At 66.3% G+C, this 227,742-nt stretch carries 219 protein-coding genes and 4 tRNA genes (2 of these 223 cut by a window edge); 94 read left to right on the top strand and 129 right to left on the bottom strand.

Going from position 1 to position 227,742, the window contains the following annotated elements:
* Together leuC and FHW97_RS02355 are read right to left on the bottom strand one after the other, a co-directional pair.
* Window positions 1-1,423: the 5' portion of a 3-isopropylmalate dehydratase large subunit gene (leuC, locus tag FHW97_RS02360; RefSeq protein ID WP_022677104.1), read on the bottom strand. It extends 8 nt beyond the left edge of the window; 1,423 of the gene's 1,431 nt are visible here — the first part of the coding sequence; its start codon is at window positions 1,421-1,423; its stop codon lies off the left edge, out of view.
* Window positions 1,424-1,571: 148 nt separating this feature from the next.
* Window positions 1,572-1,964, bottom strand: coding sequence for a hypothetical protein (locus tag FHW97_RS02355; RefSeq protein ID WP_171797885.1), 393 nt, complete (start codon window positions 1,962-1,964; stop codon window positions 1,572-1,574).
* Between the two features lie 217 nt (window positions 1,965-2,181).
* On the opposite strand from FHW97_RS02355, the gene FHW97_RS02350 reads away from it, so the two are divergent.
* A complete protein-coding gene (locus tag FHW97_RS02350) occupies window positions 2,182-2,697 on the top strand; it encodes a sterol desaturase family protein (protein ID WP_171795683.1) in 516 nt (171 codons plus the stop codon).
* Window positions 2,698-2,753: 56 nt separating this feature from the next.
* Here the strand turns inward: FHW97_RS02350 and FHW97_RS02345 are convergent, their stop codons facing one another.
* The 10 genes from FHW97_RS02345 to FHW97_RS02300 all read right to left on the bottom strand — a co-directional run bounded on the left by FHW97_RS02345 (window position 2,754) and on the right by FHW97_RS02300 (window position 7,268).
* On the bottom strand, window positions 2,754-3,551 hold the full coding sequence (locus FHW97_RS02345) for an MOSC domain-containing protein (RefSeq protein WP_171797884.1): 798 nt from the start codon (window positions 3,549-3,551) through the stop codon (window positions 2,754-2,756).
* An 8-nt stretch (window positions 3,552-3,559) separates the two neighbouring features.
* Window positions 3,560-3,913 (bottom strand): YbaN family protein, encoded by a 354-nt coding sequence (locus FHW97_RS02340; RefSeq protein ID WP_022677108.1) that lies wholly within the window; start codon window positions 3,911-3,913, stop codon window positions 3,560-3,562.
* A gap of 8 nt (window positions 3,914-3,921) precedes the next feature.
* Window positions 3,922-4,335, bottom strand: coding sequence for a SufE family protein (locus FHW97_RS02335; protein ID WP_054130632.1), 414 nt, complete (start codon window positions 4,333-4,335; stop codon window positions 3,922-3,924).
* Window positions 4,336-4,640: 305 nt separating this feature from the next.
* Window positions 4,641-4,880, bottom strand: coding sequence for a hypothetical protein (locus tag FHW97_RS02330; protein WP_054130633.1), 240 nt, complete (start codon window positions 4,878-4,880; stop codon window positions 4,641-4,643).
* 67 nt (window positions 4,881-4,947) lie between these two features.
* Window positions 4,948-5,202 carry a hypothetical protein gene (locus FHW97_RS02325; RefSeq protein ID WP_022677111.1) on the bottom strand — a complete coding sequence of 85 codons (255 nt, stop codon included), beginning with the start codon at window positions 5,200-5,202 and terminating at the stop codon, window positions 4,948-4,950.
* Window positions 5,199-5,504, bottom strand: coding sequence for a hypothetical protein (locus FHW97_RS02320; protein WP_022677112.1), 306 nt, complete (start codon window positions 5,502-5,504; stop codon window positions 5,199-5,201). The genes FHW97_RS02325 and FHW97_RS02320 overlap by 4 nt, the downstream gene beginning before the upstream one ends.
* Before the next feature lie 45 nt (window positions 5,505-5,549).
* On the bottom strand, window positions 5,550-5,927 hold the full coding sequence (gene pspC, locus FHW97_RS02315; protein WP_062786270.1) for an envelope stress response membrane protein PspC: 378 nt from the start codon (window positions 5,925-5,927) through the stop codon (window positions 5,550-5,552).
* The gene (pspB, locus tag FHW97_RS02310) at window positions 5,924-6,235 is read right to left on the bottom strand and encodes an envelope stress response membrane protein PspB (protein WP_082349712.1); all 312 of its coding nucleotides are present in this window, start codon (window positions 6,233-6,235) and stop codon (window positions 5,924-5,926) included. Before pspB ends, pspC begins: the two co-directional genes overlap by 4 nt.
* Window positions 6,236-6,240: 5 nt before the next feature.
* Entirely contained in the window at window positions 6,241-6,984 is a 744-nt protein-coding gene (pspA, locus tag FHW97_RS02305; RefSeq protein ID WP_237741068.1) for a phage shock protein PspA, read from the bottom strand.
* A gap of 83 nt (window positions 6,985-7,067) precedes the next feature.
* Entirely contained in the window at window positions 7,068-7,268 is a 201-nt protein-coding gene (locus FHW97_RS02300; RefSeq protein ID WP_022677116.1) for a hypothetical protein, read from the bottom strand.
* 149 nt (window positions 7,269-7,417) lie between these two features.
* Here FHW97_RS02300 and pspF point away from each other — a divergent pair, with 149 nt between their 5' ends.
* A complete protein-coding gene (gene pspF, locus FHW97_RS02295) occupies window positions 7,418-8,446 on the top strand; it encodes a phage shock protein operon transcriptional activator (RefSeq protein ID WP_171797883.1) in 1,029 nt (342 codons plus the stop codon).
* A gap of 142 nt (window positions 8,447-8,588) precedes the next feature.
* Window positions 8,589-9,662 (top strand): DNA replication/repair protein RecF, encoded by a 1,074-nt coding sequence (gene recF / locus FHW97_RS02290; protein ID WP_171797882.1) that lies wholly within the window; start codon window positions 8,589-8,591, stop codon window positions 9,660-9,662.
* Window positions 9,663-9,750: 88 nt separating this feature from the next.
* Here the strand turns inward: recF and FHW97_RS02285 are convergent, their stop codons facing one another.
* Window positions 9,751-10,494 carry an arylesterase gene (locus tag FHW97_RS02285; protein WP_171797881.1) on the bottom strand — a complete coding sequence of 248 codons (744 nt, stop codon included), beginning with the start codon at window positions 10,492-10,494 and terminating at the stop codon, window positions 9,751-9,753.
* Between the two features lie 89 nt (window positions 10,495-10,583).
* Here FHW97_RS02285 and FHW97_RS02280 point away from each other — a divergent pair, with 89 nt between their 5' ends.
* Both FHW97_RS02280 and FHW97_RS02275 read left to right on the top strand, forming a co-directional pair.
* Window positions 10,584-11,273: an ATP-binding cassette domain-containing protein gene (locus FHW97_RS02280; protein ID WP_171794306.1), complete on the top strand. Its 690-nt coding sequence runs from the start codon at window positions 10,584-10,586 to the stop codon at window positions 11,271-11,273.
* A complete protein-coding gene (locus FHW97_RS02275; protein WP_171797880.1) occupies window positions 11,270-13,843 on the top strand; it encodes an ABC transporter permease in 2,574 nt (857 codons plus the stop codon). The genes FHW97_RS02280 and FHW97_RS02275 overlap by 4 nt, the downstream gene beginning before the upstream one ends.
* Here the strand turns inward: FHW97_RS02275 and FHW97_RS02270 are convergent, their stop codons facing one another.
* The 3 genes from FHW97_RS02270 to FHW97_RS02260 form a co-directional block, all read right to left on the bottom strand.
* Window positions 13,844-14,260 carry a DUF805 domain-containing protein gene (locus tag FHW97_RS02270; protein WP_171797879.1) on the bottom strand — a complete coding sequence of 139 codons (417 nt, stop codon included), beginning with the start codon at window positions 14,258-14,260 and terminating at the stop codon, window positions 13,844-13,846.
* Window positions 14,261-14,280: 20 nt separating this feature from the next.
* Window positions 14,281-14,706 carry a DUF805 domain-containing protein gene (locus FHW97_RS02265; RefSeq protein WP_054130640.1) on the bottom strand — a complete coding sequence of 142 codons (426 nt, stop codon included), beginning with the start codon at window positions 14,704-14,706 and terminating at the stop codon, window positions 14,281-14,283.
* A gap of 118 nt (window positions 14,707-14,824) precedes the next feature.
* The gene (locus FHW97_RS02260; protein ID WP_171797878.1) at window positions 14,825-17,497 is read right to left on the bottom strand and encodes a TonB-dependent receptor; all 2,673 of its coding nucleotides are present in this window, start codon (window positions 17,495-17,497) and stop codon (window positions 14,825-14,827) included.
* 349 nt (window positions 17,498-17,846) lie between these two features.
* Here FHW97_RS02260 and typA point away from each other — a divergent pair, with 349 nt between their 5' ends.
* The 3 genes from typA to FHW97_RS02245 all read left to right on the top strand — a co-directional run bounded on the left by typA (window position 17,847) and on the right by FHW97_RS02245 (window position 21,626).
* Entirely contained in the window at window positions 17,847-19,688 is a 1,842-nt protein-coding gene (gene typA, locus FHW97_RS02255; protein ID WP_022677908.1) for a translational GTPase TypA, read from the top strand.
* Window positions 19,689-19,883: 195 nt separating this feature from the next.
* A complete protein-coding gene (locus FHW97_RS02250; protein ID WP_171797877.1) occupies window positions 19,884-20,258 on the top strand; it encodes a hypothetical protein in 375 nt (124 codons plus the stop codon).
* Between the two features lie 201 nt (window positions 20,259-20,459).
* Window positions 20,460-21,626, top strand: coding sequence for a glycosyltransferase family 1 protein (locus tag FHW97_RS02245; RefSeq protein ID WP_171797876.1), 1,167 nt, complete (start codon window positions 20,460-20,462; stop codon window positions 21,624-21,626).
* Between the two features lie 14 nt (window positions 21,627-21,640).
* Here FHW97_RS02245 and FHW97_RS02240 read toward each other — a convergent pair whose 3' ends face one another.
* Together FHW97_RS02240 and FHW97_RS02235 are read right to left on the bottom strand one after the other, a co-directional pair.
* Window positions 21,641-23,266 carry a hypothetical protein gene (locus tag FHW97_RS02240; RefSeq protein WP_171797875.1) on the bottom strand — a complete coding sequence of 542 codons (1,626 nt, stop codon included), beginning with the start codon at window positions 23,264-23,266 and terminating at the stop codon, window positions 21,641-21,643.
* Between the two features lie 126 nt (window positions 23,267-23,392).
* Entirely contained in the window at window positions 23,393-24,112 is a 720-nt protein-coding gene (locus FHW97_RS02235; protein WP_107715917.1) for a PadR family transcriptional regulator, read from the bottom strand.
* Between the two features lie 112 nt (window positions 24,113-24,224).
* Between FHW97_RS02235 and FHW97_RS02230 the strand changes: the two genes are divergently transcribed.
* From FHW97_RS02230 to FHW97_RS02210, 5 genes are all read left to right on the top strand, one after another.
* The gene (locus FHW97_RS02230) at window positions 24,225-25,565 is read left to right on the top strand and encodes a replication-associated recombination protein A (RefSeq protein WP_171797874.1); all 1,341 of its coding nucleotides are present in this window, start codon (window positions 24,225-24,227) and stop codon (window positions 25,563-25,565) included.
* Window positions 25,562-26,428, top strand: a complete 867-nt coding sequence (locus FHW97_RS02225) for a hypothetical protein (protein ID WP_171797873.1) — start codon at window positions 25,562-25,564, stop codon at window positions 26,426-26,428. Before FHW97_RS02230 ends, FHW97_RS02225 begins: the two co-directional genes overlap by 4 nt.
* Before the next feature lie 27 nt (window positions 26,429-26,455).
* Window positions 26,456-26,531: transfer RNA gene (locus tag FHW97_RS02220), tRNA-Thr, on the top strand.
* 95 nt (window positions 26,532-26,626) lie between these two features.
* Window positions 26,627-27,478 carry a helix-turn-helix transcriptional regulator gene (locus FHW97_RS02215; RefSeq protein ID WP_171797872.1) on the top strand — a complete coding sequence of 284 codons (852 nt, stop codon included), beginning with the start codon at window positions 26,627-26,629 and terminating at the stop codon, window positions 27,476-27,478.
* A gap of 94 nt (window positions 27,479-27,572) precedes the next feature.
* Window positions 27,573-29,324 (top strand): cation:proton antiporter, encoded by a 1,752-nt coding sequence (locus FHW97_RS02210; RefSeq protein WP_168351604.1) that lies wholly within the window; start codon window positions 27,573-27,575, stop codon window positions 29,322-29,324.
* Between the two features lie 6 nt (window positions 29,325-29,330).
* On the opposite strand, the gene hrpB is transcribed toward FHW97_RS02210, so the two are convergent.
* Window positions 29,331-31,877 carry an ATP-dependent helicase HrpB gene (gene hrpB, locus FHW97_RS02205; protein ID WP_171797871.1) on the bottom strand — a complete coding sequence of 849 codons (2,547 nt, stop codon included), beginning with the start codon at window positions 31,875-31,877 and terminating at the stop codon, window positions 29,331-29,333.
* Between the two features lie 71 nt (window positions 31,878-31,948).
* The gene (locus tag FHW97_RS02200; RefSeq protein ID WP_169041985.1) at window positions 31,949-32,329 is read right to left on the bottom strand and encodes a glutaredoxin; all 381 of its coding nucleotides are present in this window, start codon (window positions 32,327-32,329) and stop codon (window positions 31,949-31,951) included.
* Between the two features lie 147 nt (window positions 32,330-32,476).
* Here FHW97_RS02200 and FHW97_RS02195 point away from each other — a divergent pair, with 147 nt between their 5' ends.
* Window positions 32,477-32,665, top strand: a complete 189-nt coding sequence (locus FHW97_RS02195) for a hypothetical protein (RefSeq protein WP_107715930.1) — start codon at window positions 32,477-32,479, stop codon at window positions 32,663-32,665.
* Between the two features lie 33 nt (window positions 32,666-32,698).
* Here FHW97_RS02195 and FHW97_RS02190 read toward each other — a convergent pair whose 3' ends face one another.
* Window positions 32,699-33,712, bottom strand: coding sequence for a polyprenyl synthetase family protein (locus FHW97_RS02190; protein ID WP_022677958.1), 1,014 nt, complete (start codon window positions 33,710-33,712; stop codon window positions 32,699-32,701).
* 104 nt (window positions 33,713-33,816) lie between these two features.
* Between FHW97_RS02190 and FHW97_RS02185 the strand changes: the two genes are divergently transcribed.
* Complete coding sequence (locus tag FHW97_RS02185; RefSeq protein ID WP_022677957.1) at window positions 33,817-34,119, top strand: chorismate mutase; 303 nt, start codon at window positions 33,817-33,819, stop codon at window positions 34,117-34,119.
* Window positions 34,120-34,201: 82 nt separating this feature from the next.
* Here the strand turns inward: FHW97_RS02185 and FHW97_RS02180 are convergent, their stop codons facing one another.
* Window positions 34,202-34,669 (bottom strand): Lrp/AsnC family transcriptional regulator, encoded by a 468-nt coding sequence (locus FHW97_RS02180; protein ID WP_054130649.1) that lies wholly within the window; start codon window positions 34,667-34,669, stop codon window positions 34,202-34,204.
* 318 nt (window positions 34,670-34,987) lie between these two features.
* Here FHW97_RS02180 and FHW97_RS02175 point away from each other — a divergent pair, with 318 nt between their 5' ends.
* From FHW97_RS02175 to FHW97_RS02150, 6 genes are all read left to right on the top strand, one after another.
* Entirely contained in the window at window positions 34,988-36,874 is a 1,887-nt protein-coding gene (locus FHW97_RS02175; RefSeq protein WP_171797870.1) for a sensor histidine kinase KdpD, read from the top strand.
* Window positions 36,875-36,930: 56 nt separating this feature from the next.
* Complete coding sequence (locus FHW97_RS02170) at window positions 36,931-37,917, top strand: polysaccharide deacetylase family protein (protein ID WP_171798186.1); 987 nt, start codon at window positions 36,931-36,933, stop codon at window positions 37,915-37,917.
* 76 nt (window positions 37,918-37,993) lie between these two features.
* A tRNA-Ile gene (locus FHW97_RS02165) sits at window positions 37,994-38,069 on the top strand.
* Between the two features lie 138 nt (window positions 38,070-38,207).
* A complete protein-coding gene (locus FHW97_RS02160) occupies window positions 38,208-39,017 on the top strand; it encodes a GNAT family N-acetyltransferase (protein ID WP_253941525.1) in 810 nt (269 codons plus the stop codon).
* A gap of 61 nt (window positions 39,018-39,078) precedes the next feature.
* A tRNA-Pro gene (locus tag FHW97_RS02155) sits at window positions 39,079-39,155 on the top strand.
* Between the two features lie 460 nt (window positions 39,156-39,615).
* Complete coding sequence (locus tag FHW97_RS02150) at window positions 39,616-42,324, top strand: TonB-dependent receptor (RefSeq protein WP_171797869.1); 2,709 nt, start codon at window positions 39,616-39,618, stop codon at window positions 42,322-42,324.
* Window positions 42,325-42,425: 101 nt separating this feature from the next.
* On the opposite strand, the gene FHW97_RS02145 is transcribed toward FHW97_RS02150, so the two are convergent.
* From FHW97_RS02145 to FHW97_RS02095, 11 genes are all read right to left on the bottom strand, one after another.
* Window positions 42,426-43,163, bottom strand: coding sequence for a GntR family transcriptional regulator (locus tag FHW97_RS02145; protein ID WP_028657496.1), 738 nt, complete (start codon window positions 43,161-43,163; stop codon window positions 42,426-42,428).
* A 176-nt stretch (window positions 43,164-43,339) separates the two neighbouring features.
* A complete protein-coding gene (locus FHW97_RS02140; RefSeq protein WP_022674981.1) occupies window positions 43,340-44,185 on the bottom strand; it encodes a fumarylacetoacetate hydrolase family protein in 846 nt (281 codons plus the stop codon).
* A complete protein-coding gene (locus tag FHW97_RS02135) occupies window positions 44,182-44,529 on the bottom strand; it encodes an L-rhamnose mutarotase (RefSeq protein ID WP_171797868.1) in 348 nt (115 codons plus the stop codon). Before FHW97_RS02135 ends, FHW97_RS02140 begins: the two co-directional genes overlap by 4 nt.
* 1 nt (window position 44,530) lies before the next feature.
* Entirely contained in the window at window positions 44,531-45,856 is a 1,326-nt protein-coding gene (gene fucP, locus FHW97_RS02130; protein ID WP_171797867.1) for an L-fucose:H+ symporter permease, read from the bottom strand.
* A gap of 60 nt (window positions 45,857-45,916) precedes the next feature.
* A complete protein-coding gene (locus FHW97_RS02125; RefSeq protein ID WP_171797866.1) occupies window positions 45,917-46,660 on the bottom strand; it encodes an SDR family oxidoreductase in 744 nt (247 codons plus the stop codon).
* The gene (locus tag FHW97_RS02120) at window positions 46,657-47,883 is read right to left on the bottom strand and encodes a UxaA family hydrolase (RefSeq protein ID WP_169041981.1); all 1,227 of its coding nucleotides are present in this window, start codon (window positions 47,881-47,883) and stop codon (window positions 46,657-46,659) included. Before FHW97_RS02120 ends, FHW97_RS02125 begins: the two co-directional genes overlap by 4 nt.
* On the bottom strand, window positions 47,883-48,209 hold the full coding sequence (locus FHW97_RS02115) for a UxaA family hydrolase (RefSeq protein WP_022674976.1): 327 nt from the start codon (window positions 48,207-48,209) through the stop codon (window positions 47,883-47,885). Before FHW97_RS02115 ends, FHW97_RS02120 begins: the two co-directional genes overlap by 1 nt.
* Window positions 48,190-49,014 carry an amidohydrolase gene (locus FHW97_RS02110; protein ID WP_171797865.1) on the bottom strand — a complete coding sequence of 275 codons (825 nt, stop codon included), beginning with the start codon at window positions 49,012-49,014 and terminating at the stop codon, window positions 48,190-48,192. Before FHW97_RS02110 ends, FHW97_RS02115 begins: the two co-directional genes overlap by 20 nt.
* Window positions 49,011-50,015, bottom strand: a complete 1,005-nt coding sequence (locus tag FHW97_RS02105; protein WP_168351593.1) for an aldo/keto reductase — start codon at window positions 50,013-50,015, stop codon at window positions 49,011-49,013. Before FHW97_RS02105 ends, FHW97_RS02110 begins: the two co-directional genes overlap by 4 nt.
* 105 nt (window positions 50,016-50,120) lie before the next feature.
* A complete protein-coding gene (locus tag FHW97_RS02100) occupies window positions 50,121-50,930 on the bottom strand; it encodes an IclR family transcriptional regulator (protein WP_107715939.1) in 810 nt (269 codons plus the stop codon).
* A gap of 81 nt (window positions 50,931-51,011) precedes the next feature.
* The gene (locus FHW97_RS02095) at window positions 51,012-51,866 is read right to left on the bottom strand and encodes a rhodanese-related sulfurtransferase (protein WP_171797864.1); all 855 of its coding nucleotides are present in this window, start codon (window positions 51,864-51,866) and stop codon (window positions 51,012-51,014) included.
* A gap of 98 nt (window positions 51,867-51,964) precedes the next feature.
* Here FHW97_RS02095 and FHW97_RS02090 point away from each other — a divergent pair, with 98 nt between their 5' ends.
* Window positions 51,965-52,933, top strand: coding sequence for a glutaminase (locus FHW97_RS02090; RefSeq protein ID WP_171797863.1), 969 nt, complete (start codon window positions 51,965-51,967; stop codon window positions 52,931-52,933).
* Here the strand turns inward: FHW97_RS02090 and FHW97_RS02085 are convergent.
* The 3 genes from FHW97_RS02085 to FHW97_RS02075 form a co-directional block, all read right to left on the bottom strand.
* Window positions 52,925-53,329 carry a hypothetical protein gene (locus FHW97_RS02085; RefSeq protein ID WP_148291613.1) on the bottom strand — a complete coding sequence of 135 codons (405 nt, stop codon included), beginning with the start codon at window positions 53,327-53,329 and terminating at the stop codon, window positions 52,925-52,927. The genes FHW97_RS02090 and FHW97_RS02085 overlap by 9 nt on opposite strands.
* 71 nt (window positions 53,330-53,400) lie before the next feature.
* Complete coding sequence (locus FHW97_RS02080; RefSeq protein ID WP_171797862.1) at window positions 53,401-54,594, bottom strand: CaiB/BaiF CoA-transferase family protein; 1,194 nt, start codon at window positions 54,592-54,594, stop codon at window positions 53,401-53,403.
* On the bottom strand, window positions 54,591-55,772 hold the full coding sequence (locus FHW97_RS02075) for an acyl-CoA dehydrogenase (protein WP_171794335.1): 1,182 nt from the start codon (window positions 55,770-55,772) through the stop codon (window positions 54,591-54,593). The genes FHW97_RS02080 and FHW97_RS02075 overlap by 4 nt, the downstream gene beginning before the upstream one ends.
* Before the next feature lie 93 nt (window positions 55,773-55,865).
* On the opposite strand from FHW97_RS02075, the gene FHW97_RS02070 reads away from it, so the two are divergent.
* Complete coding sequence (locus FHW97_RS02070; protein ID WP_082349720.1) at window positions 55,866-56,759, top strand: LysR family transcriptional regulator; 894 nt, start codon at window positions 55,866-55,868, stop codon at window positions 56,757-56,759.
* A 73-nt stretch (window positions 56,760-56,832) separates the two neighbouring features.
* Here the strand turns inward: FHW97_RS02070 and FHW97_RS02065 are convergent, their stop codons facing one another.
* From FHW97_RS02065 to hisB, 15 genes are all read right to left on the bottom strand, one after another.
* Complete coding sequence (locus tag FHW97_RS02065) at window positions 56,833-57,375, bottom strand: J domain-containing protein (protein ID WP_062786204.1); 543 nt, start codon at window positions 57,373-57,375, stop codon at window positions 56,833-56,835.
* 121 nt (window positions 57,376-57,496) lie between these two features.
* Window positions 57,497-58,018, bottom strand: coding sequence for a peptidoglycan-associated lipoprotein Pal (gene pal, locus FHW97_RS02060; protein WP_054130901.1), 522 nt, complete (start codon window positions 58,016-58,018; stop codon window positions 57,497-57,499).
* An 88-nt stretch (window positions 58,019-58,106) separates the two neighbouring features.
* Entirely contained in the window at window positions 58,107-59,510 is a 1,404-nt protein-coding gene (gene tolB / locus FHW97_RS02055; protein ID WP_171797861.1) for a Tol-Pal system beta propeller repeat protein TolB, read from the bottom strand.
* Window positions 59,507-60,496 carry a TonB C-terminal domain-containing protein gene (locus tag FHW97_RS02050; RefSeq protein WP_253941524.1) on the bottom strand — a complete coding sequence of 330 codons (990 nt, stop codon included), beginning with the start codon at window positions 60,494-60,496 and terminating at the stop codon, window positions 59,507-59,509. Before FHW97_RS02050 ends, tolB begins: the two co-directional genes overlap by 4 nt.
* A gap of 44 nt (window positions 60,497-60,540) precedes the next feature.
* Entirely contained in the window at window positions 60,541-61,056 is a 516-nt protein-coding gene (tolR, locus tag FHW97_RS02045; RefSeq protein WP_171797859.1) for a protein TolR, read from the bottom strand.
* A gap of 3 nt (window positions 61,057-61,059) precedes the next feature.
* A complete protein-coding gene (gene tolQ / locus FHW97_RS02040) occupies window positions 61,060-61,770 on the bottom strand; it encodes a protein TolQ (RefSeq protein ID WP_062786195.1) in 711 nt (236 codons plus the stop codon).
* Entirely contained in the window at window positions 61,767-62,237 is a 471-nt protein-coding gene (gene ybgC / locus FHW97_RS02035) for a tol-pal system-associated acyl-CoA thioesterase (protein WP_054130667.1), read from the bottom strand. Before ybgC ends, tolQ begins: the two co-directional genes overlap by 4 nt.
* 71 nt (window positions 62,238-62,308) lie before the next feature.
* A complete protein-coding gene (locus FHW97_RS02030) occupies window positions 62,309-62,686 on the bottom strand; it encodes a histidine triad nucleotide-binding protein (protein ID WP_171797858.1) in 378 nt (125 codons plus the stop codon).
* A 76-nt stretch (window positions 62,687-62,762) separates the two neighbouring features.
* Window positions 62,763-63,086: a phosphoribosyl-ATP diphosphatase gene (locus FHW97_RS02025; RefSeq protein WP_022675796.1), complete on the bottom strand. Its 324-nt coding sequence runs from the start codon at window positions 63,084-63,086 to the stop codon at window positions 62,763-62,765.
* 133 nt (window positions 63,087-63,219) lie between these two features.
* Window positions 63,220-63,981: an imidazole glycerol phosphate synthase subunit HisF gene (gene hisF, locus FHW97_RS02020; protein WP_022675795.1), complete on the bottom strand. Its 762-nt coding sequence runs from the start codon at window positions 63,979-63,981 to the stop codon at window positions 63,220-63,222.
* Between the two features lie 30 nt (window positions 63,982-64,011).
* Complete coding sequence (hisA, locus tag FHW97_RS02015) at window positions 64,012-64,737, bottom strand: 1-(5-phosphoribosyl)-5-[(5-phosphoribosylamino)methylideneamino]imidazole-4-carboxamide isomerase (RefSeq protein ID WP_022675794.1); 726 nt, start codon at window positions 64,735-64,737, stop codon at window positions 64,012-64,014.
* Between the two features lie 236 nt (window positions 64,738-64,973).
* Complete coding sequence (locus tag FHW97_RS02010; RefSeq protein WP_171797857.1) at window positions 64,974-66,134, bottom strand: glycosidase; 1,161 nt, start codon at window positions 66,132-66,134, stop codon at window positions 64,974-64,976.
* The gene (locus FHW97_RS02005) at window positions 66,131-66,910 is read right to left on the bottom strand and encodes an SDR family oxidoreductase (RefSeq protein ID WP_171797856.1); all 780 of its coding nucleotides are present in this window, start codon (window positions 66,908-66,910) and stop codon (window positions 66,131-66,133) included. Before FHW97_RS02005 ends, FHW97_RS02010 begins: the two co-directional genes overlap by 4 nt.
* 104 nt (window positions 66,911-67,014) lie before the next feature.
* The gene (gene hisH / locus FHW97_RS02000; protein ID WP_171797855.1) at window positions 67,015-67,644 is read right to left on the bottom strand and encodes an imidazole glycerol phosphate synthase subunit HisH; all 630 of its coding nucleotides are present in this window, start codon (window positions 67,642-67,644) and stop codon (window positions 67,015-67,017) included.
* Complete coding sequence (gene hisB / locus FHW97_RS01995; protein WP_171797854.1) at window positions 67,637-68,230, bottom strand: imidazoleglycerol-phosphate dehydratase HisB; 594 nt, start codon at window positions 68,228-68,230, stop codon at window positions 67,637-67,639. The genes hisH and hisB overlap by 8 nt, the downstream gene beginning before the upstream one ends.
* A gap of 83 nt (window positions 68,231-68,313) precedes the next feature.
* Here hisB and FHW97_RS01990 point away from each other — a divergent pair, with 83 nt between their 5' ends.
* From FHW97_RS01990 to FHW97_RS01965, 6 genes are all read left to right on the top strand, one after another.
* A complete protein-coding gene (locus FHW97_RS01990) occupies window positions 68,314-68,823 on the top strand; it encodes an SspB family protein (protein WP_022675789.1) in 510 nt (169 codons plus the stop codon).
* A gap of 78 nt (window positions 68,824-68,901) precedes the next feature.
* Window positions 68,902-69,348 (top strand): hypothetical protein, encoded by a 447-nt coding sequence (locus FHW97_RS01985; protein WP_171792750.1) that lies wholly within the window; start codon window positions 68,902-68,904, stop codon window positions 69,346-69,348.
* Between the two features lie 99 nt (window positions 69,349-69,447).
* A complete protein-coding gene (gene gmk, locus FHW97_RS01980) occupies window positions 69,448-70,119 on the top strand; it encodes a guanylate kinase (RefSeq protein WP_022675787.1) in 672 nt (223 codons plus the stop codon).
* Window positions 70,120-70,123: 4 nt separating this feature from the next.
* Entirely contained in the window at window positions 70,124-70,993 is an 870-nt protein-coding gene (locus FHW97_RS01975; RefSeq protein WP_062786171.1) for a metallophosphoesterase, read from the top strand.
* A 73-nt stretch (window positions 70,994-71,066) separates the two neighbouring features.
* A complete protein-coding gene (locus FHW97_RS01970) occupies window positions 71,067-72,158 on the top strand; it encodes a Zn-dependent alcohol dehydrogenase (protein ID WP_168351577.1) in 1,092 nt (363 codons plus the stop codon).
* Between the two features lie 84 nt (window positions 72,159-72,242).
* Complete coding sequence (locus tag FHW97_RS01965) at window positions 72,243-73,625, top strand: alginate export family protein (RefSeq protein ID WP_216647602.1); 1,383 nt, start codon at window positions 72,243-72,245, stop codon at window positions 73,623-73,625.
* 6 nt (window positions 73,626-73,631) lie between these two features.
* Here FHW97_RS01965 and FHW97_RS01960 read toward each other — a convergent pair whose 3' ends face one another.
* The 6 genes from FHW97_RS01960 to FHW97_RS01935 all read right to left on the bottom strand — a co-directional run bounded on the left by FHW97_RS01960 (window position 73,632) and on the right by FHW97_RS01935 (window position 81,642).
* Entirely contained in the window at window positions 73,632-75,317 is a 1,686-nt protein-coding gene (locus FHW97_RS01960) for a S10 family peptidase (protein WP_253941523.1), read from the bottom strand.
* A 166-nt stretch (window positions 75,318-75,483) separates the two neighbouring features.
* Window positions 75,484-75,771: a hypothetical protein gene (locus FHW97_RS01955; RefSeq protein ID WP_022677432.1), complete on the bottom strand. Its 288-nt coding sequence runs from the start codon at window positions 75,769-75,771 to the stop codon at window positions 75,484-75,486.
* A 179-nt stretch (window positions 75,772-75,950) separates the two neighbouring features.
* On the bottom strand, window positions 75,951-76,250 hold the full coding sequence (locus FHW97_RS01950) for a GIY-YIG nuclease family protein (protein WP_171797853.1): 300 nt from the start codon (window positions 76,248-76,250) through the stop codon (window positions 75,951-75,953).
* 221 nt (window positions 76,251-76,471) lie between these two features.
* Entirely contained in the window at window positions 76,472-77,845 is a 1,374-nt protein-coding gene (locus tag FHW97_RS01945; protein ID WP_054130678.1) for a class II 3-deoxy-7-phosphoheptulonate synthase, read from the bottom strand.
* Window positions 77,846-78,017: 172 nt separating this feature from the next.
* Entirely contained in the window at window positions 78,018-80,921 is a 2,904-nt protein-coding gene (locus tag FHW97_RS01940; protein ID WP_171797852.1) for a pitrilysin family protein, read from the bottom strand.
* Between the two features lie 82 nt (window positions 80,922-81,003).
* Entirely contained in the window at window positions 81,004-81,642 is a 639-nt protein-coding gene (locus FHW97_RS01935) for an FKBP-type peptidyl-prolyl cis-trans isomerase (protein WP_171797851.1), read from the bottom strand.
* Between the two features lie 115 nt (window positions 81,643-81,757).
* Here FHW97_RS01935 and FHW97_RS01930 point away from each other — a divergent pair, with 115 nt between their 5' ends.
* From FHW97_RS01930 to FHW97_RS01905, 6 genes are all read left to right on the top strand, one after another.
* Window positions 81,758-82,333 (top strand): NifU family protein, encoded by a 576-nt coding sequence (locus FHW97_RS01930; protein ID WP_171797850.1) that lies wholly within the window; start codon window positions 81,758-81,760, stop codon window positions 82,331-82,333.
* Window positions 82,334-82,350: 17 nt separating this feature from the next.
* Complete coding sequence (tsaB, locus tag FHW97_RS01925) at window positions 82,351-83,022, top strand: tRNA (adenosine(37)-N6)-threonylcarbamoyltransferase complex dimerization subunit type 1 TsaB (protein ID WP_370525288.1); 672 nt, start codon at window positions 82,351-82,353, stop codon at window positions 83,020-83,022.
* Window positions 83,022-83,486: a GNAT family N-acetyltransferase gene (locus tag FHW97_RS01920; RefSeq protein WP_233250916.1), complete on the top strand. Its 465-nt coding sequence runs from the start codon at window positions 83,022-83,024 to the stop codon at window positions 83,484-83,486. The genes tsaB and FHW97_RS01920 overlap by 1 nt, the downstream gene beginning before the upstream one ends.
* A gap of 175 nt (window positions 83,487-83,661) precedes the next feature.
* A complete protein-coding gene (locus tag FHW97_RS01915; RefSeq protein WP_022674704.1) occupies window positions 83,662-84,117 on the top strand; it encodes a MucR family transcriptional regulator in 456 nt (151 codons plus the stop codon).
* A 236-nt stretch (window positions 84,118-84,353) separates the two neighbouring features.
* Window positions 84,354-84,776, top strand: a complete 423-nt coding sequence (locus tag FHW97_RS01910; protein ID WP_022674705.1) for a Fur family transcriptional regulator — start codon at window positions 84,354-84,356, stop codon at window positions 84,774-84,776.
* Between the two features lie 8 nt (window positions 84,777-84,784).
* Entirely contained in the window at window positions 84,785-85,639 is an 855-nt protein-coding gene (locus FHW97_RS01905; protein WP_062786153.1) for a 1-acyl-sn-glycerol-3-phosphate acyltransferase, read from the top strand.
* Here FHW97_RS01905 and gspM read toward each other — a convergent pair.
* From gspM to FHW97_RS01870, 7 genes are read right to left on the bottom strand one after another with little or no spacing between them, the layout of a single operon-like run.
* Complete coding sequence (gene gspM, locus FHW97_RS01900) at window positions 85,636-86,094, bottom strand: type II secretion system protein GspM (protein ID WP_168351573.1); 459 nt, start codon at window positions 86,092-86,094, stop codon at window positions 85,636-85,638. The two genes, FHW97_RS01905 and gspM, sit on opposite strands and share 4 nt — an antisense overlap.
* Window positions 86,091-87,173, bottom strand: coding sequence for a hypothetical protein (locus tag FHW97_RS01895; protein ID WP_171797849.1), 1,083 nt, complete (start codon window positions 87,171-87,173; stop codon window positions 86,091-86,093). The genes gspM and FHW97_RS01895 overlap by 4 nt, the downstream gene beginning before the upstream one ends.
* 1 nt (window position 87,174) lies before the next feature.
* The gene (gene gspG, locus FHW97_RS01890) at window positions 87,175-87,633 is read right to left on the bottom strand and encodes a type II secretion system major pseudopilin GspG (RefSeq protein WP_171797848.1); all 459 of its coding nucleotides are present in this window, start codon (window positions 87,631-87,633) and stop codon (window positions 87,175-87,177) included.
* Window positions 87,634-87,636: 3 nt separating this feature from the next.
* Complete coding sequence (locus FHW97_RS01885; protein ID WP_171797847.1) at window positions 87,637-88,845, bottom strand: type II secretion system F family protein; 1,209 nt, start codon at window positions 88,843-88,845, stop codon at window positions 87,637-87,639.
* Window positions 88,842-90,320: an ATPase, T2SS/T4P/T4SS family gene (locus FHW97_RS01880; protein ID WP_171797846.1), complete on the bottom strand. Its 1,479-nt coding sequence runs from the start codon at window positions 90,318-90,320 to the stop codon at window positions 88,842-88,844. The genes FHW97_RS01885 and FHW97_RS01880 overlap by 4 nt, the downstream gene beginning before the upstream one ends.
* Window positions 90,317-92,485 (bottom strand): type II secretion system secretin GspD, encoded by a 2,169-nt coding sequence (gene gspD, locus FHW97_RS01875; RefSeq protein WP_253941522.1) that lies wholly within the window; start codon window positions 92,483-92,485, stop codon window positions 90,317-90,319. Before gspD ends, FHW97_RS01880 begins: the two co-directional genes overlap by 4 nt.
* A gap of 26 nt (window positions 92,486-92,511) precedes the next feature.
* Window positions 92,512-93,327 (bottom strand): type II secretion system protein N, encoded by an 816-nt coding sequence (locus FHW97_RS01870; RefSeq protein WP_171797845.1) that lies wholly within the window; start codon window positions 93,325-93,327, stop codon window positions 92,512-92,514.
* 122 nt (window positions 93,328-93,449) lie between these two features.
* On the opposite strand from FHW97_RS01870, the gene FHW97_RS01865 reads away from it, so the two are divergent.
* Window positions 93,450-93,935: an NUDIX domain-containing protein gene (locus tag FHW97_RS01865; protein WP_171797844.1), complete on the top strand. Its 486-nt coding sequence runs from the start codon at window positions 93,450-93,452 to the stop codon at window positions 93,933-93,935.
* Between the two features lie 3 nt (window positions 93,936-93,938).
* Here FHW97_RS01865 and dinB read toward each other — a convergent pair whose 3' ends face one another.
* Entirely contained in the window at window positions 93,939-95,078 is a 1,140-nt protein-coding gene (dinB, locus tag FHW97_RS01860) for a DNA polymerase IV (protein ID WP_183533746.1), read from the bottom strand.
* Window positions 95,079-95,171: 93 nt separating this feature from the next.
* Between dinB and FHW97_RS01855 the strand changes: the two genes are divergently transcribed.
* Window positions 95,172-96,440: a multidrug effflux MFS transporter gene (locus FHW97_RS01855; protein ID WP_171797842.1), complete on the top strand. Its 1,269-nt coding sequence runs from the start codon at window positions 95,172-95,174 to the stop codon at window positions 96,438-96,440.
* A 7-nt stretch (window positions 96,441-96,447) separates the two neighbouring features.
* Here FHW97_RS01855 and FHW97_RS01850 read toward each other — a convergent pair whose 3' ends face one another.
* The 3 genes from FHW97_RS01850 to apaG all read right to left on the bottom strand — a co-directional run bounded on the left by FHW97_RS01850 (window position 96,448) and on the right by apaG (window position 99,847).
* Entirely contained in the window at window positions 96,448-98,448 is a 2,001-nt protein-coding gene (locus FHW97_RS01850) for a bifunctional diguanylate cyclase/phosphodiesterase (protein ID WP_253941521.1), read from the bottom strand.
* Window positions 98,449-98,597: 149 nt separating this feature from the next.
* The gene (locus tag FHW97_RS01845; RefSeq protein ID WP_107715964.1) at window positions 98,598-99,422 is read right to left on the bottom strand and encodes a LysR family transcriptional regulator; all 825 of its coding nucleotides are present in this window, start codon (window positions 99,420-99,422) and stop codon (window positions 98,598-98,600) included.
* A 26-nt stretch (window positions 99,423-99,448) separates the two neighbouring features.
* Window positions 99,449-99,847, bottom strand: coding sequence for a Co2+/Mg2+ efflux protein ApaG (gene apaG, locus FHW97_RS01840; protein ID WP_022676260.1), 399 nt, complete (start codon window positions 99,845-99,847; stop codon window positions 99,449-99,451).
* A 105-nt stretch (window positions 99,848-99,952) separates the two neighbouring features.
* Between apaG and FHW97_RS01835 the strand changes: the two genes are divergently transcribed.
* The 4 genes from FHW97_RS01835 to FHW97_RS01820 are packed head-to-tail and all read left to right on the top strand — an operon-like array spanning window position 99,953 to window position 103,460.
* Entirely contained in the window at window positions 99,953-100,591 is a 639-nt protein-coding gene (locus tag FHW97_RS01835) for a DNA repair protein RecO C-terminal domain-containing protein (protein ID WP_171798180.1), read from the top strand.
* A 13-nt stretch (window positions 100,592-100,604) separates the two neighbouring features.
* Window positions 100,605-101,660 (top strand): 3-isopropylmalate dehydrogenase, encoded by a 1,056-nt coding sequence (gene leuB / locus FHW97_RS01830; protein ID WP_168351564.1) that lies wholly within the window; start codon window positions 100,605-100,607, stop codon window positions 101,658-101,660.
* A gap of 11 nt (window positions 101,661-101,671) precedes the next feature.
* Entirely contained in the window at window positions 101,672-102,796 is a 1,125-nt protein-coding gene (locus FHW97_RS01825; RefSeq protein WP_022676770.1) for a glycosyltransferase family 2 protein, read from the top strand.
* Window positions 102,789-103,460 carry a DUF2238 domain-containing protein gene (locus tag FHW97_RS01820; protein ID WP_171797841.1) on the top strand — a complete coding sequence of 224 codons (672 nt, stop codon included), beginning with the start codon at window positions 102,789-102,791 and terminating at the stop codon, window positions 103,458-103,460. Before FHW97_RS01825 ends, FHW97_RS01820 begins: the two co-directional genes overlap by 8 nt.
* Here the strand turns inward: FHW97_RS01820 and FHW97_RS01815 are convergent.
* Window positions 103,455-104,822 carry a phospholipid carrier-dependent glycosyltransferase gene (locus tag FHW97_RS01815; protein ID WP_171797840.1) on the bottom strand — a complete coding sequence of 456 codons (1,368 nt, stop codon included), beginning with the start codon at window positions 104,820-104,822 and terminating at the stop codon, window positions 103,455-103,457. The genes FHW97_RS01820 and FHW97_RS01815 overlap by 6 nt on opposite strands.
* A gap of 98 nt (window positions 104,823-104,920) precedes the next feature.
* Here FHW97_RS01815 and FHW97_RS01810 point away from each other — a divergent pair, with 98 nt between their 5' ends.
* Window positions 104,921-106,129, top strand: a complete 1,209-nt coding sequence (locus FHW97_RS01810) for a PLP-dependent aspartate aminotransferase family protein (RefSeq protein ID WP_171797839.1) — start codon at window positions 104,921-104,923, stop codon at window positions 106,127-106,129.
* Between the two features lie 93 nt (window positions 106,130-106,222).
* A complete protein-coding gene (locus FHW97_RS01805; protein WP_171797838.1) occupies window positions 106,223-107,560 on the top strand; it encodes a PAS domain S-box protein in 1,338 nt (445 codons plus the stop codon).
* A gap of 60 nt (window positions 107,561-107,620) precedes the next feature.
* Here FHW97_RS01805 and FHW97_RS01800 read toward each other — a convergent pair whose 3' ends face one another.
* From FHW97_RS01800 to FHW97_RS01790, 3 genes are all read right to left on the bottom strand, one after another.
* Window positions 107,621-107,893: an accessory factor UbiK family protein gene (locus FHW97_RS01800; RefSeq protein WP_171797837.1), complete on the bottom strand. Its 273-nt coding sequence runs from the start codon at window positions 107,891-107,893 to the stop codon at window positions 107,621-107,623.
* A gap of 76 nt (window positions 107,894-107,969) precedes the next feature.
* A complete protein-coding gene (locus FHW97_RS01795) occupies window positions 107,970-108,536 on the bottom strand; it encodes a TspO/MBR family protein (RefSeq protein WP_062786124.1) in 567 nt (188 codons plus the stop codon).
* Between the two features lie 80 nt (window positions 108,537-108,616).
* Entirely contained in the window at window positions 108,617-109,423 is an 807-nt protein-coding gene (locus FHW97_RS01790) for a TlyA family RNA methyltransferase (protein ID WP_370525289.1), read from the bottom strand.
* Between the two features lie 25 nt (window positions 109,424-109,448).
* Between FHW97_RS01790 and FHW97_RS01785 the strand changes: the two genes are divergently transcribed.
* The 5 genes from FHW97_RS01785 to FHW97_RS01765 all read left to right on the top strand — a co-directional run bounded on the left by FHW97_RS01785 (window position 109,449) and on the right by FHW97_RS01765 (window position 114,833).
* Complete coding sequence (locus FHW97_RS01785; RefSeq protein ID WP_253941520.1) at window positions 109,449-110,012, top strand: hypothetical protein; 564 nt, start codon at window positions 109,449-109,451, stop codon at window positions 110,010-110,012.
* Window positions 110,013-110,469: 457 nt separating this feature from the next.
* Window positions 110,470-111,570, top strand: a complete 1,101-nt coding sequence (locus FHW97_RS01780) for a branched-chain amino acid aminotransferase (protein WP_171797835.1) — start codon at window positions 110,470-110,472, stop codon at window positions 111,568-111,570.
* A gap of 59 nt (window positions 111,571-111,629) precedes the next feature.
* A complete protein-coding gene (locus FHW97_RS01775) occupies window positions 111,630-112,238 on the top strand; it encodes a DUF4328 domain-containing protein (protein ID WP_171797834.1) in 609 nt (202 codons plus the stop codon).
* A 70-nt stretch (window positions 112,239-112,308) separates the two neighbouring features.
* Window positions 112,309-113,505 (top strand): FAD-binding domain-containing protein, encoded by a 1,197-nt coding sequence (locus FHW97_RS01770; protein ID WP_171797833.1) that lies wholly within the window; start codon window positions 112,309-112,311, stop codon window positions 113,503-113,505.
* Window positions 113,502-114,833: an ABC1 kinase family protein gene (locus tag FHW97_RS01765; protein ID WP_370525290.1), complete on the top strand. Its 1,332-nt coding sequence runs from the start codon at window positions 113,502-113,504 to the stop codon at window positions 114,831-114,833. Before FHW97_RS01770 ends, FHW97_RS01765 begins: the two co-directional genes overlap by 4 nt.
* Before the next feature lie 6 nt (window positions 114,834-114,839).
* Here the strand turns inward: FHW97_RS01765 and FHW97_RS01760 are convergent, their stop codons facing one another.
* The 5 genes from FHW97_RS01760 to FHW97_RS01740 form a co-directional block, all read right to left on the bottom strand.
* The gene (locus FHW97_RS01760; RefSeq protein ID WP_171797831.1) at window positions 114,840-115,142 is read right to left on the bottom strand and encodes a hypothetical protein; all 303 of its coding nucleotides are present in this window, start codon (window positions 115,140-115,142) and stop codon (window positions 114,840-114,842) included.
* A gap of 16 nt (window positions 115,143-115,158) precedes the next feature.
* Entirely contained in the window at window positions 115,159-115,518 is a 360-nt protein-coding gene (locus FHW97_RS01755) for a DUF2794 domain-containing protein (RefSeq protein WP_253941519.1), read from the bottom strand.
* Window positions 115,519-115,544: 26 nt separating this feature from the next.
* Entirely contained in the window at window positions 115,545-116,219 is a 675-nt protein-coding gene (gene epsC / locus FHW97_RS01750) for a serine O-acetyltransferase EpsC (protein ID WP_054130703.1), read from the bottom strand.
* A 31-nt stretch (window positions 116,220-116,250) separates the two neighbouring features.
* On the bottom strand, window positions 116,251-116,859 hold the full coding sequence (locus FHW97_RS01745; protein WP_022676136.1) for a hypothetical protein: 609 nt from the start codon (window positions 116,857-116,859) through the stop codon (window positions 116,251-116,253).
* Between the two features lie 112 nt (window positions 116,860-116,971).
* Window positions 116,972-118,258: a heavy-metal-associated domain-containing protein gene (locus FHW97_RS01740; protein ID WP_253941518.1), complete on the bottom strand. Its 1,287-nt coding sequence runs from the start codon at window positions 118,256-118,258 to the stop codon at window positions 116,972-116,974.
* Between the two features lie 84 nt (window positions 118,259-118,342).
* Between FHW97_RS01740 and purM the strand changes: the two genes are divergently transcribed.
* The 4 genes from purM (at window position 118,343) to FHW97_RS01720 (ending at window position 123,166) form a co-directional block, all read left to right on the top strand.
* Window positions 118,343-119,449 carry a phosphoribosylformylglycinamidine cyclo-ligase gene (gene purM, locus FHW97_RS01735; RefSeq protein WP_168351553.1) on the top strand — a complete coding sequence of 369 codons (1,107 nt, stop codon included), beginning with the start codon at window positions 118,343-118,345 and terminating at the stop codon, window positions 119,447-119,449.
* A gap of 130 nt (window positions 119,450-119,579) precedes the next feature.
* Complete coding sequence (gene purN, locus FHW97_RS01730; RefSeq protein WP_171797830.1) at window positions 119,580-120,518, top strand: phosphoribosylglycinamide formyltransferase; 939 nt, start codon at window positions 119,580-119,582, stop codon at window positions 120,516-120,518.
* Window positions 120,519-120,523: 5 nt separating this feature from the next.
* Window positions 120,524-121,678, top strand: a complete 1,155-nt coding sequence (locus tag FHW97_RS01725) for an MFS transporter (protein ID WP_054130705.1) — start codon at window positions 120,524-120,526, stop codon at window positions 121,676-121,678.
* 54 nt (window positions 121,679-121,732) lie between these two features.
* Window positions 121,733-123,166: a phospholipase D-like domain-containing protein gene (locus FHW97_RS01720; protein ID WP_171797829.1), complete on the top strand. Its 1,434-nt coding sequence runs from the start codon at window positions 121,733-121,735 to the stop codon at window positions 123,164-123,166.
* Window positions 123,167-123,232: 66 nt separating this feature from the next.
* Here the strand turns inward: FHW97_RS01720 and ndk are convergent, their stop codons facing one another.
* From ndk to FHW97_RS01700, 4 genes are all read right to left on the bottom strand, one after another.
* Window positions 123,233-123,655, bottom strand: a complete 423-nt coding sequence (gene ndk, locus FHW97_RS01715; RefSeq protein ID WP_022675339.1) for a nucleoside-diphosphate kinase — start codon at window positions 123,653-123,655, stop codon at window positions 123,233-123,235.
* A gap of 89 nt (window positions 123,656-123,744) precedes the next feature.
* The gene (locus tag FHW97_RS01710) at window positions 123,745-124,176 is read right to left on the bottom strand and encodes a DNA polymerase III subunit chi (RefSeq protein ID WP_022675340.1); all 432 of its coding nucleotides are present in this window, start codon (window positions 124,174-124,176) and stop codon (window positions 123,745-123,747) included.
* 127 nt (window positions 124,177-124,303) lie between these two features.
* A complete protein-coding gene (locus FHW97_RS01705) occupies window positions 124,304-124,462 on the bottom strand; it encodes a DUF2256 domain-containing protein (protein ID WP_082209012.1) in 159 nt (52 codons plus the stop codon).
* A gap of 5 nt (window positions 124,463-124,467) precedes the next feature.
* Window positions 124,468-125,937 (bottom strand): leucyl aminopeptidase, encoded by a 1,470-nt coding sequence (locus tag FHW97_RS01700; protein WP_171797828.1) that lies wholly within the window; start codon window positions 125,935-125,937, stop codon window positions 124,468-124,470.
* A gap of 102 nt (window positions 125,938-126,039) precedes the next feature.
* Between FHW97_RS01700 and FHW97_RS01695 the strand changes: the two genes are divergently transcribed.
* Window positions 126,040-128,481, top strand: coding sequence for an LPS-assembly protein LptD (locus FHW97_RS01695; protein WP_253941517.1), 2,442 nt, complete (start codon window positions 126,040-126,042; stop codon window positions 128,479-128,481).
* 95 nt (window positions 128,482-128,576) lie between these two features.
* Here the strand turns inward: FHW97_RS01695 and FHW97_RS01690 are convergent, their stop codons facing one another.
* Window positions 128,577-129,263 carry a hypothetical protein gene (locus FHW97_RS01690; RefSeq protein ID WP_054130710.1) on the bottom strand — a complete coding sequence of 229 codons (687 nt, stop codon included), beginning with the start codon at window positions 129,261-129,263 and terminating at the stop codon, window positions 128,577-128,579.
* Window positions 129,264-129,460: 197 nt separating this feature from the next.
* Between FHW97_RS01690 and ispH the strand changes: the two genes are divergently transcribed.
* The 4 genes from ispH (at window position 129,461) to FHW97_RS01670 (ending at window position 132,348) form a co-directional block, all read left to right on the top strand.
* Complete coding sequence (ispH, locus tag FHW97_RS01685) at window positions 129,461-130,450, top strand: 4-hydroxy-3-methylbut-2-enyl diphosphate reductase (protein WP_054130711.1); 990 nt, start codon at window positions 129,461-129,463, stop codon at window positions 130,448-130,450.
* 11 nt (window positions 130,451-130,461) lie between these two features.
* Window positions 130,462-131,454, top strand: coding sequence for a homoserine kinase (gene thrB / locus FHW97_RS01680; protein WP_171797827.1), 993 nt, complete (start codon window positions 130,462-130,464; stop codon window positions 131,452-131,454).
* Window positions 131,451-131,882 carry a ribonuclease HI gene (gene rnhA, locus FHW97_RS01675; RefSeq protein WP_054130713.1) on the top strand — a complete coding sequence of 144 codons (432 nt, stop codon included), beginning with the start codon at window positions 131,451-131,453 and terminating at the stop codon, window positions 131,880-131,882. Before thrB ends, rnhA begins: the two co-directional genes overlap by 4 nt.
* A gap of 67 nt (window positions 131,883-131,949) precedes the next feature.
* Window positions 131,950-132,348 carry a hypothetical protein gene (locus tag FHW97_RS01670; RefSeq protein WP_171797826.1) on the top strand — a complete coding sequence of 133 codons (399 nt, stop codon included), beginning with the start codon at window positions 131,950-131,952 and terminating at the stop codon, window positions 132,346-132,348.
* Between the two features lie 259 nt (window positions 132,349-132,607).
* Here the strand turns inward: FHW97_RS01670 and FHW97_RS01665 are convergent, their stop codons facing one another.
* Together FHW97_RS01665 and FHW97_RS01660 are read right to left on the bottom strand one after the other, a co-directional pair.
* Window positions 132,608-133,720, bottom strand: coding sequence for an FAD-binding oxidoreductase (locus tag FHW97_RS01665; protein ID WP_171797825.1), 1,113 nt, complete (start codon window positions 133,718-133,720; stop codon window positions 132,608-132,610).
* 19 nt (window positions 133,721-133,739) lie between these two features.
* Window positions 133,740-134,723 carry an alpha/beta fold hydrolase gene (locus FHW97_RS01660; RefSeq protein WP_171797824.1) on the bottom strand — a complete coding sequence of 328 codons (984 nt, stop codon included), beginning with the start codon at window positions 134,721-134,723 and terminating at the stop codon, window positions 133,740-133,742.
* Window positions 134,724-134,823: 100 nt separating this feature from the next.
* Between FHW97_RS01660 and FHW97_RS01655 the strand changes: the two genes are divergently transcribed.
* The 7 genes from FHW97_RS01655 (at window position 134,824) to FHW97_RS01625 (ending at window position 142,054) form a co-directional block, all read left to right on the top strand.
* Window positions 134,824-135,297 (top strand): prepilin peptidase, encoded by a 474-nt coding sequence (locus FHW97_RS01655; RefSeq protein WP_043610870.1) that lies wholly within the window; start codon window positions 134,824-134,826, stop codon window positions 135,295-135,297.
* 63 nt (window positions 135,298-135,360) lie between these two features.
* A complete protein-coding gene (gene cpaB / locus FHW97_RS01650) occupies window positions 135,361-136,392 on the top strand; it encodes a Flp pilus assembly protein CpaB (protein WP_054130717.1) in 1,032 nt (343 codons plus the stop codon).
* Between the two features lie 64 nt (window positions 136,393-136,456).
* Window positions 136,457-137,989: a type II and III secretion system protein family protein gene (locus FHW97_RS01645; protein ID WP_370525291.1), complete on the top strand. Its 1,533-nt coding sequence runs from the start codon at window positions 136,457-136,459 to the stop codon at window positions 137,987-137,989.
* 26 nt (window positions 137,990-138,015) lie between these two features.
* Window positions 138,016-138,684, top strand: coding sequence for a CpaD family pilus assembly protein (locus FHW97_RS01640; protein ID WP_171797823.1), 669 nt, complete (start codon window positions 138,016-138,018; stop codon window positions 138,682-138,684).
* A 1-nt stretch (window position 138,685) separates the two neighbouring features.
* Entirely contained in the window at window positions 138,686-139,969 is a 1,284-nt protein-coding gene (locus FHW97_RS01635) for a Flp pilus assembly protein ATPase CpaE (RefSeq protein WP_022675893.1), read from the top strand.
* Between the two features lie 89 nt (window positions 139,970-140,058).
* Window positions 140,059-141,030 carry a type II secretion system F family protein gene (locus FHW97_RS01630; protein WP_022675892.1) on the top strand — a complete coding sequence of 324 codons (972 nt, stop codon included), beginning with the start codon at window positions 140,059-140,061 and terminating at the stop codon, window positions 141,028-141,030.
* Window positions 141,031-141,046: 16 nt separating this feature from the next.
* A complete protein-coding gene (locus FHW97_RS01625; RefSeq protein WP_171797822.1) occupies window positions 141,047-142,054 on the top strand; it encodes a type II secretion system F family protein in 1,008 nt (335 codons plus the stop codon).
* Between the two features lie 157 nt (window positions 142,055-142,211).
* On the opposite strand, the gene FHW97_RS01620 is transcribed toward FHW97_RS01625, so the two are convergent.
* From FHW97_RS01620 to FHW97_RS01605, 4 genes are all read right to left on the bottom strand, one after another.
* Complete coding sequence (locus tag FHW97_RS01620) at window positions 142,212-142,973, bottom strand: hypothetical protein (RefSeq protein WP_062786068.1); 762 nt, start codon at window positions 142,971-142,973, stop codon at window positions 142,212-142,214.
* A gap of 71 nt (window positions 142,974-143,044) precedes the next feature.
* Window positions 143,045-143,503, bottom strand: coding sequence for a MarR family winged helix-turn-helix transcriptional regulator (locus tag FHW97_RS01615; RefSeq protein WP_022674476.1), 459 nt, complete (start codon window positions 143,501-143,503; stop codon window positions 143,045-143,047).
* Window positions 143,504-143,657: 154 nt separating this feature from the next.
* Entirely contained in the window at window positions 143,658-144,554 is an 897-nt protein-coding gene (gene mtnP / locus FHW97_RS01610) for an S-methyl-5'-thioadenosine phosphorylase (protein WP_216647599.1), read from the bottom strand.
* Window positions 144,544-145,212: a TetR family transcriptional regulator gene (locus FHW97_RS01605; RefSeq protein ID WP_171797821.1), complete on the bottom strand. Its 669-nt coding sequence runs from the start codon at window positions 145,210-145,212 to the stop codon at window positions 144,544-144,546. The genes mtnP and FHW97_RS01605 overlap by 11 nt, the downstream gene beginning before the upstream one ends.
* A 95-nt stretch (window positions 145,213-145,307) precedes the next feature.
* Between FHW97_RS01605 and thiL the strand changes: the two genes are divergently transcribed.
* The 3 genes from thiL to FHW97_RS01590 all read left to right on the top strand — a co-directional run bounded on the left by thiL (window position 145,308) and on the right by FHW97_RS01590 (window position 149,625).
* Window positions 145,308-146,195 (top strand): thiamine-phosphate kinase, encoded by an 888-nt coding sequence (gene thiL, locus FHW97_RS01600; RefSeq protein WP_171797820.1) that lies wholly within the window; start codon window positions 145,308-145,310, stop codon window positions 146,193-146,195.
* A gap of 159 nt (window positions 146,196-146,354) precedes the next feature.
* Complete coding sequence (locus tag FHW97_RS01595) at window positions 146,355-148,454, top strand: sodium-translocating pyrophosphatase (protein WP_171797819.1); 2,100 nt, start codon at window positions 146,355-146,357, stop codon at window positions 148,452-148,454.
* A gap of 274 nt (window positions 148,455-148,728) precedes the next feature.
* A complete protein-coding gene (locus FHW97_RS01590; protein WP_171797818.1) occupies window positions 148,729-149,625 on the top strand; it encodes an acyl-CoA thioesterase II in 897 nt (298 codons plus the stop codon).
* A gap of 12 nt (window positions 149,626-149,637) precedes the next feature.
* Here the strand turns inward: FHW97_RS01590 and FHW97_RS01585 are convergent, their stop codons facing one another.
* The 3 genes from FHW97_RS01585 to uvrC form a co-directional block, all read right to left on the bottom strand.
* A complete protein-coding gene (locus tag FHW97_RS01585) occupies window positions 149,638-150,249 on the bottom strand; it encodes a hypothetical protein (protein ID WP_171797817.1) in 612 nt (203 codons plus the stop codon).
* Window positions 150,246-151,196 (bottom strand): hypothetical protein, encoded by a 951-nt coding sequence (locus tag FHW97_RS01580; protein ID WP_171797816.1) that lies wholly within the window; start codon window positions 151,194-151,196, stop codon window positions 150,246-150,248. Before FHW97_RS01580 ends, FHW97_RS01585 begins: the two co-directional genes overlap by 4 nt.
* A gap of 278 nt (window positions 151,197-151,474) precedes the next feature.
* Entirely contained in the window at window positions 151,475-153,418 is a 1,944-nt protein-coding gene (gene uvrC / locus FHW97_RS01575; RefSeq protein WP_171797815.1) for an excinuclease ABC subunit UvrC, read from the bottom strand.
* A gap of 134 nt (window positions 153,419-153,552) precedes the next feature.
* Here uvrC and FHW97_RS01570 point away from each other — a divergent pair, with 134 nt between their 5' ends.
* Window positions 153,553-153,939: a PilZ domain-containing protein gene (locus FHW97_RS01570; RefSeq protein ID WP_022675627.1), complete on the top strand. Its 387-nt coding sequence runs from the start codon at window positions 153,553-153,555 to the stop codon at window positions 153,937-153,939.
* A gap of 4 nt (window positions 153,940-153,943) precedes the next feature.
* On the opposite strand, the gene FHW97_RS01565 is transcribed toward FHW97_RS01570, so the two are convergent.
* The gene (locus FHW97_RS01565; RefSeq protein ID WP_171797814.1) at window positions 153,944-156,571 is read right to left on the bottom strand and encodes a TonB-dependent receptor; all 2,628 of its coding nucleotides are present in this window, start codon (window positions 156,569-156,571) and stop codon (window positions 153,944-153,946) included.
* 310 nt (window positions 156,572-156,881) lie between these two features.
* On the opposite strand from FHW97_RS01565, the gene infA reads away from it, so the two are divergent.
* The 6 genes from infA to FHW97_RS22320 all read left to right on the top strand — a co-directional run bounded on the left by infA (window position 156,882) and on the right by FHW97_RS22320 (window position 159,565).
* On the top strand, window positions 156,882-157,127 hold the full coding sequence (gene infA / locus FHW97_RS01560; RefSeq protein WP_022675624.1) for a translation initiation factor IF-1: 246 nt from the start codon (window positions 156,882-156,884) through the stop codon (window positions 157,125-157,127).
* A 34-nt stretch (window positions 157,128-157,161) separates the two neighbouring features.
* Complete coding sequence (locus tag FHW97_RS01555) at window positions 157,162-157,746, top strand: nucleoside triphosphate pyrophosphatase (RefSeq protein WP_171797813.1); 585 nt, start codon at window positions 157,162-157,164, stop codon at window positions 157,744-157,746.
* Window positions 157,747-157,753: 7 nt separating this feature from the next.
* Window positions 157,754-158,767 carry a ribonuclease E/G gene (locus FHW97_RS01550; RefSeq protein WP_171797812.1) on the top strand — a complete coding sequence of 338 codons (1,014 nt, stop codon included), beginning with the start codon at window positions 157,754-157,756 and terminating at the stop codon, window positions 158,765-158,767.
* Complete coding sequence (gene yacG / locus FHW97_RS01545; protein WP_062786044.1) at window positions 158,764-158,931, top strand: DNA gyrase inhibitor YacG; 168 nt, start codon at window positions 158,764-158,766, stop codon at window positions 158,929-158,931. Before FHW97_RS01550 ends, yacG begins: the two co-directional genes overlap by 4 nt.
* A gap of 137 nt (window positions 158,932-159,068) precedes the next feature.
* Window positions 159,069-159,144: transfer RNA gene (locus FHW97_RS01540), tRNA-Phe, on the top strand.
* A 151-nt stretch (window positions 159,145-159,295) separates the two neighbouring features.
* Window positions 159,296-159,565, top strand: coding sequence for an Arm DNA-binding domain-containing protein (locus tag FHW97_RS22320; protein WP_369801217.1), 270 nt, complete (start codon window positions 159,296-159,298; stop codon window positions 159,563-159,565).
* A gap of 37 nt (window positions 159,566-159,602) precedes the next feature.
* Here the strand turns inward: FHW97_RS22320 and FHW97_RS01535 are convergent, their stop codons facing one another.
* From FHW97_RS01535 to FHW97_RS01490, 10 genes are all read right to left on the bottom strand, one after another.
* Window positions 159,603-159,857, bottom strand: coding sequence for a hypothetical protein (locus tag FHW97_RS01535; RefSeq protein ID WP_171797811.1), 255 nt, complete (start codon window positions 159,855-159,857; stop codon window positions 159,603-159,605).
* A gap of 244 nt (window positions 159,858-160,101) precedes the next feature.
* Entirely contained in the window at window positions 160,102-162,114 is a 2,013-nt protein-coding gene (locus FHW97_RS01530; protein ID WP_171797810.1) for a glycoside hydrolase family 97 protein, read from the bottom strand.
* The gene (locus tag FHW97_RS01525; protein ID WP_171797809.1) at window positions 162,114-164,573 is read right to left on the bottom strand and encodes a TonB-dependent siderophore receptor; all 2,460 of its coding nucleotides are present in this window, start codon (window positions 164,571-164,573) and stop codon (window positions 162,114-162,116) included. The genes FHW97_RS01530 and FHW97_RS01525 overlap by 1 nt, the downstream gene beginning before the upstream one ends.
* A gap of 248 nt (window positions 164,574-164,821) precedes the next feature.
* Complete coding sequence (locus tag FHW97_RS01520; protein WP_054130731.1) at window positions 164,822-165,871, bottom strand: LacI family DNA-binding transcriptional regulator; 1,050 nt, start codon at window positions 165,869-165,871, stop codon at window positions 164,822-164,824.
* 29 nt (window positions 165,872-165,900) lie between these two features.
* Window positions 165,901-167,181, bottom strand: coding sequence for an MFS transporter (locus FHW97_RS01515; protein ID WP_054130732.1), 1,281 nt, complete (start codon window positions 167,179-167,181; stop codon window positions 165,901-165,903).
* Window positions 167,182-167,285: 104 nt separating this feature from the next.
* Window positions 167,286-168,671 carry a TolC family protein gene (locus FHW97_RS01510; protein WP_054130733.1) on the bottom strand — a complete coding sequence of 462 codons (1,386 nt, stop codon included), beginning with the start codon at window positions 168,669-168,671 and terminating at the stop codon, window positions 167,286-167,288.
* Window positions 168,668-169,786 (bottom strand): efflux RND transporter periplasmic adaptor subunit, encoded by a 1,119-nt coding sequence (locus FHW97_RS01505; RefSeq protein ID WP_216647598.1) that lies wholly within the window; start codon window positions 169,784-169,786, stop codon window positions 168,668-168,670. The genes FHW97_RS01510 and FHW97_RS01505 overlap by 4 nt, the downstream gene beginning before the upstream one ends.
* Window positions 169,787-169,789: 3 nt before the next feature.
* Window positions 169,790-171,484, bottom strand: coding sequence for an ABC transporter ATP-binding protein (locus FHW97_RS01500; protein WP_171798174.1), 1,695 nt, complete (start codon window positions 171,482-171,484; stop codon window positions 169,790-169,792).
* A gap of 176 nt (window positions 171,485-171,660) precedes the next feature.
* Window positions 171,661-172,572, bottom strand: a complete 912-nt coding sequence (locus FHW97_RS01495; protein ID WP_168352689.1) for a hydrogen peroxide-inducible genes activator — start codon at window positions 172,570-172,572, stop codon at window positions 171,661-171,663.
* Window positions 172,573-172,940: 368 nt separating this feature from the next.
* Entirely contained in the window at window positions 172,941-174,221 is a 1,281-nt protein-coding gene (locus tag FHW97_RS01490; protein ID WP_171797808.1) for a capsular biosynthesis protein, read from the bottom strand.
* A gap of 245 nt (window positions 174,222-174,466) precedes the next feature.
* Between FHW97_RS01490 and FHW97_RS01485 the strand changes: the two genes are divergently transcribed.
* The gene (locus FHW97_RS01485; protein WP_370525292.1) at window positions 174,467-175,951 is read left to right on the top strand and encodes an LTA synthase family protein; all 1,485 of its coding nucleotides are present in this window, start codon (window positions 174,467-174,469) and stop codon (window positions 175,949-175,951) included.
* A 12-nt stretch (window positions 175,952-175,963) separates the two neighbouring features.
* Here the strand turns inward: FHW97_RS01485 and FHW97_RS01480 are convergent, their stop codons facing one another.
* Window positions 175,964-176,770 carry an SDR family oxidoreductase gene (locus FHW97_RS01480; RefSeq protein ID WP_171797807.1) on the bottom strand — a complete coding sequence of 269 codons (807 nt, stop codon included), beginning with the start codon at window positions 176,768-176,770 and terminating at the stop codon, window positions 175,964-175,966.
* A gap of 70 nt (window positions 176,771-176,840) precedes the next feature.
* Between FHW97_RS01480 and FHW97_RS01475 the strand changes: the two genes are divergently transcribed.
* On the top strand, window positions 176,841-177,449 hold the full coding sequence (locus tag FHW97_RS01475) for a sterol desaturase family protein (RefSeq protein WP_171797806.1): 609 nt from the start codon (window positions 176,841-176,843) through the stop codon (window positions 177,447-177,449).
* A gap of 20 nt (window positions 177,450-177,469) precedes the next feature.
* Window positions 177,470-178,270: an aspartyl/asparaginyl beta-hydroxylase domain-containing protein gene (locus FHW97_RS01470; RefSeq protein WP_171798172.1), complete on the top strand. Its 801-nt coding sequence runs from the start codon at window positions 177,470-177,472 to the stop codon at window positions 178,268-178,270.
* A gap of 290 nt (window positions 178,271-178,560) precedes the next feature.
* Here the strand turns inward: FHW97_RS01470 and FHW97_RS01465 are convergent, their stop codons facing one another.
* The 5 genes from FHW97_RS01465 to FHW97_RS01445 are packed head-to-tail and all read right to left on the bottom strand — an operon-like array spanning window position 178,561 to window position 183,804.
* The gene (locus tag FHW97_RS01465; protein ID WP_171797805.1) at window positions 178,561-179,751 is read right to left on the bottom strand and encodes a glycosyltransferase family 1 protein; all 1,191 of its coding nucleotides are present in this window, start codon (window positions 179,749-179,751) and stop codon (window positions 178,561-178,563) included.
* On the bottom strand, window positions 179,748-181,361 hold the full coding sequence (locus tag FHW97_RS01460) for a beta-3-deoxy-D-manno-oct-2-ulosonic acid transferase (protein WP_171797804.1): 1,614 nt from the start codon (window positions 181,359-181,361) through the stop codon (window positions 179,748-179,750). Before FHW97_RS01460 ends, FHW97_RS01465 begins: the two co-directional genes overlap by 4 nt.
* The gene (locus tag FHW97_RS01455) at window positions 181,358-181,981 is read right to left on the bottom strand and encodes a histidine phosphatase family protein (RefSeq protein ID WP_171797803.1); all 624 of its coding nucleotides are present in this window, start codon (window positions 181,979-181,981) and stop codon (window positions 181,358-181,360) included. The genes FHW97_RS01460 and FHW97_RS01455 overlap by 4 nt, the downstream gene beginning before the upstream one ends.
* Window positions 181,982-181,983: 2 nt before the next feature.
* On the bottom strand, window positions 181,984-182,805 hold the full coding sequence (kdsB, locus tag FHW97_RS01450; RefSeq protein ID WP_171797802.1) for a 3-deoxy-manno-octulosonate cytidylyltransferase: 822 nt from the start codon (window positions 182,803-182,805) through the stop codon (window positions 181,984-181,986).
* A gap of 12 nt (window positions 182,806-182,817) precedes the next feature.
* The gene (locus FHW97_RS01445) at window positions 182,818-183,804 is read right to left on the bottom strand and encodes an SIS domain-containing protein (protein WP_171798171.1); all 987 of its coding nucleotides are present in this window, start codon (window positions 183,802-183,804) and stop codon (window positions 182,818-182,820) included.
* 196 nt (window positions 183,805-184,000) lie between these two features.
* On the opposite strand from FHW97_RS01445, the gene kdsA reads away from it, so the two are divergent.
* Window positions 184,001-184,831 carry a 3-deoxy-8-phosphooctulonate synthase gene (gene kdsA / locus FHW97_RS01440; RefSeq protein WP_171798170.1) on the top strand — a complete coding sequence of 277 codons (831 nt, stop codon included), beginning with the start codon at window positions 184,001-184,003 and terminating at the stop codon, window positions 184,829-184,831.
* A 43-nt stretch (window positions 184,832-184,874) separates the two neighbouring features.
* Here kdsA and FHW97_RS01435 read toward each other — a convergent pair whose 3' ends face one another.
* From FHW97_RS01435 to FHW97_RS01400, 8 genes are all read right to left on the bottom strand, one after another.
* A complete protein-coding gene (locus FHW97_RS01435) occupies window positions 184,875-186,011 on the bottom strand; it encodes a polysaccharide biosynthesis/export family protein (RefSeq protein WP_171797801.1) in 1,137 nt (378 codons plus the stop codon).
* A gap of 71 nt (window positions 186,012-186,082) precedes the next feature.
* A complete protein-coding gene (rfbA, locus tag FHW97_RS01430; RefSeq protein ID WP_169041779.1) occupies window positions 186,083-186,961 on the bottom strand; it encodes a glucose-1-phosphate thymidylyltransferase RfbA in 879 nt (292 codons plus the stop codon).
* Window positions 186,962-186,998: 37 nt separating this feature from the next.
* Window positions 186,999-187,883 carry a dTDP-4-dehydrorhamnose reductase gene (gene rfbD, locus FHW97_RS01425; protein WP_022677166.1) on the bottom strand — a complete coding sequence of 295 codons (885 nt, stop codon included), beginning with the start codon at window positions 187,881-187,883 and terminating at the stop codon, window positions 186,999-187,001.
* Window positions 187,880-188,947, bottom strand: coding sequence for a dTDP-glucose 4,6-dehydratase (rfbB, locus tag FHW97_RS01420; protein ID WP_171797800.1), 1,068 nt, complete (start codon window positions 188,945-188,947; stop codon window positions 187,880-187,882). Before rfbB ends, rfbD begins: the two co-directional genes overlap by 4 nt.
* A 45-nt stretch (window positions 188,948-188,992) precedes the next feature.
* Window positions 188,993-189,550, bottom strand: coding sequence for a dTDP-4-dehydrorhamnose 3,5-epimerase (rfbC, locus tag FHW97_RS01415; RefSeq protein ID WP_171797799.1), 558 nt, complete (start codon window positions 189,548-189,550; stop codon window positions 188,993-188,995).
* A gap of 113 nt (window positions 189,551-189,663) precedes the next feature.
* Window positions 189,664-191,550 carry a methyltransferase domain-containing protein gene (locus tag FHW97_RS01410; protein WP_171797798.1) on the bottom strand — a complete coding sequence of 629 codons (1,887 nt, stop codon included), beginning with the start codon at window positions 191,548-191,550 and terminating at the stop codon, window positions 189,664-189,666.
* Window positions 191,551-191,689: 139 nt separating this feature from the next.
* Window positions 191,690-192,637, bottom strand: coding sequence for an NAD-dependent epimerase/dehydratase family protein (locus FHW97_RS01405; RefSeq protein ID WP_171797797.1), 948 nt, complete (start codon window positions 192,635-192,637; stop codon window positions 191,690-191,692).
* A 31-nt stretch (window positions 192,638-192,668) separates the two neighbouring features.
* Entirely contained in the window at window positions 192,669-193,928 is a 1,260-nt protein-coding gene (locus FHW97_RS01400) for a hypothetical protein (protein WP_171797796.1), read from the bottom strand.
* Between the two features lie 211 nt (window positions 193,929-194,139).
* Here FHW97_RS01400 and FHW97_RS01395 point away from each other — a divergent pair, with 211 nt between their 5' ends.
* Window positions 194,140-196,863: a glycosyltransferase gene (locus FHW97_RS01395; RefSeq protein ID WP_171797795.1), complete on the top strand. Its 2,724-nt coding sequence runs from the start codon at window positions 194,140-194,142 to the stop codon at window positions 196,861-196,863.
* A gap of 75 nt (window positions 196,864-196,938) precedes the next feature.
* On the opposite strand, the gene FHW97_RS01390 is transcribed toward FHW97_RS01395, so the two are convergent.
* The 9 genes from FHW97_RS01390 to FHW97_RS01350 form a co-directional block, all read right to left on the bottom strand.
* Window positions 196,939-197,586, bottom strand: coding sequence for an ABC transporter ATP-binding protein (locus FHW97_RS01390; protein WP_169041773.1), 648 nt, complete (start codon window positions 197,584-197,586; stop codon window positions 196,939-196,941).
* Window positions 197,583-198,383: an ABC transporter permease gene (locus FHW97_RS01385; protein ID WP_169041772.1), complete on the bottom strand. Its 801-nt coding sequence runs from the start codon at window positions 198,381-198,383 to the stop codon at window positions 197,583-197,585. The genes FHW97_RS01390 and FHW97_RS01385 overlap by 4 nt, the downstream gene beginning before the upstream one ends.
* Before the next feature lie 3 nt (window positions 198,384-198,386).
* Window positions 198,387-199,547: a capsule biosynthesis protein gene (locus tag FHW97_RS01380; protein ID WP_171797794.1), complete on the bottom strand. Its 1,161-nt coding sequence runs from the start codon at window positions 199,545-199,547 to the stop codon at window positions 198,387-198,389.
* Between the two features lie 356 nt (window positions 199,548-199,903).
* Complete coding sequence (locus FHW97_RS01375) at window positions 199,904-200,848, bottom strand: phytanoyl-CoA dioxygenase family protein (RefSeq protein ID WP_171797793.1); 945 nt, start codon at window positions 200,846-200,848, stop codon at window positions 199,904-199,906.
* 97 nt (window positions 200,849-200,945) lie between these two features.
* A complete protein-coding gene (locus FHW97_RS01370; protein ID WP_370525293.1) occupies window positions 200,946-202,607 on the bottom strand; it encodes a glycosyltransferase family 2 protein in 1,662 nt (553 codons plus the stop codon).
* Window positions 202,600-203,400, bottom strand: a complete 801-nt coding sequence (locus tag FHW97_RS01365) for a DUF5672 family protein (RefSeq protein WP_171797792.1) — start codon at window positions 203,398-203,400, stop codon at window positions 202,600-202,602. The genes FHW97_RS01370 and FHW97_RS01365 overlap by 8 nt, the downstream gene beginning before the upstream one ends.
* A 102-nt stretch (window positions 203,401-203,502) precedes the next feature.
* Window positions 203,503-203,805 carry a hypothetical protein gene (locus FHW97_RS01360; RefSeq protein ID WP_171797791.1) on the bottom strand — a complete coding sequence of 101 codons (303 nt, stop codon included), beginning with the start codon at window positions 203,803-203,805 and terminating at the stop codon, window positions 203,503-203,505.
* Window positions 203,806-203,848: 43 nt separating this feature from the next.
* Window positions 203,849-204,853: an inorganic phosphate transporter gene (locus FHW97_RS01355; protein WP_171797790.1), complete on the bottom strand. Its 1,005-nt coding sequence runs from the start codon at window positions 204,851-204,853 to the stop codon at window positions 203,849-203,851.
* A gap of 12 nt (window positions 204,854-204,865) precedes the next feature.
* Window positions 204,866-205,999 carry a DUF47 family protein gene (locus FHW97_RS01350; protein WP_370526612.1) on the bottom strand — a complete coding sequence of 378 codons (1,134 nt, stop codon included), beginning with the start codon at window positions 205,997-205,999 and terminating at the stop codon, window positions 204,866-204,868.
* Between the two features lie 178 nt (window positions 206,000-206,177).
* Between FHW97_RS01350 and FHW97_RS01345 the strand changes: the two genes are divergently transcribed.
* From FHW97_RS01345 to FHW97_RS01305, 9 genes are all read left to right on the top strand, one after another.
* Window positions 206,178-206,855 (top strand): response regulator transcription factor, encoded by a 678-nt coding sequence (locus tag FHW97_RS01345; protein WP_171797789.1) that lies wholly within the window; start codon window positions 206,178-206,180, stop codon window positions 206,853-206,855.
* Window positions 206,852-207,898, top strand: a complete 1,047-nt coding sequence (locus FHW97_RS01340) for an ATP-binding protein (protein WP_171797788.1) — start codon at window positions 206,852-206,854, stop codon at window positions 207,896-207,898. Before FHW97_RS01345 ends, FHW97_RS01340 begins: the two co-directional genes overlap by 4 nt.
* Window positions 207,899-207,961: 63 nt before the next feature.
* On the top strand, window positions 207,962-209,104 hold the full coding sequence (locus FHW97_RS01335; protein ID WP_171797787.1) for an efflux RND transporter periplasmic adaptor subunit: 1,143 nt from the start codon (window positions 207,962-207,964) through the stop codon (window positions 209,102-209,104).
* A gap of 13 nt (window positions 209,105-209,117) precedes the next feature.
* Window positions 209,118-212,219, top strand: a complete 3,102-nt coding sequence (locus FHW97_RS01330) for an efflux RND transporter permease subunit (RefSeq protein ID WP_171797786.1) — start codon at window positions 209,118-209,120, stop codon at window positions 212,217-212,219.
* Window positions 212,212-212,511, top strand: a complete 300-nt coding sequence (locus FHW97_RS01325) for a DUF3240 family protein (protein WP_171797785.1) — start codon at window positions 212,212-212,214, stop codon at window positions 212,509-212,511. Before FHW97_RS01330 ends, FHW97_RS01325 begins: the two co-directional genes overlap by 8 nt.
* Window positions 212,511-213,794 carry a TolC family protein gene (locus FHW97_RS01320; protein ID WP_171797784.1) on the top strand — a complete coding sequence of 428 codons (1,284 nt, stop codon included), beginning with the start codon at window positions 212,511-212,513 and terminating at the stop codon, window positions 213,792-213,794. The genes FHW97_RS01325 and FHW97_RS01320 overlap by 1 nt, the downstream gene beginning before the upstream one ends.
* A 126-nt stretch (window positions 213,795-213,920) precedes the next feature.
* Window positions 213,921-214,349, top strand: a complete 429-nt coding sequence (locus FHW97_RS01315; RefSeq protein ID WP_169041763.1) for a hypothetical protein — start codon at window positions 213,921-213,923, stop codon at window positions 214,347-214,349.
* 153 nt (window positions 214,350-214,502) lie between these two features.
* The gene (locus FHW97_RS01310) at window positions 214,503-216,923 is read left to right on the top strand and encodes a TonB-dependent receptor (protein WP_253941515.1); all 2,421 of its coding nucleotides are present in this window, start codon (window positions 214,503-214,505) and stop codon (window positions 216,921-216,923) included.
* Window positions 216,923-218,002 carry a tyrosine-protein phosphatase gene (locus FHW97_RS01305; RefSeq protein WP_171797783.1) on the top strand — a complete coding sequence of 360 codons (1,080 nt, stop codon included), beginning with the start codon at window positions 216,923-216,925 and terminating at the stop codon, window positions 218,000-218,002. The genes FHW97_RS01310 and FHW97_RS01305 overlap by 1 nt, the downstream gene beginning before the upstream one ends.
* Here the strand turns inward: FHW97_RS01305 and FHW97_RS01300 are convergent.
* From FHW97_RS01300 to FHW97_RS01290, 3 genes are all read right to left on the bottom strand, one after another.
* Window positions 217,990-219,321, bottom strand: a complete 1,332-nt coding sequence (locus tag FHW97_RS01300) for an APC family permease (RefSeq protein WP_171797782.1) — start codon at window positions 219,319-219,321, stop codon at window positions 217,990-217,992. The two genes, FHW97_RS01305 and FHW97_RS01300, sit on opposite strands and share 13 nt — an antisense overlap.
* Window positions 219,314-220,345, bottom strand: a complete 1,032-nt coding sequence (locus FHW97_RS01295) for a histone deacetylase family protein (RefSeq protein ID WP_171797781.1) — start codon at window positions 220,343-220,345, stop codon at window positions 219,314-219,316. The genes FHW97_RS01300 and FHW97_RS01295 overlap by 8 nt, the downstream gene beginning before the upstream one ends.
* 64 nt (window positions 220,346-220,409) lie before the next feature.
* Window positions 220,410-221,312: a LysR family transcriptional regulator gene (locus FHW97_RS01290; protein ID WP_062787298.1), complete on the bottom strand. Its 903-nt coding sequence runs from the start codon at window positions 221,310-221,312 to the stop codon at window positions 220,410-220,412.
* 125 nt (window positions 221,313-221,437) lie between these two features.
* Between FHW97_RS01290 and FHW97_RS01285 the strand changes: the two genes are divergently transcribed.
* From FHW97_RS01285 to FHW97_RS01260, 6 genes are read left to right on the top strand one after another with little or no spacing between them, the layout of a single operon-like run.
* Complete coding sequence (locus tag FHW97_RS01285; RefSeq protein ID WP_062787296.1) at window positions 221,438-221,860, top strand: organic hydroperoxide resistance protein; 423 nt, start codon at window positions 221,438-221,440, stop codon at window positions 221,858-221,860.
* A gap of 35 nt (window positions 221,861-221,895) precedes the next feature.
* Entirely contained in the window at window positions 221,896-222,579 is a 684-nt protein-coding gene (locus FHW97_RS01280) for a type 1 glutamine amidotransferase domain-containing protein (protein WP_171795599.1), read from the top strand.
* Window positions 222,580-222,598: 19 nt separating this feature from the next.
* Window positions 222,599-224,686 (top strand): FUSC family protein, encoded by a 2,088-nt coding sequence (locus tag FHW97_RS01275; RefSeq protein ID WP_171795598.1) that lies wholly within the window; start codon window positions 222,599-222,601, stop codon window positions 224,684-224,686.
* Window positions 224,683-224,916, top strand: coding sequence for a DUF1656 domain-containing protein (locus FHW97_RS01270; RefSeq protein ID WP_231627534.1), 234 nt, complete (start codon window positions 224,683-224,685; stop codon window positions 224,914-224,916). Before FHW97_RS01275 ends, FHW97_RS01270 begins: the two co-directional genes overlap by 4 nt.
* Window positions 224,916-225,854 (top strand): HlyD family secretion protein, encoded by a 939-nt coding sequence (locus FHW97_RS01265; RefSeq protein WP_171795597.1) that lies wholly within the window; start codon window positions 224,916-224,918, stop codon window positions 225,852-225,854. Before FHW97_RS01270 ends, FHW97_RS01265 begins: the two co-directional genes overlap by 1 nt.
* Window positions 225,851-227,257 carry an efflux transporter outer membrane subunit gene (locus tag FHW97_RS01260; protein ID WP_370525294.1) on the top strand — a complete coding sequence of 469 codons (1,407 nt, stop codon included), beginning with the start codon at window positions 225,851-225,853 and terminating at the stop codon, window positions 227,255-227,257. Before FHW97_RS01265 ends, FHW97_RS01260 begins: the two co-directional genes overlap by 4 nt.
* Before the next feature lie 106 nt (window positions 227,258-227,363).
* On the opposite strand, the gene FHW97_RS01255 is transcribed toward FHW97_RS01260, so the two are convergent.
* On the bottom strand, window positions 227,364-227,742 hold the final stretch of the coding sequence (locus FHW97_RS01255) for a molybdopterin cofactor-binding domain-containing protein (protein ID WP_216647597.1). 1,742 nt of this gene lie beyond the right edge of the window; only the last 379 of its 2,121 coding nucleotides appear in the window; its start codon lies off the right edge, out of view — the gene reads right to left on this strand; it ends in the stop codon at window positions 227,364-227,366.

Here is a 227,742-nt window from a genome sequence, read left to right as displayed (position 1 = left end):
GCTCGCGCACGTCCGTCAACCGGCCGGTCACCGCTGCGGCAGCGGCCATGGCCGGGCTGACCAGATGGGTGCGCGCGCCGGGGCCCTGGCGACCGACGAAATTGCGGTTCGAGGTAGAGGCGCAGCGCTCGCCAGCCGGCACCTTGTCGGGGTTCATGCCCAGGCACGCCGAGCAGCCCGGCTCGCGCCATTCAAGGCCCGCGTCCTTGAAGATCACGTCCAGCCCTTCGTCTTCGGCCATGGCCTTGACCAGGCCCGATCCGGGCACGACGATCGCCCAACGCACATTGTCGGCCTTTTTGCGGCCCTTGAGGATCGCGGCGGCGGCGCGCAGGTCTTCGATCCGGCTGTTGGTGCAGCTGCCAATGAAGACGTTCTGGATTTCCACCGTGTCGAGCGCAGTGCCCGGCGCCAGGCCCATGTATTCCAAAGACTTGCGGGCGGCATCCTGCTTCGACGGATCGGCAAAGCTTTCCGGCGCGGGCACCGTGGCGGTGATCGGCAGCACGTCTTCGGGGCTGGTGCCCCAGGTGACCGACGGCGCGATATCGGCCGCATCGATCACCACGATCTTGTCATACTGCGCGCCGGCATCGGTTGCCAGGCTCTTCCACCAAGCCACGGCCTTGTCCCAATCGGCGCCCTTGGGCGCATAGGGGCGGCCCTTCACGTAGGCGAAGGTCTTGTCATCAGGCGCGATCAGGCCGGCACGGGCGCCATGCTCGATCGCCATGTTCGAAACCGTCAGGCGGCCCTCGATCGACAGGTCACGGATAACCTGGCCGGTATATTCGATGACATAGCCGGTGCCACCTGCCGCACCGAGCACGCCGGTGATGTGCAGCACCACGTCCTTGGCCGAAACGCCCGGCGTGAGCGTGCCCTCGACGCGCACTTCCATGGTCTTGCTGCGCTTGAGCAGCAGGGTCTGCGTGGCGAGCACATGCTCCACTTCCGACGTGCCGATGCCAAAGGCCAAGGCCCCCAGGCCACCATGGCAGGCGGTGTGGCTGTCACCGCACACGATCGTGGCGCCGGGCAGCGAAAAGCCCTGCTCTGGCCCGACGACGTGGACGATGCCCTGCGCCGCATCGGCATCGCCGATATAGCGGATGCCAAACTCGGGCGCGTTGCGCTCCAGCGCGGCGAGTTGCTGGGCGCTTTCGGGATCTGCGATGGGAATGCGATGGCCGGCCGCATCGCGGCGCGCGGTGGTGGGCAGGTTGTGATCGGGCACCGCCAACGTCAGATCGGGGCGGCGCACCTTGCGCCCGGCCATGCGAAGCGCTTCGAACGCCTGCGGGCTCGTCACTTCGTGAACGAGATGGCGGTCGATATAGATCAGGCTGGTGCCATCCTCGCGGTTTTCCACGACGTGGGCATCCCAGATCTTTTCGTAGAGCGTCTTGCCGGTGCTGGTCATGCAGTGCGGTTAAGCATCGCCCCCGCGCATTTCAAGCACCAAACGGCAAGAACACGCGGGGGCATGCGTCATTTTCTGTCCCGGCGCTGCCTTGGCACGCCTCAAACCGGGGTTCAGGCGATGCCAGGGCGAGCCTGACTGGCACCGATCACCAGCGATCGCGATCCCAGTCGGCACGTTCCATCCGCAGCTGCTGGCGGATCTGGTTGACCCGGCTGGCCAGCCAGCGCACTTCGTCGCGGCTCAGGCCATCGCGGGCATACATCTTGTACTGGCGCTGCACGACCATCGCCTGGCGGCGCAACGGCGCTGCTTCGCGCGGAGAGATGGTGCGGTTGCGCACAGCACGGTCGATGGCAAAGCGCAGCTGGCCGATATCCTGGCGGATCGCAGCGTCACGGCGCGGCGTCATCCAGCCGCCCATTGCCGGGCCAGGGCCGTGGTGCCAGCCACCGGGCGGCGGCGGCGCGGGCTGTGCCAGGGTCGGGGCAGCCAGGCCCACCGTGGCCGGGATCAGCGCGGCGAGAATGAGCTTTTTCATGGGCTTTACTCCTTGCTTGTCAGCGACGCCTGGCGATTGAGCGCCCGCGCCGTTTGATGATCATGGTTTGGCAAAGTGATCCTGAACCAAACGCGATCCGCGCGTTCGGGTTTCAGCAAGGATGGCGGGGCGCGCTTGATAACTTGCCCAACGCCCCCCAGCCCTGCCCGATAAAACGCATCGCCGCCGCGCGTGCATTGCGCTATGGGCGCTGGCCATGGATATCCTGCTTGCCATCATGATCGTGCTGGGCGCTGCTGCCACCATGGAACTGGTCGCGTGGTCCAGCCACAAATACATCATGCACGGCTTTGGCTGGGCGTGGCACCGTGATCACCACGAACCGCACGATGGTTTCCTGGAAAAGAACGATCTCTACGCCGTGGTCGGCGCGGCCATTTCGATTTCGATGTTCGCCATTGGCAGCCCGGTGGTGCTGGGCGCGCATGCCTGGTGGCCGGGCACCTGGATCGGCATGGGCGTGCTGGTCTATGGCCTGATCTATACCTTCATCCACGATGGCCTGGTGCATCAGCGCTGGTTCCGCTGGGTGCCCAAGCGCGGCTATGCCAAGCGACTGGTCCAGGCGCACAAGCTGCACCATGCCACGATCGGCAAGGAAGGCGGGGTCAGCTTCGGCTTTGTCGTCGCGCGCGATCCCGTAGTGCTCAAGCGCGAATTGCGCGAACAGCGCGCCGCCGGCATCGCCGTGCTGCGCGAAGCGGTCGAGTAAGAGATTCTCCCCGCATGGCGGGGAGGTGGCAGGCCGCAGGCCTGACGGAGGAGCGTTCAGCCCAGCTCCACCACATCCCCCACGGCCAGATCGGCGGCGCCATCGGGAACGGCATTCATGCCGAACACCGGCTGGCGCTGCCACACCCGCCCCATGCGGCGCAGCGTGGCCAGCGGCTCGCGGTCATGGCTTTCCCCCGTCTGCGGGTCTTGCGTGGTAATCACGCAGCGCGTGCAGGGCTTGACCAGCCGCAGCGTGAGCGCGCCGATGCGCAAGCTGGTCCAGCCCTCTTCGGCAAAGGCCGCAGGCGCCCCGGTGATCACCAAGTTGGGGCGAAAGCGCGCCATGGTGATCGGCGCGGGCAACTGCGCATTGAGCGCGTCGAGCGATTCCTGCGTGGTGACGAGCAGCGGAAAGCCATCGGCAAAGCCCACGGCATCGCCCGGCTGGCCATAGCGCGGATCGACCGGGCGGATCACGTCATCGCCGATGTGGACCAGGTGAACCGGCTGGCCCAGCCGCGCCGAAAGCCAGGCGTCGGCCACGGCGCCAGCAGGGGTGGCTGCCAGGCTGTCTCCCCACACCTTGACCGCGCGGCGCTCGGTCGTGGTCGGCACCGCCACCTTTACCGATGGCGCAGCCGCATGGTGCAGCGTCAGGCCGCCATCGGCATGGGGCACGGCCTGCAGCAGGGCCATCGCCGGCAGTTCGCGGCGGGTGAGGAAGCGCCCCTGCGGATTGACGATCATCCAGCGCCGGTCGCCGGCCACGCCCTGCGTGGTGATCGTGGCGCGCTCCAGCGCCTCTCCCCCCAGGGACTTGACCGAATAGCGATGGATGGCGGCAAGCTGCATGCGATATCCTATTCGGCGCGGGTCCATATCCAGGTGCCGCTCAAGACCATGACCGCTGCCGGGATCAGCACCCAGGGCCAGCCGGCGGTGAACGCGGTTACCCCCACGCTCAGCGCCATGGTGGCGAGCGCGGCCTTCTTGGCGCGGCGGGGGATGGCGCGCCGGGTGCGCCATTCCCGCAAGGGCGGGCCCCACTTGGGATGATCGAGCAGGCGCTGCTCCCACGCGGGGTTGCCGCGCGCAAAGCAGAACACTGCCAGCAGCAGGAACGGCACCGTAGGCAGCAGCGGCAGGAACGCGCCCACCGTGCCCAGCCCGACAAAGAACAGGCCCGCAGCCGTCCAGAGATGGCGGCGGACCATGCCCGCCGTCAGCCCGCCGCAGCCAGGCGCGCGGCGTGTTCGCGCACCAGCGCAATCATGTTGGGCAGGCCCTGCGTGCGGTTGGATGAAAGCTGGTTCTTGAGATTGAACGGCGCCAGCGCCTCGGCAATGTCCATGCCTGCCACCTCAGCAGCGGGCCGGTCCTGCACGGCGGCCAGGACCAGGGCAATGATGCCCTTGGTGATCGCTGCGTTGCTATCGGCCAGGAAATGCAGGGCGCCGCCCTCCCCCTCGGTGGGATAGACCCATACCGCTGCCGAGCAGCCACGCACCAGCGTGGCATCGGTTTTCAGCGCATCGGGCATCGGCTCAAGCTCTCGCCCAAGGTCGATCAGCAAGCGATAGCGTTCATCGCCATCGCTGAACTCGTACTCTTCGAGAATGTCGGCAAGGGTGCGCATGGGCTGGGCCTTAGGCGGCGTGGACAAATTCCGCAATGCCACGGTTGCCCTGCAAGAGGCCCTGGCGAGGCGCGAGGCCGCAGGAAGAGTGGGCCTCTTTCAAGGCGGAGCAACGCTGCCAGGGCCTCTTGCAGGGCAACCCCTCCGGGGCTGGACCAAAAACCGCCATTGCCGCGTCGGCTCGCCGCGCAATATTCCCGATATTCCGCTTCCTCGCCTCCTTGAACTGGCGGTTTTTGCTTCCAGCCGTGGCACTGCGGAATTTGTCCACGCCGCCTAAAGCGGGAACCAGCCCACCTCAAGCCTCAACGATCGCGCAGGGATTCGATTTCACGGGCAAGGTCGGTCGATCCCCGCTGATCGGTCAGGATGCGCTCCAGCACTTCCACCCGGCTGCGCAGCGCAGCCACTTCGCGCGCGAGGGCGGCATTTTCCGCGGCATCGGCGATGGGATAGGTATCCTGCTGGGCGCTGTGGCGGCGGTGGCGCAGGCTGGCCCAGGCCAGGATCGCGACGATGGCAACAAGAGTGGCTCCAAAGCTCACGGGTAGGAAATCCTTGGCTGGACCGGGTAAATCGGGCGGGGGGAAAAGGGAGGGCGGGTAAACGCGATCAGTTGAACTGGGGCATGGCCGAAGCCTCACGCCCCTGCATCATGCCTTCCAGCACGCGCACGCGCTGTTCCAGCCGGGCGGTCTGGGCGGCATATTGCGCCGCCTGCTCGGCCGTGGCGCGGGTGGTGGCGATGATTTCCCGCTCGCGCTGATCCATCCGGCGCGACCAGGCCTGCGCTGCCATTACCAGGCCGACCAGCAAAGTGGCCAGGGTGGCAAAGGCCAGCAGGACGATGGCACCGGCGGCAGTCATTGCAGCTTGCCCGAAACCGGGGCGCGGGCGGCGCCGTCGTGCTGGCTGCCTTCGATGCGGTTGACATCGCGCAGCGCCTCGATCTGCAGGGCCACGTCATAGCCACCATCGGTGACGATGCGTTCCAGAACGCGCACCCGATCTTCCAGCGCCTGGTTCTGGACGGCATATTGTGCGGCCTTTTCGGCCGTGGCGTTGGCCTGGATTTCCGCCATCCGCCGGCTGTGCCGGGTCCAGATCGCAAGGCCTGCGATCATGAACGGGGCAAGCGGGATAAGCAGGGCAAGTGTTCCGTGATCCATGGCAGCAGTCCCCTTCGAAGTGCCGGGATGGGATGGGATGGTGGCTTAGCGCAGGCTTTCGATTTCCTGAGCCAGGCGCGGATTGCTCGAGACGTAGAAGTGTTCGACTTCGGCCAGGCGGCGGTCGATGTCGCGCAACGAGGCGCGCACTTCGCGGGCCGAACGGGCGGGCGATTGGCGCACGCCCTGCCAGAACTTCTGCTCCTGCCGATCGGCATAGAGCGCGGCGGGCTTCTTTTCAGCCAGGAAACCCAGCGCGAGATAGATGATCGGCAGGAAGCCGAGCCCGCAGCAGGTGCCGACGATCAACGCCAGCCGCACCCACAGCACATCAACCCCGGTGTAGTCGGCAATCCCGGCGCACACGCCCATGAACTTGCCGTTGACCTTGTCGCGATAGAAACGGGTACGGGCAGCGCTCATTTCACGGTCCCCTTGGTTTGCGTCATCAGCCGATCGAGTTCCGACAGGTCGGCCTGGTGGTTGGTGCGCTCGGCCGCCAGGCTGGCCGGGCGGAATTGCGGGTTTTCGCTGGCCACCAGGCGCTCCACCGTGTCCATCCGCTCTTCCAGGCGGCGGGCGACGCGATAAAGCTCTTCCAGCAGCTGCTCATCGCCGCTGGTCAGGGTTGCGGCGGTCTTCCACTTGGTCATGTAGTGCAGCACGATCCATGGCAGCGCGACGAACAGCGTTACCAAGGCAAAGAACGGCGTCAGGTCCATATCGCCCATGGTGATCAGCCCTCCTTGCCCATGGCGCGCTTCATCGCGGCCAGTTCCTCGTCGATCTTGTCCTGCCCGGCGAGGGCGGCAATCTCGTCGGCCAGGCTGGGCGTCCCGCTTTCGGCAATGCTCAGCGCATCGGCGCGGCCTTCGGCATAATCGACGCGGCGTTCGAGCTGGTCGAACCGCGACAGCGCCTCGTCCACGCGCTCGCTGGTCATCAGGGCACGCAGGCGCACGCGGTTTTCGGCGCTTTCCAGGCGGGCGGCAATGGCGGTCTGACGGCTGCGGGCCTCGCGCAGGCGGGTCTGCAGCTTTTCGATGTCCTGCTCATAGGCGCGCATCGAATCGTCGAGCACCGCCACTTCGCCGCGGAGCTGGTCGGCCATGTCGGCGGCCTTCTTGCGCTCCATCAGGGCAGCGCGGGCCAGATCCTCGCGGTCCTTCGACAGAGCGAGTTGGGCCTTGTCGGCCCAATCGGCCTGCAGGCGGTCAAGCTTGGCCACATGGCGCAGCATTTCCTTCTGGTCGGCAATGGTCCGCGCGGCCGAGGCACGCACCTCGACCAGCGTCTCTTCCATTTCCAGGATGATCATGCGGATCATCTTGGCCGGATCGTCGGCCTTGTCCAACAGATCGTTGAAATTGGCGGCAATGATATCGCGCGTGCGCGAAAAGATGCCCATCAGGTTTGCTCCGTTGAAAAAAGGCCTTGCGGCGTTCGTATCACTTTGGCCGGTCCCCGACGAGGGCCGCATCCGGGCGGCCCGCAGCGCATCGTCAAAGCGCGAGGAACCGCCGGAAGACTGCGGGCCTGCCGGCACGGGTTCGAGAATGGAATTCATGCCAGGCCCCCGGTGATCGCCGCGACCGAGCGGGTGATGCCGGTGTGGCCAGCCGACGCGGCGTGGACGCTGTGGCCCAGGCCGGGCAGTTCCGGCATATGGTTGGCCAGGACCACTGCATTCATCGCCAGCATCGCGGCAATGCTGACCAGGGCGGCGCGGCCAAGACGGGTGGAGAAGAACGGGGCGGTGGTCATCGGGGTTACTCCAGAGCGGTTGTCCTGTATTCAGCAAGGCCCGTGCCAAAATCGAAAAGCGGCTGATTTTCGCCGTTTTCCGAAAATTCTCCGCCCCGTAGAATGGCGCATCTTGCCCGCACTTGGGAAAATATGCCAAATGTTGGGCCATGGATCGCGAAGTTCAGTTCATCGGCCAATCCAGCGCCTTTCTCGACGCGGTCGAGCGGGCCAGCCGCGCCGCGCCGATGCGCCGCCCGGTGCTGGTGATCGGTGAACGCGGCACTGGCAAGGAACTGATCGCCGAACGCCTGCACCGCCTGTCCACGCGCTGGCAGGAACCGCTGGTGACGATGAACTGCGCCGCCCTGCCCGAAACCCTGATCGAGGCCGAACTCTTCGGGCACGAGGCCGGCGCCTTTACCGGCGCGACCCGCGCGCGCGTCGGCCGCTTTGAAGAGGCGGACAAAGGCACGCTGTTCCTCGACGAGTTGGGCACGCTGTCGATGGGCGCGCAGGAACGCCTGCTGCGCGCGGTGGAATATGGCGAGGTGACGCGCATCGGCGCCAGCCGGCCGATCCGCGTGGACGTGCGCATCGTCGCTGCCACCAACGAGGATCTGCCCAGGATGGCGGCGCAAGGCCGCTTTCGCCCAGACCTGCTCGATCGCCTCAGCTTCGAGGTGATCACCCTGCCCCCGCTGCGCGTGCGCGAGGGTGACGTGGCCGTGCTGGCCGAGTATTTCGGCCGGCGCATGGCGGCCGAACTGCAATGGGATGCCTGGCCCGGCTTTGCCGCCCATGCCCAGCAGCAGCTGGAAACCCACGCCTGGCCGGGCAACGTGCGCGAACTGCGCAACGTGGTGGAACGCGCGGTCTATCGCTGGGACGATCCTGACCGCCCGATCGCGCATGTACAGTTCGATCCGTTTGAAAGCCCGTGGAAACCCGCCGCCTTGATGGCGCCGGCCAGCGATGCCTGCACCACGGTGCTGCAGCACGCGGCCAGCCCCGCCGATTTCGATACGATCCAGGATCTGCGCGCCGCGGTGGATTCCCACGAACGCGCCATCCTGGAGCATCACCTGGGCCGCAACCGCTATAACCAGCGGCAGACCGCCAAGGCGCTGGGCGTGACCTATGACCAGTTGCGTCACTGCCTGAAAAAGCACGGGTTGCTGGAGCGTGGGCAGGGATGATGTCTGCAGGTGTTGTTTCAGGTTTCCACCACCCCCACCCCCCTCCTCTAAAGAGGAGGGGGCTTTTTGATGCGGTTCTCCCCCTCCTCTTCAGAGGAGGGGGTCGGGGGGTGGTGGAAACCAAGCGCCCCCCGCAAAACCCATGGCGCTAACCCGCCTGACCCTGCGCGATTTTCGCAACCATGCGGCCACCCGGCTTGATGGCATGGCGCGCTTCAACGTGCTGGTGGGGGAAAACGGCGCGGGCAAGACCAATGTGCTCGAAGCGCTGTCACTGCTGGCGCCGGGCCGGGGCCTGCGCCGTGCCCAGCCGGCCGAAATGGCCGCGCGCCATGGTGATGGCAGCTTTGCCGTAGCGGCCGAGATGGAAGCGGGCGAAGTGGTGCTCGGCACGCATACCCAGCCCGCCGCGCCCGGCCGCCGCCTGGTCAAGGTCAACGGCGCACAGGCACCGGCGGCGCGGTTGGCGGAATGGCTCTCGCTCACCTGGCTGACCCCGGCGATGGACCGGCTGTTTGCCGAAAGCGCGGGCAACCGCCGGCGTTTCCTCGATCGGCTGGTGCTGGCCCGCCTGCCCGGCCATGCCCAGACCAGCGCCCGCTATGAAAACGGCCTTCGCGAACGCAACCGCCTGCTGGCAGACGACCGCGAACCCGATCCCGCCTGGCTCGACGCGCTGGAAACGCAACTCGCGCAGACCGGCGCAGCGATCGTCGCCGCGCGGGCAAGCCTCGTGGCCGATCTTGGCGCCGTGCTGGAAACCGTTCCCGAACAGCCTTTTGCCCGGCCGTCGCTGGCCTATGCCAGCGAAACCCCGGCCGATGAAGAGGCCCTGCGCAGCGCCTTGCGTCAGAGCCGCCGACGCGATCGCGCGGCCGGGCGCACGCTGATCGGCCCGCACCGCGATGATCTGGCCGTGCGCCTGGCCACCAAGGATGCTCCGGCGGCCGATTGCTCCACCGGGGAGCAGAAGGCGATGCTGATCGCCATCGTGCTGGCCCATGCCGAACTGACCGCCGGACCGCGCCCGCGCCTGCTGCTGCTCGATGAAATCGCCGCCCATCTCGATCCGCTGCGCCGCGCCGCGCTCTATGAACGGCTCGCTGCCTCGGGCGCGCAAGTGTGGATGACTGGCACCGAAGCGGCGCCCTTTGCCGAAATCGCCGGTGAGGCGGCGATGTGGCAGGTCCACGATGGAGCGGCAGTGCGGGATTGATCCGCAACCAACAAAACCCACGTCACCCCGGGCTTGACCCGGGGTCCCGCTGTTTTCGTGACGCACCAAGGAAAAGCAGGACCCCGGGTCAAGCCCGGGGTGACGGGTTATTTTGGTGCAAGGCCTTGGCCAGGGCCTGGGCCACGGCTGGCTGGGTGGCGGCAACGATCGCATCCACCCCTTGCGCATTGGGGTGCATGTGATCGGGCAGTTGCAGCGCCGGCCGGGCAATGATCGGTTGCAGGAAGAACGGCACCAGCGCGGCATCATACTTTTTCGCCAGGGCCGGCCAGATCGGGTTGAACGCGGCCACGTAATCCGCCCCCATGTTCGGCGCGGCGAGCATGCCGGTGAGCATCACAGGAATGCCCCGCCGCTTGAGTTCCGCGAGGATCGCATCGAGGTTGGCGCGGGTCTGTGCCGGCGGCAGGCCGCGCAGCATGTCGTTGCCGCCCAGGCCGACCATCACCAGCGCCGGCTTGCGCGGCTGGTTATCCAGCGTGAAGGCCAGCCGCTGCCGCGCCGCCGCCGTGGTATCGCCCGAAACGCCGGCATTGATCACCCGCGCCTTGACCCCCGCGGCATTGAGCGCCGCCTGCAACCGCGCCGGATAGCTTTGCCCCTGGTCCAGCTGGTATCCGGCATAGAGGCTGTCTCCAAATGCCAGGATCACCGGCGCGTCTGCCGGCACAGCGGCGGCGACTGGCGCACCTGCAGCCGTGGTCGCGCCCCGCGTTTCCAGCGCATCGGGCGCCTTGTCGCGCGAACAGCCGGCAAGCGGCAGCAAGGCCAGGGCAGCAAGAACCGGAACAGCATAAACAGGCGCGCGCATCGGGTTTCCCATAAAGACAGGTGCTGCCCCCATGTCGTTGGTGGAATGGCCGGTTGCAAGATGCTTGCGGTCTATGCCACTCCCGCGCGGTGACCAGCCCTGCCCCGCTCATTTCCGCCCGCGCACTCACCCTTTCCCTTGGCCGTGACGCCGCCCGTGTCGATATTCTCAAGGGTCTGGACCTTGCCGTGATGGCCGGGGAAACCGTGGCCCTGCTGGGGCCATCGGGCTCGGGCAAGTCATCCCTGCTGGCCGTGCTGGCCGGGTTAGAACGCGCCAGCGGCGGCGTACTGTCTGTGGCCGGCGCGGATTTTTCCACGCTCGATGAAGATGGCCTTGCCACCGCGCGGCGTGGGCGCATCGGCATCGTGCTCCAGGCGTTTCACCTGCTGCCAACGATGACCGCGCGCGAGAATGTCGCCACGCCGATGGAACTGGCCGGCATGGCCGATGCCATGCCGCGGGCCGAAGCGGAACTGGCCGCCGTGGGCCTGGCCCACCGGCTCGATCACTATCCCGGCCAGCTTTCAGGCGGAGAACAGCAGCGCGTGGCCATTGCCCGTGCGCTCGCCCCGCGCCCGGCGCTGCTGTTTGCCGATGAACCGACCGGCAACCTCGATACCGCGACCGGCACAGCCGTGGCCGATCTGCTGTTCGATCGCGCGCGCCAGGCCGGGGCAACCTTGCTGATGGTCACGCACGATGAAGCGCTGGCCCAGCGCTGTGGCCGCATCCTGCGCCTGGCCGATGGCCGCATCGTGGCGGACGAAACCCGATGACCGCCACGGCGCTGGCCGGCGACACCCAAAAACGAGGCCTGGGCTGGGGCACGGCCTGGACACTGGCCCGGCGGGGATTGGACTGGAAATTCAGGGGCTTGCGCCTGCTGGTCGTCTGCCTGGTGCTGGGCGTGGCGGCACTGGCCGCGATCGGCACGCTGACCGATGCCGTGCGCGGCGAACTCGATCAACGCGGCCAGGCGATGCTGGGCGGCGATGTGGAGGTGGAACTGGCCGGGCGCCAGGCCTTTGCCCCGGAACAGGCGGCCTTTACCCGCGCTGGCACGCTCTCGATCGGGGTGCGCATGCGGGCCATGGCCACCGTGCCCGGCAGCGATGGCACTGCCGTGCCGATCGAACTCAAGGCAGTGGACGGCGCCTGGCCGCTCTATGGCCGTTTCACCCTGGCCGATGGCCGCGCGGTGGGCGCGCCCGACGCCACAACCGCTTGGATCGCGCCGGGCGTGGCGCAGCGGCTGGGCGTGTCCACTGGCCAGCCCTTGAAGATCGGCAGCGCCACATTCCGCATCGGCGGGGTGATCGCGGACGAGCCTGACCGCCTGGGCGAGGGTTTTGGCCTGGGCCCCACGGTAATCATCAGCCGCGCCGGGCTCGATGCCACCGATCTTGTTCAGCCCGGCGCCATGGCGCGCTGGAAATACCGCCTGCGCCTTCCCCCCACCGCCCAGCCGCACGCCGTAGCCGACGCCCTCACCCGCCAGTTCCCCAATGCCGGGCTGGAACTGCGCACGCGTGACAAGGCCTCGCCCGGGCTCGATCGCTTTGTTTCGCGAATGGGGCAATTCCTGGCGCTGGTGGCGCTGGCCGCCTTGCTGATTGCCGGCATCGGCATTGGCAATGGCGTGGCCTCCTACCTTGAGGCGCGGCGCGGGGCGATCGCCACGCTCAAGATCCTGGGCGCCACCGGGGCTGACATTGCACGGATCTATCTTCTGCAACTGGGCCTGGCCACGCTGCTGGCAATCGGCCTTGGCCTGGCGCTGGGGGTGGCGGCCACCCCGCTGATCGGCCTGGCGCTGAAAGATCTTTTGCCGATCCCCGCCGGCCTGGTACTGGCGCCCGGTGCGCTCGCCCTGGCCGCGCTGCAGGGCGCGCTGATTGCCGCCACCTTTGCCGCGCCGCCGCTGCTGCGCGCCCGTGCCGTGCCGGCCATGGCGCTGATGCGCGGCCGCCTGGTGCCCCCGCGCGACGGCTGGCGTAGCCGCGCGCTCGCCATGGGCATTGGCCTCGCCACGATTGCCGCCATTGCGGTGGCTGGGGCAGAGCAGCCCTGGCTGGCCGCCGGTTTCCTGGCGGCGGCGGGCGGCGTGTTGGCCCTGCTGGCGGCGCTGGGCTGGGCATTGGTGTGGCTCGCCGCCCGCCTGCCGCGTCCGCGCCACCCGATCGCGCGGATGGCTCTGGCCAACCTGCACCGCCCCGGCGCGCAGACCGGGGCACTGGTCACCGCGCTGGGCTTTGGCATGGCGGCGTTCGTGCTGCTCGCCGGGGTGCAGACCAGCCTTGACACCAACATCGCCGCCCGCGTGCCGCAACAGGCGCCCGACTATTTCGTGCTCGACGTGCCGCCCGCCGGCCTGCCCGCTTTTGAACGCGTGGTGCGCGGCGCGGCGCCTGCTGCGCGCATCCGCACCGTGCCGGCGATGCGCGGCACGATCGTGGCGTTCGGCCCGGCCGATCACATGATCCGCGTTGCCGATCTGGTGCGCATTCCCGATGATGCCTGGGCGCTGCGCGGTGATCGCGGGCTGACCTTTGCCGATGCCCTGCCCGAGGGCAACGTCCTGACCGCCGGGCGCTGGTGGCCGGCCGGCTATCGCGGCGAACCGCTGGTGTCGGTGGATGAAAAGCTGGCGCAGGCCATCCATCTCAAGCTGGGCGACACCATCACGGTATCGCTGCTGGGGGTGGAACGCAGCGCGCGCGTCGCCTCGTTCCGGCGCATCGACTGGGACAGCTATGGCTTCAACTATGTCCTGGTGTTCAGCCCCAATGCCTTGGCCGATGCCCCCTATAATCTTGCCGCCACGATCGAACTGGGCAAGGCGCAGGGCAATCCGGCCGTGTCGCGCGCGATCCTGTCAGGCCTGGTGCGCGCCCTGCCCTCCAGTTCGGTGATCGAGGTGGGGCCGGTGCTGGCGCAAGCGCGCAACCTTTTGGGACAGATGGCGGTGGCGATCTTTGCTGCCGCCAGCGTGGCGATCCTCGCGGGCATGGCGGTGCTGGCCGGCGCCATCGCCGCCGCGCGGGCGCAACGGCACTATGACGCGGTGGTGCTGCGCGTGCTGGGCGCCGGATCGGGCCAGTTGCTGGTGCTGGTCTTGGCCGAACAGGCTTTGCTGGCCGTGTTGCTGGCCGGTGTCGCGCTGGGGCTCGGCACCGCAGGCGCCTGGGCGGTGGTGACGCAGCTGTTCGATTTTGCCTGGCTGCCCGGCTGGGGCACCATCCTGGCCGTGCTCGGCGGCGCGCTCGCGGTGGTGATGGCCATGGCGCTGGGCGGGTCGCTCGGCGTGTTGCGCACGCGGCCCGCCCAGGCGCTCAGGGAATTGTAATCACTGGAAAACGTCGGCTTCGTAGGGGTTCTTGGGGTCAGAGCCATAGCGGTTGGAGCCGCGCGTGCCGTCCAGGCACATGAACACCAGCAGCGCGAACCAGCCCAGGATCGGCAGGAAGATCAACAGAAACCACCAGCCCGAACGATCGATATCGTGCAGGCGCCGCACCGACACCGCCAGGCTGGGGATGAAGTTGAACAGCGCGAACAGCCCAGACAAGGCATCACCCACGCCGTTGAGCTGGGTGCTGCCCCCGGTATACCAGCCCATTGTGGTATAGGTGGTGCGGCCGAAAACGATGGTCAGCGCCAGGTTCACCAGCAGGCCAAACAGCGTGAACATCCAGTATTCCTTGCGGCGCGATCGGCCAGCGAACTGGAAATAGCGGCGATAGGGCAACAGCATCCAATTCATGCGCAGTTCTCCTGGCGGTTTCAGCCAAACACGTCGGTCAGATCGCGGTTCTTGGGATCGGCACCATAGCGGTTGGGCCCGGGCGTGCCGGGCAGGAACATCATCACGAAAACGATCAGCCCGCCAACGTAAGGCACGAAGCTGATCAGGTAGAGCCACCCCGTGCGGTCCTGGTCATGAAAGCGGCGAATACACACCGCCATATGCGCCCACGCCCAGACCAGCACCAGGATCGCCATCCCGGAGATGGCAACGATATCCCAGCGGTTTGTTTCCGGTGCAGCGGCTTTGTCCCAAAGATGCACCGGCATGAACACGCTGAAGAAAAGCAGGAACACTGCGATCCCCGACAGCACCAGCGAGAAGAACTCCCGCCGTCGCGAGCGCCCGCGAAACTCGAACATGCGCCTGTAGGGCAGGATCAGCCAGTACACGAATACCCCCATCGCTCACCGGCCGATGCCGGTTGGTCGCCATGGGCAAACAGCCAGAAAAATATCGACATGACAAGAAAAAGGGGGCCGCCAGGCAGCCCCCTTGCAAGTCTTGCGCTTCGCGTCCGGGTTAGAAGCGATAACGCACCGATGCACCATAGGTGCGCGGCTGGTTGGTGTAACCCGAAATAGCCAGAGGCTGGGCCACCGAATCGAAAACCTTGGTCAGTGTGCGGTTGTTGGTCAGGTTGCGCACCCACAGCGTAAATTCGGTGCGGGCGCCGGGGGTCAGGCCCAGCGCGGCATTCACTTCGTCGATGCGCCGCTTGTATTGCGCCGACGCGGCGATCGCGGCGGCCGTGCCCAGATCAAGGAAACCGGGCAGTCCCTCTTCCGTGATCACCGGGCTTTCATGATGGAAATCCGCCCGCACGAACAGCCGCGCGGTGCGGCCCAGGCAGTGCTCGTATTGCCCCGCCAGGGTGAACGACAGGGCGGGAATGCCGGCCGGCCGCCGGCCAGACAGATCGCCTACGGCCGACATCGTGAAATCCTGGTACAGCGGATCGAGCCAGGTCGCGCTGCCCGAAAGCGTCAGGCCCGGCGTCGGGCGCAGCACGGTTTCCACCTCCACCCCGCGCACGCGCTCCTTGCCGGCGTTGACCAGCGCAAAACCGGTGCCGGTAAAGACGTTGGACTGAAAGCCGCTGATGGTCTGGTCGAACACGGCGATATTGGCCGTGGCCAGCCCCCATTGCGCCTTGAGGCCCAGCTCATAAACGGTGGTGCGTTCCGGCCCGGCAAAGCGGGTGGCATAGGTCTGGTTGACCTGGGCCAGGCCGGCGGCCTCCAACGCGGCCTGATCGGCCGGAAACGGGCGGCTGTCGCGCGAAAGGTTGATCGAGCTGGCCTTGAACCCGGTGGCGACGCTGGCATAGGCGTGCACATGCCGGTTGAGCATGACCGTGGCACGCGCTGTCCAGGTCAGTCGCTGGTCATGCGTGCGGCCCGGCTCCACCGCATTGGGCACGTTCACATAGGGCGGGAACAGCTGCAGGCGGCGCAGGGCGCCAAGCGGATTGGCCGCCGGGTTGTTGGCATTGGCCGCAGCGCGCCCCAACACGGCGGCATAGCCCTGGGGATCGGCCTGGGCAAAGGCCGCGATCGCCGCCGGGCTCTGCGGATTCACGCCACGCGCGCGAAAACCGGCGGCGGCCAGCAGTTGCTGCCGGAACGGGGCATAGGCGCGACCGTCAAGGTCCACGCCGGCAAAAGCGTCGGTGGTTTCGCCGACGATTGCATAGCGCTTGGTATCGCTGGTAAAGGCAGCACCCGCCGTCAGCGTGAGCGCGCCACCGAGCTTGAGATCGCCTTGAAAAAATGCCGAGAACGCCTCGTTACGCAGGCGATAGCGTTCGTTGGAACCCTGCCCGCTGGCAAAGAAGCGGCCGGCATAGCGGGCGGGATCGCCGTCCAGGCCGCCCAGCACCTGCTCCAGCAACGGCACGCTCAATGCTCCGGCACTCGCCCCCTGCACCAGCAGGTTGGCATAGGCGCGCATGTCCCGGCCAAAGGCGATGGCATTGCGCTGGTCCAGCGCCTCGTTGAAGTAATAGACCCCGGCGAGCGCGTTGAACGGCCCGGGCAGGTCGGTCGCCAGGCGCAGTTCCTCGGTAAAGGTCGACAGCGTCAGGTCTTGGGCATTGCGCGCCAGCATCTGACCGCTGGTGAAATCGGAATCCTGGTTGGTGGCCGAGGTCAGCCGCCGCCACGCCGAAATCGCCGTCAGCTTGAACCGGCTGGCCTTGTAGTCGAGCTGACCGGAAAAGCCGTAGTTGGCGATGCGGTTGGTCGAATCGAAATTCCACCAGGCCTGATCGGCATAGATCGCATCGGGCGCATTGACCTTGCCGCCCACTGCCAAGACCGCCTGCGTCGCGGCCGAGGACTGGACATTGACCGGCGCGCAGCACACCTCGTCGATAAGGCCATAATCGCCGATCACCCGCAGCGACAGATCGTCCCCCGGCTGCCACAGCGCCTGGCCGCGCATGAACCAGCGGTTGCGGCCGTTGCTGCGCTGGCCGCTATCGGGATCGACGATAAAGCCATCGCGCCGGTTGCGCCCGGCGGCCACGCTCACCGCCAGGGTATCGGTCAAGGGACCAGTGACCAAACCCTTGAACACCTGGGCGTTATAGTTGCCATAGCTCGCCTCGAAATCCGCGCCAGGCGTGAACTGCGGCAGGCGCGTAATGATCGAGATGACCCCGGCCGACGCGTTCTTGCCGAACAGCGTGGATTGCGGGCCGCGCAAGACTTCCACCTGCTCCACATCGGGCAGATCGGCAATCTGCGCTGCCGTGCGCGAGCGATAGACGCCATCGACAAAGACCCCGACCGAGGGTTCGATTCCGCTGTTGTTGGCGCCGTTGCCAAAGCCACGGATGTAGATGTTGACGTTGGCCGGGCTCTGCAACTGCTGCATCGACAGCGAGGGCACCAGGCTGGTCAGATCCTTAAGATCGCGGATCTGTGCCCGCGCGATGGCCTCGCCGCTGGCCACGCTGACCGCCACCGGCACGTCTTCCAGGCTGGCTGCGCGCTTGGTCGCGGTGACGACGATAGTGCCATCTGCCCCCTCGCCGCTTGCGGCCACCTCGGCCGGGCCATCGCCGGCAGCATGGGCGGTGGGCGCGATGGCTAGGCCAAGCGGCAGCCAAGCGGCCGTAATCAGCAGCTTGCGGTTTACCGCAAGCCGGCGCCGCCGTGCATCATCGCTGTGTTCGCCCCGACCCTGCATGTCTTGTGGTATGCGCGCCCTGTTGACCGCGTGGCTGGCAACACCCCCCGTGTCGCGCAGCCTCGCCGCGTCCTTTTGCTAGCGCGGTTACATTCGGCCATAAACCGCAATCCGTGTCATTTCCGGGCATTTCGGCCGGATTTGGCGGCGTTTTGGCGGTACTGTTGCGCCTGCGCCACATCATCGCGGCAGGCTCTTTTGCCGCTCGCCCTTGTGGCAACGCACAATAACGAGTAAGCGCGCGCCCAAGTGCGGCCAGAACCGAGATGACGGGATGTTCCCGACACAGCGCCTGCTGCAAGCTCCAGTATCCCGGCCGCACGTTACGGTCTGTCGAAGAAAGCCTTTCATGTCACTGCCCTTGCGCAATATTGCGATCATCGCCCACGTCGACCACGGCAAGACCACGCTGGTTGACCAGCTGTTCCGCCAATCCGGCACCTTCCGCGACAACCAGCGCGTGGAAGAACGCGCGATGGATTCCAACGACCTGGAAAAGGAACGTGGGATCACCATTCTGGCCAAGTGCACCTCGGTGGAATGGACCAATCCGGCCACCAACGAGACGACGCGAATCAATATCGTCGACACCCCGGGCCACGCCGACTTCGGCGGCGAAGTGGAACGCATCCTCTCGATGGTCGATGGCGTGATCCTGCTGGTCGACAGCTCGGAAGGCGCGATGCCGCAGACCAAGTTCGTCACCGGCAAGGCGCTGGCGCTGGGCCTCAAGCCGATCGTGGTGGTCAACAAAATCGACCGTCCCGATGGCCGCCCGCAGGAAGTGCTCGACGAAGTGTTCGACCTGTTCGTCAGCCTCGATGCCAACGACGAGCAGCTTGAATTCCCCGTGCTCTACGCTTCGGGCCGCAACGGCTATGCCGGCAACGACGAAACCGTGCGCGAAGGCAACCTGCTGCCGCTGTTCGAAAAGATCGTCAGCCACGTGCCGGCCCCGTCGCTCGACGTCGATGGTCCGTTCAGCTTCCTCGCCACCCTGCTCGATCGTGACAACTTCATGGGCCGCGTGCTGACCGGCCGCGTGCAGTCGGGCACCATCAAGCTCAACCAGCCGATCCACGCGATCGATCGCGATGGCAAGGTGCTGGAAGTGGGCCGCGCTTCGAAGATCCTGTCGTTCCGCGGCCTGGAACGCGTGCCGGTGGAAGAAGCCCGCGCCGGTGACATCATCGCGCTCGCCGGCCTCGAAAAGGCGACCGTGGCCAACACCGTGGCCGATCCTTCGGTCTCGACCCCGATTGCCGCCCAACCGATCGACCCGCCGACGCTGGCGATGCGCTTTTCGGTGAACGACAGCCCGTTTGCCGGCCGCGAAGGCGACAAGGTGACGAGCCGCATGATCCGCGACCGCCTGATGCGCGAAGCGGAAACCAACGTGGCCATCCGCGTCACCGAAAGCGCCGACAAGGACAGCTTCGAAGTGGCCGGCCGCGGCGAACTGCAGCTGGGCGTGCTGATCGAAACGATGCGTCGCGAAGGCTTTGAACTGGGCATCAGCCGCCCGCGCGTGCTGTTCGGCACCGACGAGAACGGCCGAACCGAGCCGTATGAAACCGTGCTGATCGACGTGGACGACGAATTCTCGGGCACGGTCGTCGAAAAGATGCAGCGCCGCAAGGCCGAGCTGACCGACATGCGTCCCTCGGGCGCCGGCAAGACGCGCATCACTTTCTCGGCTCCGTCGCGCGGCCTGATCGGCTACCACGGCGAATTCCTGTCCGACACGCGCGGCACCGGGATCATGAACCGCCTGTTCGAAAAGTATGGCCCGCACAAGGGCGCGATCGAAGGCCGCCAGAACGGCGTGCTGATCTCGAACGCGACCGGCGAAGCGGTGGCCTATGCCCTCAACAGCCTGGAAGACCGCGGCGTGCTGTTCGTGCGCCCGCAGGACAAGGTCTATGAAGGCATGATCATCGGCGAAAACGCCAAGCCCGACGATCTCGAAGTCAACCCGATGAAGTCCAAGCAGCTGACGAACTTCCGTTCGACCGGCAAGGACGACGCGATTCGCCTCACCCCCCCGCGCATCATGACGCTGGAGCAGGCCATCGCTTATATCGACGACGATGAAATGGTCGAAGTGACCCCCCAGACGGTGCGTCTGCGCAAGGCGATCCTTGATCCCAACGAGCGCAAGAAGGCCAGCCGCAAGAAGGAAAACGCCTGATTTTGCGGCCCTTTGCGGGCCAGGCTTGATCAGCGAAAAGGGGCGCTCCGGCAACGGGGCGCCTTTTTTCATGTCTGTCATTGCCTGAACAAAGGTTTCATCGCCGGTTCAGCGCGTGTTGCATAAGGTTGCTGCAACGAACCCCGCTGCGAGCATCAGGCTCTTTTGGACAAGGCAGCGGGTTGGAGACGAGCCATGAAGCTTTTGAGCAAGGTTCTGCTGGCCGGCGCCCTGGGCGCCACCGTGATGGCCACTGCCGCCCCGGCAGAGGCCCATGGCTGGCATCGTGGTGGCGGTGGCGCCGGTCTGGCGATTGGCGCCGGTATCCTGGGCCTGGCCGTGGGTGCTGCGATCGCGTCGGACCATCCGCACCGCGGCCATGTGGTGGAAGAAGGCTATGCCCCGCCGCCCCCGCCGCCGAGCTATTACTATGAAGGCCCGGCCTATTATGGCGGCTATTATGCCCCGCCGCCGCCGCCCCCGCGGACCTATGTCTATCGCGAAGTCTATCGCAGCGGCCCGGCCTATTACGGTTATGGCGGTTATCCGCGCTGGCATCGCGGCTGGTAAACCCGCCGCCAGCATAGCGTGAAACCCTGACAGGCGCGCCCGTCGGACCAGTCCGGCGGGCGCGTTGCCATTTGGCGCCTTGGCATTTGTCGCCACCGGCCTCTCGCCATCCCGCCCCGCGCCCGCTATGGCGCCGCCATGACGAGTTCCCACCCCGTGAACCAGACCACACCTGATCCTCAGGCACTTGATCTTCGTACTATGACGGCCACTGGCCGGCTCGACGGGCTGCGCATCGCGCTGTTCAGCGGCAACTACAACTATGTCCGCGATGGCGCCAACCAGGCACTCAATCGCCTGGTCGGGCATCTTATGCGCCAGGGTGCACAAGTGCGGGTCTATTCGCCCAAGGTGGAAAATCCGGCGTTCGAGCCCACCGGCACGCTGATCGGCATTCCTGCCCTGGCCGTGCCAGGCCGCGGCGAATATCGCGTGCCGATCGCGCTGTCGGGCCGGGTGCGGCGCGATCTGGCGGCGTTCGATCCGCATGTCGTCCATGTCTCGTCGCCCGATGTTGCCGCCCACCGCGTGGTCACCTGGGCGCGCCGGCGCAGCCTGCCGGTGCTGGCCTCGGTGCACACCCGGTTCGAAACCTATTTCCGCTATTACAACATGGCCTGGCTGGAACCGGTGATCGAGGCCATGCTGCGCCGGTTCTATCGCCGCTGCGACGCGCTGGTTGCCCCGTCGGAATCCATGGCCCAGGTGCTGCGCGAGCAGCGCATGAACTATGACATCGGCATCTGGTCACGCGGGGTCGATCGCGACATCTTCACGCCCGAGAGGCGCAGCATGGAATGGCGCCGATCGCTGGGCCTGGCCGATGACGATGTGGTGATCGGCATTTTCAGCCGCCTGGTGATGGAAAAGGGGCTCGACGTCTTTTCCGACGCGATCGACGAATTGAAGCGACGCGGCGCCAAGTTCCGCGTGCTGGTGATCGGCGAAGGTCCGGCGCGCGAATGGCTGGAAACCCGCCTGCCCGACGCGGTATTCGCCGGCTTCCTGTCTGGCGCGGATCTGGGCCGGGGCGTGGCCAGCATGGACGTGTTGTTTTTCCCTTCCGTCACCGAGACGTTCGGCAATGTCACGCTCGAGGCGATGGCCTGCGCCCTGCCCGTGGTGGCGTCTGCCGCCACCGGCAGCCAGAGCCTGGTCGACGATCATGTCTCCGGCCGCCTGATCACGCCGGGCGCGGTGCATCAGTTTGCCGAAGCGCTGCGCGCCTACGTGGAAAACCCGCAGCTGCGTGCGCAGCATGGCGCGGCAGGTGAACTGCGCGCCCAGGAATTCAGCTGGGACCGCATCAACCAGGCTGTGGCCGATACCTATGTTCGCCTGGTGCGGCAGAAGCGCACGCGCAAATAGTCAGCGGCGTGCGTTCAGCGCACGATGCGATAAAGCACGCTGCCGGGCGTGCGCCGCACCGGCACCGCGCCGGCCACCGGACGCACGGCAGCCGTATCGATGATCCAGATGTAATCGAACGCCACGCGCGGCAGCTGCGCCAGGCGCTGGCTGATCGTGTTGGGCTTGGCGCAGTCATCGGGTTTGGCGAATTCGGAATCGTCGGTGGCAAATGCCCCAGCCAATGGCGCCTTTACCTGGAGCAGATGGCCGCCGGGCACCATCCATTGCTCGTTGGAAAAGGCATGGCGCCGCGCGATGGCATAGCCACCCAGATGCGTGCGCCGCTCTCGCTGCCATGGCAGGATCGATACATTGCAGCTTTCGAGCACCAGCGACGCAACGCGGCTGCCGCGCGGCACCGCATCAAGCGCCACCAGGTCTGACGCCATGGTTTGCCCGGCCAGCCATAGACTAAGGACATTGCCCAGCAGGCGCGCAACGGCAAATCCCACCCCCAGCCATGCCAGACTTGCCCAGCGCAGCCAGCCGGAATCCGGGTAGCGTGGCGAAGCCGCAACCAGCGCCACCATCAGCATGATGGGTACAAGCCGCATGTCGACCAGGCTGGCACCGATCAACGTGGCGGGCAGCAGGACATAGGCCAGGGCCAGAACCGCGCACCCCCACCACAAACCCATGGTGCCCACACGCCTGGCGCGGTCCACCCCTGTGCGGCGCAGCCCCCACCACACCAGCCCCAACAGCAACACGGCGCCCGCCACGTCCCACACGAGCCAGCGATCGCGCAGCGGCATCAACGGGTACGTGAGCTTTAGCGCGGGGTTGAAGAAATCCTCGGTCGGCCCATGTCCGCTGGGTGGCAGCGGCCAGACGATCCGCAAGATCAGCGGCGCAGCCAGGCAACTGGCCGCCAGCCCGGCATCCCAGCCAGCCCGGCACAGCACGCGCCCCCTGCCCTTGCGCGATGCATCGGGCTGCCAGCGCCGGGCAAATTCATCCATGCCGGCAAACACACACAGCAGAACCCAGGCCACCAAGTGGCACGTCCACAGCAATGCGGAAACCGGGATGAATAGCGCCCAGCGCGCCGCAATCCAGCCGCGCCGCCCCATGGCAATCCACAGCGCCAGGGCAAGGGTTGCAAGCGCCTGGCCCAAGGCAAAGTTGAGGAAGCCGAACTGCAATGGATAGCTATAGGCCAAAGGCAGCGCAAACAGCACGAGCGGCGTGATCCTGCCATGCAGGCTGCGCGCCAGGCAGAAAATCCCCAGAACCTGCAACACCGGAATGGCGACGGCCACCGCCCGCAAGGCGGGCTCAAGGCCCAGCCACGGCGCCAGCACTTCCATGACGAGATCGACCCCAAGATTGGGGATAAGGTTCCAGTGAAAGCTGTACCATCGGCTGAGGTCGGCCGAGCGACCGTGATCGACCTGCACCGCATAGTGCCCGAGATGGCCCGCCAGGTCGGTCAGCGGCACCACGGGCGGCAGGGCCAGCGGCAATGCGGCCAGCAGCATCGCGACCAGCCAGAGCCACTTGGCCTGGAGCCATTGCGTGGTGATCAGTTCATTGGAAGGAAACGCCGCGATCTCGGCCGCGTGCAACCGGGCAATGGGTTCATCGGTTACAGGCATCACTGGCAGGATCACGTACTTTCAAGTCTGCCCCGGACTTAAAGCGACGCAAACTGTCTGGCAATTCCAATCGTGTCCCCCACCAAGGCGCCGGAGCGGCCTGTTGGCCACTCCGGCGTGGTGTCATCACAGCCGCTCGATCTTGCGCGCGGCCTCGTCCAGAATGTCGGCTACCGCGAGCGCCGTGTCGTTGTCGAACGAACCGCCCGCCACGCGCTGGCGCAAGGCCAGGGCCAGGTTGGCAAAGGCGCGGCGCACCGGCGGGCTGGCTTCGCGGGCGCCGGCTTGCGCCAGGCTGGTCAGCCGATCGACGATGACCTTGAGTTCCTCGGTCTTGCCGGCCAGTTCGGCGCGGCCCGCGTCGGTCGCGGTAAACGCCTTGCGCGTGCCTTCGCCCGCTGCCTCGGCAATCAGGCCTTCGTCCACCAGCAAGGCCAGGGTGGGATAGACCACGCCCGGGCTCGGGGCATATTGCCCGCCGGTCAGGTCTTCCACGGCCTTGATCAGTTCATAGCCGTGGCGGTCCTGCTCGGCGACCAGGCTCAGCAGCAAGAGGCGCAATTCGCCCGCGGCGAACATGCGCCCACGGCCACCCCGGCCACGGCCGAACGGCCCACCGCCGCCGCGGCCGCCCCGGCCGCCACCAAACGGGCCGCCGCCGAAGGGACCACCATCAAAGGGGCCTCCACCGAAAGGACCACCTTCATCGTCAAAACGGCCGGCAAACTTGCGCACCATGCGCTCGGCGAACCGGCCGCCGCCGCAGTGGCCACCATGGCCTTCGCCAGCGCTTCCGCGCCAGCCACCGAACTTGCCCCGTGCGGGGCGTTCACTATCAAATCGCATCGTTATTCCTTTCATCACGATGCAGCTAAGATATATCTTAATAGCATCTACGCAAGACCCTGGCTAAAATTTTTCGAGAAATTTTCGCGCGCAGGCCCTATCTCGGTGCCGCATGGCCGATCTGTTTGCCCCGCCACCCCAGGAAACCCCGCGATCCCAGCCGCTTGACCACGGCCCGCTGGCCGACAGGCTGCGCCCGCGTGCGCTTGACCAGGTGATCGGCCAGGGCCACCTCACCGGCGCGGAAGGGGCGATCGGCCGCATGGTCGCCGCCGGCAAGCTCTCGTCGATGATCCTGTGGGGGCCACCGGGCACCGGCAAGACCTCGATCGCGCGCCTGCTGGCCGATGCCGTGGGCATGCGCTTCATCGCGATCAGCGCGATCTTTTCGGGCGTGGCCGATCTGAAGAAGCTGTTTGCCGAGGCCGAAGCCATGGCGCTGGCCGGGCGGCGCACGCTGCTGTTCGTGGACGAGATCCACCGCTTCAACCGCGCCCAGCAGGATGGCTTCCTGCCGGTGGTGGAAAACGGCACGATCACCCTGGTCGGTGCGACTACCGAAAACCCCAGCTTTGCGCTCAACGCCGCGCTGCTCAGCCGTGCACAAGTGCTGATCCTGCACCGCCTCGACGCCGCCGCGCTGGAAGAGCTGCTGCGCCGCGCGGAAGAGGAAACCGGCCTGGCCCTGCCGCTGACACCCCCCGCGCGCGAGGCGCTGGTCGCCTCGGCCGATGGCGATGGGCGCTTCCTGCTCAACCAGGTCGAAACGCTGCTCGATGTCGATCTGCCCGCGCCGCTCGATCCCGAAGGCCTGTCTGCCTTCCTGATGCGGCGCATGGCGGTGTACGACAAGGACCGCGATGGGCACTACAATCTCATTTCCGCCCTGCACAAATCGTTGCGCGGGTCCGATCCGCAGGCAGCGCTCTATTGGATGGCGCGCATGCTGGTCGCGGGCGAAGACCCGATGTACGTGCTGCGCCGCCTGGTGCGCTTTGCCAGCGAAGACATTGGCCTGGCCGACCCTCAGGCGCTCACTCAGTGCCTGGCCGCCAAGGATGCCTATACCTTCCTCGGCTCGCCCGAGGGGGAACTGGCGATCGTCCAGGCCTGCCTCTATTGCGCCACCGCGCCCAAATCCAACGCCGCCTACGGCGCGATGAAGGCGGCATGGAAAGCCGCGCGCGACACCGGATCGCTCAGCCCGCCGGCGCATATCCTCAACGCTCCGACCAAGCTGATGAAGGACATCGGCTATGGCAAGGGCTATGCCTATGACCATGATGCCGCCGATGGCTTCTCCGGCGCCGACTATTGGCCCGAAGAGATGGCTGCCCAGGCATTCTATCGCCCGGTCGAGCGCGGGTTCGAGCGCGAGATCGTCAAGCGGCTGGACTGGTGGGACCGCAAGCGGCGCGAGCGGCGGGGCGACGCGCCGATCGAGGACGAATGAGCCGCTTTGCCCATTTCGTGGCGATCGACTGGTCAGGCGCGGCGGGAGAGCGCCACAAGGGCATCGCTCTCGCCCACTGCACAATCGGTGACACGGCCCCCGGGCTGGTGCGCCCCGGCCACCGCTGGTCGCGGCAAGAGGTGCTCGACTGGCTGCTGCACCACCTGCCGTCGGATAGCATGGTGGGCATGGACCTGGGCCAGTCGCTGCCCTTTGCCGATTGCGGCGCGTTCTTTCCCGGCTGGGACGCGAGCCCGGCTGACGCGCGCGCGCTGTGGGCCATGGTCGATACGCTGTGCGCGGACGAGCCGCATCTGGGCGTCAACGGCTTCGTCGATGCCACCGAGCCTTCGCGCCATTTCCGCCGCCACGGCGGCCGCTGCGGCGATCGCTTTCCGGTCGGACGTGGCCGCCTGCGCGTGACCGAGCGCGCGCAAGAGGCGATGGGCTGCAAGCCATACAGCAATTTCAACCTGGTCGGCGCAGCGCAAGTGGGCAAGTCCAGCCTCTCGGGCATGCGCGTGCTGCACCGCCTGGGTGGACAGATCGCGGTCTGGCCGATCGATCCCCTGCCCCCGCAGGGCAGCGTGGTCTGCGAAATCTATACCACCATCGCCGCCATGGCAGCCGGCCGCCCTGCCAGCCGTTCCAAGATCCGCGACGGCGCCAGCCTCGACCACGCCCTCGCCACGCTGGGCAGTGCCCCCTTTGGCCACGCCGGCGCGATCGACGATCACCAGAGCGACGCCCTGATCACCGCCGCGTGGCTGCGCACCGTGGCGCACACGCCCGCCCTGTGGCACCCCGCCGCCCTCACCCCTGAAATTGCCCGCACCGAGGGCTGGACGTTCGGGGCCAGTTGAGGCTATGCGCGAAACCCACGCACCAATGCCGGCTTAGCTCAGTTGGTAGAGCACCTGCTTTGTAACCAGGGGGTCAGGGGTTCGATTCCTCTAGCCGGCACCATTTTTGCGCCCACCACATCCACCGCGTCACGCATGCCATCGTCACCCAAGAAATTTGGGATGGACGCTGTGGGGCACCTATGGTGAGCAAGGGGCATGGCAGCCCCGGAACCTGCACCCGTCTCGCTTGCGGCACTGAACGACAAGGAACGCGAGGTCCTGCGCCTGTTGACGGCGGGGCACACGGTCAAATCCATCGCGCTGCAACTGGGCCGGTCGGAAGCCTCGATCAACGAGCGGCTGCGCGATGCGCGGCGCAAGACCGGGGTGGGCAGCAGCCGCGAATTGGCGCGGATGCTGGCGGCCCAAAAAAGTTGGGACAGAAATCCTGAGCTTACCGGCCCGGGCAAGGCGCCCGATACGGCAGCGGCGCCCCGCATCGTCGGGCGCCGATGGTCGAAAGGATTGCTTGCCATGCTTACCGCACTTTCGCTTGCCGCCGCAGGCCTGCTGGTTTCCACCGGACAGGTGCTGCCGCCCCGCACCGGGGCCGTCCTGCCCGCTCCAACGGCGCAGGCGACGGCGGCCAAGGCCCCCCCTGCCCAGACTATGCCGCTGCTCGGCCGCTGGTCGCTCGATGTGACGCGGATTCCCGCCGAGGAGCGGCCGCAGAAGGTCACCATTGCCTTCGCCAAGGCCGCCGACGGCCGCTGGACAACCATGGTCGACATGATCGGTCCTGATGGCACCGCCCACAAGGCGGAATCGACCGCGGCGCTTGATGGCGTGCCCGCGCCGGTGACGGGAACGATGGATTTCATCGACACGGTATCGCTGCGCCAGCCTGCGCCCAACACGCTGGTGATGACCCTGGGCAAGAACGGCGCCCCGGTTTCTACGCGCGTCTATGCGGTCGCCAAAGACCAGCGATCGATGACTGAAACGATCATCTGGCCCGGCAATGCCATGCCCGGCCTCGAAACCACCACCTTCCACCGCGTGGAGTGATCGCCCGCAACGCGCCGCCGTTCCCGGCCGCCTTGTTGCCGCGGCTGGCCCACGATGGGTTGACGCGGGCGGCCGGGAAGGCGAGGCAAGAGGCATGAACCAGCCCCCCTCGATGCTTCACGATGGTTTTCTGCTGCTTGGCTTTGCCATGGTCTTCGTGCTGGTGTTCCGCCGGCTGGGCCTGGGGGCCACGCTGGGCTACCTGCTGGCGGGTGCCGTGGTCGGGCCGCAGGTGCTGGGCCTGGTGGGCGAGGCCGAGCAGAAGCTGGGCATTGCCGAACTCGGCATCACGCTGCTGCTGTTCCTGGTCGGGCTGGAGCTGAACCCGTCGCGGCTGTGGCGGATGAAGCGCGATATCCTCGGCCTGGGGCTGTTGCAGGTGGTGCTGTGCGGCGCGGCGATCACGGCAGTAATCAACTTCGGCACCGATTTCAGCCTGACGGCCGCCATCGCGCTGGGCCTGCCGCTGGCGCTCTCGTCCACCGCGCAGGTCTTGCCGATGCTCCAGGCCTCGGGTCGGCTGCGCACGCCGTTTGGCGAGCGGACCTTTGCCATCCTGCTGTTCCAGGATCTCTCGATCATTCCCATGATCACGCTGATCTCTGCGCTCAGCCGCAATCCGGCCGATGCCAATGGCCCGCCGGGCTGGCAACTGGGGCTTTATACCGTGCTGGCGATCGCCGGGCTGATCCTGGCCGGGCGCTATCTGATACGGCCGCTGTTCCGCCTGATCGGCAACCTGGGCGAGCGCGAGATGTTCGTGGTGGCCGCGCTGTTCACGGTCATGGCCTCGGCCGCAGTGATGGAAGCGCTGGGCCTGTCGACCGCGCTCGGCGCGTTCATCGCCGGGGTCATGCTGGCCGACAGCCCCTATCGCCACGAACTGGAAGCCGATGTCGAGCCGTTCCGCTCCATCCTGCTCGGCCTGTTCTTCCTGGCCGTGGGCATGATGCTCGATCTTCATGCCATTGCCGAGCGACCGCTGTTCGTGATCGCCATGGCGCTGTCGCTGGTGGCGGTGAAGGCAGTGGTGATCATGGGCATCGGCCTTGCCTTCCGCATGCCGTGGCGCGGCGCGCTGGCGCTGGGCCTGCTGCTGAGCCAGGGCGGCGAATTCGGCTTTGTGCTGTTTGCCCAGGCGCAGCACGCGCAGTTGATCGCGCCCGAGGCGGCCAGCCTGTTTGGCGCGATCGTGACCCTGTCGATGGCCACCACGCCGTTCCTGATGGCGCTGACCAAGCCGCTGCGCAACGATCCGCGCGCGGTGAAGGGCGAACGCCAAGGGCCCACCGGCGACGCGGCGAATGCGCTGATCGTGGGCTATGGCCGCTTTGGCCAGACCGTGGCGCAGATGCTCAACGCCAGCGGCCTGACGGTTACGCTGATCGATACCGACGTGGAAATGATCGACGTCGCCAGCAATTTCGGGGCCAAGGTCTATTTCGGTGATGGCACCCGGCTCGACCTGCTGCGCCAGGCCGGCGCGGACGAGGCCGCGCTGATCCTGTTCTGCATGGATGGCGACCAGATGGACGCTGCCGCGCTGGAAGCTGTGCAGCAGGCCTTTCCCCAGGCGGCGCTCTTCGTGCGCGCGTTCGATCGGCGCGCGGTGGTGCGGCTGCGCGGCTCCCCGGCCAAGTGGGTGATCCGCGAAGTGATGGAATCGGCGGTGAAGATGGCGCGCCTGGCCTTGGCCGAAACCGGAGTGAGCGAGGAAATCATCACCCGCGCCGAAGACATGTACCGCGCGCGCGACAAGGAGCGGCTCAAGATCCAGATCGAAGGCGGCGACCTGCGCGCCGCACGCGAACGGATCATTACCGAGCCACAGGCGCAGGAAAGCTGATTTTGCTCAGCCCTTGCGCGTCGCCTCGAACGCGTTGCGGGTCTTGAGGCTGGGATCTTCGGTCCACGGTTGTTCGGGCCAGCGATGGCGCGGATAGCGCCCCTTCATGTCCTTGACCACATCGCGCCACGATCCGCGCCAGAACGCGGGCAGATCGGCCGTGGTCTGGATCGGCCGCCCGGCCGGTGAGGTCAGCGAGAGCAGCAGCGGGCGCGGCGGCTGGCCGATGGTAGGATGGCGATCGAGGCCGAACAGTGCCTGCACCCGCAGTTCCACCGCCGGACCGCCTTCGTGGGCATAGTCGATGGCATGGCCGGACCCGGCGGGCGAGCGATAGTGCGGCGGCGCCAGCCGATCGAGCGTCTGCCGCTCGTTCCAGTCCAGCCGGTTTTCCAGCGCCTCGTGCAGCTTGCCTGCCGCGATGGCCAGATCGCGCCGCCCGGCCAGCAAGGGGGCCAGCCATTCCTCCAGATCGGCGAGCAGGGTCGCTTCGTCGAGCGCGGCCAGCCCGGCATAGCGGGCGCGGGTCAGCAGCGCTTGCGCCGCAGCGCCCAGCGGCAGCGCCGCCAGCCCTTCGCGTCGCACCACATCAAGCAGCAGCGCCGTAACCGCTGCCGGCTGTGGCGACGGATCGGGCACGCGCGCCAGCACGATCGCGCCCAGCCGCCGCTCCAGCCGGGCTTCCACCCGGCCCTCGCCGGCGTTCCATGTCAGGGTGTGGCGCTGGTCCATGCGGTGGGCCAGCCAGGTGGTGACGTCGTCCTCGTCAAGCGCCAGCGCGCTCATGATGCGGGCGCCCTTGGCCTCTCCCTGCGCATCGCCGATCACCAGCCAGCGCGCGGTGGCCAGCGGAGAGGCGGGATCAAGGCGATAGCCGCGCCCACCGGCCGAAAGCCATTCCTCTCCGCTGGCGCCGCGCGCGCGGGCGATGCGATCGGGAAAGCCTTCGGCGAGCAGCACCGCTAGCGGCGGCCTTGCGGCGTTGCGCTGGCGCCCTTCGACGGGCTCAGGGCGAACGGAACCTTGGGACATGCCCTCCCCCCCGTTCGGGCTGCGCTTGTCGAAGCCCCCCCGCGCCGCCCGTTCCGCCATATTGGCCCAGCGCGCGGCCAGCTTGCGCGAAGCATCGGCCCGCGCCCCGCGATCGCCCTGCCAGCGATCGAACCGGCGGGCGAGATCATCGCCGCTGCCGCCAAGGCCGCGTTCCTGCAAAAGCAGCGCCAGCCGTGCCGCATCCTGCGCCGCGCCATGGCGGGCGGCAAACAGCAGCATGTGCGCCAGCGCCGGCTCCATCGGCAGGCTGGCCATGGCGCGGCCGTGGGCAGTGATGCGCCCTTCCCCATCCAGCGCGCCCAAGGCGGCGAGGCTGGCCTGCGCGGCGGCCATCGCCGCAGCCGGCGGCGGATCGATCCAGGCCATCGCCGCCGGATCGCCCGCGCCCCATTGCGCCAGAGTCAGCGCCAGGGGGGCCAGATCGGCATTGAGGATTTCGGGCGGATCGAACGGCGCACGCCCGGCGTGGGCGGCTTCTTCCCACAGGCGATAGGCCACGCCCGGGCCCTGGCGCGCGGCACGCCCGGCGCGCTGCGCGGCGGCGGCCTGGCTGGCGCGGGTGGTGACCAGGCGGGTCACCCCTGCCACCTTGTCAAACTCTGCCCGGCGCGAAAGTCCCGCATCGACCACCACTGCCACGCCATCAAGCGTCAACGAGGTTTCGGCAATCGCCGTCGCCAGCACGATCCGGCGCCGGCCCTCGCGATCGCGGCGGATCGCGGCACGCTGACCTGCCGGATCGACCTGCCCGTGCAGCGGCAGCACCAGCGCGTGGGGCAGACGCTGCGCGAGGATTTCGGCCGTGCGATCGATGTCGCGCACGCCGGGCAGGAACGCCAGAATGTCGCCTGTCTCTTCGCCCCAGGCCAGGGCAATGGCATTGGCCACGGCCTGCTCGGTGCGTAACTGCGGACTGCTGCCCAGCCAGCGAATGCGCAAGGGATGGGCCTTGCCGGCGCTTTCGATCACCGCCGCCTGGCAGTTCGCATCCGCGCCCATCAGCCCGGCAAAGCGCGTGCCGTCGAGCGTGGCCGACATCACCACCACGCGCAGATCCTCGCGCAGCACGCCTTGCGCTTCCAGCGCGAGCGCCAGGCCAAGGTCGGAATCGAGATGCCGTTCGTGCGCTTCGTCAAACAGCACGGCCGAAACGCCGGTCAGTTCGGGATCGGCCAGGATCGTGGCGACAAAGATCGCCTCGGTCATCACCAGCACGCGGGTGCGTGCCGATCGCTTGCTGTCGAGCCGGGTGAGATAGCCGACCGTCTCGCCCGGCGCCTCGCCCAGCAGGTCGGCCATGCGCTCGGCCGCAGCGCGCGCCGCCACGCGGCGGGGCGACAACAGGATCACCGTGCCGGTACACCACGCCTCGCCCAGCAAGGCCGTGGCCACCGTGGTCGTCTTGCCCGCGCCCGGCGGCGCGATGAGCACGGCATTGGGGCCGGCGGCCAGGGCAGCGAGCAGTTCGGGCAAGACGGCGTGGATGGGCAGATCGGTCACCCGCCTGCCCTTATCGCCTTGGCCCGGCCTTGGCGAGGGCCGGCACAGCGTGCCACCAAGGCCCCGCTACATCACCCTTGCGCGCGCAGCTTTTCCAGTTCCTGCTGCTCGGCAAAAGCCTCGCGCAGGCGGCGGAACGGCCCGGCCATGACATATTGGTAGAACGGCGCTGTCGCGGGATCGAGCCCGGCCTTTTGCGCATAGAGCGCGACGATGGCATCGGAATCGGCGATGAAGCGGCCCGGCTCCACTTCCAGCGTGGGAAAGGTCACCTTGTCGAGATGCGGCGCCAGAGCCGCACGGATCGGCGCTTCGTCCTCGTCACCGGGCCAGAAGGCCCGCAGGTCCACGCTGTCGAGCTGCCCGGCCTCGGCCAGGAAGGCGACCGCCTTGAGGCAGAACGGGCACGAACGCTTGAGATAGAGGACGGGACGGAACGGGGTCGCAGTCATGAGCCATGCCTTTATGCGTTGGGAAACAAGCCAGTAGCGCCGAATCGGGCCAAACTTCCCATGAGGACCGATGCGACGCGGTCAGAACCATGATACCACAATGGGCAACGGTGCCCGATCGCGGCACGGCCTGCCCCGAGAGGACCCATGTTTCTTGACCTGAAAGATCCGTGGCCGCCAGCCCCACCCAATCGCCAGCCCGAACCGGCGCCCAGGCTCACCCCGCGCCGGCAGCGCATCGTGGTGGTGCTGGTGGCGATCAACCTGGTGATGATGCTGATCGGCCCGCTGGCCGGATCTTCGGTGATCGAAGGGCTGGTGCACGTATTCCGCTGAAGCGGCGCAGCACCAGGCTTCGTCACGCCCTGATCAATACCGCCGCGCCACCGCAAATTCGGCCGCTTCGCCCATCGCCGCCTTGGCCGCGCTGGCGGGGAAGCCGGCAATGGCATCGATCGCGCGCTGGGCATAATGGCGCGCCCGCTCGCGCGTGGCATTCACCGCATCATGCTTGCGAATCAAGGTGATGGCATGGGCCAGATCAGCGTCGCTGTTGCGATTGCCGGCGATGGCATCGCGCCAGAACCCGCGCTCTTCCTCGTTGCCGCGCGCATAGGCCAGGATCACCGGCAGCGTCATCTTGCCCTCGCGGAAATCGTCGCCCTGGTCCTTGCCCATTTCCGAAGCGTCGGAATCATAGTCGATCGCGTCGTCCGCCAGCTGGAACGCAATGCCCAGGTTGCGGCCATAGGCGTCGAGCGCCAGTTCGTCTGCCTCGTCCCGCTCAGCCACCACGGCGGCAATGCGGCAGGCAGCGGCGAACAGGGCGGCGGTCTTGGCGTTGATGATCGAGAGATAGCGTTCTTCGCTGGTTTCCACCTGGCGCTGCGCCACCAGCTGGTCGACCTCGCCCTCGGCAATCACGGCCGATGCGCCCGACAGGATGCGCAGCACCTTGATCGAGCCATCCTCGACCATCAGTTCAAAGCTGCGCGAGAACAGGAAATCGCCCACCAGCACGGTGGCCGGATTGCCATAGATGATGTTGGCGGCCTTCTTGCCGCGCCGCATGTCCGATCCATCAACCACGTCGTCGTGCAGCAGGGTGGCAGTGTGGATGAACTCCACCGCTGCGGCCAGCTTAAAATGGCGGCTGCCGCCATAACCCAGCAGCGCCGCCCCGGCGAGCGTGAGCATGGGGCGCATGCGCTTGCCACCGCCGGCGATGAGATGGCCGGCCAGCGCCGGGATCAACGGGATACGCGATTGCATGCGATCGAGAATCACGGCGTTGACGCTGTTCATGCCGTCGGCCACCAGCGCCATCAGCGGCGCCAGCGAGGGTTCGGCCTTGCGGGGGAGCGTATGGAGGGTAGCAGTCATTGCTGCCCGCTTGGCGCGTGGTGCACGGCTTGGCAAGTCGCAAGTTGCACGGTAGCGGCAGAGCGACACTTTTGCATACCCCACTGACAAAGGCCCGAAAGCACATGAGCGCATCCGCCGAAGGCACCGATCCGGTTCTGGCCGGCTATCGCCAGAGCATCGACAACATCGATGCCGCGATGATCCACATCCTGGCCGAACGCTTTCGCATCACCCAGGCCGTGGGTGCCTACAAGGCCGAAAAAGCCTTGCCCGCCAGCGATCCTGGCCGCGAGGAGCGCCAGATCGCGCGCCTGCGCAAGCTGGCCGAGGATGCCCGGCTCGATCCGGAATTTTCCGAAAAATTCCTGCGCTTCGTGATCGAGGAAGTGATCCGCCACCACAAGCAGGCCAAGGCCGCGCAGTAACCCGCGCGGCGGTTCCCTGCCCTAAAGGGCGCCCGCCACCATTCTCCCCTCCTCTAAAGAGGATGGGGAGGCTAGGCCCGCTTCACTCGGTGAATGGAACGCCCGGCACCTGCTTGGCGGTGCGAATGGTAAGCGAGGTCTTGACGCTGGCCACGTTGGGCGCGGGCGTCAGCTTGCTGGTCAGGAATTCCTGGAAGCTTTGCAGATCGCGGCTGACGATCTTGAGGATGAAGTCGATCTCGCCATTGAGCATGTGGCATTCGCGCACTTCGGGCAGCGTGCGCATATGCTCTTCGAACTGGCGCAGCGATTCCTCGGCCTGGCTTTTCAGGCTGACGAGGGCAAAGACCGTGATCGCGAAACCCAGCTTGGCCGGATCGAGATCGGCATGATAGCCGCGGATGACGCCGGCCTCTTCCAGCGCGCGCACGCGGCGCAGGCAGGGCGGCGCCGTAAGGCCCACGCGCTGGGCCAGTTCCACGTTGGTTACGCGGCCCTCATCCTGAAGCTCGGCCAGCAGCCGCCTGTCAATTCCGTCCAATGTCGCCATGTTCGTGTTCTTTAGCCGCTCGACCCGCAAGATTGTGCGTCACCGCTGGCAGTGAAGCTAATATTATTAGCTCATATCGCAATTGTCCTGCAATGCAACGCACCATCACCAAAGCCGGTGCATAGTGTGGAAAAACCCGCTCCACGATGAACGGATCACCATTCACCGCATGGCGGGCGGGTTCGCCACACTTTCTTAAAAACCTGACCGATAAAGGCACAAGGATGAGTTCCGAAACGGTCCGTAACCGGCTTGCCTCTCGCCAGGCATTGCCCCATGGCAGAAGACCGCACAACAGGATGCCTTGGCGCCAGAGCGATGCCTGCCGATCTTGATCCTTCCCTGACGCCTGCGCATGCCGCAACGGCTGGCGCCGCCCTGGTGGTGGACGATCGGCTGGAAACCGTGCTGCGCACCCGCGCCGCCGGGCCGGCAGGCATGCGGGTGCAGTTCCGGCAGCTTGCCGATCTGCTGGGCCGCGTGGCGCCCGATGCCTGGGCCGCGCCGCACGATGCCGCCCTTGCCCGGCTCGATGCGCTGTTCCACGAAATCGCCACGGCGCCCGGCGGCCATGAGGGCGCCCCCGCACTGCTCGCCGGCACGCCGCTCGGCCATCCCCGCCTGGTCAGCCATTTTGCCGCGCAGGCGCCGCGCCTGGCGCTGGCCGCGATCCGCGCCGCCCGGCTTGCCGAGGCAGACTGGCTCGCGCTCGTGCCGCGCCTGCCGATCCACGCGCGCGGCTTCCTGCGCCACCGCCGCGACCTGAGCCCTGCGGTCGATGCCTTGCTCGCGCGGCTGGGTATTGATGACTTTGCGCTGTCCGCGCCGGTTGATCAGATGGCTAAGGTCGATCCGATCGTGGCGCAGGCGCCGCCAGCAGAGCCGATAGAGGCCGTTCTGCCCGAATCGCCCGCCCCGTTGCTTTCTGCCAGCGCGAGCGAGGGCATCGGCGCGATCGTGCGGCGGATCGAGGCGTTCCGCCGCGACCGTGAGGCGCGCCCCACCGGTGCCGCCAGCCCCGGCGCTCCTGCCCTGGCCACTGCGGCTGATCCGCACCCGCGCCTGCCTTTTGCCGACGAGCCACCGGCCACCGCACTGCGCCCGGAAAGCATCGCCATCGCGATCGATGCGCTCGGCACGGTGGTTGCCGCCGATGCCGATTGGGCGCCGATGCTGGTCGGCCATCGCCCCTTCACCGCGCAGCCGCATGCGCCCGCGCGGCTCGATGCGCGCAGCACCCGCGCCTTTGCCGCGCGGCTGCCGATCACCGCCGGGCTGCTCATGCTCGATGGTGCGCCGGCCGTGGCGGGCGCCTGGCAATGCGATGCCGTGCCGGTGTTCACCCGCGCTGGCGGCGCCTTTGCCGGCTATCGCGCCTGCCTGCGCCGCCCGGCCGCAAGCCTGGCCAGCGCCCCGGCTGCTGCTGAGGCGCCGGTGGCCCAGGGCGCCGATCGCCTGCGCCAGACGCTGCACGAGTTGCGCACCCCGATCAATGCGATCCAGGGCTTTGCCGAAATGATCCAGCAGCAGGTATTTGGCGCCACGCCGCACCAATACCGCAGCCTGGCCGCCAGCATCGCGGCCGATGCCGCCCGCATGCTGGCCGGGTTTGAAGATCTGGAACGGCTGGCCCGGCTGGAAACCGGCGCTGCCGAGATGCCCGCGCCCGACAGCGGCATCGATCTGGCCGCGCTGGTCAGCCGGCAGTTGGCCCAGCTCGATCCGGTGATCGGCCCACGTGAAGTGCGCCTGCGCTGGCAGCCCCCGGCAGAACCGGTACGGGTTGCAGCCCCCGCGGCCGAGCTCGAACATGCGATGTGGCGCCTGCTCGCGGTAATCGCCAGCACGGCGGCGCCGGGGGAGCGCCTGGCCATCACGTTCGCCGCGCCCGTTCCCGGCGATAGCGCGCCCACAGCCGTGCGCCTCGACCTGCCATTGCCGGCAACGCTCGCCATGCGCGACGATGCCACGCTGTTTGCCGCCGATGGCGCCCGCAGCCAGGGCGGTGGCCAACAGGCCGGCGGCCTGGGCCCTGGCGGCATGATGGGCAATGGCTTTGCCCTGCGCCTGGCGGCAGCGGAATTGCGGGCCATGGGCGGTGGCTTGCGCCGCGAAGGTGCGCGGCTGCTCGCACAGTTGCCCGCTGCTGTCTCGCCGCACGATCTTGTCGGCGGCGATAGCGCCACCCCGGCGCAGGCGGGCTGACCACGGTGCCATCGCGGCTTGGGGGCGAAGGCGAGCGCCAGGGCGCACCGGCGCGGATCACCCGCTCGCCCCCGCCCGATGCCCGCGTGCACTTTGCCCCTGAATTCGGGCAGCGTTTCGTCGTCACCGTCGACACCGAAGAGGAATTCGACTGGGCCAAGCCGTTCGAGCGTACCGGCCACGGCCTGAGCCATGTGCCGCGCCTCGCCAAGTTCCAGCAATTCTGCGAGGGGTTCGGTGTCGCCCCGATCTATCTGATCGACTATCCCATCGCCAGCGATCCGGCTGTGGGCATGGCGCTGGGCGATGCCGTTCGCCATGGCCGCGCCGAAATCGGGGTACAGCTGCATCCCTGGGTCAATCCGCCGCACCAGGAACAGCTGAACGTATTCAACAGCTTTGCCGGCAATCTGCCACCGGCACTGGAACGCGCCAAGCTGGTCAAGCTGCGCGACACGATCTCGGCCGCGTTTGGCCAAGCGCCCCGCATCTATCGCGCCGGGCGCTATGGCGTGGGGGCGGCCACGGCGCAGATCCTGGCCGAATCGGGCATCGCGATCGATACCTCGGTACGCAGCCATTTCGATTATTCCAGCCAGGGCGGCCCCGATTTCACCGCGCTGCCGCTGCATCCCTGGTGGGTCGATCGCCAGGGCGGGCTGATGGAATTGCCGCTGACCACGGTGTTTTCCGGGGTGTTGCGGCGCCAGGGGCCATGGCTGTTTCCCCGCCTGTGGCGCGTGCCGCGCCTGCGCGGGGCGATGGCGCGCGCCGGCTTGATGAACCGCGTGCCGTTCACGCCCGAAGGCGTCACTGCGGCCGAGGCCATCCGCTGCATCGACCTGACGCTGGCCGATGGCCTGCCGATCCTGGTGTTTTCGTTCCACAGCCCGTCGCTGCGCCCTGGGCACACGCCTTATGTGCGCGATGCCCGCCAGCTTGACCAGCTCTATGACTGGTGGCGCGTGGTGTTCACCCATCTGGCCTGCTGTGGCATCAAGCCTGCCAGTGTGTCTGACATCATGCAGGCCGCCCTGATCTGAAACCGCCATCGCGCTGCGCCGCATACGCTTTCTTGCCAAGTGCGCGGCAGCGCTTTAACGGCATGGGGCGCAACGGGGGCCCGTAGCTCAGTGGTTAGAGCTGGCCGCTCATAACGGCTAGGTCGCGGGTTCAAATCCTGCCGGGCCTACCACCACCCCGCGAGCATGGCGGCGCTGCATTTGCGACAGGCGCGCGACACGCGTGCCACAAATGACCCACGATCATCATCATTCTGCAAAACCGGCGTCATGCCCGTGCGCTATCGCGTTCCGAACGGAGGGCGCGTTCGATGGGCGAAGTGATCGGAATGGACAAGCGGCAGCGGCGTCTGGCCGTGCGGTTGGCGCGCGACGGCGCCGATCTCGTGGCAGTGCAGAAGCTGCGCTGGCAGGTCTTTTTCGATGAAATGGGCGCCCAGGCCCACGGCTTGCTCAGCCAGCTTGACGCTGATCCCTATGATGCGCTGTGCGATCATCTGCTGGTGATCGATGAAGACCAGCCCGGCACCACTGTGCCCGATGGCCAGGTCGTCGGCACCTATCGCCTGCTGCGCGAAAGCGTGGCGCGGGCGGCGGACGGGTTTTACAGCGCCGGCGAATTCGATCTTGGCCCGTTGATGGCTGGTGAAGGCCGTGTCGGCGGCGAACTGCTGGAACTGGGCCGGTCCTGCGTGCTGCCCGCATTCCGCACCAGCGCCACGATTTCCCTGCTGTGGCGCGGCATTGCCGACTATATCGCCGCCCATGACATCGGCCTGATGTTCGGCTGCGCCTCGTTTTCCGGCATCGATCCCGATGCCCATGCCGCCGCGCTCTCGTTGCTGGCCCACACCTGCCTGGCCCCGGCAGAACAGCGCCCGCAGGTGCGGCCCAATGCCCGCTGCGCCGTGCCGCTCGAACGCCTGCCGCGCGGCAGCTATGACGAACGCCGCGCGATGCTGGCGCTGCCCCCGCTGATCAAGGGCTATCTGCGTTGCGGCGCGCGCTTTGGCGATGGCGCGTTCATCGATCACGCGTTCAACACCGTCGATGTCTGCGTCGTCCTGCCGGTGGAACAGATCAGCCAGCGCTACGCCACCCGCTTCAGCGTGGCAGCATAATCCCCGGCTGCAACTTCGCGCTTGCACGCAACGCCCTGCAAACCTAAGGGCATGCTCGTGTCGGGGAGTAGCGCAGCCTGGTAGCGCATCTGCTTTGGGAGCAGAGGGTCGCAGGTTCGAATCCTGTCTCCCCGACCATTTCCATCATCTGACATCGCCAAGCCATACCGCCCCACGCCAGGGGCGGTAGCGGCGAGCATTCTTGCGTGAGGCGCACCGGCGCCATCGCGCCACGCCACGCCGCGCAAAACAGTACCAATCAACAACTGGTTCTTATTCACACCGCCAGCGCCGCCCCGCGCTGATTCGCGGTGCCATCGGCGTTTGCGCGTTTCACCCGCCGGAATGACAGCGCCGTCCGTCATTTTGGGCAACAATTTTTATATATAAATTTCATTCTCATAGAGAGAATATGAAACATATTGAAGACATTTCCAATTTTTTCCTGGATTCTCGAAGTGTGACATATAACATATGCATAACCAAATGGGGGTTTGGTAACAAAATGGGCCTCATCCCCAGACGGGAAAAGTTACGTGGCCGAACCGGGCTTCGGCGAGGGATCAGCGCGGTGCGCTGAAAAACTGGGGGAATGGGAATGAACGTGCGGCGCTTCCTTTTGATCGCCACAACCGCGATGGTCGCGATGCCGATTGCGGCGCAGGCGCAGACCGCTGCGGAAGGACCGGGCGAAACCGCTTCCAGCAGTTCGGGCGATGGTTCGGGCATCGTTGTCACCGGCATCCGCGCCAGCTTGCGCAACGCCATCGAGATCAAGCGCAACGCCAACTCGATCGTCGACGTGATCAGCGCCGAAGACGTTGGCAAGTTCCCGGATAGCAACGTGGCGGAATCGCTGTCGCGCCTGCCGGGCATCACCGTCGACCGTCAGTTTGGCGAAGGCGAGCAGCTGTCCATCGCCGGCGTGGAGCCCGCGCTCAACCGCCTGACGATCGACGGCCACTCGGTCGCCTCGGCCGACTGGGGCGGCAACCCGTCCGACCGTTCGAGCCGCAGCTTCAACTACTCGCTGCTTTCGCCTGCCATCATCAGCCAGGCCGTGGTGTACAAGACCCCCGAAGCCCGCCTCCAGGAAGGCGCCATCGGCGCCACCGTCGATGTCGTCACGCGCAAGCCACTCGATCTGGCTGCCAACACCATCCGCTTCAACGGCGGCTATGAATACAACGACCGCGCCAAGCGCGGCAGCTTCCGCGGCGGCGGCCTGTACAGCTGGAAGAACGCCGATGAAACCATCGGCATCCTGGCAGCGGTGAACTACGACAAGGAGCAGCTCAGCCGCGCCGGCGTGGCCGTGTACTGGTATCGTACCGGTCAGGCCCTGCTCGATAACGCGCCCGCCACCGCCACGGTCAACGGCAAGCCGATCTCGGCCCTGTCGGCCACCGAACGCGCCGATTTCTCCGACGCCCGCTTTGCCTCGTTCCTGGCGCGCGAATTCTTCAAGCAGGATCGCGAACGCCTGGGCTTCAACGGCGCGATCCAGCTCAAGCCGGCCGACAACCTCGTGCTGACCGCCACGGGCCTGGTCATTCGCGGCAACTACGACAACGTGTCGAATTCGATGTATACCTACGGGTATGAAGGCTCGCGCCTGGTTTCGGCCAAGTATGGCAACGGCCTGGTCACCGAAGCGACGTTCTCGGGCATTCCGGCTGGCCAGACCGGCGCCACCGGCCAGCTCGATACGCTCTATCGCCGCACCCGCATCAAAAACGACACCTACTCGCTGGCCTATGACTGGAAGCCGGAAGGCTGGGCGATCACCGGCAATGTCGGCTACACCCGCGCCTCGGGCGGCAAGGATCCCGAATACCTGCTCGATTTCCGCACCCAGCAGGGCTTCACCTCGGGCGCCAATGGCCGCAACACGATCGTCAACTGGGACCGCCCGGCCACCGATCCCACCAAGTGGCTCAGCAACTACACCGCGCTGGGCGGCGAAAACGTCACGGCCACCGATGGCCGCAAGTTCTTCGGCCGGCAGATCGGCGGCATTCCCACCCAGTCAGGCTTCACGGTCGACAAGGAATGGTACGGCGAAGCCAACTTCGTGCGCGACATCAACGTCGGCCCGTTCAACAAGCTGCTGTTCGGTGGCCGCTACAGTTCGCACCAGAACAGCAACACCACCTACAGCAACGCGATCTTCACCAACCAGAATTTCACGCTGGCTGATCTTGACTACAACGTGCTGAACTCGGGCCTTTACAATGGCCTGGGCACTTCGGGCAACGGTGCGCCCTATGTCGGCATGGACAAGGACGGGATCATCGCCACGCTCAAGAAGTATGGCAACTTCACCGACGATCGCGGCCTGTCCAAGGGCGATTACTGGCTGGTCAACGAGCGCATCAAGGCAGCCTATATCCAGGCCAACTTCGAAAGCGGCAAGCTGCGCGGCAACATCGGTGGCCGTTTCGTCAGCACCAGCGTGGAATCCAACTTCTACGCCCAAAGCGGCTCGACCGTGAACCTGGTGCAGTACAACAAGACCGACAACCGCTTCCTGCCTGCCCTCAACGTGATCTACGATGCCGGGCAGAGCGTGGTGCTGCGCGGTGCGGTCGCCAAGGTCATGGCGCGTCCGCGCTACTCCGACCTTGCCGGCTATCTCTCGCTCGATGACAGCACGCTGAGCGGCGGCGGCGGCAACCCCGACCTCAAGCCCTACCTCGCGACCAACTTCGGTCTTTCGGCCGAGTGGTACTTCGCCCCGTCCAGCTTCCTCTCGGGCGAAGTGTTCTACCGCGATATCAGCAACTACGTCGGCAACGAAACCCTCGACACCACGCTGACCAACCCGATCACCGGCCAGACCCGCACCTATGCGATCTCGCGCCCGGTCAACGGCGGCAAGGCAACCGTCACCGGTTTCTCGCTCTCGGGCAATACCAACCTGATCTGGGGCTTCGGCATCCAGGCCGCCTACACGTTTGCCGATGCAGACACGCAGGCGTCCACCGGCCTGCCGTTCCTGTCGCGCAACACGATCCAGATCTCGCCCTACTATGAAAACGGGCCGTTCCAGGCGCGGGTCAGCTACAACCGTCGCTCGAAGTACTTCTACCGCTTCGGCCGCCAGCAGTCGCAGGACTATACCGACGCCTATCGCCAGCTCGATGCGCAGATCTCGTTCGCGATCAACGATCACGTGCAGGTGACGGCCACCGCATCCAACCTGCTGGACGAAACCTATTACCAGTACAGCTCCGATCCCAAGGCGCCCACGTCGGTCTACAAGAATGGCCGCGTGTTCTCCGCCAGCGTGACCGGGCGCTTCTAAGACCCTGAAAGCCACAACCCTCCCGTGGCCCTACCCAAAATTGGGCCCGCTTCCTGAAAGGGAAGCGGGCCTTTTTTGTGGGAGATTTTTCCGGGGGCCGATCAGCCAGCGTTGAGTTCGGCTACCACGTCATAGGCATCGCCCCGGTAATAGGACTGGGTATATTCCACCGCGCGTCCATCGCCCAGGAACCCGCGCCGCTCGATCAGCAGGCCGGCGTGGCCGGTTTCCACCCCCAGGCGCCGCGCCTGCTCCCCGGGAAACGGCATCGCGCGCAGCCGTTGCAGCGCGCGCACCGGGCGGTTGCCCTCGGCTTCCAGCGCGGCATAGAGCGAATCCTTGACGGCATCGATCCCGGCCAGGCAATCGGCGGCAATGGTCGAGGTTTCGAAGGCCATCGGCACGTCATCGGCAAAGCGCAGGCGTTGGAAGCGATAGACCTGCCGCCCCGGCGACAGGCCCAGCGAGAGCGATTCCTCGGGCGTGACCAGCCCGGCCGAGCGCGACAGCCATTCGCTGCTCGGCTTGCGGCCCCGCGCCAGCATGTCTTCGGAAAACGACGAGAGCTTGGAAAAGCTCTTTTCCACGCGCGCGGCCACATAGGTGCCCGAACCACGCCGGCGCACCACCAGGCCTTCCTGCGCCAAGCCATCGATCGCCTTGCGCACGGTAATGCGCGACACGCCATATTCGAGAGCCAGATCCCGTTCGGCCGGGATCATGTCATCCTGGGTCAAGACCTTGGTCTCGATCGCCTGGCGCACCAATTGCTGAAGCTGCAAATAGAGTGGCGCGCGCAGATCTTCGCGCAATCGACCAACTCTCTGCACGAAAGACATCATGTTCGCCTCGAAACCACGCGCTCGTATTATTCGGCCAGACTAGAGTACCGACCCTTTCGAGACAACTGGCATCATAGGTTACATATTGGGCCGTACCGCCACGCAAAAGCCGCGCCAGGCGCAAAGGCCCGGCGCGGCTTGCATGCTGCGCATAATTGAAGCGCCAGCCCGGTTCAGGGCGCGGCGACGACCACCTGGCGCTGGGTGCCAAGCTTTTCGATGCCCAGTTCCACCACATCGCCCACGTCGAGGAACACCTGCGGGTTGAGGCCCAGGCCCACGCCGGCGGGCGTGCCGGTGGTGATGATATCGCCGGGCTGGAAGCTCATGAACTGCGACATGTAGCTGAGCAGGAAGGCCGGCTTGTACACCATGGTGCGGGTCGATCCGTCCTGGTAGCGCTTGCCGTTGACTTCGAGCCACATCGCCAGTTCGCCAGGATCGCCCACTTCATCGGCGGTCACCAGCCACGGGCCGATCGGGCCAAAGCTGTCGCAGCCCTTGCCCTTCATCCACTGGCCGTGGCGCTCGATCTGAAATGCCCGTTCCGACACGTCGTGGCACACGAAATAGCCGGCGATCGCGGCGCGTGCGGTGTCCTCGTCGGCATAGCTGACATGGCTGCCCACCACGAACGCCAGTTCCACTTCCCAATCGAGCTTGGTGCTGCCGCGCGGCTTGATAACCGGATCGTTCGGCCCGCAGATCGCGCTGGTCGCCTTCATGAACGCGACCGGCTCGGGCGGCACGGTAGCGCCGGTTTCGGCGGCATGGTCGGAATAGTTGAGGCCGATGCACACGAACTTGCCCACGCCGGCCACGCACGGCCCCAGGCGGCCAGGCTGCTCCACCGCCGGCAGCGTAGCGGGATCGATCGCGCGCAACTGGTCGAGCACGGCGGGCGAGAGCGTATCGCCGGCAATGTCGGCGACTACGCCGGACAGGTCACGCACCACTCCCTGGGCATCGAGCAGGCCGGGGCGTTCTGCCCCCGGGTTTCCAAAACGCAGCAACTTCATGCTTGGTCCTTTGTGTCTAGATGATCGGCCAGATTGAAAATGCGATGGGCCGCCAACCATTTCACCCCTGGCGGGGCGGCGTCCAGCGGCTTTTGCAACGGGTCCATGGTGCGCTCCCACGCATGTGAGTCAGCGCTGGCTACGCGATCTGTGGCGGGGGCATCGCCGGTGGTTTCGGTAATCATCACCAGGCGATCGACCACGCGATAGATTTCCATCACGCGCACGCCCGATCCGACAATGTCGGAAAGCACGCCAGCCGGCACGCGGCCCGGCTGGTGCCAGGCATCATAGGCGGCGGCCACACCTGCGTCTGCCAGGTCGAGCAGGAAAACCTCGCGCATGTCAGCCTCTTTCCTGTGCCACGGCGCGGGCCGCCTGTGTGCCAAACCATGCCACCACCAGGAAGCTGGCCAGCGGCACGACCATGCCGGTCTTGAGCGAATGGAGATGATCGCCGATCAGCCCGACCAGCGGCGGGAACACCGCCCCGCCAATGATCGCCATGATCAATAGCGAGGAACCCAGCTTGGTCTTGCTGCCCAGGCCAGAGACCCCCAGGGCAAAGATCGTGGGAAACATGATCGACATGAAGAAGCTCGAGAGCCCCAGCGCGATCACCGCCGTCCACCCGCTCGCCATGATAGCCACGGCACACAGCCCCGCCGCGATCACCGCAAACAGCGTGAGCAGCCGCACCGGCGGCACCCGCTTCATCAGCGCGGTGCCGGCAAAGCGCCCGGCCATGAACGCCATCAGGCTATAGCCCAGCAGATGCGCCGCCTGCATTTCGCCGATGCGCGTGGCATCCTGGGCAAAGTTGATGAAATAGCTCCAGATCGAAACCTGCGCGCCCACGTAAAAGAATTGCGCGACCACCGCCTTGCGCAGCAAGGGCGCGGCGGCAAGGCTGCCGCCCTCCCCCTGCGCCGGCTCGTCCACAGCGGGAAACCGCGTCAGCCGCACCACCAGCGCCAGGAACAGCACCAGCAGGCCAAGGCCAAGGTAGGGCAGTTGCACCGCCAACGCTTCTTGGGTGCGATAGGCCGCCACTTGCGCCGGGGCCATTGCCGCCAACTGCGCCGGCGTGCGCTCCACCCCCGAAAAGATCAGCGCCCCGCCCACGAACGGCGCCACGAACGCACCCAGCCCGTTGAAACTTTGCGCCAGATTGAGCCGCCGTGCCGCCGTGCTGGCCGGCCCCATCACCGTGATCAACGGATTAGCCGCCGTTTCCAGGAAAGCCAGGCCGGCTGCAATGATATAGAGCGCGCCCAGGAAAAAGCCGAACGCCTGGACATGCGCGGCCGGCCAGAACAGCAGCGCGCCCAGGGCATAGAGCACCAGCCCGATCAACAGCCCGTTGCGATAGCCCACGCGGTTCATCACCCACCCCGCCGGCAGGGCAAAGGTGAAATAGCCGAAATAGAACGCGGTCTGCACCAGGCCTGACTGCATCCGCGTGAGATCGAGCGCCTTTTGAAACTGCTTGATCAGGATATCGTTGAAATTGTTAGCCAGGGCCCAGAGGAAAAACATCGAGCAGACCACGGCAAAGGCCACCCGCGCGCCGCGTGCCACCAGGGGCAGTGCGCGCTGGGTGTCCGCAGATGCACGGTCGGCAGGGCCACTTTCTTCCTGCTCGCTCAAGCCGATGGTGATCGGGGCCATGGTAACCTCTCGTTGGATTATGTTCTGGTTTGCAGGGGGCGGCAGCGTCGCTGCGGGCGATCAGCTGTTGGCCCAGCCGCCATCGATGATTTGGCACTGGCCGGTGGTAAAGGCAGCGGCATCGCTGGCGAGGTAGAGCGCGAGCGCGGCGATTTCAGCCGGATCGCCAATGCGTCCCATCGGCTGGCGCGCCTTGAACGCGGCCATGGCAGCATCGAAATCGCCGGTGGCGGCAAGGCGCTGTTCCAGCGAGGGGGAATGCACGGTGCCCGGGCAAATCGCGTTGCAGCGGATGCCCTGCTGCACGAAATCGGCGGCCACCGCCTTGGTCAGCCCGACCACCGCCGCCTTGCTGGCGCCATAGGCAAAGCGATTGGGCACGCCGATCACCGATCCGGCGACAGAGGCCATGTTGATGATCGACCCGCCACCGCGCGCGATCATGCCAGGCAGCAGCGCGCGGATCAGGCGGAACATCGCCGTGACGTTGAGATCAAAGGCAAAGGCCCAGTCCTCGTCGCTGCAGTCCAGGATCGTGCCACCGTGCACCACGCCGGCGCAGTTGAACACGATGTCAAAGCCGTCTTCCTGCGCGGTAAGCGCGGTGATGGCGGCGGCATCGGTCACGTCGAGCACGGCGGTGCGGCAGCCGGGCAGCCCTTCCAGCGCGGCAGGATTGCGATCGAGTGCCAGCACATCTGCCCCGGCATCGCGAAAGGCTTCGGCACTGGCGCGGCCGATCCCCTGGCCCGCGCCAGTCACGATCGCGCGCTTGCCGGTAAGGTCGAACGGGTGATGCGTCATGTCAGGGCTCCTGCACGGTGGGCCAGCGGCAGGCATCCCGGACCGCTCGGCTCGAATTGCTTGTAGGTGAGAATGAATTCCTGGTGGCCCAGCGCTTCTGATCGGGTCTGCGCCCCGGCAGCGACGGCCACCACCTGATCAAAGATCTCGGTGCCCACCTCGTCCAGCGTGGCCTTGCCATGCAGGATGCGCCCGGCGTCCACGTCCATGTCTTCGGCCAGGCGGGCATAGGTTTCGGGATTGGCGCAAACCTTGATCACCGGGGAAACCGCCGATCCCACCACCGAACCGCGCCCGGTGGTGAACAGGATCAGGTGGCAGCCCGAGGCGATCATCTCGACGATTTCGGCATTGTCGGAAATGTTGGGAAAGCCAAAGCGCACCTCGCCATCGGGCACAACGTCCATAAGGTAAAGCCCCGGCCCGCCGGTCCGCTCGCCCGGGCGGATCAGCCCGGAAATGGGCGAGGCGCCCGACTTGGAATAGGCGCCGAGCGACTTTTCCTCCTGGGTGGTCAGCCCGCCATCGGCATTGCCGGGGGCAAAGCTGCCATAGCCCAGCGTGGCATAATAGCGGGCGGCCTTGGCCACGCAGGCCTCGATCTCGTCACCCAGTTCCGGCGTCACCGCGCGCGCGGCCATGACCTGCTCGCAGCCGATCAGCTCGCCGGTTTCCTCGAAGATGCAGGTGGCACCCTCGGCCACCAGCATATCGAAACAGCGGCCTACCGCCGGATTGGCAGTGATGCCGCTGGTGCCGTCAGACCCGCCGCAGATCGTGCCGACCACCAGTTCCGACACGGCCATCGGCACGCGCGGGGCCTGTTCGGCCGCGGCGCGCAGGCGGGCGACCGCTTCCCGGCCGGCATCGATCGTGGCGCGGGTCCCGCCGGCCTGCTGGATCACCACGGTTTCCACCGGCCGGCCGCTGGCCGCGACCTGCGCAGCCAGGGTCTGGCGGTCAAAGCCTTCGCAGCCCAGCGAAATCACCAGCACGCCGCCCACATTGGGGTGGGTGGCAATCGCCGCCATCATCTGCGCGGCATAGCTGTTGGGATAGCAGCCGGGAAAGCCGGCCAGTTGCACATCGGGATCGTCGATCGCGCTGACGATGCGCCGCGCCACATGGTGCGCGCATTCCACCAGATAGGCGACCAGCACGACATTGCGCACGCCCTTGCGCCCATCGGCACGCAGGAAACCCTGGATGGGGTGATGCTGCATCACTTGCTGCCTTTCGTGCTGGCATCGCGGCCATGGGCGGGAATGTAATCGCTCGCCAGGTTGTGGGAATGAACGTGGCCGCCGCGCGGGGTCGCTGCCTTGATGCTGCCGATCGGCGCGCCATAGCGCAGCACCTTGTCGCCCACCGCCAGGTCATGGCGGGCAATCTTGTGGCCCAGCGGCACGGCCTGGGGCAGCGGCACCCCCATGCCATCGATCGTCACGATCTCGCCCAGCGCGGCATCGCGAATACACACCAGCACATTGTCTGCCGGGTCCAGCAGCAGGAACGCTTCCTGCGCCGGCTCAACTTGTGGCGAGACCATAAAACCCAACCCCGTTGTGCAGGAAAACCTGCGCCTGTTCCGTTTCATTGAAACCCGAAAGCAGCCGGCGGCACTGCGCCAGCCAGTCGTGATAGTCCCCGGCCAGATGCAGCACCGGCCAATCGCTGCCCCAGATCACGCGATCCGGGCCAAAGCAGGCCATGACCTGATCGACATAGGGGGCGATAGCGGCATCGTCGGTCTGGCCGCCGGCTTCGGTCCACAGGCCAGACAGCTTGCACCAGACATTGCCATGGCCAGACAGCGCGGCCAGATCGCGCGCCCACGTGGCGTGGCCGTTCCCAGCAATATCCGGCTTGCCCGCATGATCGAGCGCGATGCGCAAGGTAGGATGGCGCGCGGCCAGTTCGGCGATCACCGGCAGTTGCGGCGCCCGCACCAGCGCATCGAGGCACAGCCCATGCCGGGCCATGGCATCGAGGCCATCGGCCACCTCGGCGCGCAAGATCCAGCGCGGATCGTCGAGCCCCTGCAACATCGGGCGCAAGCCCTTGAGCAGCGGTTCCTGCGCCAAAGCGGCAATCTGGACGGGCGCATCGGGCGCGGAGAGATCGGCCCAGCCGACCACGCCGCGCACCAGCGGATGATCCTGCGCCAGGCGCAGCAGCCACGCGGTTTCGGCGCGATCGGGCGCGGCTTGCACAAGTATGGTGCCCCAAACCGCTGCGTCTGCAGGAAAATCGCTCGGCAGAAAATCGCGATGAATCGGCGCGAGATCGGCCGTGGGCCAATCGGCAAACGGATTGGCCAGTGCCCAGAAATGCTGGTGGCCATCCAGGATCATGCCAGGGCGCCCTGCCCACGTTCGGCAACTGGCACTGGTGCTGCGGGATCGAGCAGCCCTTGCGCCACCAGGTCGGCCCACAGCGCCGGCGGGATCGGCGTTGCCGCCAGGGCAAGGGCGCTGTGCACCTCGGCGGCGCTGGCCAGGCCCGGCAGCACGGCGGCCACCGCCGGATGCGCCTGGGGAAAGGCCAGCGCGGCAGCCGCCAGGCTCACCCCGTGAGCCTCACAGACCGCCTCGATCCGCGCCACGCGGTCCACCACGGCGGCCGGCGCGGGGGCATAGTTGTAATAGAACGGGCCAGGGCCACGCGTGCCGCTAGCCAGGATGCCGCTGTTGAACACCCCACCCAGCAGCACTTTGGCGCCATGATCCAGGCATTGCGGCAGGAAGGTATGCAGCGCCTCCTGCTCCAGCAGGGTATAGCGGCCGGCCAGCAGGAAACGGTCCCAGCGCCCGATCGCCATGGCCGCCAGGCACACGTCCCACTCGTTCACGCCCAGCCCGATTGCGCCCACCACGCCTGCCTCGCGCAGCTGCGCCAGCGCGCGATAGCCACCCTCGGCCAGGTCGCGAAAATGGCGGGCGGCGTCTTCGCCGTGGGTCACTTCGCCAATATCGTGCACCAGCAGGATATCGATGCGGTCCAGCCCCAGCCGATCAAGGCTGTTTTCAAAGGCGCGCATCACCCCGTCATAGGAATAATCGAACCGCACGCGGTAGGGCAGCGGGTCGGCAAAGCCATGGCGTTCGGCCGCGCCTTCCAGCGAGGCATCGTATTCCAGCAGGCGGCCGACCTTGGTCGATATCACATAGTCGGCGCGCGGCTTGCCGCGCAGAAACCCGCCCAGTCGCTGTTCGGAAAGGCCCAGGCCATAATAGGGCGCGGTGTCGAACAGGCGGATGCCGCCATCCCATGCCGCAGCCAGCGTCGCGCGCGCCTGGTCATCGGGGATGGCGCGATAGAGATTGCCCAGCGCTGCGCCGCCAAATCCCAGCATCCCGCCCAAACTCCCACCGCCGCGCCATGGTGGCCAGCTCGTTCCTCTCACATACAAAAATAGCTTTCATATTTGCAAGGGCGATGTTCACCGCCCGCCTCGCGTTCACACCCGGCTGTCGGCGGTGGACAGCAGCTCGGATATCTGTCGCGCGGTTTCCACCAGGTGGCCGGTCGCCTCGTCCATGGTCTTTTGCAGATTGCCATGGTGGATGAACGGCACGGTCAGCGCCGCCGCCGCGCGATCACCGCGCATGATCGGGGCGGAAATGTCGCTGATGCCGTTCACGAACGTGCTTTGCGCCTGCGCGTGCCCTTGGGCGGCGGCGGCCTTGGCGGCCTTGACGAACGCGGCAATCTCGCCGCGATCGGTTGCAGGGGAAAGCTGTGCCAGCCAGGCCTGCTGGATATCGGCCGGCTGGTGGCCGAACAGCACCACGCCCGATACCGACCGGTGCAGCGCCAGGCGGTGGCCGATGCGCACCGAAAAGCCGATCTGCTCGTTCGATTCCATGCGCGCCACCACCACGATCTCACCCCGGGTGTGGAACACCAGATGGCACGACTGGCCAATATCCATCGCCAGCTGGCGCATGCGCGGCAGCGCCACTTCGACCAGGTTCTGCGTGGGCGGCTGGCGCATCGCCATGGTGAACAACAGATCGGTCAGGTAATAGCCGTCGTTGGCGCCGTCCTGTTCGACAAAGCCGCGCGCCTGCAGCACCTGCACCATGCGGAACATTTCCCCCTGCGAGCGGCCCAGGCGCTGGCAGATTTCGGTCATGGTCATCGCCCGGCCGGAATTGACCAGCAACTCGATCACGTCGAGCCCCTTTTCCAGCGCCGGCGCGCGATAGCGGTTGCCGGTGCCACGGCCTTCATCGTCGCCCTGCGGCATGTCCGGAATGTCATTCAACTGGAAAGATCCTCAGCCCTGTTGCGGTATCATGCGATGCTATCGCCTGGCGGCACGGCTCGGCAAGGGGCGCAGCCACACTCAGGCGTCGGCGTCGCCGCTGCCTTCGCCATGGCATGCCGGGCACGACACGCCCGCACGATAAAGTGGCGATTGCTGGCCCGCCGCATCGACCGGCCGGCCGCACGGCCCGCACAGCACATGGCTGCCCGGCTTGAGACCATGGCCGATCGCCACGCGCTCGTCGAACACGAAGCATTCGCCCTGCCACCGGCTTTCTGTCTCGGGCACCTGTTCCAGGTAATTGAGGATGCCGCCCTTCAGGTGATAGACCGCATCCACCCCTTCGCCCTTGAGAAAGGCGGTGGATTTCTCGCAGCGGATGCCGCCGGTGCAGAACATCGCCACGCGCGGCTGGCGTCCTTCACCCAGCAAGGCGTCGCGCTGTTGGCGAAACCAGGCCGGAAACTCTCGGAAACTGCGCGTTTGCGGATCGATCGCCCCGGCAAAGGTGCCCACCGCTACTTCGTAATCGTTGCGCGTGTCGATCACGATAGTGTCGGGATCGCTGATCAGCGCGTTCCAGTCGTGCGGATCGATATAGGTGCCAACGCTGGCCAGCGGATCGATCCCATCGACGCCCATGGTCACGATCTCGCGCTTGAGGCGCACTTTCATGCGGGCAAACGGCATCGTCGCGGCGGTGGAATACTTCACGTCGAGCCCGGCGCAGTGGGGCAGGCTGCGCACATGCGCCACCACGGCCGCGATCCCCGCCGCGCTGCCGGCGATCGTGCCGTTGATCCCCTCGCCCGCCAGCAGCAGCGTGCCTTTGACGCCCTGTTCATCGCACAGTTGCAGCAGCGGCGCGCGCAGCGCGGCCGGATCGGCAAAGGGGGCAAACTGATAGAGCGCGGCAACAGTGATCGGGTCCATGGCGACGCCCCCATAAACCCTTAAGCAGGGCGCTGGCTATCCCGCACTTGCCCTGGCCCCGCCTGGTGTGAAAGGGAGGCTGCCAAAGGGAGATTGCCATGCCCGACCTGGGCGCCATCGTGCACGAGATTGCCGCCGAAATGCGCAACCACCCCGAAAAGGGCACGGTGGCCGACTATATCCCGGCGCTGGCGACGGTTCCGGCCGATCGCTTCGGCATCGCCGTGGTCATGGCCGATGGCACCTGCCACATGGCCGGCGACGCGCAGGAAGCCTTTTCGATCCAGAGTATTTCCAAGGTCTTCGCCCTGACCATGGCGCTGGGCGCGGTGGGCGATGCGCTGTGGCAACGGGTGGGGCGCGAGCCTTCGGGCAGCGCGTTCAACTCGATCGTCCAGCTCGAAAGCGAGCACGGCATCCCGCGCAACCCGTTCATCAATGCCGGGGCCATCGTGGTCAGTGATATCCTGCTCGGCCGCTATGAACCGCGCGAGGCGATAGGAGAGCTGCTGCGCTTCGTGCGCGCGCTCGCCGGGGATGACAGCATCGTGGTGGATGAAGAGGTGGCGCGCGGCGAGCAGGAAACCGGCTATCGCAACATGGCCCTGGCCAATTACATGCGCGCCTTCGGCAACATCCACCACCCGGTGGAAAAGGTGCTGGGCCTCTATTTCCACCAGTGCGCCCTGGCGATGAACTGCCGCCAGCTGGCCATGGCCGGGCGCTATCTCATGGCGCGGGGCCGCAATCCCGATACCGGGCGCAGCGTGGTGTCACCCCAGCGCGCGCGGCGCATCAATGCCCTGATGCTTACCTGCGGGCACTATGACGGATCGGGCGAATTCGCATTTCGCACCGGTCTGCCCGGAAAATCGGGCGTAGGCGGCGGCATCCTGGCAATCGCGCCGGGGGTGGCCAGCATTGCCGTCTGGTCCCCCGGTCTCAACGCGCGCGGCAATTCGCTGGCCGGCACCCTGGCGCTGGAACGGCTGGTGCAGCACACTGGCTGGTCGGTCTTCGAACCCGGCCTTGGCCAGGATCAAAGCCAGAGCAGCGGGTCAGAATGAAAAGCGCAAGCCCGCAGCGCCATAGTGCTCGCCACCCTGCAGGGTCAGCTTGAACTTGGGCAAAATGGGAAAGGCCGCCAGGGCGTAGGCCCGCACCTTTTCATGCGCCAGGCGCGCGCCCAGCCCCAGTTCCGCCACGGCCGGAATGGTGAAGGTCGCCTCACCCTTGGCATAGATCGAGGTGCTGGCGCCGTCTTGCGTGGGAATGAACGCCCCCACCACCGGCCGCACGGTGAACGGGCCAAAGCCCATGCTGTAGCTCGCGCCCAGTTCGGCGCCCCATTGCCCATCGGCCTTGCCACCAGTGGCCTCAACCCCCAGCCCCTTGGCCTGTGCCAGTGCCGGGCATGCCAGCAGCGCCAAAGCCAGCGCCGCACCCATTCCATATCGTGTCATCGCAACCCCATGCTCTTGCGCCCCCGCGCTATCCCTGTGCGCCGCAGAATCGGCGGTAATAGCGCCAGCTGTCAATCACTTGGCCCGGCATTTTGCCGCACGAGGGAACCGCCCGGCGGATGGTTGCGGTTCATCTCGCCCAACTGCGGTGACGGGTGCGGGGTGGCCAGTGCCGAGCGGGAAAAGCGGATCGGCAGGGCAACGCCGGGTACCACATCGCCCTCGCCCCGCGGCATGGCCAGTTCCAGCCCGCGATGGCGCACCTGCGGATCGGCAAAGGCCTGCGCCACGGTGTTGATCGGCCCGGCCGGCACGCCTTGGCGCTCCAGGGCGGCCAGCAGATCATCGCGCGCCCACGTGACTGTCGCCGCCTCGATCGCGGCGGTGAGCGCAGCGCGATCGGCCAGCCGGCCAGGGTTGTTGGCCCAGCCCGGCTGCATAGCCAGGCCCAGCACCGCGCAAAGGCGGGCAAACTGCCCATCGTTGCCCACCGCCAGGATCAGCCAGCCATCGGCGGCCGGAAAGACCGCATAGGGCACGATGTTGGGATGGGCATTGCCCATGCGCACCGGCGCCACGCCCGAGGCCAGATAATTCATCGCCTGGTTGGCCAGAACCCCGGTCATCACGTCCATCAGCGCCATGTCGATCATCTGCCCGCGCCCGGATCGCGCGCGCTCTGCCAGCGCGGCCTGGATGGCGATCACGGCATAAAGGCCGGTCATGATATCGGCAAACGCCACGCCGATCTTTTGCGGCGGGCCATCGGGCGCGCCGGTCAGGTCCATGATCCCGCTCATGCCCTGGACGATGAAATCATAGCCGGCGCGCGCGGCATAGGGCCCGTCCTGGCCAAACCCGGTGATCGCGCAATAGACCAGCCCCGGATTGTGCGCGGCCAGGCTGGCATAATCCAGCCCGAACCGCGCCATGCCGCCCAGCTTGAAATTCTCGATCACCACATCGGCATCGGCCACCAGCGCGCGGGCCTGCGCCTGCCCCGCCGCGGTGGCAAGGTCCAGCACCAGCGAACGCTTGCCGCGGTTGGTGGCGTGGAAATAGGCCGCATCCTGGCTGCCATCGGGATTGGCGATGAACGGCGGCCCCCAGGCGCGGGTATCATCACCGCCTGCGCTTTCCACCTTGATCACCTCTGCGCCCAGGTCTGCCAGGATCTGCCCCGCCCAGGGCCCGGCCAGCACGCGCGCGAATTCGATCACGCGCAGGCCGGCGAGCGGCGGCGCCGCAGCGGCCGCGCCGGTCAAAACGCCGCGATCCCGGTAATCGCCCGGCCCAGGATCAGCGCATGCACATCGTGCGTACCTTCATAGGTATTGACCGTTTCCAGGTTCAGCATGTGGCGGATCACCTGGTATTCCCCGGAAATACCGTTGCCCCCGTGCATGTCGCGCGCCATGCGGGCGATATCGAGCGCCTTGCCCACGTTGTTACGCTTGAGGATCGAGATCACTTCGGGCGCAGCGCCGTCTTCATCCAGCATGCGGCCCAGCCGCAGCACGGCCTGAACACCCAGGGTGATTTCGGTGAGCATGTCGGCCAGCTTTTTCTGATAGAGCTGCGTGGCGGCCAGGGGGCGGCCGAACTGGTGCCGGTCCAGCCCATATTGCCGCGCGGCGGCAAAGCAGAACTCGGCCGCGCCCATCGCCCCCCAGGCAATGCCATAGCGCGCGCGGTTGAGGCAGCCGAACGGGCCTTTCAGCCCCTCCACCCCCGGCAGCAACGCCTCTTCGGGCACCAAGACCTGGTCCATCACCACTTGCCCGGTGACCGAGGCGCGCAGCGACAGCTTGCCGCCGATCTTGGGCGCCGAAAGGCCGGGCATGCCCTTTTCCAGCACGAAACCGCGAATGGCGCCGCCGTGGGCATCGCTCTTGGCCCAGATCACGAAGACATCGGCAATCGGCGCGTTTGAAATCCACGTCTTGGTGCCGCTCAGCAGATAGCCACCATCGACCTTCTGCGCGCGGGTGCGCATGCCGGCCGGGTCTGATCCGGCATCGGGCTCGGTCAGGCCAAAACAGCCGATGGCCGCGCCGCTGGCCAGCCGAGGCAGATACTTTTCCCGTTGCGCGTCAGAGCCATAGGCATGGATCGGGTGGATCACCAGGCTCGACTGCACGCTCATCATCGAACGATAGCCGGAATCGACCCGCTCCACTTCGCGCGCGGCCAGGCCGTAGGCGACATACGAGGCCCCCGCCCCGCCAAACCGTTCGGGCAGCGTCACGCCCAACAGGCCCTGCGCGCCCATTTCGGCAAAGATCTCTGGATCGGTGGTTTCGGCGGCAAAGGCATCGATCACGCGCGGTTGCAGCCGGTCCTGGGCAAAGGCGCGCGCGGCATCGCGCACCATCCGCTCGTCTGTGGTCAACTGGCTGTCCAGCCCCAGGGCATCTTCCCAATCGAAACGAACCTTGGCCATGCGCGCTCTCCTTGCGCGCAAGGTTGACAGGGCCGGTCGATCGCATCAACAGCCTTAGATGCGGTTTTCGATCGCATTTGGGAATGAAAGCTGATGCTCGATCCTGAGGCCCTTGCCGTGTTCGTGGCCGTGGCGGATCACGGCCATTTCCAGCGCGCCGCCGATACGCTCGGCATTGCCCAGTCGGTGGCCAGCAAGCGATTGCAACGGCTGGAGCACGCGCTCGGCACCCGGCTGATCGAACGCGGCAGCCGCACCGCCGTGGTCCCCACCCGCGCCGGGGCGCTGTTCCTGCCGCAGGCGCGCGCCGCCCTCGAAACCCTGGCGCGCACCGGCCGCATCGGCATGGCCCTGGCGCGGGGAGAGGCCGGGCCACTCACCGTCGGCTATGTCTTTTCTGCGGCCATGGCTGGTGTCCTGCCGCGGCTGATCACCACCCTGGCCCAGGCACTGCCGGGCATTGAGGTGATGCCCACGCTGATGGAAACCCCCGATCAGCTCAAGGCCCTGGCCGATGGGCGGATCGACCTGGCCATTGTGCGCCCGCGCCCCGCCTGGCCGGCCGATTGCCAAGAACTCGCACGCCATCGCGAAGGGCTGTTGGTGGCGATGAGCGCAGCAAGCCCGCTTGCCAGCACTGCCCCGCTGCACGCGGCCGACCTGGCCGGACAAACCTTTCTCACCCCGCAATTCCATGAAGAAGTGGGCCTGGCGCAAACCGTGACGGCACTGGCCAAGGCGGCACGCCTGCCCGCCCCGCTGATCCGTCGCACCGCCGATTTCATCACCGCCGCAAGCCTGGCCGCCGCGGGCCAGGGCGTGATCCTGGCCCCGGCGAGCCTGGCGCGGCTCAACCTCGAAGGGTTGGTGTTCCGCCCGCTGGCCGATCATGCCGGCACGGTCGATCTCGTCACCCTGGCGGGCGCGCATGTCCCACCGCAGGTCGTTGCCGCGCTGAAGCGGGACCCCGGGTCGAGCCCGGGGTGACGAAAAATATCACTGATCTAATTACTTGTCGTCACCCCGGACTTGATCCGGGGTCCCGCTAATTTACCGCCACCTAGATTCCCGAGCCCTTCCACGTGCGGCGCTCTTCGGCGGCGCGCAGCACTTCGTAGGCCAGTTGCAGCTTCTGGAATTCGGCAGCGGCCTGGGCATCACCCGGGCGAACATCGGGGTGGACTTCCTTGGCGCGGGTGCGCCAGGCCTTGCGCACGTCTTCGAACGCGGCATCGGGATCGAGGCCCAAGGCTTCCAGCGCGCGCAGTTCGTCGCGGCTGCGGCTGCCATCGCCAGGGCCGGCCCAGGCTTTCCACGACGAATCGCTATAGCCTTCGTTGGTGCGGCGCTCGGCCTGCTCGCGCGCGGCGGCTTCTTCCTTGTCGAGCCCCGCGAAATAGTCCCAGCCGGCATTGTATTCGGCGGCATGCTTTTCGCAGAAATACCAGCGGTCAGGGCTGTTGGGTGATTTCGGCGCGGGGCAATTGCCGGGCTCGTTGCAGCCGGCGCGATCGCACAGGCGCACGTTCACGGCCTCGCGCGCGCTGCCATAGCCGCGCCAGCGGGGAAAACCCCAGTCGCTTGATCGCCCTTGCCGTGCCATCGGCCTTGCCACTTTCTCCTGACGCGGATGGGGCGCCATGCACGGCCGTTGCCGCACAAGGCGCCCCCTCTAAGACGGATTCGCTCTTAACCACCGGCGGCCCCCCGGCGCAAGCTGTCCCTTACTGTACGGTGACAGTCACCGCGCGGCGGTTCTGTGCCCAGGCGGCTTCGTCAGAGCCGAGGGCGATCGGGCGTTCCTTGCCATAGCTGACTGTGCTGATGCGGCTCGCATCCACGCCCAGGCTGACCAGGTAATTCTTGGCCGCATTGGCGCGGCGTTCGCCCAGGGCGATGTTGTAATCACGGGTACCGCGTTCGTCGCAGTGCCCTTCGATGGTGACACGCTTCATCGGATAGCGGGCCAGCCACTGCGCCTGGCTCTGCAGGATCGTCTGGCTCTGCGCATCGACGTTGTAACGGTCGGTGTCGAAGTGGATCGTGTCGGACTGCACCGAGGCCACGAAATCAGCCTGGCTGCCAGCAGCCGGGCCGCTCGGCGGCGGCGGCGGGGTGGTGGTGGTCGACGAAGCCGGTGGCGGCGGCAGTTCGGCGGCCGTGCGATTCTTCGCCGAGTTCGACGAACAGGCGGCCAGCGAAATGCTGCCTGCCAAAAGCGTTACGGTAAGAAGCGTGCGTTTCATCATATTCTCCTCAGGGCGGATGAGAAAGTTTTGCACTGCACAAAACGTCGGGGGGCTGAGAAATGGTGCAGCCACCAGGCTGCACCGGTTACGGCAAGACAGGACCCCAAGCCGGGTCAGAAGCATCGACCGGGGTATTGAGCTTGCGTTCGTTGAGGCCGGTCAGATCGACCTGCCAAATGGAGGTATGGCCCGTGTTCTTTTCCGTGCGGAAGAACTGCACGATGCGGCCATTGGGAGACCAGGTGGGCGCTTCATCCTGCCAGCTGTTGGTCAGGAAGCGCATGTCGCCACCGCTCGGGTTCATCACGGCCACGCGCAGGTTGCCGCAGATGCAGGTAAACGCGATCTGGTCGCCACGCGGGCTCCATTCCGGCGTCGCCGCGCGGCCGCCGAAAAAGCTGATGCGCTTCTGGTCGGTGCCATCGGCGTTCATCACATAGACCTGCTGGCTGCCCGAGCGATCGCTTTCAAACACGATGCGCTTGCCATCGGGGCTGTAGGAACCACCCACGTTGATGCCCGGCGTATTGGTCAGCCGCACCGGCTCACCGCCGGTGGCGGGGATGCGATAGATATCGGTGTTGCCGCCGATCGCCATGGAGAACAGCAAAGACTTGCCATCGGGCGACCAGCGCGGCGCGAACGTGGGGTTGCGGCTTTGCAGCACGAGATGCTGCGTGCCCGATCCGATATCATAGACATAGATGCGCGGATTGCCGTTGAGATACGACAGATAGGCAATCTGCTGGTAATCGGGCGAATAGCGCGGGGTCAGCGCGGTGGCCTGGCCATTGGTGATGAAGCGGTGGTTGGCGCCATCGGAATCCATGATCGCCAGCTGCTTGCGCCGGTGATCCTTGGGCCCAGTTTCGGCGATATAGGCGATCTTGCTGTCAAAGAACGGGCTCTCGCCCGACAGGCGCGAATAGACCATGTCGGCGCACTTGTGCGCGGCGCGGCGCCAATCGCCGGGCTGGACGACATAGCCCTGGCGCGCCAGTTCGCTGCCCAGCCCCACGTCATAGAGATAGCAGCCAACCGTCAGCCGGCCATCGGCGGCGGCGCGCACAAAGCCCTGCACCAGCATTTCGGCAGAGCGCGCACGCCAGCCGCTGAAATTGGGGGCGGCCACTTCCTGATAGCCGATGCCTGGCAGCGCATCGGGGCCGGTCGGCTTGAACAGGCCATTGTTCTTGAGGTCATTATAGACCACCCGCGCCAGGTTCTTGCCCAGCGCGGCCGTGTTGCCACCATCGGCCGCCGTTGGCACGGCGTTGTCGGTGGGGAACGCCGGAATGGCCACGCCCAGATCCTGCCAGGCGCCCTCGCCGGTAACCGAGCCGGTCAAGCCGCCATCATCGGGCGCGGCGGTGGTGGGCGCCGCCTGCGGCGCGTTTGAGGCTGGCAGGGTTTGTTGCTGGGCGAGAGCGGAGCCGGCACCCAGGCCAGCCAGCAAGACACCAAGAAGAGCGGATGAAATACGCTTCATTGTGACAGCTTCCAGTCAAAGCGAAACGCGGAAACGCGCTTCCAGCTGTTGTAGTACTGCGGCGGCAAATTGAACGGCGCGGCCAGTTCCACCGCACGGATCGCCAGTTCGGCATGGCGGTGGGCCTGGGCGCGATTGGCGTCGGTAATCCCGCTTTGCGATACGATCACCGGCTTTCCGGCCAACGACCCGTCGGGATTGAGGTTCCAGGCCACCACGGTGACGAGCTTGTCCACCTCGACGCCAGATGGCCCTTGCCAGTGCGGCTTGATTTGGCGTGACAGCGCCATGCCCAACGACGCGCGCACGTCAGGTCCGGCGGTCTGCGCGGGGGGATTGCGCGAGGCACCCGGGTTGCTGTTGCTCGGCAACCCGGCGAGGAAATCCTTGCCGATGCGATCGCCACCCTGGGGCGCCTTGCGCGGCGGGGTGGGCGCTGGTTTGTCACGGCCCGGGGCGTGCTCGGCCTGGCGCGGCGCCGGCTTTGCCGGCGTATGCACCGGCGCTGGCCGTGCTGGGGCCGGACGCGCGGGCGCAGGCTTGGGCGGCGCCGGCCGGGCCTGCGGGCGCGGCTCTGGCCGGGGTTGCGGGCGCGGTTCCGGGCGGGGCTCATGCCGCACCACCGGCTGCGGTTTGGGTTGGGGCTTGGGCGGCGCAGGCCGGGGCGGCTCGGGCCTGGGCTGCGGCCGTTCCACCGGCGCGGGCGGCGGAGGGGCAGGCTGAACCTTTTCCACCGGCGCGGGCGGCGCGGTTTCCGGTTCGGCGGCTTGCTGCTGCTCGCCCAGCGCGGGCGCCACGTCGGGCGCGGTCTGGGCATTGGGCTCGGGCGAGGTGGCCTTGTCGGCCACCTCATCGGCGATCGTCACCACCATGCGCTGGGGCGGCGGCTTGATCGACTTGCCCGGCGGCGAGAGCGTCAGCGCGGCAATCAGCGCCGCGTGGGCCACCACCGCCACGCCCAGTGCCAGCTTTTCTTCCCGGCGCAAACCCGCGGGAGATTGGTCAAGAGGATCGCGCGTGGCCATGGGCGTCAGGGCTGACCCTGCGCCGCTGCGGCGGCGGCTGGGGCTGCGGGCGCCGGAGCAGCCGGTTCACCGCCACCGCCCACGCCATTGCTGACCAGCGAAATCTGCTTGAAACCCGCCGCGTTCAATTCGCCCATCACCGCGATCACGCGGCCATAATCTAGCGCCTTGTCGGCCCGCAGCGTCACCAGCGGCGCCTCGCCATTGGGCCGCTGCACGGCAGCCAGCCGGTCGGCCAGTTCACCTGGGGCCAGTTCCTGGTCATCCAGGAACAGGCGGCCCTGGCCGTCCATGCTCACCGTGATCTCGTTCTTCTTTTCCTGCAGCGCCTCGGCCTTGCTGTCAGGCAGGTCGATCGGCACGCCGGCGGTGAGCATCGGCGCGGTGACCATGAAGATGATCAGCAAGACCAGCATCACGTCGACCAGCGGCGTCACGTTGATTTCGGCCATCGGGGCCCCACGCGACCGGCGCCGCCGCCCCCCGCCTCCGCCGCTGCTCTGGCCCAGGTTCATGGCCATGGCTTACTGCTCCAGTTCGCGGCTCAAGGTGGCGTGGAACCGGTCGGCAAAGCGGAACAGGCGCGCTTCAAAGCGGTTCACCGTGTTGCTGAAGCGGTTGTAGGCGATGACCGAGGGGATCGCCGCGACCAGGCCGATCGCCGTGGCAAACAGCGCTTCGGAAATACCCGGCGCCACCACCGCGAGCGAGGAATTGGCCTGCGCCCCGATGTTGAAGAAGCTGTCCATGATGCCCCACACCGTGCCGAACAGACCCACGAACGGCGCGACCGAACCGACCGTGGCAAGGAAGTTCAAGCGGCCCGACAGGCGGTCGGTCTCGGCCGCCACGGCGCTGTCCATCGCCACTTGCAGGCGCTGGCGCGTGCCTTCGCGGTCGACATTCTTGCCGGCGGTGGAGCGGCGCCATTCGGCCAGCGCGGCGGTCACCACGCGGGCGGCGGGCACGTCGCCCTTGCCGTTTTCCTTGTGATAAGCATCGATATCGCGCGCTTCCCAGAAACCCTGCTCGTAGCGGGTGGAGCGACGCGACGCGCCGGCCATGCGCAGGCTGAACGACACGATGATCATCCACACCCACACGCTGGCGAGAACCAGCGCGCTCATCACGAGCTGCACGACGATATCGGCATGCAGGAACAGGGCAACAGGATTAAGCCGGGTAGGAGCGCCGGCAGTCACGCTTGCTGCGGCGGCTAGAAGGGCCAAAGTCATGGGAAGGCTTTCTCAAGGTCCATTGCTGGATCGATCAGGGCGGCAAAGGCATCGCGCCAGGACGGCGGCAGACGGCGTGGTCGTCCGCCTGGCGTGACAAAGGCGACGCGAACCCGCGCGGCGCACAAAAGGCTCTGGTGCCTGAACGCCTGCTGAAGCAGCGTGCAGCTGGCACCTTGCAGTGCAGAAAGGCGCGATTCGACCACGATGCCATCGTCCAGGCGGGCCGGGCTGGCATAGCGCAGGGCCATGTCGGCCACGGCAAAGGCGCCCTCGCCCGCTTCGTGGGCGGCGCGCTGATCAATGCCGATCAGGCGCAACAGATCGGATCGCGCGCGTTCGAACCAGCGCAAGTAATTGGCATGATAGACAACGCCGGAAAGATCGGTGTCTTCGTAATAGACGCGCACGCCCAGGCGATGGACCGTGCCGTTAAGACAACCAGAGGGAATTTCCGGGCCGATCATAGGCGAAACGTGCCTGCCTTGCGACGGAATGACACGATTGTGTTACCCTATCTTGCTGCGGTGCGAAAGGATTAACGCGCCAGCATCGGGCCAAGCGGCACACCGCCGAACAGATGCACGTGCAGATGCGGCACTTCCTGCCCGCCATGGCCGCCAACATTGCCCAGCAGGCGATAGCCTGGCTCGACCAGGCCCAGATCACGCGCCACCTTGCCCACCGCGCGCACGAAACCGGCGATCAGATCGGCCGGGGCATGGGCGGAAAAATCGTCCCAGCTGACATAAGGGCCCTTGGGAATGACCAGCACATGCACCGGCGCCTGGGGCGCAATATCATGGAATGCCAGGGCAAAATCGTCTTCATAGACCTTGCTGGAAGGGATTTCCCCGCGCAGAATCTTCGCAAAGACGTTCTGATCATCATAGGGCAGCGTGGCATCGATCGGCATGGGACAGTGCTTTCGCTAAGAGACTGGGAATCAAGGCCTTCACGCTGGTGAAAAGTTCACAGCAGCGAAGCGACCCTCAATCGCGCGGACGCGCGGCCTTTTCGGCGAGGCCCGACAGGCCTTCGCGGCGATCAAGCTCGGCCAGCACGCGGGCCAGCGGCACATCGCGTGCACCAAGCAGCACCATGAGGTGGAACAAGAGGTCGGCTGCCTCGCCCACCAGTTCATCGGCGCTGCCCGAAAGCGCGGCGATCACCGTTTCCACGCCTTCTTCGCCCACTTTCTGCGCGATCTTGCCCAGCCCCTTGGCATGGAGGCGCGCAACATAGCTGGCATCGGGATCGGCGCTGCGGCGGGCGGCGATGGTCGCCTCGAGGCGGGCAAGCGTGCTCTGGTCCATGGCACGCGGCATGGAACGGCGCGGGCCGAGGGTCAAGCCTCTTGCCCCGCCCCTCCACCAGCCTGCGGCTGGTCCCCCTCCCCATGCCATGGGGAGGATCAGATCCCCCCGCCTGACGGAGGGGCAGAGGTGCTCAGCCCCGCGCGGGCAATCCCGCAGCACGCAACGCGGCGTGGGCCTGGGCGATGGAATAGGTGCCGAAGTGGAAGATTGAGGCGGCCAGGACCGCGCTGGCATGGCCCTTGGTCACGCCATCGACCAGGTGATCGAGCGTGCCCACACCGCCGCTGGCAATGACCGGAACCGGTACGGCATCGGCAATCGCGCGGGTCAATTCCAGGTCATAGCCGGCCTTGGTGCCATCGCCGTCCATCGAGGTGACAAGCAGTTCGCCTGCACCCAGGCTGGCCAGCCGCTCGGCATGGACCAGAGCATCAATGCCTGTGCCCTTGCGCCCACCATGGGTGAAGATTTCCCACTTGCCCGGCCCCACGCGCCGCGCATCGACCGAGCCGACCACGCATTGCGCGCCGAATTTCTCGGCAATCTCGCGCACCAGTTCGGGCCGGGCCACCGCCGCGCTGTTGACCGCCACCTTGTCGGCGCCGGCCAGCAACAGCGCGCGGGCATCCTCCACCGCGCGCACGCCGCCGCCCACGGTCAAGGGCATGAAGCACACCTCGGCCGTGCGGGCGACCACATCGAGCAGCGTGCCGCGCCCTTCGTGCGTGGCGGAAATATCAAGGAAGCACAGCTCGTCAGCACCGGCCGCGTCATAGGCGCGGGCCTGTTCCACCGGGTCGCCGGCATCGCGCAGGTCGACGAAGTTGACGCCCTTGACCACGCGGCCTTCGGCCACATCGAGGCAGGGAATGACACGGACGCGGACGGTCATGACACAGGCGCCTTTCGTTGGTGCAAGTCTTTAGCGTTCCGCGATCTGGATCGCGGCGGCCAGATCGAGCCGCCCGTCATAGAGCGCGCGGCCGGTGATCACGCCTTCGATGCCATCGGCTTCATGCACCTTGAGCATGGCGATGTCATCGATGCCTTTCACGCCGCCGCTGGCGATCACCGGCAGCCGCGTGGCGCGCGCCAGGTTGACCGTCGCCTCGATGTTGCAACCCTTGAGCAGGCCATCGCGGCCCACGTCGGTGAACAGGAGCGAGGCGACGCCGGCATCCTCGAACCGGCGGGCCATGTCGGCGATCGACACGTCGGACACATCGGCCCAGCCAGCCGTGGCGACCATGCCATCGCGCGCGTCCACCGCCACGACGATGCCGCCGGGATAGGCCTTGGCCATGTCCTTGACGAACTGCGGGTCTTTCAGCGCGGCGGTGCCGATCACCACGCGCGAGACGCCCAGATCGAACCAGCCGTCGACCGCGCGGGCATTGCGGATGCCGCCACCCAGCTGAACATGGCCGGGAAAGGCCTTGAGAATGCTTTCCACCGCGCGGGCATTGCGCGCCTCGCCCGCGAATGCGCCATCAAGATCGACCACGTGCAGGTATTGCGAACCCGCCTGGGCAAACAGCCCGGCCTGATGCGCGGGATCATCGCCATAGACGGTGGCACGATCCATATCGCCTTCTGCAAGGCGGACGACCTGACCTCCCTTGAGGTCGATGGCGGGAAATACGATCATGGCCGCGCGCCTAGCATCGCACGCCGCCATGTCCAACGGGTTTTGCGTGGCTCACGCTTGGTGCCGGGGCGGTTTGAGAGATTGAGGGGAATGGAACGGAACAGCTTTCTCCCCTCCTCTTCAGAGGAGGGGTTGGGGGTGGTGCCATGCCGTGCGCAACGCATCCACCACCCCCCGACCCCCTCCTCCGAAAAGGAGGGGGATCAGGCACTTTTTCGCCAGACCGTGTGCGCACCTTACCCCAACGCATTCTTGGGTACATGGGTGATGCGGCAGGCCAAGTCCGCCTCGCCCGAGGCGATGATGAAGCGATCGCCCTGGTCGATTACCCCGGTGGTGAAGACCACATCGCGCAGATAGAGCAGGTCTTCGAGCGGTTGGGTCAGTGCCGGTTCGGGCTCGAGCAGCGGCACCTCTCCTTCGGCCAGGATGCGGGTGGGATCGGCTTCGTCGAGCAGCGACCAGAACGTGCGGTAGATGCCGACGATCTCCTTCGGCTCCACCCCGTGCCACAGGCTGAGCCAGCCGCGCTGGCCCGCCACCTCCGTCAGGATCGGCGGCGCGCCGCCACCCATCCGGGCCGTGGCCGGGCGATCGACACGCGGGCGGATATGCGGGGCGAGGTGCGGCTTCCAGTGCCGGCCATCGGGCGATGTCGCCAGGTTGATCGACGGGCCGGCGCGGAACGGGCTGCCCGGCGGATAGGCGAACCACAGATCGCCCAAGGGCCGTGTCTGGGCCCAATAGGCCCCATCGACCAGGCCTTCGAAAATCAGCATGTCCTTATTCTGGTGATCGAGCACCAGGCCCTCGAACGTCCAGTCGAGGCCATTGGCAGAGCTGTAGAGCGTGGTGGAATGCCGTTCTGGGCTGACCGAGCAGGTGGTCATCAGGTATTGCCCGTCGGCGACGCGGGAAATGCGGGCGTCTTCCACGCCATAGCAGGCCCACGGGCCGGCCGGCGCGATCGCCTTGTCATAATGGATCGCCACAATTTCCATGGCATCGGGCGTCATTTCCACTGGCAGCAGCCACGATAGCGAGGTGAGCGCCATGACTTTCCAGCCGCCGCCGGGCACCATGAACTTGCGCGGATCGCGGGTGTCGGCCAGTTCCAGCGGCCAGGCATCCAGCACGAAGCGCCCGAACGGCTGCCCGCCGACCAGCCGGCCATCGCCATCCCAACGGATCGCGTGCACCTTGCCATCGCGGATCGGCTCGCGCAGCGCCTCGGCCACGCGCACCATGAGGAGGACGTTGCCATTGGGCAGCGTGGTCATGCCGGGGTTGAACGCCCCCAGCACAAAGGTTTCCGCATCGAAATGGCCCGCCAGCGGCGAGCGCGACAGATCGATGACGTGAGGGGTAATGACCAGTCGGTCGTGGGGAAATTTCATTCTTCGTTGACCCTGGGAACAATGACCATCTGCTGCACGACGGTGCGGCGCGGCTGGGTGAGGAAATAGTGGATGCCCACGGCGATATCTTCGGCGCGAAGCATCTTCTCTTCGGCGATCATCGCGCGCTGCTTGTCGGCCGGGATATCGGGATATTGGAAATCGGTGCCGACCAGGCCCGGCTCGACCAGGCCGACCCGCACGCCCTTGCCGCCCATTTCGCGGCGCAGCGCCTCGGCAAAACCGGCGATGCCGGCTTTCATCCCGGCATAGACGGTGGAATGGCCACCAAGGACGTGCGCGCTCATCGAGCCGACCAGCACGATGTCGCCATTCTTGCCCGACAAGGCTGCGGCTGCCCGCCAGGCCGAGACGAGATAGGCGGTGAAATCGGCCGCGATGGCATAGCGCAGCGCCGCCTCGTCCATCTCGGTCAGTCCTGAGGCCGGCACCGCCGCGTTGATGACCGCGACGTCGATCCCGCCCATTGCCTGCTCGGCGGCGCCGAAAAAGCGATCGACCGCGCCTTCATGCGCCAGATCCAGCGCCAGGCCGTCGATCGTGCCGCCAGCATTGCGCCCGGCGGCAAGGCAATCGCCCAGGTGCTCAGGATCGCGTCCGCAGGTAAAGATTTGCGCGCCTTCACCGGCCAGCAAAAGTGCCGTGGCGCGCCCAATGCCGGTGGTGCCGCCAGTGATGGCGATGCGCCGTCCGGTCAACGGGGTTTGCGCGGTATGCCCCGCTGCCCCGCCGGTTGCCGCGTAACCTGTTGCCATGATGCGTCCTTTTCCTGCCGGTGTCAGGAAAGGGAAAGCCTCGCGGCGCGGCTGGTTCCGCGCCCTGCCCCTTTGGCGGGGCCATGCGCCTCAGGCTTTTGGGATCAGGGCTGCCAGCCGAGGAAGCGGGACAACAGGCCAAGGCCATAGGCCTGGCTCTTCTCGGGGTGGAACTGCACGCCCAGGATATTGTCGCGCGCCACGGCCGCGACCAGGCCGCCGCCGTGATCGGTTATGGCCGCCACGTCGGCGCCGTCGTCGGCCGCGAAGTGGTAGGAATGCAGGAAATAGGCTTCCCCACCCCGGATCAGGCTGGCGCCATCGCCGTGGTGCATCGGCGACACATCGTTCCAGCCCATGTGCGGCACCTTGATCGCCGGATCGGTCCGCTCGATCAGGCGCACCTCGCCCGCGATCCAGTCGAGCCCCTCGGTCACGCCATGCTCCACCCCACGCGAGGCGAGCAATTGCATGCCCACGCAGATGCCCAGGAACGGCACGGCATCGGCGAGCACACGCTCTTCCAGCGCGTCGATCATGCCGGTCACGCCGCGCAGCGCCGTGGCACAAGCGCGATAGGCACCCACACCGGGCAAGACGATGCGATCGGCGCGGCGCACCACATCAGGATCGGCGGTGACGATGACGTTTTCCGCGCCAGCCACTTTCAGCGCATTGGCGACAGAGCGCAGGTTGCCGGCGCCATAGTCGATCAGGGCCAGCCGTTCAGCCACCGAGCATGCCCTTGGTCGACGGCACCGCATCGGCCTTGCGCGGATCGATGGCGATGGCCTGTGCCATGGCGCGGGCAAAGCCCTTGTAGATGCCTTCGATGATATGGTGGTTGTTGGAGCCATAGAGGCACTCGATGTGCAGCGTGATGCCGGCGGCCTGCGAGATCGACTGGAACCAGTGCTCGAACATCTCGGTGTCCATCGTGCCCAGGCGCGGCTGGCTGAACGCGGCCTTCCACACCAGGATCGGGCGGCCGGAAATATCCAGCGCGACACGGGCCAGCGCCTCGTCCATCGGGGCATAGGTCGAACCGTAGCGGGTGATGCCCTTCTTGTCGCCCAGCGCCTGGCCGATCGCCTGGCCCAGCGCGATCGCGCTGTCTTCCACGGTGTGGTGCTCGTCCACGTGAAGATCGCCCTTCACGAACAGCGTCACATCGATCAGCGAATGGCGCGAGAACTGCTCGATCATGTGATCGAGAAAGCCGATCCCGGTGTTCACGTCATAGACCCCGGTGCCATCCAGGTTGACGCTGACCTTGATATCGGTTTCGGCGGTGGTGCGGGTGATCGATCCGGTGCGCATGGGCCATGCCTATACGCCCGGATATGCGAGAATCAATCACTCCCTCTTGACCCGCGCCCGTGCCAGCGCCAGTTGTGCTGCATATGAGCGAAACGCCCGACAGCCTGATCCCCTATGACGAAATCGTGCAGGAAGCCCTGCGCGCCGTGGTAGGCCGCGTCCTGGGCCAGGTGGAGGCATCCGGCGGGATGCTTCCCGGCCAGCACCATTTCTACATCACGTTCCGCACCGGGGCACCGGGGGTATCGATCCCCAACCGGCTGAAAGAACGCTTTCCCGACGAGATGACCATCGTGCTCCAGAACAAGTTCTGGGACCTGAAGGTCGAGGAAGATACCTTCTCTGTCGGGTTGAGCTTCAACCAGGTGCCGTCAACGCTGGTCATCCCGTTCCGCGCGATCACGGCCTTTGTCGATCCCGCGGTGGATTTCGGCCTGCAGTTCCAGGCGGCCGACGAGATGGACGATGACATCCACGAGGACGCGGAAAACGATTCTTCCGCCAACCCCGGGGAAACTTCCGACAAGCCCGCCGTTGAACGCAGCGACGACGGCTCGAATGTCGTCACGGTCGATTTCGGCCGCAAGAAGTAACCGCCTGCGCCAGACCTGATCCCGGCCCAGTCCGATCGCGTTTGCCGCAGGCCATCAAGGTACACGGGGCACCCGCACATGGTTTCCAAGGGCAAAGCGGCGAAGTCGGAACAGGATATCAACGAGGACGGCACCCAGGCCGTGCCGGCCAAGGCAGAACCCGCCAAGGCTGCGCCGACCCAGGCTGGGCCGGCCAAGGACGATCAGCCGCTCAACAGCCCGTTGACCACCCTGATCCTGACCGACATCGCGATGAGCGCGGGCAGCGCCCTGCTGGCCCGCGGCGTTGCCGGCAAGGGCCTGGCTGGCCGCGTGCTGGGCAAGGCATTGCCGGTGCGCACGCCCGGCGGGCTGATCCGCGGCCCCTCGCTGGTGGGTAGCCTGGTTGGCACCGCGATCGCCCGCGTCGCCACACGTTCGGTGCCCGGCGCGATCGTGGTGGGCGGCGGCCTGGTCGCCAAGGCGCTTTACGATCGCCGCAAGACCCGCCGCGCCCGCGCCGCGGTGAAAGCCAAGCCGCGCTGATCCCGCAGCGCCTGCCCCTTTGCGGCAGAGCCTGGCAAACCTTCCCAGCGCCACAAACTGCGGCTTGACCGGCAGGGCGGCCATGGTCCATCTGCGACCATGGCCGACAGCGCATTGCCCCCCACCCTGCCCGTTTCCCGTGCCGATGCACTGCATCGTCGCGGCCTCATGCTGATCCTGTCTTCGCCATCGGGCGCGGGCAAGACGACGATCGCCAAGCGCCTGCTGGCGCACGATTCGCAGATCGAGGCATCGGTTTCGGCCACCACGCGCCCGATCCGCCCCGGCGAGGTGGATGGCAAGGATTACCACTTCGTCGACCGCGCCACGTTCGATGCCATGGTCGAAGCCAACGAATTCTATGAATGGGCCGAAGTCTTCGGTAATTGCTATGGCACGCCCAAGGCCCATATCCGCGCCCGCCTCAAGGAAGGCGGCGACACCCTGTTCGACATCGACTGGCAGGGCACGCAGCAGCTCTATCAAAAGGCCGAGGCCGACGTGGTGCGCGTGTTCATCCTGCCGCCGAGCATCGAGGAACTGCGCCGCCGCCTGACCGGGCGCGGCACCGACAGCGCCGAAGTGATCGCCGCGCGCATGGCCCGCGCCCAGGCCGAAATCAGCCACTGGGACGGCTATGACTATGTCGTGGTCAACGACGATATCGATGCCTGCTATACCCAGATCTGCCAGATCCTGGCGGCCGAACGCCTCAAGCGCGCGCGCCAGACCGGTCTGATCGGCTTTGTCCGCGAATTGACCCGGCACTGATCGCGTGGCGGCCGTGGAGATCGAGCCATCGCCGCCAAGCCATCGCCGGATGTGGTGGGCCTGGACTCTCCTTGCCCTGATTCTGGCCGGGCTGGCCTTGCTGGGCTGGGGCTATTGGGTGGAAACCTGGCCGCCGCTGGTGCGCCGCGCGGTGATCGTGTTCGATACCCCGGCCATGGCCGGCCGCAAGATCGACGTGGCGCTGGTTTCCGATATCCATGTCGGCAGCCACGGGATGAGCGCCGCCCGGCTGGACCGCGTGGTGGACCAGATCATGGCGCAGCACCCCGATGCCATCCTGCTGGCCGGCGATTTCGTCAATGGTGACCGGCGCAACGATCCGGCGGTGCATCTGGATTTGCTGCCCGAGGCACTGGCGCGCCTGCATGCCCCGCTGGGCGTCTATGCCGTGCTGGGCAATCATGACGAATGGACCGATCCGCACGCGGTTACCGCGCTGCTGCGCCGCGCCGGGATCACCGTGCTCAACAACCAGAGCCAGGGCGTGGGGCCGATCACGCTGCTGGGCCTGGCCGATACGCCCCGTGCCCGGCTGATCGCCGCGCCGCTGCTGCCCGCCGCGCGCGCCGCGGGCAAACCGGTGATCGTGGTGGAGCATGTGCCGCGCGTGATCCCCGGCGTGCCGTTGATCCTGGCCGGCCACACCCATTGCGGCCAGATTCACCTGCCCGGCATCAGCATCGCGGGCAACCCCATCACCGGCAATCGCTATTACGATGCGCGGTTTCGCTGTGGCATCGTGCACTGGCAGGACCAGATCGTGTTGATCGGCAGCGGCGTGGGATCGGGCAGCTTTCCCTTGCGCATCGGCACGCGGCCCGATTTCTGGATGATCACCCTTACCGGGCGTTGACCGGCCGCGCATTTGCGCGAATGAACCAGCGCAGCCGCGACGCGATCCGCCGGCGCCACGAAGAGGACCACCGATGAAAGCTGCCGTTCTCGAACAAGCGGGCCAGCCGCTGACCCTGGCCGATCTGGTGGTTGACCGGCCCGGCCCGCATGAAGTGCTGATCCGCACGGTGGCTTGCGGCCTGTGCCATTCCGACCTGCACTTCATCGACGGCGCCTATCCCCACGCGCTGCCCGCCGTGCCGGGGCACGAGGCCGCCGGCATTGTCGAGGCCGTGGGCGAGGAAGTGCGGCGGGTGAAGAAGGGTGATCGCGTGGTCACCTGCCTTTCGGCCTTTTGCGGCACCTGCGAATTCTGCCTGTCGGGCCGCATGGCGCTGTGCCTGGGCAGCGGCACCCGCCGCCCGCGCGGCGCGGCGCCGCGCCTCGCCCGGCCAGACGGCACACCGGTGCAGCAGATGCTCAACCTGTCGGCGCTGGCCGAAATGATGCTGGTGCACGAAAACGCCTGCGTCGCCATCCGGCCCGACATGCCGCTCGATCGCGCGGCGCTGTTGGGCTGCGCGGTCACCACCGGGGCTGGTGCGGTGTTCAATGCCTGCAAGCCGACGCCGGGTGACAGCGTGGCGGTGATCGGCTGCGGCGGCGTGGGCCTGGCGGCCGTGAACGCCGCGCGCATTGCCGGGGCCGGCCGCATCATCGCCGCCGACCCTTCACCCGAAAAGCGCGCGCTGGCGCAGGAAATGGGCGCGACCGACACGATCGACCCCAGTGCCGACGATGCCGCCGGCGCGATAATGGAACTGACGCGCGGCGGCGTGGAACATGCGATCGAGGCCGTGGGCCGCCCGGCCTCGGCCGATCTGGCGGTGCAGGTCTTGCGCCGGGGTGGCACGGCCACGATCCTGGGCATGATGCCGCTCGATCACAAGGTCGGCCTTTCGGCGATGGACCTGCTGTCGGGCAAGACGCTGCAAGGCGGGCTGATGGGCATGAACCGCTTTCCGATCGACCTGCCGCGCCTGGTCGATTTCTACCTCGGTGGACAGCTCAAGCTCGATACCATGCTGACCGCGCGGATCACGCTCGATCAGGTCAACGATGGCTTTGCCGCGCTGCGCCGGGGCGATGGCGCCCGCGCGGTGGTGCTGTTCGACGGCGCGTAGTTCCGCTTAAGGCCGCTTTCACGCCGGCTTGGCCGGCGCGGCGCTAATCCCGGTGGCATCGCTGTGCCACGAGGGAAACCGCCGATGCCCGCCATTTGCCACCGTGCCCGCCTGCCGGGCGCTGCCCTGCTTGCCGCAACGGCCCTGGCAGCCGCCCCGCCGGCGCTGGCAGGAGAGGCACCGCCGGCCGATGGCCTGGCCATCTCTGGACAGATCCGCCTGCGTTATGAAGCGATCGATGGCCAGGCGCGGCCCAACGCCAACCGCACCGACCAGCTGATCAACACCCGCGCCACGATCAAGGCCGCGTGGACCAAGGGCCCGTGGCAGGTGGTGGGCGAGTTGTGGGACGCGCGCGTGTTCAACGACAATCCCGGCACGCCGATCACCACCGGAGAGATCAACGCTTTCGAGCTGGTGCAAGGCTATGTCGGGCTGGACCTGCCCGGCCGCCTCGGCAAGGGCAGCAAGCTCAATGTCAGAGTGGGGCGCGAAACGCTCAACATCGGATCGCGCCGCCTGATCGCGGCCGACGATTATCGCAACACCATCAACAGCTATACCGGCCTTCATGCCGAGGCCCAATGGCCCAGCGGATGGCGCGCGTCACTCGTCTTCACCCTGCCCGACCAGCGCCTGCCGCTGGACCGGCGCGGCATGCATGTCCACCGCTTTGCCTGGGACCATGAGGGCTTTGACCTGATGCTGTGGGGCGGCTTTGTCGGCAAGGTGATCTCGGCCAAGGGGGCGCCGGTCACCTTAATCGAGGCCGGACTGCTGCACCTTGGCGAACGCGACCGGCCCGATACCCCGACGCGCGACCGCTCGCTCAACACCTCCAGCCTGCGCCTGGCGGCAGAGCCCGCGCCGGCGCACCTGGATTACGAGCTGGAAGGCAATTACCAGTGGGGCGAGGAAGCCATGGTCATGGCGCCCAATGCGCCGCTGCTGCCCGTCAGCGCCAGCAACCTGCACGTGCGCCTGGGCTATACCTTTGCCGACAGGGCGAAAACGCATCTGACGGCAGAGCTGGACTTTGCCACTGGCGATACGCCCGGCGGCACGATCACCCGCTATGATCCGCTCTACGCCACGCGGCGCAACGATTTCGCCCCGGCCGGGCTCTATAACGTGCCCTATCGCGCCAACATCATCGCCCCCGGATTGCGGCTGGAAGGCGCGCCATCCAAGCGGTTTGACTATCTGCTGACGTGGCACCCGATGTGGCTGGCCAATGCGCACGATATGTTTGGCAGTTCGGGCGTGCGCGATGCGGCGGGCACCAGCGGCAGGTTTGCCGGGCACCAGTTCGATTCCCGGCTGCGCTATTGGGCGGTGCCCCGCCGGCTGCGCCTGGAATTCGATGGGGTCTATCTGGCCAAAGGTGGCTTCATGCAGACCGCGCCCAATGCGCAGCCGGGGCAATCCACCACCTATGGTTCGTTCAACGTGACCGCGTTCTATTGAACGGGATCAGTGCTTGCCGCTGTTGCGGGCGATGAAGGCCGCCGTGGCATCGTGGAAGCCCTTGAGCGAGGCCTCGTTGGCATAGACCATGTGGCCCGACGGGTAATAGGCAAAGCTGATGTTGCCCTGCAGCGATTGCGGCATGGGCAGGTGGCGCGTCTCGAACAGCCCTTCGAAATAGGGCGTGGCGAGATCGTAATAGCCGCCGGCCAGCAGCACCTTGAGCTGCGGGTTCTGCTTCATCGCGTTGGCCAGGTCAGGCATCACGTTGAGCGGGCCGCTTTCCGACCGGCTGCCATCGGGCAAGCGGTGGGCCATGTCCCATTCGGTCAGCCCGGCAAACGGCTTGTAGGTCGCCTGCGTGGCATAGTGCAGGCTGTCGCGCGCATAGGCGTTGAAGGCCGAGATATAGGCCGAACTGATCGCCGCGCTCTGCGGGTCATAGCCGGCTTCCTTGGCCGTGGGATCGAGCGTCGGGCCCGAAAAACGCGAATCGAGGCGGCCGGTGGTCAGGCCCTGCTCTTCCTGCAGGTGCTGCATCACCTGGCCCACGTTGAGCCGCAGGTTGGAGCGCAGCCAGTATTCGGCGGGAATGCCGGTATAGCCAGCCAGGCGCTTGGCCATGTCCTGGCGCTGGGCGTCGGGCAGCGTGCTGCCCTGCATCAGGGCCATGGCATAGTCGGTGGTGGCAAAGTGCTCCACCTCGCGCAGGAAGGTTTCCAGGTCGGCTGGGCGCGTGCCGGGCAGGCGGTTATGATACCATGCCGTCGCCGCCACGGTCGGCAGGCTCACCACATAGGCGCTGTCCACGCCCGGATTGTGTTCCGGGCCATCGGCCGAGAGATCGAAGTTGAGGATCGCCGAAAGCAGGACAACCCCGTTGAAATCGATCGAATCGTCCGATTGCAGCGCGTTGACCAGGGCCGAAGCGCGCGGCGTGCCATAACTTTCGCCCAGCAGGAACTTGGGCGAATTCCAGCGGCCATGGTCCGACAGGAACGCCTTGATGAATTCGCGGAAGGCATGGACATCCTGGTCCACGCCCCAGAACGCCTTTTCCTTGTTCTTGCCGGCAATGCGCGACCAGCCAGCGCCCGGTGCATCGATGAACACCAGATCCGATGCGTCGAGCAGGCTATAGGCGTTGTCCACCAGGTTATAGGGTGCCGGCGGAGTGTGGCTGTCGTTGGCAGTGATCACCCGGCGCGGACCGAATGCGCCCATGTGCAGCCAGACCGTGGCCGAACCGGGGCCGCCGTTGAACAGGAACGTGATCGGCCGATCGGCCGAGGGCGCGCCCTTCTTGAAATAGGCGGTGTAGAACATCGAGGCCTCGGCCGGCGCGTCCTTGGCGTCATCCTTGGTCTTGCCGGCTGCGGCGGTCTCGCGCCAATCGGTATCGTCCCAATCGGCCTGGTGCACCACCACGGTGCCGGCTTCGGCGGTGTAGTCGATCTTCTGGCCGCCCACCGTCACCATGCCAGACGAGAGCACCTTGCGCGGCTTGAAGAAGCGCGTGGTGGTGGCACTGTCGGGATCGGGCACGCCATCGGGATCGTTGCGCGCGGCATCAGACCTGGCGTCCTTGTCGGCCTTGTCCGCCTTGGCGGCGTCATCAGGCTTGGCCAGGGCCAGCGCGGGGTTGAGAGCAAGCAGGGATACGGCAGCGGCAAGCGACAGGGCGGAGCGCAAGGGTGAATTCCTTTACAGGCGAAACCGGTTTGGCGGCCGCATCGAACGCGCGCGGGCGCGATGGTGTCAAGCAAAGGTTCCCACCCGTTCGACGAACGACAAACCCGCGCCGATCAGCGTTATACTGTATCCATTCGGCCGCCTTGGGGGCAGACCGCTGTGGTCTTCAGCCCCTGCCGATCTGCGCGTTGGTCAGGTTGGCAGTAAAGGCCGGCGAAATCCGCCGCTCCATCGCGCGGCAGGCGTCCGCATGGGCGATCAAGGCCTTGCTCGCCCGCTCCAGCACGCGCGGATGCAATGGCTCCGCGCCCGAAAGCAGCGCGGCCATGCCCAGTTCGCTTTCCCCGATCGCCTGGCCAGCGGCCTTGATCCCGCCGAGCAGGTCCACCGCCCTGGCAAACAGCGCGCGTTGGGCAAGCGGGTCCATGGGCTTTTGGGCGTTGGGCTGGCTCATGCCCGCACTGTGCGCGATGGCGTGCGCGGGGGGAAGTGGCGACGTGCGGTTGTGCCCGGAAATGTGTGCTCATCAGCAAGCGGGACCCCGGATCAAGTCCGGGGTGACGAACGCGATAGCATCAATTTACAACGTCACCCCGGGCTTGACCCGGGGTCCCGCTTTTCCTTGGGAAACAGTCACACCAGAAACCGAAACAGATCGTCCCACCCTGGATTGGCCGTTTCAACCAGCGCAAACTTCCAGTCCCGGCGCCAGCGCTTCAACCGCTTTTCATGGGCGATGCAGGCGTCGATCGGCTCTCCGCGCTCGGCCCAAACCAGCCGATGCAAACCGTAGCGCGCGCAGAAGTCTGATCCGGCGCCATTGCGATGCTGATCGATCCGTTTTGCGAGGTCCGCTGTCACGCCAATGTAGAGCGTGCCGCGATAGCGATCGGCCATCATATAGACCCAGCCGCCATAGGTTTCGCGATCCATGGGCGGATCGTCGCGCAGACACATGCGGAGCGTCAACGCACGTTGCGGCCGATTTCGAAGGAAAGCCGGACCCCGGATCAAGTCCGGGGTGACGTTAAACTGACGTTACATGGTTCGTCACCCCGGACTTGATCCGGGGTCCCGCTTGTTCGGGATTTAGCGCGCGGCTTTGCACCACCCCCAACCCCCTCCTCTGAAGAGGAGGGGGCTTTTTGCTAGTCTCAGGCCGCTTCGGCCTTCTTGTCGGCGTGTTCCAGGTTGAGCATTTCGGCCAGCAGGAACGCCAGTTCGATCGACTGCGCGGCATTGAGGCGCGGGTCGCAGTGGGTGTGGTAGCGGTCGGCCAGGCTTTCCTGGGTGATCGCCACGGCGCCGCCGGTGCATTCGGTCACATCGCGGCCGGTCATCTCGATATGGATGCCGCCCGCATGCGTGCCTTCGGCGCGGTGCACGGCGAAGAAGCCCTTCACTTCGGCCAGGATGCGGTCGAACGGCCGCGTCTTGTAGCCGTTGTCGGCCTTGATCACGTTGCCGTGCATCGGGTCGCAGCTCCACACCACCGGGTGCCCTTCGCGCTTCACCGCGCGCACCAGTGCGGGCAGGCCGGCTTCCACCTTGTCGTGGCCATAGCGGCTGATCAGGGTGATGCGGCCGGCTTCACGCGCGGGATTGAGCGTGTCGAGCATGCGCAGCAGCGCGTCGGGCGTCAGGCTGGGGCCGCACTTCATGCCGATCGGATTGCCCACGCCGCGCAGGAATTCGACATGGGCCGAACCTTCGAAACGGGTGCGATCGCCGATCCACAGCATGTGCGCGCTGGTATCGTACCAGTCACCGGTCAGCGAATCCTGCCGCGTCATCGCCTCTTCATACTGCAGCAGCAGCGCTTCGTGGCTGGTATAGAAGCTGGTGCCCTGCAGTTGCGGGACATTCGACGGGTTGACGCCGCAGGCCTCCATGAAGTCCAGCGCTTCGCCGATCTTGTCGGCCATTTCGCCAAACTTGGTGGCCCAAGGGCTCTTGGCGATATGGTCGAGCGTCCAGCCGTGCACCTGGCGCAGGTTGGCATAGCCGCCGCCGGCAAAGGCGCGCAGCAGGTTGAGCGTTGCGGCCGCCTGGCTATAGGCGCGCAGCATGCGGTCAGGATCGGGGATGCGCTGTTCGGGCGTGAAATCGATCCCGTTGATGTTGTCACCCAGATAGCTGGGCAGTTCCACATCACCCTGGCGTTCCACCGGCGAGGAGCGCGGCTTGGCGAACTGGCCGGCCATGCGGCCAACCTTCACCACCGGCTGCTTGCTGGCAAAGGTGAGGACCACGGCCATCTGCAACAGCACCCGGAACGTGTCGCGGATGTTGTTGGGATGAAATTCGGCAAAGCTTTCGGCGCAGTCCCCGCCCTGGAGCAGAAAACCCTTGCCCGCCGCCACCTGGGCCAGATCGGCCTTGAGCGCGCGTGCCTCGCCGGCAAAGACCAGCGGCGGAAAGCTGCCAAGGGTGCCTTCCACCGCGTTCAGCTTGTCCGCGTCGGGATAGACCGGCAGATGCCGCGCCTCTTGATCCCGCCAGCTCTTTGCATTCCAGTTCTGTGCCACTGTCCTCATTCCTTTCAAGACCGGCGGACATAGGCGCACGCGCGCAGGATTGCAAAGAAAGCCTTTCGCATAGTGTGATCGACATTTTGTTGCGTGGGGGGAAGAAAAACACCTCCTCCGGCGGCGTGCGGCCGCCACCTCCCCCCGCTTTGCGGAGGGAGGATCCTGCACGTTATTTCTTGGCTTCGGGGACCACTTCGACGCGCCATGAGCGATCGTGCTGGAGATAGCGCGCGGCGAGCGCCTGCATCGCCTGGGGCGTGGTCTTGCTGTAATCTACCAGGATCGAGCGGATATCGTCGAACTTGCCCGGCTCCTGCGCTCCGCCTTCCAGCAGCGACATATAGAAGGCGTTGCCGGTGCTGGCGCGGGTGATCAGCTGCTTGAGCGGCTCGGTCACGCGCTCGATTTCATCGGGCGTGGGCGGCGCGGCCACCAGATCGGCGGCGATCTTGTCCGTCGCGGTAAAGAACGCGGGGAGATCCTGCGGCCGCAGTTGCACTGTCGCGCCGAGATAACCGCCCGAGGGCAGATCCATCGGCCAGACCGATTCAACCTGCGGGGCATAGGACGCGCCGATCTTTTCGCGCATCTCGTCGAACAGGCGGTTGTTGACAATCTGCGCCAGGATTTCGAGCTGGCGCGATTCGTGCACGCCGGTGCGCCCGCCGCCGGTGGGCCAGGCCACCATGGCTGCGGCCGTATTGGCATCGCCCGTGTGGGTCAGCACCACCGGGGTTTCATTGTGCGCGGGCAAATGCGGATCGAGCGGCGGCGGGTTGGCCGCGGTGCGGGCCGGCAGCGCACCGAACGTGGCGTTGAGCGCATCGAGCGCCTGCTGCCGCGTGAAATCGCCGAACATATCCACCTCGATCGGGCCCTGCGCCAGCAGGGGTTCCCACACGCGGCGGAAATCGGCAGGCGTCACAGTATCGAGCGCGGCCGGATCGGGCACCTTGTAGCGCGGGTCCTTGTCCTTGAGCAGCCAGCCCATGTCCCGCTGCAACACTGCCTGGGGCGAAGAGCCACTGGCGGCATATTGCAGCTTGGCCGCTGCCACCGCGCGCAGGATCGGGTTGGTATCCCAGCGCGGCTCGGCCAGCTTGGCGGCAAAGAGGTAGAGCTGGTCCTTGAGATCGGACGGGCGGGTGTCGGCCGAAAACTCGAACGCGGTATCGTCAAGCTTGAAATTGAGGTTGAACTTGCGGCCCGTGGCCAGCTCGTCCAGCGCGTTGCGGTCCACCTTGCCAAAGCCGGTTTCCATCAGCGCCATATCGCCCAGCGAGGCATAGACCGCATCCTTGGGCGCGATCGCGGCAAGGCCGCCGCCAAAGCGAATGCGGATGATGATCCGCCCCGGTTCGGCATCATTGGCCCACAGCAACGCCTTGACCCCGTTCGACAGGGTGAGCCGCTCGATCCCCAGCACGCCGGTGGGCTGCGCCTGGGCGACGGTGCCCGGCGTGCCGATCGGCGGCAACTGGGCAAAGGTCAGCTTGTCGGTCGGCAGGCGGACGCTGCCGGTTGGCACCGGCTTGGCAATGAGCGCGGCGCGCACATCGGCCGCCGTCGCGCCGATATCGCGCGGCGTGGTCAGCATGCCGCGCACGACCGTGCCCTTGAACAGCGCGCGGGTATGCGCCAGCACGGCCTGCGGGGTGAACAGCGGCACCGACTTCTTGAAGATGGTATAGACCGTCTCGGGGTTGGCCACCGTCTCGCGGATATCGACCGCCTGGGTGATATCGTCGGCCAGGTCCGATCCGGCCTGGGTGCGCTGGGTTTCGACCGGCACCTTGAACGACAGGTCGAACTCGGCCACCTCGCGATCGATATCGGCCTGCGAGGGCGGCGAGGCCAGTGCATCGTCGATCACCGAACGCACATCGGCCACGGCGGCCTTCCAGTCATCACCCAGCGGCGTGACCGACACCAGCGTGGTATCAGCCGAACGGGCATAGTTCTGCTGGTCGATCGAGGCCGACAGGAAGCTGCCACCGGCGCGCGCACGCACGGCCAGGCGGCGGTTGATCAGGGCCATGGCCAGGCGGTCGATCATCAGCCCCTGGTTATAGGCGATGGTATCGGCATGGCGCTTCCACGGCCGCACGACGGCATAGTTGAACTGCATCGGCGCGCTGGGTTCCACCACCACGCGGGCACCATCCACGGGATTGGCGGGATTTGCCCCCTTGGGCGCCACCGGCTTGCCGAAATCGATCGGCGCGGGCTTGGGGCCATTGCCGGTCCACGGGCCGAACCACTTGGTGATCTGCGCCAGCATCGCCTGGGGATCGGCGTCACCGGCCACGACGATGATCGTGTTGTCGGGGCGATACCACTTGTCGTGGAAGGCCTTGATGCTTTCGGGCGTGGCCGCCTGCAGCGTTTCAACCTTGCCGATCGGCGAACGCGTGGCAGCAGGCTGGCCGGCAAAGAACAACTCGCGCGTGGCGTCCATCACGCGGGTCTGCGGGCCGGAACGCTCGCGCATTTCGGCCAGCACGATCGGCACTTCGGTTTTCACCCCCTGCGGCGTGAAGATCGGCGCGGCGATCATGCCCGACAACAGCTTGAAGGTTTCATCCAGCTTGGCCGGCGTGGCATCGGGCAGGTCGAGCTTGTAGACGGTTTGCGTGCCGCTGGTTTCGGCATTGGTATCGCTGCCGAACGTGGCGCCCAGGCGCTGCCAGGTGGGGATCGCCTCACCCGATTTGAGATACTTGGAATCGCGGAACGTGAGGTGTTCGATCAGGTGGGCAAAGCCCTGCTGGGCATCGGTTTCATAAAACGACCCGGCATCGACCAGCACGCGCACGGAGACCTGGTCGGGTGGCACGCCATTGTGGCGCACGGCATAGCGCAGGCCATTGGGCAGGCGGCCAAAGATCCATTCCTTGTCCTGCGGCACGTCGCTGCCGACGTAGAGCCAGTTCTGCGCCGTGTTGTCCACGGCCGTCGCCGCCGGGGCGGCTCTGGCCTGCGCCGCTGCCGGAATGCCGGCGGGCGCCGTGGTGGCGAGCAGGGAAAGAACGAGAAAAGCGAAGCGCCGCGAGCGCCAGGTGTTCGATCGCATTTCCCATCTATAGGGAGGGGGTTTGTGAAGGGCCAGTGAATAGACCGGCCCTTCACCACGTTCATATCGCTTAATTACGCCATTACGGCTTGGGCGTGGTGGCGGGGGCCGGCGTGGCAGGCTGCCCATCGGCGCCCGGCTGGCCTGCAGCGGCGGCAGCGGCGCGCATCTTTTCGACGTCGGCGGCGGTCTTGTAATCGACCAGCTCCACCTGGAATACGAGATCGGCATCGGCCGGGATGGTCTCGCCCGCGCCTTGCGCGCCATAGCCCAGCGTGGCCGGCACGCAGAACCGCCAGGTGCTGCCCTTGGCCATCAGTTGCAGGCCTTCGGAAAAGCCGGGGATCACCCCTTCGACCGGAAAGGCAGCGGCGGTGTTCTGGTCGAACACGCGGCCATCGGCGGCAAGATAGCCGATATAGTTGACCAGCACATAATCGCCCTTGGCCGGATGGGCGGCATCGGCCGACGGCTTGAGCGTCAGCGTGCCCAGGCCCGAAGCGGTCTTGGCGCTGCACTGGCGCTGGCCAGCGGGCACCACCGGCATCAGCGGCACCGGCAGGATGGCGGTGGACAGCGCGGCCGCAGCCGAGCGAGCAGCCGGAACCGCCGCCCGCTTGACCGGGGCAGCGGCAACCGGTGCAGCCAGCGCCGAGGCGGCGAGCACAGCAGACGAAACAAGCATGGCGAAGCGCGCGGCGCGCGAAGGAGCAGTGATCATGGCCCGGTTCATAGCAGCCAGGCAGGCCCATTCCAGCGAAATACATGGCCGATGCTGACCCGCCAGCCCTTCTCGCCCCTTGACCCCTGCCCCCCCGGTCCTAAATGCAACAATCATGTTCATCGAAACCGAAACCACGCCGAATCCGGCCACGCTCAAGTTCCTGCCGGGCGAACGGGTCATGACCAGCGGCTCGCGGTCGTTCACCTCGCCCGAAGAGGCAGAGGTCTCGCCGCTGGCGCAGGCGCTGTTTTCGCTGGGCGACGTGACCGAAGTTCTGTTCGGCCAGGAATTCGTGGCGGTGACCATTGCGCCGGGCGCGCAATGGGCCGATGCCAAGCCGCAGGTGCTGGCGATCCTGCTCGATCATTTCGTGTCGCAGGCGCCGCTCTTTGCCGCTGGCAGCGCGGCAGGGATCATGGTGCCCGACGAGGACGAGGATTTCGGCGATGATCCGGCCGACGCCGATATCGTCGACCAGATCAAGGACCTGATCGAAACCCGCGTGCGCCCGGCCGTGGCCAACGATGGCGGCGATATCATCTACAGGGGCTTTCGCGAAGGCGTGGTCTATCTCAAGATGCAGGGCGCCTGCTCGGGCTGTCCTTCGTCGACCGCCACGCTCAAGCACGGCATCGAAAGCCTGCTCAAGCACTATGTGCCCGAAGTGACCGAAGTGCGCGCGGCCTGATCGGAACGGGACTCGTCGTGCCCCAGGCTGCCCCTTTTTCCCGCCGCCGCCTGGTGATCGATAGCGCCACGGAAAGCTGTTCGGTCGCCCTCTACGAAGACGACGCGCTGATCGCGGGCGAATGCCTGATGCTCGGCCGCGGCCATGCCGAACGGCTGGTGCCGATGATTGCTGCGCTGCCTGACAAGGGCCGCGCCGCCACGATCCTGGTCGACAGCGGGCCGGGCAGCTTTACCGGCATTCGCGTGGGGCTGGCCGCGGCGCGCGCCCTGGCGCTTGCCTGGAATGCCCAGGTGCTGGGCTATCAGAGCCTGGAACTGGTGGCAGCCATGGCGCGCGCGCAGCAGGGCGGGCCGGCGCCGCAACCGGTCGACGTGGTGATGACCGGCGGCCACGGGGAATGGTTCTTCCGCCCGTTCGACGCGGCCGGCCGGCCCACCGCGCCGCTTGCCTCGCTATCACCCGACCTGGCGCTGGCGCGACTGACCGCGCCGCTGGTGGCCGGCAGCCAGGCCGCTGCCTGCGCCGCCGCGCGGCCAGATGGACACAACCCCGTGCAGGTCTGCCCGCTGTGGCCCGATGCCCGCAGCGCCCATCTGCTCGATTCATCAGCCCTTACCGATGGCGCCGCGCCTGCCTATGGTCGCGCGCCGGACGCCCGGTTGCCGGGCGGCGCCTTGCCGGCGTGATGGAGCAGATCGAGGATCTCGACCGCATCATGGCCGTGATGACCACGGCCTTTCCGCCCGACTATGGCGAGGCATGGAACCGCCGCCAGGTGGGCGACGCGCTGCTGATCGGGCGCACCCGCTATGGCCTGATCGGTGCCGATGGCGGCGAGCATCCCCAAGACCTCGCCTCGACTGCCGGGTTCTTCTTGTCGCGCAGTATATTCGACGAAGAAGAACTGCTGCTCTTCGCTGTTGCACCGCAATATCGGCGGCAGGGTCTGGGCGACTCGCTGCTAGCACGATTCATCGCCCAGGCGCGCAGTTTGGGCATGGGGCGGTTGTTTCTGGAGATGCGCGAAGGCAATCCTGCCGGGAACCTCTACCGCAAACACGGATTCCAACCCATTGGAATTAGGCCCGGTTACTATCGCAGCACCACTGGCGAAAGGATTGCGGCAATTAGCCAGGAACTTAAACTGTGATTTGAAATTCCGGCAAATCAGCTGTTTATGAAATTTCGGTCATTTTATCGAATACCGCATCTTCCCGCGGTTGTTTATCGAATATAAAAGCGTATAGACAACCGACGCTCCCGACAAAGCGGGATGTCGTCTAAAAACGTGTCGCACAGCAACATAGAACGAAAGCCGGATCGCAATGAGTGATATCGAAAACGATATGCGTGAAACCCTGATCACGCTGACGTCGGACATCGTGGCCGCCCACGTGAGCAACAACAGCGTTGCGGTGGGTGATCTTCCGGTGCTCATTTCCAATGTCTATTCGGCGCTCGCCGGGCTCAAGCCGTCTGAACCGGTGGCAGAACCCGCTCCCGAACCGGCAGTATCGATCCGCGCTTCGGTCAAGAATGACCACATCGTTTGCCTGGAAGACGGCAAGAAGCTCAAGATGCTCAAGCGCCATCTTGCCACCCGCTACAACATGACGCCCGAACAGTATCGCGCACGCTGGAACCTGCCGGCCGACTATCCGATGGTCGCCCCGGCCTATGCCGAAAAGCGCCGTGAACTGGCCAAGAAGATCGGCCTGGGCCGCAAGCCCGCCGCTGCCCCCGCCAAGCGCGGTCGCGGCAAGGCTGCCGCATCGGCCTGATCAGGCGCGCTGGCGCATAGGGAGCAATCCCGGCGCGCCGCACCTGCATATTCGGCCCGGCAGGCGCTATGCTTGCCGGGCCTTTGCATGCCCGATCGGCGTGATGCCGTGGGCCTTGGCCGGGTCATCCACAGCGCCGTAGCCTCCCCGTGGGGTTTCACCGCGTCTGGCCGGTTAACAAGCCACGCCAATTCGCCTATATTGGGCACTGACCTTTCCAGAATGACGAGAACAGCGTGCACCGAGTGATCGATCTCGAAGCCCTTTGCGCCGAACGCGGCCTGCGGATTACCGACCAGCGCCGCGTGATTGCGCAAGTGCTGTCGGAAAGCAGCGACCACCCCGACGTGGAAAAGTTGCACGAACGCGCCGCGGCGCGCGACCCGCGCATCTCGATCGCCACGGTCTATCGCACCGTGCGCCTGTTCGAGGAGGCCGGCATTCTCGATCGCCACGATTTCGGCGATGGCCGCGCCCGCTATGAAGCCACGCCCGAAGCGCACCACGACCACCTGATCGACGTGGAAACCGGGCGAGTGATCGAATTCGTCGATCCCGAACTCGAACAGTTGCAGCGCCAGATTGCGGAAAAGCTGGGCTATCGCCTGGTCGATCACCGCATGGAACTCTACGGCGTCAAGCTCGGCCGGGAAAGCTGAGCACCACCATGGTCCGCCAGCGCAGCGTCGGCCCCGAGCGCGATGCCCCGATCAGCCTGCTGGGCAAGTTCCGCGTGTTCTGGCGCGCGGTGGGCATTCTGCTCGCCCTGCTGATCTGCGTGCCGCTGCACTATGTGTGGCGCACGGTGCACTATGGCTCGCCGCTGCCGCGCGTGTTCCTTTATCTGGCGGCACGCCTGTGTGGCGCGCGCGTGCGGGTTCACGGCACGCCGCTGCGCCGCGACGTGTTCTACATCAGCAACCACCTGTCGTGGGTGGATATTCTGGCCCTTGGCGGCGCCAGCGGCACGGCCTTTGTGTCCAAGTCTGAAATCGGCCAGGCGCCGGTGGTGGGCTGGCTGTCCCGCCTCAACCGCACGGTCTTCGTCAGCCGCGAAGATCGGCTGGGCGTGGCCGACCAGATCAACCGCCTGCGCGAGGCATTGGCCGACAACTGGGCCATCACCGTCTTTCCCGAAGGCACCACCACCGACGGTCAGTCGCTGCTGCCGTTCAAGACATCGATGCTGCGCGTGCTGGAGCCGCCGCCACCGGGCGTCCTGGTGCAGCCGGTCGTGCTCGATTACGGCGCCGTGGCGGAATGGATCGGCTGGATCGGCACCGAGGGCGGCATCGCCAATGCCTTGCGCATCCTGGCGCGGCGCGGTTCTTTCCGGCTCGACATCCACTTCCTCGATCCGTTCGACCCGCGCGATTGCCCTGGCCGCAAGGCCATCGCCGCGCAGGCCCGCAACCGCATCGTGCCGGCGATGGAACGCAACCTCGGCAAGCCGCTGCGCCCCTTCCACCTCGACGTGCCGCAAGTGGGCTATACCCGCAGCAAGGAAGACCGCGCCGCCTAGGGCGCTACTATCACGCGTACGTCCACGCTCACGCCGCCTTCGGGCAATGGCGCAAGCGTGACCTGCTGCACGATCAGGCCCTGCCCGCGCAGGGATTCCAGCCAGGCGAGCACCGCACTGCTCGATCCCTGACCGACCAGCCGCACCGATGCCCCCTGCGCCTCTGCCGGAGCGAGGCTGACCCCGCCCTGCCCCGCCAATGCCACCAGGCGGCCAGGATCGATCTTGGTTGGCGCGCCCGCGCCGTCGTCCAGATCGGCAAGCTGGCGCAGCAGGTGCGCGCTGCGTTGCGCGGCTGCCTGATGCTGCGCGCGGGCCGCCTGCCAGGCCTGGGCCAGCGGTACCAGCACGCCCTGCGCCAGGGCGAGAGCCATGGCCAGGCCAACCGCCAGGCTGACCATGCCGCGTTCGCGCGCGGTCAGTGTGGCGAGCCACGCCTGCACCCGCGCCATCATGGCGCCCGCATCGTGATAGTGGCGACAATGCCCGCGCCATCGCGCACCGGTGCCGGTGGCTGGGCCAGGCGCCAGCCATCGCGCTGCAAGGCCAGCAGCACCGCATCGACCGGCGCGGTCTCCCGCGCCGCGAGGGTGAACCGCAAGCTACCCTGCGCCGTGTGCTGCAGGCCGGCGAGGCGCACCCCCGGCGCTGCCCGCAGCGCCTGCCACAACGCGGCAGTGGGCGGCGCCCAGCCATCGGCGCCGGCCTGCGCCCGCAGGCGCGCCGCATTGACCACCTGTTCTGCGCTGGCCAGATCGCTGACGGCGGGAAAGCGCGCGCGCACTTGTGCCACGCTGGTCGCCGCGATCCGCGCCGCATCCACGCGCCAGCGCATGATCTGCGCCACGGGCACGGCCAGCGCCAGCACGCTGACCAGCACTGCCAGGCGCGCCAGCCGGCGCACTGGCCAGGCGGCCTGCCCCGCCGCGCCGCCCTGCATGTCGAGCCAGGGCGCTGCATGTGCCTGCAGCAAGCGCGGGCCGAGGTCTCGCTCTGCCCAATCCACCACCCGGGCGCCATCGGGCACGAGCGCCTGCCACAGCGGCGCTTCGGCAACAAAGGCCGCCTGGTCGGTGCGCGCCAGCACCATTCCGCGCCCCAGGCTGGCGCGGTGGACCGTGCCCGCTGGCGGCGGCGGCAGCAGCAATCCGGCTGGCAGCAATGCATCGGCATCGCGGCCAGTCAACGCTACAACCTGCGCCTGCCAGGCGGCCAGGATCTGCTGCGCAACCAGCGTGGCCACGACCTGCCCATCGTCCCGGCCCGCAACCGCCGTGCTGCCGGGCGCCAGGGCATGATCCTGCGCTGCCAGCCGCGCCACGGCCAAGGCCTGGTCGGCGGTGGCGGTTTCCTGCGCCCCAAGGGCCAGCACGGGTGCCTGCGCGGCGGGCACCAGCGCGGTGATGCGGCCGCGCCAGCCGGCCAGGTCTTGCCCAGGCGACAGAGCGTCGATGCGCCCATCGGCCACGCACCATGCGGCAACCGGCGGCCCGCCGGTTTCGGCCAGCAACAGGATCAGGCCGTGATCCGGCACCTCAGCCGCCCTGCCCCTGCGCCACGATATCGGCATTGGCGCCACTGCCGCCGGGCTGCCCATCGGCACCCAGCGACATAAGCGCAAACGGCGCGCCATCGCGGCCAGGCACACGATAGAGATAGGGCCGGCCCCAGGGGTCTTTGGGCAAGCGCTGGATATAGCCCCCCTTGCGCCAGGTTTCCGGCACGGCAAGATCGGGCGGCGCCTCACGCAGCGCAGCCAGCCCCTGCGCCTGGCTGGGATAGCTGCCCTGGTCCAGCCGGAACATCTCCAGCGCCTGCTCCAGCGTGGCGATATCGCTTTGCGCCTTCACCGCCATGGCGCGATCCTGGCTGGGCATCACGTTGATCAGCACGACCGTAGTCAGCAGGCCCAGGATGAAGATCACCACCATCAATTCCACCAGGCTGAACCCGTTGGGCGCGGGGCGACGGGGGTGAGCATGCACGACAGCCATGGGTCAATTTCCAACAAGGGTTTGCAATTGCAGGATCGGCAGCAGGATCGCGAGGATGATCAGCGCCACGATCGCGCCCATCACCACAATGATCGCTGGCTCCAGCAGAGCGAGCGCGGTGGCCGCCGTGGCCTCGAACGCGCGATCCAGCGCTTCGGCCGCGCTTTCCAGCAGGGGGCCAAGCTGGCCCGATGCCTCGCCACTAGCAGCCATGGCTATGAGCAGCGGCGGAAACAGCCCGGCCTGGCTGAGCCCTGCGGCGAGCGAGCCGCCCTCGCGCACGCCCTGTGCCACTTGCGCCAGCGCCCGGGCGTGGCTGTGATTGGCCGCCGTACGCGCAGACAGGCGCAAGCCTTCGAGCAGCGGCAGGCGCGCCGCGATCATCGTCGCCAGCGTGCGCGCCAAGGCAGCGGCCTGAGCATCGCGCCACAGCGGCCCGAGCACGGGCAGGCGCAACAGCGCATGATCCACCCGCGCGCGAAACGGCAGCCATGCCAGCGCGCGGACAAACGCCAGCCCGCCCAGCACGATCGCCAGCAGCATGGCCCAGCCCCAGGTGGCGAGAAAGCCCGACACCGCGATGACCGCGCGCGTCAGCCATGGCAGTTGCCGGCTGGCCGCGTCGAACTGCTCCACCACGCGCGGCACCACGGCTACCATCAGGCCGGTAACCACCGCCACGGCCACCGCTGCCAGGGCCAGGGGATAGGCCAGCGCACCCGCCAGGCGCGCGCGCACCTGCGCCTGCCGCTCGGCCAGATCGGCCAGGCGCGTGGCGATCTGCGGCAGGCGGCCAGCGCTTTCCCCCGCGCCGATCATCGCGCGATAGACCGGCGGAAACGCGCGCGGCGCGCGGCCCATCGCCTCGGCCAGGCCCAGCCCCTCGCACACCCCGGCGTGGACTGCGCCGATCACCGCGCCTTCCCGCGTGGCGCCGGCCTGGCGCAGCATCGTGCGCAGCGCCTCTTCCACCGGGCTGACAGCCACGAGCGCGGCCAGTTGCCGAGTGAGCAGCGCGCGCCGGGCCAGGCCCAGCCGCAGCCGGGCAATCGGCCGCACGTCGCGCGGCTGTGCAGGATCGACGCGCAGCACATGCCAGCCACGCGCCGCCAGGTTCTGCCGCGCGGCCGCCGGATCGGGCGCGGCCAGGCGGCCCTGCCGCTCGCGCCCCTTGCGATCGAGCGCGCGATAGGTGAACGCCGTGCGGCTCATCCCTGGTCCTGCCGCAGGATGCGCGCGGCCTCTGCCGCGCCAACCATGCCGGCCAGGACCAAGGCCCGCGCCGCATCGGCCAGGCGCGGGTTGGTCGCAAAGGCATGGGCAACAAGCGCGTCCTCGCCGGCGTCATCGTGAATCAGGCGGCGCAGGCTGTCATCGGCCCACAGCGCCTCGAACACGCCGACGCGGCCTTGGTGCCCGCTGTCGCCACAAGCCGCGCAGCCCGGGGTATCGCTCACCATCGTGCCGATGGCCAGGCCCAGCGCCGCCGCCAGATGCGGCGCCACTGGCGCGGGGGCGCGGCATTGCGGGCACAGCCGCCGCACCAGCCGCTGCGCCAGCACGGCGCGCAGCGTGGCCGCCAGCAGGAACGGCTCCACCCCCATGTCGCGCAGGCGAGTCACCGCGCCAACCGCATCGTTGGTATGCACCGTTGCCAGCACGAGATGCCCGGTCAGCGCAGCCTGCACGGCAATCTGCGCGGTTTCGGCATCGCGAATTTCGCCGACCATCACCACGTCAGGGTCTTGCCGCAAGATCGCCCGCAACCCAGCCGCGAACGTGAGGCCCAGGCGCGGATTGACCTGGGTTTGCCCCACGCCATCGACGGCATATTCCACCGGGTCTTCGACAGTAAGAATATTGCGTGCGCCATCGCGCAGCAGGCCAAGCGCGGCATAGAGCGTGGTGGTCTTGCCCGAACCGGTGGGCCCGGTGACCAGCACGATGCCATTGGGCTGGGCCAGCGCGCGGCGCAGCACGGCATCGGCCGCCGCGTCCAGCCCGAGCGCCGCCAGATCGATGCCGGCGCGCGCCTTGTCGAGCAGGCGCAGCACGACCCGCTCTCCCGCGCGCGAGGGCAGTGTGGACACGCGCACGTCAACCAGCCGACCGGCAAGATCGAGTGCCATGCGCCCGTCCTGCGGCAGGCGCCGTTCGGCAATGTCGAGGCGGGCCATCACCTTGATGCGGCTGGCCAGCAGCGGCGCCACCCGGGCGGGCAAACGCAGCATTTCTGCCAATTGCCCATCGCGGCGCAGGCGTACGACCAGCGCCGGTTCATAGGGTTCCAGATGGATATCCGACGCCCCCTGGCGTAGCCCTTCGGCCAGCAGGCCATTGATCAGGCGAATTACCGGGGCATCGTCGGTGCTGCCCAAGAGGTCTTCGGCGCTGGGCAGATCGAGTGCCGGCAGCGCGGCATCGTCGCGCGCCAGCGCATCGGCGGCGGCCATGGTGCCATCGGCATAGATCTGCGCCAGCAGTGCCTCGAACGCAGGGGGCGGCACGCGGCGCCAGCTGGCGATCGGCCCGCCCAGGCGCCGCACATCGAGCAGGGCCAATGCGCTGGCCCCTTCGCGCAGGACCACGGCCAGACCGCCTGGCTCACGCCCTTCCACCAGCAGGCCCAGGGTGCGGGCCGCAGCGTAATCGGGGCGCCAGGTGGCGGTGTCCTCCACCGGGGTCACGGCTGCACCCCGGTTTGGGCTGCCGCCGGATCGGGCGGACGGATCACCGTGTCGCTGGCCCGGCTTGGTGCCGGCCTTGCCGTTCCCAGGTAATCGCGGACCAGTTCATCGATCGACGGTTCCTGCCCCGGGGCATAGGCCACCTGCGCGCCGCGCACGGCATCCATGCGCCGCGCCGTCAGCGCTGCGCGCCCTGCCCCGTCGCGCAGGATGGTGGGGCGGATGAACACCATCAGGTTGGTTTTCACATGGCTTTTGCTGCGCGAGCGGAACAGTTCGCCCAGTAGTGGCACGTCGCCCAGCAGCGGCACCTTTTCCAGGGTGCGCCGCTCGGCATCGTCGAGCAGGCCGCCCAGCGCGATGATCTCGCCATCCCCAACCGTCACCGTGGTGCGGATTTCGCGCTTGTTGACCACCAGTTCGCTGTTGCTGGACGAGACCGGCCCGGCCACCGAACTGACCTGCTGCCGCAGATCGAGCCGCACGGCATTGCCCGCGTTGATCTGCGGCGTCACGTCCAGCTCTATCCCCACGTTCTCGCGCTGGATCGTGCGGAATGCGCCGGCCAGCGAATTGGACAGCGCCTCGCCGGTGGCCACCGGGACTTCCTTGCCAAACAGGATCGATGCCGGAACGTTGTTGTTGGTGACGATATGCGGGGTGGACAGCACGTTGGACTTGCTGTCGGCCCGCACGGCATCGATCAGGGTGCCGAAAAAACCCGATCCGCCCAGGCTGGTGGCCCAACCGGCGATGCCGCTGCGCGCGGCAAGCGCAGCCTGCGCGGCATTCTGGCGCAGGAGATCGGCGGTGCCGCCCGACGTGCTGGTGGTGACAGTGGCGCCATTAATCACCGTGGTCGTCTGGTCCAGACGATCGGCATAGAGGCCGCCGGCCAGATCGAGGATATTGGCCGCGCCGTTGGAAAAGCTGGTGACGGCAAAGGGCGCATCCTTTCCACCGATGAGCATCTGCACACCCAGTTTTTGCGCCACATCGTCAGACACTTCGACGATGATCGCCTCAACCAGCACCTGCTGCTGCGGCAGATCGAGCGCGTGAACCAGATCGGCCAGGCGGCGCTGTTCATCGGCCGGGGCGGCAATGATCACGGCGTTGGCGCCGGGATAGCGGGTGATCGTGGCGGTGCCGCGCCCGCCATCGAGGCGGATCGGCCCATTGCCCAGGCCGCTGGTGGTACCGCCGGAGGGATTGGCCGCCACGCTCGGCTCTTGCCCCGGCGCACTGGCGCTGCCCGCAGCGGCGCTGGCCCCAGCGCTGCCCATATTGCCCAGCGACACCGGCGCGGCCGATCCGGCGCTTGCCTCCCCCCCAGTGCCGCCCACCAGCCGTTCGAGCACGGGCACGAGCAGCGCGGCATCGGCATGATCGAGCCAGATCACGCGGATCGCGCCGCCCTGGCCAGCGCGCGCATCAAGGCGCCGTGCCACGTCGGCGAGCCGCGCCAGGGTGACCGCATCGCCGCGCAGCACCACGGCATTGGCGCTGTCCACGGCCACCACGCTGGCCGGGCTGCGCCCGCCTTCGCCTGCGGCCACCAGTTGGGCCAGGGCGCTTGCCACCTCGCGCGCGCCGGCATGGGCCAGATCGAGCGTGAGCACGGCGGCGCGGTCCTGGTCAATCTGGCGTACCAAGGCGCGAATGCGAGCGAGGTTGTCGGCATAATCGACCACGACCAGCGAATTGCCCGCCTTGTTGGCCGTGAGCGCGCCGTCCTTGCTGACCAGCGGGCGCAGTGTATCGAGCGCCTGAACCGCATCGGCAGCGCGCAGGCGCACGATTTCGGTGACCATCTGGTTGCGCGCTGCCATGCCCCGCCCGGCAGGCGCGGCGGTGGGCTGGCTGGCCGCACCCTCCACCGGCTGGATGCGAAACGCGCCGTTGCCGGTGGGGACGGCAACCAGGCCGTTGGCACGCAGCGTGGCCAGGAACACCTCGAAATATTCGCTGGCGCTCAAGGTCCGCTCACTCGCCACGCTAACTTTGCCGGCAACCCGCGCGTCGACGATGAACGTGCGGCCAGTCACTTCGGCGGCATCGGCGATGAAGGCGCGCATATCCGCTTCGCGCACGTTGAGGCGATACTGCGCCTGCGCTGCCAGCGGCCAGGCCAGCGCGAGCGCTAGTGCGGCGAGCCTGGGCAAGCCCTCACACTTCAAAAGCCGCCCCATCATTGTCCCCCGCCGGCCGGGCCAAGCGAGAGCGCCAGATCGTGCCCGGCGCGGCGCACCGTTACCGCCACGGCCTGACCGGCCGCCAGCATGGCCTCGATCTGCCGGGCATCGCGCGCGTCGCGCACGGGCTTGCCACGCAGCGCCACGATCCGGTCTCCCGGCAAAAGGCCCAGGGACTGCGCCTCGCCCACTGCGCCAGACGCTACCAAACCTGGCGCGCCGTGCGCGGCATCGGCAAGGCGGAAGTGGGGCGCCGGCGGCTTGCCGCCGGTGCTGTCAGCCGGCCGGCCATCCTGCCCCGCGAGGCGCAGCACCAGCGTGCCCCTAGCGCGCTGCAGCACTACATGATCGAACGCCACCTGCACCAGCCGCACGCCAGGCGCGATGTCCGCCCCCTGCGGCACCGCGCGCTGCACCCCGTCGGCGCCGGCCAGGATCGCGCCGCCGCCCTGCCCATCGGCTGTGGATCGCGTGCCGAGCAGAGTGAACGGCAGCGCAGCACCCGCCGCACCGCCCCCGCCACCGCCATCTGGCACATCGCGCGCAAATGGATCGAATTGGGCAAAAAGCGCGGCGCGTGCCGGGGCGTCAAGCACCACCAGGCCGGCGCTATTACCCGCCGTCGCCGGCGTGAGCGGCGCCAAGAGTACCCAGCCGAGCATGGCAAGCAGCGCCGCCACACTGCCCAGGAGCGCCACTTCGGCAAGGAGCGCGGCCAGCGGTGGTCTGCCAAAGCGCGGTGAGGCTATGCGCCAGCGCCAGTCTGGCCAGCGCCACAAGGCCTGCCCAGCCAACGATGCCGATCCCGCCATGCCCTGCGCCTGCTTGCCCATTGTCTGCCCCACCCATTGCCGCAGCCAGGGTAAGCCACAGGCCCGCGCGCAGGATGCGCGAAAGGCTCGATTTCGGTGGCTCTAGCCGCTAGGCCAAGGGCATGCCCGCCTGGTTTCCATCTTCCTGGCACCGCGCCCTGTTGCGGCTGGCCCATCGGCTGCGCGTGGCCTGGTGGCGCTGGCGCCGCGTGCCGGTGCCCGGCTGCATGGTAGTGGCACGCAATGCGCATGGGCAGGTGCTGCTGGTGCGGCACAGCTATCACCACAGCCATGCCTGGATGCTGCCCGGCGGCGGCCTGGCGCGCGGGGAAAGCCCGGTGGCAACCGCCGCGCGCGAACTGGCCGAGGAAACCGGCTGCACGCTGCACGACGCGGTGCATTTTACCGATCACCTGCGCGATCGCGGCGGCTGGCTCAACCAGATCGCCCTGGTCGCCGGAACCGCGCTGGGCAGTCCGCGCGCCGATGGACGCGAACTGCTCGACGCCGCATTCTTTCCCGTCGCGGCTTTGCCCGAGACCACCAGCCCCGCCACGCGCGAGATGATTGCCTTGTGGCAGGATCACGCGCGCCGGCAGCAGCGATAGGCATCAAAATGGCAGCTGCGCCTGCCCCGGCGGCGCGGCAACAGCGGCTGGCTGGCCCGGCTCGTCCAGTGCCGAGAGCGTTACCCCCATCAGCCGCACCGGCTGTGGCAGGGGCAAGACCTGGTCGAGCAGGCCGCGCGCCACGTCGGCCAGGGCATCGCGGCTCGCCACCGGCGTTGCCAGCGACCGGGCACGACTCATCGCCGTAAAGTCCTTGAACTTCAGCTTGAGCGTCACGGTGCGGCCGGTCACGTCGGCCCGCGCCACGCGGTCCCACGCCAGGTCGATGATCGTCTCCAGCGTTTCGCGCAGGACCGAACCCGAAGACAGGTCACGATCGAACGTGCGCTCTGCCCCCACGGATTTGCGCGGGCGATCGGCGGTCACCGCGCGCAGATCGATCCCCCGCGCCGCGCGATAGAGGTAATCGGCCTGGGCGCCAAAATGCTGGCGCAAGGTGGCCAGGCTTTGCGCGCGCAGGTCTGCCCCGGTGGCAATGCCCAGCGCCGCCATCTTTTCCGCGCCGCGCGGCCCCACCCCATGAAACCGGGCTACCGGCAGGTCGGCGACGAAGGCCGCACCCTCACCCGGGCGGATCACGCACAGGCCATCGGGCTTGTTCTGGTCACTCGCCAGCTTGGCCAGGAACTTGTTGTAGGACACCCCGGCGCTGGCGGTCAGCCCGGTCTGCGCGCGGATGCGCTGGCGAATGAGTTCGGCGATGCGCGTGGCCGATCCGATCCCGCGCAAGTCACGCGTGACATCGAGATAGGCCTCGTCGAGCGACAGCGGCTCCACATCGGGGGTGTAATCCAGGAAGATCGCGCGAATCTGTTGCGACACCATGCGATAGACATCGAAGCGCGGGCGCCGAATGATCAGATCGGGGCACAGTTGCACCGCGCGTGCCGAGGGCATGGCCGAACGCACACCAAACCGGCGCGCCTCATAGCTGGCCGCGGCCACCACCCCGCGCGCGGCATTGCCGCCCACGGCTACGGGCTTGCCGCGCAGCTCGGGCGCGTCGCGCTGCTCCACGCTGGCATAGAAGGCATCCATGTCGACATGGATGATCTTGCGCAGGCCCGGCGCCTCATCGGCATCGGGCACGGGAAAAGGGGGCGGAGGCGGGGATTCGGACATCGGCATGAATGCGGCGTCCGTCATGCCACAAACAACGGTCAAGGGCTCCAACAAAACCTTGGATTGCCGCGCCCTGCCTGCCATAGGATCGTTATGCAACCTGACTATCCAGCCCAACGGCGCCCGATCAAGGCGCTGGGTGGGCGCGAATTCATTGCCATGATGGCGCTGCTCATGGCGCTTCAGGCGCTGGCCATCGATGCCATGCTGCCTGGGCTCGGGCAAATCGCCGCAGACCTGGGCGTCAGCGATCCCAATCGCCGCCAGCTGGTGGTGGGGATATTCCTGGTTTCGGCCGGCGTGGGCGCGCTGGTGCCTGGCGCGCTGGCCGATCGCCATGGCCGGCGCCCGGTGCTGCTGGTCACGATCGTGCTCTATGTCGCGCTGGCGCTGGGCTGCGCCATGGCGCCTGATTTCGATACCCTGCTGGTGCTGCGCGCGCTGCATGCGGTGTCGAGTGCCGGCGTGGCGGTGCTGCCGGCCGCGATCGTGCGCGATCGCTTTGCCGGAGACCAGATGGCACGCACCCTCTCGACCGTCTCCACCGTGTTCATGGTCGTGCCGATGCTGGCGCCCAGTGTGGGGCAATTCGTGCTGCTGTTTGCCGGCTGGCGCTGGATCTTCGGGGTGCTGGCGGTGCTGGCAACGATCATGGGCGTGTGGGTGTTCATGCGCCTGCCCGAAACGCTCGACCCGGCCAACCGCCAGCCGATCATGCCGATGACCATCGCGCGCAACATGGCCCATTCGGCGATCGAGCGGTCTTCGGCCGGCTATGTCCTGGGGGCAGCGCTCGTTTTCGGGGCGATGTTCGGATACATCAACTGCTCGCAGCAACTGGTGGCCGAACACTTTGGCGCGGGCCGTTATTTCCCGCTGATCTTTGGCGCCACGGCGCTGTCGCTATCGTTCTCCAATTTCTTCAACGCCCGCATCGTCGAACGTTTTGGCGCGCGGCGCGTGTCGCAGACGGCGCTGCTGGCGTGCATCTGCCTCAGCCTGTTGCAGGTGCATTTCGCCTTCAGCCCGCACCAGACGCTGCTGCGCTTCATGCCGGTGATGGCCGCCAACATTTGCGCCATGGGCTTTATCGGCGCCAATTTCAGCTCGATCGCGCTGCAGCCCTTTGCCCGCACCGCAGGCGCGGCCAGTTCGATGCAGATGTTCATGCGCACGCTGATCGGCTCGCTGATCGGCATCGCGATCGGCCAGGTCTATGACGGCACGGCGCGGCCCCTGTCGCTGGCATTCGTCACCTGCGGGCTGCTCTCGCTGTGCCTCGTGCTCTATTCCGAGCGCGGCCGCCTGTTCCGCCGCCTCATTCCGCCGGGCGGGGAGCGGGTGCTGGTAGACGTGCACTGACCGGCGGTTAGGCGACGGCGCGGCCCATCGCGGCCAGGGCCACGTCGGCACGTTCCGGCCGGGCAAAGTGGTAGCCCTGCATCAGCCGGATGCCGAGCGCGCGGGCCGTGGCGACCTGCGCTTCATCCTCCACGCCTTCGATCATGCACTCGATGCCCAGTTGCCAGGCAAACGAGACGATCGTGCCCACGATCGCCCGCGCGCCCGGATCGCTGGACAGCGCGGCGGCCAGCCCGCGATCGATCTTGACCATGTCGAGCGGCAGATCGCGCAATTGCGACAGGCTTGACCAGCCCGCCCCGAAATCATCGAGCGCGAGGCGGAAACCCGCCGCCCGGAACGCCTCGAGCTGGGCGTGGGCGCGGCGCGGATCGGCGATCAGCGCCGCTTCGGTCACTTCCAGCATGAAGCGCGCCGGATCGGCACCGGCATCGTGCACCAGCCGGGCAAGGGAGTCGACCGCGCCCTCGCGCGTTACATCGCGCGGGGTCAGGTTGATCGCCACCGTCAGCCCCTGGCGCCAGGCATCGCATTCGGCCAGCGTCCGGCCCATCACCGCCTGAGTCAGTTCGCCGGTGCGGCCCGTCGCCGCGGCCAGATCGATGAACTCGCCCGGTGCCAGCCAGGTCTGCCCATCGGGCGACCAGCGGGCAAAAGCTTCGAACCCGACGACCGCCAGGCTGTCGACATCATAATAGGGCTGGTAGAGCAGGCGCAGCCGATCATCCAACAGGCAATCGTTGAACTGGCGAGTCATCGCGCTGCGCTGCTGCAGGGCGGTTTCGTCGTCCGGGCCGAACAGCACGATGGCGCCCTCGCCCCGCTTCTTGGCCTTGTAGAGCGCAGCGTCGGCGCGTTCCAGGCAGGCGCCCACGCTGGGCCCGCGCACGCGATGAAGGCCGGTGGAAGCGTGCAGGCGCAGGCTGACTCCGTTGTGGAGCACCGGCGCGCGCACCGACTGCGCCAGGTCTTGCGCGGCAGCGGTAACGCCAGTGGCATCGAGCCGGCCGTCGAACAGGATCGCGAATTCATCGCCGCCCAGGCGCCCATGCGCGAGGACGCCGGAAATCGCACCGATGCGCGTGGCCACCGCGCGCAGCACATCGTCACCGGCCGCATGGCCATAGGTGTCGTTGACGTGCTTGAACCCGTCGAGATCGAGCAGGGCCAGCCACGGGGCCGCCAATTCATGCCGGCCCACATCCTGATCCAACCGCGCCAGGATTGCCCGGCGGTTGAGCGCCCCGGTCAAGGCATCGCGTGAAGCCTGTTCGAAATTCCTTTCCGCCAGCCGCGCCGCCAGGCGTTCGCGCCGCGCCAATTGCTGGCGTGACAACTCCAGCCGCACGAAATCGGCATGGAAGCCAAATGTCATGGCCAGCACGGTGAGATTGGCCATGACCAGCAGCAGGACCACCGGCCACAGGTGCGTGCCATCCACCACGAGATAGACGGTGCAAGCCGGCACGGTGGAGGCAAAGACCAGCCGCAGCGCCGCCGCCGGAGCATGCGCCAAGCCGAGCACCCCTGCCACGGAAATTACCGAGAGCAACACGCAGAGCAATGCGCGCTGCGCCTCGCCGCCGACACAATAGAGATAGAGGGCCCACAGCACCGCAAACAGCACCGAAAGGCCCACGCTGGTTGGCAGCGCATCGAGATCCTTGCGCCGCAGCGCCAGAGGCCGGCGCTCCACTTGCACAGGCAGCCAGTGCCAGCCGCGCTCTGCCACGAACACCATCATGACAACGCCCGGCACCAGCACCGGCCACGGCACGGTGCCGGCCACCCGCATGATCACCAGCCCGACCGCCAGCAACGCCAGCAACGACAGCAGTGGCAGGCGGCGGGAGAGATTGTGCGTATAGGCCGCGACCATCGCCTCACCGCGGTACGCGCGCCGGTGGGCCCCATCCATGATCGCGCCCAGCAGCGCCCCTATCACCCGGCTGCGGGCGCGCAGGCGCGGACGCAGCGGCAAGGATTCGGCCGCGATGGCAGCGACCATCCCAACCTGTTCCGCCTGAGGGTTTCCACTAAGGGGTTCCATCTCGCGGGCATAGGACCCAGGCGGTTAACAGGTGGTATGCGTCGGCGTTTCAACGGTTTGTTACAGCAGGTTGTCTGCCAACGCTGTCACGCCGGGATCGCGCGGATTCAGGTCTCCGCCAGGGCCGCAACCAGGGCCTTGACCTTTTTTTGGCGCCACTGCGGCAAAGGAGCGACCAGCCAATAGCCGCGCCGGCTGTTCTCCACCTCACCCAGGGCGACGACGCGGCCGGTCGAGAGGGCATATTCGGCCAGGAGCAGCGGCACGCGCGCCTTGCCCAGGCCCGCCGCAGCTGCGCTGATCGCAGTGCCGGCGTCGCCCACGGAAAACGCCACTTCGCGCCCCTCACCCGCTGGCACCGGATCACCGGGCCAGCCGATCCAGGCGCCATCGCCGTTTTCGCCGCTCACCTCGGCAAAGCCGGGCGCGGCGACGATCACGGTTTGCGGCGCGCCGAGCGGAATGCCTTCGAGTTCGCCCGGCCCTTCGGCCCAGCGCACGGCCAGATCGAGATTGGCCTCGGTAAAATCGATATCGCCATCGCCGCCGACCAGCGAAAAGCGCAATGCCGGGTTTTCGGCACGAAACGCGGCCAGCCGCTGGCTGAACCAGGCGGCAAAGAAATCACGCGGGCAGGCAATGGTATAGACGTGGCTGGATTGCCCCGCCTGCATCGCCTGCACGCCTTCTTCAAAGCGCAGGAAGCCCTCGCGGATGGCATCGAGGCCGGCCGCAGCCTCGTCGGTCAGTTCCAGCCCCTTGGATGTGCGGCGAAACAGCACGACGCCGAGCAGGTCTTCCAGCGCGCGGATCTGCTGGCCCACGGCGGCGGGCGTCACCGCCAACTCGTCGGCCGCGCGGGTGAACGACAGGTGGCGTGCGGCCGCGTCGAGCACGCGCAGCCCGTTGAGCGGGAGATGGGTCCGCTTCATTGGTGGTATCGCCCTTCGCTTGGCGGTCAGTTGGCCGTGGCCGGGGCGGCCAGCGGAAAGAACGGAATGGCCACGTCGAACACGCTGCCATCGTCGCGGCGCATGGTATAGTGCCCCTCCATGCTGCCGGTGGGCGTGCCGAGCGGGCAGCCCGAGACATAGTCATGCGCCTGGCCCGGCAGCAGGCGGGGCTGTTCGCCCACCACGCCTTCGCCATCGACAAAGCTGACATGGCCGCGCCCATCGGTGATGCGCCAATGCCGGGTGATCAACTGGGCCGGCTCGGCCGAATCATTCTCGATGCGGATGTGATAGACCCAGAACCACTTGCCGGCCGCCACGCGCGATTGCTCCGGCAGAAAATTGACCGCCACCCGGACGGTCATTCCCTGCGTGATCGCGGCATGCTGGAATAGCTGCTTCATCCTTGGCAACCTAACGCACTTGCGCCTTTGTTCCAATGCCCGAAATGGACTTTCCCGGCAGGACGCTTGCCCTGGGCGACGCCACGCGGCACAGGCAGGCAGGTGATGGATGACGCAACGCCGCCTTCGCTTCCCGATGCCAGGCCAGTGCCGCAGATCGTCTGCGCGGTGCTGGCGCATGGCGAAACCGGCGCGGTGGTGCGCCTGCTGGGCAGCGAGACGGGCCTGGTCGCAGCCTATGTTGCCGGCGCGCGGGGCCGCACGCTGCGGCCCGTGCTGATCCCGGGCAACCTGGTGGCGGCAGACCTGGTGCGGCGCAGCGAAAGCCGCCTGCCCACCGCGCGGGTGGAACTGGTCACCAGCCGTGGCCCCTGGCTGGGCGAACCGCTGGCCAGCGCCGGCATCGCCTGGGCCTGCGCGCTGACCGCCGCCGCCCTGCCCGAAGGCCTGCCCCTGCCCGCGATCCACGGCGCATTGGCCGCGCTGCTCGATGCCATCTGCCTGGCGCCGTCGGCGCGCGGTTGGGCGCGGGCGCTGGCCGGCTATGAAGCGCTGCTGCTGCGCGAGGCGGGCCATGGCCTGGCCCCGGCGCGCGCCGCCACGGCGGATTGGCCCGGCCTGCTCGCCCTGCTCGATGCCCAGGGGCCGGCGATCGCAAGCCAACTGCTTGCCGAACGACGGCGCGATGTTATGGCGGCCCGCGCGATTCTGCTCGACAGGCTGAAGCGCATCGGATCGGATTGAAAAGGCCTATACCATGAAAATTGCGGTTTTGCCCGGTGACGGCATCGGCCCCGAAGTGACGCGTGAAGCGGTTCGCGTGATCGAGGCGCTCGACCTTGGCATCGCGATGGACGAAGCGCTGGTGGGCGGCTGCGCCTACAAGGCCAAGGGTCACCCGCTGCCGGCCGAAACGCTCGACCTGGCGCGCGCGTCCGACGCCATCCTGTTTGGCGCGGTGGGCGATCCCGATTGCGATGCACTGGAACGCCACCTGCGCCCCGAACAGGCGATCCTGGGCCTGCGCAAGGAACTGACCCTGTTTGCCAACCTGCGCCCGGCCAAGGTCTTTGCCGGCCTGGAAAGCCATTCGGCGCTACGCCCGGAAGTGGCCGGCGCGATCGACCTGCTGATCGTGCGGGAATTGAACGGCGACGTCTATTTTGGCGAAAAGGGTTTTCGCCAGAACGCCAAGGGCGAGCGCGAAGGCTATGACATCATGTCGTACAGCGAAAGCGAAGTGCGCCGCATCGCCCACGTCGCGTTCCGCGCAGCCATGGGTCGGGGCAAGCGCCTGTGCTCGGTGGACAAGGCCAACGTGCTGGAAACCTCGCAGCTGTGGCGCGACGTGATCGTGGAGGTGGCCAAGGACTATCCGCAGGTCGAACTCGAACACATGTATGTCGACAATGCCGCAATGCAGCTGGTGCGCGCGCCCGGCAAGTTCGACGTGGTGGTTACCGGCAACCTGTTCGGCGATATCCTGTCTGACCAGGCGAGCATGTGCGTGGGCTCGATCGGCCTGCTCGCCTCGGCCTCGCTGGGTGAACGCCAGACCGCGCACGGCACCTTTGGCCTCTATGAGCCGATCCACGGTTCGGCGCCCGATATCGCCGGCAAGGGGCTGGCCAACCCGATGGCGACGATCCTGTCGGCCGCCATGCTGCTGCGCCATTCGCTGGGCCTGGCCCAGGCAGCAGACCGGATCGAGGCGGCCGTGGCAGCCGTGCTGGCCGATGGCGTGCTGGGCGGAGACCTGGGCGGAACGGCCGGGACTGCGGAAATTGGTGACGCGGTGCTCGCAAAGCTGTAAGCGCGCGCCCCATGTTGCAACTGGCAGTCATTCTCCCGACCTATAACGAGAGCAAGAACATTGCCTCGATGGTCGAACGGCTCGACAAGGCGCTTGCCGGCATCGCCTGGGAAGCGATCTTCGTTGATGATAACAGCCCCGATGGCACCGCCAATGTGGCGCGGGCCATCGGCCGCACCGATCCGCGCATCCGGGTGATCGAACGGATCGGGCGCCGGGGCCTGGCCTCTGCCGCGATCGAGGGGATGTGCGCCAGCGCCGCCCCCATCGTCGCGGTGATGGACAGCGACCATCAGCACGATCCGGCGCTGCTGCCGCAGATGCTGGCGGCGATCACCAGCGGCGAATGCGATGTGGCCTATGCCTCGCGCTTTGCCGAAGGCGCCAGCACCGAAGCCTGGGGCCGGCCCGACCGGGTCAAGGCATCCGGCTTGGCCAATGCCATCGCCCGCAAGGTGACGGGCGTGCAGTTGTCTGACCCGATGAGCGGGTTCTTCATGCTGCCGGCCGCCACCCTGCGCGCCGATGCGCATCGCCTGTCGGGCGTGGGCTTCAAGATCCTGCTCGACATTCTCGCCACGGTTGACGCGCCGTTGCGGGTAAAGGAATTTCCGCTGAACTTCGCCGCACGGGCCGAAGGCGAATCGAAACTGGATCGGACCGTAGTGTTTGAATTTCTCATCGGCCTTTACGACAAGTGGCTTGGCCGCATCATTCCCACCCGCTTTGCCCTGTTCGGCACGGTGGGGGCGCTGGGTGCGCTAGTCCACCTGGCCGTGCTCTATGTGGTGCTACACCTGTTCGGCCGGGAATTGGCGCTGAGCCACTATCCCAAGGAAACCGCGTTCATCGTTGGCCAGACCCTGGCGGCGATCACGGCGATGACCTTCAATTTCGTGCTCAACAACGAACTCACCTATGCCGACAAGCGCCTGCGCGGCTTCTTCCCGCTGGCGCGCGGCTGGCTCAAGTTTGCCGCGACCTGCGCGTTCGGCATGCTTGCCAATATCGGCGTATCCACCGCCCTTGTGCGCGTGGGCTTCCACCCGATCTCGGCCGCGCTGGTCGGCATCGTGCTGGCATCGGTGTGGAACTTCGCGCTGTCGAACAAGTTCGTCTGGGGCAAGTATGGCTGATGAAACCGGTGCCCGTGTGCTGCCCCGCCTGCAGATTGCGATCGTGGCGGCAACGGGCATCTGGACCATCTATTGCCTGCTGACTTCACCCTATCCCTATTATGCGCCGCTGCAGAATGGCCCGACACTGGCCATTCTGGGCGGCGTTTTCATGTGGGCGTGGCGACGCCCGCAGCCGACATCGGCCCTGGCGTGCCTTTGCGGCTTTCTCGCGCTGCATGCACTGGGCGGCAAATACATCTATTCCTACGTGCCCTATGAACACTGGGCGCAGGGTCTGGGCCTGCCTAGCCCCAACCACCTGCTCGGCCTGCCGCGCAATTCCTATGATCGGCTGGTGCACTTTTCGTTCGGCCTGCTGATGGTCCACCCCATTCGCCAGGCGCTGATGCGGCAAGGCGGCGTTGGGCCGCGCCTGTCGCTCTATGTCGCGGTGGAGTTTGTGATGGCCGGAAGCTGCGTTTACGAGATTTTCGAATGGCTGCTCACCGTGTTCCTCGCTGGCCAGGACGCCGACGCCTATAACGGGCAGCAGGGCGATCTGTGGGACTCGCAAAAGGACATGGCCTGCGCCTGCGTGGGGGCGATTGTGGCGGCCGCGCTCATCGCCGCGCGGCGCCTGGCATCGAAGCCCCGTGCCGTCAGGACACAACGCCCATCATGACTTCCACACCGGCAGCCAGGTGAACAGCCGGAACGACTTGACGCCGGGCAGTGGCAGGGCGGCCAGGATCGGGAAGAAATAGACGAAGCCGACCAGCGTCAGCGCCACGCTGGCCCAGGTCGGCCAGCGCAATCCGCGCCGCCACAACTGCGCCAGCACCAGGGCGAGAGCGGCATCGAGGAACACCGCGGCGAGCTGGTAGTGGTAATAGAACTGCACCGGCTTGCCATTGATCGCCCAGAAGAACAGCGCGCCCACATAAAGCAGTGCCGCCATGCCCGAGAGCGCGGAGAGCCGGTCGCGCCCGGTGGGCCACCACCGCCCCGGCAGGGCCAGGCCGCGCCGCAGCAGCGCCTGCACCCCATCGGCCGCGCACCACAGCAGCGCGGGCAGGCCCGCCCACATGCTGTAGGGATTGCCGATCATCAGCACACCGCGCTGCGCGCCGTCCCACTTTTCATAGAAGAACCAGATCGGCCGCGCGTTGAACATCCACTGGTACCAGTGGCTCATATAGCGGTGCGGCTTCACCACGCTGTCCTGCAGTTTCAGCATGGTCTGCTGCCATTCGATCAGGTGCCACGGGCTGAGTGGGTTGATCTGGTAGAACATCGCCGGAATGAAGGTGGCGAAATAGACCAGCACCGGCCAGATCCCCAGCCACAGTGCCGCCTCTGCCAGGCACACGCCCGGCACCGGCCCACCCTGGCGCCCGATCAGCCAGGCCAGGCCCCGCCGCAGACCGGTGACGTCGGCGCTGGCCTGCCAGCGGGCCCAGGCATACCACAGGCCGGGAAAGACCATTAGGGGCACGCCGGTCCACTTGCCGCCCATCGACAGGCCCATGAACAGGCCGGCCAAGACCAGGTGCACGCGCGCGCCGCGCCGGGCCGCCAGCGCCCACTGCCAGAACGCCAGCGCCAGCGAAGCGGCCATCGCCATGTCGAGAATGGCAATGCGCGCCAGCACGAACCAGATGAAGTTGGTGGCCATGAACAGCGCGAACAGCACGGTGCCGCGCGCCGAGAGACTGGCCCACCAGAACGCGCGAATCGCGGCGTAAAGCCCGATCACGCCATAAAGCGCGTTGAAGAACCGCCAGCCAAAGGGGTTGTCACCCCAAGTCATCATGCCCAGCGCGATCAGTTCCTTACCCAGCAAGGGGTGTTCGGGATTGAGCCGGCTGGACAGGGCGATGAGGTGGCGGGCTGCCGGCAGGTAATGCACTTCATCGAACATGATCTTGGATGGCGTGCCCAGGCGCCAGAAGACCAGCACGGCAAAACAGGCCACGATCGCCAGCACGGCGCGGATCGGATCGGGTTCGGATGCGCGCGGGGGCAGCGGAATGGGCTGGGTCATTGACCGGGCGCGATACGCCAAATGGCCCCGCCGGTGCAATGGCCCCTGCCCCTGCAACGCCTTGCATGGTCGGGCCGGCCAAACTAAGGCTGCGGGCCATGAAACGCACCACCGGACAAGACCGCTCGATCACCCAATCCTGGCGCCCGGCCACCAAGGCCGTGCGCGGTGGCACCTGGCGTTCGGAAATGGGCGAAACGTCCGAGGCGCTGTTCCTGACCTCGGGCTATGCCTATGACGATGCGGCCACGGTGGCCGCGCGCTTTGCCGGTGAACAACCGGGCATGACCTATTCCCGCCTGCAGAATCCCACCGTGGCCATGCTGGAAGAGCGCATTGCCCTGATGGAAGGGGCGCAAGCCTGCCGCACCCAGGCCAGCGGGATGGCCGCGATGACCACGGCCCTGCTCTGCCAGCTTTCCGCCGGAGACCATATCGTGGCGGCCAAGGCCGCATTCGGTTCGTGCCGCTGGCTGGTGGAAAGCCTGCTGCCGCGCTTTGGCGTGGAAGGCACCCTGATCGACGCGACCGACAATGCCGCGTGGGAAGCGGCGATCCGGCCCAACACCAAGGTGTTCTTCTTTGAAAGCCCGGCCAACCCGACCATGGGCATCGTCGACATGGGCTATGTCTGCGCGCTGGCCAAGGCCCATGGCATCACCACCGTGGTCGACAATGCCTTTGCCACCTATGCCCTGCAGCGCCCGATGGAATTCGGCGCCGACGTGGTGGCCTATTCAGCCACCAAGATGATGGACGGCCAAGGGCGCGTGCTGGCCGGCGCGGTATGCTGCAGCCAGGATTTCATCGACAACGTGCTGTTGCCGTTCCAGCGCAACACCGGGCCCAACTGCGCCCCGTTCAACGCCTGGGTCGTGCTCAAGGGCCTGGAAACGCTGGACCTGCGCATCCAGCGGCAGAGCCAGAATGCCCAGAAGGTGGCCGAATTCGTCGAAGCGCGCGTGCCGACGATCCTTTACCCCGGCCTCAAGAGCCATCCCCAGCATGATCTGGCGATGCGCCAGATGAGCGCGGGCGGCACGATCTTCTCGATCGTGCTGGATGGCGGCCGCAGCCAGGCCCATGGCCTGCTCGACGCGCTCAAGCTGATCGATATCTCCAACAACATCGGGGATTCGCGCTCGCTGATGTGCCACCCTGCCACCACCACCCACCACGGCGTGGGCCCCGAAGGCCGCGCCGACATGGGCGTGGGCGAAGGCATGCTGCGCCTCAACGTCGGCCTGGAAGACCCGGACGATCTGATCGAGGATCTCGACCAGGCGCTCAGGGCGGTGGGGCTGTGATCAACCCTTTTTTCCCTGTCCCATCGGCCGTTTGACATGCTGACGTTGCCGCCTAAGGTGCCCGCCAACGGGGCTTTGGACCGGAGCGAAAACGTGCTGGCGGAAGCCCACCTTTCTGCCATCGTGCAATCATCGAACGATGCCATCATCAGCAAGGCGCTGGATGGCACCGTTCTCACGTGGAACCCGGCGGCCACCCGCATCTTCGGCTTTTCCGAAGCAGAGATGGTGGGTCAGTCGATACGCCGCGTGATCCCGGCCGATCGCCAGGCCGAAGAAGACGACATCATCGCCCGCATTGCGCGGGGCGAACAGGTGCAGAGCTTCGAGACCATCCGCCAGCGCAAGGACGGCAGCCAGTTCCACGTCTCGCTGACCGTGTCGCCGATCCTGGCCGCCGATGGCACGGTGGTGGGCGCCAGCAAGATCGCCCGCGACGTGACCCGGCGCCACGCTGCGCTTACTGCCCTGGCCGAGCGCGAACACCGTCTGCAGATGCTGGCCGACAACATCTCGCAGTTGACCTGGGTCACCGATCCGCACGGCACCCTGCTGTGGTTCAACAAGCGCTGGTACGATTACACCGGGCTGAGCGAGGACCAGTGCGTGGGGCAGCGCCGGCTTTCGGTGCACCATCCCGATCATCTGGAACGCGTCGTCTCGAAATTCTACGGCGATATCGCTGCCGGCCGCGAATGGGAGGATACCTATCCCTTGCGCGGGCGCGATGGCAGCTATCGCTGGTTTCTTTCGCGGGCCAAGCCCATTCGCGACGAGACCGGTCGTATCGTCAACTGGTTCGGCACCAACACCGACGTGACCGAGATGCTGGAGAAGGAAGAGCAGATCCGCCTTCTCCTGATGGAAGTGAACCACCGGTCGAAGAACATGCTGGCGGTGGTCCAGGCGCTGGCGCGCCGCTCGGGCGGGGGCGACCCGGAATTCCTGCGCCGCTTTGAAAACCGCCTGTCGAGCCTGTCGGCCAATCAGGACTTGCTGGTGAAGCGCGGCTGGCAGCACATTCCCATGGCCGAGTTGGTCGACGCGCAACTGGCGATCCTCGATCGCGACAGCCGCGCGCTGGTCAAGGTCTGTGGGCCAGACATGCTGCTCTCGCCGCGCACGGCCGAAATCGTCGGCATGGCGCTGCACGAATTGGCGACCAATGCGCTCAAATATGGCGCGCTGTCACAGCCCGGTGGGCAGGTGTGGCTCTATTGGGAGGATCGCGCCGACCGGTTCGTGGTGGAATGGCGCGAACGCGGCGGGCCACGGGTGACTCCGCCGGAAAATTCAGGGTTTGGCACCACGTTGATCCGGCATATCCCTTCGCGCAGCCTCAAGGCAGAGGTGACGCTGGACTATGCGCCCGATGGGCTGGCCTGGCACCTGGATTGCGACGCTACGCTGGCGCGCACGCTCACGTCCTGATCCAGCCCTTACCTGGCTGGCGTGGCAGCGGCACGCTGGGCGCGCCACTGCCTTGCGCGGTCAGGCCTGGTCGGTGGTGCCGGAGTTGCCGGCAAGGCGCGCTTCGAGCGCGGCGATGCGGGCCTTGAGCGCTTCTGCCTCTTCACGCGCGGTGGCGGCCATTTCCTTGACCGCGGCAAATTCCTCGCGGGTGACATAGTCAAAGCCGCCGAAAACCTCGCGCGCCTTTTCCCGGGCGGTTTCGCCCGCTTCGCGGCCCAGCCCGGCCAGCGTACCGGCGGCGCTGTTCAGCACCTTGACGAAATCGGCGATCATCGGGTTTTCGGTCTGCATGGCGGCCCATCCTGGGGTTGAACGTCTTGCCGCCTACATGGTGTGGACGCCGACGAACCGCAAGCGCCCAATGCAGTTATCCCTGCTGGAAATCGATGTGCACGGCGGCCGGTGCTGGCGCCATTGCCCCATCGGCACCAGGATTGGCCTGGATAAACTGGAAATTGAGAAACGCGGCAAAGCATACCCAGGCAAGATAGGGCGCCAAAAGCCAGCCCGCCGCAGGCCGCACCCGCCAGAACAGATAGAGCGTGAGCGCCACCAGCGGGATCAGCGCCAAGATGATTCCCTGCGCCACGACCATGCGATGCAGTGCAAAGAACACCGGACTCCACGACAGGTTGAGCAGCAGTTGCACGATGAACGCCACCACGGCCACCGGCCGCCCCGGCGCGCCACGCGCGGCCAGGACCATGGCGAGCGCCAGCCCCATGGCAAGGTACAGCACGCTCCAGACGATGCCAAAGGTTACCGGCGGCGGAAAGATCGCCGGCTTGACCAGCGCGGCAAACCACGGGTTGTCAGGCCCGCTGCCAGCCGAGCGGCCGGACAGGAAACCCAGCCCCAGCACCAGGGGAATGGTGAACAGCGACCAGCGCACGAGGCTGGCGCGAAGCTGCGCGGGTGAAGCAAGGTAACGCATGGTGTGGTTTTACGTCTGCCTCAAGCAAATGGTTCCGGAAGATGCCCGGCCCCGTGAACGGTATGGCAAGTGTCGTCGCTCTAGGCAATTGGCGAGGGAATCTCATTCCGAAACGCATTTATAAGGAATTCTACGTTGCCCTCTGGCCCGGTGATCGGGCTCTCGACAATGCCTTCCACCGTCCATCCGCCCCTTTCGAGCCAATCGCGCACTTCGGCGCAGACGCGGGCATGCAGCGCGGGATCGCGCACCACCCCGCCCTTGCCCACTTCGGCCCGGCCCACTTCGAATTGCGGCTTGATCAGCGCAACCAGCCGGGTGGGCCGCGCCGCCAGCGCCAGTGGCACTTCCAGCACCTTGGCGAGAGCAATGAAGCTGGCATCGCACACCACCCAGGTGGCCGGCCGGTCGATATGCGCGGGCGTCAGGATACGCGCGCTGGTTTGCTCCAGAACGGTGACACGCGGGTCCTGGCGCAGCTTCCACGCCAGCTGGTTGGTGCCCGAATCCACCGCAAAGACATGGGCTGCGCCCTTTTGCAGGAGCACATCGGTAAAGCCGCCGGTGGAACTGCCGATGTCCATCGCGACGACCCCGGCGGGATCGAGGCCGAAATGGTCGATCGCATGGGCAAGCTTGATCCCGCCGCGCGACACCCAGGGATGATCGCGGCCGCGCACCTCGATCTGCGCATCGGCGGGCACGGTCTGCCCGGCCTTGGCCACCTTGGCTTGGCCAACATATACCAGCCCGGCCAGGATCAGGGCCTGGGCGCGGGCACGGCTTTCCGCCAGGCCGCGTTCGACCAGCAACTGGTCGATGCGCTGCTTGGACGCAGGTTTGGCACGCGGTGCCGGATCGGGCGAGGGCGTTCGGGTTGTGGTCACGCCCGCTTCCTTCCATAAGCCGGGCATGAAGATCAACCGCGCCGCCCGGCAAGGGCGCAATTCTCCGCCGCGAAATTCCCTCTGGGCCGGGCTTGGCGCCACCACGCTGGCCATGTTGGCCGCTGGCTGCGCCTCACAAGCGGTGATTCCGCCTGCCCCGGTGCGCCCTGCCCCCGCGGCGCCGCCACCATCAGCCCCGCCGCTCATGGCCAGTGCGCCGGCCGATTGGCGCGATCTGCCGCAAACGCCGGGCACCTGGCGCTATGCCAATGGCCTGGCGCAGTTCGGCCAGCCCGGTGTGGGCGCGGTCTTTGCCATGGAATGCCGCCAGGGCCAGGTCACCCTGCGCATTACCGGCGCCGCCAGCCAGCCGGTGCCCGCCACGATCACCACAACCAGCCAGCAGCGCGCGATGAGCGCGGTGCCGCTCGATACGCAGACCCTGGCGATCACCCTGCCCGCGCGCGACAACCTGCTCGATGCCATGGCGTTCAGCCGGGGGCGTTTCATGGTCGATGTGAACGGCTTGCCGGCGCTGGTCTTGCCCGCATGGGCAGAAGTGGGCCGCGTGGTTGAGGATTGCCGCTGAAACCCCAGCAAATGCTGGGCTTTCGCGCCGACCACACCCTTCCGGGCACAGGCGCGAAGCGACGATTTTGACGGCAAAATAAATGAATGCAAGTCTTGTTGTTTGGCCCCCGATTGCGCACATAGATCACAAGGTTGGTGAGCGGACCTGAAACCCTCCCGGCCCAGCTGTTCGGAACGCCCCGGGCAGCGACTTTGGCTCAACAGCGCGAAAGGAGGTGATCCGATGTCTCATGGTTCAGCAGAGAGGTCGGCATTCCGCAGCCCGAGGCATTATCGCTGATTTCCAGCACAGCGATAAAGGCTTCGTGAGCGGCACTTCCGGCCGCTGACCATGCGAAGGGCCGCTTCGGATTGCCGAGGCGGCCCTTCACATTTATTTCTTTTTCCTTGCGTTAAACGCAACAATCGTTCAACGGGCGAATCACCGATTCCCTATCTTCAAGGATGATTGTGCCATGGCGACCACCGCCGCGCCTGCGTTGCGCTTTACCCGCGTTCCCCATCCCGCACCCGCTGCGGCCGATGTGCGCGCGCAGGTACTGGCCAATCCCGGCTTTGGCACCAAGTTTTCCGATCACATGGTCTCGATCGACTGGTCGGAAAGCGAAGGCTGGCACAACGCGCAGATCCTGCCCTATGGCCCGATCGCGCTCGATCCGGCGGCCGCTGTGCTGCACTATGCCCAGGAAATCTTTGAAGGCTTGAAGGCCTATCGCCTGGCCGATGGCGGTATCGCCCTGTTCCGCCCGGAAGCCAACGCCGCGCGCTTCAATGCCTCGGCGCGCCGCCTGGCCATGGCCGAAATCCCCGAAGACCTGTTCATCGCCGCAGTTGAGCAACTGGTGCTGACCGACCAGGACTGGTTCCCCACGGTCGAAGGCGGCTCGCTCTACCTGCGCCCGTTCATGTTCGCGTCCGAAGCATTCCTGGGCGTGCGCCCGGCCAAGGCCTATCGCTTTATGGTGATCGCCAGCCCCGCCGGCAACTATTTCAAGTCGGGCTCGCCCGCCGTGTCGATCTGGGTGAGCGACTATACCCGCGCGGCGCCGGGCGGCACGGGCGCAGCCAAGTGCGGTGGCAACTATGCCGCCAGCCTGGTGCCCACCGCCGAAGCCTTTGCGCGCGGCCATGACCAGGTGCTGTTCCTCGATGCGGCCGAGCACAAGTGGATCGAGGAACTGGGCGGCATGAACCTGTTCTTCGCGTTCGACGATGGCTCGATCGTCACCCCGCCGCTGGGCGGCACGATCCTGCCCGGCATCACTCGCGAAAGCCTGATCGCCCTGGCGCGCGAGGAAGGCCTGACGGTGCGCGAGGAACGCTATAGCCTCGACCAGTGGCGCGCCGATGCCGCATCGGGCAAGCTGGTGGAAACCTTTGCCTGTGGCACAGCCGCGGTGGTGACCCCGGTGGGCAAAGTGGCCGATCACAACGGCGAATTCACCATCAGTTCGGGCGGCCCCGGCCAGCTGACGCAAAAGCTGCGCCAGCGCCTGGTCTCGATCCAGCGCGGTGAAGCGACCGACAGCCACGGCTGGGTCAAGAAGATCGCCTGATCGCGCTTGCCGCCGCGCCAGCCCCCGCTTATCCCCCACGGAAACGGCGGGGGATGCGCGTGGCGAAATTGACACTGGAACAAGGGCTTTTCCGGCTCAACCGGCTGACAGCCGTGCTATCCTGGCTGTTGCCGGTAAGCGGCGTGATGATGGCCATTGCCCTGGTTGGCACCAGCACAGTGGATGGCATGCGGGCGTTGCCCTCGGTCATGGCCCCGGCGGCCATCCTTGGGGTGATCGCCGCGCTGCTTGCCATCATCCTTGCCAGCATGTGGCTGTCGCGCGCCAATGCCAACTTGCGCGCGGCTGGCCGCAACCTGAAACACGGGGCTGTCATGGCCTGGCTGTGGACCTTCGTGCCGGTGGCCGGGCTGTTCAAGCCCTATGACGTGATGCGCGAGATCTGGCGCGAAAGCGTGCTGCACGATGGCCAGATCACCGGGCAGGATACAGCCACGCTGCCGCAATGGTGGGGCGCCTGGCTGGTGGCGATGATCGGGATGAACCTGAGCAACCGCGCCGGGATCGAGGCCACCGAGTTTGGCCGTTTCGTGCTGGTGCCGGTGGTGGCCGTGGCGGGTTTCGCGGCGTGCATCTTGCTACGCAGCCTGGTGCGCACGGTGAACCACGCCCAGGCCAGCCTGGCGCAGGCCACCGTCTTTGCCTGACCACGCCGGCCGCATGTACTGAACTAAGGGACGGCTCGCCCACATCGGCAATCGCGCCGATAGGCTGGACATGGCCGATACCCCCATCTTCCCCGTCACACACGCCGCAGCACTCGAACGCCTGGCGCAGTTCGTGCCGAATGCCGGGGTGGACTATGCCAGGCGGCGCAATTTCGACCAGGGACCAGGCCATCACGACGCCGTCTCGCGCTTGTCGGCCGCGCTGCGCCGCCGCGTGCTGAGCGAGGCGGACGTGGTCGACGCGGTGGTGGCGGCCCATGGCCCCGATGCGGCGGCCAGCTTCATCAGCGAGGTGTTCTGGCGCACCTATTGGAAAGGCTGGCTGGAACAGCGCCCGGCGATCTGGACACGCTATCTGGCCGGGCGTGATGCGGCACGGCAGGCGCTGCGCCGCGATACCGATCTGGCTGAGCGCCATGGCGATGCCGTGGCCGGCCATACCGGCATCGACGCATTCGACCATTGGATGGGCGAACTGGCGCAGACCGGGTACCTGCACAACTGGGCGCGCATGCAGGTCGCCTCGATCTGGATCTTTACCCTGGGCCTGCCGTGGGAACTGGGCGCAGCGCATTTCCTCGACCAGTTGGGCGATGGCGATCCGGCATCCAACACATTGTCGTGGCGCTGGGTGGCTGGCCTGCACACGGCCGGCAAGGCCTATCTGGCCGATGCCGAACGGATCACGGCCATGACCGGCGGCCGCTTTGCCCCCAAGGGCCTGGCCAGCACGGCCACGATCCCGGCCGAAGCGCCGCCGCCCGCCGCGGCGCCCTGGCGCGCGCCGCTTGCTCCCCATTCGGGCAGAGCGACGCTGGTGTGGATCACGCCCGAAGATGCGGGGCTTGAGCAGGAACCGGCGCTATCGCGCCTGCCAGTGCGCGGCGTGGTCGCCTGCCGCAGCCATGCCGGCGACGCTGCCGATGCCGCCGCGCTGGACGATGCCCTGGCGCGCGCGGCGGCGCAATGGCAGGTGCCGGCGCAATGGATCGAGAGCCCGGCCGATCTGGCCGAAGCCGCGCGCGACTTTGGAACCAGCCAGATCGTGACCGGTTTCGTCCCTGTCGGCCCGCTGGCTGATGCCCTGCCCGCCATCCGCGCGCTGGTGGAAAGCGAGGGCCTGGCCCTGGCCGAACATCTGCGCGCCTGGGACAACACCGTATGGCCGCACTGCCGGCGCGGTTTCTTTGCCCTGAAACAGGAGATTCCCGCCTTGCTGCCTCTGTTGCTGAAAGAACCGGCGTGAGCGATTCGGCAGGGCGCAAGGTGCCGAGCGGGCGCTTGTCACGGCTGGCCGCCTTTGGCCAACTGGCTGGCGGCCTCGCCGGCGGCGTCGTGGCCGAAGGCGCCCGCCGCCTGGCGCGCGGCGAGCGCCCGCAGTTGAGCGATCTGGTGCTGACCCCGGCCAATGCCATGCGCGTGACCGAGCAACTCTCGCGCCTGCGCGGCGCAGCGATGAAGCTGGGCCAGATGCTGTCGCTCGATGCCGGAGACATGCTGCCCGCCGAATTGACCGCCATCCTGGCGCGGCTGCGCGATTCGGCGCACCACATGCCCCCGGCGCAGCTGCAACAGGTGCTCAACGCCGAATGGAGGCCGGACTGGCGCCGCCGCTTTGTCCATTTCGATCCGCGCCCGCTGGCCGCCGCCTCGATCGGGCAAGTGCACCGCGCGCGGCTGCCCGATGGACGCGAACTTGCGATCAAGGTGCAATATCCCGGCGTTGCCGCCAGCATCGATGCCGATGTTGACAACGTGGCGACGCTGCTGCGCCTGTCCAACCTCTTGCCCAGCTCGCTCGACATCGCGCCGCTGCTGGAAGAGGCCAAGCGCCAGCTGCACGAAGAGGCCGACTATGTGCGCGAGGCCGCGCAGATGCGCCACTATCGCGAGTTGCTGGCTGGTGACCCGCAGTTCCTGGTGCCTGCCCCCGTCGATGCGCTGACCACCACCCGCGTGCTGGCGATGGACTATGTGGCGGGGCGTGCGATCGATACCTTGGCGCAGGCGCCGCAGGAACAGCGCGACGCGATGCTGACCGCGCTGCTCAACCTGACGCTGCACGAGCTGTTCGTGTTCGGTTACATGCAGACCGACCCGAACTTTGCCAATTATCGCTGGCAACCCGAAACCGGCAAGCTGGTGCTGCTCGATTTCGGGGCGGCGCGGCCGGTACCGGCGGAAACCGCAGCCGCCTATCGCGCCGTGCTAGCAGCGGGCCTGGCCGAAGATCCCCAGGCACTGCGCGACGCGATCCTGGCGGTAGGGTTCGTTTCCCCCACCCTGCTGCAGCGGCACGGCGAGCGCATCGATGCGATGATCGCCGTGCTGATGGCGCATCTCTCGCGCCCCGGGCCGCTCGATTTTTCCGACCGTGCCTTTGTCGAAGACCTGCGCCGCATCGGCCGCCCGATCGCCGAGGACCGCAGCGCCTGGCACGTGCCGCCGGTGCAAACCCTGCTGGTGCAGCGCAAGGTCAGCGGCACGGCGCTGCTGGCCGTTCGCATGCGCGCGCGCGTGCCGATCCGCGACCTGGCGGCAGAGGCCATCGGCGCGCAACCCGACGCGAACTGAATCCAGCTATGCCGGGCAAACGCCCGGCGTGGCCCCCGAAAGCTGCATGGTGCGGGTGCGGGCCGCTGCTTCGGTCGGGGATATCTGCCGGGCGGCCCCGCTTTGCCCGTCGATCAGCAGCGCGGCGTGGCATTCGTCTGCCGGCATGGCATGGCCATCGCGCGGAAAAGTCAGCAGCATGCTGTCATGCCCATCGCGATAGAGCACGCGCATCACCGGGGTTTCGTGGCGGTTGGCGGCGCGGTGGGCCGGGGCATCGCTGCAGGCCGGCAACCACAGCAGCAGTCCCAGAGCCAGAACAAGGCGCACTGGCCGCGCGGTGCCGCTAATCTTCCACCACCTTGAGCAGGCGGCGTTCGAGCGGCGAAAGCACGCCGGCCAGTTCGTGCCCGCGCTTGAGCACCTGGCCCGCCTCGCCATAAAGCGCCCACATGCCCTGGCGACCGCGCAGCGCGGGGCGTTTCTCGATGCGGGCGGTGGGTCGCTCTGCCGTGCGGCGAAAGACCGAGAAACTGGCCGCTTCCCGGCCAAAATCCATCGCGTAATCGCGCCACAGGCCGGCCGCTACCATGCGGCCATAGAGATCGAGAATGCGCAGCAGTTCGAGCCGATCGAACGCCACCTGCGGCACCGGGCGCGCAGCCAGAGGCACCACGGGCACCAGCGGCACCACGTTGCCGGGCAAGTCGCCCGGTCCTTTGCCTGGCGCGCTCAGAGCTTCACCGCGCGATCGGCAAGCAGTTCGGCAACCTGCGCCTTGAGCGCGGCAACCTCGGCCTCCAGCGCTTCGACACGCGCGACATCGGCCGCGTCGCAAGGCTCATCGCACGGCGTGCCATAGGGCACGAAATCGCGCAGCCAGGTTTCCATCGAGACGTGGGTGGGCCGTGACTTGATGCCGACCATGGTGACACCGGCGGGCACGTCTTCGGTGACCACGGCATTGGCGCCCACGCGCGCGCCGGGGCCCACGGTGATTGGCCCCAGGATCTGCGCGCCCGAGCCGACGATCACGCCATCGGCCAGGGTGGGATGGCGCTTGCCGGCAATGCCATTGGCCGGGTTGGTGCCACCCAGCGTGACGCATTGGTAGATCGTGACGTCGTCACCGATCTGCGCGGTTTCACCGATCACGGTAAAGCCATGGTCGATGAACAGATGACGGCCGATGGTGGCGCCGGGGTGAATGTCGATCGCGGTAAGGAAGCGCGAGAGGTGATTGACCAGCCGGGCGGCAAAGAACATCCGCCCTTCGAACAGCCAGTGCGCCACGCGGTGCAGCCCCACGGCCAAAAGGCCGGGATAGAGCAGGATTTCCCACCGCGAGCGCGGTGCCGGGTCGCGGGCGCGGATGGAATCCAGGTATGCAATCAGGCCTGAAACCATCGCCTCTTATCCCTTATCCCGACAGGATCGGTCAATCCGCCCCCTGCACCTGCGCCAGGGCATCGCGCACCAGCGATATGGTGACGGGCGCCTTGCGCTCAAGGCTGAGCCGGTCGATTGTTTCCACCAGCGTCTCGGCGGCAGCGTGGCTGCGCTCGATCCGCGGCAGCAGGAACGCCAGCGCGGCATCGCCCAGCGCCAGGCCACGCCGCGCGGCATGCTCTTCCAGCAGCTGGATCAGCAGTTCCTCGTCCGGCGGGGGAATCGTCAGCGCCATCGATCCACCCAGGCGCGAGCCGAGATCGGGCAGCGTCACCCGCCACTGGCCCGGCCCGGCATCGTTGATCAACAGCAGCGGGCGGCCGCTGGCCTGGGCGCGGTTCCAGGCGTGGAACACCTCGTCCTCGGGCAGGCGATCGGCGCCATCGAGCGCATCACCCAGGTCAGAGGCCACAAACCAGCGCGCCAGCAGGCTTTTGCCCGAGCGCGCGGGGCCAGACAGGATGCAGCTGCGATAGGGCCAGTCATGGCCGGCCATCAGGCCATCGATCACCGGCTGCAGCGAGGGGCCGACCACGATGTTTTCGGCGCCGTTAGCTGGCGAAAGCGGAAGGGCAATCTGGCTTGTCATGGCGGTCATATAGGGAGGCGGGAACGGGAAGGGAACGGCAAGAGCGCCCCCCGCCACGCGAAACAGGCGCGAATCTGGGGGTTACCCTGTGGATCGCGGTGCCGCAGGTGGGGATAAACGGCTATTTCCGAATCGATAGCGCGTTAGCGCCGGTGGTTACCTTCCACCCTTGCGCGCGCAGGGCCGCCGCCAGCGCATCAAGATCGCCGGCATACGTGACGCGCAGGACCGAGGTGCCGCCCATCGCCACGCTGCTGGTGGCCACGCCCTGCACGCCAGCCACGCCGCGCACCGCCGCCATGCCGGCATCGAGTGCGGCGGCATCGGCCGTGGCGACCTGCACGGTGACCGTGGCGGCAGGCGCTGCCGGGGCAGCGCCGACCGCTGCCGGGGCGCCGGGCTGGGCCACCGTACCGGGCGCCGTCTGCTGCACCGGGCCGAGCGAATCGAGGATCTGGTTGATCAGCTTGGCATCGAACTGCGGCGCCATATTGAGCGAGGGATCGGGCGAAAGCTGCCCCTGCTGCAACGCGCCGGTATAGAGCGCATCGAGGCGGTGCACCGCATCGGCCAGCATCAGCGGCAGTTGTTCGTCGCTGGGGGCGGTCAGTTCGAACTGGCCGATGAAGCGGTTGTCAGGCCCATGGCGCGCGGTGAAGGTGCCGTGGATCGGCCCGCCGGGAAATTCGCGGGTGAGCCGCGCGATCGGCATGATCACGTCGGCCGCGCCAAATTCATCGAGCACCAGGCGCCACCAGTTGCGGCTGCGCCGCGACAGCTGCCCCTCGGTGAGCAGCAGCGAATCGGCACCACCGCCATTGGGGCGCACGTAATCGATCGCGCTTTCCCCGGTGTGGAATTCGGCCCAGGCGCGCTGCCACGGCGTGCGCGTTTCATAGACCGAGGCCACGCCGCCTTCATAGAGCACGGGAATGATCAGCAGCGGGGCCGACCGCGCAATCTGGCCATGCATGCCGAGATAGCCGCCGGTGCGGGCGCGATCGAACGTCACGCCCAGCCGCGCGATATAGCGGTGCGGGCCGATCTGTTCCTGTTCCACCACCACGGCCGCGACCATCGCGTCGAGCGTGCCAGCATCGAGCGCCGGCGCGGTGCCGCCGCCAAGCCCGTTGGTTTTCCAAAGCTTTTGCCAGGCAAGCTTTTCCGCTTCCTGCCAGCCCTTGGCACGGGCGTCGGCGGCAGAGCTGCCCGATACGTTGACCTCGATCCCGCTCACCTCGAAATCGCCGGTGCTGGCGATCGGCGCGATGCCGCGATCGCCCTCGATCTGGGCCATGATCGCCGGCCCGGCCAGGACACCGGCCACGGCCAGCGCCGCAGCCCCGGCGCCAAATGCCAGCCACGAGCGGGAAAAACGGGTCGAGCGGGACAGGCGCAGAACGGCCAAGGGAACTCCGGACAAAGGGTGCCGGGCGCTTTTGCCCAAAGGCAAGTGGAAATCCAAGCCGGAAACGGCTAGGCGCCGATCATCATGGCCAACGACACCTCCAAGCCCCAGAGCTATTCCTACGAACAGGCAGGCGTGAACATCGCCGCCGGCAACGCATTGGTGAAGGCCATCGGCCCGCTCGCCAAGGCCACCGCACGCCCCGGCGCAGACGCCGAACTGGGCGGATTCGGCGGCTTTTTCGATCTCAAGGCGGCGGGATACAAAGACCCGCTGCTGGTGGCCGGCAACGATGGCGTGGGCACCAAGGTCAAGCTGGCGATCGACCATGACCGCCACGATGCAATCGGCATCGACCTGGTCGCGATGTGCGTCAACGATCTGATCGTGCAGGGCGCCGAGCCGCTGTTCTTCCTCGATTACTTCGCCACCGGCCGGCTCGACAACGGCGTGGCGCAGCGAGTCGTGGCGGGCATTGCCGATGGCTGCAAGCTGGCTGGCTGCGCGCTGATCGGTGGCGAAACCGCCGAAATGCCCGGCATGTATGCCGATGGCGACTATGACCTTGCGGGCTTCTGCGTGGGCGCGGTGGAACGCGGCGAACAGCTGACCGGCGACAAGGTGGCCGCGGGCAACGTGCTGCTCGGCCTGGCATCGTCGGGCGTGCATTCCAACGGCTATTCGCTGGTGCGCCGCCTCGCCGCCGACAAGGGCTGGAAGCTCGATCGCCCTGCCCTGTTCGACAACGAACGCCTGCTGATCGACGTGCTGATCGAGCCGACGCGCATCTATGTAAAGACGCTGCTGCCGTTCATCCGTTCGGGCCGGATCAATGCCCTGGCGCATATCACCGGCGGCGGCCTCCTCGAAAACGTGCCGCGCGTGCTGCCCAAGGGCCTGCATGCGCGGATCGATGCCGACAGCTGGGAACAGCCGCGCCTGATGGCGTTCCTCCAGGCGCAGGGCCACATCGAGCCGGGCGAAATGGCGCGCACGTTCAACTGCGGCATCGGCATGGTGCTGGCAGTGGAAGCGAGCGAGGCAGAAAGCCTGGCTGCCGATCTCGCGGCGGCAGGCGAAACCGTGTTCACCATCGGCACGGTGGTGGAAGGCGACAAGGGCTGCACCGTGTTCGGCAGCGCCGAGGCATGGTCTGCCCGCGCGCCATGGGAAGCGGTGCATATCGGCTGAGGGCTGTGCGGGGCTTCGACAAGCTCAGCCCGAATGGGGTAGATGTCGTTTCTCCCCTACCCCACACTCCGTTCGGCCTGAGCTTGTCGAAGGCCGCAGCGCCAACTCAGCGTGCCAAGGAATGAGCAAAGTGGCCAAGGCAAAGGTAGCGGTCTTCATTTCGGGCAGCGGCACCAACATGGCCGCCCTGCTCTATGCCAGCCGCGCCCAGGATTGCCCGTACGAGATCGTGCTGGTGCTATCCAACGATCCGGCGGCCAAGGGCCTGGCCCTGGCTGCGGCAGAGGGCGTGGCCACCTTTGCCCTGCCGCACAAGGGCATCCCCCGCGCAGACCATGACGCGCTGATGGAAGCACAAGTGCTGGCCGCCGGCGCGCGCTATATCGCGCTGGCTGGCTACATGCGCATCCTCTCGCCCGAATTCGTGGCGCGCTGGGACGGGCGCATGCTCAATATCCACCCCTCGCTACTGCCGCTTTACAAGGGCCTGCACACGCACGAACGCGCGATCGCGGCGGGTGACAGCCATGGCGGTTGCACCGTGCACCTGGTCACGCCCGAACTGGACGACGGGCCGATCCTGGGCCAGACGCCGGTGGCGATCCTGCCCGGCGACACCCCCGAAATCCTGGCCGCGCGCGTGCTGTTTGCCGAGCACCAGCTCTATTCCCGTTGCCTCGAACGCCTGGTGACGCGCGAGACCAGCCCCGAATGGCTGACGGCGCAAGTGCGTGCCCGCGCCATGGCCCTGCCCGAGGCCGATGAAGTGAGCAGCCATGGCATGGCCTGCTTTGGCGTGACCAAGGGCAAGAAGTTTGCCTATGTCAGCGCCGATCACCATGGTGACGGGCGCGTGGCGCTGCTGGTCAAGATCAGCGGGATCGAGGAACAGGCGCAACTGATCGAGAACGATCCCGACCGGTTTTCCCGCCCGGCCTATTTCGGCGACGGCTGGATCGCCATCCGCCTCGATACCGGCGCAGTGGATTGGGACGATATCGCCGCCTGGTTGCAGCGTAGCTGGATGGCCATCGCGCCGCGCCGGCTGGCGGCCATGCTGGAGTTTTGAGACCGATGGCCGCCGATCCCATGCGCCGGGTCTATATCCACGTCGGCCTGCAATCGTTTGTTGAATCGAGCGGCGGACTGTTCATCGCTGGCTTCCTGGTCAGCCAGGGCTTTTCCAACGGCATGGCCCTGGCCGCTTTTGCCGGCACGCTGCTGGCGCGCTTTGCCCTGCGCGGGCTGGTCCTGCCGCTGGCGTGGCGAGCAGGCCTGCGCACCGTGGTGCTGGCAGGCGTGCTGGTGCGGGTGGTCAGCTTCCTGCTGCTGCCGCTGGTGCCCGGCGTTGGGCCGGTGCCAGCGGCCGGCATGCTGGCGCTGTTCATCCTCGTGACGGGCCTGGGCAGCGTGCTCTATTGGACCGGCTGGCACAGCTTTGTCTCGGCGCTGGCCGATAGCGACCGTGGCGGCCGGCAGGTCTCGATCCAGCAGGCCACCACCGCCGTGGTCGGCATCGTCGCCCCCCTGGTGGGCGGCGTGCTGGTCGACCGCGCCGGGCCGATGATCGGTTTTGGCACGATCGCGCTGGTGCAGCTCGCGGCCGTGCTGCCGCTGATCGGCGCGCCCAATCCGCATGTCGCGCGCGAGGCGATGCTGGATCGCCAACTCACCGCCTTTGCCCGCCGGCTCTACCTGTCGGAAGGGTTTCACGCCGGCTGCGCCACGGTGATCTGGAATCTGGCGCTGTTCGTCACGCTGGGCCAGCACTTCGATGCCTTTGGCGGGGCGATTGCCGTGGCCGGCGTTGCGGCGGCGGCCGGCAGCCTGCTGATCGGCCACCTGATCGACGGCGGACGGCCGCTCCATTCGCTGGCGCTGGCCTATGGCGCGGCAATCCTGGCGCTGGTGGCCAAGGCGCTGGCCTTTGCCACGCCGCTCGCCGCAGTGGGCGCCACGGCGCTGGGCGCGCTGGTCACGCCGATGGCGGCCACCGCCATGCTTGCCCCGCTCTATGCCATGGCACGGGCCTCGTCGTGCACTTTGCGCTTCAACATGGCCACCGAGGGTGGCTGGGACCTGGGCTGCTCGCTCGCCTGCCTGATCGCGGCGGGACTGCTGGAAGCAGGTGCGGGCTTTCGCCTGCCCATCCTGCTGGGCCTGATCGCGGTGGCGGCGATCTGGCGCATGCTGGCGCTGTGGTATGGCCGCCAGGGCGTAACCGCCTGATCGTGCAGCGCCGGCGCTGGACAAACCCGCGCCGGGGTGGAACGTAGGCGGCGCATGACCGCGTACCACTGGATATTCCTGGCCCTTGCCACCGTGGCAGAAGTGGTCACGCTCTTGCGGGTGATCCTGCGGCCCCACCGCGATCCGGCCGCGCGCCTCGCGTGGCTGGTCGCGGTCATGGTGCTGCCGGGCCTGGGCATTCCTGCCTATATCCTGTGGGGCGATACGCGCCTGATCCGCCGCCGCCGGCTGCACGGCCTGGCGATCGAGGCGGCCCTGCCCCGCCCGCCGGTCGATCCCGGCGGCGCGGCCATGGTCGCGGCCAGCCCGTGGCAGCCGCCCTTCGCCCTGGCAGCTGCGATCAACGGCCTGGCCCCCACCACCGGCAACCGCGCCACGATCGCGCCCGATAACCGCGCCGCGATTGCCGGCATGATCGCCGATATCGACGGCGCGCAGGCCAGCGTGCACGTGTGCTTTTACATCTGGCTTGATGATGACAGCGGCGTCGCGCTGGCCCAGGCGCTGATCCGCGCGGCCCAGCGCGGCGTGGCAGTGCGCGTGCTGGCCGATGCACTGGGGTCGCGCCGCTTCCTGCGCTCGGCCCATTGGGCGGCGATGCGCCAGGCCGGCGTCGATGCGCGCGAGGCGCTGCCGGTAGGCAACCTGGTGTGGACGATGATCCGCGGCCGGGTGGACCTGCGCAACCATCGCAAGGCGATGATCGTGGACAACGCCATCGCCTGGTGCGGCAGCCAGAACGCCGCCGATCCCGAATTCCGCATCAAGCCACGCTTTGCCCCATGGGTTGACGTGATGACCCGCTGGAACGGCCCGATCGCCCGCCACTGGCAATTCCTGTTCGCGGCCGACTGGATGGCCGAAGGCGGCGACGATCTGTCTGCGCTGCTCACCGCCCCGCTGCCGTTGTGCGGCGAAGGGGTGGTGGCGCAGGGCATCGGCACCGGGCCGACCGTGGCCTATGGCGCGATGAACGCCTGCTTTGCCGCGCTGATCCACGCCGCCCGCCGCAGCCTGACGATCACCACGCCCTATTTCGTGCCGGGCGAACAAGTCTTGACCGCGCTGGTCAGCGCCGCCCGGCGCGGCGTTGCCGTGACGCTGATCGTGCCACGCCGCAACGACAGCCGGTTCGTGGCCGCCGCCAGCCGCAGCTATTATCCATCGCTGCTGGAAGCGGGCGTGGAAATCTTCGAATTCCTTCCGGGCCTGCTGCACGCCAAGACCATGGTGGCTGACGACAATGCCGGCATCATCGGTTCGGCCAATCTCGACCGCCGCAGCTTCGAGCTGAATTTCGAGAACAACATCCTCTTCGCCGATGCCACCCTGGCACGCGACCTTGCCGCGCGGCAGCAGCAATGGCTGGAACAGTGCCTGGCGATCACCCCGGCAATGGCGGCGCGCACCACGCTGATCAAGCGACTGTGGCGCAATACCCTGGCAATGATGAGCCCGCTGTTGTGAAGCCCATGAAAAAGGGCCGGAAAGCGCGCTGCTTTCCGGCCCTTTTCAAGCGGTGATCCGGTGGGATCAGCCGACGATTTCTTCGGGCTTGAAGAAGAAGGCGATTTCGATCGCGGCGTTTTCTTCCGAGTCCGAACCATGGACGGTGTTGGCTTCGATCGATTCGGCCAGTTCCTTGCGGATCGTGCCGGCATCGGCGTTGGCCGGGTTGGTGGCGCCCATGATGTCGCGGTTGCGCTTCACGGCGTCTTCGCCTTCGAGCACCTGCACCACGACCGGGCCGCTGGTCATGAACGAGACCAGGTCACCGAAGAAGGGGCGTTCGCGGTGCACGCCGTAAAAGCCTTCGGCCTGTTCCTTGGTCATCTGGATGCGCTTGGAAGCAACGACGCGCAGGCCGGCTTCTTCCAGCATCTTGGTGACCGCGCCGGTCAGATTGCGGCGGGTGGCGTCGGGCTTGATGATCGAGAAGGTGCGGGTAACCGCCATGATGCGTTCCTTAGCGAAAGAAGAATGCTGGTTTTGTTGGGCGCGCCCCTAGCGGGAAAGGGGCGCAACCGCAAGGCACGCCGGCAATCTTACGGGCCTTCGCGCCATTTCCCGCCATCCTGGCGCCAATATTTGCGCTCCACGCCTTCGCGCTGGCCCAAAAGGCGCCAGGTGGCGCGCGCGTCGTCGATGCGATCGGGCGGGAACAGCAGAAACACGCGGGCCGCCTCGCTCTCGCGCCAGCCACCATCAGCCAGCGCCAGGAACTGCGCGCCATTGGCGGGCGAGACCGTGGTGGACAGCAGGATCGGCTGGCGCGCATCGTGCGGTCCGCCGGCCTGGCCATTGGCCAGGAAGGTATCGGGCAGCCGCGTCCACAGCGCCTCGCCAATGCGATCAAGCTGGCCCTTGTCTTCGGATACCACCAGCAGGCGCTCGCCCGCACCGAGCGTGTTGCGCGCGATCAGCGGCAAGACCAGTTCGGCCGGATCGCGGGACAGCTGGTAGAAATCGACGCGCATGGGGTTCCTTCTTGGCTTGCGCTTGGCTTCGCACCACCCCCAACCCCCTCCTCTGAAGAGGAGGGGGCTAAGAGAAGCGCTGTTTTCCCCCTCCTCTTCAGAGGAGGGGATAGGGGCTGGTGAAGGCCTAAACCGCCCCAGCCCCACCCTTGCCGCGCCGGCAGCGGTCGGAACAATACTTCACATTGTCCCAGTCCCGCTCCCATTTCTTGCGCCAGGTGAACGGCAGGCCACATGCGGCGCAGGTCTTGCTTGGCAGGTCAGACTTGCGCCGCATCTTGGGCATGGCTCTTAGCCTTCCAGCACGTCGCGCACGTAGCGGTCGAGCAGGCGCACGCCAAAGCCGGTGGCGCCCTTGTCGTGGGTGGCGCCGGCCTTGTCGATCCACACCGTGCCAGCGATGTCGAGGTGGGCCCAGGCCACGCCCTTGTCGATGAAGCGGGCCAGGAACTGCGCCGCCGTGATCGAACCACCACCGCGCGGGCCAACATTCTTCATGTCGGCAATCGGGCTGTCGATCAGCTTGTCATAGGCCGGGCCGATCGGCATGCGCCACAGCATGTCACCCACCGCCTTGCCGGCCGCGTCGAGCTGGCTGGCGAGGAGATCATCGTTGGCAAACATGCCGGCATGCTCGTGGCCCAGCGAAATGATGATGGCGCCGGTCAGCGTCGCCAGATCGACGATCGTGGCGGGCTGATATTCCTTTTGCACCCAGGTGAGCGCATCGCACAGCACCAGGCGGCCTTCGGCATCGGTGTTGATCACTTCGATGGTCTGGCCATTCATGCTCTTAACCACGTCACCGGGGCGCTGGGCATTGCCATCGGGCATGTTTTCCACCAGGCCGCACACGCCGATCACGTCGGCTGCGGCATTGCGCCGCGCCAGGGTGAGCATGGTGCCGGCAACGGTGGCCGCGCCGCCCATGTCCCACTTCATGTCTTCCATGCCGGCAGCCGGCTTGATGCTGATCCCGCCGGTGTCAAAGCACACGCCCTTGCCAACGAAGGCGGTAGGCTTGGTGCCAGCCTTGCCCTTCCAGCGCATGGCGAGCAGGCGCGGCGTCTTGACCGAGCCCTGCGCCACGCCGAGCAGCGCGCCCATGCCGAGTTCGGCCATCTGCTTTTCATCAAGCACGACGATTTCGACGCCGGTGCCGGCCAGGCGTTCCTGACAGCGGGCGACGAAGCTTTCGGGATAGATCACGTTGGCCGGCTCGGTCACCAGCTCGCGGGTGAATTCCACGCCTTCGGCCACGGCGCTTTCCACCGCCCACACGGCCTCGGTACCTTCGGGCGCGGAAATCGCCACGATGGTCTTGAGCGAGGGCTTCTGCTCGTCCTTGAGGCGGGTGCGATAGACCAGGTACTGCCAGGCGCGCAGCCGGGCGGCCAGCAGGACAGCAGCCGCTTCATTGGCGGAGAGGCCGCTGTCGGCAAAATCGATCGCCAGGGCTTCTTCGCCCGAGGTGAGATACTTGGCCGCGAGCGCGCCGGCGGCACGCTCCAGCGCGGCGCGGCGATCGGCCGGCGCGGCGCCGGCGGCAAGATCACCCGCGCCGGCAAAGGCGAGGCGCGCCAGGCCTGCGGGGCCATCGACAAAGGCTTCGAACGTCTGCCCCACCTTGCCCGCAAAGCGGGCTGCAGCGGCGCCTTGCGCCACCAGGGCGGGCGTGCCTTCAGGCAGCGGCCCTTCGCCCACGATCCGGCCCACCAGGCGCGGCAGATCGGTTCGGCCCGGGGCAAATACGATGTTCATCAGCAAACTCCTGTCCGAAAGCGGCAACACGTTGCCCACAAGGGAAACCGCGCCGCAATTGTGGGTTTGCAGTTACGACCGACCAGTGCGATAGGCAACCGCATGTCCCCCGTTACGCCGCTTTCCGCCGCCTTCTCCGCTCGAAATCGGCGCCAGTTTTCCCATTGCCTGTCGCTGGGCAGCGCCCGGCATGCCCTGTTGACCGGGGCCATGGGCCTTGGCGCGAGTGTCTGGGCCATGCCGGCCCTGGCACAAGATGCCCCTGTGGGCATGGCACCGGTGACGGAAAAGGCGCCCGCGCCGGTAACGCCGCCCAATGCCGTGGCCGAAGACACCAACGCCGGCAGCGTGATCGCCGCCCCTGCTGGTACGGCCACGGGCAGCGATGCCGCGCAGGGTGATGCGACGAAAACCAACGCCGCCCAGAGCGACCAGGTGCGGTTCGAGGCCGACAAGCTGCAATATGCCAGCGATCCCGACGTGGTCACCGCCACCGGCAATGTCGTGCTGCGGCGCGATGAGCAGACCGTGCGCGCCGATGCCGTGACGTGGAATCGCAAGACCGGCAAGATCGAGGCAACCGGCAACATTCGCGCGGTCGATGAAGGCGGCAACGTGCTCTATACCGACAAGGTAGAGCTGACCGACGAGTTGAAGGCCGGCGCCATGCAGGATCTGCTGGTGGTGCTGCGCGAAGGTGGGCGATTGGCCGCACGCGAGGGCACGCGCGATGCCAACGGCAACCTTACCCTGCACGATGCCGCCTTTTCCGGCTGCGCCGTGGAAAACGAGGATGGCTGCCCCAAGAAGCCGAGCTGGGAAGTTACCGCTGTCAAGGTAACGTGGAACCAGACAACCAAGAAGGTCCATTATTCCGGCGCCACCTTGCGCGTCTTTGGCATTCCGCTGCTGCCGTTGCCCGGGCTGACCCACACCAGCGATTTTCGCGCCGAAACCGGCCTGTTGATCCCCGATATCCGCTCCACCGCGGCCAACGGCGTAGAATTTGCCGATACGTTCTATTGGCGCCTGGGCGACAACAAGGACCTGGAGATCGCCGGCCACCTCTATACCGGTGCGCTGCCGATGATCTCGGGCACCTATCGCCAGCTTACCAGCTTGGGCGCGTTCCAGATCACCGGCTACCTCACGCGCTCTTCGGCCATTCCGGTCTATTCGGCGATCGATGCCGGTTCGGGCGTGGGCACCAGCCAGTGGCGCGGCTATCTCGAGGCCAACGGCAAGCTGCAGTTCGACGAGAACTGGAGCCTGACCGCCTATGGCCGCTATGCCAGCGACCGCACGTTCCTGCGCCGTTACGACATCAGCCGCGATGACCGGCTGCGCTCGTCGATCAACCTAGAACGCATTGGCGACGACAGCTATTTCAGCCTGGCCGGCTGGGCGGTGCAGACGCTGCGCGTGGGTGACAACCAAGGCCAGGTCCCGCTCGCCCTGCCCGCGCTTGACTGGCGCTATCGCATCGCCACGCCGGGCATTGGCGGGCACCTGGAACTGGAAGCCAATACCCTGGCGATCAGCCGCTCTGCCGGGCAGGACACCCAGCGCGCCTTTGCCCGCGCGCAGTGGGATCTGCGCACGGTAACAGGGCTTGGCCAGGAAGTGACATTTACCGCGATGATGCGCGGCGACGTGTATCACAGCGATGCCAATGCGCTGACCACGGTGGATATCTATCGCGGCGTGTCGGGCTGGCAGGCGCGCGGCATCGCCACGGCGGCGGTGGACGTGAAGTGGCCGCTGGTCGGCGCGCTGTTCGGCGGAACGCAGGTGCTGACCCCGCGGGTGCAGCTGGTGGCCACGCCGCACGTGCGCAACACCTCGATCCCCAACGAGGATTCGCGCGCCGCAGACCTGGATGATTCCAACCTCTTCTCGCTCAACCGCTTCAACGGCTATGACCGTTATGAAGACGGCGTGCGCGTGACCTATGGCTTTGACTGGCAGCTGACGCGGCCAGGCTGGCGCATTTCCTCCACCGTGGGGCAAAGCTATCGCCTGTCGGACGAGCAGAGCCTGCTGCCGCCGGGCACCGGGTTGACCGATCGCTTTTCCGATATCGTCGGGCGTACCGACTTGCGGATCAAGGACATCATCCAGTTCACCCACCGCTATCGCCTGGACAAAGACAGCTTCGTCCTGCGCCGCAACGAAATCGATGCGACGGTCGGCGATCACCGGACCTATGCCGAAATCGGCTATCTGCGCCTCAACCGCGATATCCCGATCACGTTCGAAGACCTGCGTGATCGCGAGGAACTGCGCGCCGCGGCGCGGGTGGGCTTTGCCCGCTATTTCTCGGTCTTCGCCTCGGGCGTGGTCAACCTGACGACCAAGGCCAGCGATCCGGTCTATGGTTCAGACGGGTTCCAGATGCTGCGCCACCGCCTGGGCGTGGCCTATACCGACGATTGCTTTGACCTGTCGATCACCTGGAAGCGCGACTACGTGACGACCGGTGACGCCACGGCCGGTAACTCGTTCCTGTTCAGCGTATCGCTGCGCGGGCTGGGCTCGCGCTAAAATTAAAGGCAGATTTCCATCACCAAAAGCTCCCCTCCTCTTCAGAGGAGGGGTTGGGGGTGGTGGAAACCTTAAGCCGTCACCGCACAGACGCCTCAACGCCGCGCGTTGTATTCCAGCTGCGCGTTGGTCAGCTGGAAGCCGATCAGATGCTCGAACGTGGCCGAGGCGATGGCCTTCTTCACTTCAGGCAGCGAGAGCGGATCGATCGCCGCATCGGCCTGGCCGGCGCGGCGCTTGCGCGACAGGCGGGCGCGCACATCGGCGGGCAGGCTGGCGGCGGCGCGATCGACGCTGGCGCCGGCCTTGGCATGGCCAGTGGCGCGATCCTGGCCATCGGCAAAATCGATCGCCACCGTGCCGAGGCGCTTGGCCACCACGGCCGTGCCACCACGCATCACCACCGAGAAATAGGGCAGTTCGACATGGCGCGCCCCGCGCGTGTCGGTGCGGCGCGCCTCGACATCGAAGGTCGCCTCGCTGGTGACGGGATCGGCCGCCTCGGCGCAGGTGGAACGCAGGTTGGTGATCGCGGCCACCAGATCGATCGCCTGCGAATCGGTGCGGGCCGGATCGGTGAACACGGTCACGTCGCCGGTCATTTCAGGGATTTCCACCGTCGGGCATGCCGTGCGCAGCGCAGTCACGCCCACGCCATCTTCCACCACCAGTTCGCCCTTGTTCTTGGCACAGCCCGTCAGGGCACCGGCCAGCAGCCCGGCCAGCAACGGTGTGCCGATCACGGCCTTGGCAAGCGAGAGACGGCGGCTCTTGGCGATCATCAGGGCAACTTCCTTAAGGCGCAAACAGGGGCAGCACAGGCGCCGCCCGATCTGAAACAGCAGCGGATGCAGCGCATCCTCTACCCACCCCTTGGCGCTTGGGCAATGGCGCTGCCTGGGCGACGGCGATGTTTTGCTGCATCTTTTAAACGCGGCGTTGTTTTACGAGTGGGCCCTGCGCTGCTAAGGACGGGCCCATGAACGCCAGCTTTCCGGATTCCGCCGCCGCCGCCACCCTGCCCGAAACGGGCCTGCCGCCGCTGCACCTTCTGATTGCCGCCCCGCGCGGCTTCTGCGCCGGGGTGGACCGTGCGATCGAGATCGTGGAGCGGGCGATCGAACGCTATGGCGCGCCGGTCTATGTGCGCCACGAAATCGTCCACAACCGCTTCGTGGTCGATACGCTCAAGGCCAAGGGCGCCGTGTTCGTGGAGGAACTGGACGAAGTGCCCGATGGCAAGCCGGTGGTCTTTTCCGCCCACGGCGTGCCCAAGGTGGTGCCGATGGCCGCGACCGAGCGCGGGCTCGACTGGCTGGACGCGACCTGCCCGCTGGTGAGCAAGGTGCACCGCCAGGCCGAACGCAAGGTGGAAGCCGGGCGCCACATCCTGTTCGTGGGCCACAAGGGCCATCCCGAGGTAATCGGCACGATGGGCCAGGTGCCCGAAGGCGCGATGACCCTGGTCGAAACGGTGGAAGACGTGGCCCGGCTAGATTTCCCGGCCGACCAGCGCCTGGCGTTCCTGACGCAGACCACCCTGTCGGTGGACGATACCGCCGAGATCATCGCCGCGCTCAAGGCGCGCTTTCCCAGCATCGTCGGCCCCCGCGCCGAAGACATCTGCTATGCCACTTCCAACCGCCAGGCGGCGGTCAAGGCCATTGCGCCGCGCTGCCAGCTGGTGCTGGTGATCGGCGCGCCCAACAGCTCGAACTCGCTGCGGCTGGTCGAGGTGGCCGAACGCGAAGGGTCCAAGGCCCGCCTGATCCAGCGCGCCAGCGAAATCGATCCGGCCTGGCTGGAAGGGGTCACCTCGCTGGGGCTGACGGCCGGCGCCTCGGCCCCCGAAGTGCTGGTGCGCGAAGTGGTGGCCAAGCTTGGCACCTGGCGCCAGGTTCACGAAGAGCCGGTGACCACCACCGAGGAACACATGGTGTTCAAACTGCCCCGCCAGTTGATGAGCTGAAAGACCCCATCATGGCTGTCTATACCCACCTCGGCGCGGAGGACATGGCCGCGCTGCTCGCCCCCTATCACCTGGGCAATCTGGTTTCCGCCAAGGGCATTGCCGAAGGCGTTTCCAACAGCAACTGGCTGATCGAAACCGCGCAAGAGCCTGGCAAGGCCAAGCGCTTCATTCTCACCATGTACGAATTCCGCATCGAGATCAGCGATCTGCCCTATTTCCTCGGGCTGCTCGATCACCTGGCGGCCAAGGGCTGCCCGGTGCCGCGCTCGATCCACGATAGCGCAGGCCATCTCTATCGCGTTGTCGATACCCCGCGTGGGGAACGTGCGCTGGCGCTGATCGAGTTCCTGCCCGGCGTTTCGCTGCACGAGCCCACGCCCGGCCAGGCGCGCGCAGTGGGCGCGGCGCTGGCCACGCTGCACGGCGCAGCGGCCGATTACCCGGCCACGCGCGCCAATGGCATGGGCCTTGCTGAATGGCAGCGGCTCGCCGATGCCTGCGGGCCGCAGGGCCTGGCCAGCATCGATCCCGCGCTGGCCAGCCTGGTGGCGCAGCACCTGCCCCGCCTGGCCGCGCAATGGCCACAAGACCTGCCCACCGGCGTGATCCATGCCGATCTCTTTCCCGACAACGTACTGATGCAGGGGGAAACGGTCACTGGCCTGATCGACTTCTATTTCGCCTGCAACGACGTGATCGCCTATGATCTGGCGGTGACGCATGCCGCCTGGTGTTTCGATGCGGCGGGCGTGGCGTTCCGCGCCGATCTTTCGGCGGCGCTGCTCGAAGGCTATGCCAGCGTGCGCCCCCTGTCTGAGGCAGAACGGGCGGCGCTGCCCGTGCTGGCGCAAGGGGCGGCGATGCGCTTTGCCATGAGCCGCGCCTACGACTGGCTCAACACCCCGGCCGATGCCCTGGTGACGCGGAAAGACCCGATGGCCTTTGCCCGCCGGCTGCAATTCTATGCCGATCCGGCCAATGGCGGAGTGTTCGCACTGTGAAGCAGGTCGATATCTTCACCGACGGCGCCTGCAAGGGCAACCCCGGCAAGGGTGGCTGGGGCGCGCTGCTGCGCATGGGCGAGCACGAAAAGGAGCTGGTCGGTTCCGAGCGCGAGACGACCAACAACCGCATGGAAATGATGGGCGCGATCCGCGCGCTGGAAGCGCTGACCCAGCCCTGCCAGGTGACGCTGCACACCGACAGCAAGTATGTGCTCGACGGCATCACCAAGTGGATCTTTGGCTGGCAGAAGCGTGGCTGGAAAACGGCCGACAACAAGCCGGTCAAGAACGAAGACCTGTGGCGCGCACTGGTAGCCGCTGCCCGCCCGCACAAGATCGAGTGGGTATGGGTCAAGGGTCACGACGGCCATCCCGAAAACGAGCGGGTGGACAAACTGGCCAGCGACGCGGCCAAGGCCGCCTGATTCATCGCGGACCTGATCCATTCCGGGACTCAGCTGCGGTCCATCCGGTTTGGCGGCATGTCGCTTCATGGTAAACTGCCGCGCACAGGCCGCCTTGGCGCCGGCCGATCGCGGGGGATGTTCGATGGTGTGCCAGTTCACGGTCAACCGTGCGGGGTGGGTGCTGGCGGCTGCCAGCCTGATGGCGGCGGCAGCATCACCAGCCTTGGCGCGGCACCAACCACCGCCACCGGTCACCACGCCGGCAACGCCCTCCGCGATGGTTCCCTATGGCCCAGGGCCAGGCCCGTGCAGCGTGCCCGGCATCGATGGCGGCGAACCGCAACGGCACGGCTGGCCGCCGCCATGCGAGGCGATGCCTGCTCCGGCCTCTCCCGGCCCTGGCTATTATGCACCGGGCTATCCACCCCAGGCCTATTCCGCGCCAGGCTATGCCGGACAAGTGCCGGTCTATACCGGCAGCTGAATCGCGCCGCCGGGCTATTACGTGGCAGGGGTGGTCATGGTGCCAGTGCCGCTACCGCGTACCGGGGGCTGCCAGCCTTGTGGCGAAACCCGCACCGTGACCACCACGCGCACGGTGGATGTGGCCGTTCGCCCAGCGCGCCGGGTGCCGCCACGCCATCCCCCGCTGCATGACAAGCGAGTGAGGGAAAAGCGCATCAAGGAATAGAGCGCAAACGCCGCGTTAACTGCATGAGATAACCATGCTGCGCCGGCCCGCTTCAAGCCAGGGCAAGACCAGCGGGTGACAAACGTTCCGGTGCATAGCGGGCCGGATCGAGCTGTTCGGTCATCGCATCGGCCGGCTGGCCCAGCAATTGCTGCGCGGCCAGGCGCGCGGCGGCGGGCGCGGTCTGGATGCCAAAGCCGCCCTGCCCGGCAAACCAGAACAGGCCCGGCACGCCAGGGTCAAAGCCATAGACCGGCGCACGATCGGGGGCAAAGCTGCGCAGCCCGGCCCAGCGCCGCTCCACTGCGGCGATGCGCCAATCCACCACCTGTTCCAGCCGATCGATCGCCAGCGCCACGTCGATTTCTTCGGGCGCGACATCGTGCGCTACATCGGGCGTTTCATCGTGCGGCGAAAGCCACAGCCGATCGCCCGATGGCTTGAAATAGAAGTCTCCGGCCAGCCCGAAGGTGAGTGGCAGTGTGGCCGGCACGGGTGGATCGACACGCAGCTGCGTGATCGTGCGGCGCAGCGGCGCGATGCCCAGGGGGGCCGCCCCGGCGAGCGTGGCGACCTCATCGGCCCAGGCCCCGGCGGCGTTGACCACCATCGTGGCGCGCGCCTGCCCCCCGCGCCACGCCAGGCGCCAGCCGGCCCCCTCATGTACCAGCGAATCGATACGCGCACGCAGGCGGACGACGGTTCCGGTGCGGCGCGCCAGGGCCAGGTAGTGCTGGTGCAGCCCGGCCACGTCGATATCGGCGCAGCCCGGCTGCCAGGCCCCCAGGCACCATTGCTCGCGCAGGCCGGGCACCAGCGCGATCATGCCGGCGCGATCGATCATGTCCACCGTAGCGCCGAGCGCGCCATAGTCGGCCACGAAGGTTTCCAGCGCGGCGCGATCCTCTGTCCGCCCGATCACCAGGGAGCCGCGCGGCTGCAGAAAGCCGTGCTGTGCCAGGTAATCGCCCGAGGCGAGGGTGAGCGGCACCACCGCCGGCCCGCCATATATCTCGTCCCAGAACGCGGCAGAGCGGCCGGTGGTGTGGTAGCCTGGGCTGTCCTCCGCCTCGACCAGCAGGACGCGGGCATGGGGCGCGCATTCGGCGGCGATGCTTGCCCCGGCCATGCCGGCGCCGATGATCGCGATGTCGAACTCGTCCATGGTCGCGCCCCTGCCTGCCCTATTCCGCCATGGCGGCCGTATCCTGCCGCTGCGGGGCTTCTCGTTCGAGGAATTCATCGATCGAGGCAAGCGCCCGATCGCGCACGGCATCACATTCGCGCAGCAGTTCGTGCCGCGCCTCACGCCCCCAGGCCACCAATTGGGCCTTGGGCAGGCGCTGCGCGGCGCGGGCGATGGCTGGCCACGACACCAGCGCATCGTGGCGCGTGGCGAGCAGCAGCAACGGCGTAGTCACCGCCTCCAGCACGCCGGGCGCATCGAGGCGGTCAAACGATTCGCTGCTTTTCTGCAGCCAGCGCCAACTCGCCGGCCCCAGCGCCAGCCAGGGCCGCTGTGCCCGCCACCATTGTTCGTCGGCATAGCGGGTTTCATCGTGCGTCAGGAGGTTGGCACGCAGCGCGGCCCGCGCGCCGGGCTTCTCGCTGCTTTTCCACGCCGGGCGCGCCGGGTCGCCCAGGCGAACCATCAGCGCGGCATAAATGCGCTGCACCGCGCGCGGCAGCACGGTGGCGAATCCGAGCATCGGCGCGCTCAATACCACGGCCTCGGGGCCGATTCGCTGCTCGGCCAATGTGCGCAACACCAGGTGGCCACCCATCGAATGGCCGATCACCACATGCGGCCCCGGCGTTTGCGCGCGCCAGATTTGGTAAAGATGGGCAAGGTCATCCACCCAGACCGAAAAATCGGCGATGTCACCCACCGGTGGCCCGCTTTGCGGCCCGGCAGAGCCAGCCTGGCCGCGCCAGTCAGCGGCGGTTACGCACCAGTCCTTAGATGCCCAGTAATCGAACGTTTCCAAATACTTTTCATAAAAGTCCCCGCGCCCGGGCAGGAACAGGATCGATCCCCTGCGCGGGCCATCGCCGCGTCGCCAGTCGATCCGGCGGATGGCGGTGCCATCGCTGGCGGACCAGGTCGATTCGTTGGCGCCGGCGGGGATCTCGCGCCCACCGATGCCCTTCCAGACATGCTTAACCATTGCTTGCGACGCCCTGTTTCACGCCCGATCCCGCCGCTTGGCTTGGTTACCGTTTGGTAAGTGATTTTCCGGTATCCCCACATCATCGAGGGGGATTTCCATGGTTTACGGATTGGCCGGAGTGTTGGCAATCGCGCTGCTGATCGCAGCCTTTACCGACCTGCGCCGCAGACAGATCGACAACTGGCTCAACGCCGCGATCGCGGCGCTGGCCCCGGTCTATTGGTGGGCCTGCGGGCTGCACCTGTGGCCCGATGTCGTGCTGCAACTGGGCGTGGCGCTGGCCGCTTTCGTGGTGCTGGCGGGGCTGTTTGCCCTGCGCATGATGGGCGGCGGCGATGTCAAGCTGCTCACCGCGCTGGCGCTGTGGCTGCGCCCGGTGCTGTTTGCCAAGCTGCTGCTGATCATGGCCCTGGTGGGCGGCCTGCTCACCGTGGGGATGGGCATGTGGCACCTGATGCGGCGCCGCAAGGACCGGCTGAAGATCCCCTATGGCGTGGCGATCGCCACGGCGGGGCTGTGTGTTCTTGGCACCACTTATGGCGCGGGCATTCACGCGCTCGCTGCGGGCTAAGGCCAACTTAACCAATTTGTCGGATGGCTGCGCGCTATTCTGTAAGGGCGGGATAAACTGGCGATGGACAAGAAGAAGCTACTGTTGTTGGGGGCCTCGCTGGTGCTGGGCATTCCATCGGCCTTGTTCGGCCTCGGCCTCATTCGTGGCTCGGGTTCGCCCCAGGCGATCGCTGCGGCCAAGGTGGAAATGGGTTCCAAGGTCCTGGTGGCCCAGCGCGCCCTGCCCGTCGGCACGATCATCACCGCCGATTCGATTGGCTTCAAGGCCTGGCCCAAGGAAATGGTGCAGGACGCCTATTTCGTGGAAGGCGAGGCCGACATGCAGAAGATGCTCGGCACCGTGGTGCGCAACCCGATCACCGCCGGCGAACCGATTACGCAGGGTTCGCTGGTGGCACCGGGCGATCGCGGCTTCCTCGCCGCCGCGCTTGGGCCTGGCATGCGCGCCGTCACCATTCCGGTTTCCGCCCGCACCGGTGTTGCCGGCTTCGTCTTTCCCGGCGACCATATCGACCTGGTGCTGACCCAGACCGTCAAGGGCAACGATCCGCAGCCGCTCAAGGCATCGGAAACCATCATCCGCAACCTGCGCGTGCTCGCCACCGACCAGTCCGCCACGCAGGAACAGATCGAGGGCAAGACCAAGGTCAAGGCGTTCAGCACCGTCACCGTGGAAGTGACGCCCAAGATCGCGGAAAAGATCGCCGTGGCGCAGACCATCGGCACGCTCAGCCTCTCGCTGCGCTCGCTCGCCGACAATTCGGCCGAGCTGGAGCAGGCGATCGCCTCGGGCGATGTCAAGGTTCCGGCCGGGGCCACGCCGCAGGACGAGGAAAAGCTGCTCAAGCAGGCGCTGGCCCACCCGCTCGATGGCGGCACCAGCTTTGCCACGGGTGGCGATGTCTCGCGCTTCCAGCGCAAGTCGATGCCGCCGATGGGTGGCGCTGGCGGTGGCGGCGGCTTTACCGCGCCGCCCGCCCCAGCACCCGTGGCGGCCATGGCCGGCCCGGCCGTGCCGCCGCGCCCGCGCGGCCCGGTGGTCAACATCACGCGCGGCAAGGACACTGTCACCGTCAGCGTGGGAGCGCAGTGAGATGAGCACGACTGCCACCATCTGCCCGCCCATTCCCTTCCGGCATCGCGCCAAAGGCCAAGCCATGTCCCACCGCTTCGTTTCCGCGCTGCGCACCGCCATGATCGTCGTCGCGCCGCTTGCCGCGCCCCTTGCTGTCGCTGCCTTGGCCCCTGCGGCCCAGGCGCAGAGCGTCACCAGCCCGGCCCGCGCCATCGCGGTGGGCCTCGGCCGGGGTGAACTGATCACCCTGCCCTCGCGCATGGCCGATGTGTTTGTCGCCGATGAAAAGATCGCCGACGTGCAGGTGAAATCGACCAACCAGCTCTATGTCTTTGGCAAGGGCCCGGGCGAAACCACCGTCTATGCCAGCGACGCCAAGGGCAACGTGATCTGGTCAGCCAACGTGCGCGTAGGCACGAATATCGACAGCATCGACCAGATGCTCCACCTCGCCATGCCCGACGCCAAGGTGCAGACTGCCACGATGAACAACACCGTGCTGCTGACCGGCACGGTGGGAGCCCCCGAAGATGCGGCCGAGGCCGAGCGCCTGGTCAAGGCCTTCGTGGGCGAAAAGATGCAGGTGATCAGCCGTCTCAAGATGGCCACGCCCCTGCAGGTCATGCTCCAGGTGCGGATTGCCGAAGTCAGCCGCACGCTGACCCGCGCGATCGGCATGAACTGGGCCACGGCCGATGCCACCAGCGGCTTCAAGTTCGGCGTGGGCCAGGGCAACGCGTTCACCCAGTATGTCGCCGGCGGGCCACTACTGGCTGGCGGCAACGTGGCGATGAATGCCACGACCACGGTGGTCAACTCGGCCACGACAGGCACGCGCCTGGTCGGCAACGGCAAGCTGTTTGGCATGGATGTGCTGGGCGCGCTGGATCTGGGCGAAACGATCGGCCTGTCCAACACCCTGGCCGAGCCGAACCTTACCGCGCTGTCGGGTGAAACGGCCGAATTCCTGGCCGGCGGCGAATTTCCCATCCCGCTTTCGCAGGGCCTGGGCACCACCAGCATCGAATACAAGAAGTATGGTGTGAGCCTGTCCTACACGCCCACCGTACTGGCCAATGGCCGCATCTCGCTGCGCGTGCGGCCGGAAGTCTCCGAACTCACCACTGACGGCGCGATCACGCTCAGCGGCTTTTCCATCCCTGCGCTCAAGGTGCGCCGCGCCGAAACCACGGTGGAACTGGGATCGGGACAAAGCTTCATGATCGCCGGGCTGCTGAGCAATTCGGCCCAGAACACGATCACCAAGCTGCCGGGCGCTGGCGACCTGCCGATCCTGGGCTCGCTGTTCCGCTCCACCTCGTTCAAGAAGGGCGAGACCGAACTGGTGATCGTGGTTACCCCGTATCTGGTCAACCCGGTGGACGCCAAGGATATCAAGCTGCCCACCGATGGCTTCCGCGCCGCCGATGCCGTGCAGCAACTGCTGGGCAACCAGGAAACCGTACCGTCCAAGGGCGAAGGTCGCCCGATGCCGACCGAACGCGAAGGTACCGTGCAAGGCGGCCCGGCGCCTAAGGTGGGCGACGCCAGCGGCGCCCAGCCCGAAAAGAACAAGCAGGCCAAGGCCGATACCAAGCCCGGCTTCAACCTGTGACCGCCTACGCGACAAGGAACCAGACCATGTCCACCACGCGCAATCGCATCGGCCCTGTGGCCCTGGCCCTCGCCCTCACCACGGCACTCGCCGGCTGCGTCGGCGGCCAGCCGACCAACCGCTCGCTCAACAGCGTGCATCAGCCGGTGGTCGAACGCACCAGCTATACGCTGGACATCAATACGCTGCCCGGTGGCGGCGTGTCGGTCAGCGAACAGCGCCGCATGGCCGGATGGTTCGACTCGCTTGATCTCGGCTATGGCGACAAAGTGGCGCTGGATGATCCCGCCCGCGATCCGGCCACGCACGATGCCGTGCAGTCGGTGCTTGCCGGCCACGGCATGAGCCTGGCCGAAGGCGCGCCGATCACGGCTGGCAGCGTGGCGCCGGGCATCGCGCGCCTGGTAATCATGCGCACCACCGCTGCCGTGCCGGGTTGCCCGGATTGGTCCACCCACAACGATGGCAATGGCAACAACGCCACCTCGACCAACTATGGCTGCGCGGTCAACTCCAACCTGGCCGCGATGGTGGCCAACAAGGAAGACCTGGTGCATGGCCAGTCTGACGACGGCCGCACCACGGTGATGACCTCGAACAAGGCGATCCAGGCCTACCGCGACAATGCACCCTCCGGCATGGGGGGCGCCACCGTCAAGAAGGTCACCACCTCCACTTCAGCGGCGAGCAACTGACATGAGCGCACCCTGGAAATCCGGCAATCGCGACCTGTTCGCAGCATTCCTGTGCGACGATGCGGCGCTCGACGTGGCGCGCGCCGTGGCGGCCGACATGGGCTGGGCGCCGGAAAAATGCGCGCGCGGCGGCCTGCGCAATGCCGTGCAATCGCTCTCGATCACCGCCAGCCCGGCCATCCTGATGGTCGATCTGTCGGAAAGCGGCGATCCCCTCAACGATATCAATGCCCTGGCCGAAGTGTGCGAACCCGGCACGGTGGTTATCGCGGTGGGCCAGGTCAACGATGTGCGGCTCTATCGCGATCTGATCGCTTCGGGCATCCAGGATTACCTGCTCAAGCCGCTGTCAGTCGCCCAGGTGCGCGACGCGCTGAGCCAGGCGCAGGCGATCTTCAATGCGCCCAAGAACCAGGATGGCAGCGCGGCCAAGCGCCACGTGACCACTGCGGTTGTCGGCACCCGCGGCGGGGCCGGCGCCTCCACCATCGCCACTTCGCTGGCCTGGTCGTTTGGCGCCGATTTCAAGCTGTCGACCGCGCTGCTCGATCTTGACGTGCACTTCGGCACCGGCGCACTCACGCTCGATCTCGAGCCCGGTCGTGGCCTGACCGACGCGATCGACAGCCCCAGCCGCATCGACGGGCTGTTCATCGAACGCGCGATGATCCGGGCCAACGACAACCTGGCGATCCTTTCGGCCGAAGCGCCGATCACCGCGCCGCTGATGACCGATGGCAGCGCCTTCGTGCAGTTGCAGGAGGAATTCCGCCAGGCGTTCGAGATGACCGTGATCGACATGCCGCGCAACATGCTGATCAACTTCCCGCACTTGCTGGCCGATGTGAACGCGGTGGCACTGGTCACCGAATTGACCCTGGCCGGCGCGCGCGATGCGATCCGCCTGCTGGCCTGGCTCAAGTCCAACGCCAGCCACGCCCATGTCTATGTGGTGGCCAACAAGGTGCACCAGGGCGTGGGCGAAATCAGCCGGGCCGATTTCGAATCCTCGATCGAGCGCAAGCTGGGTTTCCAGGTGCCGTTCGATGCCAAGGCGGCGGCCAATGCCGCCAAGCTGGGGCAGACGTTCATCGGCGCCAACCGCTCGACCAAGGCGGCGCTGGCGATCAAGGACGTGGCGCAGGCCATTTCCAGCCTTGCCGCCGATACCGACGCCAGCCCGGCGGACAAGCCCAAGGCCAAGTCCACCTCGCTCCTGGGCAAGTTCGATCTCAAGAAGATGTTGCCGGCAAAGGGCAAGGCCAAGACTGGCGCCCCAGTCTAAAGCTGGCCAGGTCTGACGCTTTACGCCCCGTGCCACGCCGTCACCGCGCGATGCAGTTTACGGTTTCCTTCAGGTAGGCAGGTTCCCCGATGCTCAATCCCCAGCTGATCTTGCTCTTTGGCGGGCTTGGTATCGCGCTGCTGCTGGCCGTGGCGGCGTTCAGCGGGCCGAGTGCCGGCAAGGAAGGTGCACGCCGCCTGCAACAGGTGCGCTTCCGCCATTCGGATAGCGCGGTCGACAAGGTGGAAGCGCAGTATCGCAAGGCGATCGCCTCGCGCACGCCCCGCGCCTATCGCGTTGCCGGCTCTGCCTCGCGCACAGAGGCGCTGGCCCTGCGCCTGCACCGCACCGGCAAGGGCTGGACCCTGTCGCAATATCTCTATGCCTCGCTGGGCCTGGGGCTGGGGATCGCCGCGCTGATCTTCCTCAAGTCTGGCTCGCTGCTTCTCGCGATACCGGCCGGCGTTCTGGTCGGCGCGGGGCTGCCGCACATGGTGGTGAACCGCGCGATTACCAAGCGCGCCAACGCCTTTGTCACCCGCTTTCCCGATGCGCTGGAACTGCTCGTGCGCGGCCTGCGCTCTGGCCTGCCGATCACCGAAACGCTGGGCGTCGTCGCCAGCGAACTGCCCGGCCCGGTGGGGGAAGAATTCAAGCTGGTGACCGACCGCATCAAGGTGGGCAAGACCATGGAAGAGGCGCTGCAGGATACCGCCGACCGCCTCGACATGGCCGAGTTCAGCTTTTTCTGCATTACTCTGGCGATCCAGCGCGAAACCGGTGGCAACCTGGCCGAAACCCTCGCCAACCTGGCTGACGTGCTGCGCAAGCGTGCGCAGATGAAGCTCAAGATCAAGGCGATGAGTTCGGAATCCAAGGCTTCGGCCTATATCGTCGGCGCCCTGCCGTTCATCGTCTTTGCCCTGATCTACTGGATCAACCCGGTCTACATGGGCAAGTTCTTCGTCGACGAGCGCCTGATCATCGCCGGCCTGGGCGGGCTGTGCTGGCTGGGCCTGGGCGCCTTCATCATGGCCAAGATGGTCAGCTTCGAGATCTGAGCCAAGGAACGCGCTGATGCAACCGAACCCCGCACCCACGCTGCTTGGCATCAATGTCGTCCATGCCGGCTCGATCATGCTGATGATCGCGGCCGCGGCGATGATCCTGGCGATTTATGCCGCGATCACCGTACGCGATCCCATGGCCAAGCGGGTCAAGGCGCTGAGCGAGCGACGCGAACAGCTCAAGGCCGGGATCATCAACTCGGCCGCGCGCAAGCGCCATTCGATCGTGCGCCGCAACCAGACCACCGACACGATCCGCGGCGTGCTGGAAAAGCTGCGCGTGCTGCAAGACAGCCAGTTGGCCGTGGTGCAGCAGAAGCTGGCCCAGGCCGGCATCCGCAAGAAGGAATGGGCCGTCGCGGTGATCTTTGGCCGCATGATCGGCCCGATCGTGCTGGGCGGCCTCGCTATCCTGTGGATCTATGTGCTGCAGTTCTTTCCCGAATGGGGCGCGTTCAAGCGCTTCATGGGTTTCGCGGTCATGGTCATCTTCGGCTACAAGGCGCCCGATATCTGGATCGCCAACCTGGTGTCCAAGCGCACCCATGCCATCCGCAAGGGCCTGCCCGATGCGCTGGACCTGCTGGTGATCTGCGCCGAGGCCGGCCTTACCGTGGACGCTGCCTTTGGCCGCGTGGCGCGCGAGCTGGGCCGCGCCTATCCCGAGCTGGGCGATGAATTCGCACTCACCGCGATCGAGCTGTCGTTCCTCACCGAACGGCGCCAGGCCTTTGAAAACCTTGCCTATCGCGTGAACCTCGATTCGGTGAAGGGCGTGACTACCACCATGGTCCAGACCGAACGCTATGGTACGCCGCTGGCCTCCGCCCTGCGCGTGCTGTCGGCCGAATTCCGCAACGAACGCATGATGCGCGCCGAGGAAAAGGCCGCCCGCCTGCCCGCGATCATGACCGTGCCGCTGATCCTGTTCATCCTGCCCACGCTGTTCATCGTCATCCTGGGCCCGGCGGCCTGCGCGATCAGCGACCAGTTCATCAATCGCAAGCCCGGGCCGTAAGGCTTTGGGCGGGGGGCTTGGTGCCGGGCTTCGCACCACCCCCAAACCCCCTCCTCTGAAGAGGAGGGGGCTTTTATTGTCAGTGCTTTAACTCCCCATCCTCTTTAGAGGAGGGGGTCGGGGGGTGGTGCTGGGCCTGACACTGTACCGCCAAACCTCAAGCAGGAACGCGCACGGCCTGCTCGATCGCACCAAACAGGCTGCGCCCGGCACTGTTGCGGGCTTCGACGCGCAGGGTTTCGCCCGGCCCCAGCGGATCGCCGGGCAGCGGCGCCGACAGGCTGACCAGGGTTCCGGCGGCGAGCGCGCGTTCGGCGGCAAGGCCGGCAATGGTGTCGCCCAGGGTGGGCGGCAGGATCACGTCCTGGGTGTGGCTGCCCCGCGTCACCTTGAGCGGCACGGCCAACGCGCCATCCACCCACGCTTCCGCCAGCGCCGAGGGCGTGACGAAGACCGGCGAGAAATGCCCCGTGGCCCCTGGCGCGCTCTGCACGGCAACCGCGTGGGCCAGGCCGACCAGACGCACCCGGCCCAAGGCCTCGGCCGCGCTGGCGCCTTGCGGCACATCGGCCGTCATCGCCACCAGGCCCACCGCCGAGGCACCGGGCCGGCGCAGCGGATCGCGCGCGCCCATCAGCCCGTCGCCAGGCTGGTGGCGCAGGGCATCGGCCGAATCGGTCCAATGAAACGTACGCGGCAGGGGCGCGGCCGCCTCGCGTTCGTGAAAGCGTTTGCGCGGGATCGCCCCGTGCGCGAGTTCGATGCTCAGGCTTTCGAGAAGATCGGCGTGGCGGTGCCATTCGTCCAGCAGCCGCTGCATCGTCGGCACCACATGATCGGCGTCGGCATACCAGGCGAGATCGTCGGACACCACGATCAGGCGCCCATCGCGCCCCTGCGGCAACGATGCCAGTTTCATGTTCACCTCTCCTGTTTCAGCTGCGACGATATTATCCCGGTTCTATTCTGGTATGGTTTTTGTCTTGAACGTTACTTGGCGCGCGCTTCGAACCGCCGCACCGCGCCCAGCAGCTTGTCGAGCAGGGCACGCAGCTTCTCCGTTTCGCGCGGGGTCAGTGCGGAGAATATTTCCTCGTAAATTTCAAGCGCTTGCGGCCAAATCTGGGCATGGATGGCGCGGCCTTCGGCGGTAAGTTCGAGATGGTGGGAGCGTCCATCGGCCACATTGGGGCTGCGCTGCAGCAGGTTGCGATCCTCCAGCACCTTGCACGCGCGGTTGACGGCAACCTTGTCCATCTGGGTGGCGCGCACCAGGTCGCGCTGGGTCAGCGGGCCGGCATCGCCGAGCACCGCCATGACCCGCCATTCCGAGATTTTGAGCCCGAATTGCATACGATATTCGTTGGCAATGGCCTGGCTCACCGCACCAGAGGTGATGGCCATGCGATAAGGCACGAATTCGGCAAGACGGGTCTGGGTTCCGGGCATGGTTTCGTATCTACGGAAACCAGCGGCAATGGCAATAACGATATTTCTCTTTAATCGCTATGAACTCTTGCAATCGTGCAAGACAAGCTATCGCAGCGCAACTTTCGATACGCGCTGCGATGCAACAGGATCACAGACCGCAGCCGCGTGTCGGCTATGTCTTGAGCGCCCTGCCCGCCACCGCACCCAGCCTGGCGACCAGCACGGGATCGCGCTGCGCCGGCGCCGTCATGATCGCGCCGTCGAGCGCGCGGTCGATCGGACTGGGCGTGCGCAGCTGCGGCAAAAGACCGGCCAGCGCCACGACAGTGGCCTTCGCCGTTGCGGCATTGCCGCGCATCACCGACAGCACCTGGGCAACGTCAACATGATCGCCATCGCGCCAGGCATCGTAATCGGTGACCATGCCGATCAGGGCATAGGGCAGCTCTGCCTCGCGCGCGAGGCGCGCCTCGGGCATCGCGGTCATGCCGATCACGTCGGCACCCCATTGGCGGTAGAGGCGGCTTTCCGCGCGGGTGGAAAACTGCGGCCCCTGCATCGCCAGATAGCAGCCACCCCGGTGCACGCTGGCCCCGGCGGCCTGGGCCGCATCGGCAAGAAGGCCCGACAGGCGCGCACAGACCGGATCGGCGAGCGAGACATGGGCCACCAGCCCTTCCCCGAAAAAGCTTTGCGGGCGGCCATGGGTGCGATCGATGAACTGGTCCACCGCCACGAAGCTGCCCGGTGCCAGCTCTTCGCGCAGCGAGCCGATCGCGGAAATGGCGACAAGGTCGGTCACCCCGCAGCGCTTCATCACGTCGATGTTGGCGCGGTGGTTGATGGCTTCGGGGGAAATCCGGTGCCCGGCGCCGTGGCGCGCCAGGAACACGAATTCCTGCCCGCCGATGCGCCCCAGCGTAACCGGCCCGGATGGCGCGCCAAACGGCGATTGCACCGCGATTTCCTGCACATCGTCCAGCACCGAAAGATCATAGATCCCCGAGCCGCCGATCACCCCGATGCGCCAGCGCGCGCCCGGCGCCTGGGTTTCCCGTTCAGTCTGCAAGAATGCCTGCCATGATGAAATCAACCGTGTGTTCGCGATAGCGGTCGCGCAGCTGTTCGGTCAACGAATCCTGGCCAAAGCAGTGGCGCAGCACCAGCCGTGCGGAAAAGAACCGGTCGGCCGCGCCGCTGACGGTGAAATAGAACATCTGCGGATCGATCGGGCGGAACACCCCGCTTTTCACCCCTTCGCCGATCAGCTGGTCATAGGCGCGGCTAAGCGGGCGCAGGTACTTGTCGGCGATACGCCGCGCTTCGACATCGTCGCTATCGCGCACCAGGCGCATGAGCAGGCGGTTGAGATAGGGGTAGCGGTAATAGGTATCGATGCAGCAGGAAATGTGGTGGCGCAGCTTGTCCTGCGGGGCCATGTCGCCCTTGGCCACCAGGGCGTCGACCGAGCGGACGATCTCGGCCATGTCGCGATCGAGCAAAGCGGTGAGCAGCCCGGCCTTGTTGCCGAAGTAATACTTCACCAGCGCCGAATTGAGGCCCGAGCGCAGCGAGAGTTCGGACAGCGAGATATCGACCAGGTCGCCCTCGCGCATCACCGCAGAGGCCGCCGCCAGCAGCAGATCGCGTGCGCCGCCCGGTGCAGCGGCCGCATCAGGCGGCGGCGCAGCATGGTCGTGCGCGGTCTGTGGTCCTGCGTTGGTCATGTCGCCGTGGTCCTCTTCAACCGATCGATTAGGCGGCGTGGCCAGCCAGGGTCAAGCTACTTGCAAACAACGCTTCAGCCACTACCGCAGCACCCATGGACGAAGCAGCCTTCATCACCGCATTGCGCGCCCTGGCGCCAGACCCTGCCGCGCGCGGGCTGGACGATGACGTGGCGGTGATCGCGCTGGGCGGGGAGCATCTCGTGCTCACCCACGACATGATGGTGGAAGGCGTGCACTGGCTGCCCGGCCAGGACCCGGCCGACGTGGCGTGGAAACTGGTGGCGACCAACCTGTCCGATCTGGCGGCCAAGGGCGCGGCGCCGCTCGGCGTGCTGCTGGGCTATGGCCTGGGCGGCGGCGAAGAGCGGTTCCTGGCCGGGCTGGCGCAGGCGCTGGCGGCGTTTGCCGTGCCGCTGCTGGGCGGAGACACCGTGCGGCGGGTCGGCCCGGCGGCCCATGGCCTTACTGCGCTGGGCCGCGCCACGCATTGCCCGGTGCCCACGCGCAGCGGCGCACAGGTGGGCGACAGGCTGTGGGTCACCGGCAGCCTGGGCGATGCCATGCTGGGGTTCGAGGCGCTGCGTGACGGGCGCGAGGGGCGCATTGGCCGCGATACCACGCGCTTTGCCCGCCCGGTGCCGCGCCTGGCCGAAGGGCGGGCGCTGGCCCCCCTGGTTGGCGCGATGATGGACGTGTCGGACGGGCTGCTGCTCGATGCGACGCGCATGGCCCGTGCCAGCGGCGTGACCCTGGCAATCGACAGCGCCGCCTGCCCCGTGCCGCCAGACCTTCCCTCTGCCCGCCGGCAAGAGGCGCTGTCATGGGGTGATGACTACGAACTGCTGTTCACCCTGCCAGCGGGCACCACGCCCCCCTGCCCGGCCACCTGCATCGGCGAGGCGCGGACCGCTGGCCCCATGCCCTTGCTGCTGGATGGCGCCTGCCCGCAAGGGCCGCTGGGCTATGAACACCGCGGCTGAAACCTAGCAGCACACAACAGCCGCTCGGTGGCACAATACCGCTTGCGGGCGGCGGCAAATGATTTAGCTTCCATTTCGTTCCCAGCCAAAGTGCGGGGACATGGTGTACCTGGCACGCAAAAGACAAGCCGGGGCACGGGAAGTTAGGGGGATGCCATCGTGAACCTTGTCGTAACCGCAATCGGGTTGGGGTTACTGGCTGTGCTTTATGGCTTCATTACCAGCCGTCAGGTGCTGGGAAGCCCGGCCGGAAACCAGAAAATGCAAGACATTGCCGGCGCTATCCAGGAAGGGGCGCAGGCCTATCTCAAACGCCAGTACGGCACCATCGCCTTGGTGGGCGTGGTCGTGGCCGCCATCGTTTCGATGACGCTGCACCCGCTGCCGGCGCTGGGCTTTGTCATTGGGGCCGTGCTTTCGGGCGTGGCTGGCTTCATCGGCATGAACGTGTCGGTGCGGGCCAACGTGCGCACCGCCGCTGCCGCGCAAAGCGGCCTGCAACAAGGCCTTACCCTGGCGTTCCGCGCCGGGGCGATCACCGGCATGCTGGTGGCGGGCCTGGCCCTGCTCGCGATCGCGGGCTTCTTCTGGTATCTGGTGTTCGTGGCCGGTTATGAACCGGGCGATCGCACCGTGGTCACGTCACTCACCACGCTGGCGCTGGGCGCCTCGCTGGTGTCGATCTTTGCCCGGCTGGGCGGCGGCATCTTCACCAAGGCGGCCGACGTGGGCGCCGATCTGGTCGGCAAGGTGGAAGCCGGCATCCCCGAGGATGATCCGCGCAACCCGGCGGTGATTGCCGACAACGTGGGCGACAACGTGGGCGATTGCGCCGGCATGGCCGCCGACCTGTTCGAAACCTATGTCGTCACCGTGGGCGCCACGATGGTGCTGACGGCGCTGCTGATCAAGGGCGTGGGCGATCTGCTGCTGCCGCTGATGTCGCTGCCCCTGCTGATCGGCGGGGTCTGCATCGTCACCTCGATCATCGGCACCTATTTCGTCAAGCTCGGTCGCAGCAACAACATCATGGGCGCGATGTACAAGGGCTTCCTGGTCACGGCCCTGCTGTCGATCCCGGCGATCTGGTTCGCCACGCAAGCGGCGCTGGGCAGCATGGAAGCGCCGATCGGCGACCAGGGCTTTACCGGCCGCACGCTGTTCTATTGCGCGCTGGTTGGCCTGGCGATCACCGGGCTGATCATCTGGATCACCGAATACTACACCGGCACCGGCTATCGCCCTGTGCGATCGATCGCCAAGGCATCGGTCACCGGCCACGGCACCAACGTGATCCAGGGCCTGGCCGTCAGCCTGGAAGCCACGGCCCTGCCCACGCTGGTGATCTGCGCGGGTATCATCGTCGCCTATCAGCTCGCCGGACTGATCGGCATTGCCTATGCCGCGACGGCAATGCTGGCGCTGGCCGGCATGGTCGTGGCGCTCGACGCCTATGGCCCGGTAACCGATAATGCCGGCGGCATTGCCGAAATGGCCGGCCTGGAAGACACCGTGCGCGAACGCACCGATGCGCTCGACGCGGTGGGCAACACCACCAAGGCCGTCACCAAGGGCTATGCCATCGGTTCGGCCGGGCTTGCCGCCCTGGTGCTGTTTGCCGCCTATACCACTGACCTGCGCGAGTTCTTCCCGGATCTGAATGTCGATTTCAGCCTGGAGAACCCCTATGTCATCGTCGGGCTGCTGCTGGGCGCGCTGCTGCCCTATCTGTTCGGCGCGATGGGGATGACCGCCGTGGGCCGCGCCGCTGGCGACGTGGTGGTGGACGTGCGCGAGCAGTTCGCCGCCGATCCGGGCATCATGGCCGGCACCAGCCGCCCGGACTATGCCCGCACGGTGGACCTGGTCACGCGGGCGGCGATCAAGGAGATGATCCTGCCCTCGCTGCTGCCGGTGCTGGCGCCGATCGCGGTCTATTTCGTGATCATGGCGGTGGCAGGGCAGGCCAATGCCTTTGCCGCGCTGGGCGCGCTACTGCTGGGCGTGATCGTGGGCGGGCTGTTCGTGGCCCTGTCGATGACATCGGGCGGCGGGGCGTGGGACAACGCCAAGAAGTATATCGAGGATGGCCATTACGGCGGCAAGGGTTCCGACGCGCACAAGGCGGCGGTGACCGGTGACACCGTGGGCGATCCTTACAAGGACACGGCTGGCCCGGCCGTGAACCCGATGATCAAGATCACCAATATCGTTGCCCTGCTGCTGCTGGCCGCCCTGGCCAGCCACGCGGCAGGCTGAACCGGCTTCCGTGGGCTGCCGGCATACTGGACCGGTGGCCCACGGCAGACACGCGGAAAAGCGGGGAAAACCCCGCCCGCATGGGCCCGAGGTTGGGGAGGAGAAGGACAGGCCCCGTCTGGCCGCAAGGCTGGGCGGGGCCTGTTTCCTGGCCCGGGTGGTTCATCACCTGCCCCTGGTTTCATATTTGTGACGAGCCGCCGCGATGCGTTGACCTTGGCGGAACGCCTGGAATAGGCGCGCGATCATGCTGCACCCGCTCTCTTCCACCCTGATGTCCGATTCCAATGATCCTGCCGCGACGGCCGCCGGCCTTGTCCGGCTGCTGACGGTTCAGCCCGAGGCCGGCGCCGATCTCTTTACCGGGCCGCGCAAGCCCGGGGGCGTGGGCCGCGTATTCGGCGGGCAGATCGTGGCGCAGGCGCTTGCCGCCGCACAGGCCACCGTCGCCGCCGATCGGCCGGTGCATTCGCTGCATGCCTATTTCCTGCGCCCAGGCAGCGAAGATGCCGACACGCGCTATACCGTGATGCGCGATCTCGATGGCGGCAACTTTGCCAACCGCCGCGTGGTGGCAAGCCAGGGCGACGCGCCGATCTTCACCATGACGGCATCGTTCCACCGCCGTAGCGAGGCCGGCGAGGGCCTTGCCCTGCAGCACGGCCTGCCGATGCCTTCGGTGCCCAGCCCCGATGACCTGCCGAGCGAGGCGGACCTGCTCACGATCTATGCCGATCGCCTGTCAGAGCAGCGCCGCGCCCTGCTGTCGCGGCCGCGCGCGATCGAGATGCGCCCGGCCGAACCGCTCAACTGGCTGCGCGAAACCCCGGCCGAACCGGTGGCGCACACCTGGCTGCGTTGCGTGGCGCCGATGCCCGATGATCCGGCGCTGCACCGCGCGGTGATCGCCTATGTCAGCGACATGACCTTGCTCGGCACCAGCCTGCTGCCCCACGGCATCAGCGGCAAGGCCGGCAGCGCCCAGGTTGCCAGCCTTGACCATGTGCTGTGGTTCCACGCCGATGCCCGCGCCGATCAATGGCTGCTCTATGCCTGCGACAGCCCTTGGGCCGGGAACATGCGCGGTTTCAGCCGTGGCCGCATCTTTACCCAGGATGGCCGCCTGGTGGCCGAAACCGCGCAAGAAGGCCTGGTGCGCCGCCGCGCCTGAACCGTCGCCGCGCTATTTGCCGGGCCGCGGCGCTGCGGGGCTGGCCATTGCGATGGTCGCCGCGCCGGCAGCGGCCGGCGGGGCGGGCGTGGTGCCAGGCCTGGTAGGCTGGCCGACCAGGGCGCAGGCCATGCGCTCCATTTCCGGGTGGGCCACCATGGCCGTTGCCACAAAGCGCAGCGTGGCGCCGGTGATGTCGGCCGTCACCGTCTTGATCGCCCGGTCGATCGCGGTGCAGGCCTGCAGGTTGGTGGCGCCGCCGCCATAGCGATTGGCCACGAGCGTGGCATAGCTATCGAACGCGCGCTTGTCGGCAAAGCCGTGGGCCGGGCTGATATAGCCACGAATGGCCTTGTCGGCCGCCGCAAACACGCCCTGGTGCACGATCATCATGCGCGAAAAGCTGGTTTCCACATCCATGCCGTGGCTTTTGCAACGCAGCGACACGGTCATCATCATCGTTTGGAACTGATGAAACCGCGCGGCTTCGAACGTCGGGCTATCGAGGCAAGAGGCCGGTGGCGAGATCGGCGGCGGCGCGGCGGCCTGGACCAGCGGGGCACGGCAAAGGGCGAGCAGCATCACGCCTCGGGTCGCCAGGGCAAAGGGCACGCGTCGCATCATTTGGCCACTCCGCAAGACGTGATCGGAACCGCCATCAGCGCGTCGAACTGGCGCACCAGCGCCTGTTGCGCCTGAAAGGCAGCGTCGGCTATCGACTTGTAATCGCGTGCTTCCTTGGCCAGCGCGTTGCGCATGTCGGCATCGCCTGCGGCCATCGCGTCATAGCGGGCCTGGATCGATTGCAGATAGGCGATGGCCTTGCCGTTGTTGGCCTCGGCCGCTTCGCCGGCAGGGCGATAGGTTTGCGCGTGGAAGGCGTTGCGTTCCTCGGCACTGCAAAAACGGGCGGGCAGGACGACCGCCGGCACCGTTTCCAGATGGGGCCGACCGGCTGTAATGTCCTGCGGTGCCGGGGCGGCAGCCTGGGCTGCAGCAGAGGCAGCTGCGGCCGGTGCCGCGGGGGTTTCCTGCGCGGCGGCCAGGCTCGCCAGCAGGCTGGCGGCGGCGGTTTCGTTGGGCCCGGCCTGCGCGGTGGCAGCGACCGCAGCGGTTGGGGCAGCTGCGGGCGGCGGGGTGACTGCGGCCGGCGCGGCGGCAACCGGCACTGGCGCGGCAATCGCCGGCGCAGGCGGCGTAGCCGGCGCTGCCGCCGGGCTACTGGTCGCCCCGCGCCGCAGCGCTGCGGCCTTTACCTTGGCCAGTAGGGCAAAGGTACCGTTGGGAAACTGCTGCAGATAGGCATCGTACATCTCGGGATCGCTGCTGGTCGATACCGAGCGCCAGAATTCCAGTTCGAGCGTCTTGTCGGAAACGGCCGCATCCTGCGCCAGGGCCGCCGCAGTGCCCAGCGGCAGCGCCCCCAGCGCCAAGGCACCCAAGGCCGCCACGCGCAGCACCAGCCGGCCAACCGGCCGCCGCCCCGCACCGACACCCGGCACCACGACTTGTCCCCACTCCTTACGGTGCGACGCGCCAACCTGCGGCGCGCGCCCAACCCCCTGCTTCATCGTACCCCCCAGGCAGCGACGGACCACCCTGCCGGTCGGTCCTGCTCCACCACGTCCCCTGGTGGGCTGCCGATCCTTGCCACATTACGCTGACTATCCCTGTCATGCCGCAAGCTATGTGCAGAGACGTTGCCTAACACGGTTATCGAGCATTAAGGGTGTTTTCGTCATCCCCTATTTGAGGGAAACCGCAAATAACCACTGCGGTACTTCACGCTGGCACAACACCAGCACGACAATTGTCTGATAATTTCCACAAATGCCCCTGGGGCAGCTGTTTACGCCCCGGGATGATAGAAATCATAGATGGTTTGCGCCACCGCGGCGCTGACCCCGGGCGCACGCATGAGGTCTTCGAGCGAGGCGGCGCGCACTTTGCCGGCGGTGCCAAAATGCAACAGCAGCGCACGCTTGCGCGCCGGACCGATTCCCGGAATCTCGTCGAGCGGGCTGGCGGTGATCGCCCGGCTGCGCTTGGCGCGGTGCGCACCAATGGCGAATCGGTGCGCCTCGTCGCGCAGTTGCTGCAAGTAGAACAGCACCGGGGAATTGAGCGGCAGCAGCTTTTCCCGGCCGTCGGGAAAGTGGAAATGCTCGCGCCCGGCATTGCGATCGGGCCCCTTGGATACCGCAATCAGCGGCACATCCTCAATGCCCAGTTCTTCCAGTGTCTCGCGCACGGCCGTCATCTGGCCCTTGCCGCCATCGATCAGCACCAGATCGGGCCAGGTGCCGCCCTGGCGATCGGGGTCTTCCTCCTGCACGCGGCCAAAGCGGCGCGCCATGACTTCGCGCATCATGGCAAAGTCATCCCCCGGCCGGGTTTCGGCGCGCTTGATGTTGAACTTGCGATACTGGCCCTTCTGAAAGCCTTCCGGCCCGGCCACGACCATGCCACCCAGCGCATTGGTGCCCTGGATATGGCTGTTGTCGTAAACCTCGATGCGCTGCGGCACATCGGGCAGTTCCAGGAATTCGGCCAGTTCGCGCAGGATCTTGGCCTTGGTGCCGGTTTCCGCCAGCCGCCGATCGAGCGCCTCCACCGCATTGCGGCTGGCCTGCTCCATCAGCCGGCGCCGGTCGCCACGCTGCGGCACGGTGATCTCCACCTTGCCGCCCGCACCTTCGTGCAGGGCCTCGGCCAGCAACTCCGCCTCGGGCAGGATGCGATCGACCATGATCAGGCGCGGCGGCGGCACTTCCTCGTAGAACTGCGCCAGGAAGCTGGTCATCACCTCGGCCTCTTCCAGCCCCTCGGTGTGGGTGGGGAAGAACGCGCGGTGGCCCCAGTTCTGCCCGCCCCGGATGAAGAAGGCCTGGATCGCGATCTGCCCGCCTTTGCTGGCCATGGCAAAGACATCGCCATTGCCGACGCCTTCGGCATTGATCGCCTGGCTGCCCTGGATGAACGTGGCCGCGCGCAAGCGGTCGCGCAGCATGGCCGCGCGTTCGAAGTCCAGATTCTCGGCTGCCTCGCTCATCTGGGTTTCGATCTCGCGCTGCACCGCGCCCGATTTGCCGCCGAGGAAATCCTTCGCTTGGCGCACCAGTTCGGCATAGTCCGCCTCGGCAATGCGATCGACGCACGGGGCACTGCAGCGCTTGATCTGATAGAGCAGGCAGGGCCGATCGCGCCGCGCCATGAAGCCATCGTTGCAACTGCGCAGCAGGAACAGCTTTTGCAGCGCATTGATCGTGGTGTTGACCGAGCCGGCGCTGGCAAAGGGCCCATAGTAATTGCCCTTGGCCTTGCGCGCGCCGCGATGCTTCATAATCCGCGGAAACGCGTGATCGGCCCGCAACAGGATGAAGGGAAACGACTTATCGTCGCGCAGCAGCACGTTGTAAGGCGGGCGATAGCGCTTGATCAGCTGCGCTTCGAGCAGCAGCGCCTCGGCCTCGGAATTGGTCGTCACGATCGTCATCGACCGCGTCTGGCTGACCATGCGGCGCAGGCGGTTGGGCAGCCGATCGACCTGGGTGTAATTGGCCACGCGATTTTTCAGCGCGCGCGCCTTGCCCACATAGAGCACGTCGCCGCGCGCATCGAGCATGCGATAGACGCCGGGCTTGGGCTTCAGCGTGCGGACAACGTCGCGGATGGTCTCCACGCCGCGTTCCAGATCGGGCTGGTCGGTGCCGCGCATCGTGCTGATTGCGGCGTCTTCATGGAAACGCTCGGTATCACGGTCGGGCGGGGAAGATGCGCTCTTGCGGGCCATCCCTGCCAGATAGTGGCTGTTACCCCGTTTGGGGAGAGCCCGAAAGGATGCCGATCGTGGACAAGTATCATCCGTATATCTACGTAGATGATTGCAGATGATACCTTTACCATGCCGGGGTAAACGTGGCAGCCATGGTGAATGCCCCCGTCACCGGTGATAGTGCAACGCGCGGCCGCCGCGCGGATGCACGGGCAAGGCTCAACATTCCCGGGCGCCTGATCTTGCGCCGTGGCGTGTGCCCCTGCCTGGTGGAAGACCTGTCGCGCACCGGGGCGCGCCTGGTCCTGCAATGCCCGCCGGCGCTGGGCGAAACCGGGGTGCTGGAAATCAACCGCCTCGAAGGGTTCGGCGCCGCCGTGTGGATCAGGGGCGGCCATTGCGGCTTTCACTTTGACGAGCCACTGGCGCTGGAACAGGTGATCGCCCTGCGCCAGTTCGCCGATCATTTCAGCGAACACCGCCGCGAACAGGAACGCACCGCGGCGCGGGAATTCGTCCAGGGCCGGCGGTTCGTCTAGGCCCTCAGAACATCTTGCGGAATTCCAGCTTGAACACCCGCCCGGTGGGATCGAGATAGCCAGCCTGATAGCGCAGCGGAATCGCGCCGGTCTGGTCGGTCACCTTCTGCTGGGCATCGAACACGTTGTTCACCGCCAGAGAAAGCCGTGCATTCTTGAGGAACGGCACGGCCTTGACCACGCCGGGGCGGCGGCCAAGATCGGCAAACAGGCGCAAGTTGAACTTGGCGATGGGGTGGAAATCCAGGCTGGTCGTGCCTGAATCCGCGTGGGCCGATCCGGTGTAGGTGCCGGTCAGGCGCACGCCAAAGCTGCGATAGAAGCCGCCGCCTTCCAGCTCGATACTGTGCCGCGCTACCCCCGTGCTCGACAGCGCGCTGCCGCCCAGCAGATCGTAGACCGTCCCGCCCGGCGTCAGCTGCACCCGGTTCATCAGCATGATCGTGTGGGTCAGCGACAGGTTCCAGCGCCCGCGCCCGTCGAAGCCGCCCGGACCACCGGGGCCACCGGGCCCGCCAGGACCGCCGGGGCCGCCCGGACCACCATGCCCGCCACGTCCACCGCCACCCATGCGTGGCCCACCCGGCCCCATCATGCCCCGCATGCCGCGCTGGCGCACCAGATTGGGATCGGGCGTGCCAAAACTGCCCGCCAGGTTGATGCCATAGCGGAAGCTTTCGCTTTCCTGGCGCGCGTACGTCACCGGGCTTTCGTCGACCGACACGATATCGCCTGCGGCATTGCGCGTGACGCGCCCGGGATAGGCCGCTTCCACCTCGGCCGTCAGCAGGGGGAAGCTGTTGCTGGTGTTGAAACTGCGGTTGTGGAAATATTCCACCACGAAGGTCGAATTGGTCAGGAACGGCAAGGTCCAGTTGCCGGCCAGCTTCACGTCGCGCTGGCGCTCCTTGAGCAGGTCGCGGTTGCCCCCGCTGGTCACCGTAGCCAGCACCGTCTGGCCCTTGATGAAATCATAGATCGCCACGTTCTGGGTGGTGGTCGTTGGCGCGCCCAGTTGCGTCAACGAGGGCGCGGTCTCGGCACCGATGAACGTGCCGGTGAAGCTCAACTTGTCGGTGGGGCGCCAGGTCAGCCCAGCGCCATAATCATAGAGCGCGCCAAAGTCCGACAGCGTGTGCGCCTCGGCATTCATGTTGAGCGACAGGTTGCCGAGGAAACCGCCGAAGTTCTCGCGCTTGCTGGTGATCGGCACGTCGAGGCTGAAACCCAGCTGCGCGTCGCCACGCTTGAGATCAATCGCCCCGTTGGCGGTGCGCGTATCGGTACTGTGGATGCCGGAATAGGCAAAGCCGGTCTTGACTGTAAGCGAGGTTGCCCCGCCCGGCAGGCGGAACGGCTGGCCGTTGGCCGTCGCCAGCGAGGTCAGGCTGTCGGTGCGGCTCAGCGCGCGATCGGCCCCGCCAGCGATGATCGCGCCGCTGGGCAGCGCGCCCGTGGCGCTCAGGCTGCCATCGTCGACCAGCGTTTGCAGGCCCGAAAGATCAGCCGAGCGGTCGATCCGGGTATCGGTGGTGACATGGCTGCCGTCGGCCGTCACCGATAGCTGCCAGGCGCCGATGCCGGTGTTGAGCCCGGCGCCGGCCGAGAGCGTGGTAGTATAGGTGCGCGTGGTCAGCGGCTCGGGCGCGGTGGTGGTGCGCGTCACGCTGTTGCCGCTGTCGGGATCGGTCAGCGTCACGGTGTTGAGGCCGTTCCAGCTGCGGCTGTAATCACGTTGCGCCAGCGCGTTGAGCGTCAACCCGGTGCCCAGTCCGATCGGCTTGGACCAGGTGGCATTCAACGCGGCGCTATCGGCCTTGGCCTGCAGCGTACGGTAATCGGCCTGGTTGGGGTCGCCCGCCACGGTGCTGTTGCCGCCCGTGCCGGTGCCTGTGGCCGCGCTGGCCTGGCTGATGCCGCGCTCGGCTTCGGTGATCGCGCTTTGCGTCGATACCGTGCCAGTCACGTTGATGCGGGCCTTGTTGGCGATCTTGGCCAGCGTGGCTTCCTCGCTCAACCCGGCATAGCTGCCGTTGCCCGGCACGCTGGCCTCGGTTTCGCTGCTGATGCTCTTGTAGTGGTCTTTGAGGATGAAGTTGACCACGCGCTGATCGGGGCGATAGCCGTATTTCAGCGCCACTTCCTCGGGCAGGACTTCCACCCGGCGGATCGCCTCGGGCGGCAGCCCACGCATTTCGCGGAAGTTGGAAATGCGCATGCCATTGAGCAGGATCACCGGCCCGTCGCTGCTGCGCCCGCGCCCGGAATCGGTCTGCGGTGCCAGCACGGTCAGCAGATCCTGGATCGAATTGACGCCATAGGCGGCGATTTCGTCTTCATCCAGCGTCACGATCGGGGGCTGCTGCGCCTGCACCACGCCCTTGATCGGCGCGGCGTTGACCAGGATTTCACCGGTCACGTCGTCCACGCCGTCACCGTTGGCATCCACGCCCAACTGGCCCTGGGTATTGACCATCTGCTGGCCGCTGCCGCCAGCGGTTGCGCCGGTGGTGCCATCGGCCTCAGGGGCAGGAGCGGGCGCCTGCGCAGCCTGGTCTGCGGCCAAGGCCCGCTCACCCCCGCAAACGGCAAGCGCGGAAACGGCACACAGCAAGGCAAGACGAACAGACACGCGCAACAAACCCCATCATGGCTTCGAGGCGATCCTGCTGGCGCGCCTGACAAATTGAAACAACACACAAATCGTATCAATTTGTCGTCCAGCGCGGATGAACATCGGCTGGCCGGGCGCGGTGCCGATGCCCGGATCACCACTGGAACCTGGCTGCAAATGCGGGGCTTTTCTTTTGCCGGCCGGAACGCTATGGGCGCCACGCGCGTCGTTTTATCGCGACCCCCTCGATCATGGCTATGCAGCTTGCGCCACGTCGGTGCCGGTTGTCTTTCCGGCCATTCAAGACAAAAGGCTACTGACCCCGCCGATGGCGAAAGAAGAACTCCTCGAGATGCGCGGCACGGTGGTGGAACTGCTGCCCAATGCCATGTTCCGCGTGCGTCTGGAAAACGATCACGAGATCCTGGGCCACACCGCCGGCAAGATGCGCAAGAACCGCATCCGCGTGCTGGTGGGCGACGAAGTGCTGGTGGAACTCACCCCTTACGATCTGACCAAGGGGCGCATCACCTACCGCTTCATGCCTGGCCGAGGCGGCCCCGGCCAGTACTGATGCCCGGGCCTGTACCGTTGCCGGGCTCGTTCTGATGACTGCGACTGTGCCGCCGCTGGTGCTGGCCTCGGCCAGCCCGCGCCGGCGTGATCTGATCGCGCGCCTGGGGCTGGTGCCCGATCGCATTATCGCCACCGACATCGATGAAAGCCCGCTGCCGGGTGAGACGCCGCGTGTCCACGCCGTGCGCCTGGCTGCGAAAAAGGCCCGCGCGGCGGCGGCACTCGCGCCCGATGGCGCCATCCTTTCGGGCGATACCGTGGTCGGCGCCGGGCGTCGCATCCTGCCCAAGGCCGAGGACGAGGCCACCGCGCGCCACTGCCTGGCGCTGCTGTCGGGCCGCCGCCACCGCGTTTTCTCCGCCGTTGCCCTGCTGATGCCCGATGGCACGCTGCGCGAAGCGTTGAGCGAAACCATCGTGCGCTTCAAGCGCCTCTCCGAAGCTGAGATCGACGCCTATATCGCCGGCGGCGAATGGCACGGCAAGGCCGGCGGCTATGCCATCCAGGGCAGCGCCGAAGGCTTCTGCGCCTGGCTGGCCGGCAGCCATTCGGGCGTGATCGGCCTGCCCCTGTTCGAAACCCGGCGCCTGCTGGTGGCCGCCGGCCTCTTGGCCTGAGCACGCCATGACCGCCACCTGGCTGGTGGAAGAAGGCATTGGCGAAACCCGCGCCGCCCTGGTCGATGGTGCGCAGATCCTGGCTGCGCGCCTTGCATGGCCGGGCGGGCTTGCCGTGGGCCTGGTAGCGCCCGCGCGCGTCGCCAGCCGCCTTGCCGGCACGCGGCGCGGCACGGTCCAGTTTGCCGACGGCGCCGTTGCCCTGGTCGATGGCCTGACGCCCGACCTGCACGAGGGCGCCAGCGGCCTGTTCCGCGTCACGCGCGCCGCCATTGCCGAAAAGGGCCGCACCAAGCTGCCGATGGCGCGCCCTGCTGCCCCTGGTGAAGAGGCCTGCCCTGCCCCCACCCTGGCGCAGCAACTGGCCGCCACCGGCCAGCCCGTGCGCCTGATCCACGCCACCGATCCCGCGCTCGACCAGGCCGGCTGGGATGACCTGGTGGACGAGGCGATGAGCGGCGAGATCGCCTTCGCGCGCGGCGCCCTGTGCATCAGCCCGACCCCGGCGATGACCCTGATCGATATTGACGGCAGCCCGCCGCTCACCGCCCTTGCCCTTGCCGCAGTGCCGGCCATCGCCGCCGCGATCATGCGCATGGATATCGGCGGGTCGATCGGCATCGATTTCCCCACGCTGGGTGAAAAGCGCGATCGCCAAGCGGTAGATGCGGCACTGGCGCAAGAACTGACGGACCGCGGCGCACAGACCGGCTGGCGTGGTGAGCGCACGGCCATGAACGGCTATGGCTTCGTCCAGCTGGTCAGCCGGCTGGAGCGCCCGTCGCTGCCCGCGCTGTTTGCCCGCCACCCCTTGGGCGCGGCGGCACGGCAATTGCTGCGCCGCGCGGAAAAGGTGCGCGATCCCGGCGCCTTGCTGCTGACCTGCCACCCCGCCCTGGCGCGTGCCGTGCTGCCCGCCTGGCAGGATGAACTGGCCCGCCGCACAGGCCGCATGCTGCACTGGTCGCTCGACGAAACCCTTGCGCCCACCGCCGGATTTGCCCAGGCCATCACCCCATGACCACCACCCCCAAGCGCTGCCCCATCTGCGGCAAACCGCGCAGCGATGCACACAAGCCATTCTGCTCTGCCCGCTGCCGCGACCGCGACCTGATGCGCTGGCTGGAAGACGGCTATGCCCTGCCCGGCCCGCCCGCCGACGCCGAAGAGGAAGGCCCGGATTGAAGCGCGGCGAGCCCGGGTCCAAAAAACCGATTGTGGAAAAATAGATGCAATTGAGGGCTGGACAACCTCGGGCCACCTCGCCATAGGGCGCTTCACCAAACGCAAGGCGCCGGCCAAACGGCCCGCCAGCGCGGCAAGCCCGGGTAGCTCAGTTGGTAGAGCACGTGACTGAAAATCACGGTGTCGGCGGTTCGATTCCGTCCCCGGGCACCATTGCCCCTTCCAGACCTATTCGCTGATATCCATAAGTGTCCGAAAAACCCTAGCGTTTTCGACGTTCAGGGCACTTTGCGCGTCCTGCATCGTCCATTGACGTTCCCCCAAAGCCGGATTTTTGTGTGGTAAGATTGTGGGACGAGCCCATATGTCGAACTCACATCGACTTACGGCGTTAAAAATCAGCAACTTGACCCAGCCCGGCCGCTACGGCGACGGCAAAAGCCTGATGTTGCTGGTTCAGGCCTCGGGCCACAAATCCTGGGTGCTTCGCCTCACCTCCAACGGCAAGCGTCGCGATTTCGGGCTGGGCGGTTATCCCGGCACCAGGGCTCCAGCCACGTTGACCTCGGGGAGGTGCGCCAGAATGGCATCGAATTCGGGACGGTCCAGCCAGTCCGGGCTGACGGCCAGATGACGCAGGGTGTGATCGGGATCGATGCGGCTGGGTCATTTCATAGCTTTGGGTACCCAGCGTGGCGCCAATCCAAGGGGGTGCCAGGCGCGACCGAGGGCTGGTCTTCGGGAAAGAACGTGATGCCCAGTTGCCGCGCCAGGGCATAGTCTGGGTCGGCCAACGTGGCATAGCGCAAGCCATGCCGCTCGGTCGGACCAAGGTCGACCGGGTTCTGTGCACTGACGGCATAGAGCGTAATGCCAGTCGCCTGTAATGCCGGCCACAGCGTGGCATCGTAATAGGGCAGCGCCAAAAACTAGGGGCTACTCATTTCTCACCTTGGGAATCCCAAAAATTTATTTTTCTGCCAACGTAGTGCTAGGCGGCGTGGACAAATTCCACAACGCCACGGCTGGAGGCAAAAACCGCCAGTTTAAGTAGGCGAGGAAGCGGAATGTCGGGAATATTGCGCGACGAGCCGACGCGGAAATGGCGGTTTTTGGTCCAGCCCGGCAGGGGTTGCGTAATTTGTACAAGCCGCCAAGTCCGATCGACTATCAGCGCAGCATGCGAAACCGGATCGCCTGCCCCCCGCCCCGCGCCAGATCAAGCGCAAGGGTGTCTCGCGCCGTAACCGTTTGCCGGCGGATCGCAACCTTTTCGGGTGCGGTGCGCCAGTCCGCGCCCGGGCCATCAGCATAGATCGTCGCTTCATACCGCGCGCCGGCGTCGAGGAAATCGAGCGGGACGGTCAGCCTGCGGGCGGTATCGTTGGTGATCGCGCCCAGATACCAATCCGGGCTGTGCCGATCGCGCCGGGCAACGACCGCATATTCGCCAATCGCGCCCTGCAGCGTGCGGCTTTCCTCCCAATCGGTCGGGACATCGTGGATAAAGCGAAAGGCATCGGCGTGCTCGTCATAATGCTCGGGCAGGTCAACCGCCATCTGCACCGGGCTGTACAACACGACATAGAGCGCCAGCTGGTTGGCCAGCGTGGACGGCACGCGGTTGTCAGGCCGGTTGGCGCGATAATCGAAATGGACCACGCCGGGCGTGTAATCGAACGGGCCGGAAAGTAGCCGCGTGAACGGCAGGATGGTGGTATGGTCGGGTGCATTGCCGCCATCGGGGCTGCCGCCGTTATACTCTTGCCCCCGCGCGCCTTCGCGGCTCATCAGATTGGGCCAGGTGCGGCGCAGACCGGTATCCTTGACCGGTTCATGCGGGAAGATGGCGATATGATGCCGTGCCGCTGCGGCGACGACCGTTTGCAGGCTCTGCACCGCGTATTGGCTGTCGGGCCATTCGGTCTGGTCGAGCCGCGTGCCGACGTAGCCCAGCTTGATCGCCCGCACGCCATAGCGATCGTAGTAATCCAGCGCGGGCTCAAGCTGGCTGAGATAGTCCTTCACCTGCGCGCCGGTTTCGTGATGGCCGATCAGGTCCACCCCCTTGGCGCGGGCATAGGCGGATACTTCGGCCATATCGAAAGCCGGTTGGGCACGGTCGAACACGAAACGCGAATGGCCGTTCTTCCACCATTCCGGCACGTCCCAACCCACGTTCCAGCCTTCGACCAGCACGCCGGCAATGCCATGCTGCGCCGCCCAATCGATATAGGATTTGGCCCGCGCGGTGGTGGCCCCCAGCTTTGGCCCCGGCTCCCAGGTCAACAGCCCGGTGTGCATGGCCCAGAAGATGCCGATGTATTTTTCGGGCTTCACCCAGGATACGTCACCCAGGCGGTTGGGCTCGTTGAGATTGAGGACAATCGTCGAATCCGCCAGATGCGCCGCGTCGGGCGCCACCATCACCACCCGCCACGGGGTTACCGCTCCACCATGCGTCCGCGCCCGATCGCCATTGGACCAAGGCGAGAGATCGGCCTTGAGAGTGCGGCTGTTTTCATCAGGCATTCGCAGGTTCATCGACGGGAAATCGACCAACGCCGCCTCGTGCACCGCCAGGGCAACGCCATCGCCTTCGAGGGTCAGCGGCGTCTGCGCGGTCTGGATCGCGGACAGCGCCGAGCGGCTGTATTCGTACTCGCTGTATTTCTCGCGATAGGCCGGGATCGACCAGGCGCGGTAATTCTGCGCGAAGTGGAACTCGGTCTCCTCATCGCTGATCACCAGCGGCTGCTGCGCCGAGCCTGGCAGGGTATAGCGGAAACCGAAGCCATCATCGAACACGCGGATCTCGACGCCCAGCTTGCGGCCGTCTGGCGCGGCAAGCGTGGCAACCAGGCCGCGATAGTGCTCACGCATCTGCCGGCGTTCGCCCCATGGCTGGGTCCAGGGCCGGTCGAGTTCGGTCGCCCGGCTCGCCACCAGCGCGAGGTCATGATCGATCGGCGCGGCATCCTTGAACCGGAAGCCGAGCCGCGAGCGATCGAGGATCGGCTTGCCGTTGTACCGCGCACGGTACACCGCCTCGCCCTGGTCGACCGCCAGATCAACCACAATCCGGCCATCGGGCGAGGTGACCGTCTGCCACTCCTGCCCCAGGGCAGGAGTGGCCACGACCAGCGCCGCGATCCCGGCGATCATGCCAAGCCGCTGTTCCATCAGAAGTTATACGTCAGGCTGGCGCGAACGCGGCGGCCAAAGATCGGGCGACCCTGGAACGCCGTTTCCTGCACCCCGACGATGGAGCCGGCGCGCGGATTGCCCTCGGTCAAGCCAACGGTGTTGAACAGGTTGGTCGCCACCACCTGGGCCTGAAGCGCGTCGGTGATCTTCCAGTTCGCACCCAGCCGCACCTCGGTATAGTGCGGCAGGACGATGGTATTGGCCACGTCGACATAACGCTTGCCGGTGTAGGCCGCCTCCCCAAAGATGTTCACCCGGTCGCGCAGCAGATGCAGCGTTGGCCGGATCGAGAACTGCACCTCTGGCTGGCGCACGATCTGGTTGCCGCTAAAATCGAACGGGCCGTTCGCGTCCTGTCCGGCAAAGCTGGTATAGGTGATCTTCTGGTAATTGCCGCTGGCTGCCAGTTCGAAGAAATCGGCCGGACGCAGCGAAAGTTCGACCTCGATACCGCGCGATTCCGCCGCTGCCTTCTGGTTGATGGTCTGCGCCTGGCCATTCGGCCCGGCAACGGTCGTCTGGAAGGCGACGTTGGGAAACCGGTTATAGAACAGCGTGACAAAGGCCGAGAACGGCCGCGTTGCGTATTTCACGCCGCCTTCGACCAGGTCGATACGGTTTTCCACCGGCACGCCGCCAAACCACTGAACGAACTCCGGCGTCACGCGGAAGCTGCGGCTATAGCGGGCAAAGGCCGCAACGCGCTTGCTGAACTCATAATTGGCGCCAGCAGAAAAGGCCCATTGCCCGGTCTTGAACCGATATTGCGTGTTGGCGCCGGTGAAGACCAGCACGTTGTCATCGGCAATGGTCGAGGGATCACCCAGGTTGGCGCTGGTGGTCTGCGCAATCGTGCCTTCCTTGGCGACGTGGTGATACCGCGCCCCCAGATCGATGCGCAGCTTGTTGGTAACCTGCCAGGCATCGGTCAGGTACAGCGCATTGACCGTCACATCATCATGGAAACGCTGCAAATTGCTGTGCAGATTGAGCAGCCCGTCCTTGGTCAGCGCCACGGTTTGCTGCCCCGCGGCGTTGAGCCCGACCACGTCGAAATAGCGCGGACGGTTGACGCCTTCGACCAGGATATCGTTCCAGTTCCAGTTTTGCGTCTGGTTGAAATGGCTGAAGTAATAGCCAGCGGTCAGGGTATGCTGGCCCATGCCGGTGTCGAGCTTTTTGGTGATGGTCAGATCGTTGATCACGTTCTTGACGTTCACCACGGTGTTGAAAATGCTCTCGGTCAGGGCAAGCTGATTGCCCAGCGCCGATGCCTCCACCGTCTGGCCATTGCTGGCATCGCGATAGACGGCCGATACCGTATCGGGCCGTGCGGCCTGCAAGCGAGTCAGTGCGTTCGCCAGAAAACCCTGGCTGGTGGCGACGCCGGAACTGAACAGTCCGTTGAAATCAACCGTGCCAGACGTGTAGCGCGCGCGGTCGTTGATCTCCCAGCCATCGCCCAGCGGCTTGTTGAAGATGGCGGTAAAGGTGTCGGTATTGGTGTGGATGCCTTGGGTGAGATCGACATTTTTGTCGAACACGCCATTGCCATCGGGCACGGTCAGCCGGCCAAAGGCATTGTTGACCAGCGTTCCCGTGCCGGCATCAAGGCCCGGCAGGCCCTGGCTGGGGCTGGCCAGCGGAATGGCGGTATAGAAGATGTTCTTGTCGTTGAGCTTGCGATAGCTGACGAACAGCGAGCCGCTATCGACAAAGTCATACTGCAGACCAACGCGGAACTGGCCACCCTTGTTGCCGGTAAAGCCGGGGTCCCTGAGGCCATTGTCCTCGCGATAGAAGCCGCCGATCGCAAACGACAGGCGATCGGTCAGCGGGCCCGAGACATTGGCATCGAGACGATAATGATCCCAATCGCCGATCTCGCTCTTGACCATGCCCTGGAATGTGCGGGTCGGGCGCTTGGTCAATACGTTGACCACGCCGCCCGGGGCATTCGACGCGGTGATTGAGGCCGAGCCGCCGCGCACGATCTGGAGCGAGTCGATCGTGGCATCCACGCGGAAGAACTCGTCGGCGTTGGTAAAGGCCCCCGCCCCTTCCTCCCAAACCGGCAGGCCATCTTCGAGCAGCGGCAGATAGCGATAGTTGTCGGCCGGCAGACCGCGCGAATAGACGTTGTTGCCAACTTCCCCGCCCGAGCTTTCGACATAGATACCCGGCGTCGAGGCGATAAGATCGGCAATCCCGAGCGGCGCCTTCTGCGCGATCGCCTGCGGATCGATGGTGGTGATGGCGTACGATGTTTCGAACTTGCGGGTGCCCGTGCGCGTACCGGTCACGATGATCTCGTTGAGACCAAGGTCGCTGCCCTGTGCCGCGCCAGCGGCGGGCGCGTCGGCGGCAGCGGCAGACTGGGTTGCCGAAGACTGAGTTGGTGAAGACGGGGCGGATTGCGCCAGCGCGGGAGTCATCGGCCCCATCCACGCAACCGAAGCCATCAATGCCAAACGACATGCACGCATGATAATCCCCTCCTAGACGCCTCTGCTGGGCGGCACACCTGATGCGAGGGAAAGTGACCCGACTTGCAAACTTATGCAAATATTTTCTGCAAACGATTGCAATTTACATGGCGAGGTACATACTATCCGATTTTATGATAATTTTTCCAGCGTCTTATGCATGAACATCATCATTATTTTGCACAAACGATAGACGCTCAGCGCCCGCAGGATTCCCGAATCATCAAGTTCGTCGGCAACCGCTCCGACTTGGCGCGATGGCCGTCGACAATGCGCAGCAGTTTGGCCACCAGCAGATTGCCCGCCTTGATCACATCCTGCCGGATGGTGGTGAGCCCCGGCGTCGACAGCGCGGCTGCGTCGATATCGTCATAGCCAATTACCGCCACATCATCGGGCACGCGGATGCCCCGCTGCCGCAGCGTCTGGATCGCGCCAAGCGCCACCAGGTCAGATGCGGCAACGATCGCATCGAATGCGATGCCCCGCTCGAGCAGATTGTCGACCGCTTCTGCGCCTTCAAACTGCCCGGCCGTCGGCGTCTGCACCATGTCGGGATCAAACGGCACATCGTGCGCAGCCAGTGCCGCGCGATAGCCGTCGAGCCGGATCGCGATCTGCGAAAACGGCGTGCGGGCGGCGGGAATGGGGGGCATCGCACCGATAAAGGCGATGCGCCGCCGCCCTTTGCGCAACAGATGCGCCGTGGCCTGGAAACCGCCTTCGTGATTGTCGCTGCCGATCGAGCAATAGCTTTGCCCTGCCACTTCCACGCCCCAGGCCACCAGCGGCTTGCCCATGGCGGCATAGCGGTTGAGCGTATCGTGAAACTGCGACTGGCCCAGGAAGATCGTCCCGGCATAGGCGCTCTGGTCCAAAAACTGCGCCAGCGTGGCATCGTCATAGGGTGTTTGCCACACGATCGAGACATCGCGCCGCCGCTCGCGCAGCGCAGTGCCAACCCCGCCGATCAGCGCCAGTTCGAACGGGTTGGCCAACTGGCTGCCGTGCGCGGTTGCCACCGGCACGACCAGGCAGATCTGCTCCGACAGCGATGTTTGATGCCGGCGCACCCGCTGCGGCACGTGAACATAGCCCAGCCGGTCAGCGGTGCTCAGCACACGCTCGCGCGTCTCTTCGCTGATCGCGCTGTGCCCGGTCAGCACGCGGGATACGGTCGCCACCGATACACCTGCTTCTGCGGCAACACCGCCCAGCGTTGGCCCGCCGCGCTTTACCCGCGCCATGATCTGCTCTGCTTTTGCATTAGCTTGCACTACGCTGTGGCATCGCGCTCGTCCATGCCTGACAGACACAGGCTCAGCAGCGCACCAGCGGCCATCAGCCCTCCGGCCAGGGGCAGCACCGGCCAGGCCATTCCGCCGAGCAGATGCGCGATGACCCAGCCCATGCTCACCCCGGCAAACAGCTGCGGCACCACGATGAAGATGTTCATCACCCCGATGAACATGCCCGCCGTCGCACTTGATACCGCCCGCCCAGCCAGCACGAACGGCGCGCTGAGGATCGAGGCATAGGCGATGCCGATCAGGACCGCGCAACCGATCAGCCCGGCAGGATGGGTGAGCAACGCCAAACCACTCAGCCCCGCTGCCCCCAGCGCCAGCGCCGCGGCATGCACACGGGTGACGCCAAAGCGGCGGAACAGCCTGGGCAGCAGGAAGGCAAACACCCCGGCAACGCCGTTGTAGGTGCCGAACAGCACGCCCACGAAGTCTGCCCCTTTGCCATAGGCCGCGTCGAATGGCGACGTGGCACCATAAAGCTGCGCGGCGACCACCGGCGTGGCATAGACCCACAGCAGATAGAGCCCGAACCAGCTGAAAAACTGGATCACCGCCACGGGCCGCAGCGCATGCCACAGCGCGGCGACTTCCGCTTTGCGGCCCATCGTGGCCGCCGCTTTGTCATCCCCCGCGCCACTGCCCGGGGGTTCCTGCACCCGCGCCACAGTCCAGCCCACCGACAGCGCCACGGCGATTGCAGCGGCAACGAACGCCACCCGGATCGAGGGTGCGGTCTGGCCCGGCAGCGCAACATTGGACCAGCCGCCCCAGGCCAGCAGGATCGGTGCGCAGGCGCCCGCCAGCGCGCCCAGCCCGATGAAAACGGTCTGCATCGCATAGCCGCGTGCGTGTTCGTCGGGCGGCAATGTGTCGGCCACCAGCGCGCGATAGGGCGCATGCAGCGCGTTCATCGCCGCTTCGAGCATCCACACCGCCGCCACCGCCACCACCAGCGATGCCGCCAGCGGCAAGGCGGCCAGTGCCGCGATCACCACCAGCGCCGACAGCAGGATATAGGGCCGCCGCCGCCCGAACCGCGTGGGCGCCCGATCGCTCAGCGCGCCAACCACCGGCTGCACCAGCAACCCGGTCACTGGCCCGGCCAACCACAGGATGGCCAGTTGATCGACCGACGCGCCCAGACCCTGGAAAACCCGGCTCAGGCTGGCGCTCTGGATACCGAACGCGATCTGCAGCCCGAAATACCCGACGCTGAGATCGATTGCCCGCACCCGCACGATCGGCCCCACACTCTGCGATCCGTGACACGATCGCCATCGATATGCCATTGGGCCGATCATAGTGGACCCAGGCCTTGAAGCTACCGCTATTCGGTGGAAAGCCGAGCAACCGTTCAATCCAAGCCCAGGCTGGCGCTGTCCATCAGGCTGGCGGCGAGTTCGGCACGGGCAGCGGCGTGGCGGTATTGGGCGTCGATCTGGCGCAGTTGTGCGTCGGCGGCGGCTTCCTCGCGCAGGTTCACCGGCAGGAAATCGCTCGCGCCCAGGGCAAAGCGGCGGCGTTCGGCTTCGGCCATGCGGCGGGCCAGGCCTGCCTCGTCGCCGGCCAGCGTGGCCAGGCGCTCCGCCCCGCTGACCTGCACACGCAGGCTGGCAAGATCGGCGGTGATCTGCTGCTCGGCCAGGCGCAGGCGGTGCGTGAGGGCATCCGCATCGGCCTGTGCCTCGGCCAGGCGGCCGCGCGCGGCGCGCTGTTCCAGCGGCATCGACAGGCGCACCCCGAACATCACCTCGCCCGGCACGCGCGTGGGGCTGCCGCTGCCGAAATCCTTGGCCGCCTCGACCCGCAGATCGAGCCGGGGGAGCAGATCGTTGCCGGCCAGGTCACCGCGCAACCGCGCCTGCTCCGCCCGGTTCAGCAGGATCTGCAGATCGGGCCGCCCAGCCAGGACCGTGGCGGTATCCGCCAGGCGCGGCGCGACGCCTTCGGGAAAGGCCGCGGGTAGGTCTTCCGGCTGCGCCACCACCGGCTGGCCCAGATCATCGCGCCAGAACAGCGACAGCGCCTGTGCCGCTACGGCCAGATCCTGTTCCGCGCGCACCAGCAGCGCTTCGCGGCGCACGATGTTCTGGCGGTTTTCCACTGCCAGCACTGCCGGGCGCGCGCCCAGCGTCACCTGCCGCTCGATCGAGGCCTGGCGTTCGCGCGCCAGGGCCAGCAGATCGCGATATGTGCGCATGCGCAGACCGGCCGCCACCCACTGCTGATAGGCATCGGCCGCGCGGCGCTGCACGCCGATCATCACCATCGCCTGGTCCAGCCCGGCGATCTCAGCATCGGCCTGCGCCTGCGCCAGCTTGGTGCGGCGTTCATCCACCAGCCGATCGCGCAGCAGGGAAAACACGGCGCCGGCGCGCGCTTCGCCTAGAGCATTGGTCACGTTCTTGCCGTCATAGACGGCAAAGCGCCCGCTCGACACGCGATAGCCGCCATAGACCTGGCCACCATTGGTGGCGAACGGCCGGGTCAGCTTCGCCTCGGCCAGGGCATTGTCGTAATAGCCGAGCGGGCGGGCCTGCACTTCGGCATCGAAGACCATGTCGAACAGGCCTTGCGCGGCCAGCGTGCGGGCATCGGCCGCGCGCTGGCGGGCCATGGCTTCCAGCACCAGCGGCTGATGCCGGGCCGAGGCGCGCAGCACGGTATCGAGGGTGAGTTCGCCGGCCCAGGCCGCCTGGCTGCACAGCAGAGCGGCAACAGCGAGCAGTGTGCGGATCACTTTTCTTCCTCCCCGCCGTCCTTGGTGCTATCCTTGGCGGGCTTGGCCTTCTTGGCCGCGTCCTTGTCGGCCAGGCCTTTGCCGGCGCCCTTGCGCGGGCCGGTTTCCACCGGGCGCTGGAATTCCAGCGGGAAATCGTTGAGCTGGCGCCACAGTTCATAACCGACCGAGACGGTTTCCATCTGGATCCAGCCGCGCACGCGCGAACCCAGGCGGGTGAACTGGTTGCCGGGCCAGGCCGGCTTGCCCGGCATCGGTTCCACCAGCACGCGGAACAGGCCGCTGGCCTGGGCCGAAGGATCGATGCTGCGCACGCGCCCATCGAACATGCCCTGCGCCACCGAGGGCCAGCCGCTGAACTGGATCGCTGGCCAGCCTTCGAAATGCAGCCGCACCGGCTGGCCGCGCCGCACCAGCGCCACATCGCGGCCATCGACCATCAGTTCCACCACGCGCACCGCGCTTTCCGGCGCCACCGTGGCCAGCCAATCACCCGCGCTTACCAGCGTGGCACCGGCCGCCGTATTGAGCGACTGGATGCGCCCATCGCGCGGCGCGCGCACCAGCTGCGCCGACTGGCGCGTGCGGGCAATGTCGACGCGGCTGAGCTTGGCGCGCGCCTCGGCCAGCTTGGCGCCATGTTCGGCCACCTTGATCTGCGCGTTTTCAAAATCGCGCCGCGCGGCCAGGCCATCGGCCAGCAACTGCGCCGAGCGGCCAACGTCGATGCGCGCCACGGCCATGGCCTGTTCGCTGGCGCTGATCTGCGCCAGCACCTGCGCGCGCTCGGCCGCCAGGCGTTCGAGCAGGCCGGGATCGTTGTCCACCACCCGCGCGATCGGGTCACCCGCCTTTACGCTTTGCCCGTCGGTCACATACCAGCGCTCCACCCGGCCGGGCACCAACGCAGTCACCTGCTGCACCCGGTCTGCCGGATCGAGTGCAACGATCTGCCCCGTGCCGGGCGCAGTCTGCACCCAGGGCACGAACAGCAGGCCCAGCACCACCAGCGGAATGGCAATGCCGATCATCCAGGCCACCGCCACCGCGGTGCGGGGCGGGCGCAAGCTGGCCAGCGTGGAAAAGCGCGTCATGTCTTGGGCATGGCTCGCCATGGCTCAATCCTCCTTGCCGGCAGTGGGCGGGGCGACGGGTTCAACAGCGGGGCGATCAGCGCTGCGCTGCTGCGCGGTTTCGCCCAGGCGCAGCCAGGCATCGTGGGCCGGCCCGCCCGGCCGGTCGGTAAAGTGCAGCACGGTGGTGCCTTGCGGGCGCAAGGCGTTCAGCACGCGGGACAGGCGCGCCGGGTCGAGCATGTCGTAGAGCGGAGAGAGCATCAGCACGCGTGGGCTGGCGAGGATCGCGCCGGCCAGCTTGAGCAGCATGGTTTCCCCTACCGCCAGCGGCCAGCCCGAACTCGACAACATGGTATCGAGGCCCTGGGGCAAGGCGCTGACACGCTCTTCCAGCCCGACCAGCGCCAGGGCATCAAGCATCGCCCCGCCCTGCCACTGCGTATCGGCACGCCCTGATCCTGCCCGGCCCGATCCCGATAGCCGGAGATAATCGCGCACGGTCATTTCCACGATCGTCGGCCGATCGAGCACGATCACATCGGCCCGCAGCCGCACCATGTCGAAACTGCCCAGGTCTGCGCCGCCGACGCGCACCAGCCCACGCTCGGGCGTGGCCAGCCGCTTGAGCAGGGTGGCGACACTGCGCTCCACCCCAGGCGCGGCGAGCACGCCGACGTGCTCGCCGCTGTCGATCGCAAAGTCGAGGCGATGATTGCCCAGGACAACGCCCTGGAAGCGGATGGCGCCGTGGGCCGGGCCGATGGCATCGGCTGCCGGCGGCGCTTCCTGCGGCACGTCCCAGAACAGGGCGAGTTCCTCCAGGCCCGCGGCCAGGTCGTAGAACACTTCAAGATAGCCGCCGAGCTGGGCAATGCCATAGAACACGCCCGACAGGATCAGCTCGGCCGCAACCAGCTGCCCCACCGACAGCTCGCCCTGCAGGATCAGCCAGCCACCCATCGCGAGCAGCCCGGCGCTGGCCAGGGCATAGAGCAGCAAGAGGCACAGCGTCTGGCTGAAGGTGTGGCGAAAATGGCGGCGATGCGCGGCCACATAGGTGGCGGTCATCGCCTCGCTGCGGTCGATCGCAAAGCTGATGTGGCGGCCGGATTTATAGAACCCGTTGGAGGCGCCCAGGCTTTCCAGCCAATGCGCGGCGGCATGCTTGGCGTGGCTCTTGGCCACGGCGCTGTCGAGCGAGGGCAACAGCCAGGCGCGCCAGATCACCAGCACGACCAGGACCAGCACCACGTTGAACGCCAGGAAGAACGGGTGATAGAAACTCGTCACCACCAGCCCGACCAGGCTTTGCAGCACGATGGCAAAGCCGCCGATGACCAGGCTGGTCAGCGCCTTTTGCACCGTGCCCATGTCGAAGAAGCGGTTGAACAGATCGCCGTGCCGCGCATCGACGAAGAACGGGTTCTGCGCGTGGATCGCCCGCGTGGTGATCTCCGCCATCAGCCGGGCAAAGAAGCGCTGCTCGAACCGCGCCATCACCGCCACGCGTAGCGCCATCAGGGCGCCGGCCAGCAGCAGCAGGGCAAAGAGCACGAGCGCGAGCGTGAACAGCGGCGCGGGCAGTGCGATGTTGGCCACGGCGTTGATCAGCAGTTGCACCGAGATCGGCGTGGCCAGCGACAAGAGCGAGATCGCCGCGCCGAATACCAGCGCCAGGCGGATGAAAGCCTTGTCGGGCGCCATGACCAGGCTGGCCCAGCGGCGCAAGTCGCGCATGGTTGGCCGGTGGCTGTGATGGTCGCCGTGGTGGTGTGGCGAATGGGCGGCGGTATGGTCGCGGGCGTCCATGAACGGGCGGCTTTCCTTGGCGGGCTAAAGGTGTGCCCATCAAGATGACGATCGCCGCGTGATCCGCCAATACGGTGGTCACCTATCGATCCGATAGGTTTTTCCTATCGCTGGGCAATGCTCCGCAATGTCTCGGCGAGGAGCATGAGGTCGCCCGACCGACCCGCGCCGATGCGCCAGATCAGCCCGATTTCGCGATAGGGCCGCCCGCCGGCAAAGGGACGCACCACCACGTCGCCCCCCTCGGCAATTTCCTGGCGCACATAGAGTTCGGGCAAAAGGGCCAGCCCCATGCCCATTCCGGCCATCTGCCGCACCGCATCGAGGCTGGTGCCCTCGTAATCGCGCAAGACCTGCGCGCCGCAGCGTTCGGCCAGGGCTGCCACCTGTTGGCTCAGCCGGTATTCGGGTTGCATGGTCAAGAGACCGCGCCCGGCGAGATGCTCGGGCCGCACCACGCGCACCGCCGCCATGGGATCGTCGGCGGCCATCGCCAGAAACATCGGTTCACGAAACAGCCGCTCGATATGAAAGCGCGCGTCGGTGACGGGCAGTTGCAGCAGCACGGTATCATGGCGCCCATCGCCCAGATGGTCGAGCAGGGCATCGGGCAATCCTTCGCGCACGTGCACCTTGAGATCGGGATGCGTGGCGTGCAGCCGCGCCACCAGTTGCGGCAGGATATAGGGCCCGAGCGTGGGCGAGACGCCCAGGCGCAGCGTGCCGGCCAGTTCGCCCTGGCGATGGCGCCGGGCGAGATCGGCAAAGCCTTCGGCCTCGGTCAGCACGCGCCGCGCCGCCGCCACCGCCTCGCGGCCCAGCGGTGTCAGCACCATGCGCCCGCCCCGTTCGGCCACAGCGCCACCCAGCAAGCCTTCCAGCAGGTGGATCTGTTGCGAGAACGAGGGCTGCGACACACCCATCGCCGCCGCGCCCCGGGTGAAATTGCCGCAATCGGCCAAGGCAACCAGGCAGCGCAACTGCCGCAGGCTGGGCCAGGCCAGGCTTTCGGTCATGGCTCAAGCGCTCCCTTCCATCGCCTTGCGCACTCTAGCCGACTTTGCTGCCGGAACCCAAGCCCCGCAAACACTGTCTATAAATATGATAATTGCGCGAAATGCAACTGCAACGCCGTTATTCGCATTTGTCAGCCCCAGCGATCTGGCCCATCTAGAGCGGGCCTTTCAGGCATCCTCTCCCAAACTTTCCAAGGCCGGTCGCAAGATCGGCCTTTTTTTTGCCCGCTTCACCGCCATGATGATCGTTAACAGCGGCGAAGCGATGGGCAGATCACCGCGTCGTGCAGCTTGGGCAGGACAGCGGGAAGTCCGCCCTGCTTTCCCCATGCGTCACTTGCACAGAACGCATCGGCTTGTTCCGGGGCTTATTCCGGCGCGATCGGTCGACGCTCCAACCGGGCCACGGCGTGGCGCACCACCTTTTGCAGCGCGGGCGCGGAAAAGAACCCGCCCGGAATCAGGCAGCGCTCGATCAGCACGCGGCGAAACGCGGCAAACGTGGTGGCGTCGGGCGGCACCGGGTTGGTCCAGAACGCGTCGAGCCCGTCCTGATAGGTGATATCGGGCATGTCATAGACCGCGTGGCCCAGCGCCACGACGGGGATGCCCTCGGCCAGGGCCAGGGTACCGCTCGTGCTGTTGATCGTGACCACGCCCAGCGCCCTGCGGGTCACCGGCACGATATCGCCCATGCTCAGGTAATCGACCCGGTCAGCCACGCCGAACAGGCGCGCCAGGTCGGCCGTCTCCTGCTGCCAATCGCGCACCCCATTGTCGAGCGGATGCTCCTTGACCACCAGCCGCACATCGGCCGGGGCGTTGGCGGCAAAGGATTCGAGGATCAGCCGCAGCGCGTCGGCAATGCCGGCGAACGGGGAATGCAGGCGGATCTGCGCATCGGAATCGAGTTGCAGCGGAAACAGGAAATAGCGCTCTCCCGCTGTTTCCAGGCGGTGCAGCAGGGCATCGGCCTCGCGCTGGCGCAGCTTACGGCGCGACAGCTTGCGCCACCAGCCCATCGCCTCGACCAGCGGATGCCACGGGCGATGGTTGGTCCAGTGCGGATAGTGCCACCGCGTGAACACGTCGGCGCAGTTGTAGAGCAGCCCCTCGGCCGCACGGCGGCGGAACGAGGATGGCACCTGGGCATGGGGCGGCACCGGCGGCAGCGTGGCAGCGGTGGCGCGATACCACGCTGGGTCGCTCGGCAGCCGGGAATTGCCGTTCACCCCGCCCAGTTCCAGCGTGACCCAATCGGGCCTGACATAGCCTTCCTCGAACACGTGGACCGGCACGCCGCGCTCCTTGCAGATGCCGGTGGCAGGGCGGTGATGATCGCGGCAATCGCCGAACAGCACCACGTCGGTCACGCCCTTGTCAGCCAGGAACTGCGCAAAGAATGCCGGCCAGCGCTCCAGCGAATCGCGATAGTCCACGCCGTTGGGCAGGCGCCAGAACAGCCGATCGCCGCCGTTGAAGTTGATCTTGTGCACGGTGTGCCCGGCCCGCAGCAAGGCCTTGCCCAGTTCGTGGAACAGCGGACCCATCAGGCCTTGCAGCAACAGGATCGTGCGCGGCGCCCCGTCGTGATCGGGCGTGGTATCGGCAGCCCGGACCGTGTCGGGCGCAATGGACAACTCTTGCATTCGAAAGCGATACTCCGTCGAGAAGACCCGGCGCGCCGATGACCGCCGCGGCGGCACGGCCATCTTCGCCGCCCGCCCCGGTCTTCTGCCCGAAGCGTTACCCGCGCGAATGGCCAACCACAAGTTCCCGCCGCCACACCGGATCGATTCGTCCCGGCGTGGTGGATGACAGCCGGCGCCGCCCCGGCTATGAGCCGCGCCGGCGCAGCCGGGTAAGTCCGTGACGCCGCGGATATGGAACAGGCGTGACGTTGCACAGTCATATATTTCAAGTTGTTGTCGCAGCGCTGGCGCTGGTCTGCGGCGGCGCAGCGCTCGATGCGCTGGTCCATCCGCGGCCGCGCCATGGCCTGCGCAGCGTGCCCGGGCTGGCGATCAATGCCGGCGTGCTGCTTGGCGTGTTCGGGGCGATCCTGGCGCTTTGCGGCAATCCCCTGGTGGCCTGCGCGCTCAGCCTTGGGCTGGGCGCCCTGTTCACCGTTGCCTCCAACGCCAAGAACACCATGCTGGGTGAACCGCTGCTGTTTTCCGATTTTGCCCTGATCGGTGCGGTGTTTCGCCATCCGCAGTTCTATCTCTCGGCCGTGGCGCCGTGGCAGCGCGCGGTGGCCAGCCTGGTCGCGCTCGCACTGGTCGCCCTGCTCTGCCTGCTGTTCCGGGCCGACGGGGTGATGCATCTTGCCGGCCTGGCCCTTGCCCTGGGCGCGGCCGCCATGCTCGCTATCCTGCAGGGCAGCCCAGCGTTCCGGGCCATCGCCGCCACCCCCGACCCGCATGGCGATGTGGCCCGCCATGGCCTGGTGCCGGTGCTGCTGCTCTATTGGCGGCGCTGGCGCGACACGCGCGACCCGCCGCCCTGCCCCGCGTCAGGCCGCCCGGCGCGCGACGATGCGCCCGAACTGGTGGTGGTGATCCAGTGCGAAAGCTTTGCCGATCCGGCCGATCTGTTCGATGATGCGGCGCTGGCGCTGCCCGGGCTCGACGCGGCGCGCGGCCTGGCCTGGCAGCACGGCCGCCTGCATGTCAGCGGCTTTGGCGCCTATACCATGCGCACCGAATATGGCGTGCTGTTCGGGCGGGAAGAGGCCGAACTGGGCTTTCGCCGCTTCGATCCATTCCTCACCGCACAGGGCGAAGGATCGTGGGCCTTGCCGGCCCGGCTGCACCCGGCCGGGTGGGACAGCGCGTTTCTGCACCCGCACGACATGCGCTTTTACGGGCGCGACCGCATCATGCCCGCAGGCGGCTTTGCCCGCCTGGTGGGAGAGACGCACTTCGCCCCGCCCGCGCCGGATCAGGGCCGCTATGTGACCGATGCCGCAATGACCGACGTGATCCTCGACACGTTGCAGGCCGCCAGCGCGCCGACGCTGCTCTATGCCGTGACGATCGAGAATCACGGCCCCTGGGCAGGCGATGGCCAGGAAGAACTGGTGCCGGGTTATATGCGCCTGGTCCGCAACAGCGATGCCATGCTGGCGCGCCTGGCCGATGGCCTTGCCGCACTGGCAAGGCAACGCGGAAAGCCGGCGGCGCTGGTGTTCTTCGGCGATCACTGCCCCAGCATTCCCGGCGCCACCACGCCGGCGGGCAAGCGCCACACGCCCTTTGTCATCATGCGGTTCGACGATGCAGGGCAGCCGATGCGCGGCGATGACACTGCGGCAGACCTGACGCCTGCCGGCCTGCACCACACCATCCTCGACATGATGCTCGAACCCGCGCGCTAGCGCACCTTGCACTCAAGCCGGCGGCGCGAGCGACAGCAGCAACCGGTCGCGCCAGGCGCGTGGCAACAGCCGATCCAACCAGCGCAGCACCACGAAGGGCCAGGGCAGCACGAGGTGCGCGCGCCCCTGCTCGGCCGCGCGCACGATGCGATCGGCAACCACGTCGGGCGCCATCAGCATCGGCTTGGGACCGGGCACCTGGCGCCCGGCCGCCGTATCGATGAAACCCGGTGATACCAGCGTGACGCTTACCCCATGGCCGCGCAGCGCCAGGCGCAGTGCATCGGCAAACCGCGCCAGGCCTGCCTTGGTTCCGGCATAGGCCGTGGCAAAGGGCAAGGAATGAAACCCGGCGGCCGAACCGATCAGGACGATGCGCCCCTTGCCCCGTGCTGCCATGGCCTGGCCCATCGCGGCAGCCAGCGTGGCCGGGCCGGTGAAATTAACCAAGGCCAGCTCTGCTACCAGGCCAGGTTGCTCCACACGGTCATCAGCGGCGCGAATGTCACCGCGCCCTTGGGCAAAGACCACCATGTCGAACGGCGTGGCCGCATCGTCTGCCGCGATCGCGGCCAGGCCGGCGGCAATATCGCGCAGGTCCAGCGAACGCGTCTGCGTCACGGCTCCTGCTGCACTGCACAATGTTGCGGTATTTTGCAGGCGCGCAAGGTCTCTGCCCCACAGCACAAGCAGGGTATCGGGCCCGGCAAGACGCTGCGCGATGGCCGTGCCCAATCCCCCCGACGCCCCGACAATTAAAACCGATTTGGAGTAATTAACCACCGGTATTATGTCCTTTTTGTAACGGCTTCCGGTCATCGCAAGGAAGTAGCATTTAGCAGCATCAATGCTTGACAATGCATGGGCGATGATGTCCAGCATCATCAAGATGCTTTCTTCCGAAAACATACCGCAGCGCATCAGGCTGTTTCGCAGTGACGGCCTTGAGCGCCTGACGCTGATTTCGTGGCGCACGTTCGCTCTCGCCTGGGCGATGATTCTGCCCGGCATTGCCTGGGTTGCCTGGGGCACGGCCAGCCCGCTTCACGCGCTGGGTCTGATCGGTGCCGGCCTGCTGGGCTGGACGTTGTTCGAATATGCCATGCACCGCTTCCTGTTCCACTGGCATGTCAATGTCGCGGCGGTGCAGCGATTCGTGTTCCTGATCCACGGCAACCACCACGACAATCCCAACGACGGGCTGCGCGATCTCATGCCGCTGCCGGCCAGCCTGCCGGTGGCGGGCGCGTTGTGGCTGGCCGCGTGGCTGGCGATCGGACCGGCGGGCAGCTGGCTGTTCCTCGGCTTTATCAGCGGCTACGTGGTCTATGACACGCTGCACTATGCCTGCCACCAGTGGCCGATGCGCGGCCGCATCGCCATGGCGCTCAAGCGGCACCACATGCGCCACCACTTCGTGGATGGGCACGGCAACTATGCCGTCTCGGCGATCTTCTGGGATCGGGTGTTCGCCACCAGGATCAACTCGCTGAAGTGACACGGGCTTAAGTGACGCAGATGGCAGGTGATCGCCAACCTTCGCAATGGCAGCAGACCGTCAATGCCCGCGGCTGGAAAGTACCGCTGCTGGGCAAGTCGCTTTATCAGATCGGCAAGGAGCTGCGGCCCAAGATCGATGGGGTGATCATGCGCAACTCGCTGATCCCCGACGCGGCGGTGCAGGACAAGGCGTTCTTCCCCTGGATCGCGCAGCTTGAACAGCACTGGGAAGCCATTCGCGACGAAGCCCTGGCGATTCGCGCCAAGGACATCCCATCGCTTGGCGATCTGTCGTTCGACCATGGCCGCATTGCCAAGGACCGCCGCTGGCGCACGTTCTTCTTGAAGGGCTATGGCTATCGCATGGCCGCCAACGCCGCGCGCGCGCCGATCACCGCCCGCCTGATCGAAGCGATTCCCGGCCTCGTCACCGCCAATTTCTCGGTCATGGAGGCAGGCGGCCACATTCCCCGCCATTTCGGCATGACCAAGGGCATGCTGACCTACCACCTCGCGCTCAAGGCCCCGCGCGAGCGCGAGAAGTGCCGCATGAACCTCGAAGAGGGCGAGCGACTGCACGTGCTCCACTGGGAAGACGGCCAATCCTTCCTGTTCGATGACATGTTCAACCACGAGGTGTGGAACGAGACCGACGAGGATCGCTATATCCTGCTGATCCAGATCAAGCGCCCCTGCCGCTTTACCGGCAACCTCATCCAGAACATCTTCCTCAAGGCGGTGCGCCACTCGCGCTTCGTCAAGGACATCACCCGCGCAATCAACCGCCAAGCCGCCAACCGCGACAGCGAGCCGGCCTGAGTCTGCTGCGCCGGGCGAGTTTCCAGCATTGAGCGGGACCCCGGATCAAGTCCGGGGTGACGATAAGTAGATGTATTCGTTTCTTTCCTTCGTCACCCCGGACTTGATCCGGGGTCCCGCTTCTTCTTAAAGCCTCGCACTGCGGCAAAGTCTCGCACCGGCTTCAAGCTTCACACGAAGCCACCAAGGCACGAAGGAAGGATGAAAGTACACTTCTTCGTGCCTTCGTGTCTTCGTGTGAATTTTCAAGAGATCAGACCGCCGCTGCCGTTGCGCAGACTAGCCCTGCGTCACCCCGGCAGCCGCGCCAGTGCCGCGACGACGGTATCGAGGTGCTCGTCCCAGGTGGGATTGTGCCAGCCAGGGATGCGGCGCAGTTGCGCCTGGCGCATCGGCCCATCTTCGGCAAAATCCACGATGGCACGGGTCCAGGCCGGCCCGTCCAACGGATCGAGATAATCCGCCACGGGGCCGCCCACCTCGCGCAAGGCGGCGATATCGCTGCACAGCGCGGGCGTGCCTACAGCCAGTGCCTCGGCCACCGGCATGCCATAGCCTTCGGCAAATGAAGGCATCAGCAGCCCCTTGGCGCCACGCAGCACCGCCGATAGCTGGCGATCGGGACAGCCGCTCCATTCCTCGACATGGCCCTTGAGCGCGGGGCACCGCTCCAGCAGATCGACCACCTGCTCGTTCTCCCAGCCGCGCCGGCCGATGATCACCAGCTTGGGCACGCGGCCCGCTGGCAAGGTTTCGGCCAGATGCCGCCAGACATGCAGCAGCAGCAGGTGGTTCTTGCGCGGCTCGATCGTGCCCAGGCAGACGAAATAGGGGCGGCCATCGCCCGCCCATGGGGCTGCCGGCGCCATCGGCACGGTGCCGAGCAGCGCCACCGCCATCGCGATCGACCGGCCCGAGCGCGCGATCCACGGCTGCATCGCGCGCCCGGTCGCCGCTGAATTGACGATCACCAGATCAGCCAGGCTGGTTACGGTCTCGATCCGACGCTGGTGCAGCGCGGCGCCATCGGGCCGGGCATATTCGGGAAATTCCATGGGAATGAGATCGTGCACCAGGCAGGCGAAATGCGCGTTTTCCTGCGCCAGGATGCGGCGGATCTTGCCGGTCTTGGCCAGGTGGTGCGGGGAAACCTGGATATAGACCGCGCGCCGGCCCCTGCCCCGCGCCCGCCGTGGCAGCAACTGGAACAGCAAGGGCAGGTTCGATATGACCGAGCGCCGTTCGGGGCTGTTTTCCTCGCGCGACCAGCGGCGTTCCAACTCGTCGAAATAGGGCAGGATCGCATCGCGGCGAAGGCGGCCATAGAGCCCGGTGGGATGGACCGCGGCAAAGTCGAGCCCATCGCCAAAGCGCGCCAGCAGGCCGCGCACATAGGCCATTTCCACCCGATCCACCCCCGAAGGCGTCGAATAGTGCATCCGGGAAATCAGCCGGGAAACATCGAGGATCATCTGGGTCATCGTAGGGCCGCCATGATCCGCCCCTGGATGCGGCGCAAGGGGGCGATCCAGCGCAGGCGGTTGGTGGCGCGGGCGCTGGCCATACGATCGACCAGAACCTCGGGCGGGCATGGCAGGCCGGTCACCGGATCGAGATAGCGTGGATAGAGAATCAGCACGCCCGCCACCAGCGCATCGAGCGACAGCGCCCGCCCGCGCCGATCGGGCACCGGCGCCAGATCGCGCGTCAGCCCCCAGCCGGCATAGAACGGCGTGCCATGGCACACCACCGCGCGCCCGCGCATCAGCGCCTCGAACCCGGCCAGCGAGGTGAGAACATGCACGGCATCGACCGCATCGAGCAAGGGCGCCATGCCCCCACCCCGCACCACGCGATCCGCATGGGCCAGGATCGCCGCATCGGGCACGGCGCCGCGGCGATGCCCGGCATCGACATCGGGATGGGGCCGAAACCAGATTTCGGCGTCGGGTTCTGCCTGGCGCGCGCGCCGCACCAGTTCGAGATTGGAGGCAAGACCATGCCCGCCAGCCTTGACCGACATATCGTCTTCCACCTGCCCCGGCACCAGCACCAGGCGGCGGCCTGGCGCGGCCCGGGCCGGCACGCTGGCGGCGGTATCGGCGGCATACTTGCTGATCCCGGCGGCCACGATCGTGGCGCGCAGGGCGCGCGCGCGATCGAGCAGGCGCTGGGGAAAAGCGGCCGTGGCCAGCAGCGTTTCGAGGTCGCTGGGCGCCGCCGGATCGAAATGAATACCCTGCGCGTCGACCACCACCGACGAAGGCGGCACCAGGTCTACCCCCAATCCCACCGAGCGGACGAAGCCGTCCTCCACCCGCACCAGCGGCACGCCGCGCTGCCGCGCCCGCGCGATCAACTGCGGCGAAACGCGCGAGGGCCAGATCGCCACGGCGCCCTGGGCCCGCTGCGCCCGGGCCAGGGCAAGACCTGGATTGCGGAAGAAGCGCAGACGCCGCGCCGGATGCCACAGGAAGCGGCGAATCTCTGCGCGCTTCCACCAGGCCATGCCGCTCGCCACGGCAATGCCGCGATTGCCGTCGAGCGCCGCGCGCCAGGTGGCCAGAACGTCGATGGTTGCGGCCAGCCCGGCTTCCCCGCCGGTGAACGGATCGCGATAGCGCATGCTGGCGAGGGCCAGCGCCGCCCGATGGTCCAGCGCCGCGTCTCCATCGCCCGGCGCGCCAAAGCAGCCAGGCGAAAGCACGTCCACCGCCACGCCGGCACACCGCGCCAGCGCGATCCATTCATCGTCGCCATGCGCCACCAGCCGCGCGGCCCGATCGAGCACGGACCAGGGATCGAGCGTGGCGGCCTCATCGGCCACAAGCCACAACGCCTGATCCGGCGCGCGGCCGGCCAGCGCCGCCATCTCTGCCCGATCGCGCGGGCGCAAGACCACGGGCCACGGCCCCAGCGCTGCAACCGGCACGCCCCAGAAGCAGCCCCCCACCCGCGCGGCCCGGATATCGGCAAACAAGGCGCGCGCTTCCTCTATGGCCGCAGCCGAGGGCGACGAGACGCTCTCGCCGCTTACGCCAGCGTCTGCCCAGGGAAAGGGCGGCGCACGCAACAGGGGCGCTGCGCTCATGGCCGAACGTTCCAGCTTTCCACCCGCAGCGTGCCGTCGGCATCGCGGCAGATCACGCCATAGGCGCCCGTCGCCAGCTTGAGCGGGCGATCAGCCACCGCGCCGATCGCCAGCAGCGCAAACCGCGCCGCGCCATTGCTGGTTACCAGCAGTGCCGGGCCGGTGGCCGTGGCCAGGAACGCGTGCCAGGCGGCCAGGCGGCTTTCCGCATCGACCTGCCAATCGCGCGGCGCCACGCCATGCGCGTCCCAGGCGGCCAGGGCCTCGGCGCCGATGCGCGCGATCACGGCGTCCTCGCCCTGATTCTCATCCGGGCCATGGTCAATCTCGCGCAGCCAATCGCACGGTTCGGGCACCAGGGCTGGCGCATTGGGCTGACAGGCCAGGATCGCCGCCGCCGTGGCGCGGGTGCGCGCCAGGGGGGAAACCAGCGCGCGGGCAAAGTGCCAGCCTTGCGCGGCGAAGTGGCGGCCGAGCGCCGCGCCCTGTTCCTCGCCAGCGGGGGTCAGCGGCAGGTCGGTGCGCGCGCCGATGCGGCGCGGCGCTTCGCCAGTGGCAAAGGTGTTGCCATGTCGCACGATTACGAAACGGGCCCCCGCCCCGCGCAGGTCGCTGCCCATGGTCACAGCGGATAGGGATCGCCCAGCCGGGCGATCGCCGCCTCGGCCAAGGCCAGATCGGCCGGCGTATCGATGCCCGACATGGCATGAAGCGGCGGATCGACCGCGATCGTCGCAATCGTCCGTCCCGCTTCCAGAAAGCGCAATTGTTCCAGGCCCTCCAGGCGTTCGGTCGGGCTTTGCGGCGCCTGGGCAAACCATTCCAGCGCCGCCAGGCGATAACCATAGAGCCCGAGATGCTGCCAAACCGGCGACAGCGGCTCGCTGGCGCGCAGCTTGGCCTCGTCGCGCATGGCCGGCAGAATGGTCTTGGAAAACCACAAGGCGCGGCCCTGCGCGTCGCGGATGCAGGTCGTACCGCTGAACGGGGCGGTCTGCTTGTGGGCGCGCAAGCGGTCCAGCCGTGGCCAATCGAGCCGATAGACCGGCGTCGCCACGTCTGCTTCGCCGCCCCGCAATGTGGCGATCAGCCCGGCCACCACTGCTGGCGGCACGAACGGCGCATCGCCCTGCAGGTTGATGACCAGGTCTGGCCGATCGGGCCAGGCGGCGGCGGCGGCATAGGCGCGAGAAGAACCCGAATCGAGCGCGCTGTCGGTCATCGTCACGGCCGCGCCGATCGCCTGGGCATGCGCCGCGATGCGCGCGTCATCGGTGGCAACCACCACCGCGCAATTCCCCGCCAGTTCTGCCGCAGCCCTGGCCACGGCGTGCACGCGTTCGAGCAGCGTGCGGCCAGCGATGGTCAGCAACGGCTTGCCCGGCAAACGCGTGGAACCATGGCGCGCCGGCACGACGATCAGGGCAGAAGAAGGCGAGGGCATGCCTGCCGCTTATCAGGCGGCGCCGGCCCTGACGATATCGTGCATGTGGACAATGCCCACCAAGATTTCGCCTTCGACGACAAACAGCACCGACACGGCATTGTCGTTAAGCAGGCGCAGCGCATCCGATGCCAGGGTATCGGGCGCCACCCGCAGCGGATTGGGCGACATGTGCAGGCCGATTTGGTCGCTGAGGTCATAGGCCGCGATGCAGCGGCGCAGGTCGCCATCGGTAAACGCGCCGATCAGCCGGCCGGTGCCATCGACCACCGCGGTGCAGCCATAGCGCTTGCGGCTCATCTCCAGCGTGGCGTTGCTCAGCGATTCGTCGCTGGTCACGCGCGGCACCGCCTCTCCCGTGCCCATGATGTCGCTCATCACGCACAGTTGCGCACCCAGCTTGCCACCGGGGTGAAACACGCGGAAATCGGTAGGCGTGAAGCCGCGCGCCTCGATCAGCGCGACAGCCAGCGCATCGCCCAGCACGAGTTGCGTGGTGGTGGACGAGGTCGGCGCCAGTTCGTTGGGGCATGCCTCGCGCACCGGGGGCATCGACAGGCAGATATCGGCGGCCCGGCCCGCAGTGCTGTCGGGGAAAGAAGTCGCCACGATGAGCGTGACGCCATACTGGTTGCAGTAGTGAAGAATGTCGTTGAGTTCGCTGGTCTCGCCCGACCAGGTGATGGCCAGCACGACATCCTCGGGCGTGATCATGCCCAGGTCACCATGGCTCGCCTCGCCCGGGTGGAGATAGACGGCTGACGTGCCGGTAGAGCGCATGGTCGCGGCGATCTTGCGCGCGATATGCCCGCTCTTGCCCATGCCGGTCACGACGACGCGGCCACGGGTGGTGGCCAGGGCCGTGATCGCCTGCTCCACCGCCTCGCGCAGTTGCGGTGCGCGCAGGGCATCGCGCAAGGTCTCCAGCGCATCCAGTTCGATGTCGATCGTCTTCAACGCAGATGCGGCATAGCGCACGTCGATCATCTTGTTGGGCATCTCGTTCAAAGCAGGTCTCGCGTGCACGCTATGGCGGTGTGCGCAGGGGGAATTGGCTGCCATATCATCACCCACCTGTTGCCAGAATTTTCAATACCCGCCAAGGGTTGTGAAATCACTATTGTGTTCGGGCCGTGTAAACTGCATCCGATCCGGCAGTGAATTACACAATTTTTCGGCAGGCGAGCTCTCCCATATGCACCTTTGTGGCCATACGATTCGACCGCATTCTTCCCTATTCGCATTTGCGGGACCCTGCGTCATCGAAAGCGAGGAAATGACGCTTTCCATCGCCGAAACGCTTGCCGGGGTGGCGGACAGGCTTGGGCTGCTGCTCATTTTCAAGGCCTCTTTCGACAAAGCAAACCGCAGTTCCGACAAATCGTTCCGGGGTCTCGGCATCGACGAAGGATTGCGCATCCTGGAAAAGGTCCGCGCGCAGACCGGCCTTCCCGTGATCACCGACGTGCACGAGGCGGCGCAGGTGGCGCCGGTCGCCAGCGTGGTCGACGTCTTGCAGACGCCCGCCTTCCTCGCGCGGCAGACCGATTTCATCGCCGCGGTCGCCGCCAGCGGCAAGCCGGTCAACATCAAGAAGGCCCAGTTCATGGCGCCGGCCGACATGCAGCAGGTGGTCAACAAGGCCCGCAACGCCGCCAGCGCCGCCGGGCACGATCCCGACGCTTTCCTGCTGTGCGAACGCGGCACCTCGTTCGGTTACAACACCCTGGTGTCCGACATGCGCGGCCTGGCGATCATGGCCGATACCGGCTGCCCGGTGGTGTTCGATGCCACCCACTCGGTCCAGCAGCCCGGCGGCCTGGGCGAGCGCTCGGGCGGCCAGCGCGAATTCGTCCCCCTGCTCGCCCGCGCCGCCGTGGCCGCCGGCGTCGCGGGCGTGTTCATGGAAACCCACCCCGATCCGGACAAGGCCCTGTCAGACGGCCCCAACGCCCTGCCCCTCGCCGATTTCGAAGAGCTGTGGAAGCGGCTGCTGGCCATCGACGCGGTAGTGAAGCAGTCTTGATGGAAGCATCCCCGGCCAAAGCGTGGCCGGGGATGCCCGCAGGTCAGTTCTTGGCGACAGAAACCGCGCTGGTCACCGCCACCACCGGCGAGAACAACTGGCTGATCAACTGGATCACCTTGCTCGGCTGGTTCGCGCGCGCATTGCCGAAGTAGAGCACATCCTTGTTCTGCATCCGGAAGTTCTGCGCCAGGAAATAGCTGCCGGTCCGCATCATGTTGATGTGATAGACCACCGGCTTGCGCAGGCCCGGATTGGCGGGATCATCGACATAGCGGAATACAAACACTGCCGCCGGATCGCCCAGGTTTGGATTGGGGCCGCCGGCCGCCGAAATCGCCTGTGCCAAGGTCAAGGTTCCGCTGACGAAGGGAATCTGGTCCATTCTGCCTGCGGCGCCCAGCACCGAGAACGACATCGGATCATAGATCAGCGTATAACGATCGCCGGGATAGGCGCGCACATCCAGGGACGGATTGTCGAGCAGCGTGCTCAGGCGGTAATCCGCACTTTCATCGCGCCGTTTGACACGTACGATCAGATCGCTCGCCTTGCCGCGATAACCGCCCGCGAGGGCCACCACATCAGACAGCGTTTCACGGTTGGTGTCGAGCACCAGGCGGCCAGGCCTTGCAACCTCGCCACCAACAATGACGGAATTTGTGATGACCGACCGGCGCGTCACCAGAACCTGGGGGTTCTGCGAATATCCGCGCAATGCCAGGCGAATCTGCCGCTCTATTTCGACCGGCGTTTCGCCGAGCACCCGCAGCTTGCCCGCATACGGGATCGTGATGTCGCCATTATCGTCCACCCGCATTTCAGGCAGATTCTGCGCGCGTGCGCCGGTATCGATGCCGGCGCTGGCCGAAGCCCCTGAAAGACCGGTCGAATTCGAAAACAGGGTGACACCAGCCTCGTAAATCGCCACGTTCAGCACATCGCCGGGGCCGACCATGTCGGTGGGCGGCGGCGGCCGGTCCATCAATCGCATCCCGACGTCCGTGGCCTGCGGCGGAATCTGGGCAGGGCTATCCACTTCCACCAGCGAGAGGTCCATTTGCTGGTCGCTGGCCACCGCCTTGGTCACCTGGCTACCGGTCGGGCCGCTGGACGGCAGAGTGGCGCACGCTCCCAGCAGTAGCGTCGTGCTCAAAAGAAGCGAGGATTGGAGCTTCATGAAATAGTTCCGCAAAATAGGTCATGCCGCCCGTCGGCACTTCGTGTCCGAGGACGATCAGCCCCCCGTTGTCACCGGTTCAGGTCCCCTGACAGAACGGTCCTCAAGTAGCGCCCATAATCCGATTTGCCCAGTTTATCGATAGCGCGTTGCAAGCCAGTTTCGTCGATAAAACCATTGCGGAACGCAATTTCCTCGGGACTGGCGATCTTGAAACCTTGCCGCTTTTCCAGGATCCGCACATATTCTGCCGCGTCCAGCAAGCTGTCGGGTGTACCGGTATCGAGCCAGGCATAACCGCGCCCCATGATCTCGACGGACAGTTCGCCACGTTCGAGATAGACCCGGTTCACGTCGGTGATTTCCAGTTCGCCCCGCACGGAAGGCTTGAGATCGGCGGCAATATCGACGACTTGCGCATCGTAGAAATACAGCCCGGTAACCGCCCAGTTGGACTGGGGCTGCGCGGGCTTTTCCTCGATCGCAATCGCTTTCATGTCATTGTCGAATGCGACGACGCCATACCGTTCCGGATCGGATACGTGATAGGCAAAGACGCTGGCGCCCGATGTTCGCGCCTTGGCGCTGCGCAGCAGATCAGGCAGGCCATGCCCGTAAAAGATGTTATCGCCAAGAATCAAGGCCGAAGGCTGATTGCCGACGAAATCCGCACCGATCACATAAGCCTGCGCCAAGCCATCGGGACTGGGTTGTTCGGCATATTCCAGCCGCATGCCCCATTGCGCGCCATCGCCCAAAAGAGAACGAAACGCGGGAAGATCGCGGGGCGTTGAAATAATCAGCACATCCCGGATACCCGCAAGCATCAACGTGCTGAGGGGATAATAGATCATCGGCTTGTCATAGACAGCCATCAACTGCTTTGACGTAGCAAGTGTCATCGGATATAGTCGGGTTCCACTTCCACCCGCCAGAATGATACCCTTCATCTTATACGTTCCTTTTGTAATCAATCACCAGTCGGCTTTATGCAGCAAGCAAGCGTTGGACGACCCGCTCCAGTGCACCATGCCATTCAGGCAGCGTCACGCCATGCACGTTTGCAATGAGCGTGCTGTCGAGGCGGGAGTTCATGGGCCGGGCAGCTGGCGTCGGGTAATCAATTCCTTGAATGGGCCGCACGCGTGCCGACGGACCTTGCAGCGCAGCAGAGGCTGCGAAAATCGCTTCGGCCAACATTGCCCAGCTGGCTTCCCCCGCCGCCGTCATGTGAAAAATGCCGCGCAGCTCGGCATCCCGGCTGCCAACCATATTGCCCGCGACAGTCAGAATGCCATCGGCAATGTCGAGCGCGCTGGTGGGATTGCCGATCTGGTCTGCCACCACCGCGATTTCTTCGCGTTCGGCGCCTAACCGCAGCATGGTCTTCACGAAATTGCCCCCGAACGGACTATAGACCCAAGCCACGCGCAAAATGGCCGCATTGTTCGGGCAGTTTTCGGCCACCGCCTGCTCACCCGCCAGCTTGGACGCGCCATAGACACCAATGGGACCAGTTGCGTCGCATTCGCGGTAAGGGCGATCGAGCGCGCCATCAAACACATAGTCCGTGGAAAGGTGAATGACGGGCACATTCAGCCGGCTGGCGGCCGCTGCCACTGCCGCGGGGCCGAGCACATTTATCGCTTCCGCAAGTTGAGGCTCGGCCTCGGCCTTGTCGACGGCGGTATAGGCGGCGGCGGACACGATCACATCGGGCGCCACGGCCGCCAGGGCATCGCCGACCGTGTCAGGCCGTGCCAAGTCGATTTCCGGCCGAGCGAGAGGCACGATATCGTGGCCGGCCAAGGCACCGCGCTCGATCAAGCTCGATGCGACCTGCCCATAGCGGCCAGTAACGGCAATCTTCACGCGATCATCCCGGATTTTGCTGCGTCGAGCCCCAAACGCGCGCCGTCGTAGCGGTCGCGCAGCGGGCGCCACCACCATTCGTTGTCGAGATACCACCGAACCGTCTTTTCGATCCCGCTGTCAAAATTTTCCTGGGCACGCCAGCCCAATTCGTTTTCCAGCTTGGTGGCGTCGATGGCATAGCGCGCATCGTGGCCGGGGCGATCGGTGACGAAATCGATCAGCTCTTCGCGCGGGGTCGCTGCGGGGACCAGAGCATCGAGCACCGTGCAGATGCGCCGCACCACGTCGATGTTGCGGCGCTCGTTCCGGCCGCCGACGTTATAGGTTTCGCCAATCCGCCCATGGGCGATGATCATGTCGAGCGCGCGGGCATGATCATCGACGAACAACCAGTCGCGCACGTTTTCGCCCTTGCCATAAACGGGCAGCGAACGGCCATCTAGCGCATTGAGGATCGTAAGCGGGATGAGTTTTTCCGGGAAGTGATACGGGCCGTAGTTGTTCGAACAGTTTGAGACCACGATGGGCATCCCGTAAGTCCGCTCCCAGGCCTTGGCAAGGTGGTCGGAAGCCGCCTTGGACGCCGAATAGGGCGAGGACGGATCATAAGGCGTGGTTTCGGTAAACAGTCCTTCGTTACCCAGCGAGCCATAGACCTCGTCGGTAGACACATGGAGGAAGCGGAAGGCTGCCTTGGCGGCGCCATCAAGGCCGTTCCAATAGGCGCGCGCCGCTTCCAGAAGCACGAATGTGCCCACGATATTGGTCTGGATGAAGTCAGCCGCGCCGGTGATGGAGCGATCGACATGACTTTCTGCAGCTAGATGCATCACGCGATCCGGGCGAAAACTGCCGATGGCCTCGGCCATGGCCGCGCCATCCCTGATATCGGCCCGCAAAAAGCGGTGGTTGGCCCGGCCTTCCACCGCGCGCAAGGACGCTTCGCAGCCGGCGTAAGTCAGCGCATCGATGGTGAGTACTTCATAGCCTTTTTCCAAGACGAGGAAACGGACCAAGGCGGAACCGATAAATCCAGCGCCGCCAGTTACAATCACACGCATGAAGTAAATCTCCAGAATTTTTGCGACACAAGATCGACCAATGCCTCAGGCAGAAAAATAGGCCGGCAATTGGGCCAGCTTGGGCTGATTTTGGTCTTTCGAAGACAAAGTCTCGGGATCGGCGATATCCGGCCACATTACGCCGATATCTGCATCGTCCCAGGCCAGACCTCTGTCAGATTGGGCATTGTAATACGCCGTCACCTTGTAGGCGATGACCGTTCCCGGCTCGAGCGAGCAGAAGCCATGGGCAAAGCCGGGGGGAACCCACAATTGTCGTCCATTTTGCGCGCTGAGCGTCTCGCCAACCCAGTGCCCAAACGTGGGCGAGCCGACCCGGATGTCGACCGCCACGTCGAACAGCGCACCCGCCGTGCACCGCACCAGTTTGCCCTGGGCATGAGGCTCGCTCTGGAAATGCAGCCCCCGGATCGTGCCCGCCCTAGCGCTGAGCGATTCGTTGTCCTGGACAAACAGATGCTCGCCACAGGTCTGTACAAAAAGGTCCAACCTAAATGTTTCGGCGAAATAACCGCGCTCGTCACCGATCCGATTTGCGGTGAACACCTTCACGTCCGGGATTGCCAAAGTCGTAACGTGCATACCTGCTCTCTCTTACCGGAAACAACCCGAACATGTCTGGTCGAGTCAGCCCATCGCGCCTGTGCCATCACCACGATGGCCCGCTTGCGTTCATGTCGCGCAAGGCGACCACCCTACCCGCCGAGATCGACGAAACGGCCCTCTGCCATCCCGTGATTGACGTAATGGCGCAGAGGATCCATCCCCGAGGCGGCAACGTCCGCGTATTTTTCCAGATACGCCGGACCATCAAAATGCCTTTTGCCGATTAGCAGTCTGTTCAACACCCGGCGGCGCAATGCTGGCGGCAGTAGACCGCGCCATCCGCTACCGGCGTAATCCATCAGCTGATAGAGGCGACGCATCCACATGAGATCGCGATCTTTCTTGGCAGCCCGCTCCTCGACTGCACGCAATTTTCGCGCTTGCTGGCCATGTTCGGCGCGCAGCACCTCCAGCTGCTCAAGCGCGGTCGATGCCTTGGCATGATACCCGAGCGCTTCGGCCCGCAATGCGGCAATCGTTTCGTGGAGCTGGGCAGTGCGCGCCTGCTCGTCAAACAGCGCGCGCTGCTGTTCGGTGACGCGCGCCACTAGCTTTTCGATATTGGCATGAAGCGCCGCCTTGTGTTGCGCCGGAACGGTCTGGCCGACGAATGGCTCATCCTCGCGCAGCATGGTGCTGCTCGCGGGGGCGCTCCCCGGTGCCAGCGCATCGCGGACAACAGCGGCCAAGCCTGTAAGGGGGTGTTGCTCCGCGTGCCATTGCGAATGAAGATCGTGGGCCTGGGCCGCAATCTGCTCCGCGCTGCCGCGCAATGCCCTCAGACGCGCAACGCCACCGGCCAGAGCGCGATTGGTTTCATGATGATCGCGAAGCTGTTGTTCGCGAACAGCGCCGTCCCGCTTTAGATCCACGATGGTCCGTTCAGCCGCAGCGAGTGCGACCTCGACCGCCGCGAGCCGTTGCTCCAGCTTTCGCCGCTGACCGGCAAGATCGTAAACCCATTTTTCCGACTCGATCAGTTCTGCGCCGCTCTTGGCCTGGGCCGCGTGGAGTTGCTCGACCTGATCGCGCAGTGCTTCGCGCTCGGCTTCGAGCTCCCTTACACGCAGCCAAGCCTGATCCACTTCCTCCTGCCGCTGAACCAGGTGGCTTTGCAGCACCGCTGCCCGGCTGGCCAGGTCGGCATTTTCCGAACCAAGGCGCTCGCGGTCCTGATCGGCACCCGCCATGGCCGCGGCCAGATGCGTCAGCTCGTCGCTGCGCTCCTGCTCCTGTTGGCGCTTCTGCGCCAGGGCCTGTTCCAGCTGGGCAATCTGGTCGCGCAAGGCCTCGGTCGCATCTGTCTGCGCCGCCGCCTCGTCAACCTGCTGCCGCAGCCGGGCCAGAATGGCCATGTCTTCGGTGGCTTCACTGCCATGGAATACCGCCGACGATTGCCATGTCCGCACGTTGGAACACGGATATCGCTGGTAGACAAATGCAGTATTGAGGGGGTCGGCACTCGGCCCTTTGCGGAAAACCGCGACAAAATCATTCCACACGTCGGAATGGCGATGGCCGGTGAAGCTTTCGACCAGATCGACTTCAAGTCCGCATGCGCGGGCATAGTCAGCCAGGGCAAGGCCCGCATCGGGATAGAACCGCCAGTAGTCCATTGGATAGCGGTGAACCGTGCCGTTGGACGGGGCGTTCACATAAATATGTCCGCCCGGGCGGGCCGCACGGCACATCCGCAAGAACGTTTCCCAGAAACGGGGATCATGCTCGAAAACCGATGATGCCATAACCAGATCGAAACTGTCGTTTTCAACCGGATACTCGCCACCGGGGGCTATAACCATATCGACCGAGGGACCAGGTTCGAGATCGAGACCGATATAGATGGTCGTTGGTGCCGCAGCATCACGCAGACATCCGTTCACGTTCAAAGAACCTATTTCCAGGACCTTGGCATGGGCAAGATCGCAATAGGTCCGCATAACCAGTTCACCGATCCGAAATGCGGAGTCGTGCATGAGTAAAATTCTCCATCGCATGCCCAAACGCAGCGCCAAGGGGCAATTCCGCCATCGGCGGCGAATGCCCAAACCATTCCCTGCTTGCAAGCACCGCAACAGCTAACCGTGGCGATCCGGCAAGGCATCCGAAACCAAACTATATTCCGCCGCCCGCAACCGCGCGGTGACGCAGATTCCACGCCACCGTTTTGGCCACACCGTCCGCAAAAGGCGTCACCGTTTTCCATCCCAGAAGCCGTTCCGCGCGGCTTGTATCGAGAATGTTGTCTGCCGCGTCGGTCGTGCGATCGGGAACGTGCTCTCGGGCAATCTGACAGCCCAATGCCGCCTCCACGGCATCCACTACCGCCAGGATCGATACCCCCACACCACTGCCGATATTGACCACATCGTTTAAAGGCTCGCGCTCGACGGCACGCACGATCGCATCGATGGTGTCGTCGATGTACAGATAGTCACGCTGGTGCAACCCGCTGCCGAAAATGGATACCGGCTGCCCCTGCAGATAGCGCTGCATGATTGTCCCGATCAAACCCTGCCCACCAATCCCGAGCTGGCCGGGACCATATGGATTGGCCACGCGCAGGATATTATAGCCCATCCCGCTATTTCTGCTGAGCATTCTCAGATAATGCTCGCTGAACAGCTTGTTCAGGCCGTAAGAGTTTATGGGAAATGTGGGGTGACTTTCATCGATCGGCACTTTTTGCGGAATGCCATAAACTGTTCCGCCAGACGACAGAAACGTAAAAGATTTCACCCCAGAAAGAATGCAAGACTTCACAAAAATAACATGGGGAATTACATTGCTGTTTATATCAGCAACAACTTTTTCGTTTCCGACTGCGGCATTTGACGAATTTATCAGATGCACCACATGTGTAATACCGATCAGCTTCCGGTAAACATCCATGTCGTCATGAAAATCGATCAGGCGCAAATCGGCACGATTGCCAAACTCGCTTTCAAAATCCAATGGAAAATGGCGCCCGAAACAGACGACGCGCAGCCCACGGCCCACCAATGCGCGCGTCAGGTGGCGCCCGATAAAACCGTTTGCGCCAAAAATTCCTATAACATCCATGTCTTGCTCGCGACCCAAAAGCGTTCGTTTTTCAAAAACCGTTACAGGAAAAAACTACTGAATCTGTACTTTCGGCGCTGGATACATCCATTGTTGCGCTTGTCTGGTCAAACGCTGTTTCCCTGACAACGCTTACAGTTTTGTCCAGATTGGAGGCAAAGCAGGCCCAACCGGTCGGCGCCGCTGCAGCGATATGGATCGTGATGCGCCCCGCCGGGCAATCGGCGGCAAAGGCAAAGACCCCCGCCGTGCTGCCGCCGCGCTGACCGGTAACGGGGCAATTGCCCGAAATGGCGGGCGGCGCACCGGACGCGATCACGGCCGGTGTTGCCACGAAATTCTGTGCCACTTGCAATCCCGGAGTTGCGGCATCACCCACCGCGACCGTCATCGCCGCATCCGTCATGACCACTCGCCCGGCATTGGCGCGACGGGCCTGGGCATAAATGCGCCATGACGGATTTCCGGCCTGCCCGAACCACGACAGCGCATAAGCCGACGGCAGCGCAACCGCATTCGCCGCCCCGTTCACAACATCGATGGAGCGGTCGCCGAACAGAATGCCGACACGATAGCTCGCGCCATTGTTTAGAATAGACAAGGGGTTCGTGCAACTGTTCGCACTTTGCATTCCAATTCCACAGTCTACGCGCAAGTTGTTCAAAAGATGTTGCGGATTGACGTTGTACGGGTCGGCAGAAGGCGCCGGATCGGAATCATTTTGAATGGAGTTTTCGTCATTGATCAGCAACCGATATCCTCGCTTGCCGGCCGGAACATAGCCTTCCGAGTAATGCGCCCAGTGCAGATGCGGCTGCGCGCTGTCCGCCACGACCAGATCGATACTGCCGATGACATTCTCTGCCTGCCCGCTCGGGTTGTCGCTCGATCGCGCGCCAAAAAAGGCGCCATAGTTCCCCGTGGTCGAAAGGGAATAAAGCTGCACGACACCGCTGCGATCAGTGCCGGGAACGTAAGCATTCGCCCAGGTTACACCATCGCGCGCGGCGGCGCCGAACATGCCGGACTTCGCCCCAAGAGCATTGACGAGAAGCGTACTGGCAGGATCGAAGCGCGTGTCGCCCGCGGCCAGGTCTGCACGGGGATAGACTTGTTCGCCCAAAATCGCGATACGATCGGCAGTGCCGCCTTTTGCCAAACGAACCGCAGGCGTATCGGCATCTGGCGCCTGACTCTCTTTGGCGGACAATGGAGCTAGGGACGCAGCCATCGCGATGCCGGCCGACAGCTTCAATATCTTTGTGGCTGCATCAAAAAACCAGAAACCCATGCAACCCTTCCGATACTGGCCTTGAGCACCTTCGCGCTAGTCCGACGCCCGCCGCCCTGCCAGCGACATTCTGTCGATTTGAGACGAACTATGCGGTAAATGCGTTGGAGCGTGAACAGCCCCCGGATTGAAAATCTTCCAAATTGTGTAACTTTCACAGTGTGTAGGACGCGAAGCGTTAGTCCTCCCCAGCCAAGGCCCCCCTTCCCATATGCTTACAGAAAACGATTGCACGCATGCATTGACAGCCGAGCAAAAGACCAAAGCTAAAGCCGAATTCGACGAAGTTTTCTACAAGGCCAGCAATCCGGATCTGGCCTTGAGCAACGAAGATTTGCTCGAACACTATCTTCATCACGGTTGGCGCCAGGGGCGCGATCCCAATGCCCGTTTCGATACCATCGGCTATATTCTCGCCCATCCCGATGTCCTGCGGCCGGGAAACCACCCGTTCTTTCACCATCTGTTTGGCGATATCGCAGCCGCAGATGCGCGAGCCTCCGCGCCTCGCGCGCCCCTGGCAGCGCCCATCAGCACTTTTGCGCCCGCGCACGAACCGGAAGTCATCCGCAACGCGGCAGCCCCGAACGCAACCGGACACATCAGCCCGGCTGGCCAAACCGTTACGATCCTTTCGGAAGAAGACGCGTATCGCGGGTTATCCGAAGCCGATATCAGGCAATTGAAGCAGGATTTCTCGGCCGATTTCTATTTGCAGACATATCCCGACGTTCGCATCTCCGGCGCGGATCCCTTTTTCCACTACATGACTCAAGGCTGGCTGGAAGGCCGTGACCCGAGCGCTGATTTTTCGACACGGTTCTATCTGGCGCTGTATACCGACATTGCTGATTCAGGCATGAATCCGTTTGTGCACTGGTCTCTCTATGGCAAGCACGAGTTGCGAGCGACAATTCCATTTCGGCAAAAAGTTGCCAAAAAGCGCTTCTGTCCCAAAGTATCGGCAATTGTTCCGAATTACAACCATGGTCGGTTTTTGGAACAGCGACTAAATTCCATTTTGGCGCAAACTTACCAGAATATTGATATATTGGTTCTAGATGACTGCTCATCCGATAATAGCCGCGAGGTGATTGATCGTTTTTCTGAGAAATATGGCAATCGCATTCGTAAAATATACAATGTCAACAACTCTGGCGGCGTGTTCAAGCAATGGAACAAAGGCCTCGATAATGTTGACGGTGAAATTGTCTGGATTTGCGAAAGCGATGATTTCTGCGAACCCGATTTCGTAGAGAAACTGGTGCCGTTTTTCGCGGATGACAGCGTACAAATGGCGTTTGGCCGCATTCTGGAAACCGACATTGAGGGTACAGCCAATCTTTGGCTCGACACCTATCGAGAAGATGCCGAAGCGGGCATCTGGGCAGAGCAGCTCGTTCGGCCTGCCGCAGACTGGTTTGCACACGGGTTCGGCGTCAGCAATGTGATTGCCAATGTTGGTGGATGCCTGTTCCGCCGCGCCCCCATTGCCCAGCGCGTATGGGACGAGGCAGCCAGCTTCAAGGTCGTAGGCGATTGGTATCTCTATCTGCAGATTGCCGGCGGCGGGCAGATCGCCTGGCATCCCGATGCCGTATCGTATTTCCGCCGACATGGCTCGAACACATCATCCAGCTCATTCACCGGAACCAGGTTCTACAACGAACTGGAGCGAGTCATGATCGAGATGCGCAAGACTTGGACCATTCCCGACGCAACGACTATCAAATTTTATGAAAATATTGCAAAGCAATATAAATACTTCGATGTCGAGGCTACGCACGGGGTGCTCGATCTCCATTGCAATCTCGACAAGATGCTTTCAACCCGTCGGCAAAAGTCGCATATTCTTTTGGCGATGCTGGGCTTTATCCCGGGTGGCGGTGAAAATTTCCCGATACAGCTGGCCAACAGCCTGGTGGAGGCTGGATGGATCGTTTCCATTCTGGTGTTCAACTCCGAAGAGGTGAACGAGCATATGCGCCGGGCGCTCAATCCCGCAGTATCGGTGTACGATGCCGCGTGGATAACCGAATACGGTTGTGGTCGGGCGATGCGGGAATTGGGTGTGTCCCTGATACATTCCCACACGGTAGGGGCAGAAATGCACTTCTACCACATGTGGAATCTCGACCCCGCCTTGCCCTATGTCGTCACGCTCCACGGGTCTTACGAGGCTTCCGACATTCCATTCGAGAGCATGACGCGCATCACTTCGGCGATCGACCACTTCGTCTATACCGCCGACAAGAATCTGCTGCCGCTGCAAGGCCAGGACATTGCGCCTGAGCGGTTCACGAAAATGGCCAACGCGATGCCCATCGACCCACTGCCATTTCCCAAAACGCGCGCCGATCTGGGCATCGCGGAGGATGCCATCGTCTTTACGCTGGTAGCCCGGGGCATCAAACGCAAGGGCTGGCGCGCGGCCATCGAAGCGTTTGTCGCGGTTCGCAAACGCAATCCACACAGCGCGATGCACTTGTGCCTTGTTGGCGAGGGCGATGAACCCGACCGCCATCGCAAGCGTTATGGTAAAGACCCGGATATCAGTTTCCTGGGTTATCAAGCGCGTATTCACGGCCTTTACCGCCTCAGCGATGTCGCCGTCGTGCCCACACGTTTCGCGGGTGAATCCTATCCGCTGTGCATCATACAAGCCCTGCAGGTGGGAACGCCTGTCGTGGCCAGTGATGTCGGTGAAATCGAAAATATGCTCAAAGACGCACATGGCGCATGCGGCGGCATTATCGTGAAGGCGGTGCGCGACACAGCCACGTTCATCGATTCCTTTGCCGCAGCGATGGAAGCCATCCTTGACGACAGCCTTCGCGCCCGGCTTGCAGAACAGGCGCAGCACTTGGGCCGGAATTACGATATGGGCCCACTCGTCGAAAATTACGGCAAGATCTATTCGCAGGTGCTTTGCTGAACGATCGCGCCCCATTGCCCAAGCGGCGATGGGGCAGCGGTTGCCACGCGTCGCACGCCAGGCCGGCCGCCCCAGTCAGAACTGGCTATAAACCGCCAGCGCCTGCTCCACATCGGTTTGAAGCTCGGCATGGCCGTTGGACAGGAGCAACGCCTTGTTGCAGTACTGCCTGACGGCATCGTTGCTGTGCGAAGCCAATATCATGGTGCGGTCACTGCGCTTTTCGAACAGTTCGTGATGGCATTTGCGCTGAAAGTTCTGATCGCCGACCAGGATGATTTCATCGATCAGATAGCAATCGAATTCGATGGCGAGCGACAGCCCGAACGCCAACCGGGCGCGCATACCCGATGAATAGGTTTTGACCGGCATCCGCAGCTGCCGACCCAGCTCCGTGAAATCCTCAATGAAGTCGCGCATTTCCTTGTAGTCGCGGCCATATATCCGGGCGATGAATCGCGCATTGTCATAGCCGGTCAAACTTCCCTGAAATCCGCCGGCAAAACCCAGTGGCCACGATACCGTCATCGTGCGATGGACCTTTCCCGATGTCGGCATTTCTACCCCACCAATCAACTTGATCAGCGTTGTCTTGCCCGCACCGTTACGCCCCAACAGCGCAAGACGATCGCCTCGCTCCACGGTGAAATTGACGTTGTTCAGCACGCGCTTGGTTCCGCCGCCGTGCTTGTAGTTTTTGCAAAGGTTGGTGCATGTAATCATTCGACATTAATCGTTTTGCGGATGCGCCGGCATAGGAGTAGACCGATAGCGGCAGCGATCATTGAACAATACAGCGGGTTGGCGACATTGTAGTATGGCTCAACACGCTCGCCCCACAGCCCGTAGCGCATCATTTCCATGGCGTTGACGAAGGGAGACCACATCAGGTATCCGCGCAATTGCGGAGATAGCCAGGATGACATCGTGAACAGACCCGAAAAAGGGATCATCACATAGGTTGTCACCGGTATGAACTTTTCCAGTACTTCCGATGTTTCGGAAAGTGGCGCAATGATCAAGCATAGCGATAGTGTGAAAAGCGAATACAGAAACCAGCCGAATACCAAATAGCCCATATTGGCAGGTACCGGAAAAAGATCGAAAGCGATCAATATCGAGCCAATGAATACATATGCCATCATCGCGCCGATCATTTCGATCAGGAAACGCACCAGAATAAAATCAAGTATCTTGATCTGGCGATGATACATCAGGCTACCATTGGCCTGGAACAGCATCACGCAGCGGGACACGGCATGGCGAAACAACGTGATCGGAATATAGCCCGATACTACGAATGCCACCACGCTGATGCCATGCTCCTCGGAGCCCTTCATGAATCGCCAGATCAGCGCAACAAGACCGGCAAACAGTAGGGGCTCGACCATGATCCACAGAAAGCCGATGTTTTCGCGGCCGTATCGCGTGGTAAGTTCGCGGATCATCAGCGCATGGATAACCCGCTTCTGAATGCGCAAACCTCGCCGCCAACGCGCCCAGGTAATTGGTGCAGCCATCGGTCAATCTTCCGGGGCGTGCTCAAGGATGCCGACCACCAGCATCCACCCGATGAAATAGAGGCACAGCGCGCACGCCGCCACCGACAGGATGCTGAGCAGGCGCGAGGGCAGCAAAGCCTCGTCTGGTCGGTTGGGTTCGACGACACGTTCCAGATAGAATTTCTGCCGTTGCGCATCGGCGCGGGCCTGGACCAGTGCTGCGTTCGCCACCGTCAGGCTGTCGTTGGCAAACTTCTGCTCGACTAGCAAATCCTCGTAATTGCCCAGCTTGGACGCCATCGCGCCAGCACCGCCCGCAACCTGGCTGTTCTGCTGGGCAGCTTGGGCCGATAGCGCAGCGATGCGATTGCGCAGCGCCGGGATCGCCGGATTGCGTGGTGTCTGCTGCTCCATCATCGACAATTGCGCTTGCAGTGCAGCTCGCTGGGCAGTCAACTGGTTGGCAATTTCGACAACGCCGCCGGCCTGTTTGACCGGGTCGATTAGGGCGCTTTGGTTGCGATAGCGGGTCAGGTTAACAGTCGCTTCGCGGGCACGCTGGCTGGCCTGCGCCAGTTGCTGCTCGGCCTCGGCAATACCCCGGCCTTGTGCACGAGCATTGAGCCGGTTGACCATGTCTTCACTGAGCGACAACAGGATGCGATTGATCTGGTAGGCGTCGTCCGGCGTGAAGGCCTTGACTTTTACCACGGCGGTGCCGGTTTGCGCATCCAGATTGGCATCCACCATCTTGCCATAATACTTGTAAAGATTTTCGAAAGATTTTCCCGAAACAAAACTTGGGAATCTCGAAAGAAAATCACCACCCGTCGTGTATTTCTGGCGAATATCAATTCTTTTCTGTAACTCGTTCAACGCATCGCGCGAACGCACGAATTCCAGAACTTCGTTGGACTGTTCCTGCCCCGTCGAAAGCCCGGTCGTCTGAATAAGGTTTGCCAATGAGGACAGCGCAGGCCGCTTCTCGTCGGGAGACTTGATGACAAATCGCGACTCCGAGACGTAGATATCGCCGGCCACGAGCCCGTAATAGATCACGGCAAGCACAGTGGGGACGACTACAAACAGCAGAAACCAGCGGTTCTTTTTCAACCAGTGCGGTACATCGAATTTGCTCGGCGCAGGCTCTGCATCTGCAACGTGGGTCATTTCAGCGTTCATATATCCTGCATCAGACGATCGAGCCGCCGGCTGGGCCGGCTAGCACCATATTTCAGCGGTTGCTTGGTCGTAAACTCTTGATTGGCGCCGCTTGGCAACTCGCCCCAAAGGGCCCACTATCGGCGTCGAAAGCACTTGAAATATTGCCGCTATTCCTGCGTGCTTTCTCCTCGCGACAGGGCCTTTGCCGGCGTCCCCTGAGGGTGCCGGGATCGAAGTTACGGCCTAGGACATACGCAACACCAGCGCAAGCTGGGGTATAGCCGGCGGCCGCGTAAATACGACGAAACGACACCCGATTTTTCGGTTGGCACGGCTGGACCGCCCACGCGAAAAGCTGCCACGCCGCCAGCCAGTCATCGGCCTAACAGCCGCGCAAGCGCGCGGCGGGGACCGAGCCCTCCGCCCTTTTTGCGCCGCGGCAGATCCTGGCCCAGATGGCGCCCGGCGTGGACTGTGCCATCGACGATCGAAACCGGGTTGCGCACGTCGAGACGACCGAACGCCTCGTCCGAGAACGCCGGCGTATAATATATGCAGTCCGCAAAGTAGTAGTGCGTGACCTGAGACCACCGCGTGCGGTGAGGATCGGATTGCCATCCCCCGCCATGAAGAAGATTGGCAGTCCAGATTAGCGCCTGCCCCTTTCTGGCCAGAAAGGTTTGTGGCTCGACCTGGTGGGCCGCCACCAGTGCGCGCCATGCGACAGCGAACGGATCCTGGGCGGAGTCCAGTTTCGAACCATAGCCTTGGCGACCGATCAGCAGATTGTTGAGCGCCGGCCAGCGGTGCGAACCGGGCCAGTAGTGCAACGGGCCTGCTTCGGTGCCGATGTCTTCCATGGCCAGCCACACCCCGCACATGAAACGTTCGGGCAAGCTGGAAAAGTGCACCAGATCGGTATGCGCTTCCTGCTGGGTTCCGACCGGAAAATTCAACGTCTGGAATGGAAACGCGTCACGTCCGTAAAGTTTGCCGAGCAAATCGAGCACGACCTGGTTGCAGGCGATGGCCTTGACATCCTCGTCGAAGGTCCAGGCATCCTGGATACGGCGGTCGCCGCCGGCCTTGACGCTGGCGGGATCGTTCAGGTCCACCCCGACGAAGCGCGGCGCAAGGTTCGCTTTGATCCGCGCGATCCGGGAATCGAGTTCTGCATCGGGAAAGTCAATCACCGCAAAGCCGTTTGTCGCCAGCGACTGGGCGATGCGCGCTTCGTCCGCAGTCAGGTTCAGCGACGCCTGCAGGCTGGGGAACAGCGGCGATTCGATCAGCGGAATGCCGGGAAGCGGATTGGTCAAAGGGGAAGGTTCCTTGGTTCACGGCAATGCGATGCGATGGGGCGATACGATCGCATTGTCTGGGTCAAGATGATCGGGACCAAGATCGGGCCCACCTTTACACCGCCACGACGAACGTTTCGCTCGCCCGGCTCAATTGGGGATGATGGTAGGGATCAACCAGCCGTGCAGTCCCCCAAGTCTGCTGCAGGGCCGCCAGTTCTCCGGCTAAGCGGGTCGCACCGGCGGGATCGCGGTCATGCCCTCGGGACACCGATTCATGGTGCACGAGCGTGGCGCGTGGTTCGTAAAACGATTGCCAACCCTGGGCATTGAGACGCAGGCACAGATCGACATCGTTGAACGCCACCGGGAAGCTGTCTTCATCCAATCCCCCGACAGCAAGGAAACGCTGCCGCGCGACGACAAGACATGCTGCCGTCACCGCACTGACGAATTGCGGCAGATCATGACGGTGAAAATAGCCTGCCTCGCCAGGGCGGACGAAGCGGTGGGCATGTCCGGCAGCATTGCCCACACCGATGACCACTCCGGCGTGCTGGATTCTGCCATCGGGGTAAAGCAGGCGGGCGCCCACCGCGCCAATGTCCGCCCGCAAAGCCGATGTCGCCATGATTGCCAGCCAATCGGGATCGACTATCTCGATATCGTTGTTGAGCAGGCAAATCAGATCCCCACCGGCCTGTTCGACCGCCCGGTTGTTGATAGCCGAATAATTGAATGGGCCAGCGTGGTGGATGATACGATGGCGTCGTGGGTCCAGCTGGCGCAGATAGGAAAGCGTCGCTGGATCGTCACTGTCATTGTCGACGACGATCACTTCGAGGTCGCGGTAACGGGTCGCCGCGAGGCCATCGAGACAGATTCTGAGCAGATCGACGCGATTGCGGGTGGGGACGATCACAGATACTGGGGGCAGGCAGCGGGCCACGGCGGGCAGCGCAAGTGGCAATCGCGGCCGGGGCCGGCTGACGCGATGGTGGATAACCGCCGGTAGATGGGCAGGCGCAACGGCAGATTCGGCCACCACATGCGCCACCAGACGAGCAGCCCAGTCCGCATGCCGGGCCACAGCCTGAACATCCTGCGCGCTCGCCCGAACCAGGCAAGCGCCGGTCAAATAGTCGAAATTGCCAAAAAGCGGCGCATTCCAATCGGGCTTGAAATGCGGATCATGCCGCTGCCCTTGCGCGGTGACCAGATCATCGTCGGCATAGACGATGCGGGATCGGGTCTTGGCGATGGCGCGCCGATACTGCACTGCCCCGTCGGCTGCCAGAACGTCTCCAGGCCAGAGCGGCAGGAACCAGAGGTGGGCGTCCCAGGGAATGGGCAATCCCTTGTCAGACAGCACTTCGTCAAACGGTCTATCGATGATCAGGGCGTCGATCGACTGGCTTGCCAAGCAATCGAGCGTTCTGGCAAGACCGCCGGGATAATCGTTGCCCGGGCCTTGGACAAGCGCGATGATCGGCGGGTGGGCGCCAACGGCGACGGATGCCACCGGCGGGGCGCCCTGCTGCATCATCCACAGGCGATAAGATCGCGGAGACAAGCTGAGCAACGGCGCGAATTGCCCGCGCGCCCTGACGCGCTTCCCCAAAAGCCGCCATTTTGCCGCTGTGAGGAAGCGGACCGGGGCGGCCCGGAACGCGTCGAGATACACAAGCAGCCGCAGCCACCGCAGCGCGATCCGGCGCCCGGCCGGCCCTGAAAGCGATTTCCGCTTGGCGGCGCGTGAAGGCGGTCCGTCAGCCACGGCATTTGTCCAGCACGCGATCCGCGATCATGCGCAGCACACGCAGCGCGCCGCGACGCCCACCGGCAACCGCCCGCAACAAGGGCCAGAAATCGGGGCGGATCGTGCCTCTTTCATCCAATTGCCGATAGCGCGTCCAGAAATCCTCTAGCCCCAGAGCGCGGGGCATATTGAAAACCCCGTGATAGCCGAATGTTGCCAAGGGATCACCGGAACGCTCGGCCGCGAAGCAATCAGCGATGTGGCGGGGGGCAAACTGCATGCCCTGGTTTTCCAGCCAGGCGCGATTGACGCGGCCAATGGCGATGTCCTCAGGGTGGACGGAGCGAAAGGCCGGATCGCGGCACAACGCCATCAGGCGCCGGCTACGCAGCGAAAATCCACCGTTGCCAACGTCATGCCCGTCGTCGAATTGCGGCCAACTGGCGCCGATATAGTCATATTGCAGAAAATCCGGATTCCACCGTGCGCCATCGAGTACATGCCCGTCCCATTGCACGACAAGGGCATGGCTGGTGCTCACGTAATCGGGCAGACATTGGAGCACGAAGTGGGAATAGGCGGCAGAGGATCGTAACGGGGCGATCCGCTCCACGCGAATCATGGGGCATTCGGGGGCAATGTCGGCATCGGTGAACAGGACGCAATCGGCAAAATCGATCTGCACAAGGCACGCCTGCATTGCGCGCACGGTGGCGACTACGTTGACCGAGGTAACCGCGCAGAGCGTGACTTCGGGGAGACGAACCAATTCGCTAAGTGGGCGCACGCGCAAGTCTGAACCTTTATCCATGCGACAGGACAGATTGGTTGCCGCCACCTGTCTCGCTAAGGTTGCCGCATAACGTGTTGGCGTGGTTTCTCAAAACAGGATCGAACCAACCGGGTGCACCATTTAGCGCATTGGCTCCCGCTTCTGTGCAAACAGCGCCACCGCGCACGTTGTCACAAGCGGGCCGATCCAGTCGATCCACTGATCCAGTTTCGGCCATACGCGCAGGTCGAGCGGGCCCCACCAGGGCATGTTGGCGCGCAGGCCGTGGCCGAATGTCTCGATCCAGCGGTATTCGGCCTGGGCGATTTCGCGGCCCAGGAAATAAGAGGAACCGATGGCGGCCCCCAGCCACCAGCCCCCGCCGAGTCTGCGAATCAGCAGCTGGATGGCCAGGGCCGCCAACGGATGCTCGAAATAGGTCATAGGCAGGCAACGCGCGCAGCGCGCTGCAGGTCCCCGGCAATCATCACAGCAGCTTGGCAATCTCGTAGAAGATCGCGCCGACCAGGGCCGAGGCGGGAATGGTCACAAGCCAGGCAACGACCACGCGCTGCGCCACGCTCCAGCGCACGGCCGAGGCACGGCGGGCGGCGCCGACGCCGACGACGCAGCCGGTGATGGTGTGCGTGGTCGAGACCGGAATGCCAAAGGCGCTGGCTGCGAAGAGCATGATCGAGCCGCCGGCCGAGGCGCAGAAGCCCTGGTGGTGCGACAGCTTGGTGATGCGGCTGCCCATCGTTTCGATGATCTTCCACCCACCCGACAGCGTGCCCAGGCCCATGGCGATGTAGCAAGAGATCACCACCCACCCGGGTACGTGGAACGTGCCGCCCAGCATGCCCTGCGAATAGAGCAGCACGGCGATGATCCCCATCGTCTTTTGCGCGTCGTTGGCACCGTGGCCGATCGAATAGGCCGCTGCCGAGATCAGGTGCAGCTTCTTGAACGAGCCTTCGGCCGTGCGCGCTGAGGCCTTGGCAAAGAGCCACGAGGACAAAAGCATCAGCAGCATCGAGACGACCAGGCCGACCACTGGCGAGAGCACGATCGCCGAGGTGGTGGAGGTCACCCCTTTCCACACGATCGCGCTGGTGCCGGCATGCATCGTGCCCGCGCCCAGCAACCCGCCGATCAGCGCGTGGCTGGACGACGAGGGGATGCCGCGCCACCAGGTGATCACGTTCCAGGTCATCGCGCCGACCAGAGCGCCAAAGATCACCTGCGGGGTGATCACGTCCTTGTCGATGATGCCCTTGCCCACCGTTTCGGCCACTTTCAGGCCAAAGGTGAAATAGGCGGCAAAGTTGAAGAACGCGGCAAACAGCACGGCCTGGACCGGGGTGAGCAGCCGCGTGGACACCACCGTGGCAATCGAATTTGCCGCGTCGTGCAGTCCGTTGATGAAATCGAACGCCAAGGCCATGATCACCAGTGCGATGATCAGGGGCAGCGCCACGGCCACATGGTTCATGAACCCGGCTCCTTAGGCGTGGTCGATGACCAGGCCGTCGATCTCGTTGGCGACATCCTCGAAGCGGTCGACCACGCGTTCAAGATGGCTGTAGATTTCGCGGGCGACGAAGAACTGCATCGGCGCGGTCTGGCCATGGGCCTTGAACGCCTTGGACAGGCCGGCGTCGTGGATCTCGTCGGCCTTGCCTTCCAGGCGCACCAGTCGCTCGGTCAGCTCGTGCAGGCGGGCGGCATTGGCGTGGATCGAGCGCAGCAGCGGCAGCGCCTCGGCAATGACGCGCGCGCATTCCACGATGATCGCGGCCATGTCGGCCATTTCCTGCTCGAACGCCGTCACTTCATAGAGCGAGATTGCGTTCGACGTCTGGTGCATCTGGTCGATCGAATCGTCCATCGCGCTGATCAGCGAGGTGATCGCCCCGCGATCGAACGGCGTCAGGAACGTGCGGCGCACGGTCACCAGCACTTCGCGGGTGATGGCATCGGCATCGTGCTCGCGCTCGGCAATCTCGCGCACGTGATCGGCCATGCCCGGCCCGCCCTGAAGCAGGCGCGCCAAGGCATTGCTGCCGGCGATCAGGGTTTGGCCGTGCGCCTCGAACAGTTCGAAGAAGTTGCCCTGGCGCGGCAACAGGTTCTGGAACCAGTGAAACATGCCCAGTCTTTCTTTCACGCTGCCCAAGCGGCGGACAAGCGGTGCGGTGGTGGCAAGAGCCCGGAATTCCGTGGCCCGGAAGCTGCGAATCAATGCCTGCAGGTCTGGCTCGTCCACCGCGTCGGCGGCAGCAGCAAGCGAAAACCATTGGCGGGTACGTTGTTCCCCTTCGGCCCAGTGCGGCAGTTCCTCGGTCACGGCCAGGGGGAAAACCTGGACCTGGACCATCACCGACGCGCCGGAACGCAGGGTCTTGCGGTATTCGAACCGGCCGAGCGCGGCGGGGCAGATCGCCCCGATCACGCCGGCCTCCTCCTCCGCCTCGCGGGCGGCGGCGGCATGGGCGGCTTCGTTCTTGCCGAAATTGCCTTTGGGAATGACCCAGCGGCCCGTCCCGCGCGAGGTGACGAGGAGCACTTCGATGGGCGCAGAAAGGCCATCACCGATAGTGCGATAGGGCAAGGCAGCGATTTGGCGAACGGGACGCACTCCGGTTGCATAGCAAGTCTTCGCGCCCGCTAGAGGTTGCGCAGGCGAATCGTCAAGAATTGGTCATACGCACCACGCGATTAATCGCAGAGTGGAATGTGCCCTGCCGGCCCGCTCCAGCAGGGAATTGTTGCAGGACCATGGCATTGGCGGCGCCTAATGGCTAAACACGCCAGCCATGCGGGTGCTGATCGTGGAAGACAACGTGCGGCTGGCGGGGCTGATGGGCGAAGGGCTGTCGCGCGCCGGCATCGTCTGCGATCGTGCCACCAGTCTGGATGACGCCGATGCCGCATTGGCCTGCGCGCAGTTCGATGCGCTGCTGCTCGATCTGGGCCTGCCCGATGGCGATGGCCGCGCCTGGCTGGAACGCCGCCGGGCCGAGGGGCTGGCGCTGCCGGTCTTGGTGCTGACCGCGCGCAGCGGGCTGGATGATCGCATCGGCGGGCTGGACGCCGGGGCCGACGATTACCTGGTCAAGCCGGCCGAAACCGCCGAGATCGCCGCGCGGCTGCGCGCCCTGCTGCGCCGCCCTGGCCCGCGCGCCAATCCGGTGATCGAGGTGGGGCCGCTGCGCTTTGACACCGCCAGCCGCGTTGCCAGCGCCGCTGGCCAGCGGCTCGACCTCGCCCGGCGCGAGGCGGACCTACTCGAACTGCTGATGCGCGGCGCGGGCAGCGTGGTGCGGCGCAGCCAGATCGAGAACGCGCTCTATAACTTCGACGATGCGGTTTCGCCCAACGCGGTCGATGCCGCCGCCTCGCGCCTGCGCCGGCGGCTGGATGACAAGGGCCTGGGCAGCATGCTCCACACCATTCGCGGGCTGGGCTATCTGTTGCAGGATGAGCAGGGATGATCGCCGCGCTGGGCCAGGGGCGCGGCTCGATCCGCCTGCGCCTGTCGGCGGGCCTTGCCGTGATCTGCGTGTTTGCCGTGGCCACGCTGATCTTTGCGCTGTTCTGGGAATACGACATCACGCCGCAGGATCTGACCGGCGCCAACACCAGAGCCGCCTGGCGCGAGATGCGCGATCATGTACTGCTGCCGATCCTGGTGGTGATCGTGCCAACCTTGCTGGCGACCAGTTGGGTGATCAACCGCGCGCTCAGGCCGCTGGACCGTACCGCACAAAGCATCGCCCATGCCCCGGCGCGGCGCGGGCTGCGCCTGCCGCATGCCGAGCTGCCCGTGGAAGTGGCGCCTTTCGTCACCTCGATCAACGCGTTGCTCGCCCGGCTGGACGATGCTGCTGCCCAGCACGAAGCCTTTGCCGCCGATGTTGCCCATGAACTGCGCACCCCGCTGGCGATCATGGCGATGCAGCTCGACAGCCCCGAGCCCCTGGACCGCGCCCACCTGCGGCGCGAGATCGGGGCGATGCGGCGCCTGGTCGAACAGCTGCTGCTGCTGGCCCAGATCGAGGCAGAGGCCGCCACCCCGCAACCCCCGCAAAGCTTTATCCTGGCCGGCGTGGCCGAAGACGTGGTGGCCGCGCTCGCCCCGCAGATCATCACCCAGGGGCGCGAGATCGCGCTGGACGAGCCGGCCGAGATGGCCGCGACTACCGTGCAAGGCCACCGCGAGGCCGTGGCCGCCGCGCTGCGCAACCTGATCGAAAACGCCGTGCGTGTTACCCCGCCAGGCGGCCTGGTGCGGGTTGCGGCCGGGCCGGGCCGCTGCCTGCGCGTGGCAGACGAAGGCCCCGGGCTTGCTCCCGAAGCGCTGGCCCGGCTGGCGCGGCGCCATGCCCGCGCCGATCATGCCAGCCGCGATGGCGCCGGCCTGGGCCTGAGCATCGTCGAGCGGATCATGGCCGGCCATGGCGGAGAATTGGCCACCGCGCCGGAAGCGCGCACACTGATCCTGCGCTTTCCCGCGCATTTGCCTGACGAAGCCTGAGAAAACACCACCAAAACGCTACCCCGTCAGGTTTTCGTCAGGCCGGGACGATACCTGGGCCCCATGCAGAACAGGGCAAGACAACGGGCGATTCTGGGCGGCGCGGCCGCCTTGGCTGTGGCGGCGGCAGGCGCCTGGTGGATTAAGCGGGCGCCTGCCCCGGCCACGTCGCAAACCGCGCAAACGCCGGCCAGCGCGCCGGCGGCCAATGGCCTGCTCGTGGTCGATCCGGCCAAGGCGGCGGCGCTCGGCATTGCCACCGCGCCGGCCCGCGCGGCCGATCAGGCACCGCTGGCTGATCTTCCCGCGATGATCGCCCCGCCGGCCAATGCCCGCGTGGCCGTGGCTGCCACCCTGCCCGGCACCGTGCTGCGCACCCTGGTGGTCGAAGGCGACGCGGTGACGCGGGGCCAGGCCCTGGCGGTGGTCGCCAGCCGCGACGTCATGACGCTGTCAGCCGATCTCGCCCGCGCCCATGCCCGCGCCGGGGTGGCGCAATCGAGCGCGGCGCGCCTGGCGCAATTGAACCGCGAAGGCATTATCGCCGGGGCCCACGCCGATGAAGCCCGCGCCGTGGCGGCCGAAGCCGGCGCCGACGTCAGCGAAAAGGCGCGCATCCTGGCGCTGGTCGGCGCGCGCGGCAGCAGTGGCACCTATACCCTGACCGCACCCATCGCCGGCCGCGTGACCAAGGCCGATATCCAGGCCGGCATGCCGGTCGATGGCACCACGGCGCCGTTCGTGATCGACGCAGCCGGCCGCTATGAAGCAACCGCCCAATTGCCCGAACGGCTGATCGGCCAGGTGCGCGTGGGCCAGACCGTGCGCCTGCCAGTGGCCGGCGGCAGCGGCAGCGTGACCGGCATGGTCACGGCGGTGGGCAACGCGATCGATCCCGCCACCCGTTCCGCTACGCTCAAGGCACAATTGCCCGCCGATCCCGGCATCGTGGCCGGTCGGGTCGGCTCGATCACCGTGTGGGGTGCGGCCAGCGGCGGGGCGGTTGCCGTGCCCGAAGGCGCAGTGACCACGATCGGCGTGGACGAGGTGGTCTTTGTCGCCACGCCGCGTGGCTATCAGCGCCGCACCGTGCACCGCGTGGGCGCGGCCGATGGCCAGGTCATCCTCAAGGATGGCGTGCGCGCCGGCGAGGCCGTCGTCGTTCATGGCACCAGCGCCTTGAAGGCGCTGGCCGAAGCGAACTGAGCAGGCCCGCCCCATGCTGCGCAAGCTAGTCGCGCTCTCGCTCTCGTATCGCCTGCTCGTGCTCGGGCTGGCGCTGGCCGTGGCGCTCCTGGGCACCTGGGCCTTCATCGGCCTGCCGGTCGATGCCTATCCCAATATCGCGCAAACCCAGGTCAAGATCATCCTCAAGGCGCCGGGGATGACGCCCGAGGAAGTCGAAAGCCGGGTGATCACGCCGATCGAAACCGAAATGCTGGGTATTCCCGGCCAGGCTGTGCTGCGCTCTACCGCCAAATACGCGATTGCCGACGTGACCATCGATTTCGTCGACGGGACCGACATCTATTGGGCGCGCAACCAGGTGGCCGAGCGGCTTTCAGGCGTGATGGCCGATCTGCCCGGTTCGGTCAGCGGCGGCATGGCGCCGATTTCCACGCCACTGTCCGACGTGCTGATGTTCACCATCGATGGCCCCCTGTCGCTTCAGCAAAAGCGCGAGCTGCTCGACTGGACGATCCGCCCCGCGCTGCGCACCGTGCCCGGCGTGGCCGATGTCAATGCGCTGGGCGGCTTTGTCCGCACGTTCGAGGTGCGCCCCGATCCCACCGCGCTGGCCGCCGCGCACCTCTCGATCGCGCAGATCAAGGCGGCGATCGAAAGCGGCAACCGCAACGATGGCGCCGGCCGCCTGGTCACCGGCGAGGAAGCGTTGATCGTGCGCACCGTCGGCGCGATCCAGACCGAGGCTGACCTGGCCGCGCTGGTCATCGCCAATCCGCAGGGGCGCGTGCTGCGCCTGGGCGATGTGGCGCAAGTCGGTACCGGCAGCCTTACCCGCTATGGCGCGGTATCGCGCGGGGGCAAGGCCGAGACGGTCGAAGGCCTGGTGATCGCCCTGCGCGGGGCCGACGCGCAAAAGGTGGTTTCGGGGGTGAAGACCCGCCTGGCCGAACTGCAACACGCCCTGCCCGCCGGCACTACCATCCACACATTCTACGATCGCTCCGACCTGGTCAGCCGCGCGGTGTTCACTGTGGAAGAGGCGCTGGTCGAGGCGACGATCCTGGTGATCGTGTTGCTGGTGCTGTTTCTGGGCGATTGGCGCGCGGCGGCGATCGTGGCGACCACGCTGCCGATGGCTGCGCTGATCACGTTCCTGCTCATGCATCTGTTCGGGCTGTCGGCCAACCTGATGAGCCTGGGCGGCCTGGCCATCGCCATCGGCATGCTGGTCGATGGCGCGGTGGTGGTGGTGGAAAACGTAGTCGAACGGCTCGGCCAGGCCAAGAATGACAGCCTGCCCCGGCTCAACCAGGTGTTCCGCGCCACGGCCGACGTGATCGTGCCGGTCTCGGCCGGGATCGTCATCATTGCCCTGGTGTTCCTCCCGCTGCTCTCGCTCCAGGGACTGGAAGGCAAGCTGTTTGCCCCGGTGGCGCTGACCATCGTGTTCGCGCTGGTCGGCTCGCTGCTGCTGGCGCTCACCCTCGTGCCGGTGCTGGCATCGTTCGGCCTGGGCCAGGGCCACCATGGCGAGCCGTGGATCATGCGCTGGCTGGCCCCACGCTATCGCCGCCTGCTCGATGGTGCCTTTGCGCGCAAGGGTGTGGTCTATGCCCTGTCGGCCGGTGGCCTCGCCGTGGCGGTGCTGGCCTATGGCGCAGTGGGCAAGACCTTCATGCCGACGATGGATGAAGGCTCGGTCATCGTGCAGCTGACCAAGCTGCCCACGATCAACCTGGCGCAATCGACGCAGATCGACATGGCGGTGGAACGCGCGCTCAAGACCGTGCCCGAAGTGGCCGACGTGATCGCCCGCACCGGCTCTGACGAGATCGGCCTCGATCCCATGGGCCTGAATGAAACCGACAGCTTCGTGGTGCTTAAGCCGCAGTCGGAATGGCGCGGCAACAAGGATTTCGTGGTCGAGGAACAGCGCAAGGCGACCGAGGGCCTGCCCGGCGTGCAGACCACCTTCACCCAGCCGATCGAGATGCGCGTGTCCGAAATGCTCACCGGCGCGCGCGGCGATCTGGCGGTAAAAATCTTCGGGCCAGACACCCGCGTGCTGGCAGACCTGGCCACGCGCATCCAGGCAACGCTCAAGGGTGTGCGCGGCGCCACCGAAGTGCTGACCGTGGCCAACGACAATGTCGATTACCTGCAATTGAACATCGATCGCGTCGCGGCCGGGCGGCTGGGCATGCCGGTCGATCAACTCGAAGATACCCTGCGTGCCGGGGTGGAAGGGATGCCCGCCGGCATCGTCGCCGAAGGGCAGCGGCGCGTGCCGATCGTGATCCGTGGCGATGACAGCTTGCGCAGCGATCCCACCCGCTTTGCCGATATGCAGATGGTCACCCCATCGGGCAGCGTGGCGCGCGTCGCCGATATGGCACACGTCTCGCGCACGGCCGGGCCGGTCAAGCTCGACCATGAAAACGCCTCGCGCTTTGCCCTGGTCCAGGCATTCGTGTCGGGGCGCGACCTGGTCGGCTATGTCGAGGATGCCAAGGCGCAAGTGGCGAGAGCCGTGCCGCTGCCGGCCGGCTATCGCATCCAATGGGGCGGCCAGTTCGAAAACCAGCAGCGCGCCGCCGCGCGGCTGATGCTGGTCATTCCCATGGCGCTGCTGCTGATCTTTGGCGTGCTGCTGGCCACGCTGCGCTCGCTGCGCGCTTCGGGGCTGATCCTGGCGAACATTCCCTTTGCCATGGTCGGCGGGATCGTGTCGCTGTGGCTCTCGGGGGAATATCTCTCGGTGCCGGCCTCGGTCGGGTTCATCGCCCTGCTGGGCATTGCCGTGCTCAACGGGCTGGTGCTGGTCGCGTATTTCCGCCAGCTGCGGGAAGAGGGCCTGCCCATGGCAGAAGTCGTGCGCCAGGGCGCGGAACGGCGCCTGCGCCCCGTGCTGATGACCGCCAGCATCACCGCGTTCGGGCTGGTGCCGCTGCTGTTTTCCAGCGGGCCCGGCTCGGAAATCCAGCGGCCATTGGCGATCGTGGTGATCGGCGGGCTGGTCACCTCCACTCTGCTCACGCTCGTGCTGCTGCCGATCCTGTTTGCCCGCTTCGGCGAAAGCGCGGCCGAGCGTGACAACCAGACTGACCTCCCGACGGAGGCGCACCATGGCTGATCTGCTGCTCACCTTCCACTGCGCGCGCGGCGATGCCGAAGGCCTGGCGCTGGTGCTGCGCGACGCGGCCGCCGCCCCGGTGCACCGCACCGACGAAATGGTGCTGGGCCACGACTATGCCGACGCCGGCACGGGCGAGCAGGTCGAAGGCCTGCTGCGCCGCGCCGCGCTGACGCTGATCGTGGCGCAAGACCGCTGCGCCACCGTGGTCGACGCCGCGCGCGCTGCCCGCTGCCGCGCCCCGGTGCGCTGGCATGCAGTCCCCCTCCATTCCCACGGCAGGATTGCCTGATGCGCCTCTTGGCTTGCCTTCTCCTCACCGCCGCCCTGCTGCCAGCGGTCGTGCTGCCGACTGCGGCCTGGGCCGCACCGCTGCCCGAAGTGCCGCCGCCCAACCTGCCGCCCGAAGCGGTGGTGGTGGCCGCGCTGGACAACCATCCCACGGTTTCGGCCGCCGGGCGGCGCGTTTCTGCCGCGCGCGCGGCGGCCAGCGCGCTGGCCAAGGGCACCCACGAAGTGCTGGTGACCGGCACGATCCAGGCGCGCGACGTGACCAACGAGCGCCACTATGCCGAATTCGATACCCAGGTGCTGCGCCCCATCCGCCTGCCCGGCAAGGCCGCGCTCGATCGCGAAGCCGGGGTGCTGGGCGTGGACGTGGCGCACAACCGCATGGAAGACAGCCGCCACCAGGCCGCGCTGCTGCTCTCGCAGCTATGGTTCGACTGGCTGACCGCGGGCGAGTTGCACCGCGTCGATCTCGCCAATGTCGCCGTCCTCGATGAAGCGCTGGCTGCGGTTGCGCGCCGCCAGCAGTTGCGCGATGCCGCCGCGCTCGATGTGGACCAGGCCCGCGCCGCGCGCGACCAGGCACAGGGCACCGCCGCGATGAGCGCGGCCGACATGAACGAGGCGCGCGCGCTGCTGGCTGCCAACTTCCCCGACTTGCCCCTGCCCGATCAGCCACCCGCGCTGGGCGAGGTGCCCACGCCGGCCAACGACCTTGCCACGCTGCGCGACCTGGTCATCGCCCGCAGCCACGAAATCGGCGCGGCCGATCGCGAGGCGGCGCGGCTGGGCACCTTGGCGCGACGGGCAGAGCGCGATCGCACTGCCGACCCCAGCGTGGGCTTTCGCGCCTTCAGCGAACGCGGCGGGATGGAACGCGGCGGCGGCCTGGTGCTGCAGATCCCGCTGGGTGGTGGCTATCGCAAGGCCCTGGCCGAGGAAGCCGGCGCCCAGGCCAGTGCCGGCCTGCTCGACCTTGCCAATGTGCGCCGCGAAGTGGAAGCCATGGCCGATGGTGACCTCGCCAATGCGCGCGGCCGGCGCAGCGCGTGGGAAGGCATCGCGGCATCGGCCCGTTCCACCGCGCAGGCCGCCACGCGCACCGCGCGCGGGCAGCAACTGGGTGCGATCGACCTGGCCGACGCCCTGCTCGCCCGCCGCCAGGCGCACGAGGCGGCGCGCCTGGAAGTGGCCGCGCGCAGCGCCGCAATCCGCAGCCTGATCAAGCTGGAAATCGATTCCCACGTAATCTGGGCAGACGAAGACACCGACGAGCATCCAACCTAACGATTACCCGCCGCGCTGTCCCGCAACGGTGCAGCGCGTTTGCAACGTGGTTAGCGAATTTGACTCCCGCTGCCGGTCCGGCTTGGAAGAAATGGTCTGATTACCCCTGTCCCCGTGGAACCCGCCATGAACGCTTTGCCCCGCTGCCCCCACCCCGCCCTTCTCCCGCTGGCCGCCCTGCTGCTCGGCGCGGGCGCGCTGCCGGTGGCGGCGCAGACAGCGACCGTCCTGCCGGTGGTCAGCCTGGCGCCGCCGCCGGCCGGCGTGGTCGTTGCCACGCCGCGCGTCGTGCAGCACGGCGATCACCTGGCCGTGGTGGCGATGATCCGCCATGGCGTACAGACCGCCAAGGTACGCCAGGGCCAGCTTGTGGCGCGCTATCGCCTTGCCGGCGCGGCGAGCGATACCGTCGCCAGCGCGCGCTGCGATGTGCACCGCTGGCAGGAAGCCTGCACCGTGGCGCTGCCCGGGCTGACGGGCACCGGGTCGAGCGCCGCAGCGCTGGATGGCACCGCCCCGCAACAGGTGACCATCGCCTTTCAACCCCGCGCCTGATTGCCACGCCTCACCGAGATTCAGGACCAAAAGCCCGCAACTGCAAAAAATTTCCGGCTTGTTGCAGCGCGGTGACGAACCGGCACAGAGCGTCACCTGCCTGACATTCCCTCACCGTACTGGCCGCGCCAACACCAGTGAGGGAACCATTCCATGCCTATCCAGAACGCCACGCGCCGTGGTGCGCGCCTCTATGCCCTGCGCACGGCCAGTGCCATGGCGCTGTGCCTGGCAGGCGCCGCCCTGCCCGTCCTGGCGCATGCGGCCGCCGCCGAACCGGCGCCGGAGCCGGCCCCCGTGGCAGACCCCACGCTGACCAGCACGCTCGATCAGATCGTCGTCACCGCGCAAAAGCGCAAGACCGACCTGCAGAAGACGCCGATCGCCATCTCGGTGCTCAATGCCCAGGCCCTGGCCGATCGCCACATCCAGTCGCTGGTCGATCTGCAATCGGGCGGCGTGCCCAGCCTGCGCGTGGCGCCGTTCTATTCGCGCAATTCGGCGCTGATCATGAACATTCGCGGCATCGGCGTGCTGTCCGACAGCAACCAGCCCGCGCGTGACCAGGGCGTGGGCGTCTATGTCGATGGCGTCTATCTCGGCCGCGCCCAGGGCCTGGGCACCGCGCTCTATGACATCGAGAACATCGAAGTGCTCAAAGGCCCGCAAGGCACGCTGTTTGGCCGCAACACCGAAGGCGGCGCGATCAACATCGTAACGAAGAAGCCCAGCGGCGAATTCCACGCCAATGCCCTGGTCGGCGCCGGCAACTATGGCAGCTACAAGGGCGAACTGCATGTCGATCTGCCCAAGTGGGGCAACCTGGCGGCCAAGATCGATGGCGTGGTGTCGCACCGCGATGGCCTGGTCAAGAACCCCCTGGCTGGGCAGACCGATTTCAACTTCTACACCAAGCGTGGCCTGCGCGGCGAAGTGCTGTGGACGCCCACGCCCGATTTCAGCGCCGACTATGCCTATGACACGTCCTACGACGCATCGAGCCCGCTCTATGCCCAGACGGTGAGCGCCGGCACGCTCAAGCGCCCGGTGGCCTATCCGCTCGAACCCAACCGCGTGGGCGTGGCCGCCGTCGGCGTGACGCAGCAGCCCAGCGTGGGCAAGACCCATGGCCACCGCCTGCTGCTGGAATGGCACCTCGACCCGCACCTTCAGGTCAAGTCGATCGCCTCATACCGTGAACTGACCCAGTCGCAGTATGACAACGGCTCGGCCACGACCAGCGCGATCAGCGCCACCGGCAATTTCACCGGCGCCAAGTTCTCGCGCTACAGCCTGGCCCAGTTCCGTCAGAACCAGGCGAGCGAAGAGCTGCAACTGCTGGGCGATTATGACCGCGTGAAATTCGTGGCCGGCGCGATGTGGTACCAGGAAAAGGTCCAGGACAACGCCCAGGCGTTCTACACCATGGCCTTCTCCGATGCCGCCGGCAGCGCCACCACGGTGATCCCCTATGTTACCTACGATGGCATTACCATCGACCGCGCCAGCCACGTCACCACCACCAGCGTGGGCGTGTTCGGCCAGGGCACCTATACCCCCGATCTGGCTGGTGACATCTTTCACCTGACGTTGGGCGCGCGCTGGACGCACGACAAGAAGGAAGGTTCGCTGTTCACCGTCAACGGCGCCACGCCTTCGGTCAACGGCGTCACCGCGCCGCGCCTGCTCGACGCCAGCTGGTCACGCGTCGATCCGATGATCAACCTGGCGATCGATGCCAGCGAAGACGTGCATCTCTATGGCAAGTGGAGCACGGGCTACAAATCGGGTGGGGCCAACTCGCGCTCGCTCACCTATGCCCCGTTCAATCCCGAAACCGTCTCGATGTTCGAACTGGGCGCCAAGACCGAATTCTGGGACAAGCGCGCCCGCTTCAACGTGGCCGCCTACACCGGCACCTACAAGAACATCCAGCTCGATTTCAGCGCCAACTATCTGCAGTATGATGCCCAGGGCAACCTGCTCAACACCACCCGAACCACCACCGAAACCCACAATGCGCCGGGCACCGGACGCCTCAAGGGGATCGAGGCCGATTTCACGGTCAAGCCCATCCCGCAGCTGACGCTGGGCGCCAGCTATGCCTATACCAGCGTCAAGATCCCCAATACGTCGAACCCGTTTCCGCAGGCCAACGGGGTGATCATCACCACCCCGATCCCGATCTACCAGGTCTATACGCCCAAGCATGCCGCCAGCGGCACGGTGGACGTCACCCTGCCGGTGGCCGACGCGGAACTGCGCCTGCATCTCGATGCCAACTATGACAGCGGGTTCTACGCCAACTACGTCGATCCCGGCTTCAATACCGCCACGGGCGCGGTTACCCTGGCCCAGCCCAAGGGCGATGCCAGCGTGACGTTCAATGGCCGCATCGGCCTGGCTGACATTGCCCTGGGCGAAAACGGCGCCAAGATGCAGGTCTCGGTCTGGGGCCGCAACATCTTCAACGAAGAGCATATGTTCTACAAGGCGGCAAGCGCGCTGGTCGGGACCTATGGCTTCTTCAACGAAGCGCGCACCTGGGGCGTGGAAGCACAGGTGCGGTTCTGATGCGCCGCACCCGTCCTGGCGCCTGGGCTATCGGGCTGGTCCTGGCGGCCAGCCCGGCGCTCGCCGCGCAGACACTGGCCCGCGCCCATGATGCCATCGCCAGCCGCAGCGATGCCGCCACCCTGCTGGTCGATTGGCAGGCCAGCGGCCCGGTCGATGTCTATCTGGCGACCCGCCCCGATGCCCCGCTGGCCAGCGCGCGGCCCGTGGCGCGCGCGGTGCGCAGGGGCCACGCTAGAGTGCCCGCCACCGCCACACCGCGCCCCTACGTGCTGCTGCGCGACCGGTCCGATGGCCGCGTCACCACAGTCGCTGAACGCATGCTGCCCCTGGCACAGGGATCGAACTTTCGCGATCTGGGTGGCTATCCGGCTGCCGATGCCAAGACAGTGCGCTGGGGCCTGATCTATCGGTCGGGCGCCACGCCGCTGCTATCGCCGGCCGATATCGCCATGGTGCGCGGCCTGGGCCTGACCACGATGGTGGACCTGCGCTCTGACGAGGAACGCCGCCTGGCGCCCACCCGCCTGGCGGGCCAGGTTCACCAGGACGCCGTGCCCTATTCGATGATGGCGCTGTTTGCCGGCAACCACGGCAAGGTCACCGGCAATGGCGGGACGCTCTATCGCCAGTTTCCTACCCTGCTGGCGCCACAGGTGCGCCTGGTGTTCGATCGGCTCAAGGCCCATGCCGGCCCGATCGAATACAATTGCTCGGCCGGGCAGGATCGCACCGGGTTCATGACCGCGCTGATCCTCTCGGCGCTGGGCACCCCGCGCGCGGTGATCCTCCAGGACTATGACCTGTCTACCGCGCTGCGCCGCCCGGAGTGGGAAATGCCGCGGATCGATGCGGCCACCGCCGCCAGCGATCCGGTCGCCCGGCTGTTTGCCGGCTATCAGGCCAACCCGGCGATGGCCCGGCCGCAACCACTGCACGATCCCGATGGCCGCACGTTCCTCGCCAGCGCGCTGGACGAGATCGACACGCGCTATGGCTCGGTCGAAGGGTATCTGGACAAGGTGGCCGGTGTCAGCGCCGCCGATATCGCCGCGCTGCGCAAGGCCTATACCGAATAGGCCAGATCGCTGGCCGGGGGCGGCGCATGGCGCGCTGCCCCTTGCCACCAGGCCAGCCCCAAGACCAGCCAGCCGCAGCCGAGCAGCAGCGCCCAGGCGCCCATGCCCGTAAGGATCGCGGCGATCACCGCCAGACCGACCACGGGCGAGACCACGTGGAGCGCCAGGTTGCGCCGCGCCGACTTGCGGAAATGCACGAAGACGCACACGTGCAGCAGGGCAAACCCGGTCAGCGCGCCAAAGTTGACCAGCGTCGCCAGGAAATCCAGCGCATCGCGAAACGCCAGCGCCACCACCAGCGACAGGCCCGTCGTGGCCAGCATCGCCACCCAGGGCGTGTTGTGGCGCGGGTGCAGCCGGGCAAAGGCGCCGGGCACCTGGCCATCGCGCCCCATGGCATAGAGCACGCGCGCCACGCCCACCTGCATCGGCAGTGCATTGGTAAAGCCTACCATCAGCGCGGTGAACCACGCCAGCGCCGGCCGGGCCCAGGCCCCCAGCAGCATGCCCGCCACATCGTAATGGGCTGCCTCGAGGCTGGCAAAGTGCCGCCCGACCATGGCATTGCCCAGAACCCAGGTGGAAAGGCCGAAAAACACCGTGGCCAGGGCCAGCACCGCCAATATCGCCCGGCCCAGCGTGCGCCCGCTGCGATCGGCAGTATCTTCCGCCAGGGTCGATACCGCATCAAAGCCCAGGAAGCTCAGCACACAGACCGATGTGCCCGCCAGCACCCCGCGCCAGGGCAGCGGATCGGCCCAGACCGGTGCCGGCGAAAACGCCTGCTCCGGCCCCAGGAAGACAATCCCCGCGCTCACCAACAGGACGGTGATGGCAATCTGGCTGATCACGCTCACCGCATTGAACACGCTGGTCGAACGAATGCCGAACCAGTTGACCACGGTGGTGAATGCCAGCAGCGCCACGATCCAGACCGCGCGGTCAACACCCGGCATCAACTGGCCCAGCGCCACGGCCATGATCACATAGACCAGCGAGGGGATGAGCAGGTAATCGAGCAGGATCATCCAGCCGCCCATGAACCCGGCAAACGGCCCCAGCGCGGCGCGGGCAAAGCCATAGAGCGATCCTGCGTTGCGCACTTCGCGCACCATCACGGCATAGCTGGTGGCGGTGAACGCCATGCACAGCCCGCCCAAGAGATAGGACAGCGCGATCAGCCCGTGCGCCTTGCCCCAGACCACGCCCAGCGTGTTGAGCGGCGCCGATGGCGCAATCAGCGCCAGGCCATAGCCGATGAGGTGCCAGAACCCCAATCGGCCCTGCAGCCCAGTTCCCGTGCCGGCGCCATCAGCCATGGGTAAAGCCTTCCAGCACATTGGCCACGTTGGTGCCGATGTCGCCCACGGCATAGCCGCCTTCCATCACGAACAGCGTAGGCAGGCCCAGCGCCGCCACCCGCGCCCCGATGCGGGTGAAATCGGCGCTCGCCAGCTTGAAATGGCTGATCGGATCGCCGGCAAAGGTATCGACCCCCAGCGACACCACCACCGCCTGCGCGCCAAACGCCGCGATGGCCGCACAGCCTGTGTCTAGCGCGGCCAGGTAGGCCCCGGCCGCCGTGCCCCAGGGCAATGGCAGGTTGAGAGTGCACCCCTGCCCGGCGCCGCTGCCGGTCTCATCGGCAAAGCCGGCAAAGAACGGGTATTCCACCGCCGGATCGCCGTGGAGCGAGGCGAAGAACACGTCGGCGCGGTCATAGAAGATCGCCTGTGTGCCATTGCCATGGTGATAGTCGACATCGAGCACCGCCACCTTGGCCACCCCGGCATCGCGCATCGCCTGCGCCGCGATCGCGGCATTGTTGAGATAGCAAAAGCCGCCCATCGCGCGCGGGCCCGCGTGGTGGCCGGGCGGGCGGCACAGGGCAAAGGCGGCGCGCTCTCCGCCCAAGACCTCCGCCGCGCCGGTCAGCGCGCAATCGGCGCTGGCCTGAACCGCCGCCCACGTGCCAGCCGTGATCGGCACGGCGGCATCGATGCTGTAGAACCCCAGCTTGCCATCGATGTGAGCGGGCACGCGGTCTGCGCGCAGGTCGCGCGCCGGCCAGGCATAGGGCAAGGCATCGCCGATTTCGCCCAGCGCGCACCATTCGTCCCAGGCGCTGGCCAGGAAATCGACATAGTCGGCCGCGTGCACCCGCTCCACCGGCGCGCGCCCGTGCCGCACCGGCGCCACCACCGGGCCCAGCCCGCGCCCGGCCACGCTGGCGAGGATCTGCTCCACCCGCGCCGGCATTTCAAAGCAGGGCACGATCCGCCCGCGATAGAATTCGCCCGCGCCGTGATGCAGGCGATGGTCGTCGCTGTGGATTGTCAACATGGTGCCCCCGCCATGACCGCTGTGATCGCAGCATCATGGCGCAATCACCCGCGATGACAAGCGCCTATTGCTGGTAAAGGCGCCAGATCAGCGCATGGCGCACGTGGGCCACGCGCGGCTGGCGCAGCGCGGCGGGCGACCACAGCAGGTGATAGCTCAGGTGATCCTGCCCGGCGGCGGTGCCGGGAATATCGGCCAGGTCGCCGGCTTCGAGATGCGCGCGGCACAGATATTCGGGCAAAACCGTCCAGCCATGCCCGCCCATCAGCAGGCCGCGCAGGCTGCGCACGTCCAGCCCGACCATCGCCGGCGTGGTCAGTTCGGGGTTCAGGCCATTGTGGCGCAGCCAGTTGTCGATCAGCGGGTAATCAAGGCCGTAGGACAGCAGCGGCAGCCCGGCCAGGAACGTGGCAAGATCGGTCCCCGCGGCCAGCGCCGCGCGCAGCCGCGCCACCACGGCGGGCGCTGCCACGGCGCGGGTCGCCTCGTCGCGCAAATGCTCCCCGCGCAGGCGGCGGTCGGCTGCGGGAAAGCCCGAAACGCCCAGGTCTGCCTCGCCATGGATCAGCATGCGCTCGATCTCGCCCCGCGTGCCCCCGTGCAGGCGCACGCGAATGCCGCTTTCCAGCAGCGTGCCCAGCTGCGGCGCCACCACTTCCGAGAGGAAATCGGGATGCCCCACGATCTGGATCGATCCCGCCAGCAAGGCCGATCGCGCGCGGGCCTGCGCCAGGGCCGCCTCGGCCTGGTCCAGCCGATCGCCAATGTCCGATGCCAGTTCGTCGGCCGTGCCCGTGGGCACCACCCCGCGCCCGTGCCGTTCGAACAGCGGCCGGCCGATGGTTTCTTCCAGGCTGGCGATCTGCTGGGAAATGGCCGGCTGGGTCAGCCCCAGGTTGCGCGCCGCCGTGGTAAACGAGCGCTGGCGATAGACTTCGACAAAGGCGCGCAGGCGGTTGAGCGACATGACGCAATCCATAAGGAATTTTATGGATGTTGGCCACAACGCTTCTTGGCGCGGCGTCGCGTTCGCGCCTAGATGCCCTGTGCCAACGGCCAATGCCCCGGTTCTGCCGCTTGAGAGACCCGTCCATGCTCACCGATTGCCTCTATCAGGCCAGCGCCAGCGCGCATGGCGGCCGCGAAGGCCAGGTCGCGACCAGCGATGGCACGCTGCATGCCTGGCTCGATCTTCCCGCCGAACTGGGCGGCCGTGGCCATGGCAACAATCCCGAGCAGCTGTTTGCCGCCGGCTATGCCGCGTGTTTCCTCAGCACGATGAAAACACTGAAGAATCAGAACCATCCTCCGCTTCCCGGCGATGCCAGGGTTACCGCCACGGTGGGCCTGGCGCCCCGCCCCGAAGGCGGCTTTGGCCTGGGCATCACGCTGGCGGTTTCCCTGCCCGGCATGGATCCAAAACGCGCTCGTGCGTTGATGGAGGCCGCCCATGGGGCCTGCCCTTATAGCCGGGCGATCATGGGGAATGTCCCTGTCCATCTTTCGCTGGCATGATCGCCTCGATCGGCCAGCCGCTCTGGAGCAAATCCATGAAGATTCTTATGGTCCTGACCTCGCACGACGAACTTGGCAATACTGGCCACAAGACCGGCTTCTGGCTGGAAGAGTTTGCCGCGCCCTATTACGTGTTGAAGGATGCCGGGGCCGATATCGTCCTTGCCTCGCCCGCCGGCGGGCAGCCCCCGCTCGATCCGCGCAGCGATGAACCCGATGCCCAGACGCCTGCCACCGAGCGTTTCCGCGCCGATACTGCCGCGCAGCAGGCGCTGGCCCACACCACGCCGCTGGCCGATGTCGATGCCGCCGGCTTTGACGCGGTGTTCTATCCCGGCGGCCACGGCCCGCTGTGGGATCTGGCGGAAAGCCCGGTGTCCATCGCCCTGATCGAAGCCTTCGATCGCGCCGGCAAGCCGCTCGGCCTGGTGTGCCACGCCCCCGGCGCGCTCCGCCACGTCAAGGGCGCCGATGGCCGCCCGATCGTGGCCGGCCGCCCCGTCACCGGCTTTTCCAACAGCGAGGAAGAGGCCGTTGGCCTGACCCAGGTTGTGCCTTTCCTGATCGAGGATGAATTCAAGGCGCAGGGCGGCGACTATCGCAAGGGCCCGGATTGGGGCGTGTTCACGCTGGAAGACGGCAACCTGGTGACCGGGCAGAACCCGGCCAGTTCCGAAGCGGTGGCGCGCATCCTGCTGCGCCAGTTGCAAGCGGCCTGAACGAAAGCAGCCCGATCCCATGTTCCTGTTTCCCAAAGCCTGGGTGCAACCTCTGCTGTTTTCGGCCAAGACCGTGGCAGCCGGATTCCTGGCGCTGTGGATCGGGCTGTGGGTCGGGCTGCCGTTCCCGTTCTGGGCGATGACCACCGCGTTCATCGTCTCCAATCCGCTGGCCGGGGCCACCCGATCCAAGGCGATCTACCGCGTGATCGGCACGTTTGTCGGCGCGGTCTTTGCCGTGGCCGTGGTGCCGGTGCTGGTCGATACGCCGATGATCCTCTCCACCGTGCTGGCGCTGTGGGTGGGTGGCTGTCTCACCGTGTCGCTGCTCGATCGCTCGGCACGGTCCTATACTCTGATGCTCGCCGGCTATACCGCGGCGATCATCGCCTTTCCATCGGTCAACCAGCCCTATGCCGTGTTCGATACGGCAGTCGCGCGCGTTACCGAAATCACGCTGGGGATTGTTGCCGCCACGCTCACCCACAGCCTGTTCCTGCCGCAATCGGTGGCCGTGCCGCTGGGCGCGCGGCTGGAACGCTGGCTGGGCGATGCCGAAGCCTGGCTCGCCGATTGCGTGCGCAGCGCCGATGACGGCGGCGCCCCGCGCCGTGCCCCGCGCGAACAGCAGCAGCTGGCCGTCGACGTGGTCGATTGCGCGCTGATGGCCATTCACGTGCCCTATGATACCTCGCACTGGCGCGAGATGACCGGCACGCTGCGTGCGCTGCTCGAACGCATGCTCGTGCTGCTGCCGCTGCTCTCGGGCCTGTCCGACCGGCGCAGCGCCATCGCCACCGAAGATGCCTGCGCCGATCCCGATCTGGAAAGTGCCCAGGCCGCCACCCGCGCCTGGATCGCGGCGGGTTGCCCCGCGCTCGATCGCCCGGCGATCGCCGTGCCCGAAAGCATACGCCCGCAATCCTGGCACGATCTGCTCGCCACCAGCTATCGCGTGCGCCTGGCCCAGGTGGTGACGCTGCTGGCCGATTGCTGCCAGGCGCTCGACCACCTACGTGATCCGCGCCAGCCACTGCCCGCCTCGTTGCGCAGCCCGCGCGCCGCGCTGCGCCTGCACCAGGATCTGGGCCATGCCTTGATGGCCGGCATCGCTGCGTCAGTGGCCGTGATCGCCTGCTGCGCGCTGTGGATCTATTCCGGCTGGGCCGATGGCGCGGGCGCGGCAGCGATGACGGCGGTGTTCTGCTGCCTGTTTGCCGCGATGGACAATCCCATCCCGGTGATCCTGCGCTTTGGCGTGGCGATCTGCGCGGGCGTGCCACTAGCAGGCATCTACCTGTTCGAAGTGCTGCCCTATGTGCACGATTTCACCGTGATGGCACTGGTCATGGCGCCCACCCTGCTGGCGATCGCCGCGTTCATTCCCCATCCCCGCCTGGGTGGCCAGGCCACTGCCATGGCCATGGGGTTCTGCAGCGCGCTGGCCATCCAGGAAAGCTTCCACCCCGATTTCGAACGCTTTGTGAACAGCAACATCGGCCAGGTCCTGGCCGTGGTCCTGGCCGCAGGGTTCACCGCCGGCTTGCGCAACCTGGGCACCGACGTGGCGATCGCCCGCCTGCTGCGCGCGCTGCAACGCGATCTGGTGCGGCTGTCGACCACCGCCACGCCGCCCGATCCCGCGCTGGCGCTGGGCCGGGTGATCGACCAGACCGCCCTGCTGACGCAGCGCCTGGGCGCTGATCCCGCCGGGTCGCTGGCGGCGCAGGCCGCGCTGCGCGAGGTGCGCCTGGCAATCAACCTGGTGGCGATCCAGCACGCCCGCGCCGCCGCGCCGCTGCGCCAGCAGCGCGCGCTGGCCAGCCTGCTGCGCGAGGCGGCCCGCTATTTCCGCGCCTGGCGCCCCGATGCCCCGCCCCCGCCCGATGCCCGGCTGCAGCACCGCATCGATCGTGCGCTGCGCCTGATCCTCAAGGAAGGCGGCCCGGTGCGTCCGCCGCCGCTGCCCTTTGGCCACCCCGATGCGCCCGATGCGCCCCATGCCATCGCCGCGCTGATCGCCCTGCGCCGCAATCTTTTCCCCAATAGCCCCGGCCCGGTCCTGCCCCTGACAGCAGCCCCCGCCGTGGTGGAGCCACTGGCATGAACCCGCCGACGCCTGCTTTTTCCGAATACATGTTCGGCGAAGTCTTCGTGGCTTCGGCGCCGGTCACCGCCACGGTCGCGCTGATCCTGGCGCTGATCGTGCACCGCGTGCTGGTGGCGCTGCGTTTCTACCGCTGGGTCTGGCACCCGGTCTTGTTCGATACTGCCATGTTCGTGGCATTCTGGGCGCTGCTCGTGCGCTTTCCCCAGTTGATCAATGGATGGCTCTGATGTCGCTGCTCACTTCCCCCACGTTTCGCAAGACCGTCCAGATCGGCGTGACCGGCGCCATCGTCATCGTCGCGGCCATCGGCGCGCGTTCGCTGTGGCTGCATTACCAGGCCGATCCGTGGACGCGCGATGGCCGCGTGCGCGCCGATGTCGTGCAGGTGGCACCCGATGTGCAGGGCCTGGTTACCCAAGTCGCCGTGGTCAACGACCAGCCGGTGCACAAGGGTGACGTGCTATTCCAGATCGATACCGCGCGCTATGCCCTGGCCGTGCGCCAGGCCGACGATGCCATTGCCCAGGCGCGCACCGGGATCACCCGCGCCCGCGTCGCCCTGGCCGAGGCCCAGCGCGAGGCAGCGCGCAACCGTGGCCTGGGTGATCTGGTGCCGCTGGAAGTGACGCAGCAGAGCGAGACCAAGGTGGCCGATGCCCAGGCCCAGGTCGCCGCTGCCCAGGTCATGCTGGAAACCGCGCAGAGCCAGCGCGAGATGGCCCGGCTCAACCTCGATCGCGCCACCGTGCGTGCGCCGGTCGATGGCACGATTTCCGACCAGACGCTGCGCCCGGGCAACTATGTCGCGCCGGGCAAGGCGGTGATGGCGCTGGTCGACAACAGTTCGCTGCGCATCGAGGGCTATTTCGAGGAAACCAAGCTGGCCCATGTCCATGTTGGCCAGCGCGCCACCGTGCGCCTGATGGGCGAGGATCGCCTGCTCAAGGGCCATGTCACCTCGATCGCTATGGCGATCGAGGATCACGATCGCACCGGCAGCGCCTCGATGCTGCCCTCGATCAACCCCAGCTTTTCGTGGGTGCGCCTGCCCCAGCGCGTGCCGGTGCGCATCGCCCTGGATGAACGCCCGGCCAATGTCGCGCTGATCGCCGGGCGCACCGCCTCGGTCACCCTCGCGCCCGACAAGCAGGAGAACGCCCGGTGAAGCGCCTTTTCCTGATCGGTTCGGCCATGCTGGCGCTCGCTGGCTGCAAGGCCGTTGGCCCGGATTACCACGTGCCAAAGGATGCAGCGATCACGCGCCCGGCGGCGCAGGGCGCATTCCAGTCCGCCCCCGCCGCGCTGACCACGGCCGATCCGCTGCCGGCGCGCTGGTGGCATCTCTATGACGATCCCGTGCTCGATGGGCTGGAAGAACAGGCGCTGGCCGCCAATACCGATCTGCGCGTGGCCGCGGCCAACCTTGCCCGCGCGCGCGCCGTGACGGCCGTGGCCGAAGGCGGCAAGGAAGTGGATTTCGGCGTTTCGGCCGGGGCGCAGCACGCGCGCCTGTCGGGGCAGTCCTATCTGCAGAACGAGCAGTTGCCCGTTGCCGATATCGGCGATGTGGGCGCGGAAATGAGCTATCAGATCGATCTGTTCGGCCGCATCCGCCGCCAGATCGAGGCCGCCCGCGCCGATGAGGAAGCGATCGCCGCCACGCAGGATGCGGTCAAGGTCACCGTCGCGGCCGATGTGGCGCGGGCCTATGTCGGCGTCTGTGCCGCCCACGCCGCTGAAGACCTGGCACAGCGCGCGATCACCCTGCAAGGGCATCTGGTCGATATCAACCGCCGCCTGGTCTCGGCCGGGCGCAGCGCCGCTCCCGATGTTACCGCCGCGCAAGGCCGCCTGGCCCAGGCGCAGGCCGCTCTGCCCACGTATCGCGCCGCCGCGCGGGCCGCGCTCTATCGCCTGGCCGCGCTCACCGGCAAAGTGCCGGCCGATTACCCGCGCGAGGCGGAAAGCTGCCGCAGCGTGCCCGAGATGAAAACGCCGCTGCCGGTGGGCGATGGCACGGCCCTGCTGCGGCGCCGCCCCGATGTCCGCGCGGCAGAGCGGCAACTGGCCGGCGCCACGGCGCGCATCGGCGTGGCCACGGCCGATCTCTATCCCTCGATCGGCATCGGCCTGTCCGCTGGTTCCACCGGTTTCGTCAAGGATCTCGGGCTGCCGGCAGCCAATCGCTGGTCGATCGGCGGGCTGCTGCACTGGTCGATCCCCGGCGCCGGTGCCCGCGCGCGGGTCAAGGCGGCCGATGCCAGTGCCGATGCCGCGCTCGCGCATTTCGATGGCGTGGTGCTCGGCGCCTTGCGCGAAACCGAAACGGCACTCGCCACCTATGCCGAAAACCACGATCGCCATGCCGCGCTGGATGAAGCGCTGGCCTCTGCTCGCACCGCGTCGGACCAAGCCCGCCGCCTGCGCGAGGCCGGCCGCGCTGCCATCACCAGCGACATTGGTGGCCGCCAGGGCGTGATCGGTGCCGAAGCCGCCGTGCTCAATTCGCGCGTGGAACTGGCCAACGACCAGGTCAACCTGTTCCTGGCGCTCGGCGGCGGCTGGTAAAGCAGAGAAAGCGGGACCCCGGATCAAGTCCGGGGTGACGATGAATAGCCCAATACCCTTTTCGTCGCCCCGGACTTGATCCGGGGCCCCACGCAAGCCTGTCGGCTCAGGCCGCCTCGAACCCTGCCTGCAACGGCACCTGGCGCACCCGCTTGCCGGTGGCGGCAAACAGCGCGTTGGCCACCGCCGGGGCGATCACCGCCGCGGGCGGTTCACCCATGCCGCCCGGCGCGTTGTCCGTCGGCATCACATGGGTGATCACGCGCGGCGCCTCGTTCATGCGCAGCGGGCGCACGTCGTTGTAGTTGGACTGGGCGATACGGCCCTTTTCCAGCGTCACCCCGCCATAGAGCGCGGCCGACAGGGCAAAGGTCACCCCGCCTTCGATCTGCGCCTTCACCCCCAGGGGGTTGATCGCCGGGCCACAATCCACTGCCACGGTCACCTGCGGCACAGCGATCTGCTTTTGCGCATCGACCTTCACA

The sequence above is a fragment of the Novosphingobium sp. SG754 genome (assembly GCF_013149315.1).
Classification (GTDB): domain Bacteria; phylum Pseudomonadota; class Alphaproteobacteria; order Sphingomonadales; family Sphingomonadaceae; genus Novosphingobium; species Novosphingobium capsulatum.
Note: the sequence above shows the minus strand (reverse complement) of the source record. Positions and strands in the feature narration are given on the sequence as shown.

Coding starts and splice junctions, on each gene's coding strand:
- FHW97_RS02355 (WP_171797885.1), bottom strand. CDS start 1,964: ATGAAAAAGCTCATTCTCGCCGCGCTGATCCCGGCCACGGTGGGCCTG.
- FHW97_RS02350 (WP_171795683.1), top strand. CDS start 2,182: ATGGATATCCTGCTTGCCATCATGATCGTGCTGGGCGCTGCTGCCACC.
- FHW97_RS02345 (WP_171797884.1), bottom strand. CDS start 3,551: ATGCAGCTTGCCGCCATCCATCGCTATTCGGTCAAGTCCCTGGGGGGA.
- FHW97_RS02340 (WP_022677108.1), bottom strand. CDS start 3,913: ATGGTCCGCCGCCATCTCTGGACGGCTGCGGGCCTGTTCTTTGTCGGG.
- FHW97_RS02335 (WP_054130632.1), bottom strand. CDS start 4,335: ATGCGCACCCTTGCCGACATTCTCGAAGAGTACGAGTTCAGCGATGGC.
- FHW97_RS02325 (WP_022677111.1), bottom strand. CDS start 5,202: ATGACTGCCGCCGGTGCCATCGTCCTGCTGGCCTTTGCCACCCTGGCC.
- FHW97_RS02320 (WP_022677112.1), bottom strand. CDS start 5,504: ATGGATCACGGAACACTTGCCCTGCTTATCCCGCTTGCCCCGTTCATG.
- pspC (WP_062786270.1), bottom strand. CDS start 5,927: ATGAGCGCTGCCCGTACCCGTTTCTATCGCGACAAGGTCAACGGCAAG.
- pspB (WP_082349712.1), bottom strand. CDS start 6,235: ATGGGCGATATGGACCTGACGCCGTTCTTTGCCTTGGTAACGCTGTTC.
- pspA (WP_237741068.1), bottom strand. CDS start 6,984: ATGCGGCCCTCGTCGGGGACCGGCCAAAGTGATACGAACGCCGCAAGG.
- FHW97_RS02300 (WP_022677116.1), bottom strand. CDS start 7,268: ATGACCACCGCCCCGTTCTTCTCCACCCGTCTTGGCCGCGCCGCCCTG.
- pspF (WP_171797883.1), top strand. CDS start 7,418: ATGGATCGCGAAGTTCAGTTCATCGGCCAATCCAGCGCCTTTCTCGAC.
- recF (WP_171797882.1), top strand. CDS start 8,589: ATGGCGCTAACCCGCCTGACCCTGCGCGATTTTCGCAACCATGCGGCC.
- FHW97_RS02285 (WP_171797881.1), bottom strand. CDS start 10,494: ATGCGCGCGCCTGTTTATGCTGTTCCGGTTCTTGCTGCCCTGGCCTTG.
- FHW97_RS02275 (WP_171797880.1), top strand. CDS start 11,270: ATGACCGCCACGGCGCTGGCCGGCGACACCCAAAAACGAGGCCTGGGC.
- FHW97_RS02270 (WP_171797879.1), bottom strand. CDS start 14,260: ATGAATTGGATGCTGTTGCCCTATCGCCGCTATTTCCAGTTCGCTGGC.
- FHW97_RS02265 (WP_054130640.1), bottom strand. CDS start 14,706: ATGGGGGTATTCGTGTACTGGCTGATCCTGCCCTACAGGCGCATGTTC.
- FHW97_RS02260 (WP_171797878.1), bottom strand. CDS start 17,497: ATGCAGGGTCGGGGCGAACACAGCGATGATGCACGGCGGCGCCGGCTT.
- typA (WP_022677908.1), top strand. CDS start 17,847: ATGTCACTGCCCTTGCGCAATATTGCGATCATCGCCCACGTCGACCAC.
- FHW97_RS02250 (WP_171797877.1), top strand. CDS start 19,884: ATGAAGCTTTTGAGCAAGGTTCTGCTGGCCGGCGCCCTGGGCGCCACC.
- FHW97_RS02245 (WP_171797876.1), top strand. CDS start 20,460: ATGACGGCCACTGGCCGGCTCGACGGGCTGCGCATCGCGCTGTTCAGC.
- FHW97_RS02240 (WP_171797875.1), bottom strand. CDS start 23,266: ATGCCTGTAACCGATGAACCCATTGCCCGGTTGCACGCGGCCGAGATC.
- FHW97_RS02235 (WP_107715917.1), bottom strand. CDS start 24,112: ATGCGATTTGATAGTGAACGCCCCGCACGGGGCAAGTTCGGTGGCTGG.
- FHW97_RS02230 (WP_171797874.1), top strand. CDS start 24,225: ATGGCCGATCTGTTTGCCCCGCCACCCCAGGAAACCCCGCGATCCCAG.
- FHW97_RS02225 (WP_171797873.1), top strand. CDS start 25,562: ATGAGCCGCTTTGCCCATTTCGTGGCGATCGACTGGTCAGGCGCGGCG.
- FHW97_RS02215 (WP_171797872.1), top strand. CDS start 26,627: ATGGCAGCCCCGGAACCTGCACCCGTCTCGCTTGCGGCACTGAACGAC.
- FHW97_RS02210 (WP_168351604.1), top strand. CDS start 27,573: ATGAACCAGCCCCCCTCGATGCTTCACGATGGTTTTCTGCTGCTTGGC.
- FHW97_RS02200 (WP_169041985.1), bottom strand. CDS start 32,329: ATGACTGCGACCCCGTTCCGTCCCGTCCTCTATCTCAAGCGTTCGTGC.
- FHW97_RS02195 (WP_107715930.1), top strand. CDS start 32,477: ATGTTTCTTGACCTGAAAGATCCGTGGCCGCCAGCCCCACCCAATCGC.
- FHW97_RS02190 (WP_022677958.1), bottom strand. CDS start 33,712: ATGACTGCTACCCTCCATACGCTCCCCCGCAAGGCCGAACCCTCGCTG.
- FHW97_RS02185 (WP_022677957.1), top strand. CDS start 33,817: ATGAGCGCATCCGCCGAAGGCACCGATCCGGTTCTGGCCGGCTATCGC.
- FHW97_RS02180 (WP_054130649.1), bottom strand. CDS start 34,669: ATGGCGACATTGGACGGAATTGACAGGCGGCTGCTGGCCGAGCTTCAG.
- FHW97_RS02175 (WP_171797870.1), top strand. CDS start 34,988: ATGCCTGCCGATCTTGATCCTTCCCTGACGCCTGCGCATGCCGCAACG.
- FHW97_RS02160 (WP_253941525.1), top strand. CDS start 38,208: ATGGGCGAAGTGATCGGAATGGACAAGCGGCAGCGGCGTCTGGCCGTG.
- FHW97_RS02150 (WP_171797869.1), top strand. CDS start 39,616: ATGAACGTGCGGCGCTTCCTTTTGATCGCCACAACCGCGATGGTCGCG.
- FHW97_RS02145 (WP_028657496.1), bottom strand. CDS start 43,163: ATGTCTTTCGTGCAGAGAGTTGGTCGATTGCGCGAAGATCTGCGCGCG.
- FHW97_RS02140 (WP_022674981.1), bottom strand. CDS start 44,185: ATGAAGTTGCTGCGTTTTGGAAACCCGGGGGCAGAACGCCCCGGCCTG.
- FHW97_RS02135 (WP_171797868.1), bottom strand. CDS start 44,529: ATGCGCGAGGTTTTCCTGCTCGACCTGGCAGACGCAGGTGTGGCCGCC.
- fucP (WP_171797867.1), bottom strand. CDS start 45,856: ATGGCCCCGATCACCATCGGCTTGAGCGAGCAGGAAGAAAGTGGCCCT.
- FHW97_RS02125 (WP_171797866.1), bottom strand. CDS start 46,660: ATGACGCATCACCCGTTCGACCTTACCGGCAAGCGCGCGATCGTGACT.
- FHW97_RS02120 (WP_169041981.1), bottom strand. CDS start 47,883: ATGCAGCATCACCCCATCCAGGGTTTCCTGCGTGCCGATGGGCGCAAG.
- FHW97_RS02115 (WP_022674976.1), bottom strand. CDS start 48,209: ATGGTCTCGCCACAAGTTGAGCCGGCGCAGGAAGCGTTCCTGCTGCTG.
- FHW97_RS02110 (WP_171797865.1), bottom strand. CDS start 49,014: ATGATCCTGGATGGCCACCAGCATTTCTGGGCACTGGCCAATCCGTTT.
- FHW97_RS02105 (WP_168351593.1), bottom strand. CDS start 50,015: ATGCTGGGATTTGGCGGCGCAGCGCTGGGCAATCTCTATCGCGCCATC.
- FHW97_RS02095 (WP_171797864.1), bottom strand. CDS start 51,866: ATGGACCCGATCACTGTTGCCGCGCTCTATCAGTTTGCCCCCTTTGCC.
- FHW97_RS02090 (WP_171797863.1), top strand. CDS start 51,965: ATGCCCGACCTGGGCGCCATCGTGCACGAGATTGCCGCCGAAATGCGC.
- FHW97_RS02085 (WP_148291613.1), bottom strand. CDS start 53,329: ATGACACGATATGGAATGGGTGCGGCGCTGGCTTTGGCGCTGCTGGCA.
- FHW97_RS02075 (WP_171794335.1), bottom strand. CDS start 55,772: ATGGCCAAGGTTCGTTTCGATTGGGAAGATGCCCTGGGGCTGGACAGC.
- FHW97_RS02070 (WP_082349720.1), top strand. CDS start 55,866: ATGCTCGATCCTGAGGCCCTTGCCGTGTTCGTGGCCGTGGCGGATCAC.
- FHW97_RS02065 (WP_062786204.1), bottom strand. CDS start 57,375: ATGGCACGGCAAGGGCGATCAAGCGACTGGGGTTTTCCCCGCTGGCGC.
- pal (WP_054130901.1), bottom strand. CDS start 58,018: ATGAAACGCACGCTTCTTACCGTAACGCTTTTGGCAGGCAGCATTTCG.
- tolB (WP_171797861.1), bottom strand. CDS start 59,510: ATGAAGCGTATTTCATCCGCTCTTCTTGGTGTCTTGCTGGCTGGCCTG.
- tolR (WP_171797859.1), bottom strand. CDS start 61,056: ATGGCCATGAACCTGGGCCAGAGCAGCGGCGGAGGCGGGGGGCGGCGG.
- tolQ (WP_062786195.1), bottom strand. CDS start 61,770: ATGACTTTGGCCCTTCTAGCCGCCGCAGCAAGCGTGACTGCCGGCGCT.
- ybgC (WP_054130667.1), bottom strand. CDS start 62,237: ATGATCGGCCCGGAAATTCCCTCTGGTTGTCTTAACGGCACGGTCCAT.
- FHW97_RS02030 (WP_171797858.1), bottom strand. CDS start 62,686: ATGCCGATCGATGCCACGCTGCCCTATGATGATCAGAACGTCTTTGCG.
- FHW97_RS02025 (WP_022675796.1), bottom strand. CDS start 63,086: ATGGACCAGAGCACGCTTGCCCGCCTCGAGGCGACCATCGCCGCCCGC.
- hisF (WP_022675795.1), bottom strand. CDS start 63,981: ATGACCGTCCGCGTCCGTGTCATTCCCTGCCTCGATGTGGCCGAAGGC.
- hisA (WP_022675794.1), bottom strand. CDS start 64,737: ATGATCGTATTTCCCGCCATCGACCTCAAGGGAGGTCAGGTCGTCCGC.
- FHW97_RS02010 (WP_171797857.1), bottom strand. CDS start 66,134: ATGAAATTTCCCCACGACCGACTGGTCATTACCCCTCACGTCATCGAT.
- FHW97_RS02005 (WP_171797856.1), bottom strand. CDS start 66,910: ATGGCAACAGGTTACGCGGCAACCGGCGGGGCAGCGGGGCATACCGCG.
- hisB (WP_171797854.1), bottom strand. CDS start 68,230: ATGCGCACCGGATCGATCACCCGCACCACCGCCGAAACCGATATCAAG.
- FHW97_RS01990 (WP_022675789.1), top strand. CDS start 68,314: ATGAGCGAAACGCCCGACAGCCTGATCCCCTATGACGAAATCGTGCAG.
- FHW97_RS01985 (WP_171792750.1), top strand. CDS start 68,902: ATGGTTTCCAAGGGCAAAGCGGCGAAGTCGGAACAGGATATCAACGAG.
- gmk (WP_022675787.1), top strand. CDS start 69,448: ATGGCCGACAGCGCATTGCCCCCCACCCTGCCCGTTTCCCGTGCCGAT.
- FHW97_RS01970 (WP_168351577.1), top strand. CDS start 71,067: ATGAAAGCTGCCGTTCTCGAACAAGCGGGCCAGCCGCTGACCCTGGCC.
- FHW97_RS01965 (WP_216647602.1), top strand. CDS start 72,243: ATGCCCGCCATTTGCCACCGTGCCCGCCTGCCGGGCGCTGCCCTGCTT.
- FHW97_RS01955 (WP_022677432.1), bottom strand. CDS start 75,771: ATGAGCCAGCCCAACGCCCAAAAGCCCATGGACCCGCTTGCCCAACGC.
- FHW97_RS01950 (WP_171797853.1), bottom strand. CDS start 76,250: ATGGATCGCGAAACCTATGGCGGCTGGGTCTATATGATGGCCGATCGC.
- FHW97_RS01940 (WP_171797852.1), bottom strand. CDS start 80,921: ATGCGATCGAACACCTGGCGCTCGCGGCGCTTCGCTTTTCTCGTTCTT.
- FHW97_RS01935 (WP_171797851.1), bottom strand. CDS start 81,642: ATGATCACTGCTCCTTCGCGCGCCGCGCGCTTCGCCATGCTTGTTTCG.
- FHW97_RS01930 (WP_171797850.1), top strand. CDS start 81,758: ATGTTCATCGAAACCGAAACCACGCCGAATCCGGCCACGCTCAAGTTC.
- FHW97_RS01920 (WP_233250916.1), top strand. CDS start 83,022: ATGGAGCAGATCGAGGATCTCGACCGCATCATGGCCGTGATGACCACG.
- FHW97_RS01915 (WP_022674704.1), top strand. CDS start 83,662: ATGAGTGATATCGAAAACGATATGCGTGAAACCCTGATCACGCTGACG.
- FHW97_RS01905 (WP_062786153.1), top strand. CDS start 84,785: ATGGTCCGCCAGCGCAGCGTCGGCCCCGAGCGCGATGCCCCGATCAGC.
- gspM (WP_168351573.1), bottom strand. CDS start 86,094: ATGATGGCGCGGGTGCAGGCGTGGCTCGCCACACTGACCGCGCGCGAA.
- gspG (WP_171797848.1), bottom strand. CDS start 87,633: ATGGCTGTCGTGCATGCTCACCCCCGTCGCCCCGCGCCCAACGGGTTC.
- FHW97_RS01885 (WP_171797847.1), bottom strand. CDS start 88,845: ATGAGCCGCACGGCGTTCACCTATCGCGCGCTCGATCGCAAGGGGCGC.
- FHW97_RS01870 (WP_171797845.1), bottom strand. CDS start 93,327: ATGGCGGGATCGGCATCGTTGGCTGGGCAGGCCTTGTGGCGCTGGCCA.
- FHW97_RS01865 (WP_171797844.1), top strand. CDS start 93,450: ATGCCCGCCTGGTTTCCATCTTCCTGGCACCGCGCCCTGTTGCGGCTG.
- dinB (WP_183533746.1), bottom strand. CDS start 95,078: ATGTCCGAATCCCCGCCTCCGCCCCCTTTTCCCGTGCCCGATGCCGAT.
- FHW97_RS01855 (WP_171797842.1), top strand. CDS start 95,172: ATGCAACCTGACTATCCAGCCCAACGGCGCCCGATCAAGGCGCTGGGT.
- FHW97_RS01850 (WP_253941521.1), bottom strand. CDS start 98,448: ATGGTCGCTGCCATCGCGGCCGAATCCTTGCCGCTGCGTCCGCGCCTG.
- FHW97_RS01845 (WP_107715964.1), bottom strand. CDS start 99,422: ATGAAGCGGACCCATCTCCCGCTCAACGGGCTGCGCGTGCTCGACGCG.
- apaG (WP_022676260.1), bottom strand. CDS start 99,847: ATGAAGCAGCTATTCCAGCATGCCGCGATCACGCAGGGAATGACCGTC.
- FHW97_RS01835 (WP_171798180.1), top strand. CDS start 99,953: ATGGATGACGCAACGCCGCCTTCGCTTCCCGATGCCAGGCCAGTGCCG.
- leuB (WP_168351564.1), top strand. CDS start 100,605: ATGAAAATTGCGGTTTTGCCCGGTGACGGCATCGGCCCCGAAGTGACG.
- FHW97_RS01825 (WP_022676770.1), top strand. CDS start 101,672: ATGTTGCAACTGGCAGTCATTCTCCCGACCTATAACGAGAGCAAGAAC.
- FHW97_RS01820 (WP_171797841.1), top strand. CDS start 102,789: ATGGCTGATGAAACCGGTGCCCGTGTGCTGCCCCGCCTGCAGATTGCG.
- FHW97_RS01815 (WP_171797840.1), bottom strand. CDS start 104,822: ATGACCCAGCCCATTCCGCTGCCCCCGCGCGCATCCGAACCCGATCCG.
- FHW97_RS01810 (WP_171797839.1), top strand. CDS start 104,921: ATGAAACGCACCACCGGACAAGACCGCTCGATCACCCAATCCTGGCGC.
- FHW97_RS01800 (WP_171797837.1), bottom strand. CDS start 107,893: ATGCAGACCGAAAACCCGATGATCGCCGATTTCGTCAAGGTGCTGAAC.
- FHW97_RS01795 (WP_062786124.1), bottom strand. CDS start 108,536: ATGCGTTACCTTGCTTCACCCGCGCAGCTTCGCGCCAGCCTCGTGCGC.
- FHW97_RS01785 (WP_253941520.1), top strand. CDS start 109,449: ATGAAGATCAACCGCGCCGCCCGGCAAGGGCGCAATTCTCCGCCGCGA.
- FHW97_RS01780 (WP_171797835.1), top strand. CDS start 110,470: ATGGCGACCACCGCCGCGCCTGCGTTGCGCTTTACCCGCGTTCCCCAT.
- FHW97_RS01770 (WP_171797833.1), top strand. CDS start 112,309: ATGGCCGATACCCCCATCTTCCCCGTCACACACGCCGCAGCACTCGAA.
- epsC (WP_054130703.1), bottom strand. CDS start 116,219: ATGGTTTCAGGCCTGATTGCATACCTGGATTCCATCCGCGCCCGCGAC.
- FHW97_RS01745 (WP_022676136.1), bottom strand. CDS start 116,859: ATGACCGCCATGACAAGCCAGATTGCCCTTCCGCTTTCGCCAGCTAAC.
- purM (WP_168351553.1), top strand. CDS start 118,343: ATGGCCAACGACACCTCCAAGCCCCAGAGCTATTCCTACGAACAGGCA.
- FHW97_RS01725 (WP_054130705.1), top strand. CDS start 120,524: ATGGCCGCCGATCCCATGCGCCGGGTCTATATCCACGTCGGCCTGCAA.
- FHW97_RS01720 (WP_171797829.1), top strand. CDS start 121,733: ATGACCGCGTACCACTGGATATTCCTGGCCCTTGCCACCGTGGCAGAA.
- ndk (WP_022675339.1), bottom strand. CDS start 123,655: ATGGCGGTTACCCGCACCTTCTCGATCATCAAGCCCGACGCCACCCGC.
- FHW97_RS01710 (WP_022675340.1), bottom strand. CDS start 124,176: ATGCGCGTCGATTTCTACCAGCTGTCCCGCGATCCGGCCGAACTGGTC.
- FHW97_RS01705 (WP_082209012.1), bottom strand. CDS start 124,462: ATGCCCAAGATGCGGCGCAAGTCTGACCTGCCAAGCAAGACCTGCGCC.
- FHW97_RS01700 (WP_171797828.1), bottom strand. CDS start 125,937: ATGAACATCGTATTTGCCCCGGGCCGAACCGATCTGCCGCGCCTGGTG.
- FHW97_RS01695 (WP_253941517.1), top strand. CDS start 126,040: ATGTCCCCCGTTACGCCGCTTTCCGCCGCCTTCTCCGCTCGAAATCGG.
- FHW97_RS01690 (WP_054130710.1), bottom strand. CDS start 129,263: ATGATCGCCAAGAGCCGCCGTCTCTCGCTTGCCAAGGCCGTGATCGGC.
- ispH (WP_054130711.1), top strand. CDS start 129,461: ATGAACGCCAGCTTTCCGGATTCCGCCGCCGCCGCCACCCTGCCCGAA.
- thrB (WP_171797827.1), top strand. CDS start 130,462: ATGGCTGTCTATACCCACCTCGGCGCGGAGGACATGGCCGCGCTGCTC.
- FHW97_RS01670 (WP_171797826.1), top strand. CDS start 131,950: ATGGTAAACTGCCGCGCACAGGCCGCCTTGGCGCCGGCCGATCGCGGG.
- FHW97_RS01665 (WP_171797825.1), bottom strand. CDS start 133,720: ATGGACGAGTTCGACATCGCGATCATCGGCGCCGGCATGGCCGGGGCA.
- FHW97_RS01660 (WP_171797824.1), bottom strand. CDS start 134,723: ATGGTTAAGCATGTCTGGAAGGGCATCGGTGGGCGCGAGATCCCCGCC.
- FHW97_RS01655 (WP_043610870.1), top strand. CDS start 134,824: ATGGTTTACGGATTGGCCGGAGTGTTGGCAATCGCGCTGCTGATCGCA.
- cpaB (WP_054130717.1), top strand. CDS start 135,361: ATGGACAAGAAGAAGCTACTGTTGTTGGGGGCCTCGCTGGTGCTGGGC.
- FHW97_RS01645 (WP_370525291.1), top strand. CDS start 136,457: ATGTCCCACCGCTTCGTTTCCGCGCTGCGCACCGCCATGATCGTCGTC.
- FHW97_RS01640 (WP_171797823.1), top strand. CDS start 138,016: ATGTCCACCACGCGCAATCGCATCGGCCCTGTGGCCCTGGCCCTCGCC.
- FHW97_RS01635 (WP_022675893.1), top strand. CDS start 138,686: ATGAGCGCACCCTGGAAATCCGGCAATCGCGACCTGTTCGCAGCATTC.
- FHW97_RS01630 (WP_022675892.1), top strand. CDS start 140,059: ATGCTCAATCCCCAGCTGATCTTGCTCTTTGGCGGGCTTGGTATCGCG.
- FHW97_RS01625 (WP_171797822.1), top strand. CDS start 141,047: ATGCAACCGAACCCCGCACCCACGCTGCTTGGCATCAATGTCGTCCAT.
- FHW97_RS01620 (WP_062786068.1), bottom strand. CDS start 142,973: ATGAAACTGGCATCGTTGCCGCAGGGGCGCGATGGGCGCCTGATCGTG.
- FHW97_RS01615 (WP_022674476.1), bottom strand. CDS start 143,503: ATGCCCGGAACCCAGACCCGTCTTGCCGAATTCGTGCCTTATCGCATG.
- FHW97_RS01605 (WP_171797821.1), bottom strand. CDS start 145,212: ATGACCAACGCAGGACCACAGACCGCGCACGACCATGCTGCGCCGCCG.
- thiL (WP_171797820.1), top strand. CDS start 145,308: ATGGACGAAGCAGCCTTCATCACCGCATTGCGCGCCCTGGCGCCAGAC.
- FHW97_RS01590 (WP_171797818.1), top strand. CDS start 148,729: ATGTCCGATTCCAATGATCCTGCCGCGACGGCCGCCGGCCTTGTCCGG.
- FHW97_RS01585 (WP_171797817.1), bottom strand. CDS start 150,249: ATGATGCGACGCGTGCCCTTTGCCCTGGCGACCCGAGGCGTGATGCTG.
- FHW97_RS01580 (WP_171797816.1), bottom strand. CDS start 151,196: ATGAAGCAGGGGGTTGGGCGCGCGCCGCAGGTTGGCGCGTCGCACCGT.
- uvrC (WP_171797815.1), bottom strand. CDS start 153,418: ATGGCCCGCAAGAGCGCATCTTCCCCGCCCGACCGTGATACCGAGCGT.
- FHW97_RS01570 (WP_022675627.1), top strand. CDS start 153,553: ATGGTGAATGCCCCCGTCACCGGTGATAGTGCAACGCGCGGCCGCCGC.
- infA (WP_022675624.1), top strand. CDS start 156,882: ATGGCGAAAGAAGAACTCCTCGAGATGCGCGGCACGGTGGTGGAACTG.
- FHW97_RS01555 (WP_171797813.1), top strand. CDS start 157,162: ATGACTGCGACTGTGCCGCCGCTGGTGCTGGCCTCGGCCAGCCCGCGC.
- FHW97_RS01550 (WP_171797812.1), top strand. CDS start 157,754: ATGACCGCCACCTGGCTGGTGGAAGAAGGCATTGGCGAAACCCGCGCC.
- yacG (WP_062786044.1), top strand. CDS start 158,764: ATGACCACCACCCCCAAGCGCTGCCCCATCTGCGGCAAACCGCGCAGC.
- FHW97_RS22320 (WP_369801217.1), top strand. CDS start 159,296: ATGTCGAACTCACATCGACTTACGGCGTTAAAAATCAGCAACTTGACC.
- FHW97_RS01530 (WP_171797810.1), bottom strand. CDS start 162,114: ATGGAACAGCGGCTTGGCATGATCGCCGGGATCGCGGCGCTGGTCGTG.
- FHW97_RS01525 (WP_171797809.1), bottom strand. CDS start 164,573: ATGACTCCCGCGCTGGCGCAATCCGCCCCGTCTTCACCAACTCAGTCT.
- FHW97_RS01520 (WP_054130731.1), bottom strand. CDS start 165,871: ATGGCGCGGGTAAAGCGCGGCGGGCCAACGCTGGGCGGTGTTGCCGCA.
- FHW97_RS01505 (WP_216647598.1), bottom strand. CDS start 169,786: ATGGCGAGCCATGCCCAAGACATGACGCGCTTTTCCACGCTGGCCAGC.
- FHW97_RS01500 (WP_171798174.1), bottom strand. CDS start 171,484: ATGCGCGACTTGCGCCGCTGGGCCAGCCTGGTCATGGCGCCCGACAAG.
- FHW97_RS01495 (WP_168352689.1), bottom strand. CDS start 172,572: ATGACCGAAAGCCTGGCCTGGCCCAGCCTGCGGCAGTTGCGCTGCCTG.
- FHW97_RS01490 (WP_171797808.1), bottom strand. CDS start 174,221: ATGCAAGAGTTGTCCATTGCGCCCGACACGGTCCGGGCTGCCGATACC.
- FHW97_RS01480 (WP_171797807.1), bottom strand. CDS start 176,770: ATGACCGGAAGCCGTTACAAAAAGGACATAATACCGGTGGTTAATTAC.
- FHW97_RS01475 (WP_171797806.1), top strand. CDS start 176,841: ATGCTTTCTTCCGAAAACATACCGCAGCGCATCAGGCTGTTTCGCAGT.
- FHW97_RS01470 (WP_171798172.1), top strand. CDS start 177,470: ATGGCAGGTGATCGCCAACCTTCGCAATGGCAGCAGACCGTCAATGCC.
- FHW97_RS01465 (WP_171797805.1), bottom strand. CDS start 179,751: ATGACCCAGATGATCCTCGATGTTTCCCGGCTGATTTCCCGGATGCAC.
- FHW97_RS01460 (WP_171797804.1), bottom strand. CDS start 181,361: ATGAGCGCAGCGCCCCTGTTGCGTGCGCCGCCCTTTCCCTGGGCAGAC.
- FHW97_RS01455 (WP_171797803.1), bottom strand. CDS start 181,981: ATGGGCAGCGACCTGCGCGGGGCGGGGGCCCGTTTCGTAATCGTGCGA.
- kdsB (WP_171797802.1), bottom strand. CDS start 182,805: ATGCCCTCGCCTTCTTCTGCCCTGATCGTCGTGCCGGCGCGCCATGGT.
- FHW97_RS01445 (WP_171798171.1), bottom strand. CDS start 183,804: ATGCCCAACAAGATGATCGACGTGCGCTATGCCGCATCTGCGTTGAAG.
- kdsA (WP_171798170.1), top strand. CDS start 184,001: ATGCACCTTTGTGGCCATACGATTCGACCGCATTCTTCCCTATTCGCA.
- FHW97_RS01435 (WP_171797801.1), bottom strand. CDS start 186,011: ATGAAGCTCCAATCCTCGCTTCTTTTGAGCACGACGCTACTGCTGGGA.
- rfbA (WP_169041779.1), bottom strand. CDS start 186,961: ATGAAGGGTATCATTCTGGCGGGTGGAAGTGGAACCCGACTATATCCG.
- rfbB (WP_171797800.1), bottom strand. CDS start 188,947: ATGCGTGTGATTGTAACTGGCGGCGCTGGATTTATCGGTTCCGCCTTG.
- rfbC (WP_171797799.1), bottom strand. CDS start 189,550: ATGCACGTTACGACTTTGGCAATCCCGGACGTGAAGGTGTTCACCGCA.
- FHW97_RS01410 (WP_171797798.1), bottom strand. CDS start 191,550: ATGCACGACTCCGCATTTCGGATCGGTGAACTGGTTATGCGGACCTAT.
- FHW97_RS01405 (WP_171797797.1), bottom strand. CDS start 192,637: ATGGATGTTATAGGAATTTTTGGCGCAAACGGTTTTATCGGGCGCCAC.
- FHW97_RS01400 (WP_171797796.1), bottom strand. CDS start 193,928: ATGGGTTTCTGGTTTTTTGATGCAGCCACAAAGATATTGAAGCTGTCG.
- FHW97_RS01395 (WP_171797795.1), top strand. CDS start 194,140: ATGCTTACAGAAAACGATTGCACGCATGCATTGACAGCCGAGCAAAAG.
- FHW97_RS01390 (WP_169041773.1), bottom strand. CDS start 197,586: ATGATTACATGCACCAACCTTTGCAAAAACTACAAGCACGGCGGCGGA.
- FHW97_RS01385 (WP_169041772.1), bottom strand. CDS start 198,383: ATGGCTGCACCAATTACCTGGGCGCGTTGGCGGCGAGGTTTGCGCATT.
- FHW97_RS01380 (WP_171797794.1), bottom strand. CDS start 199,547: ATGAACGCTGAAATGACCCACGTTGCAGATGCAGAGCCTGCGCCGAGC.
- FHW97_RS01365 (WP_171797792.1), bottom strand. CDS start 203,400: ATGGATAAAGGTTCAGACTTGCGCGTGCGCCCACTTAGCGAATTGGTT.
- FHW97_RS01360 (WP_171797791.1), bottom strand. CDS start 203,805: ATGACCTATTTCGAGCATCCGTTGGCGGCCCTGGCCATCCAGCTGCTG.
- FHW97_RS01355 (WP_171797790.1), bottom strand. CDS start 204,853: ATGAACCATGTGGCCGTGGCGCTGCCCCTGATCATCGCACTGGTGATC.
- FHW97_RS01345 (WP_171797789.1), top strand. CDS start 206,178: ATGCGGGTGCTGATCGTGGAAGACAACGTGCGGCTGGCGGGGCTGATG.
- FHW97_RS01340 (WP_171797788.1), top strand. CDS start 206,852: ATGATCGCCGCGCTGGGCCAGGGGCGCGGCTCGATCCGCCTGCGCCTG.
- FHW97_RS01335 (WP_171797787.1), top strand. CDS start 207,962: ATGCAGAACAGGGCAAGACAACGGGCGATTCTGGGCGGCGCGGCCGCC.
- FHW97_RS01330 (WP_171797786.1), top strand. CDS start 209,118: ATGCTGCGCAAGCTAGTCGCGCTCTCGCTCTCGTATCGCCTGCTCGTG.
- FHW97_RS01325 (WP_171797785.1), top strand. CDS start 212,212: ATGGCTGATCTGCTGCTCACCTTCCACTGCGCGCGCGGCGATGCCGAA.
- FHW97_RS01320 (WP_171797784.1), top strand. CDS start 212,511: ATGCGCCTCTTGGCTTGCCTTCTCCTCACCGCCGCCCTGCTGCCAGCG.
- FHW97_RS01315 (WP_169041763.1), top strand. CDS start 213,921: ATGAACGCTTTGCCCCGCTGCCCCCACCCCGCCCTTCTCCCGCTGGCC.
- FHW97_RS01310 (WP_253941515.1), top strand. CDS start 214,503: ATGCCTATCCAGAACGCCACGCGCCGTGGTGCGCGCCTCTATGCCCTG.
- FHW97_RS01305 (WP_171797783.1), top strand. CDS start 216,923: ATGCGCCGCACCCGTCCTGGCGCCTGGGCTATCGGGCTGGTCCTGGCG.
- FHW97_RS01300 (WP_171797782.1), bottom strand. CDS start 219,321: ATGGCTGATGGCGCCGGCACGGGAACTGGGCTGCAGGGCCGATTGGGG.
- FHW97_RS01295 (WP_171797781.1), bottom strand. CDS start 220,345: ATGTTGACAATCCACAGCGACGACCATCGCCTGCATCACGGCGCGGGC.
- FHW97_RS01290 (WP_062787298.1), bottom strand. CDS start 221,312: ATGTCGCTCAACCGCCTGCGCGCCTTTGTCGAAGTCTATCGCCAGCGC.
- FHW97_RS01285 (WP_062787296.1), top strand. CDS start 221,438: ATGCTCACCGATTGCCTCTATCAGGCCAGCGCCAGCGCGCATGGCGGC.
- FHW97_RS01280 (WP_171795599.1), top strand. CDS start 221,896: ATGAAGATTCTTATGGTCCTGACCTCGCACGACGAACTTGGCAATACT.
- FHW97_RS01275 (WP_171795598.1), top strand. CDS start 222,599: ATGTTCCTGTTTCCCAAAGCCTGGGTGCAACCTCTGCTGTTTTCGGCC.
- FHW97_RS01270 (WP_231627534.1), top strand. CDS start 224,683: ATGAACCCGCCGACGCCTGCTTTTTCCGAATACATGTTCGGCGAAGTC.
- FHW97_RS01265 (WP_171795597.1), top strand. CDS start 224,916: ATGTCGCTGCTCACTTCCCCCACGTTTCGCAAGACCGTCCAGATCGGC.